Annotated in this window: 191 protein-coding genes, 8 tRNA genes and 11 pseudogenes (1 of these 210 only partly in view); 114 read left to right on the plus strand and 96 right to left on the minus strand. The window is 59.6% G+C overall.

Annotated elements, in window-relative coordinates; genetic code table 11:
- Nucleotides 1-54: the 5' portion of a phage holin family protein gene (locus tag KZH41_RS10190; protein WP_083359418.1), read on the minus strand. Its footprint begins 333 nt before the window's first position; 54 of the gene's 387 nt are visible here — the first part of the coding sequence; it begins with the start codon at nt 52-54; its stop codon lies beyond the left edge, outside the window.
- A 4-nt stretch (nt 55-58) separates the two neighbouring features.
- Nucleotides 59-373: a DUF883 family protein gene (locus tag KZH41_RS10195; RefSeq protein ID WP_094951875.1), complete on the minus strand. Its 315-nt coding sequence runs from the start codon at nt 371-373 to the stop codon at nt 59-61.
- Nucleotides 374-731: 358 nt separating this feature from the next.
- Between KZH41_RS10195 and KZH41_RS10200 the strand changes: the two genes are divergently transcribed.
- Nucleotides 732-1940, plus strand: coding sequence for an ammonium transporter (locus KZH41_RS10200; protein ID WP_242155150.1), 1209 nt, complete (start codon nt 732-734; stop codon nt 1938-1940).
- On the opposite strand, the gene KZH41_RS10205 is transcribed toward KZH41_RS10200, so the two are convergent.
- Nucleotides 1927-3645 (minus strand): cation:proton antiporter, encoded by a 1719-nt coding sequence (locus tag KZH41_RS10205; RefSeq protein WP_242155152.1) that lies wholly within the window; start codon nt 3643-3645, stop codon nt 1927-1929. The genes KZH41_RS10200 and KZH41_RS10205 overlap by 14 nt on opposite strands.
- Nucleotides 3646-3921: 276 nt before the next feature.
- Here KZH41_RS10205 and KZH41_RS10210 point away from each other — a divergent pair, with 276 nt between their 5' ends.
- The 3 genes from KZH41_RS10210 to KZH41_RS10220 all read left to right on the plus strand — a co-directional run bounded on the left by KZH41_RS10210 (nt 3922) and on the right by KZH41_RS10220 (nt 5531).
- Nucleotides 3922-4158 (plus strand): glutaredoxin family protein, encoded by a 237-nt coding sequence (locus KZH41_RS10210; protein ID WP_094951879.1) that lies wholly within the window; start codon nt 3922-3924, stop codon nt 4156-4158.
- A gap of 74 nt (nt 4159-4232) precedes the next feature.
- The gene (locus tag KZH41_RS10215; RefSeq protein WP_083359413.1) at nt 4233-4568 is read left to right on the plus strand and encodes a transcriptional regulator; all 336 of its coding nucleotides are present in this window, start codon (nt 4233-4235) and stop codon (nt 4566-4568) included.
- Between the two features lie 72 nt (nt 4569-4640).
- The gene (locus tag KZH41_RS10220) at nt 4641-5531 is read left to right on the plus strand and encodes a pseudouridine synthase (RefSeq protein ID WP_094951893.1); all 891 of its coding nucleotides are present in this window, start codon (nt 4641-4643) and stop codon (nt 5529-5531) included.
- Between the two features lie 55 nt (nt 5532-5586).
- Here KZH41_RS10220 and KZH41_RS10225 read toward each other — a convergent pair whose 3' ends face one another.
- Both KZH41_RS10225 and mobA read right to left on the minus strand, forming a co-directional pair.
- On the minus strand, nt 5587-5808 hold the full coding sequence (locus KZH41_RS10225; RefSeq protein ID WP_094951880.1) for a YgdI/YgdR family lipoprotein: 222 nt from the start codon (nt 5806-5808) through the stop codon (nt 5587-5589).
- 79 nt (nt 5809-5887) lie between these two features.
- Nucleotides 5888-6490: a molybdenum cofactor guanylyltransferase MobA gene (gene mobA / locus KZH41_RS10230; protein ID WP_094951881.1), complete on the minus strand. Its 603-nt coding sequence runs from the start codon at nt 6488-6490 to the stop codon at nt 5888-5890.
- A 77-nt stretch (nt 6491-6567) separates the two neighbouring features.
- On the opposite strand from mobA, the gene moaB reads away from it, so the two are divergent.
- Both moaB and glp read left to right on the plus strand, forming a co-directional pair.
- Nucleotides 6568-7107 (plus strand): molybdenum cofactor biosynthesis protein B, encoded by a 540-nt coding sequence (gene moaB, locus KZH41_RS10235; protein ID WP_242155156.1) that lies wholly within the window; start codon nt 6568-6570, stop codon nt 7105-7107.
- A 22-nt stretch (nt 7108-7129) separates the two neighbouring features.
- Nucleotides 7130-8317, plus strand: a complete 1188-nt coding sequence (glp, locus tag KZH41_RS10240; RefSeq protein WP_094951894.1) for a gephyrin-like molybdotransferase Glp — start codon at nt 7130-7132, stop codon at nt 8315-8317.
- A gap of 73 nt (nt 8318-8390) precedes the next feature.
- Here the strand turns inward: glp and KZH41_RS10245 are convergent, their stop codons facing one another.
- Nucleotides 8391-8720, minus strand: a complete 330-nt coding sequence (locus KZH41_RS10245) for an EscU/YscU/HrcU family type III secretion system export apparatus switch protein (RefSeq protein ID WP_025857891.1) — start codon at nt 8718-8720, stop codon at nt 8391-8393.
- Nucleotides 8717-10294 (minus strand): flagellar hook-length control protein FliK, encoded by a 1578-nt coding sequence (locus tag KZH41_RS10250; protein WP_263274768.1) that lies wholly within the window; start codon nt 10292-10294, stop codon nt 8717-8719. Before KZH41_RS10250 ends, KZH41_RS10245 begins: the two co-directional genes overlap by 4 nt.
- A 200-nt stretch (nt 10295-10494) precedes the next feature.
- Here KZH41_RS10250 and ccmA point away from each other — a divergent pair, with 200 nt between their 5' ends.
- The 10 genes from ccmA to KZH41_RS10300 all read left to right on the plus strand — a co-directional run bounded on the left by ccmA (nt 10495) and on the right by KZH41_RS10300 (nt 17863).
- Nucleotides 10495-11130 carry a cytochrome c biogenesis heme-transporting ATPase CcmA gene (ccmA, locus tag KZH41_RS10255; protein WP_094951884.1) on the plus strand — a complete coding sequence of 212 codons (636 nt, stop codon included), beginning with the start codon at nt 10495-10497 and terminating at the stop codon, nt 11128-11130.
- On the plus strand, nt 11127-11795 hold the full coding sequence (ccmB, locus tag KZH41_RS10260) for a heme exporter protein CcmB (RefSeq protein WP_003189951.1): 669 nt from the start codon (nt 11127-11129) through the stop codon (nt 11793-11795). Before ccmA ends, ccmB begins: the two co-directional genes overlap by 4 nt.
- Nucleotides 11796-11887: 92 nt before the next feature.
- The gene (locus tag KZH41_RS10265; RefSeq protein ID WP_094951885.1) at nt 11888-12643 is read left to right on the plus strand and encodes a heme ABC transporter permease; all 756 of its coding nucleotides are present in this window, start codon (nt 11888-11890) and stop codon (nt 12641-12643) included.
- Entirely contained in the window at nt 12640-12816 is a 177-nt protein-coding gene (gene ccmD, locus KZH41_RS10270) for a heme exporter protein CcmD (protein WP_094951886.1), read from the plus strand. Before KZH41_RS10265 ends, ccmD begins: the two co-directional genes overlap by 4 nt.
- The gene (gene ccmE, locus KZH41_RS10275; RefSeq protein ID WP_094951887.1) at nt 12813-13280 is read left to right on the plus strand and encodes a cytochrome c maturation protein CcmE; all 468 of its coding nucleotides are present in this window, start codon (nt 12813-12815) and stop codon (nt 13278-13280) included. The genes ccmD and ccmE overlap by 4 nt, the downstream gene beginning before the upstream one ends.
- A gap of 3 nt (nt 13281-13283) precedes the next feature.
- A complete protein-coding gene (locus KZH41_RS10280; RefSeq protein ID WP_094951888.1) occupies nt 13284-15272 on the plus strand; it encodes a heme lyase CcmF/NrfE family subunit in 1989 nt (662 codons plus the stop codon).
- Nucleotides 15269-15805: a DsbE family thiol:disulfide interchange protein gene (locus KZH41_RS10285; protein WP_094951889.1), complete on the plus strand. Its 537-nt coding sequence runs from the start codon at nt 15269-15271 to the stop codon at nt 15803-15805. The genes KZH41_RS10280 and KZH41_RS10285 overlap by 4 nt, the downstream gene beginning before the upstream one ends.
- A complete protein-coding gene (locus KZH41_RS10290) occupies nt 15802-16275 on the plus strand; it encodes a cytochrome c-type biogenesis protein (RefSeq protein WP_065901641.1) in 474 nt (157 codons plus the stop codon). Before KZH41_RS10285 ends, KZH41_RS10290 begins: the two co-directional genes overlap by 4 nt.
- Entirely contained in the window at nt 16268-17452 is a 1185-nt protein-coding gene (gene ccmI, locus KZH41_RS10295; RefSeq protein WP_263274769.1) for a c-type cytochrome biogenesis protein CcmI, read from the plus strand. The genes KZH41_RS10290 and ccmI overlap by 8 nt, the downstream gene beginning before the upstream one ends.
- A gap of 15 nt (nt 17453-17467) precedes the next feature.
- Nucleotides 17468-17863, plus strand: a complete 396-nt coding sequence (locus KZH41_RS10300; protein ID WP_094951891.1) for a hypothetical protein — start codon at nt 17468-17470, stop codon at nt 17861-17863.
- 334 nt (nt 17864-18197) lie between these two features.
- On the opposite strand, the gene KZH41_RS10305 is transcribed toward KZH41_RS10300, so the two are convergent.
- Both KZH41_RS10305 and KZH41_RS10310 read right to left on the minus strand, forming a co-directional pair.
- The gene (locus KZH41_RS10305; RefSeq protein WP_263274770.1) at nt 18198-18473 is read right to left on the minus strand and encodes a DUF6124 family protein; all 276 of its coding nucleotides are present in this window, start codon (nt 18471-18473) and stop codon (nt 18198-18200) included.
- Nucleotides 18474-18916: 443 nt separating this feature from the next.
- Nucleotides 18917-19315, minus strand: a pseudogene (locus KZH41_RS10310) (NUDIX domain-containing protein); the annotation flags it as partial.
- Nucleotides 19316-19452: 137 nt separating this feature from the next.
- Here KZH41_RS10310 and KZH41_RS10315 point away from each other — a divergent pair.
- The 4 genes and pseudogenes from KZH41_RS10315 to KZH41_RS10330 all read left to right on the plus strand — a co-directional run.
- Nucleotides 19453-19806 (plus strand): annotated as a pseudogene (locus tag KZH41_RS10315) (alpha-D-ribose 1-methylphosphonate 5-triphosphate diphosphatase); the annotation flags it as partial.
- Nucleotides 19806-20378, plus strand: coding sequence for a phosphonate metabolism protein/1,5-bisphosphokinase (PRPP-forming) PhnN (gene phnN, locus KZH41_RS10320; protein WP_263274771.1), 573 nt, complete (start codon nt 19806-19808; stop codon nt 20376-20378). The pseudogene KZH41_RS10315 and the gene phnN, both read left to right, overlap by 1 nt.
- A pseudogene (locus tag KZH41_RS10325) lies at nt 20369-20494 on the plus strand (phosphonate metabolism protein PhnP); the annotation flags it as partial. The gene phnN and the pseudogene KZH41_RS10325, both read left to right, overlap by 10 nt.
- Before the next feature lie 597 nt (nt 20495-21091).
- Nucleotides 21092-22591 (plus strand): M10 family metallopeptidase C-terminal domain-containing protein, encoded by a 1500-nt coding sequence (locus tag KZH41_RS10330; protein ID WP_263274772.1) that lies wholly within the window; start codon nt 21092-21094, stop codon nt 22589-22591.
- Between the two features lie 17 nt (nt 22592-22608).
- Here KZH41_RS10330 and KZH41_RS10335 read toward each other — a convergent pair.
- Nucleotides 22609-23320 (minus strand): annotated as a pseudogene (locus tag KZH41_RS10335) (ArsR/SmtB family transcription factor).
- A gap of 75 nt (nt 23321-23395) precedes the next feature.
- Between KZH41_RS10335 and KZH41_RS10340 the strand changes: the two are divergent.
- The 3 genes and pseudogenes from KZH41_RS10340 to KZH41_RS10350 form a co-directional block, all read left to right on the plus strand.
- Nucleotides 23396-24505 carry a cytochrome P450 gene (locus KZH41_RS10340; RefSeq protein ID WP_263274773.1) on the plus strand — a complete coding sequence of 370 codons (1110 nt, stop codon included), beginning with the start codon at nt 23396-23398 and terminating at the stop codon, nt 24503-24505.
- A gap of 276 nt (nt 24506-24781) precedes the next feature.
- Entirely contained in the window at nt 24782-26803 is a 2022-nt protein-coding gene (locus KZH41_RS10345) for a M10 family metallopeptidase C-terminal domain-containing protein (protein WP_242155166.1), read from the plus strand.
- A gap of 149 nt (nt 26804-26952) precedes the next feature.
- Nucleotides 26953-27150: pseudogene (locus tag KZH41_RS10350) on the plus strand (type II toxin-antitoxin system HicB family antitoxin); the annotation flags it as partial.
- Nucleotides 27151-27156: 6 nt separating this feature from the next.
- On the opposite strand, the gene KZH41_RS10355 reads toward KZH41_RS10350, so the two are convergent.
- A complete protein-coding gene (locus KZH41_RS10355) occupies nt 27157-28353 on the minus strand; it encodes an MFS transporter (protein WP_094950739.1) in 1197 nt (398 codons plus the stop codon).
- A gap of 178 nt (nt 28354-28531) precedes the next feature.
- On the opposite strand from KZH41_RS10355, the gene KZH41_RS10360 reads away from it, so the two are divergent.
- A complete protein-coding gene (locus KZH41_RS10360; protein ID WP_094950738.1) occupies nt 28532-29146 on the plus strand; it encodes a DUF5666 domain-containing protein in 615 nt (204 codons plus the stop codon).
- Between the two features lie 113 nt (nt 29147-29259).
- Here the strand turns inward: KZH41_RS10360 and KZH41_RS10365 are convergent, their stop codons facing one another.
- From KZH41_RS10365 to gcl, 8 genes are all read right to left on the minus strand, one after another.
- Nucleotides 29260-30264, minus strand: coding sequence for a sulfate ABC transporter substrate-binding protein (locus tag KZH41_RS10365; protein WP_242155170.1), 1005 nt, complete (start codon nt 30262-30264; stop codon nt 29260-29262).
- Nucleotides 30265-30369: 105 nt separating this feature from the next.
- The gene (locus KZH41_RS10370) at nt 30370-31194 is read right to left on the minus strand and encodes an ion transporter (protein ID WP_094950736.1); all 825 of its coding nucleotides are present in this window, start codon (nt 31192-31194) and stop codon (nt 30370-30372) included.
- Between the two features lie 31 nt (nt 31195-31225).
- Complete coding sequence (locus KZH41_RS10375; protein ID WP_094950735.1) at nt 31226-32098, minus strand: urea transporter; 873 nt, start codon at nt 32096-32098, stop codon at nt 31226-31228.
- Between the two features lie 122 nt (nt 32099-32220).
- Complete coding sequence (pyk, locus tag KZH41_RS10380) at nt 32221-33636, minus strand: pyruvate kinase (RefSeq protein ID WP_094950734.1); 1416 nt, start codon at nt 33634-33636, stop codon at nt 32221-32223.
- The gene (locus KZH41_RS10385; protein ID WP_263274774.1) at nt 33626-34906 is read right to left on the minus strand and encodes a glycerate kinase; all 1281 of its coding nucleotides are present in this window, start codon (nt 34904-34906) and stop codon (nt 33626-33628) included. Before KZH41_RS10385 ends, pyk begins: the two co-directional genes overlap by 11 nt.
- A gap of 169 nt (nt 34907-35075) precedes the next feature.
- Nucleotides 35076-35966, minus strand: coding sequence for a 2-hydroxy-3-oxopropionate reductase (locus KZH41_RS10390; protein WP_263274775.1), 891 nt, complete (start codon nt 35964-35966; stop codon nt 35076-35078).
- A gap of 174 nt (nt 35967-36140) precedes the next feature.
- A complete protein-coding gene (gene hyi, locus KZH41_RS10395) occupies nt 36141-36923 on the minus strand; it encodes a hydroxypyruvate isomerase (protein WP_242155176.1) in 783 nt (260 codons plus the stop codon).
- A 10-nt stretch (nt 36924-36933) separates the two neighbouring features.
- The gene (gcl, locus tag KZH41_RS10400) at nt 36934-38709 is read right to left on the minus strand and encodes a glyoxylate carboligase (protein WP_263274776.1); all 1776 of its coding nucleotides are present in this window, start codon (nt 38707-38709) and stop codon (nt 36934-36936) included.
- 256 nt (nt 38710-38965) lie between these two features.
- Here gcl and KZH41_RS10405 point away from each other — a divergent pair, with 256 nt between their 5' ends.
- Nucleotides 38966-39406 carry a GlcG/HbpS family heme-binding protein gene (locus KZH41_RS10405; protein ID WP_094950729.1) on the plus strand — a complete coding sequence of 147 codons (441 nt, stop codon included), beginning with the start codon at nt 38966-38968 and terminating at the stop codon, nt 39404-39406.
- A 117-nt stretch (nt 39407-39523) separates the two neighbouring features.
- Here KZH41_RS10405 and KZH41_RS10410 read toward each other — a convergent pair whose 3' ends face one another.
- Together KZH41_RS10410 and KZH41_RS10415 are read right to left on the minus strand one after the other, a co-directional pair.
- A complete protein-coding gene (locus KZH41_RS10410; RefSeq protein WP_094950728.1) occupies nt 39524-39982 on the minus strand; it encodes an REP-associated tyrosine transposase in 459 nt (152 codons plus the stop codon).
- Between the two features lie 207 nt (nt 39983-40189).
- Nucleotides 40190-40795 carry a TetR/AcrR family transcriptional regulator gene (locus KZH41_RS10415; protein ID WP_263274777.1) on the minus strand — a complete coding sequence of 202 codons (606 nt, stop codon included), beginning with the start codon at nt 40793-40795 and terminating at the stop codon, nt 40190-40192.
- A 328-nt stretch (nt 40796-41123) separates the two neighbouring features.
- Between KZH41_RS10415 and KZH41_RS10420 the strand changes: the two are divergent.
- The 5 genes and pseudogenes from KZH41_RS10420 to KZH41_RS10440 all read left to right on the plus strand — a co-directional run.
- Nucleotides 41124-41333: pseudogene (locus tag KZH41_RS10420) on the plus strand (efflux RND transporter permease subunit); the annotation flags it as partial.
- A gap of 18 nt (nt 41334-41351) precedes the next feature.
- Nucleotides 41352-41745: pseudogene (locus tag KZH41_RS10425) on the plus strand (RND transporter); the annotation flags it as partial.
- A 218-nt stretch (nt 41746-41963) separates the two neighbouring features.
- Nucleotides 41964-42869, plus strand: a complete 906-nt coding sequence (locus tag KZH41_RS10430) for a DUF808 domain-containing protein (RefSeq protein WP_263274778.1) — start codon at nt 41964-41966, stop codon at nt 42867-42869.
- Between the two features lie 65 nt (nt 42870-42934).
- Entirely contained in the window at nt 42935-44914 is a 1980-nt protein-coding gene (locus KZH41_RS10435; protein WP_263274779.1) for an FUSC family protein, read from the plus strand.
- Nucleotides 44915-45296: 382 nt separating this feature from the next.
- On the plus strand, nt 45297-45479 hold the full coding sequence (locus KZH41_RS10440) for a DUF805 domain-containing protein (RefSeq protein WP_263275095.1): 183 nt from the start codon (nt 45297-45299) through the stop codon (nt 45477-45479).
- 64 nt (nt 45480-45543) lie between these two features.
- On the opposite strand, the gene KZH41_RS10445 is transcribed toward KZH41_RS10440, so the two are convergent.
- Nucleotides 45544-46332: a VacJ family lipoprotein gene (locus tag KZH41_RS10445; protein ID WP_094950724.1), complete on the minus strand. Its 789-nt coding sequence runs from the start codon at nt 46330-46332 to the stop codon at nt 45544-45546.
- Nucleotides 46325-47623: a serine/threonine protein kinase gene (locus KZH41_RS10450; RefSeq protein ID WP_094950723.1), complete on the minus strand. Its 1299-nt coding sequence runs from the start codon at nt 47621-47623 to the stop codon at nt 46325-46327. The genes KZH41_RS10445 and KZH41_RS10450 overlap by 8 nt, the downstream gene beginning before the upstream one ends.
- Before the next feature lie 236 nt (nt 47624-47859).
- Between KZH41_RS10450 and KZH41_RS10455 the strand changes: the two genes are divergently transcribed.
- Nucleotides 47860-48228: a hypothetical protein gene (locus tag KZH41_RS10455; RefSeq protein ID WP_094950722.1), complete on the plus strand. Its 369-nt coding sequence runs from the start codon at nt 47860-47862 to the stop codon at nt 48226-48228.
- A gap of 104 nt (nt 48229-48332) precedes the next feature.
- Here the strand turns inward: KZH41_RS10455 and KZH41_RS10460 are convergent, their stop codons facing one another.
- Nucleotides 48333-49886: a glycosyl hydrolase family 17 protein gene (locus KZH41_RS10460; RefSeq protein ID WP_094950721.1), complete on the minus strand. Its 1554-nt coding sequence runs from the start codon at nt 49884-49886 to the stop codon at nt 48333-48335.
- A gap of 332 nt (nt 49887-50218) precedes the next feature.
- Between KZH41_RS10460 and KZH41_RS10465 the strand changes: the two genes are divergently transcribed.
- The 3 genes from KZH41_RS10465 to KZH41_RS10475 all read left to right on the plus strand — a co-directional run bounded on the left by KZH41_RS10465 (nt 50219) and on the right by KZH41_RS10475 (nt 53254).
- Nucleotides 50219-51070, plus strand: coding sequence for a glycine betaine ABC transporter substrate-binding protein (locus KZH41_RS10465; protein ID WP_094950720.1), 852 nt, complete (start codon nt 50219-50221; stop codon nt 51068-51070).
- A gap of 217 nt (nt 51071-51287) precedes the next feature.
- Complete coding sequence (locus tag KZH41_RS10470) at nt 51288-51599, plus strand: DUF485 domain-containing protein (RefSeq protein ID WP_094950719.1); 312 nt, start codon at nt 51288-51290, stop codon at nt 51597-51599.
- On the plus strand, nt 51596-53254 hold the full coding sequence (locus KZH41_RS10475) for a cation acetate symporter (RefSeq protein ID WP_242155185.1): 1659 nt from the start codon (nt 51596-51598) through the stop codon (nt 53252-53254). Before KZH41_RS10470 ends, KZH41_RS10475 begins: the two co-directional genes overlap by 4 nt.
- Before the next feature lie 246 nt (nt 53255-53500).
- On the opposite strand, the gene gltA is transcribed toward KZH41_RS10475, so the two are convergent.
- Nucleotides 53501-54790, minus strand: coding sequence for a citrate synthase (gltA, locus tag KZH41_RS10480; RefSeq protein ID WP_094950717.1), 1290 nt, complete (start codon nt 54788-54790; stop codon nt 53501-53503).
- A gap of 351 nt (nt 54791-55141) precedes the next feature.
- Between gltA and sdhC the strand changes: the two genes are divergently transcribed.
- The 11 genes from sdhC (at nt 55142) to KZH41_RS10535 (ending at nt 69267) form a co-directional block, all read left to right on the plus strand.
- Nucleotides 55142-55528 carry a succinate dehydrogenase, cytochrome b556 subunit gene (gene sdhC, locus KZH41_RS10485; RefSeq protein WP_094950716.1) on the plus strand — a complete coding sequence of 129 codons (387 nt, stop codon included), beginning with the start codon at nt 55142-55144 and terminating at the stop codon, nt 55526-55528.
- Entirely contained in the window at nt 55522-55890 is a 369-nt protein-coding gene (gene sdhD / locus KZH41_RS10490) for a succinate dehydrogenase, hydrophobic membrane anchor protein (RefSeq protein ID WP_003172805.1), read from the plus strand. Before sdhC ends, sdhD begins: the two co-directional genes overlap by 7 nt.
- A gap of 3 nt (nt 55891-55893) precedes the next feature.
- A complete protein-coding gene (gene sdhA / locus KZH41_RS10495; protein ID WP_094950715.1) occupies nt 55894-57666 on the plus strand; it encodes a succinate dehydrogenase flavoprotein subunit in 1773 nt (590 codons plus the stop codon).
- 11 nt (nt 57667-57677) lie between these two features.
- Nucleotides 57678-58382, plus strand: coding sequence for a succinate dehydrogenase iron-sulfur subunit (locus KZH41_RS10500; protein ID WP_003172807.1), 705 nt, complete (start codon nt 57678-57680; stop codon nt 58380-58382).
- A gap of 261 nt (nt 58383-58643) precedes the next feature.
- Entirely contained in the window at nt 58644-61475 is a 2832-nt protein-coding gene (locus KZH41_RS10505) for a 2-oxoglutarate dehydrogenase E1 component (RefSeq protein WP_242155187.1), read from the plus strand.
- Between the two features lie 44 nt (nt 61476-61519).
- Nucleotides 61520-62746, plus strand: coding sequence for a 2-oxoglutarate dehydrogenase complex dihydrolipoyllysine-residue succinyltransferase (gene odhB, locus KZH41_RS10510; RefSeq protein WP_263274780.1), 1227 nt, complete (start codon nt 61520-61522; stop codon nt 62744-62746).
- A 101-nt stretch (nt 62747-62847) separates the two neighbouring features.
- On the plus strand, nt 62848-64284 hold the full coding sequence (gene lpdA / locus KZH41_RS10515; protein WP_094950712.1) for a dihydrolipoyl dehydrogenase: 1437 nt from the start codon (nt 62848-62850) through the stop codon (nt 64282-64284).
- 202 nt (nt 64285-64486) lie between these two features.
- Nucleotides 64487-65653, plus strand: a complete 1167-nt coding sequence (gene sucC, locus KZH41_RS10520) for an ADP-forming succinate--CoA ligase subunit beta (RefSeq protein ID WP_094950711.1) — start codon at nt 64487-64489, stop codon at nt 65651-65653.
- Nucleotides 65653-66534, plus strand: a complete 882-nt coding sequence (sucD, locus tag KZH41_RS10525) for a succinate--CoA ligase subunit alpha (RefSeq protein WP_065872666.1) — start codon at nt 65653-65655, stop codon at nt 66532-66534. Before sucC ends, sucD begins: the two co-directional genes overlap by 1 nt.
- A gap of 428 nt (nt 66535-66962) precedes the next feature.
- Nucleotides 66963-68276: a branched-chain amino acid transport system II carrier protein gene (gene brnQ / locus KZH41_RS10530; RefSeq protein ID WP_094950710.1), complete on the plus strand. Its 1314-nt coding sequence runs from the start codon at nt 66963-66965 to the stop codon at nt 68274-68276.
- A gap of 232 nt (nt 68277-68508) precedes the next feature.
- Nucleotides 68509-69267 (plus strand): DUF599 domain-containing protein, encoded by a 759-nt coding sequence (locus KZH41_RS10535; RefSeq protein WP_094950709.1) that lies wholly within the window; start codon nt 68509-68511, stop codon nt 69265-69267.
- 83 nt (nt 69268-69350) lie between these two features.
- Here KZH41_RS10535 and KZH41_RS10540 read toward each other — a convergent pair whose 3' ends face one another.
- Complete coding sequence (locus tag KZH41_RS10540; RefSeq protein ID WP_094950708.1) at nt 69351-69608, minus strand: hypothetical protein; 258 nt, start codon at nt 69606-69608, stop codon at nt 69351-69353.
- Nucleotides 69609-69766: 158 nt separating this feature from the next.
- On the opposite strand from KZH41_RS10540, the gene KZH41_RS10545 reads away from it, so the two are divergent.
- From KZH41_RS10545 to KZH41_RS10560, 4 genes are all read left to right on the plus strand, one after another.
- Entirely contained in the window at nt 69767-70243 is a 477-nt protein-coding gene (locus KZH41_RS10545; RefSeq protein ID WP_094950707.1) for a PaaI family thioesterase, read from the plus strand.
- Nucleotides 70240-70692, plus strand: a complete 453-nt coding sequence (locus KZH41_RS10550) for a PaaI family thioesterase (RefSeq protein WP_094950706.1) — start codon at nt 70240-70242, stop codon at nt 70690-70692. The genes KZH41_RS10545 and KZH41_RS10550 overlap by 4 nt, the downstream gene beginning before the upstream one ends.
- Nucleotides 70693-70781: 89 nt before the next feature.
- Nucleotides 70782-72686 (plus strand): molecular chaperone HtpG, encoded by a 1905-nt coding sequence (htpG, locus tag KZH41_RS10555; protein ID WP_094950746.1) that lies wholly within the window; start codon nt 70782-70784, stop codon nt 72684-72686.
- 66 nt (nt 72687-72752) lie between these two features.
- On the plus strand, nt 72753-73481 hold the full coding sequence (locus KZH41_RS10560; protein WP_094950705.1) for a dienelactone hydrolase family protein: 729 nt from the start codon (nt 72753-72755) through the stop codon (nt 73479-73481).
- A 122-nt stretch (nt 73482-73603) separates the two neighbouring features.
- Here KZH41_RS10560 and KZH41_RS10565 read toward each other — a convergent pair whose 3' ends face one another.
- A complete protein-coding gene (locus KZH41_RS10565) occupies nt 73604-74470 on the minus strand; it encodes a pirin family protein (protein WP_263274781.1) in 867 nt (288 codons plus the stop codon).
- Nucleotides 74471-74534: 64 nt separating this feature from the next.
- Nucleotides 74535-74951, minus strand: coding sequence for an OsmC family protein (locus tag KZH41_RS10570; RefSeq protein ID WP_094950703.1), 417 nt, complete (start codon nt 74949-74951; stop codon nt 74535-74537).
- Nucleotides 74952-75091: 140 nt separating this feature from the next.
- Between KZH41_RS10570 and KZH41_RS10575 the strand changes: the two genes are divergently transcribed.
- From KZH41_RS10575 to KZH41_RS30435, 3 genes and pseudogenes are all read left to right on the plus strand, one after another.
- Nucleotides 75092-76114: an amidohydrolase family protein gene (locus KZH41_RS10575; protein ID WP_263274782.1), complete on the plus strand. Its 1023-nt coding sequence runs from the start codon at nt 75092-75094 to the stop codon at nt 76112-76114.
- Between the two features lie 98 nt (nt 76115-76212).
- Nucleotides 76213-76986: pseudogene (locus KZH41_RS30430) on the plus strand (MCP four helix bundle domain-containing protein); the annotation flags it as partial.
- The gene (locus KZH41_RS30435; RefSeq protein ID WP_371917677.1) at nt 76978-77841 is read left to right on the plus strand and encodes a methyl-accepting chemotaxis protein; all 864 of its coding nucleotides are present in this window, start codon (nt 76978-76980) and stop codon (nt 77839-77841) included. The pseudogene KZH41_RS30430 and the gene KZH41_RS30435, both read left to right, overlap by 9 nt.
- 178 nt (nt 77842-78019) lie before the next feature.
- On the opposite strand, the gene fabB is transcribed toward KZH41_RS30435, so the two are convergent.
- From fabB to KZH41_RS10605, 5 genes are all read right to left on the minus strand, one after another.
- Nucleotides 78020-79240 carry a beta-ketoacyl-ACP synthase I gene (gene fabB, locus KZH41_RS10585; protein WP_053255243.1) on the minus strand — a complete coding sequence of 407 codons (1221 nt, stop codon included), beginning with the start codon at nt 79238-79240 and terminating at the stop codon, nt 78020-78022.
- An 11-nt stretch (nt 79241-79251) separates the two neighbouring features.
- A complete protein-coding gene (gene fabA / locus KZH41_RS10590; protein WP_003210552.1) occupies nt 79252-79767 on the minus strand; it encodes a 3-hydroxyacyl-[acyl-carrier-protein] dehydratase FabA in 516 nt (171 codons plus the stop codon).
- A 249-nt stretch (nt 79768-80016) separates the two neighbouring features.
- Complete coding sequence (locus KZH41_RS10595; protein ID WP_263274783.1) at nt 80017-81918, minus strand: ATP-binding protein; 1902 nt, start codon at nt 81916-81918, stop codon at nt 80017-80019.
- The gene (locus KZH41_RS10600) at nt 81915-82844 is read right to left on the minus strand and encodes an ABC transporter substrate-binding protein (protein WP_263274784.1); all 930 of its coding nucleotides are present in this window, start codon (nt 82842-82844) and stop codon (nt 81915-81917) included. Before KZH41_RS10600 ends, KZH41_RS10595 begins: the two co-directional genes overlap by 4 nt.
- Nucleotide 82845: 1 nt before the next feature.
- Nucleotides 82846-84966: a TonB-dependent receptor plug domain-containing protein gene (locus KZH41_RS10605; RefSeq protein WP_318654898.1), complete on the minus strand. Its 2121-nt coding sequence runs from the start codon at nt 84964-84966 to the stop codon at nt 82846-82848.
- A 195-nt stretch (nt 84967-85161) separates the two neighbouring features.
- Between KZH41_RS10605 and KZH41_RS10610 the strand changes: the two genes are divergently transcribed.
- The 3 genes from KZH41_RS10610 to sixA are packed head-to-tail and all read left to right on the plus strand — an operon-like array spanning nt 85162 to nt 86991.
- The gene (locus KZH41_RS10610) at nt 85162-86187 is read left to right on the plus strand and encodes an NAD(P)H-dependent glycerol-3-phosphate dehydrogenase (protein ID WP_094950697.1); all 1026 of its coding nucleotides are present in this window, start codon (nt 85162-85164) and stop codon (nt 86185-86187) included.
- A 10-nt stretch (nt 86188-86197) separates the two neighbouring features.
- Nucleotides 86198-86545, plus strand: a complete 348-nt coding sequence (locus tag KZH41_RS10615) for a DUF4389 domain-containing protein (protein ID WP_094950696.1) — start codon at nt 86198-86200, stop codon at nt 86543-86545.
- Entirely contained in the window at nt 86542-86991 is a 450-nt protein-coding gene (gene sixA, locus KZH41_RS10620; RefSeq protein ID WP_242155200.1) for a phosphohistidine phosphatase SixA, read from the plus strand. Before KZH41_RS10615 ends, sixA begins: the two co-directional genes overlap by 4 nt.
- An 821-nt stretch (nt 86992-87812) precedes the next feature.
- Here sixA and KZH41_RS10625 read toward each other — a convergent pair.
- Nucleotides 87813-88754 (minus strand): IS110 family transposase, encoded by a 942-nt coding sequence (locus KZH41_RS10625; RefSeq protein WP_263274766.1) that lies wholly within the window; start codon nt 88752-88754, stop codon nt 87813-87815.
- Between the two features lie 433 nt (nt 88755-89187).
- Here KZH41_RS10625 and KZH41_RS10630 point away from each other — a divergent pair, with 433 nt between their 5' ends.
- The 6 genes from KZH41_RS10630 (at nt 89188) to KZH41_RS10655 (ending at nt 95118) form a co-directional block, all read left to right on the plus strand.
- Nucleotides 89188-90837, plus strand: a complete 1650-nt coding sequence (locus tag KZH41_RS10630; RefSeq protein WP_263274786.1) for an AMP-binding protein — start codon at nt 89188-89190, stop codon at nt 90835-90837.
- Nucleotides 90838-90867: 30 nt separating this feature from the next.
- Nucleotides 90868-91311, plus strand: a complete 444-nt coding sequence (locus tag KZH41_RS10635) for a hotdog fold thioesterase (protein ID WP_094953674.1) — start codon at nt 90868-90870, stop codon at nt 91309-91311.
- 97 nt (nt 91312-91408) lie between these two features.
- A complete protein-coding gene (locus KZH41_RS10640; RefSeq protein WP_094953673.1) occupies nt 91409-92212 on the plus strand; it encodes an alpha/beta fold hydrolase in 804 nt (267 codons plus the stop codon).
- Entirely contained in the window at nt 92209-93063 is an 855-nt protein-coding gene (locus KZH41_RS10645) for an alpha/beta hydrolase (protein ID WP_242155203.1), read from the plus strand. Before KZH41_RS10640 ends, KZH41_RS10645 begins: the two co-directional genes overlap by 4 nt.
- A gap of 102 nt (nt 93064-93165) precedes the next feature.
- Nucleotides 93166-93984: a DUF4892 domain-containing protein gene (locus KZH41_RS10650; protein ID WP_242155205.1), complete on the plus strand. Its 819-nt coding sequence runs from the start codon at nt 93166-93168 to the stop codon at nt 93982-93984.
- A 72-nt stretch (nt 93985-94056) separates the two neighbouring features.
- Nucleotides 94057-95118, plus strand: a complete 1062-nt coding sequence (locus KZH41_RS10655) for an AI-2E family transporter (protein WP_263274787.1) — start codon at nt 94057-94059, stop codon at nt 95116-95118.
- On the opposite strand, the gene KZH41_RS10660 is transcribed toward KZH41_RS10655, so the two are convergent.
- Together KZH41_RS10660 and KZH41_RS10665 are read right to left on the minus strand one after the other, a co-directional pair.
- The gene (locus KZH41_RS10660) at nt 95115-96149 is read right to left on the minus strand and encodes a sensor histidine kinase (RefSeq protein WP_094953669.1); all 1035 of its coding nucleotides are present in this window, start codon (nt 96147-96149) and stop codon (nt 95115-95117) included. The two genes, KZH41_RS10655 and KZH41_RS10660, sit on opposite strands and share 4 nt — an antisense overlap.
- A complete protein-coding gene (locus tag KZH41_RS10665; RefSeq protein ID WP_371917717.1) occupies nt 96149-96964 on the minus strand; it encodes a response regulator in 816 nt (271 codons plus the stop codon). Before KZH41_RS10665 ends, KZH41_RS10660 begins: the two co-directional genes overlap by 1 nt.
- Nucleotides 96965-97172: 208 nt before the next feature.
- Here KZH41_RS10665 and pyrF point away from each other — a divergent pair, with 208 nt between their 5' ends.
- On the plus strand, nt 97173-97871 hold the full coding sequence (pyrF, locus tag KZH41_RS10670; protein WP_094953668.1) for an orotidine-5'-phosphate decarboxylase: 699 nt from the start codon (nt 97173-97175) through the stop codon (nt 97869-97871).
- 580 nt (nt 97872-98451) lie between these two features.
- Here pyrF and KZH41_RS10675 read toward each other — a convergent pair.
- Entirely contained in the window at nt 98452-99459 is a 1008-nt protein-coding gene (locus tag KZH41_RS10675) for an NADP-dependent oxidoreductase (protein WP_263274788.1), read from the minus strand.
- Between the two features lie 228 nt (nt 99460-99687).
- Here KZH41_RS10675 and KZH41_RS10680 point away from each other — a divergent pair, with 228 nt between their 5' ends.
- The 4 genes and pseudogenes from KZH41_RS10680 (at nt 99688) to KZH41_RS30445 (ending at nt 104148) form a co-directional block, all read left to right on the plus strand.
- The gene (locus tag KZH41_RS10680) at nt 99688-100449 is read left to right on the plus strand and encodes an SDR family oxidoreductase (protein WP_263274789.1); all 762 of its coding nucleotides are present in this window, start codon (nt 99688-99690) and stop codon (nt 100447-100449) included.
- A 204-nt stretch (nt 100450-100653) separates the two neighbouring features.
- Nucleotides 100654-102066 carry a PLP-dependent aminotransferase family protein gene (locus KZH41_RS10685; protein ID WP_094952714.1) on the plus strand — a complete coding sequence of 471 codons (1413 nt, stop codon included), beginning with the start codon at nt 100654-100656 and terminating at the stop codon, nt 102064-102066.
- A 996-nt stretch (nt 102067-103062) separates the two neighbouring features.
- Nucleotides 103063-103287 (plus strand): annotated as a pseudogene (locus KZH41_RS30440) (HAMP domain-containing protein); the annotation flags it as partial.
- An 18-nt stretch (nt 103288-103305) separates the two neighbouring features.
- A complete protein-coding gene (locus KZH41_RS30445; RefSeq protein WP_371917707.1) occupies nt 103306-104148 on the plus strand; it encodes a methyl-accepting chemotaxis protein in 843 nt (280 codons plus the stop codon).
- A gap of 39 nt (nt 104149-104187) precedes the next feature.
- Here the strand turns inward: KZH41_RS30445 and KZH41_RS10695 are convergent, their stop codons facing one another.
- Nucleotides 104188-105000 (minus strand): alpha/beta fold hydrolase, encoded by an 813-nt coding sequence (locus KZH41_RS10695; protein ID WP_263274791.1) that lies wholly within the window; start codon nt 104998-105000, stop codon nt 104188-104190.
- Between the two features lie 335 nt (nt 105001-105335).
- Nucleotides 105336-106094 (minus strand): hypothetical protein, encoded by a 759-nt coding sequence (locus tag KZH41_RS10700; protein ID WP_094952717.1) that lies wholly within the window; start codon nt 106092-106094, stop codon nt 105336-105338.
- A 370-nt stretch (nt 106095-106464) separates the two neighbouring features.
- Here KZH41_RS10700 and KZH41_RS10705 point away from each other — a divergent pair.
- The 6 genes from KZH41_RS10705 to gltS all read left to right on the plus strand — a co-directional run bounded on the left by KZH41_RS10705 (nt 106465) and on the right by gltS (nt 115114).
- A tRNA-Glu gene (locus tag KZH41_RS10705) sits at nt 106465-106540 on the plus strand.
- A gap of 3 nt (nt 106541-106543) precedes the next feature.
- A tRNA-Gly gene (locus KZH41_RS10710) sits at nt 106544-106619 on the plus strand.
- A gap of 105 nt (nt 106620-106724) precedes the next feature.
- A tRNA-Glu gene (locus tag KZH41_RS10715) sits at nt 106725-106800 on the plus strand.
- Between the two features lie 3 nt (nt 106801-106803).
- A tRNA-Gly gene (locus KZH41_RS10720) sits at nt 106804-106879 on the plus strand.
- 392 nt (nt 106880-107271) lie between these two features.
- Nucleotides 107272-113598 carry a hypothetical protein gene (locus tag KZH41_RS10725; RefSeq protein WP_263274792.1) on the plus strand — a complete coding sequence of 2109 codons (6327 nt, stop codon included), beginning with the start codon at nt 107272-107274 and terminating at the stop codon, nt 113596-113598.
- Between the two features lie 304 nt (nt 113599-113902).
- Nucleotides 113903-115114 carry a sodium/glutamate symporter gene (gltS, locus tag KZH41_RS10730; RefSeq protein WP_094952720.1) on the plus strand — a complete coding sequence of 404 codons (1212 nt, stop codon included), beginning with the start codon at nt 113903-113905 and terminating at the stop codon, nt 115112-115114.
- An 87-nt stretch (nt 115115-115201) separates the two neighbouring features.
- On the opposite strand, the gene KZH41_RS10735 is transcribed toward gltS, so the two are convergent.
- Both KZH41_RS10735 and KZH41_RS10740 read right to left on the minus strand, forming a co-directional pair.
- Complete coding sequence (locus tag KZH41_RS10735; protein WP_263274793.1) at nt 115202-117382, minus strand: hypothetical protein; 2181 nt, start codon at nt 117380-117382, stop codon at nt 115202-115204.
- A gap of 83 nt (nt 117383-117465) precedes the next feature.
- Nucleotides 117466-118257: a response regulator transcription factor gene (locus tag KZH41_RS10740; protein ID WP_094952722.1), complete on the minus strand. Its 792-nt coding sequence runs from the start codon at nt 118255-118257 to the stop codon at nt 117466-117468.
- Between the two features lie 138 nt (nt 118258-118395).
- Between KZH41_RS10740 and KZH41_RS10745 the strand changes: the two genes are divergently transcribed.
- The gene (locus KZH41_RS10745; RefSeq protein ID WP_094952723.1) at nt 118396-119499 is read left to right on the plus strand and encodes a polyamine ABC transporter substrate-binding protein; all 1104 of its coding nucleotides are present in this window, start codon (nt 118396-118398) and stop codon (nt 119497-119499) included.
- Nucleotides 119500-119574: 75 nt separating this feature from the next.
- Complete coding sequence (locus tag KZH41_RS10750; protein ID WP_094952724.1) at nt 119575-119826, plus strand: hypothetical protein; 252 nt, start codon at nt 119575-119577, stop codon at nt 119824-119826.
- A 61-nt stretch (nt 119827-119887) separates the two neighbouring features.
- On the opposite strand, the gene KZH41_RS10755 is transcribed toward KZH41_RS10750, so the two are convergent.
- On the minus strand, nt 119888-121369 hold the full coding sequence (locus KZH41_RS10755; RefSeq protein WP_263274794.1) for a PLP-dependent aminotransferase family protein: 1482 nt from the start codon (nt 121367-121369) through the stop codon (nt 119888-119890).
- Between the two features lie 78 nt (nt 121370-121447).
- Here KZH41_RS10755 and KZH41_RS10760 point away from each other — a divergent pair, with 78 nt between their 5' ends.
- A complete protein-coding gene (locus tag KZH41_RS10760; RefSeq protein ID WP_263274795.1) occupies nt 121448-123103 on the plus strand; it encodes a M24 family metallopeptidase in 1656 nt (551 codons plus the stop codon).
- Nucleotides 123104-123132: 29 nt separating this feature from the next.
- Here KZH41_RS10760 and KZH41_RS10765 read toward each other — a convergent pair whose 3' ends face one another.
- The 6 genes from KZH41_RS10765 to KZH41_RS10790 all read right to left on the minus strand — a co-directional run bounded on the left by KZH41_RS10765 (nt 123133) and on the right by KZH41_RS10790 (nt 130534).
- Nucleotides 123133-124872: a dipeptidase gene (locus tag KZH41_RS10765; RefSeq protein WP_094952727.1), complete on the minus strand. Its 1740-nt coding sequence runs from the start codon at nt 124870-124872 to the stop codon at nt 123133-123135.
- Between the two features lie 275 nt (nt 124873-125147).
- Entirely contained in the window at nt 125148-126365 is a 1218-nt protein-coding gene (locus KZH41_RS10770) for a phospholipase D-like domain-containing protein (protein WP_263274796.1), read from the minus strand.
- A 55-nt stretch (nt 126366-126420) separates the two neighbouring features.
- The gene (locus tag KZH41_RS10775) at nt 126421-127068 is read right to left on the minus strand and encodes a MotA/TolQ/ExbB proton channel family protein (RefSeq protein ID WP_094953753.1); all 648 of its coding nucleotides are present in this window, start codon (nt 127066-127068) and stop codon (nt 126421-126423) included.
- A 17-nt stretch (nt 127069-127085) separates the two neighbouring features.
- Nucleotides 127086-129365, minus strand: coding sequence for a TonB-dependent receptor (locus KZH41_RS10780; protein WP_094953752.1), 2280 nt, complete (start codon nt 129363-129365; stop codon nt 127086-127088).
- Between the two features lie 24 nt (nt 129366-129389).
- Complete coding sequence (locus KZH41_RS10785; protein WP_242155225.1) at nt 129390-130124, minus strand: energy transducer TonB; 735 nt, start codon at nt 130122-130124, stop codon at nt 129390-129392.
- 2 nt (nt 130125-130126) lie between these two features.
- The gene (locus KZH41_RS10790) at nt 130127-130534 is read right to left on the minus strand and encodes an ExbD/TolR family protein (protein WP_263274797.1); all 408 of its coding nucleotides are present in this window, start codon (nt 130532-130534) and stop codon (nt 130127-130129) included.
- 190 nt (nt 130535-130724) lie between these two features.
- On the opposite strand from KZH41_RS10790, the gene KZH41_RS10795 reads away from it, so the two are divergent.
- Together KZH41_RS10795 and KZH41_RS10800 are read left to right on the plus strand one after the other, a co-directional pair.
- Entirely contained in the window at nt 130725-131279 is a 555-nt protein-coding gene (locus tag KZH41_RS10795) for a GNAT family N-acetyltransferase (RefSeq protein WP_242155226.1), read from the plus strand.
- The gene (locus tag KZH41_RS10800) at nt 131276-132850 is read left to right on the plus strand and encodes an alkaline phosphatase D family protein (protein WP_263274798.1); all 1575 of its coding nucleotides are present in this window, start codon (nt 131276-131278) and stop codon (nt 132848-132850) included. Before KZH41_RS10795 ends, KZH41_RS10800 begins: the two co-directional genes overlap by 4 nt.
- 1349 nt (nt 132851-134199) lie before the next feature.
- On the opposite strand, the gene KZH41_RS10805 is transcribed toward KZH41_RS10800, so the two are convergent.
- Nucleotides 134200-134826 carry an alanyl-tRNA editing protein gene (locus KZH41_RS10805; protein ID WP_263274799.1) on the minus strand — a complete coding sequence of 209 codons (627 nt, stop codon included), beginning with the start codon at nt 134824-134826 and terminating at the stop codon, nt 134200-134202.
- An 89-nt stretch (nt 134827-134915) separates the two neighbouring features.
- Between KZH41_RS10805 and KZH41_RS10810 the strand changes: the two genes are divergently transcribed.
- Complete coding sequence (locus KZH41_RS10810) at nt 134916-135848, plus strand: LysR family transcriptional regulator (RefSeq protein WP_094953716.1); 933 nt, start codon at nt 134916-134918, stop codon at nt 135846-135848.
- A 127-nt stretch (nt 135849-135975) separates the two neighbouring features.
- On the opposite strand, the gene KZH41_RS10815 is transcribed toward KZH41_RS10810, so the two are convergent.
- Together KZH41_RS10815 and KZH41_RS10820 are read right to left on the minus strand one after the other, a co-directional pair.
- On the minus strand, nt 135976-136383 hold the full coding sequence (locus KZH41_RS10815; RefSeq protein WP_083359297.1) for a PA2817 family protein: 408 nt from the start codon (nt 136381-136383) through the stop codon (nt 135976-135978).
- A gap of 89 nt (nt 136384-136472) precedes the next feature.
- Nucleotides 136473-138920 (minus strand): acyl-CoA dehydrogenase, encoded by a 2448-nt coding sequence (locus KZH41_RS10820; protein ID WP_094953717.1) that lies wholly within the window; start codon nt 138918-138920, stop codon nt 136473-136475.
- Between the two features lie 191 nt (nt 138921-139111).
- Between KZH41_RS10820 and KZH41_RS10825 the strand changes: the two genes are divergently transcribed.
- The 5 genes from KZH41_RS10825 (at nt 139112) to KZH41_RS10845 (ending at nt 143647) form a co-directional block, all read left to right on the plus strand.
- Nucleotides 139112-139771 (plus strand): transglutaminase-like domain-containing protein, encoded by a 660-nt coding sequence (locus tag KZH41_RS10825; RefSeq protein WP_263274800.1) that lies wholly within the window; start codon nt 139112-139114, stop codon nt 139769-139771.
- 56 nt (nt 139772-139827) lie between these two features.
- On the plus strand, nt 139828-140445 hold the full coding sequence (locus KZH41_RS10830; RefSeq protein WP_094953719.1) for a glutathione S-transferase family protein: 618 nt from the start codon (nt 139828-139830) through the stop codon (nt 140443-140445).
- Between the two features lie 134 nt (nt 140446-140579).
- Complete coding sequence (locus KZH41_RS10835) at nt 140580-141512, plus strand: ABC transporter ATP-binding protein (RefSeq protein WP_094953720.1); 933 nt, start codon at nt 140580-140582, stop codon at nt 141510-141512.
- Complete coding sequence (locus KZH41_RS10840) at nt 141509-142288, plus strand: ABC transporter permease (RefSeq protein WP_094953721.1); 780 nt, start codon at nt 141509-141511, stop codon at nt 142286-142288. The genes KZH41_RS10835 and KZH41_RS10840 overlap by 4 nt, the downstream gene beginning before the upstream one ends.
- Before the next feature lie 417 nt (nt 142289-142705).
- Complete coding sequence (locus tag KZH41_RS10845; RefSeq protein WP_263274766.1) at nt 142706-143647, plus strand: IS110 family transposase; 942 nt, start codon at nt 142706-142708, stop codon at nt 143645-143647.
- A 376-nt stretch (nt 143648-144023) separates the two neighbouring features.
- Here the strand turns inward: KZH41_RS10845 and KZH41_RS10850 are convergent, their stop codons facing one another.
- The gene (locus tag KZH41_RS10850) at nt 144024-144569 is read right to left on the minus strand and encodes a TetR/AcrR family transcriptional regulator (RefSeq protein ID WP_094953827.1); all 546 of its coding nucleotides are present in this window, start codon (nt 144567-144569) and stop codon (nt 144024-144026) included.
- A 91-nt stretch (nt 144570-144660) separates the two neighbouring features.
- Here KZH41_RS10850 and KZH41_RS10855 point away from each other — a divergent pair, with 91 nt between their 5' ends.
- The 3 genes from KZH41_RS10855 to KZH41_RS10865 all read left to right on the plus strand — a co-directional run bounded on the left by KZH41_RS10855 (nt 144661) and on the right by KZH41_RS10865 (nt 149053).
- On the plus strand, nt 144661-145848 hold the full coding sequence (locus KZH41_RS10855; RefSeq protein ID WP_263274801.1) for an MFS transporter: 1188 nt from the start codon (nt 144661-144663) through the stop codon (nt 145846-145848).
- Nucleotides 145849-145962: 114 nt separating this feature from the next.
- Nucleotides 145963-147111 (plus strand): TDT family transporter, encoded by a 1149-nt coding sequence (locus KZH41_RS10860; protein WP_242155234.1) that lies wholly within the window; start codon nt 145963-145965, stop codon nt 147109-147111.
- 67 nt (nt 147112-147178) lie between these two features.
- Nucleotides 147179-149053 carry an MFS transporter gene (locus KZH41_RS10865; RefSeq protein ID WP_242155235.1) on the plus strand — a complete coding sequence of 625 codons (1875 nt, stop codon included), beginning with the start codon at nt 147179-147181 and terminating at the stop codon, nt 149051-149053.
- Between the two features lie 1163 nt (nt 149054-150216).
- On the opposite strand, the gene sugE is transcribed toward KZH41_RS10865, so the two are convergent.
- The 3 genes from sugE to rdgC all read right to left on the minus strand — a co-directional run bounded on the left by sugE (nt 150217) and on the right by rdgC (nt 152726).
- A complete protein-coding gene (gene sugE / locus KZH41_RS10870; protein ID WP_010166396.1) occupies nt 150217-150531 on the minus strand; it encodes a quaternary ammonium compound efflux SMR transporter SugE in 315 nt (104 codons plus the stop codon).
- Between the two features lie 105 nt (nt 150532-150636).
- The gene (locus KZH41_RS10875; RefSeq protein ID WP_242155238.1) at nt 150637-151602 is read right to left on the minus strand and encodes a bile acid:sodium symporter family protein; all 966 of its coding nucleotides are present in this window, start codon (nt 151600-151602) and stop codon (nt 150637-150639) included.
- 203 nt (nt 151603-151805) lie between these two features.
- Nucleotides 151806-152726: a recombination-associated protein RdgC gene (gene rdgC, locus KZH41_RS10880; RefSeq protein ID WP_010567523.1), complete on the minus strand. Its 921-nt coding sequence runs from the start codon at nt 152724-152726 to the stop codon at nt 151806-151808.
- Between the two features lie 159 nt (nt 152727-152885).
- Between rdgC and KZH41_RS10885 the strand changes: the two genes are divergently transcribed.
- Together KZH41_RS10885 and KZH41_RS10890 are read left to right on the plus strand one after the other, a co-directional pair.
- Nucleotides 152886-152961: transfer RNA gene (locus tag KZH41_RS10885), tRNA-Val, on the plus strand.
- 19 nt (nt 152962-152980) lie between these two features.
- Nucleotides 152981-153057: transfer RNA gene (locus KZH41_RS10890), tRNA-Asp, on the plus strand.
- Nucleotides 153058-153200: 143 nt separating this feature from the next.
- Here KZH41_RS10890 and KZH41_RS10895 read toward each other — a convergent pair.
- From KZH41_RS10895 to KZH41_RS10905, 3 genes are all read right to left on the minus strand, one after another.
- Nucleotides 153201-155633, minus strand: a complete 2433-nt coding sequence (locus KZH41_RS10895) for a TonB-dependent siderophore receptor (protein WP_318654899.1) — start codon at nt 155631-155633, stop codon at nt 153201-153203.
- A gap of 78 nt (nt 155634-155711) precedes the next feature.
- Nucleotides 155712-156695 (minus strand): FecR family protein, encoded by a 984-nt coding sequence (locus tag KZH41_RS10900; protein WP_263274802.1) that lies wholly within the window; start codon nt 156693-156695, stop codon nt 155712-155714.
- A 7-nt stretch (nt 156696-156702) separates the two neighbouring features.
- Nucleotides 156703-157221 (minus strand): sigma-70 family RNA polymerase sigma factor, encoded by a 519-nt coding sequence (locus KZH41_RS10905; RefSeq protein ID WP_094953863.1) that lies wholly within the window; start codon nt 157219-157221, stop codon nt 156703-156705.
- A 200-nt stretch (nt 157222-157421) separates the two neighbouring features.
- Between KZH41_RS10905 and KZH41_RS10910 the strand changes: the two genes are divergently transcribed.
- Nucleotides 157422-157497 (plus strand) — tRNA-Val (locus KZH41_RS10910).
- A gap of 19 nt (nt 157498-157516) precedes the next feature.
- Nucleotides 157517-157593 (plus strand) — tRNA-Asp (locus KZH41_RS10915).
- A 79-nt stretch (nt 157594-157672) separates the two neighbouring features.
- Here the strand turns inward: KZH41_RS10915 and KZH41_RS10920 are convergent.
- Complete coding sequence (locus KZH41_RS10920) at nt 157673-159178, minus strand: MFS transporter (RefSeq protein ID WP_263274803.1); 1506 nt, start codon at nt 159176-159178, stop codon at nt 157673-157675.
- A 126-nt stretch (nt 159179-159304) separates the two neighbouring features.
- Between KZH41_RS10920 and KZH41_RS10925 the strand changes: the two are divergent.
- Nucleotides 159305-160206 (plus strand): annotated as a pseudogene (locus KZH41_RS10925) (LysR family transcriptional regulator).
- On the opposite strand, the gene KZH41_RS10930 reads toward KZH41_RS10925, so the two are convergent.
- The 6 genes from KZH41_RS10930 to kdpF all read right to left on the minus strand — a co-directional run bounded on the left by KZH41_RS10930 (nt 160166) and on the right by kdpF (nt 168291).
- Entirely contained in the window at nt 160166-160858 is a 693-nt protein-coding gene (locus KZH41_RS10930; RefSeq protein WP_242155245.1) for a response regulator, read from the minus strand. The pseudogene KZH41_RS10925 and the gene KZH41_RS10930 overlap by 41 nt on opposite strands.
- On the minus strand, nt 160855-163506 hold the full coding sequence (locus KZH41_RS10935; protein ID WP_263274804.1) for a sensor histidine kinase: 2652 nt from the start codon (nt 163504-163506) through the stop codon (nt 160855-160857). Before KZH41_RS10935 ends, KZH41_RS10930 begins: the two co-directional genes overlap by 4 nt.
- Before the next feature lie 132 nt (nt 163507-163638).
- Nucleotides 163639-165708, minus strand: a complete 2070-nt coding sequence (gene kdpB / locus KZH41_RS10940) for a potassium-transporting ATPase subunit KdpB (protein ID WP_263274805.1) — start codon at nt 165706-165708, stop codon at nt 163639-163641.
- 12 nt (nt 165709-165720) lie between these two features.
- Nucleotides 165721-166368, minus strand: coding sequence for a K(+)-transporting ATPase subunit C (kdpC, locus tag KZH41_RS10945; protein ID WP_094953569.1), 648 nt, complete (start codon nt 166366-166368; stop codon nt 165721-165723).
- A gap of 10 nt (nt 166369-166378) precedes the next feature.
- A complete protein-coding gene (gene kdpA, locus KZH41_RS10950) occupies nt 166379-168085 on the minus strand; it encodes a potassium-transporting ATPase subunit KdpA (RefSeq protein WP_263274806.1) in 1707 nt (568 codons plus the stop codon).
- A 107-nt stretch (nt 168086-168192) separates the two neighbouring features.
- Nucleotides 168193-168291, minus strand: a complete 99-nt coding sequence (kdpF, locus tag KZH41_RS10955) for a K(+)-transporting ATPase subunit F (RefSeq protein ID WP_053255293.1) — start codon at nt 168289-168291, stop codon at nt 168193-168195.
- A 732-nt stretch (nt 168292-169023) separates the two neighbouring features.
- Between kdpF and KZH41_RS10960 the strand changes: the two genes are divergently transcribed.
- The 4 genes from KZH41_RS10960 (at nt 169024) to KZH41_RS10975 (ending at nt 175017) form a co-directional block, all read left to right on the plus strand.
- Nucleotides 169024-170607, plus strand: coding sequence for a BCCT family transporter (locus tag KZH41_RS10960; RefSeq protein ID WP_263274807.1), 1584 nt, complete (start codon nt 169024-169026; stop codon nt 170605-170607).
- Between the two features lie 85 nt (nt 170608-170692).
- The gene (locus tag KZH41_RS10965; RefSeq protein ID WP_263274808.1) at nt 170693-172702 is read left to right on the plus strand and encodes a CocE/NonD family hydrolase; all 2010 of its coding nucleotides are present in this window, start codon (nt 170693-170695) and stop codon (nt 172700-172702) included.
- Nucleotides 172703-172785: 83 nt separating this feature from the next.
- A complete protein-coding gene (locus tag KZH41_RS10970) occupies nt 172786-173721 on the plus strand; it encodes a LysR substrate-binding domain-containing protein (RefSeq protein WP_263274809.1) in 936 nt (311 codons plus the stop codon).
- Nucleotides 173722-173736: 15 nt separating this feature from the next.
- Nucleotides 173737-175017 (plus strand): MFS transporter, encoded by a 1281-nt coding sequence (locus KZH41_RS10975; protein WP_263274810.1) that lies wholly within the window; start codon nt 173737-173739, stop codon nt 175015-175017.
- 244 nt (nt 175018-175261) lie between these two features.
- On the opposite strand, the gene KZH41_RS10980 is transcribed toward KZH41_RS10975, so the two are convergent.
- Nucleotides 175262-176425, minus strand: coding sequence for a catalase family protein (locus KZH41_RS10980; protein ID WP_263274811.1), 1164 nt, complete (start codon nt 176423-176425; stop codon nt 175262-175264).
- A complete protein-coding gene (locus KZH41_RS10985; protein ID WP_242155251.1) occupies nt 176422-178230 on the minus strand; it encodes a di-heme-cytochrome C peroxidase in 1809 nt (602 codons plus the stop codon). The genes KZH41_RS10980 and KZH41_RS10985 overlap by 4 nt, the downstream gene beginning before the upstream one ends.
- Nucleotides 178231-178477: 247 nt before the next feature.
- On the opposite strand from KZH41_RS10985, the gene KZH41_RS10990 reads away from it, so the two are divergent.
- From KZH41_RS10990 to KZH41_RS11005, 4 genes are all read left to right on the plus strand, one after another.
- Entirely contained in the window at nt 178478-179218 is a 741-nt protein-coding gene (locus KZH41_RS10990; RefSeq protein WP_094952114.1) for an FKBP-type peptidyl-prolyl cis-trans isomerase, read from the plus strand.
- 435 nt (nt 179219-179653) lie between these two features.
- A complete protein-coding gene (locus KZH41_RS10995) occupies nt 179654-180109 on the plus strand; it encodes a YkvA family protein (RefSeq protein WP_094952113.1) in 456 nt (151 codons plus the stop codon).
- 96 nt (nt 180110-180205) lie between these two features.
- The gene (locus tag KZH41_RS11000; protein WP_263274812.1) at nt 180206-180544 is read left to right on the plus strand and encodes a helix-turn-helix domain-containing protein; all 339 of its coding nucleotides are present in this window, start codon (nt 180206-180208) and stop codon (nt 180542-180544) included.
- The gene (locus KZH41_RS11005; protein ID WP_005786715.1) at nt 180541-180912 is read left to right on the plus strand and encodes a hypothetical protein; all 372 of its coding nucleotides are present in this window, start codon (nt 180541-180543) and stop codon (nt 180910-180912) included. Before KZH41_RS11000 ends, KZH41_RS11005 begins: the two co-directional genes overlap by 4 nt.
- On the opposite strand, the pseudogene KZH41_RS11010 reads toward KZH41_RS11005, so the two are convergent.
- The 6 genes and pseudogenes from KZH41_RS11010 to KZH41_RS11035 all read right to left on the minus strand — a co-directional run.
- Nucleotides 180909-181352 (minus strand): annotated as a pseudogene (locus KZH41_RS11010) (diguanylate cyclase domain-containing protein); the annotation flags it as partial. The gene KZH41_RS11005 and the pseudogene KZH41_RS11010 overlap by 4 nt on opposite strands.
- Before the next feature lie 41 nt (nt 181353-181393).
- The gene (locus KZH41_RS11015; protein WP_412548779.1) at nt 181394-183202 is read right to left on the minus strand and encodes a hypothetical protein; all 1809 of its coding nucleotides are present in this window, start codon (nt 183200-183202) and stop codon (nt 181394-181396) included.
- 143 nt (nt 183203-183345) lie between these two features.
- Complete coding sequence (locus KZH41_RS11020; protein WP_263274814.1) at nt 183346-183870, minus strand: hypothetical protein; 525 nt, start codon at nt 183868-183870, stop codon at nt 183346-183348.
- Entirely contained in the window at nt 183867-185111 is a 1245-nt protein-coding gene (locus KZH41_RS11025) for a hypothetical protein (protein ID WP_263274815.1), read from the minus strand. Before KZH41_RS11025 ends, KZH41_RS11020 begins: the two co-directional genes overlap by 4 nt.
- A gap of 100 nt (nt 185112-185211) precedes the next feature.
- Nucleotides 185212-186711, minus strand: coding sequence for a GGDEF domain-containing protein (locus KZH41_RS11030; RefSeq protein ID WP_263274816.1), 1500 nt, complete (start codon nt 186709-186711; stop codon nt 185212-185214).
- Between the two features lie 118 nt (nt 186712-186829).
- Entirely contained in the window at nt 186830-188911 is a 2082-nt protein-coding gene (locus KZH41_RS11035; RefSeq protein WP_176462974.1) for a carboxy terminal-processing peptidase, read from the minus strand.
- 138 nt (nt 188912-189049) lie between these two features.
- On the opposite strand from KZH41_RS11035, the gene KZH41_RS11040 reads away from it, so the two are divergent.
- A complete protein-coding gene (locus KZH41_RS11040) occupies nt 189050-190012 on the plus strand; it encodes a zinc-binding dehydrogenase (protein ID WP_242155252.1) in 963 nt (320 codons plus the stop codon).
- Between the two features lie 143 nt (nt 190013-190155).
- On the opposite strand, the gene KZH41_RS11045 is transcribed toward KZH41_RS11040, so the two are convergent.
- The 6 genes from KZH41_RS11045 to KZH41_RS11070 all read right to left on the minus strand — a co-directional run bounded on the left by KZH41_RS11045 (nt 190156) and on the right by KZH41_RS11070 (nt 195536).
- Nucleotides 190156-190809: an HAD family hydrolase gene (locus KZH41_RS11045; protein WP_263274817.1), complete on the minus strand. Its 654-nt coding sequence runs from the start codon at nt 190807-190809 to the stop codon at nt 190156-190158.
- A 29-nt stretch (nt 190810-190838) separates the two neighbouring features.
- Nucleotides 190839-191828 carry an ABC transporter ATP-binding protein gene (locus KZH41_RS11050; protein WP_242155253.1) on the minus strand — a complete coding sequence of 330 codons (990 nt, stop codon included), beginning with the start codon at nt 191826-191828 and terminating at the stop codon, nt 190839-190841.
- Nucleotides 191825-192625 carry an ABC transporter permease gene (locus KZH41_RS11055; protein ID WP_094952108.1) on the minus strand — a complete coding sequence of 267 codons (801 nt, stop codon included), beginning with the start codon at nt 192623-192625 and terminating at the stop codon, nt 191825-191827. The genes KZH41_RS11050 and KZH41_RS11055 overlap by 4 nt, the downstream gene beginning before the upstream one ends.
- The gene (locus KZH41_RS11060) at nt 192612-193448 is read right to left on the minus strand and encodes an ABC transporter permease (RefSeq protein WP_176462973.1); all 837 of its coding nucleotides are present in this window, start codon (nt 193446-193448) and stop codon (nt 192612-192614) included. Before KZH41_RS11060 ends, KZH41_RS11055 begins: the two co-directional genes overlap by 14 nt.
- 5 nt (nt 193449-193453) lie before the next feature.
- A complete protein-coding gene (locus tag KZH41_RS11065) occupies nt 193454-194260 on the minus strand; it encodes an alkaline phosphatase family protein (protein ID WP_263274818.1) in 807 nt (268 codons plus the stop codon).
- Between the two features lie 208 nt (nt 194261-194468).
- Complete coding sequence (locus tag KZH41_RS11070) at nt 194469-195536, minus strand: ABC transporter substrate-binding protein (protein WP_094952105.1); 1068 nt, start codon at nt 195534-195536, stop codon at nt 194469-194471.
- A 539-nt stretch (nt 195537-196075) separates the two neighbouring features.
- Here KZH41_RS11070 and KZH41_RS11075 point away from each other — a divergent pair.
- Nucleotides 196076-196789, plus strand: a complete 714-nt coding sequence (locus KZH41_RS11075) for a UTRA domain-containing protein (RefSeq protein WP_010211607.1) — start codon at nt 196076-196078, stop codon at nt 196787-196789.
- A gap of 167 nt (nt 196790-196956) precedes the next feature.
- Here the strand turns inward: KZH41_RS11075 and KZH41_RS11080 are convergent, their stop codons facing one another.
- Genes KZH41_RS11080 through KZH41_RS11115 form a run of 8 tightly spaced genes read right to left on the minus strand, consistent with a single transcriptional unit; the run spans nt 196957 to nt 203128 of the window.
- Complete coding sequence (locus tag KZH41_RS11080) at nt 196957-197928, minus strand: metal ABC transporter substrate-binding protein (RefSeq protein WP_094952103.1); 972 nt, start codon at nt 197926-197928, stop codon at nt 196957-196959.
- Nucleotides 197928-198827 (minus strand): metal ABC transporter permease, encoded by a 900-nt coding sequence (locus tag KZH41_RS11085; RefSeq protein ID WP_094952102.1) that lies wholly within the window; start codon nt 198825-198827, stop codon nt 197928-197930. Before KZH41_RS11085 ends, KZH41_RS11080 begins: the two co-directional genes overlap by 1 nt.
- Nucleotides 198824-199570, minus strand: a complete 747-nt coding sequence (locus tag KZH41_RS11090; RefSeq protein WP_094952101.1) for a metal ABC transporter ATP-binding protein — start codon at nt 199568-199570, stop codon at nt 198824-198826. The genes KZH41_RS11085 and KZH41_RS11090 overlap by 4 nt, the downstream gene beginning before the upstream one ends.
- Nucleotides 199567-200487 carry a metal ABC transporter substrate-binding protein gene (locus KZH41_RS11095; RefSeq protein WP_094952100.1) on the minus strand — a complete coding sequence of 307 codons (921 nt, stop codon included), beginning with the start codon at nt 200485-200487 and terminating at the stop codon, nt 199567-199569. The genes KZH41_RS11090 and KZH41_RS11095 overlap by 4 nt, the downstream gene beginning before the upstream one ends.
- Before the next feature lie 19 nt (nt 200488-200506).
- Nucleotides 200507-201067 carry a DUF6162 family protein gene (locus tag KZH41_RS11100; protein ID WP_263274819.1) on the minus strand — a complete coding sequence of 187 codons (561 nt, stop codon included), beginning with the start codon at nt 201065-201067 and terminating at the stop codon, nt 200507-200509.
- Nucleotides 201064-201393, minus strand: coding sequence for a hypothetical protein (locus tag KZH41_RS11105; RefSeq protein WP_242155254.1), 330 nt, complete (start codon nt 201391-201393; stop codon nt 201064-201066). Before KZH41_RS11105 ends, KZH41_RS11100 begins: the two co-directional genes overlap by 4 nt.
- Nucleotides 201390-201929 (minus strand): thiamine pyrophosphate-binding protein, encoded by a 540-nt coding sequence (locus KZH41_RS11110; protein WP_242155255.1) that lies wholly within the window; start codon nt 201927-201929, stop codon nt 201390-201392. Before KZH41_RS11110 ends, KZH41_RS11105 begins: the two co-directional genes overlap by 4 nt.
- Nucleotides 201926-203128 (minus strand): PepSY-associated TM helix domain-containing protein, encoded by a 1203-nt coding sequence (locus KZH41_RS11115; protein WP_094952095.1) that lies wholly within the window; start codon nt 203126-203128, stop codon nt 201926-201928. Before KZH41_RS11115 ends, KZH41_RS11110 begins: the two co-directional genes overlap by 4 nt.
- A gap of 287 nt (nt 203129-203415) precedes the next feature.
- Here KZH41_RS11115 and leuC point away from each other — a divergent pair, with 287 nt between their 5' ends.
- The 9 genes from leuC (at nt 203416) to KZH41_RS11160 (ending at nt 217068) form a co-directional block, all read left to right on the plus strand.
- Nucleotides 203416-204834: a 3-isopropylmalate dehydratase large subunit gene (gene leuC / locus KZH41_RS11120; RefSeq protein ID WP_094952094.1), complete on the plus strand. Its 1419-nt coding sequence runs from the start codon at nt 203416-203418 to the stop codon at nt 204832-204834.
- A complete protein-coding gene (gene leuD / locus KZH41_RS11125; RefSeq protein ID WP_263274820.1) occupies nt 204831-205445 on the plus strand; it encodes a 3-isopropylmalate dehydratase small subunit in 615 nt (204 codons plus the stop codon). Before leuC ends, leuD begins: the two co-directional genes overlap by 4 nt.
- A 430-nt stretch (nt 205446-205875) precedes the next feature.
- Entirely contained in the window at nt 205876-207030 is a 1155-nt protein-coding gene (locus KZH41_RS11130; RefSeq protein ID WP_242155258.1) for a KamA family radical SAM protein, read from the plus strand.
- A gap of 30 nt (nt 207031-207060) precedes the next feature.
- Nucleotides 207061-208422, plus strand: coding sequence for an ATP-grasp domain-containing protein (locus KZH41_RS11135; RefSeq protein WP_094953814.1), 1362 nt, complete (start codon nt 207061-207063; stop codon nt 208420-208422).
- 4 nt (nt 208423-208426) lie between these two features.
- The gene (locus KZH41_RS11140) at nt 208427-209152 is read left to right on the plus strand and encodes a 2OG-Fe dioxygenase family protein (RefSeq protein WP_242155261.1); all 726 of its coding nucleotides are present in this window, start codon (nt 208427-208429) and stop codon (nt 209150-209152) included.
- Nucleotides 209149-210393: an MFS transporter gene (locus KZH41_RS11145; protein WP_242155262.1), complete on the plus strand. Its 1245-nt coding sequence runs from the start codon at nt 209149-209151 to the stop codon at nt 210391-210393. The genes KZH41_RS11140 and KZH41_RS11145 overlap by 4 nt, the downstream gene beginning before the upstream one ends.
- Before the next feature lie 193 nt (nt 210394-210586).
- Complete coding sequence (locus KZH41_RS11150) at nt 210587-215104, plus strand: RHS repeat-associated core domain-containing protein (protein ID WP_263274821.1); 4518 nt, start codon at nt 210587-210589, stop codon at nt 215102-215104.
- Between the two features lie 276 nt (nt 215105-215380).
- Entirely contained in the window at nt 215381-215734 is a 354-nt protein-coding gene (locus KZH41_RS11155; protein WP_263274822.1) for a hypothetical protein, read from the plus strand.
- Nucleotides 215735-216657: 923 nt separating this feature from the next.
- Nucleotides 216658-217068, plus strand: a complete 411-nt coding sequence (locus KZH41_RS11160) for a DUF6896 domain-containing protein (RefSeq protein WP_242155266.1) — start codon at nt 216658-216660, stop codon at nt 217066-217068.
- 213 nt (nt 217069-217281) lie between these two features.
- Here the strand turns inward: KZH41_RS11160 and KZH41_RS11165 are convergent, their stop codons facing one another.
- From KZH41_RS11165 to soxR, 3 genes are all read right to left on the minus strand, one after another.
- The gene (locus tag KZH41_RS11165) at nt 217282-218196 is read right to left on the minus strand and encodes a LysR substrate-binding domain-containing protein (protein WP_263275097.1); all 915 of its coding nucleotides are present in this window, start codon (nt 218194-218196) and stop codon (nt 217282-217284) included.
- 314 nt (nt 218197-218510) lie between these two features.
- Nucleotides 218511-219386 carry an alpha/beta fold hydrolase gene (locus KZH41_RS11170; RefSeq protein WP_263274823.1) on the minus strand — a complete coding sequence of 292 codons (876 nt, stop codon included), beginning with the start codon at nt 219384-219386 and terminating at the stop codon, nt 218511-218513.
- Nucleotides 219387-220168: 782 nt separating this feature from the next.
- Nucleotides 220169-220609, minus strand: coding sequence for a redox-sensitive transcriptional activator SoxR (gene soxR / locus KZH41_RS11175; protein ID WP_094953504.1), 441 nt, complete (start codon nt 220607-220609; stop codon nt 220169-220171).
- Nucleotides 220610-220709: 100 nt separating this feature from the next.
- On the opposite strand from soxR, the gene KZH41_RS11180 reads away from it, so the two are divergent.
- Entirely contained in the window at nt 220710-221075 is a 366-nt protein-coding gene (locus KZH41_RS11180) for an antibiotic biosynthesis monooxygenase (protein WP_242155268.1), read from the plus strand.
- On the opposite strand, the gene KZH41_RS11185 is transcribed toward KZH41_RS11180, so the two are convergent.
- The 4 genes from KZH41_RS11185 to msuE all read right to left on the minus strand — a co-directional run bounded on the left by KZH41_RS11185 (nt 221064) and on the right by msuE (nt 225261).
- Nucleotides 221064-222167: a sigma-54 interaction domain-containing protein gene (locus KZH41_RS11185; RefSeq protein ID WP_263274824.1), complete on the minus strand. Its 1104-nt coding sequence runs from the start codon at nt 222165-222167 to the stop codon at nt 221064-221066. The two genes, KZH41_RS11180 and KZH41_RS11185, sit on opposite strands and share 12 nt — an antisense overlap.
- 11 nt (nt 222168-222178) lie before the next feature.
- Nucleotides 222179-223366, minus strand: coding sequence for an acyl-CoA dehydrogenase family protein (locus tag KZH41_RS11190; RefSeq protein WP_242155270.1), 1188 nt, complete (start codon nt 223364-223366; stop codon nt 222179-222181).
- A 179-nt stretch (nt 223367-223545) separates the two neighbouring features.
- The gene (gene ssuD / locus KZH41_RS11195) at nt 223546-224688 is read right to left on the minus strand and encodes an FMNH2-dependent alkanesulfonate monooxygenase (RefSeq protein WP_094953508.1); all 1143 of its coding nucleotides are present in this window, start codon (nt 224686-224688) and stop codon (nt 223546-223548) included.
- A 9-nt stretch (nt 224689-224697) separates the two neighbouring features.
- A complete protein-coding gene (msuE, locus tag KZH41_RS11200; RefSeq protein WP_242155272.1) occupies nt 224698-225261 on the minus strand; it encodes an FMN reductase in 564 nt (187 codons plus the stop codon).
- Nucleotides 225262-225661: 400 nt separating this feature from the next.
- Here msuE and KZH41_RS11205 point away from each other — a divergent pair, with 400 nt between their 5' ends.
- The 3 genes from KZH41_RS11205 (at nt 225662) to KZH41_RS11215 (ending at nt 229183) form a co-directional block, all read left to right on the plus strand.
- A complete protein-coding gene (locus KZH41_RS11205; protein ID WP_263274825.1) occupies nt 225662-225931 on the plus strand; it encodes a hypothetical protein in 270 nt (89 codons plus the stop codon).
- 233 nt (nt 225932-226164) lie between these two features.
- Nucleotides 226165-227325: a cysteine desulfurase family protein gene (locus KZH41_RS11210; protein ID WP_263274826.1), complete on the plus strand. Its 1161-nt coding sequence runs from the start codon at nt 226165-226167 to the stop codon at nt 227323-227325.
- 49 nt (nt 227326-227374) lie between these two features.
- Nucleotides 227375-229183, plus strand: a complete 1809-nt coding sequence (locus KZH41_RS11215) for an aminopeptidase P family protein (RefSeq protein WP_094953511.1) — start codon at nt 227375-227377, stop codon at nt 229181-229183.
- 91 nt (nt 229184-229274) lie between these two features.
- Here the strand turns inward: KZH41_RS11215 and KZH41_RS11220 are convergent, their stop codons facing one another.
- Complete coding sequence (locus KZH41_RS11220) at nt 229275-229865, minus strand: 2-hydroxychromene-2-carboxylate isomerase (RefSeq protein ID WP_094953512.1); 591 nt, start codon at nt 229863-229865, stop codon at nt 229275-229277.
- 36 nt (nt 229866-229901) lie between these two features.
- The gene (locus tag KZH41_RS11225; protein WP_094953513.1) at nt 229902-230633 is read right to left on the minus strand and encodes an SDR family oxidoreductase; all 732 of its coding nucleotides are present in this window, start codon (nt 230631-230633) and stop codon (nt 229902-229904) included.
- Nucleotides 230634-230686 lie beyond the last annotated feature (53 nt).

The raw sequence follows: 230686 nt of genomic DNA on the forward strand, positions 1-230686 counted from the left end.
GCGTCGGGAAGTGGAGCTTGAGCTCGTGGACGAGCCGGATTCGCCGATAGACATGGTATTAGCGCCTTGTAGCCAGCAGACCGATCAAAAAGCCCACGCCGGCGGCAATGCCCACCGACTGCCAAGGGTTGGCTTGCACGTAATCTTCGGTGGCGGTGACGGCCGCCTGGCCGCGTTCGCGCAGGGAGTCTTCGGTCAGTTGCAGGGTTTCGCGGGCCTTGAGCAGGCTTTCGTGAATCTTGGTGCGCAGCTCATCAGCCTGGTCACCGGCCAGCACGGCGGTGTCGTCCAGCAACCTTTCAGTGTCACTGACCAGGGTTTGAAAATCCGCCATCAGTATTTCTTGCGCAGTCTTTGCAGTTCTTCTGGCCATGGGTATCTCCGTGATTGGCTGATCTGTACATATTTTAGTTACGTCAGTTTTCGAGTCACCAGTATCGGTGAAGGTTCACTGCAATTGTCTGGTACAGCTTTTGCTTTGCCTTGGTGCGCAGGCCCCGGGGCCTGCGCTGAATCCGGGCGGTTGAGGCGAATGCCTACAAAAACCTTACCCTAAATAACTGAAACTCGCGGAAAAACCCTGTCGGCAACGGCCTGTTGTGTTGATCGCTGCGCTAAAGCGGTTCACGCCCTCTGAAGAGGGGCGGGGCCGGTGGTGCCAATTTAGTGCGCGAAACCCTGGCTTGAACCGCTTTGGTGCTTTTTGCCTTATTGCAGGCCTGCCAACCTCCATGGAAAATTTGCAAAGTGCAGTGGACACCCTCGTCCACAGCTCCAACACCCTGTTCATCCTGATCGGCGCGGTCATGGTCCTGGCCATGCACGCCGGCTTCGCGTTCCTGGAAGTCGGCACCGTGCGCCAGAAAAACCAGGTGAATGCCTTGTCGAAGATCCTCAGCGACTTTGCCATCTCCACCCTGGCCTATTTCTTTATAGGCTATTGGATCTCCTACGGCGTGAGCTTCATGCAACCGGCCGCGGTGCTCAGTGCCGATCATGGCTATGGCCTGGTGAAGTTCTTCTTCCTGCTGACGTTCGCCGCGGCCATTCCGGCGATCATTTCCGGGGGCATTGCCGAACGGGCAAAGTTCGCCCCGCAGCTGTGCGCCACCGCGCTGATCGTGGCGTTTATCTACCCGTTTTTTGAAGGCATAGTCTGGAACGGCAACTTCGGCCTGCAAGCCTGGCTGCTGGCGACCTTTGGTGCCAGTTTCCATGACTTTGCCGGCTCCGTGGTGGTGCACGCCATGGGCGGCTGGCTGGCGCTGGCGGCCGTGTTGCTGCTGGGGCCGCGTAACGGGCGATACCGTGAAGGGCGGCTGGTGGCCTTCGCGCCGTCGAGCATTCCGTTTTTGGCGCTGGGCTCGTGGATCCTGATTGTCGGCTGGTTCGGCTTTAACGTAATGAGTGCGCAAACCCTCAACGGCGTCAGCGGGCTGGTGGCGGTTAACTCGCTGATGGCGATGGTCGGCGGCACGGTCGCCGCCTTGGTGATCGGTCGTAATGACCCGGGCTTTTTGCATAACGGCCCGCTCGCCGGGCTGGTGGCGATTTGCGCCGGCTCCGACCTGATGCACCCGGTGGGCGCGCTGGTCACCGGTGCGGTCGCCGGCGGTTTGTTTGTGTGGTGCTTCATCGCGGCCCAGGATCGCTGGAAGATCGACGACGTGCTAGGTGTGTGGCCGTTGCACGGCCTATGCGGCGTGTGGGGCGGCATCGCATGCGGCATCTTTGGCCAAACCGCCCTCGGCGGCCTGGGTGGCGTAAGCCTGATCAGCCAGTTGATCGGCACCGCCCTTGGCGTGGTGGTGGCGCTGCTCGGCGGCCTGCTGGTGTATGGCGTGATTAAGCGTGTGCACGGGCTGCGCCTGAGCCAGGAGCAGGAGTACTACGGCGCGGACCTGTCGATCCACAAGATTGGCTCGGTCAGTCAGGATTAATCGGTGCTTCTCTCTCCGGGTAGAAACCGTGCAGCAGGCGATAGCGGCTATGCCGCACCTCATTCACCCGCGCTTGCACCTGTTGGTCCGGCAGGCCCAGCAGGATCAAGGCGTGAGAGGCGAGCATCAAGCTCGACTCCAACAGCTCAGGCACCACTTCACTGGCGCCTGCCGCTTTCAGCTCAGCCAGTTGGCTGTCATCGCGAGTGCGCACGAGGATGGGGACCTGTGGGTTGATCCTTCTCGCCTCTTTCAGCACCGTCAGGGCGACATCGCTGTTATCCACGGCGATGACCACCAACCGCGCACGTTCCAGGCCGACCGCGCAGAGCAGGGCACCACGGCGGCAGTCGCCGTAATGCACGCTGCTGTCTTCGGTGGCGGCTTCATTCACACGCTCGGGGTCGTCATCCAGGGCGATAAACGCCTGTTGCTCCTGGCGTAGAAATCGACCGATGGACTGCCCGACCCGACCGTACCCGCAAATCACGGCGTGGCCGCGTAACTCGGCATTGAGTGCGGTGATTTCTTCCAGCTGCACCTGCTGATTGGGCTTGCGGTGCAGGCGCAGGGCAAGCGTGGGGGCCGCGCGCAGTAACAGCGGGGTCAGCAACATCGAGCAGAAAGTGGCGGCAAGCAGCAACCCATTGAATTCGTCCGGGATCAGCTGGCTCTGTTGCATCTGTGCCATCAACGCAAAACAGAACTCGCCCCCTTGCGCCAGGGCCAGGCCGCTGCGCCACGCGGTTTCACTGTCGCTGCCGCGCAGCTTGACCAGGGCCGCCACGACGCAGCCCTTGATTAGCATCAGTGCGAGGGTCAGGCCGAGGATCAACAGGCTGTGGCTGATGAATAACTGCAGGTCGATAAGCATGCCGATGCTGACGAAAAACAGCCCCAGCAGAATGTCGCGAAACGGCCGGATATCCGCTTCGATCTGATGCCGGTAGTGGCTTTCCCCCAACAGCATGCCGGCCAGAAAAGCGCCGAGCGCAGGGGAGAGGCCCAGCAAATGCGTGAGCCAGGCGGTAAGCAACACGATCACCAGCGCCAACAGCACAAACAACTCTGCCGAGTGCGAAGCGGCGACTTCATGGAACAGACGTGGCAGTAACCAGCGGCTGGCCAATAGCAGGCCGACGAACAACAACACGGTTTTGCCCAGGGTCAGCGGCAGCGCCCAATACCAGGCTTGCTCGCTGCTACCGGCAAACACCGGCACCAACGTCAGCAGCAACACCGCCACCACGTCCTGGAACAGCAACACGCCAATCGCGTTCTGGCCATGGCTGCTGAAGATTTCCCCAAGGCTGGTCAACTCCTTGCTGACGATAGCCGTGGAGGACAGCGCCAAGCCCGCGCCGAGCAACAGCGCGACGCCAGGTGCCAGGCCGAAGCCCATCAGCACGCCGCCCAACAACACCCCGCAACCGAGTACCTGCAAACTGCCCAGGCCAAACACCACGCTGCGCAGCGCGAGCATCTTGGTCAGGGAAAACTCCAACCCGAGGGAAAACAGCAGGAACACCACCCCCAGTTCGGCGAGGTCGGGCAGGTCTTCGCTGTCATTCACCCAGTCCAGTGCGGTGGGCCCCACAGCCAGGCCCACGCACAGGTAGCCCAGCACGGGCGGCAGTTGCAGCCGGCGAAACAGCGCAATCACCACCAGGGATGAGGCCAGAATGATCAGCAGGTTGGCGAACACGAGCAGCTTCCTTGCAGGTTGAATGGACAAAAAGGCGCGAGAATCGCTGAATCAGTTATAGGCCATGCTGATCTGTGTCAGGGGTTGTGTGGGTTAACTGGGCTTGCCCCGCGTTGGGGCGCGAAGCGGCCTGAAAACCTGTGAGCAAGTTTTAACCGGGAAGCCGCATCAGCCGCACTGGGGCCGCTTCGCAGCCCAACGCGGGGCAAGCCCGCTCGCCACAGGTATTCGCTGGGCATAGAATAAAGTCCCACTTTCTGATCAGGCCCATTCGCCATGCTTCCTGAATGCCAGTTATTCGGCACCCTGGGTTGCCATCTTTGTGAGATCGCCGAAGTCGAAATCATGCCACTCGTCGAACATGGGTTGCTGGTAGAACTGGTGGATATCACCGACCCCGATGATCTGACCGAAGCCTACGGCCTGCGGATTCCGGTGCTTCGCCGGGTGGATACCGGGGCAGAACTGGACTGGCCATTCGACACTGGACAGATTGTTGCCTTCCTTTCTTAAGTTTTCTCCGATGGTGGGTTTCCAAATATTACGTTACTGTATGCTTGTACAGTGATGGAATAGAGGGAACGCCCGTGGTGAATGTTGAACAACTGAAAAGCAGCGTCAATCGCATGTCCGCCGACGTCGTGCGCGACGCGGTGAACGAGCTGCGCCTCGATGGTCTGGTCACGGAAGGCAAGACGCCGTTTAATAAAGTGCATTTCAATACCTGCTTTGCCGAGATCGAGGCGTTGTTCCAGCGCGCCGGTTACCACAAGCAGTTGGATGTGGTGGGTTATCAGGGCTTGCTGTACGCGCTTTACGATCCTGGCCGCTGGGAAGCGGTGGACGTGCTGCGCTGGCTCAAGGAATTCACCGACGCCGCCAGCGCCTCGCCGGTCCTGCGCGCGCAATTGGCCAAGGCCTGAGATCCGCCCTAGGCTCCATCGTGCTCCATGCGGGATAATGCCTGCCTGATTTTCCAGGCCTCGAGCATTTTCATGTCCACATCCGGTTTTTCCGCTTCGCAACACCAAGCCAGCACGCTGTATTTGCCGCCTGGCCCCTGGGCGACGGTGCTGGACTGCCTGTGCGAGCACTTCCCGGCGATCAGCCGTGAACACTGGCTGGACCGCATCGCCCGTGGTCGGGTACTCGACATCAACGGTACGCCGATCAGCCTGGGCCTGGCCTACAAGGAAGGCCTGTGCATCTACTACTTCCGCGAAGTGCCGAATGAAAAGGTGATCCCGGTTCAGGAAACCATCCTGTACGCCGACGAGCACCTGGTGGTCGCCGACAAACCGCACTTTCTGCCGGTGACGCCAGCCGGTGAGTACGTCGAGCAGACCCTGCTGCGCCGTTTGATCCGTCGCCTGGATAACCCGTCTTTGGTGCCCTTGCACCGTATCGACCGGCACACCGCAGGGCTGGTGCTGTTCAGCGCCAACCCGCAAAGCCGTTCGGCGTATCAACAGCTGTTCCCTACGCGTCGCATCGACAAATTCTACGAAGCCATCGCCCCAGCCTTGCCGAACCTGACCTTCCCCAGGGTGCACAAAAGCCGTCTGGTGGATGGCGAGCCGTTCTTCCGCATGCAGGAAGGGCCCGGCGCCAGCAACACTGAAACTGCCGTGGAAGTACGTGAGAAAAACGGCGACCTATGGCGCTACGGCCTATTCCCCGTGACCGGCAAGAAGCACCAACTGCGGGTGCACATGACCGCGCTTGGGGCGAGTATCTGCAATGACCCGTTCTACCCTGACGTGATCAAGGACGCCGAGGACGACTACGCCAACCCGCTCAAACTGCTGGCCCAAGGCGTACGCTTTATCGACCCGGTGACCGGCGAACAGCGTGATTTTCGCAGCCAGATCACCCTCGACTGGTAACCCCCAGAAACGACAAGGCCCGCACATGGCGGGCCTTGTTGGCAAACGCTAAGACTTACAGGTCTTTAACGGTGCGAACCTGATCTTTGTTGATGCGGGTCTGCTTACCGTCAAGTTGTTTGAACTCATAGAAGCCCGAAGCCTTGTCGTATGTAGGGGTGTCGACGGCCTGGATTTCGCGACCGTCATTCAGGGTGATCACTGTAGGCGAGGCGCAACCGGCAAGCGTGGCGAGGCCCAGTGCAAGCATGAGAGCGGCGATGGTCCGTTGAGTCATGTGTGTGTCTCCGAGAGAATTCTTTTAAATTGCTGACCTTGTGACGCGCGCGGCGCCGACAAAGTTCCTTGTTCGAGGTTCATTCTGACACGCCGATGCCTGGGTGTAACAGCTTCGGTGTATTCAAGTTGGCCAGGCGCGGGTCTTCAGCCGGGCACTCCAGGCCCACGCCACCCAGGTGCAAAAAAAGCTTGCGGGGGCTACGTTCGCCGGCGTCCCAGGCCCGTTTTACCTCGGTTTGCAGGTATGTCGGGATGATGCAGATCAAGGGTTCCCAGAACTCACCATGGCGCACCATCACCGGTAGCTGCGGGTTGCGGCGTGCAATCTCACGCAGGTCGGTGAGCAGTCCCACGTCGATGTTTGGCACATCACACGGCAGTATCAGCAAATGCGCATGACGCGCGGCGGCTAATCCGGTGCGGATGCCTGCCAGCGGGCCGGGGAAGTCCGGGCTGTCGTCACTCACCAACTGGTCGGCATAGGGCGCATAGTGGTCATGGTTGCGGTTGCACGAGATGATCAAGTCATCCGTGAGCGGCCGTGTCAGGCGCTGCAAGTGCGCGATCAGGGGCTGGCCATGCCAGGGCAGCAGGCCTTTGTCCTGGCCGCCCATGCGTTGGCCGCGGCCACCGGCCAGCAGCAAAATCGAACAGGGCAGGGGCGAAGCATCGAGAGACATGGCGGTTCCGCTGGGGCAGGTAAATAGGGCCTGTGTGATATAACATCGGGCTGTTCCTTCGACAACCGGACCGAGCCATGAACGCCAAGGCTGATGCGCCCTTCGTACCCCTGAATATTGCTGTACTGACCGTCAGCGACACCCGCACCCTGGACACCGACACCTCGGGCCAGGTCTTCGTCGACCGGCTGACCGCCGCCGGCCACAGCCTGGCCGAGCGCGTGCTGCTCAAGGACGATCTCTACAAGATTCGCGCCCAAGTCGCCCACTGGATCGCCGAAGACGTGGTGCAAGTGGTGCTGATCACCGGCGGCACCGGCTTCACCGGCCGCGACAGCACGCCCGAAGCGGTAAGTTGCCTGCTGGACAAACAGGTCGACGGTTTTGGCGAGTTGTTCCGCCAGATCTCCGTGGCCGATATCGGCACCTCCACTGTGCAATCGCGCGCGCTGGCCGGCCTGGCTAATGGCACGCTGGTGTGCTGCCTGCCGGGCTCCACCAACGCGGTGCGCACCGGCTGGGACGGCATCCTTGCCGAGCAACTGGATAACCGCCACCGCCCGTGCAACTTCGTCCCTCACCTGAAGCAGGCCGAACCCTGCCAATCCCGTGGGTAAGCCCGGCAAGACCGGCGCGCTGATGCCGGTGGAAGACGCGTTGCGTCAACTGCTGGACATGGCCGAAGCCGCGCCGATCCGTGAGCCGCACGTACTGCCCTTGGCCGACTGCGACGGCCGCGTGCTGGCGCAGGATTTAGTCTCCACCCTCGACCTGCCGCCTTGGCCCAACAGCGCCATGGACGGTTACGCCCTGCGCCTTGCGGACTGGGTCGGCGAGCCCTTGCCCGTCAGCCAGCGCATCTTCGCAGGCCAGGCGCCGCAGCCCTTGGCCGCCGGCACCTGCGCGCGCATCTTTACCGGGGCGCCAGTGCCCGAAGGCGCCGATTGCGTGGAGATGCAGGAAAACGCCGTGGTCCACGCCGACGAGCGCGTGAGCTTCACCGAGCCGCTACAGGTGGACCAGAACATCCGCCCGCAAGGCCAGGAAACTACTGTAGGCGAGTTGGTGTTGACCGCGGGCACGCGCTTGGGCCCGATCGAACTGGGCCTGGCTGCGTCCCTGGGCCACGACCGCCTGAACGTGGTGCGCCGGGTGCGCGTGGCCGTGCTTTCTACCGGTGACGAGTTGATCGAGCCCGGCCTGCCGCTGGGCCCGGGCCAGATCTACAACAGCAACCGTCGCGTGCTGTGCAGTTGGTTGGCGCGAATGGGCTGTGAAGTGATTGATGCCGGGATTCTGCCGGATGACCTGGAAAAAACCCGCAAACGCCTGGCGGACCTGGGCAATGTCGACCTGATTCTGTCGACTGGCGGTGTGTCAGTGGGCGAGGCGGACTTCCTCGGTATCGCCCTGCGCGAAGAGGGCGAACTGGCCCTGTGGAAGCTGGCGATCAAACCCGGTAAACCATTGACCTTCGGCCACTTTCGCGGTGTGCCGGTGATCGGCCTGCCTGGCAACCCAGCCTCGACCCTGGTGACCTTTGCGCTGCTGGCGCGGCCTTATCTGCTGCGCCGCCAAGGTGTGCAAGACGTCGAACCGCTGCGGTTCGAAGTACCGGCAGGGTTCGTATGGCCCAAACCCGGCAACCGTCGCGAATACCTGCGCGGGCGGATCGAGCAGGGCAAGGCGATCATCTACCGCAACCAGAGCTCCGGCGTACTGCGCAGCGCGGCGTGGGCCGAAGGGTTTGTGGAGGTGCTGGAAGGGACGACGTTGGCTATCGGCGACCGCGTCTATTTCATTCCCCTGAGCGAAGTCCTGAACTGACAATAGAGATCTAAATGTGGGAGGGCTTGTAGTGGCGAGCCCGCTCGCCACAAGGGGTATGGGGTCCGAGTCTTTAGTAATCATCCCCACGCTCGGTCACATCCCGCTCCACTGGCCCCGCATCCGGGTCATACCCCACCGGGAACTTGCCCTTCAGCGTCCACGCAAACGCAATGATCTCCGCCACCGTGCGGTACAACTCCTCCGGGATACTGTCTCCCAGTTCCATGCGCGCCAGCAGCTTGACCAGCTCGGCATTCTCATAGATAGGCACTTCATTTTCTCGCGCCAGCTTCAGGATGGCTTCGGCCAGGGCATCGTCACCCTTGGCCGTCAGGGTCGGCGCTTGCTGGCCGTCGTACTTGAGGGCAATCGCCTGGCGCGGCGGGGTAGGGTTTTTCATGCGGTTTCATCCACCCAGCGCTGTTCCAGGCCGGTTCTTGGCCCGCGTGGCGGGGTGCCGAGGTGGCAATCCAGATCGCCAACATTGATGCCCGAGGTCACCAGGCGCTCACGCAAACTGGTTAAGTGGCTCTCGATCAAGCTGGCCGTAAACGGCCGAGAGGCCCATAGCTGGCTGGACAATTTGCCCTGCGTCAGTTGCGCTTGAACCTGCAATGGCCCCAGCGGCTCCATGTCGAAGGCCAGCTCGACGCGCCAGAGCATCTGTTTGGGGTCTTTTTTGTCTTTGCGCTCGGGCTGGTCTTTGTCCGGCGCCGGTTCTTCGCGCTGGAACTTGACCTGCAACGGTACGATGTCCTGCAGGGTGCGCATGGGAATTTCCAACTGCCAGGTGGTTTGCAGGCGGCCGTCGGCGGTGGTGCCGGTCTGTTCCAGGCTCGACAGTTGGTGGCTCTGCAGGCGCGAAATCGCCCCGGCGGCCAGGCGCAGCAGGTTTTCCAGGTCACCTTCGCCTTCCAGTTTCGCCATCAGCCGTTCGGGCAATGGGAAGCCGGCGGGTATTTGTTTGGCGCTGACCTGGCCGAGCGTGTTCAGCGGGCTGCGCACGAAGTTGGGCAACACCTGGGCCAGCGTATTGGCGGCCAGGATCGCACTCAGATTGATGCTGGCGGGCAGGGCCGGCAGCAGGTCGGCGACCAGGCGCAACAGTGCGCCCTTCATGTCCAATGGCGGAATTTGCGGGTTTTGCCCGGCGAGTAATTTGGCTTCTAAAAAGGCACCGCTGTTCTGGATCACTTGCGCCAGCACCTTGGGATTGCTGACTTGGGCCAGGTCGGGCAAGGCCGCGAGTAAGCGGTCGGCAGCCGCGCGCAGGTCGGCCGAGGTGCTGTCGCCACGTGGCAGGTTTTGCAGCGCGGTGAACACTGCATCCAGCGAGCCCTGGCGGCTTTGCTGGGTCGAGAGCTGTTGCGCGACGGCCAATTGATCCTTGAGCCCGCTCAACGGCACGAAGTTCAAGGTCTGCGCGTTTTGCACTACGGCGCTGAGCAAGCTGCCGACCCGCAGCGGTTGCGGGCTTTCGAGCGTTAGCGTGGTGCCGGCCAGGGCGTTATTGAGCACGGTGACCAGCGAGCGGTAGATGGCCGGTTGTGTGGTGCCTTGCGGCAGCATCTGCGTGGTCAGCACCTTGGCTTGCAACAGCGTGCCCTCCGGCATTTGCGTGGTGTCGATGCGGGTCAGGGCCGCCACATTGGCGCTCAAAGCTTGCTGCAAGGTGATGGTCAGGTTGCCGGTTGGTGTCTGGCTAACCGCCACGTTACTGCCCAACGGCAAAGGCTGGGCACTGCTGGCCTGCACCAAGGTTTGGCGGCCGCCTTCGAGGGTCAACTTGAGCAACAGCTGAAAGGCTTCGCCGCCTTGTTTAAGCGCAATCACCTCGGCGTTGACGGTTTTCCCAGGGTTGATCAGGCCGGTCTGCGGCTCCAGCAGCTTGAGCAACTCACCGGTCGGCGGCAGCGGGGCAGGGCTGGTCACCGGGGCAGGAGGCAGCGTAGGAAGGTTGATCTCACCGGTCATCGTGCGCGTCGTCTCTGGGGAAATTGCCCTCTTTAGAGTAGGGCATCACATGTATAATGCCGCCCGTCTGCAAAGAGAGCGGTAAAAACCTCACAACTATTTGATCCAGCTCTCTAAAATCGGTCGCCAAAGCCGTTATTGTGCATCTCTCTATAACGGCCGCTGCACCGCCGACTTGAACCGTAAAGGCCCGCGATCTCTTGACCAGCCCTCTTCTTGAAGCCGTAGCGCTTGCCTGTGAACGCGACCTGCGACTGCTGTTCGAGCACCTCGAACTGCGTCTGACGGGCGGCGACATGGTGCAAATCAGCGGCCCGAACGGCAGCGGCAAGACCAGTTTGCTGCGCCTGCTGGCCGGTTTGATGCAGCCGACGGCCGGTGAGGTGCGACTGAACGGCAAGCCACTCAACGAACAACGCACGGAGTTGGCCCGCAACCTTGTCTGGATCGGCCACGCTGCCGGCATCAAGGACGTGCTCACGCCGGAAGAAAACCTCAGCTGGCTCAGCGCCCTGCATCACCCGGCTTCCCGCGACGCCATCTGGCAAGCGCTGGCGGCTGTCGGCCTCAAGGGTTTTGAAGACGTGCCCTGCCACACCCTGTCCGCCGGCCAGCAACGCCGCGTGGCCCTGGCGCGTTTGTACCTGCCGGGCCCGCCATTGTGGATTCTCGACGAACCCTTCACCGCCCTCGACAAACAAGGGGTCGCCCAGCTTGAAGAGCACCTGGCCCGGCACTGCGAGCAGGGCGGCTTGGTGGTGCTCACGACTCACCACACCCTGACACGCATGCCCGCCGGTTACCGTGACCTGGACTTGGGCCGGTGGTCGGTATGAGTGTGTTCGCCCTGTTGGTCGCCCGTGAAGCGCGGCTGTTGTGCCGTCGCCCGGCTGAATTGGCCAACCCACTGGTATTTTTCGCCATCGTCATCGCGCTGTTCCCGTTGGCGGTCGGACCCGAGACTAAACTGTTGCAAACCTTGTCCCCAGGGTTAGTGTGGGTAGCAGCGCTTTTATCCGTCCTGCTCTCGCTGGACGGGCTGTTCCGCAGTGATTTTGAAGACGGTTCTCTTGAGCAGTGGGTCCTTTCGTCGCACCCTCTGCCACTTCTGGTACTGGCTAAGGTACTGGCACACTGGGCTTTTTCCGGCTTGGCGCTAGTCTTGCTCTCACCGCTGCTGGCGATGATGCTGGGCTTGCCCGTCGAATGCCTGCCGGTATTGCTGCTTTCCTTGTTGCTCGGCACGCCGGTGCTCAGCCTGTTGGGGGCGGTGGGCGCAGCGTTGACCGTCGGTTTGAAGCGGGGCGGTCTGTTGTTGGCCCTGCTGATTCTGCCTTTGTACATCCCGGTGTTGATCCTGGGCAGCGGTGCCTTGCAGGCCGCGCTCATGGGCATGCCGGCGACCGGTTACCTCTTGTGGCTTGGCAGCCTGACCGCCCTGGCGGTAACCCTGACACCCTTTGCTATAGCGGCTGGCCTGAAGATCAGCGTCGGCGAATAATGAGGTCTGGTTAAGCGACATAATCAGCTCTTCAACATAAGAAAGGCCCTGAGCTTCTTGCCTGACGAGAAGCCACCGTGATGGAAACAGCAATGAACTGGACCTGGTTTCACAAGCTCGGCTCGCCCAAATGGTTTTACGGCATCAGCGCCAAGCTGCTGCCGTGGTTGAGCATCGCAGCCCTGTTGCTGATCGGCACCGGCCTGGTCTGGGGCCTGGCCTTCGCGCCGCCGGACTACCAGCAAGGCAATAGCTTTCGCATCATCTATATCCACGTGCCCGCCGCGATGCTGGCGCAGTCCTGCTACGTGATGCTGGCGGTGTGCGGCATCGTCGGCCTGGTGTGGAAGATGAAGCTGGCCGACGTGGCCCTGCAATGCGCCGCGCCCATCGGCGCGTGGATGACCGCCGTGGCGCTGGTCACCGGCGCGATTTGGGGCAAACCGACCTGGGGCTCTTGGTGGGTGTGGGATGCGCGCCTCACGTCCATGCTGATCCTGCTGTTTCTGTACTTCGGCCTGATCGCCCTGGGCAATGCCATCAGCAACCGCGACAGCGCCGCCAAAGCCTGCGCGGTACTGGCCATCGTCGGCGTGATCAACATCCCGATCATCAAATACTCGGTGGAGTGGTGGAACACCCTGCACCAGGGCGCCACCTTCACCCTCACCGAAAAGCCGGCCATGCCCGTGGAAATGTGGGCGCCGCTGCTGCTGATGGTGCTGGGGTTCTACTGCTTCTTCGGCGCCGTGCTGCTGATGCGCATGCGCTTGGAAGTGCTCAAGCGTGAAGCCCGCACCAGTTGGGTCAAGGCCGAAGTGCAAAACAGCCTGGGAGCGCGTGGATGAGCTTCAACTCTTTCAGTGATTTTCTCGCCATGGGCCACCACGGCCTGTATGTCTGGACGGCCTACGGCATCTGCATTGCCGTACTGGCCCTCAACGTCGCCGCGCCGATCCTGGCCCGCAAGCGTTACCTGCAACAAGAGGCGCGTCGTTTGCGCCGGGAGACCGATAAGTGAATCCGCTGCGTAGAAAGCGTCTGTTGATCATCCTTGCCATCATGGCCGGCGTCGGCATAGCCGTGACCCTGGCCTTGAGCGCCTTGCAGCAGAACATCAACCTGTTTTACACCCCGACCCAGATCGCCAATGGCGAAGCGCCTGTCGACACACGTATCCGCGCCGGCGGCATGGTAGAGAAGGGCTCTTTGAAGCGTTCCGGCGATTCCCTCGACGTGACTTTCGTGGTCACCGACTTCAACAAGGCCGTGACCATCACCTATCGCGGCATCCTCCCGGACCTGTTCCGCGAAGGCCAGGGCATCGTCGCCTTGGGCAAGCTCAACGCCGATGGCGTGGTGGTGGCCGATGAAGTACTGGCCAAGCACGATGAGAAATACATGCCGCCCGAGGTCACCAAAGCTTTGAAAGACAGCGGCCAATCCGCCCCGAGCGCAACTTCACAGCCTGCGAAGGAGGGCTAAGCCATGACGTCCGCACTGTTTATTCCGGAGTTGGGCCAGTTGGCGATGATCCTCGCCCTGTGCTTTGCCGTCGTCCAGGCCATCGTGCCGTTGCTCGGCGCCTGGCGCGGCGACCGCCTGTGGATGAGCCTGGCGCAGCCAGCCGCCTGGGGCCAGTTTGCCTTTCTGCTGTTCGCGTTTGGTTGCCTGACCTACGCCTTCATGACCGACGACTTTTCCGTCGCCTATGTCGCCAACAACTCCAACAGCGCGCTGCCTTGGTACTACAAGTTCAGCGCCGTGTGGGGCGCCCACGAAGGTTCGTTGCTGCTGTGGGCCTTGATCCTCGGCGGTTGGACCTTCGCGGTGTCGGTGTTCTCGCGCCAACTGCCGCAAGTCATGCTGGCGCGGGTGCTGGCGGTGATGGGCATGATCAGCATCGGCTTCCTGTTGTTCCTGATCATGACCTCCAACCCGTTCAGCCGCATGCTGCCGCAGATCCCGGTGGACGGGCATGACCTCAACCCGCTGCTGCAAGACATCGGCCTGATCGTGCACCCGCCGATGCTCTACATGGGTTACGTCGGTTTCTCGGTAGCCTTCGCCTTCGCCATCGCCGCCTTGCTCGGCGGGCGCCTCGATGCGGCCTGGGCGCGCTGGTCGCGGCCGTGGACCATTGTGGCCTGGGCGTTCCTCGGTATCGGCATCACCTTGGGCTCGTGGTGGGCCTATTACGAACTCGGCTGGGGCGGCTGGTGGTTCTGGGACCCCGTGGAAAACGCCTCGTTCATGCCATGGCTGGTAGGCACCGCGCTGATTCACTCGCTGGCGGTTACCGAAAAACGCGGCGTGTTCAAAAGCTGGACGGTGCTGCTGGCGATTGCCGCATTTTCCCTCAGCCTGCTCGGCACGTTCCTGGTGCGGTCGGGTGTGTTGACCTCGGTGCACGCGTTTGCTTCCGACCCTGCGCGCGGCGTATTCATCCTGATCTTCCTGCTGTTTGTAGTCGGCGGCTCACTCACCTTGTTCGCCCTGCGTGCGCCGGTGGTCAAGAGCCAGGTCGGCTTTAACCTGTGGTCGCGGGAAACCTTGCTGCTGGGCAACAACCTGGTGCTGGTGGTGGCCGCGTCGATGATCCTGCTTGGCACCTTGTACCCGCTGGCGCTGGATGCGTTGAGCGGTGCCAAGCTGTCCGTGGGCCCACCGTACTTCAACGCGTTGTTTATCCCGTTGATGGGCCTGTTGATGGTGGTGATGGCGGTCGGCATGCTGGTGCGCTGGAAAGACACCCCGGTGAAATGGCTGGTGGGCATGTTGATGCCGGTGCTACTCGGCAGTGTGGCCTTGGCGGTGATCGCAGGCTTTGCCTACGGTGACTTCAATTGGGCAGTGCTTGCCACCTTCCTGCTCGCCGCTTGGGTATTGCTGGCCGGCGTGCGCGATATCGCCGACAAGACCCGCCACAAAGGCCTGATCAAAGGCCTGCCAACCCTGACCCGCAGCTACTGGGGCATGCAGATCGCCCACATCGGCATCGCCGTGTGCGCCTTGGGCGTGGTGCTCTCCAGCCAGAACAGCGCCGAACGCGACCTGCGCCTCGCGCCGGGCGAGTCCATGGACCTGGCCGGTTACCACTTCATTTTTGAAGGCGCCAAGCACTTCGAAGGGCCGAACTTCACGTCGGACAAAGGCACTGTGCGTGTCGTGCGCAAGGGTAAGGAAGTGGCCGTGCTGCACCCGGAAAAACGCTTGTACACCGTACAAAACTCAATGATGACCGAGGCCGGCATCGACGCCGGTTTCACCCGCGACCTCTATGTGGCGCTGGGTGAACCGCTGGGCGACGGCGCCTGGGCCGTGCGCGTGCATGTGAAACCGTTCGTGCGCTGGATCTGGTTCGGCGGTTTGCTCACCGGGTTTGGGGGCTTGCTGGCCGCGCTGGACCGGCGTTATCGGGTCAAGGTCAAGAGCCGGGTGCGTGAAGCCCTCGGTCTGCAAGGAGCGGCGGCATGAAGCGTTGGTTGATGGTGTTACCGCTGGCGGCCTTTCTGGTGATGGCGGTGTTCCTGTATCGCGGCTTGTACCTGGACCCGGCCGAGCTGCCTTCGGCGATGATCGGCAAGCCGTTCCCGGCGTTCAGCCTGAAGACGGTGCAGGGCGACAAGACCCTGACCCAGGCCGACCTGCTGGGCAAACCGGCGCTGGTCAACGTGTGGGCGACCTGGTGCATCTCGTGCCGGGTCGAGCACCCGGTGCTGAACAAGCTTGCCGAGAAGGGTGTGGTGATCTACGGCATCAACTACAAGGACGACAATGCGGCGGCCTTGAAGTGGCTGGCGGAGTTTCATAACCCGTACCTGCTGGATATTCGCGATGAAGACGGCAACCTCGGTTTGAACCTTGGCGTGTACGGCGCCCCGGAAACCTTCTTTATCGATGCCAAAGGCGTGATCCGTGACAAGTACGTCGGCGTGATCGACGAAGTGGTGTGGCGCGAGCAACTCGCCGCCAAGTACCAGGCGCTGGTCGATGAGGCCAAGCCATGAAGCGCCTGTTAGCCGCTGCTGTTCTCGCACTCGGATTGGCCGGCGTGGCCCACGCCGCCATCGACACCTACGAATTCGCCAAGGACGGTGACCGTGAGCGTTTTCGCGAACTGACCAAGGAACTGCGCTGCCCCAAGTGCCAGAACCAGGACATCGCCGACTCCAACGCGCCCATCGCCGCCGACCTGCGCAAAGAGATCTTTCGCATGCTGGGGGAGGGCAAGGACAACCAGCAGATCATCGACTTCATGGTCGACCGCTACGGCGATTTTGTGCGCTACAAACCGGCCCTCACCGGCAAGACCGCGCTGCTCTGGTTCGGCCCCGCCGGGCTGTTGCTGGCCGGCGTGGTGGTCATGGCTGTGATCGTACGCCGTCGCCGCGCCGCACCTACTGATGGTTCCGACGCGCTCTCTCCTGAAGAGCGCAAACGCCTCGACCAATTGCTGGACACCAAGACTGATGATTGATTTTTGGCTCGCCGCAGGGTTGCTGCTCCTGATTGCCCTGAGTTTCCTGTTGATCCCTGTATTGCGCGGCCGCCGTGCCCAGCGAGAAGAGGATCGCACCGCGCTGAACGTGGCGCTCTACCAAGAACGCGTGGCCGAGTTGCAAGTGCAGCAGGACGAAGGCGTGCTCAATGCCGTGCAACTCGACACCGGCCGCGCCGAGGCTGCCCGCGAATTGCTGGCCGACACCGAAGGTGTGGAAAAGCCCCGCGAATCGCGCCTGGGCAAACCGCTGCCGTTTTTGGCGGCTTTTCTAGTGCCGGTCCTGGGCATTGCGCTGTACCTGCATTACGGGGCGAGCGACAAGGTCGCACTGACCCGTGAATTCGCCCAGCCGCCGGTGTCCATGCAAGACATGACCCAGCGCCTGGAACGTGCCGCCGCTGCTCAGCCGGATTCGCCGGAAGGCTTGTACTTCCTCGGTCGCGCCTACATGGCTCAGGACCGTTCGGCCGATGCAGCGAAAGTCTTCGAACGCACCGTGGCCCTGGCCGGTCGCCAGCCGGAATTGCTCGGCCAGTGGGCGCAGGCGCAGTACTTTGCCGACAACAAGCAGTGGTCGCCCAAGGTGCAGGCGCTGACCGATGAAGCCTTGAAGCTCGATCCGAAGGAAGTCACCAGCCTTGGCCTGCTGGGTATCGCCGCCTTTGAAGGCCAGCGTTATCAGGAAGCCATCGACTACTGGAACCGCCTGCTGGCGCAGTTGCCACCGCAAGACAATTCCCGTGTCGCGCTGCAAGGCGGGATTGATCGCGCGGCCGAGAAGCTCAAGGACACCGGCGGCACCGTGGCGCAAAAAACCGTGATGAAAGTGCGTGTCGACTTGTCCGCCGAGGTCAAGGCCAAAGCCCTGCCAACCGACAGCGTGTTTATCTTCGCCCGTGCGGTCAGCGGCCCGCCAGCGCCGTTGGCGGCCAAGCGCGTCACCGTCGCCGAACTGCCGGTCACCGTCGAGCTGGGCGATGCGGACGCGATGATGCCGCAGTTGAAACTGTCGAACTTCGCCGAAGTCCAACTGGTTGCGCGCATATCCCGGGCAGGTGTTCCAACCGCTGGCGAGTGGATCGGCCGCAGCCAACCCTTGGCCAGCAGCACCACTGCCACGCAGCAGCTGACCATCGACCGTCCGGATAAGTAATTCGAGGAAACGCCTATGACCGCTCTTGCACGCATCACCTTGCTCAGCCTGGTACTCGGCTTGAGCGCTTGTGCGGTCCATCGGCCACCTGGGGCGCCCACCGGCCCGACCATCCCACCGTCGGGCCCCTCGACCCAGCCGAGCACCCAACCTTCCGGCCCGGTAACCCCGCCGCCGAAACCGGTGCCGAGCAAATCGCCAACCTTCGCCCCGCCACCGGGCGCCGCCAGCCACTGGGACGGCAAGATGCAGGTGTATGTGCTGGAAGAACAGCCCGACACCTTCTACCGCCAGCGCACCTACTACCGCTGGAGCAACGGCTGGAGCCGCTCCATCAGCCCGAATGGGCCATGGGAAGAGACGGATGTGCACGGCGTGCCGCCGGGGTTGAGCAAGCAGTACGCGCAATGACAAAAGGCGACCTTCGGGTCGCCTTTTTCATATCCTTGAAATACACCCCTTCAAACACTGAAGATCAAATGTGGGAGCGGGCTTGCTCGCGAAAGCGGAGTGTCAGCCTAAGATGCGGTGACTGACCTGCCGCCTTCGCGAGCAAGCCCGCTCCCACAGGGGATCTCTTCACGGTCCGGTTTTTTCGCAAGCGTTGACATGCATTCGCGCCAACAACAAAGCCCAAGTGTGGGAGCCGGGCTTGCCCGCGATGGCGGCCTATCAGCCAGACATTTATTGCCTGACCCACCGCCATCGCAGGCAAGCCAGCTCCCACAGGAGATCGCCTCAGCCATCAGGCCACGGGACACTCCCGATTCAGCGCTTGATCCACCAGCAACTGCGCAATCTCAAGCATCTGCACCACCGCCAGCACTTGCTTGCGGCCTGAGCCATCCAAGTGCTCGGCGCAGTCGTAGGCGCACACAGTCGCGGACTCCAGCATCTCGCTGGCATTGCTCAAGGCAACTTCGGTACTGAGGCCGGGGCGGACGTTGAAGATGAGGTCGGGTGGGGTTTGTGGGGTGTCATCCGAGGGGGATGGCGGAGGGTTAGGCGTGACTTTTTTCATGGTGAAGCTCCTATGAATGAGCACCTCCATCTCGCTACCACACGATGTAAGGAGGCGACTGTACACGGGGTGGTAGACCGGTCATAGAAACCCGGTAGGCCGAAGCCTCCCGTGCACAGCCGCCACAAAGCAGCCCGCACAAAAAAACGCCCTTAAGCGTTTTGGGATCTATGAAGGAACCGGGCTACCACACCCGTTCGCTGATTTTGCAGCGACCCGCGAAGGTTAGCGGCGAGGTTGACCGGACGCAACCCGAAATCTGTGTAGGGCAGGTCCTAATGACAACACGGCATCAAAAAGGGTGAGCCGTACGCAGATTGGTCGACCGGGGAATGGGAAACCCGGCAGGGCTTGGCCCTCCTGCGTACGGCTCGGTTCACATAATGCAGAGCGGTTAAATGACTGGCCGTAGGGAAAGTCTTGTTCAGCTTTTCGTCAGCACCAAGCCTCTCGATCAGCGTGGTTAGCGCGGCCTTGAAAATCGGATGCCATTCATGGGTGAGTTCGCTGCTCAAGGGATGCCAGAAGAATCGAAACTCATGGCCTCCATCATCTTCTGCAAAATCGAACGCGGTATCTGGAAGGTCTATCGAGACCTAGCATTGGTGAAAAGCCCAGGTTTGGCGGGTGAGCTCGCAATGCCAGGTTCCCAAGTCGCCTATAACTTTGCCGGTTATTCCAGCTTCTTCCTGCAATTCTCGAATAGCGGCGGTGTTTGTTGTTTCGCCAGGCTCTACGCTGCCTTTGACCAGATGGAAACCGGCCTGGGGGTGTTCGAATGCCAGTATTTCCAAAGACTGTCTGGTTCGAAGGACTACGGGGCACGCTTTGACGATGATCATTGGGTTTTGTCGTCCACGTTTTTGCGCCCATCAGAAAATCACAGGGCCACTGAATACCTTAAGGCAAGCTCGCTCGCCACAGGGTTGAGTCAGGCAGCCTCCCAACCTTTCACAAAACCTTCATCAGCCCGCTCCCCGCCAGCCATGACGACGCGACGTTGGCCCATGTTGAAGAGTCGGCGCGCTACGGCATGACCACCGCCGAATTCCCCACTACGCTTGAAGCGGCGAAGGGCTGCCAGGCGCTGAACATGAAAGTCTTGATGGGCGCGCCGAACGTGGTGCGCGGTGGGGCGCACTCGGGTAATGTGGCCGCCGTCGGCCTGGCCCGCGCGGTCAAGATGATCAGCCTGGCGCCCGCACACGCGGCGGGCCTGACGGACCCTGGTGAAATTGCTATTGGCCTGCGCGCCGACCTCGTCCAAGCCAGGCGCCGCGAAGGGCTGCCCGTAGTGCAACACGTATGGCGACAAGCGAAGAGGGTGTTTTGATGGCAGGCAGGTTGATCTATCTCATCGGGCCATCGGGTTCGGGCAAGGACAGCCTGCTGGATGCCGCGCGCCCGCGTCTGGCCGAACGCGGTTGCCGCATTGTGCGCCGCGTGATCACCCGCTCGGCGGAGGCTGTGGGCGAGGCGGCCCAGGGCGTGAGCGCGCAGCAGTTTGCCGCGATGGACGCTGAGGGTGCGTTTGCCCTCAGCTGGCACGCCAATGGGTTGTCCTATGGCATTCCCGCGCAAATTGATGACTGGCTGGCGGCGGGGGACGACGTGTTGGTCAACGGCTCCCGTGCGCACCTGGCGCAGACCCGCGAGCGCTATCCCACGGTGCTGGTGTTGCTGCTGACGGTTGATCAAACCGTGTTGCGTCAGCGTTTGATCGCGCGCGGGCGTGAGTCCCTGGCGGAAATAGAGGAGCGCCTGGCGCGCAATGCGCGGTTCACCGCTGACCTGATCGCCGGCAACGGTTCGGGGTTGTTTGTGCTGGATAATTCCGGCCCGCTTGAACACACCGTCGAGCGTTTGCTGTGTTGCCTGGACCCTGGGCACTCGGCATGCGCCTGACCCTGCTCGGCACCGGCGACGCGCGGCAAGTGCCGGTGTAGGGCTGTGAGTGCATCGCTTGCGCCATGGCGTGCAGCGATGAGCGCCTGCGCCGTCGGCCGTGCAGCGCAAGCCTGTGGAGGTACTGGTGCCAAACTGCTCCATGCCGCCGCAGCCGCAAGCACCGCGTAATCACAATGACCCATGTGGGGCATACGCTGGATAAGTGGTTGCTGGAACACCGTCGGGAACTGCACAAATCTGTGAGTGTAGGTTGGAATGGGCGGGTGATCTGAGTGCAATCCTACTTGGGCGGTTAATTAAAAGGCAGAAGATTGACCACAGCCTGTAGGCGTTGCTTTTATTCAGTGCCGGATAGGGATAGCGGGTCTGAGGTATTTTTTCCTGCGGTGTTTGAATAAGTTTCTTAATGTGCGCAACTCAATATTTGACGATATTGAGTTGGTTTTTCTGAGTGCGTTATATCACGTCTTTATTATGGTGTTTGGCGTGATGGCTGCGAAGCGACGCATAAACGTTATGCGCATTTCTTGCAGGTGTGTTTACTGGTTTGCATTGTGAAAAGAATGGCGCTGGCGAGGGCCTTTTCAATGTGGGACTTTTATCGAGCTGGCAACGGAATAGTCAGGTTCGGTAAACACTGTAGGGATGGATAATTCTCAATACTCAGAGTATTCATTGCCATGATTCCTTCCGTAAGACCCCAGTCCAGTATGCATGCCACTCTCTCGTCCGGAGGGCAGGCGCGTGAGTTTTATAATGGTTTTTCTTCCTTGAGCAGTAATAAGACGTCGTTTACCACCGACCAGGCGGCAAAACACATCACGCGCGCAAACTTTAAGTTTCATGATCGAAATGGCGACAATAAGATTGTGGTGGGTTTTAATTTTTCGGGCGCCTTTAGTGCTGCTCAAAAAGAGCGAGCCAGGCAGGCATTGCAGTCTTATGCAGATGTCGCCAATATTTCCTTTGTCGAAAACGCTAGCCATAGTGATGGTTTCATCACGATCAGGGGCGTGCCGGGTTCAATGTCGGGTGTCGCAACGTTACCCAATCAATACCAATCTCGAGTAACGGCTAATATCGGCACAGGCGGTGCTCAAGATAATCCGCAAATGGGCAGCCAATTTTTGTCCTTGTTGGTGCATGAGTTGGGGCACACCCTAGGGCTGGAACACCCCGGACGTTACGACGGCGGTGGCACTTACGAGCGCAATGCCGATTATGCACAGGACACCAAGGCCCGCAGCGTCATGAGCTATTGGTCGGAACGTAAACAACCGGGGCATGCCTTTAACGAAGTGGAACCCTGCGCCGCTATGATTGACGATATTGCAGCCATCCAACGCTTGTACGGGGCCAATACGCGGACCCGTAATACCGACACCGTTTATGGGTTCAACTCCAACACCGGTCGCGAGGTCTACAGCCTCAAGAGCGCCCGCGACAGGCCGGTGTTCAGTGTTTGGGATGGCGGTGGCAATGACACTCTGGATTTTTCGGGCTTTACCGGCAAACAAAACATCAGCCTCAAGGCCGAGACATTTTCGGACGTTGGGGGATTGCGCGGGAATGTGTCGATTGCCAAGGGCGTCACCGTGGAAAATGCCATTGGCGGTTCCGGCAGCGATACGTTAACGGGGAACGAGCAGAGCAACCGTTTAAAAGGCGGCGGCGGCGCAGACACGCTACACGGCGGTGGCGGGGCCGACACGTTCGTCTATGACCGCGTCAGTGATTCAACGCCGCAGAACCCGGACATCATCAAGGACTTCACCAGCGGTATCGACAAGATCGATGTCGCCGGCGTACTTCGTGAGGCGGGCCTCAAGTCGTTGAACTTCGCTGATCGGTTCAGCGGCCGTGCAGGCGACGCAGTGATCACCCATGACTCGACTACCGGGCGTTCGACGCTGGCCGTGGACACCAAGGGCAGCGGTACGGCTGATATGTTGATTACCAGTCATGGTCAAATTAAACCGTCGGATGTGACCTGGAGCGCTCAGGTGCCGACGGTCACGCCGACGGTGGACGTGATTCCCGGCCCGGTTCCTGAACCAACGCCTGCACCAACCCCAACCCCAGAGCCCGCTCCAGAGCCTATTCCAGCCCCCACGCCCACTCCGAAGCCCCGGCTTAGCGGGCAGTTCGCCGAAAAGCTGTTTACGTTGTTAAGGACATTCATGGACAAGGCTTTTTCGATATTCAAGTAAGTGCAGAGCCCATTCGATCAAGCCTTGGTCAGCGCGGGGCAGGCCGGCGCTTCGAGACCAAACCGGCTCGCCAGCGCCTTGCGGCCCTTGGGCGTCAAACCGAGCGCCCGACTATCCAGGTCCTGGGTGACCCAATGGTGGCCAATAGCATTTTGTAGAAACGCTGCTCCCAACGCGCCGGCCAAATGCGGACGGCGCACGCTCCAGTCCAGGCACGCGCACGCAAAATGCCGTCGTTGCGTGCGCAGTGTTGCTACATCAATCCCCAGCTCTATCAGCGCTGTTTCACCGGGCGCGGTGAGCTGGTAAGTCCCCTCGCCAATCAGCCAGCCGGACGCGATGAAATGGTCATGCAGCTGCACCGCCAGCGTGCCGGCCATGTGGTCGTAGCAGGTGCGTGCGAACTGCAGGCGGGTGGGCGTGGTCGGGACGAAGGCCTTGCGGGTATTGCGGCTGATCACCATCAAACCCTCGATGGCCTGGGCCACATGGGGGCCGGCCAGGCGGTAGTAGCGATGGCGTCCCTGGGTGTGCAGCTTGAGCAGGCCATCGTCCTTGAGCCTAGCCAGGTGGGCGCTGGCGGTGGAGGCGCTCACCCCGGCAATCGCGGCCAGCTCGGTGCTGGTGCGCATGGCCATCCATCAGCGAGCAGAGCATTTTCGTGCGCGCAGGCTCGGCGATCGCCCCCGCCACTTGTGAAAGCGCCGTGTCATCGTCATGGGCGTTCATATTTCGTTCCTGAGCGAATCATTGCCGTGAGAGAGGGCAGATAGTAACGCTTCTTTTGCGAACAGGACGTACCGAATGACACCGCTGCAAGCCGCTACCCATGCTGACCCTTATGCGTATTACGCAGCCCTGAGACGCAACGATGAGCTGTTGTTCGATGCTGACCTTGGACTGTGGATCGCCAGTAGCGCCAAGGCCGTCGAAGCCGTGCTGACGCATCCCGACTGTCGGGTACGCCCGTCACACGAGCCCGTGCCTGCGGCTATCGCAAACGGTGCGGCGGGGCAGGTCTTCGCCAGGTTGATGCGTATGAACGAGGGGGTGGCCCACCAATGCCCGAGGGCCGCGGTCGAGCCTGCGCTGGCCAGGTTGGATGCGCTGCACATTGCAGGAGTGGTGAGGCAACTCAGCGCTTGCATGCATCGCCTGGATGATTGGATGTTTACCTTGCCCGTCTCGGTAGTCGCGTATCTGCTGGGTGTGCCCGGCGAACGGTTAAGCACGGTCGCCGGTTTGACACGGGATTTTGTCGCCTGCCTCTCGCCGCTGAGCCGCGAAGCTCAATTGCGTGATGCCGATGCCGCCGCTGCAGATTTGGTGCAGATGTTCAGTGGTGTACTTGAGCAGACAGGGTTGCTTAAGCCGCTTCTCGAAGGCGATTGGGGTAACCCGGACGCACTGACTCCCAACTTGATTGGGTTACTGTCCCAAACGTGCGAAGCGAGTGCCGGCCTGATTGGCAATACGCTGGTGACACTTGTTCGGCGGCCCGACCTGCTTGAGCACATCCAGCGAGTGCCGGCCTTGGTGACAGCGCTGGTGGAAGAGGTGGCCCGCTATGATTCGCCGGTACAGAACACCCGGCGATTTGTGGCCGGCCGCTGCTCGATTGGCAAGCGTAGCTTAGGCAAGGGCGACACCGTTCTGGTGTTGCTGGCTGCTGCGAATCGGGACCCCGAAGCGAACCCCGATCCGGACAGTTTTCTGCTTCAGCGACCCCATCGGCGGTTGTTCAGTTTTGGCGTTGGCAGGCATCAATGCCCAGGCCAAAAGCTCGCGTTGGCCATCGCGTCACAAGCGCTGCGGGAATTGCTGCGTCAGCCGAGTGTATGGGCCAATGCTTGCCAGTACGGTTACTGGCCGTCGCTGAATGGGCGCATCCCGCGGTTTCAAAGTGGGGTGTAAACCCATAACCCGTTCATAAAAACTGTGGCTTAACGGTTGTGCGGGAACGCAGTGTTTAAGTGGCTGTGTAATTGTAGAATTTTATGTGCGTTGTTGCCTTGGTTAATCAATAACTGTGGTCGTATGATGGGGTTCAGGTGTTTTAATGTTTGAACATGAAATACTATCGGGTTGGCGTTAGATAGTTATCTGTGGGAGTTTGTGGTCGCCGTTAACTGGGGTTGCTGCCATTGCGACCCTTGTTGGCTGATTATAAAGTTTTCCAAAGGGTGTTTTATGAGAGTCGCTAATTCGCTTGTTAATCAATCTGTACGCAGCAATGAACTTCCTACGTTAAATGCTCCTGCTGTCTCACGCGTTACGTCTGTTTCCGGTGGCGTCACTCAAAAAGCCTCTTACAGTACAGACGATGCGGCCAAGCAGATCCTGCGAGGCGGCTATCGGCATTACGATCGCAATGGCGACGGCAAAATTGAGCTTTCTTTTACGTTGGGTGAGCAGTTTTCAACGCAACAAAAAGTGTCTATTCGCCAAGCACTGCAGGCCTGGCAGGATGTGGCCAATATTGTATTCAAAGAAGGCTCAACCGACAGCGACGGTTCAATAACGATCAACGCCGACCCTAATACCAGTGGCGGGAGGGCGCAGTTACCTAATGGGTATTACGGTGACGTGGCGGCCACTATCGGAACGCAGGGGGCTGCCGAATCCCCCAATAATGGCGATTATTTTTTATTAGCCGCCATTCATGAAGTGGGGCATGCGCTGGGCCTTGGTCATCCAGGCGATTATGGTAAAACCGTGCTCAGCTATGCTGATGCCGTCTACAAGCAAGACACCAGAGCCCACAACGTCATGAGTTATTGGGACGCGAACAATCAACCGGAGCATGACTTCAAGCACCTGCAACCCTCAGTGCCACTGAAAGATGATATAGCGGCCATACAGAAACTCTACGGTGCCAACCCCGACACTCGTAATACCGACACCGTTTACGGTTTCAACTCCACGACTGGCCGTGACCACTTGAGTCTTAAGTCGGCGAACGACACGGCTATATTTTCTGTCTGGGATGGCGGTGGCAATGACACGCTGGATTTTTCCGGTTTTTCCCAGGATCAGATCATCAATCTGCACGCTGAGTCGTATTCCAGTGTTGGCGGCTTGAAGGGCAATGTTTCCATTGCCAAGGGCGTTGTCCTGGAAAACGCTATCGGCGGTTCAGGCGACGACGATATCTATGGCAACGACGTTGGCAACAGGCTCCGTGGTGGGGGCGGTGCAGACAGGTTGATAGGCGGCGGTGGCGCGGATGTTTTTGTTTACGACAGGGCGAGTGACTCTACGCTCAGCAGGCCAGACGAAATTCTGGATTTCACCAGCGGGACGGACAAAATTGATCTTTGCGGTCTATTGAAAAACGCCCCGACCAAGCACTTCAATGTGGTTAAGCAGTTTACCGGGCGCCCCGGCGAGATCGTCCTGAGCCACGATCCGCGCAGCGGGAACGCCAGCTTGAGCCTTGACCTGACGGGCCAGGGCAAGGCGGATTTCTTTATCAAGAGTGTCGGGCGCATTCAGGCCAGTGACATTGTCACGGGCGGGGAGCCCGCGCCTGGGGCTACCACGCTTAAACCAACCCCCAAGCCTGGCCTCAACCCCGACGATACTGTCTATGGGTTCAACGCCAACACCGGCGATAGCTCCACCAGCCTCCACGCCGGCAGCGGTGCACCGAGCTTTCTGGTAGAGGATACCGGCGGCAATGACACCCTGGACTTTTCCGGCTTCAAGCAAGACCAGCGCATCGACTTGCGCCATAACGCCTCCTCCAGCGTGGGCGGCTTGCGCAACAACGTCGCAATAGCCAAAGGCGTCATGGTGGAGAATGCGGTCGGCGGCTCAGGCAGAGACCGAATCGTAGGCAACGCCGTGAGCAACGTCATCACTGGCGGTGGCGGCGGTGATGAACTCTGGGGCGTGGGCGGTAAAAACACGTTCAAATATGACAAGGTCACTGACTCAAGCGGTTACGATCCTGATCGCATCATGGATTTCGCCAGTGGCGAAGACACGATTGACCTGACGGCACTGGCCGCAGAGTTGGGAACCCCTTTGCGCCTCGTCGACGCCTACACGGGGCGTATTGGCGATACCGTCGTCAAACACGACCGACACAGCGGCCGTTCCATTGTGGGAATAGACCTGTTGGGGCGGCGTCAGTCGGACTTCCTGATTAAAAGCGCGCGTTTGATCAGGCCGCAGGATGTGCTCGGTCTGACTTCTCGTCAGCGCTGAAAAGCGACACGGCAAAGCGCTGACAGCGCTTAGGCGTTGATCAGCGCCTGCACATACTCGACCCACGACGACGTCGCCCTGGAATAAATTCAGCGGGTTTCCAATATTCCGTAATACAGCCGTCAATCCGACCTGGGCATTATCACGCCCACGAAGATTACGCGGGGATGGGCTGGGGCATGTTGGAGTTGGACATCTCGCCTTATCTGGGCAAGACCGAGAAGGTCAATGTGACCTTGCCCGGTTATGTCATTCAGCGCATCGACCGTGACGTGCGTGAACACAAGGTCAAAAGCCGCTCGTCATTTCTGGCAGGTGCGGCTTTGGAGAAGTTGGTGCGCTCCTAAGCGCAATCAGGCGGTCGCGACCGACACCTGGCGCGACGCACTCAGGAACCGCAACAACGCCAGCAGCGGGAACGCACTGCCCACTAGCATCACGCCCAGCCAGCCGCCGTGTTCATACACGCTGCTGGCAATCGCCGAACCGAAGGCGCCGCCGATGAAGATGCTGGTCATGTACAGCGCGTTCAGGCGGCTGCGGCTGTTAGCGTCGAGGGCGTAGACGGCGCGTTGGCCCAGGACCATGTTCATCTGCACGCAGAAGTCCAGGACCACGCCGGTCACCGCCAGGCCAATCACGCTGTACAGCGGGTGTACGAAGGCCGGCAGGAAGCTCAAGGCGCCAAACAACATGGCCAGCAGCGAGGCGCGATGCGTGTGGCCGGCATCGGCCAGGCGGCCGGCGATGGGCGCGGCGATGGCGCCGATGGCACCCACCAGGGCGAAGATCGCGATCTGGGTTTGGCTCAGGCCATGGTTACGTACCAACTCCAGCGGGGCGGCGGTCCAGAACAGGCTGAAGGTGGCAAACATGCAGCCTTGGTAGAACGCGCGTTGGCGCAGCACCGGTTGCTCGCGCAGCAGGGTGCCGAGGGAGCGCAGCAACTGGCCGTAGCTGGCGCTGTGGTCGGGCTGGCGCTTGGGGATGGTCATCAACAGCACCACGCTGATAAACGCCATCAACGCGGCGGCGGCCATGAACATCGTGCGCCAGCCGAAGTGATCGGCCACCACACTGGACACCGGCCGTGCCAGCAAAATACCCAGCAACAGTCCGCCCATGATGCTGCCGACCACACGGCCACGGGATTCGGCAGGCGCTAGGTGCGCGGCCAGCGGGATCAGAATTTGCACCGAGACGGAACTGAATCCGATCAGCAACGACACAAGAAGGAACAAATTCGGCTGCTCGGTGAACGCAGCACCCAGTAGGCTGGCGATGGCCAGCACCGTTGTGGCGATCATCAGCTTGCGGTTTTCCAACAGATCGCCCAGCGGCACCAGGAAGAACAGGCCCAGGGCATAGCCGATTTGCGTGAGGGACACGATCAGGCTGGCCATCGCGGGAGTCAGGCCGATGTCCGGCGCGATCAACTCGATGATCGGTTGGGCGTAGTAGATGTTGGCAACAATGGCGCCGCAACAGAACGCAAACAGCATCACCATCCCGCGGGTCATGGTGCTCGTAGCGTGTGGGGTAGCGTTCATGGTGTTCTCGTAAAAGCGAAGGAAGATGGCGTGCGAGAATAAAGACAAGACCTGGCAGCGAGTAGGCCGTTGACGGTGATAACACTCATGCCCGGAATTAATGACTGAAACGTTAACTTTCGGGTCGAAGGGCAATGATACATTCAGTCACAACTGCCGAAACAGGAAATCCACTTTCATGAAAATCACGCTGAACAAGATGATCCTGGCTTCAACCCTCGCCGCGGCCATGGCCATTGGGCTGGCGAACGCCGCCGATGCCCCGCGCGTTGGTGTACGTGGCGCCATCACGGCGATGGACGGCGATGCGATGCACGTCAAGGTCAACAGCGGTGAGGACGTCATCGTGCACCTGACCAAAGACACCCAAGTGCGTGCCGTGACCCTGGCCAAGATCGATGAAATCAAGCCCGGCAGCTACATTGGCTCCGCCGCCATGCCCAACGCCGATGGCACCCTCACGGCCCTGGAAGTCCACGTGTTTCCACCGGCCATGGCCGGCACGGGCGACGGGCACCGCGCGTTTGACTTGAAAGAAGGCAGCAGCATGACCAACGGCACCGTCGGCGACTTGGTGGTCAGCAACGGGCGCACCTTGACCGTGAAATACAAAGGCGGCGAACAGAAGATTGTGGTGCCGGATGATGTGCCGATCGTCAACCTGGAGCCAGGGGATCGCAGCTTGCTCAAACCGGGGGTGAAGGTGGTGATGTTTGCGGCGCAGGGCGCGGATGGGACCATCACCGCACAGGCCATCTCAGCCGGCAAAGACGGCGTGACACCGCCGATGTAACTGACCCAATGATGAGCAAAATGTGGGGGCTGGCTTGCCTGCGATAGCATCACCTAGGTATGCCTGACACACCAAGGTGCCTGCATCGCAGGCAAGCCAGCTCCCACACTCAGTTATTGGCCGCTGTAGATCTGGTCAAAAACCCCACCATCATTGAAGTGGGTTTTCTGCACGGTGCGCCAGTCGCCAAAGGTCTTCTCGACCGACAGGAAGTCGACTTTCGGGAAGCGGTCGGTGTACTTGGCCAGCACCTTTGGGTCACGTGGGCGCAGGTAGTTGTTGGCGGCGATTTCCTGGCCTTGCGGCGACCACAGGTATTTCAGGTAGTCTTCGGCGGCGACGCGGGTGCCTTTCTTCTCGACCACTTTGTCGACCACCGATACCGGCGGCTCAGCTTCGGCGGAGACGCTTGGGTAGATCACTTCGAACTGATCACGGCCGAATTCACGCGCGATCATTTCCGCTTCGTTTTCAAAGGTCACCAGCACGTCGCCAATCTGGTTGGTCATGAACGTGGTGGTGGCTGCACGGCCGCCGGTATCCAGCACAGGCGCCTGCTTGAACAGCTTGCCGACAAAGGCCTTGGCCTTGTCTTCATCGCCGCCGTTCTTCAGCACATAACCCCAGGCCGACAGGTAGGTGTAGCGGCCGTTACCCGAAGTTTTCGGGTTCGGCACGATCACCTGCACACCCTCTTTGAGCAGGTCTGGCCAGTCTTTCAGGGCTTTGGGGTTGCCTTTGCGCACGATAAACACGGTGGCGGAGGTGAACGGCGCGCTGTTGTTCGGCAGCCGGGTCACCCAGTTGTCCGGCACCAGTTTGCCGTTGTCGACCAGGGCGTTGATGTCGGTGGCCATGTTCATGGTGATCACGTCAGCCGGCAGGCCGTCGATCACCGAGCGCGCTTGTTTGCTGGAACCGCCGAAGGACATCTGCAAGGTCAGCTTGTCGTCCGGATGCTCGGCTTCCCAGTGCTTCTGGAAGGCAGCGTTGTAATCCTTGTAGAAGTCGCGCATCACGTCATAGGAGACGTTGAGCAGTGTGACGGGGGCAGCCTGGACGGCGCCCGCCAGGGCAAGGCCGGCGGCCAGAAGAGAGGCGCTAACGAGTTTTTTCACTGCTCATTCCTTGTTGTTCGAGAAGCTTGTCGATTGAGTGGGGGCAATTTGCCACCGACTATAGCCGCGCCCGCATAGACGTTTAAAGATTAAAACGAACTTTGCTTATTCCACTTTACGAAACAGATTGCTGCCACAGCGCGAGCAAAACGCCGCGTTGGGTTCATGGCTGTCTTTTTTGCACACCGGGCAGTCGTGTTGCAACTGCTCCCCGCGCATGGCGCTGGCCAATTCGGCGGTAAAAATCCCGGTGGGCACGGCGATGATCGAGTAACCGGTGATCATCACCAGCGACGAGATCACCTGGCCTAATGGCGTCTTCGGCACGATGTCGCCAAAGCCCACGGTGGTCAGGGTCACAATCGCCCAATAGATGCCCTTGGGAATGCTGGTAAACCCATGTTCCGGGCCTTCGATCACGTACATCAAGGTGCCGAACACCGTGACCAGGGTGCACACGCTCACCAGGAACACCACGATCTTTTGTTTGCTGCCGCGCAGCGCCGCCATCAGGTAGTTGGCCTGCTTGAGGTACGGGCTGAGCTTGAGCACGCGGAAGATCCGCAGCATCCGAATGATGCGGATGATCAGCAGGTACTGCGCGTCGCTGTAATACAGCGCGAGAATGCCGGGCACGATGGCGAGCAAATCCACCAGCCCATAAAAACTGAAGGCGTAGCGCAACGGCTTGGGCGAGCAATACAGGCGCAAGCCGTACTCGATGGCGAAGATCACCGTGAAGCCCCACTCGATATAGGCCAGCAGATTCGCGTAGTTCTGGTGAACCTGGTCGATGCTGTCGAGCATCACGATCACAATGCTGGCGAGGATGATCAGCAACAAAATGCCGTCAAAGCGGCGCCCGGCCGCTGTATCGCTTTGGAAAACCATGACGTAGAGGCGCTGACGCCAGTCGTTGTTACTGTCCATAAAACCCGCCTAAATCGAATATCGGGCAAGCCTAGGGGGATTCGAACGGGCTGTCCACGCGGGCTTTGAACAATCGCTGGCTGGCGCGTACCAGCCAGCAGGCGAGGATAAACGGCGCGGTCAGCGCCGGCAGTTGCAGGGCGCTGAACCCCGGCGTGAGCGTGATTGCCAGGCCGATGCCGAGCAGCGGCAACCAAGGCTGGCGGCGCGTCTGGCTCAACGCCAGCGCGGCCAATGCTGGGTTATAGCTGTGCAGGCCGAGAAGGGCGCTGCTGGTTTCGCCCATCAGCAGGGCGATCAGCACGCCACTGGCGGCACCGATCAGCGCCCACAGCGCGGCACGACGGTCGGCCATCAACAGCCCAAACGCAATCAGGGCGCCGGCCAGTGGCTGGTCCAGCAGCATGATTTGTGCGAGCCCGGTGAAGGGCGCAGTGAGCACGCCGAGGGTGTCGGGTTCGCTCAAGGTGAAGGTGCCTGCAGGCACTGTGCCCAGCAGCAACCAGGCGAGGCCGACAAAAGGCGCGGTATAGGCGGGCAAGTCATCCGCTTGCGTGGCATGTTTTAACCATTGGCGCGTGAGCATCGCACTCAAGCCGCCGCACGCCAGGATCAGCGGCGGCAATAAGGCCGACCACGCGAAGTGCTGGCTGATCAACAAGCCCAGCAGCACGCCGTTGTAGCTATAAAGGCCGGCCTGGCGCTCAGCCTTGGGGTAACCCCGGCGCTGGGCCGTGAGTAAACCCGCCACACCACCCAGCAGCGCCCCGCCGAACAAGGCCGGGGCGCCGATCAGGATGGCCAGCAGGCACAGCAGGCCACACAGTGGCTGGCGTTGCAGGAAGATCTGGCTGAAGCCGTTGAGCAAGGCTTCGGCCCAGTCGGGGCAGGGTGGGTTGTGCATTGTGGTTTAGTCAGTGAGACCGAGTTGCCCCCAATCGCAGGCAAGCCAGCTCCCACTTTTGAATGTATTGGCACATCAAAATGTGGGGGCCGGGCTTGCACGCGATGAGGCCCCAACAGGCGCTAAATCAATGTCTCGATGCGCAGCGAATTGGTCGACCCCGGCTTGCCAAACGGCACCCCGGCGGTAATCACCAACGTATCCCCGCGCTGCGCCATCCCTTGGGCCTGGGCAATCTCCAGCGCCGTAGAACACACCTCATCCACTTGGCGCAGCCGATCATTCACAACCGAATGCACGCCCCACGCCACGCTCAAGCGCCGCGCCGTGGACAGGTTCGGCGTGAGGTTGAGGATCGGCGCCACCGGCCGTTCCCGCGCGGCGCGCAGGCTGGAGCTGCCGGACTCGCTGTAGTTCACCAGCACCGCCACCGGCAGGATGCTGCTGATGCGCCGGATCGCGCAGCTGATTGCATCCGACACCGTGGCATCGGCCTTGGGCCGGCTGACGTCCAGCTGTGTCTGGTAATCCGGGCCGTTTTCCACTTGGCGGATGATCTTGCTCATCATCTGCACGGCTTCCAGTGGGTATTCGCCCGAGGCGGTTTCCGCCGACAGCATCACCGCGTCCGCGCCTTCGGCCACCGCATTGGCGACATCGGTGACTTCGGCACGGGTCGGCGCCGGCGAGAAGCGCATGGACTCAAGCATCTGCGTGGCCACCACCACTGGCTTGCCCAACTGGCGGCAGGTGCTGACGATGTCTTTCTGGATCTGCGGCACGCTTTCGGCGGGCACTTCAACGCCCAGGTCGCCTCTTGCCACCATGATTGCGTCACTCAGCTCGGCGATTTCCTGCAAGCGTTGCACGGCCGATGGCTTCTCTATCTTGGCCATCAGGAACGCCTTGTCGCCGATCAACTCGCGGGCCTCGCGGATATCTTCCGGGCGCTGCACAAACGACAGCGCCACCCAGTCCACGCCCAGTTCCAAGCCGAAGCTCAGGTCGCGGCGGTCCTTGGCGGTCAGCGGGCTGAGTTCCAGCAAGGCTTGCGGGACATTCACGCCCTTGCGGTCAGACAGTTCGCCGCCATTCAGTACGGTGGTGTCGATGGCGTTGGCATGTTTGGTGATCACCCGCAGGCGCAACTTGCCGTCGTCCAGCAACAGGTCCATGCCCGGCTCCAGCGCCGCGATGATTTCCGGGTGGGGCAGGTTGACCCGGCATTGGTCGCCCAGCGTCGGGTCCAAGTCCAGGCGCAGGGCCTGGCCGCGCACCAGTTGTACTTTGCCCTCGGCAAATCGCCCGACCCGAAGCTTCGGCCCTTGCAGGTCCATGAGGATGCCCAGCGGATAATTCAGCTGGCGCTCGACCTGGCGAATCCACTGGTAGCGCTGGGCGTGATCGGCGTGATCACCATGGCTGAAATTCAGGCGGAAAATATTCACCCCGGCTTCCACCAACTCGCGAATATCGTCAATGCTGTCGGTCGCCGGGCCGAGGGTGGCGAGGATTTTGACCTTCTTGTCAGGCGTCATGTTGGGCAGTCTCAAGAATCAGGATGGCGCGGAAATCGTTGACGTTGGTGCGGGTCGGCTCGGTGACGATCAAACCGTCGAGGGCAGCGAAATAACCGTAGCCATTGTTGTTATCAAGCTCATCGCTGGCCGACAGGCCCAAGGCTTCGGCGCGGGCGTAGCTGGTTGGGGTCATGATCGCGCCGGCGTTGTCTTCCGAACCGTCGATGCCGTCGGTGTCACCGGCCAGGGCGTAGACGCCGGGCAGGCCCTTGAGGCTGTCGGTGAGGCTCAGCAGGAATTCGGCATTGCGCCCGCCACGGCCATCGCTGCGCACGGTGACGGTGGTTTCACCGCCGGAGAGGATCACGCACGGCGCCGCCAATGGCTGGCCGTGTTGCACGATCTGGCGGGCGATACCGGCATGAACCTTGGCCACGTCCCGTGCTTCGCCTTCGAGGTCGCCGAGGATCAACGGGCTGAACCCGGCTTGGCGCACTTTCACCGCCACCGCTTCGAGGGATTGTTGTGGGCGGGCGATTAATTGGAAATGGCTGCGCGCGAGCAGCGGGTCGCCGGGTTTGACGGTTTCCGACGCCGGGTTCTGCAACCAGCTGCGCACCGAGGCGGGCGCATCGATGCCGTAGCGCTTGAGAATCGCCAGGGCTTGTTGCGAGGTGCTTGGGTCACCGACGGTGGGGCCGGACGCGATGACGGTGGCCTGGTCGCCCGGCACATCGGAGATCGCGTAGGTGTACACCGTCGCCGGCCAGGCTGCCTTGGCCAGTCGCCCGCCCTTGATCGCCGAGAGGTGCTTGCGCACGCAATTCATCTCGCCGATGGTCGCGCCGGATTTGAGCAGGGCTTTGTTGATGGCCTGTTTGTCGGCCAGGGTGATGCCTTCGGCGGGCAGCGCCAGCAAGGCAGAGCCGCCACCGGAGAGCAGGAAAATCACCCGGTCGTCTTCGGTCAGGTTGCTGATCAGTGCCAGCACGCGCTTGGCCACCGCCAAGCCCGCCGCATCGGGGACCGGGTGCGCAGCTTCGACCACTTCGATTTTTTTGCACGGAGCGCCGTGGCCGTAGCGGGTGACCACCAGGCCCGAGACGTCGCCCTGCCAGCAGTTCTCGACAACGAGGGCCATGGCCGCCGCGGCTTTGCCGGCGCCGATCACGATCACTCGGCCGCTGCGGTCGGCGGGCAGGTAAGGTTCAAGGACTTGCCGGGGGTGGGCGGCGTCGATGGCTGTGGCAAACAGCTCGCGAAGCAGGTGTTGCGGATCGACCGACATAAGCGGGCTCCCGGGGGATTTTTGTTTTTAGGTTTGAAACGTGGAACTGGGACAAAAATGTGGGCGCTGGCTTGCCTGCGATAGCGGTCTGTCAGACAACTGATCTGTCACTGAAAAACCGCTATCGCAGGCAAGCCAGCTCCCACACAGGTCTGCATTTCAAATTGAATTATTTATCGCGAATCGAAAAATTCGCCATATGCTCCAACCCCTTGATCAGCGCCGAGTGGTCCCAGTTGCCACCGCCAATCGCTGTGCAGGTGCTGAACACCTGCTGGGTGCCGGCGGTGTTCGGCAGGTTGATCCCCAGTTCCTTGGCCCCGGCCAGCGCCAGGTTCAAATCCTTCTGGTGCAGGTTGATACGGAAGCCCGGATCAAAGGTGCCCTTGATCATGCGTTCGCCATGCACTTCGAGGATCTTCGACGAAGCAAAACCACCCATCAGCGCTTCACGCACCTTGGCCGGGTCGGCGCCGTTTTTCGAGGCGAACAGCAGCGCTTCGGCCACCGCCTGAATATTCAACGCGACGATAATCTGGTTGGCCACCTTGGCGGTCTGGCCATCGCCATTGCCGCCGACCAGGGTGATGTTCTTGCCCATGCTCCGGAACAGCGCCAGGGCGCGTTCGAAGGTGTGCGGCTCGCCCCCGACCATGATGCTCAAGGTGCCGGCCTTGGCGCCGACTTCACCACCGGACACCGGGGCGTCGAGGTACTGCGCGCCGGTCTTATTGATCTTGGCGGCAAAGGCTTTGGTGGCGGTGGGCGAGATTGAACTCATGTCGATCACCACCTTGTTCGGCGACAAACCGGCCGCAACGCCATCGGCGCGGAACAGCACGTCATCGACCTGCGGGGTGTCCGGCACCATCACGATGATGAACTCGGCTTCCTGGGCCACTTGCTGGGGGTTGGCCAGGGCCACGGCGCCGGCGTCGATCAGCTCGGCCGGGGCTTTGCCGTGGTGCTCGGACAGGAACAGTTGGTGGCCGGCCTTTTGCAGGTTGGCGGCCATGGGTTGGCCCATGATGCCGGTGCCGATAAATCCGATTTTAGCCATGATCAAAATCCTCTTTTTATTAGATGGGCAGGCCTGTCTCGGGTCTGCCAAACACCGAAGATCTGCTGTGGGAGCTGGCTTGCCTGCGATAGCGCTCTATCCGTTACAGATTGATCGCCTGATACACCGCCATCGCAGGCAAGCCAGCTCCCACATTGTTCTGTGGTGTGTCTGTTAGATCGCGTTGTGGGTTTTGAGCCAGCCCAAACCCGCTTCAGTGGTGGTCAACGGCTTGTACTCACAACCAACCCAACCCGCGTAACCAATGCGGTCCAAATGCTCGAACAGGAAGCGGTAGTTGATCTCCCCGGTTCCGGGCTCGTTACGCCCCGGGTTGTCGGCCAGTTGGATGTGGTTGATCTCACCCAGGTGCGCAGCCAGGGTCCGGGCCAGGTCGCCTTCCATGATTTGCATGTGATAGATGTCGTATTGCAGGAACAGGTTGGCGCTGCCCACTTGCTCGCGAATCGCCAGGGCCTGGGCGGTGTTGTTGAGGTAAAAGCCGGGGATGTCACGGGTGTTGATCATCTCCATCACCAGCTTGATGCCCGCCGCTTGCAGCTTGTCGGCGGCGTACTTGAGGTTGGCGACAAAGGTTTTTTCCACGGTTTCGTCGTCAACGCCTTGCGGCCGGATGCCCGCCAGGCAATTGATCTGGGTATTGCCCAGCACCTGGGCGTAGGCGATGGCCAGCTTGACCCCAGCACGGAATTCCTCGACTCGGTCCGGGTGGCACGCCAGGCCGCGTTCGCCCTTGGCCCAGTCGCCGGCCGGCAGGTTGAACAGCACTTGGGTCAGGCCGTTGGCGTCCAGTTGCGCCTTGATTTGGGCGGAGCTGAATTCGTACGGGAACAGGTACTCGACACCCTGGAAGCCGGCATCGGCAGCCGCTTTGAAACGGGCGAGAAAGTCCTGTTCGGTAAACAGCATCGACAGGTTGGCGGCAAAACGCGGCATAAGGTTCTCCTTAATCGAGCAGGGAAATGGCAGTCGGCGCATCGTTGCCGACCAGGGCCAAATCTTCGAATTCGTTGACGGCGTTGATCTCGGTGCCCATGGAAATATTGGTCACGCGCTCCAGAATAATCTCAACAATCACTGGCACCTTGAACTCTTCGATCATTTCCTTGGCCTTGCGCAACGCCGGCGCAATCTGGCCCGGTTCGAATACGCGCAGGGCCTTGCAACCCAGGCCTTCGGCGACGGCGACGTGGTCGACGCCATAACCGTTGAGTTCCGGGGCGTTGAGGTTGTCGAAAGACAGCTGCACGCAGTAGTCCATTTCAAACCCGCGCTGGGCCTGGCGGATCAAACCCAGGTAGGAGTTGTTCACCACCACGTGGATGTACGGCAGCTTGAATTGCGCGCCCACGGCCAATTCTTCGATCATGAACTGGAAGTCATAGTCGCCCGAAAGCGCCACGACTTTGCGGCTTGGGTCAGCCTTGACCACCCCGAGCGCCGCCGGAATGGTCCATCCCAACGGGCCGGCTTGGCCGCAGTTGATCCAGTGGCGTGGCTTGTAGACGTGCAGGAACTGCGCGCCGGCAATCTGCGACAGGCCGATGGTGCTGACGTAGCAGGTGTCTTTGCCGAACACCTGGTTCATCTCTTCGTACACGCGTTGCGGCTTGACCGGCACGTTGTCGAAGTGGGTCTTGCGGTGCAAGGTGGCCTTGCGTTGCTGGCAGTCATGCAGCCAGGCGCTGCGGTCCTTGAGCTTGCCTGCGGCTTTCCACTCGCGGGCCACTTCAATGAACATCGTCAGCGCAGACCCTGCGTCGGAAACGATGCCCAGGTCCGGGGTGAACACGCGGCCAATCTGCGTCGGCTCAATGTCGACGTGAATGAATTTGCGCCCCTCGGTGTACACCTCCACCGAACCGGTGTGGCGGTTGGCCCAACGGTTGCCGATGCCCAGCACCACGTCCGATTTGAGCATCGTCGCGTTGCCATAACGGTGCGAGGTTTGCAGGCCGACCATGCCCACCATCTGCGGGTGATCGTCCGGGATCGTGCCCCAGCCCATCAGGGTCGGGATCACCGGGATGCCGGTCAATTCGGCGAACTCCACCAGCAGCTCGCTGGCGTCGGCGTTGATCACGCCGCCGCCGCTCACCAGCAAGGGGCGTTCGGCTTGGTCCAGCAGCGCCAGGGCTTTCTCGACCTGGATGCGCGTGGCCAATGGCTTGGCCAGCGGCAGCGGTTGGTAGGCGTCGATGTCGAATTCGATCTCGGCCATCTGCACGTCGAACGGCAGGTCGATCAGCACCGGGCCAGGGCGGCCGGAGCGCATTTCATAGAAAGCTTTCTGGAAGGCATACGGCACTTGGCCAGGCTCCAGCACAGTGGTCGCCCACTTGGTCACCGGCTTGACGATGCTGGTGATGTCGACGGCTTGGAAGTCCTCTTTGTGCATCCGTGCACGCGGGGCTTGGCCGGTGATGCACAGAATCGGGATCGAGTCGGCCGAGGCGCTGTACAGGCCGGTGACCATGTCAGTGCCCGCCGGGCCCGAGGTGCCAATGCACACGCCGATATTGCCGGCCTTGGTGCGGGTGTAGCCCTCGGCCATGTGCGAGGCGCCTTCAACGTGGCGAGCAAGGACGTGATCGATGCCACCGACCTTCTGCAAGGCCGAATACAGCGGGTTGATGGCGGCGCCTGGGATACCGAAGGCGGTGTCCACACCTTCACGGCGCATCACCAGGACGGCGGCTTCGATTGCTCTCATTTTGCTCATGGTTTTGGTGCCTCTTGCGTTTTGTAATTGTATACAAGTGGTGTCTGGTCAAAGTGTATTCACGGCGAGCGGCGCAGGTCAATGCATTTTATAAATGCGCCTTTACGTTCGTCGGAAGCGCTTTTTTCGACGTATGGAGCGTTTGTGCGAAAATATTGTATACAAAAACAAATGTCATTGTGTTCTATTTGTTCGATTGGGCATCTGATCAAACAGACCTCCACCGCTTTCTCAATAACAAAAGAAGGACGGCACCATGAGCGCTTTAACCTTGAAACTCGCCACCCAACTGGCCAGCCAGGCCCTTCACGCAGGCCGAACCATTTCAGCCGCACCGCTGACCATTGCAGTGCTCGACAGCGGCGGGCACTTGGTCACCCTGCAACGCGAAGACGGCGCCAGCCTGCTACGCCCGCAAATCGCCATCGGCAAGGCCTGGGGCGCGATTGCCCTGGGCAAGGGCTCACGTTTGCTGGCACTGGACGCCCAGCAGCGCCCGGCGTTTATCGCGGCGTTGAACAGCCTGGGGCAGGGCAGCGTGGTGCCGGCGCCGGGCGGGGTATTGATTCGGGATCAGGCGGGTGCGGTGCTGGGGGCGATTGGGATCAGTGGGGATACGTCGGATATTGATGAACAGTGTGCGATTACGGCGATTGAGGGGGTGGGGTTGTTGGCGGATGCAGGGGTGTCTGCCTAGCCTTCGGTGACAGGTAGATTGCTATCGCGGGCAAGCCCGCTCCCACATTGGTCGGTGTGCACACCACTAACCCTGTGGGAGCGGGCTTGCCCGCGATGGCGGCGACTCGGTCTACAGTCAAAGCCAGATCGCATCCCATAAGGGGTAGTCGCCAAACTTCTTCACCAGGCCTGCTCTCAATGGGTTGGCCACAATGTAGCGAGCTATGCCCTCCAGGCTTTCCTCACGGCGCACGGCATGATCGTGAAAGCCAGGTTGCCAAAGACGGCCTTGGCGACCGGCAACACCATTAATGATTCGAGTACTTTTGGATTTTACTTGGCGCATCAGGTCGCAAAGGGAGCCTTTCTCCAGAGAGATAAGCCAGTGGAAATGGTCAGGCATGACCACCCATGCCAAGGATGTCGCCAGGCCTTGGTTCTGGGCGATTCGAAATTGTTGTACCACCAGTCGGCCTAGCTTGAAGTCCTGGAAAATGGGCTCGCGATCAAGGGTGTTGCTGGTCAGCAAGTAGATACGGTTGGATTCGTTGTAACGACCGATGCGCAGTCGTTTTGATGCGGGGAGATCAGGCATTCCATGGCCTCTCTTCAGATGGTGTTCTGAGAGGCTAGGTGTGGAAAGCTGGGGTTGATCAGCAGGCTTTTGGCAGGATGTGTCTGGGAGGGCGCTATCGCGGGTAAGCCCGCTCCCACATTGGTTTTGCGGTGTTCATACATAGTGTGTCTGGCATAGATTCCAATGTGGGAGCTGGCTTGCCTGCGATGGCCACACCACGGTCTATCAGTCCGGCTCACACCCCTTCAACACCAACCGAATAATCGTCTGCGCCGCTGCTTCATAATCCGCCTCATCCAGCTTGGCTTTCCCGGTTACCGCCGATATCTGCCAATCAAAATCGGCATACGTCTGCGTCGCCGCCCAGATGCTGAACATCAGGTGATTGGGGTCAATGGCCGCGATCAGGCCACGGTCCACCCAGCTCTGGATGCAGTCGATGTTGTGCTTGGCCTGGGCGTTCAGCTGCTCGACCTGCTGGCTGCTCAGGTGCGGCGCGCCGTGCATGATTTCGCTGGCGAATACTTTGGAGGCAAACGGCAGGTCGCGGGAGATGCAGATTTTCGAGCGGATGTAATTGCTCAGCACCACCGCCGGCTCACCGTCGGGATTGAACGGCGTGGACGCCGCCAGGATCGGCTCGATAATACTCTCGAGCACCTCGCGATAGAGGTTGTCCTTGGACTTGAAGTAGTAGTAAACGTTGGGCTTGGGCAGCCCGGCCTTGGCGGCGATGTCGCTGGTTTTGGTCGCGGCGAAGCCCTTGTCGGCAAACTCCTCGCTCGCCGCCCGCAGGATCATTTCTTTATTGCGCTCGCGGATGGTGCTCATAGACCAGCAGTTTCCTTGCCAAGACAGGCGGTTGCGCATGGTAGCACCGGCTTGACGCAGCGCTCAAGAATGCAGGCGCAGCCTTGCACGCCGGGCGTTGCAGCTGACTTTGTCTGTGTGGATGCTGAACGTATTCATGGTAGTACCGGCATCGGCTGGGCGCGCTGCTAGAGTTCGGATCAGCGACGCGGCCAATACGGTCGCCGTTCAGTCCAGTATTGGGCGTTCGAGTGAGAAACCGTGGAGAAAAGCAGGCCACGTACGTTCGCCTGAGTCATAGGCGCGTTGTTGCTGGTCGCGCTGTCGATTGGCCTGGGCATGCACTTCTTTGGCGGCGCCCACAAAGGCAGGCCAGTGCCAGCCCGGTGCTAACGTGATCAAAGTGCTCGACCGCGTGCAGCAACGGCTGCCCACGTTACGCGCCAGCCTGCCGGGCACCTTGAACGTGGCGGTGCTCACCGACCGCACCCAGACCATCCGCGTCTCGTTTACCGATGTGCAGTACGAGCTGGGGCTGGCGATATTGCTGGTGGTGATCGTGATCTCGCTGTCCATCGCGCTGGGTGGGTTGTTTTCGTTGCCGAACCGCATTAGGACGTTGGGCCCGGCGTTGGAGACGACTGTTGATGGCAGTGCGCGGGAGGCGGCGGCCAAGCAGGCTGAGGCGAGTTATGACCAGATCGCGGCGAATTATCGGGGCGCGGTGCTGAGTGCGTTGCAGAATGTTGAGGACAATTTGTCGGCGATCAATCATCTGCAAACCCAGGCGGATGCTTTCCAGCAGGTGTACCAGCGCAATCAGCAGCTGTTTGGGAGTCAGGAGGCGCAGTTGCGTGCTCAGCAGTGGGTGTTGCTGCAAGCTGAGCAAAACTTGCGCGACACCCAAGGCAGTTAGCCAAGGCCGTGTCGCGCTGATTCAGAGCCTGGGCGGCGGCAGGCAGGCACCCTGATTAGCTGAGACATCGTAATCCAACTGTGGGAGCTGGCTTGCCTGCGATGGCGGCCTGTCGGTTGGCCGGGTTACCCACGGATTCAAACCTGCGTGCGGCCAGCGGGGTTAACGGGGCGAATCAGATCAACAGCAATCCTCCGTGCAGTAGAGAGACCTATATTCCCTCCCGGTCGCCGCGTTATATTCGCGGCACTTTAACCGCAGGATGAACGCGTCATGGCAGGAAGCAGTTTGCTGGTACTGATCGACGACATCGCCGCCGTCCTCGACGATGTGGCGTTGATGACCAAGATGGCTGCCAAAAAGACCGCCGGGGTGCTCGGTGATGATTTGGCGCTTAACGCCCAGCAGGTCTCCGGGGTTCGTGCCGAGCGGGAAATTCCGGTGGTGTGGGCGGTGGCCAAGGGCTCGTTTCTCAACAAGTTGATCCTGGTGCCCGCGGCGCTGTTGATCAGTGCGTTTGCACCGTGGGCGGTCACGCCGTTGTTGATGTTGGGCGGCGCTTATCTGTGTTTCGAGGGCTTTGAAAAGCTCGCGCATACGTTTTTGCACAAGCGCACCGAGGAGCAGGCGCATCTGGTCGAGGCGGTGGCGGACCCGGCGACTGATCTGGTGGCGTTTGAGAAGGACAAGATCAAGGGCGCGATCCGTACCGACTTCATTCTCTCGGCGGAAATCATCGCCATCACCCTGGGCACTGTGGCCGATGCGCCGCTGATGCAGCAAGTGGTCGTGTTGTCGGGCATTGCCATTGTGATGACCATCGGCGTTTACGGCCTGGTTGCCGGTATCGTCAAGCTCGATGACCTGGGCCTGTGGCTGACGCAAAAGCCCGGCCAGGCGGCGCGTAGCGTCGGTGGGGCGATTCTTCGCGCCGCGCCTTACATGATGAAAAGCCTGTCGGTGATCGGCACGGCGGCGATGTTCATGGTAGGCGGCGGGATTCTCACCCATGGCGTGCCGGTGGTGCACCACTGGATCGAGACGGTAAGCCAGAGTGTCGGCGCGATGGCGTGGTTGATGCCGACGCTGCTCAATGCGGTGGCCGGGATTATCGCCGGGGCAGTGGTGCTGGCGGTGGTTTCGCTGGTGGGCAAGCTGTGGAGTGCGGTGAAACGCTAGATTGGCATTCGCTGCGAATATAGATACGATGCTAATCATTAGCTTGCTATCTAAGTGTTCGCTGAATGAAGCTTCCCGCGTTTCAACTGCCTGACTTCTGGCAAGCCACCCTGGCGCCCTCGCGTACCGATCTGCTGTTTGCCTTGCGCAACATGATCGCTGGCGGGGTCGCGTTGTATCTGGCCTTTTGCTTTGACTTGCAGCAGCCGCAATGGGCGCTGACCACGGTGTTTATCGTCGGCCAGTCCACCAGCGGCATGGTCCTGGCCAAGGGCGCTTATCGGTTGCTGGGCACGTTTGTGGGCGCCGTGGCTTCCATCGCGATGATTGGCATATTCGGTCAGGCGCCATTGCTGTTCCTGCTGTGCATGGCGTTGTGGTTGGCGTTTTGCACCACGGGGGCGTCGTTGCTGCGCAATCATGCCTCTTATGGCTTTGTGCTGGCCGGCTACACCACGGCCATTATTGCCTTGCCCGCGACCGCCGCGCCGCTGGGCGTGTTCGATGAGGCAGTGGCGCGCTGCCAGGAGATCAGCCTGGGGATCCTCTGCGCCACGATCGCCAGCACGATCTTATGGCCGCGCCGGGTTGAGCAGACCCTCGCGGTTCAAGGTCGTGGCGCCTGGCAGGCGGGAATGCGCGCAGCGGCCTCGGAGCTGCTGGGGGCGGATCAGCGCAAGGGCTTGCTGGAGGCACTGGGCCGCTTGGTCGCGGTGGACGCCCAGCGCGACCATGCCTGGTTTGAAGGCCCCAAGGGGCGGCGCCGCTCCCAGGCGTTGCGGGTGCTCAGTCGGGATCTGCTTGGCCTGCTGCGCGCAGCGCGAGGCGTGGCCCGTCAACGGATGATGCTGCCGGACACGACGCTCATTGCGCCTTGGGTGGATGAGGTGGCCGCGACGTTGCAGCAAGAGCGGCATGAGGCGCTGCCTGAATTGTCCCGTCGCCTCATGCTGGCGCTGGATGACCCAGATTTGAGCCCAGAGGCGCACTTTTGCCTGATGCAATTGGCCCAGGTTCTGCGGTGGGTGAAGCTGGGCGAGCTGACCCTGGCGGCCGTTGAGGCGGGCAGGGTGCCGCCCGGCGCGCCGGGGGCCATGTCCTGGCATCGGGATATCGAGCAGGGCGTGCTGGGTGGGTTACGCAGTGCATTGGCGTTTTTGGCCGTCGCGGCGTTCTGGGTGTTTACCGCCTGGCCGTCGGGGTTGGGTGCGGTGTCGATCAGCGGTGTGGTACTGAGCCTGTTTGCCGCGCGGGAAAACCCTTCGGCCGCCAGCCTGAATTTTCTCAAGGGCATCGCGCTGTCGATCCCGGTGGCCGGCGTTGTACGTTTTGCTTTGCTGCCTGGGTTTGATGGTTTTCCGTTGCTCTGCCTGGCGTTGGGTGTGCCGCTGTTTTTCGCTTCGCTGTGCATGAGCCGGGTGAAGCTTGCGGCCACCGCTTCGGCGTTCTGCATCTTCTTCGTCAATAACATCGGGCCGAGCAACCTGATGACCTACGACATCGCCGCCTTTCTGAACAAGGCCATCGCGACCCTGGTGGGCGTCGGGATTGCGGTGGTGGTGTTTCGGCTGATCCAGTTCAACCCCGGCGAGCACCACTATCGGCGGATGTTCAAGGCTTCGTTGTTTGACCTGGCGCAGCTGACATCGCGCCCTTTGGAGCAGGCCGAGAGCTGGTTTGGCGGGCGTATGGCCGATCGCTTGATTCGCCTGTCGCGCTACAGCGAAGCCTTGCCCGCCGACCGCCGCCACCATTGGGACAACGGCTTGTTGGGGCTGGACCTGGGCGATGAATTGCTGGAACTGCGCGCAAGCCTATCGAACAGCCAAGGCTTGCTGGCGATTGAACGCGATGGGTATTTACGGCAGTTGGCGGCGGCGCTCAAGCGAGGTGGGCCGAGCAAGCCAAATGCGTCGTTGCTGGATGCGCCCAGCGCTGCGTTACTGGAAGCGCTCGAACAGCCATTGGCGCTGGCCGAGCAGGATCGCGAGATGGCCCGGGCGGCGGTGCTGCAGTTGCGGTTTACCTGGCAGAAGTGGTGTTAGCGGGGCAGCTATTCGACCACTGGGTTCTAGGCGTGGAACGGCATAGCGAGCAACGAATAGCTGATTCATTCTCTGGTACAGATTTAAAGCTGTTTAAGCTGAATCCTACAGTTCGGATTTACAGGCATTTATAGGACGCGTCGAGCTGCTTCATGTGAAGCGGCACGATAAAAGTGGATCGTTAAGAGGTTAAGGATGAACTGGTGTTTTCAAGCGATAAAAAACTATGCCAAGTTCAGTGGGCGAGCCTGTAGACGCGAGTACTGGGCGTTTGCATTGATGGACATAATGATCGTTTGGGGGGGCTATTTTAGTGGCGTATCTGGCAAATGTTTCTTCGAGTCCGTGGTTTATCGTCCCATTTGGTTTGTACGTGTTATTGATGATTCCCCCCGCAGTGTCGGTGACATTCCGCAGGCTTCATGATGTAAACATTACGGGGGCGTATGCACTGTGGTTTTTGATACCGGTTGTTGGTTTTATAATGGTGTCCATCCAGTTGTTCACTCAAGGCGATAAGGGGGAGAACGATTACGGTGAGCCTCCTGGTAAAAATATTAGCTGAGTAAGTGAGTAAAATCAGCGCAATAAAAAAGGCCATTCAATCGAATGGCCTTTTTTGTGGACGTTTACTCGGCGATCTGCAACTTGCGCGACTCTGTATAAATGTAGCGCACCTTTTCATACTCAAACGGCGAGTTCATCTGACCGTAGCGGAAGCTGGTCTGGTAGCGCTTGTCGACGGCGCGCAAGGCCCAGATTTCCGGGTGGTTTTCGCTGACTTTGGACACGTTGAGGAAGTTGATCTGGGTTTCGGCGCCGTAGTCGACGATCAGGCCGGCGGTGTCGCGCAGGTTCGAGGGGCCGAAGATCGGCAGCATAACGTAGGCGCCGCCGGGTACGCCGTAGAAGCCCAGGGTCTGGCCGAAGTCTTCGCTCTGGCGCGGCAGGCCCATGGCGGTGGCCGGGTCCCACAGGCCGGCGATGCCGATGGTGGTGTTGAGCAGCAGGCGCCCGGTGGTTTCCAGGGAGCGATGGCCCTTGAGTTGCAGCAGGCTGTTCATCAGGTTGGGCACGTCGCCCAGGTTGTTGAAGAAGTTGCTGACGCCGGTGCGCAGGAAGCTCGGTGTGACGTAGCGGTAGCCGTCAACCACTGGCAGGAACACCCATTGGTCGAAGCGGTAGTTGAAGTGGTACACGCGGCGGTTCCACGATTCCAGCGGGTCGTACACGTTGAGCGCGGTCAGCGATGAGCGCTCGAACTCGCGCTGGTCCAGGCCCGGGTTGAACTTGAGCTTGGTCAGCGGCTCCTTGAAGCCGTCAGAGTCGACCTTGACCGGTTCGTGCGCCTTGCTGTTGTCGGCATTGGCGACGCCCGCGCACATCAGGGCGGCGAGCAGCAGAAGATATTTAGCCACGGAAGAACTCCAGCATGGCGTCGGCGTTGACGCGGTAATTGAGGTTGCCGCAGTGGCCGCCCAGCGGGTAGACGGTCAAGCGATCGCCGAAGGTTTTACGCAGGAAGCCGAGGTCGCCCGGGCCGAGGATCACGTCGTCGGCGTTGTGCATGACCGCGATTTTCGGGCTGCTGTGCAGGTAGTCCTTGAGCGCATACAGGCTCACTTGGTCAACCAGTTGCAGCAGGCTGCCGCCGTCGGAGCGCGCGCGCCACATCGGGATCACTTGTTCGGTGAGGTAGCAGTCGAAGTCGCATTGCAGCGCACGCTTGAGGAACGGCGTGAGGCTGGTGCCTTCGGTGATCGGGTATTTAGGCGGGATGATCAGGCCGCGACGGTTGATCAGGTCCGAGGTGAAGGCAATGTCGGCCGCCGAGAAGCGGAATGAGGTGCCGATCAGCATCGCCATCTGTTCGTTGGTCAGGTGCTGCTTGGAGTTCTGGAAGTCGTAGAGCAGGGCGTCATTGAGGTCGATGTAGCCCTTTTGCTGGAAGTAACGGGTCAGTTTGCTCAACACCAGCTCATAGAAGGTGGTGGTGTTGTTGATGCCCTTGACCTCGGTCTGTACCAGCTTGTCGAGGTTGGTGATCGAGGTGTAGAGGTTGACTGGCGGGTTGAGCAGCAGCACTTTCTTGAAGTTGAAGCTGCGACGGGTTTCGTCGAGCTTGCTGACAAACGCCGCATCCAGGGCACCCAGGCTGTAGCCGGTGAGGTAAAAGTCGGTCACCGGCAGCGAGGCGTTTTGCGCGCGCACGGCCTGCATGACGCGGTACATGTCTTCGGCGTCTTCCTGGGTGATACCCGGCGTGGCGAAGCGCGAGGCGGCGCTGATGAAGTCGAAGCTGGTCGGCGACGATAGCTGCACCACGTGGTAGCCGGCCTGGTAATAGAGCTTTTTCAGGTATTCGTTGATGCTGCTGTCAAACCGCGCACCGGTGCCTGCGATCAGGAAGATCAGCGGCGCGGCGCGGTCTTGCTTGGCGATGCGGTAGGTGAGTTTCTTCACCGCCCAGAAGTTGTCCGGCAGGCTGAACTCGCGCTCGGGGCGCATGTTCAGCGTGTAGTCGGACTGGTTGATCTCGTCGTCGCTCGGCAGTTTAGGCCGCAGGTCAGGCGGCGTGGTGGCGATGGTCGCTTCGAACGGGTTGGTCAAAGGGTAGCCATAGCTGGCCTGGTCGATATCGACGGCCAGTGCTGACGCACTCAAAAATAGGCTGCCCAGAAAGGCAGCGCAGCGCAAGGAACGGAGCATGACTTAATCCCTAAGAGGAAAGGTGCTGAATGAAGTTCGCAGGCTATGACCACCGCGTTGCCACCGAAGTGCCAGCGTTCGGCACGAAAAGTCGGAAAAAAACGTCGGAATCGGGGTAATAGTAGCCAGAAGATACACTTTGCCACGCGTTGATGGACACTAATTGTGTGTATGCGCCTTGCTAACGGCCGCAGGCGCATTAAGCTGAGCGCCGTTTTTGCCTATCGGAGTGCTCCATGTCCCGCCGTCTGCCGTTGATTTTGCTGCTTATTGCCTTGCCGTTATGGCTGGCCGCCAGTTATGGCGCACGTTACGGTTTTATGGAGGATGGCCAGTGGGTTGGCATCTGCGCCGATGAGGCCAGCCGTTGGGAATGCCAGCTGCGTTCGAACTTGGGGCTGATGATCCACTTCAAGGTGCTGGGCTGGGCGGCGCTGGTTGCGTCGGTGCTGGCGTTCTTTGTGCCGGGCCGTTTGGGATGGGGGTTAGCGGTACTGGGGCTGGTGTTCGGGTTTCCCGCGCTGGCGTTGTACAACACTACGTTTGCGGTGTTTGCGGTGGTGATTGCGGGGCTGCGGTTGGTCAGGAAGCCTCGGGCTGCCTGATAGGGCCTCATCGCGGGCAAGCCCGCTCCCACATTTTGACGGTGTGAACACAATCAAGTGTGGGAGTTGGCTTGCCGAGTCGTCGCAACGCTGCGATAGCGGTCTTAAGCCTTGCGCACCCGCAAGCAACGCCACAACGCTACAACCATCAGCACGCTGACCACCGCCCAACCCCACGCCTGCTGGTTCAGCAACCCTTCGCGATACAGTTGCGGCGCGATGCCGGCACCGATGATAAAGGCCAGCAGCGCAATCTCCCGACGCGGCCCAGTCACCGGGCGAATCAGGTAAACCAAGGCCGGCAGCACCAGTGCCGCACTTGGGAAGCTGCGATAACGCGGGTCAAACACCAGCGCCAACATCATCACCGCACCGGCGAACCCGGCGATTGCCAGCAGCCAGCCCGCGCGTCGCTCCAGCCAGTTGAAGGCCTGCTCGCGCCAACCTTCGCGGGCGCTCAGTATCAGCGCGGCATGGGCCAACACCAGCAGGTTCAACACCACCAGCAAGCCTGCCCACACCCATTCATCGTTGAAGCGCGCGGTCACGCGGGTCAGTTCGGCCCAGGTGCCGATGGAGCAGGCTGCCACGGCGCCGAGCAATGGCAGCATGAGTGCGGCGCGAGTACTGCGAACGCGCCCGCCGAGTGCCAGGGTGCCCAGCAGGATAATCCCGCCCACGCCCAGCCATAGCGGCCAGTACGGCACATTGGTCACCGGCCCGGCGAGGATGCCCTTGTCCTGGCGATCGGCATCAAACAGCCCCCAATAACCGCCGACGGCGCCTTCACTGGCGCGTTTCCACGGTTGGTCAAAGGCTTCGATCAGGTTGTAGCGCCAGCCATTGGCCTCGGCCATCGCCACAAAGCCGCGCATGAACTTGGCCTCGTTGACCCGGCTAGGCACCGCGGTTTCACGCTGGCGGCCTTCACTGGGCCAGCCGGTCTCGCCGATCAGCACGTCTTTGGGCGCGAACTTGTGGCCGAAGGTCTGGCGTACATCACCTACGTGTTTGAGCGCCTGGTCGATCCCCGATGGGTCATCTTCCCAGTACGGCAGCAGGTGAATGGTCAGGAAGTCTACCGCCGGGGCGATTTGCGGGTGTTGCAGCCAGAACTCCCACACGTCGGCATAGGTGACTGGCTGCTTTATCTGGCTTTTGACTTTATGGATCAGCGTCACCAACTGCTTGGCGGTGACTTCCTTGCGCAGCAGGGCTTCGTTGCCGACGATGACCGAGGTGATCACATCGGGGTTGGCGTTGGCCGCCGCGATCAACTCGTCGACTTCTGTTTCGGTGGCCACCGGGTCACTGCTGACCCAGGCGCCGGCCATCACCTTCAGCCCGTGCTTGCGCGCCATGCCCGGCAGGGCTTCCAAGCCGGTCATGGAGTAGGTGCGGATGCACTCGAAGCGGGTGGCCAGCAGCGCCAGGTCGGCGTCCATGCGCTCGGGGCGCAGCGTGAACGGCTGATCGAACGGCGATTGGTCTTTGTCGAACGGCGTGTAGGAGGCACATTGCATTTTGTGGCTGGCGCTGGCCACGTCCGGCAACACCACTGGCCGGCCGAGGCCGTACCAATAGCCGACAAGGGCGAGCACGCCGAGGATTAAGGCGAAGAAATAGGGCAGGGCAGGGAAGCGGGCAGTCGCGGGCATGGTCGGCTTATCTGGAGGAGCAAAGGCGCGCATCTTACCCGGAATTAGCCCGTCCCAGTGGGGCTGCATAATTTAGACATGCAAAGTTCGGGCGGGATTTTGTTGCGATGTCCTACAAATCGTCCTGCTGGCGATGTGATGTCGTTTCCTGCTTACCTGAGGTCGCAGTCAGAGCAGGTCCAAGGCCCCGTCAGGTTGATGATCGAAGCGTCAGCACTCCACTGATGTCGCCGCCGTCGGATCGATGCGCGTGAAGGGGGCGCGGTGCACCACATAACAACAGGTTGACGTCGCTCGGCATCCGCCGGGCGCAGCACTTTCGGGGAAGTACTATGAAGATGCGACGACTCTTGGGCGCAGCTGCCACTCTGGTAGTTGCGATGGGCTCCACACTGGCCAGCGCCGACAGCAAAACCCTGAGCATCGGCTATGTAGACGGCTGGTCCGACAGCGTTGCCACCACTCACGTGGCGGCAGAAGTGATCAAGGAAAAGCTCGGCTATGACGTGAAACTGCAAGCCGTCGCCACCGGGATCATGTGGCAGGGCGTGGCCACCGGCAAGCTCGACGCGATGCTCTCTGCCTGGCTGCCCGTGACCCACGGTGAGTACTGGGCCAAGAACAAGGACAAGGTGGTCGACTACGGCCCCAACTTCAAGGATGCAAAAATTGGCCTGATCGTGCCGGAGTACGTCAAGGCCAAGTCCATCGAAGACCTCAAGACCGACACCACCTTTAAGAACAAGATCGTCGGCATTGACGCAGGCTCAGGCGTGATGCTCAAGACCGACGAAGCCATCAAGGCCTATGGCCTGGACTACAAGCTGCAAGCCAGCTCGGGCGCCGCGATGATCGCCGAGCTGACCCGTGCCGAAGACAAGCAGGATTCCATTGCGGTGACCGGTTGGGTGCCGCATTGGATGTTCGCCAAGTGGAAACTGCGTTTCCTGGACGATCCAAAAGGGATTTATGGTGCTGCTGAAACCGTCAACAGCATCGGCAGCAAGGGCCTGGAGAAGAAAGCGCCGGAAGTTGCCGCTTTCCTGAAGAAATTCCAGTGGGCCTCCAAGGATGAAATCGGCGAAGTCATGCTCGCGATTCAAGAGGGCGCCAAGCCTGAAGCAGCGGCCAAGGACTGGGTTGCCAAGCACCCTGAGCGTGTGGCTGAGTGGATCGGTAAATAACACCCGAAGCGTCTAAATAGCACCTTGCAAGCCCGCCTGGCGTTCTCGCCCGGCGGGTTTTGTCGTTTCTGGGGTAAAGGCTGTCACTTTAATCAGTTCAAAGTTGGCGCGAACCCTAATGTCGTTCTAATACTAAGGTCGTCTGGAACCTGTTCTGCAGCCGCATACAGTGGATACGTTCCATTAATAAAAAAGCTGTGCTGCGAGGATAAAAACAATGAACGACAGCATTTACCTCTCGATTCAAAACAGCCCGCGTTTCAAGGAGCTGGTGAGAAAAAGGGAAAGGTTCGCCTGGATTCTCTCGGCGATCATGCTAGGGCTGTACTCCGGATTCATTCTGTTGATCGCCTACGGGCCACACATACTGGGGGCCAAACTCAGCCCCGGCTCATCCATCACCTGGGGCATCCCCATCGGGGTCGGGCTGATTATCTCGGCCTTTGTCCTCACCGCTATCTATGTGCGACGCGCCAACGGCGAATTCGACGACCTGAACAATGCGATTCTCAAGGAGGCTGCGCAATGATCCGTCGTCTATTGGCTGTATCCGGCGTTTCGCTGTTTGCTCCAGCTGTTTGGGCGGCGGATGCATTGACCGGTGAAGTGCACAAACAACCGCTGAATATTGCAGCGATCCTGATGTTCGTGGCGTTTGTCGGCGCGACGTTGTGCATCACCTACTGGGCGTCCAAACGCAACAAGTCGGCGGCCGACTACTATGCAGCCGGCGGCAAGATCACCGGTTTCCAGAACGGCCTGGCGATTGCGGGCGACTATATGTCGGCGGCGTCCTTTCTGGGCATTTCCGCGCTGGTGTTCACCTCCGGTTACGATGGCCTGATCTACTCGATCGGCTTCCTGGTGGGCTGGCCGATCATTCTGTTCCTGATCGCCGAGCGCCTGCGTAACCTGGGCAAGTACACCTTTGCTGACGTAGCGTCCTATCGCTTGGGGCAAACCCAGATCCGCAGCCTGTCGGCCTGTGGCTCGCTGGTGGTGGTGGCGTTCTACTTGATCGCGCAGATGGTCGGCGCGGGCAAGCTGATCCAGCTGCTGTTCGGCCTCGATTACCATGTGGCGGTGATCCTGGTGGGCATCCTGATGTGCATGTATGTGTTGTTCGGCGGCATGCTGGCAACCACCTGGGTGCAGATCATCAAGGCGGTGCTGTTGCTGTCCGGTGCCTCGTTCATGGCGCTGATGGTGATGAAGCACGTCAACTTCGACTTCAACATGCTGTTCTCTGAGGCGATCAAGGTTCACCCTAAAGGTGAAGCGATCATGAGCCCGGGCGGCCTGGTGAAAGATCCGATCTCGGCATTCTCCTTAGGCCTGGCGCTGATGTTCGGTACCGCGGGCCTGCCACACATCCTGATGCGCTTCTTCACCGTCAGCGACGCCAAGGAAGCGCGTAAGAGCGTGCTGTATGCCACTGGCTTCATCGGCTACTTCTACATCCTGACCTTTATCATCGGCTTTGGCGCGATCCTGCTGGTCAGCACCAACCCGGCGTTCAAGGATGCTGCAGGCGCCTTGCTTGGCGGCAACAACATGGCGGCTGTGCACCTGGCCAATGCGGTGGGTGGTAGTATCTTCCTGGGCTTCATCTCGGCCGTGGCGTTTGCCACCATCCTCGCGGTGGTTGCCGGTTTGACCCTGGCCGGTGCTTCGGCGGTGTCCCACGACCTGTATGCCAGCGTGATCAAGAAAGGCAAGGCCAACGAGAAGGATGAGATTCGCGTGTCGAAGATCACCACCATCGCCCTGGCGGTGCTGGCAATCGGCCTGGGTATCCTGTTCGAAAGCCAGAACATTGCGTTCATGGTCGGCCTGGCGTTCTCCATTGCCGCCAGCTGTAACTTCCCGGTGCTGCTGCTTTCGATGTACTGGAAAAACCTCACCACCCGTGGCGCCATGATTGGCGGCTGGCTGGGCTTGATCAGTGCCGTCGGCCTGATGATCCTCGGCCCGACCATCTGGGTGTCTATCCTGCACCACGAAAAAGCCATCTTCCCGTACGAATACCCAGCGCTGTTCTCGATGATCATTGCGTTCGTCGGTATCTGGTTCTTCTCCATCACCGACAAGTCGGCGGCGGCAGAGAAAGAACGTGCGCTGTATTTCCCGCAGTTTGTGCGTTCGCAGACTGGCCTGGGGGCGAGTGGGGCGGTTAACCACTAAGGGTTGTCGCTGGATAAAGAAATGCCCCGGTCGAAAGGCCGGGGCATTTTTTTTGCCTGTGGTTATGGGGTTGCTGGGCCATTGCTATCGCAGGCACACCAGCTCCCACATTCGGCCGAGTACACCCCTTGGAATGCAGTCAAAAGTGGGAGCTGGCTTGCCTGCGAGGGCGACCGCACAGGCGACACAAACAAAAACGGCCTCCACTAGGGAGGCCGTTTTCAGTGCAACTAAGCGGTTGATGGCTTACTTGCGATCTTCCAACTTGGTGATGTCACGCGACTCGTAGCCGGTGTACAGCTGGCGCGGGCGGCCAATCTTGTACGGGCTGGAGAGCATTTCTTTCCAGTGGGAGATCCAGCCCACGGTCCGCGCCAGGGCGAAGATCACGGTGAACATGCTGGTTGGAATGCCGATCGCCTTGAGGATGATCCCCGAGTAGAAGTCGACGTTCGGGTACAGCGAGCGTTCGATGAAGTACGGGTCGGTCAGGGCGATCTCTTCCAGGCGCATGGCCAGTTCGAGTTGCGGATCGTTGTTGATGCCCAGTTCTTTCAGTACTTCGTCGCAGGTCTGCTTCATGACGGTAGCGCGTGGGTCGCGGTTTTTGTAAACCCGGTGACCGAAGCCCATCAGCTTAAACGGATCGTTCTTGTCCTTGGCCTTGGCGATGAACGTGTCGATGTTCGAGACATCGCCGATTTCATCGAGCATGGTCAATACGGCTTCGTTCGCACCGCCGTGGGCAGGGCCCCACAGTGCGGCGATACCGGCGGCGATACAGGCGAACGGGTTGGCACCCGAAGAGCCTGCCAGACGTACGGTAGAGGTGGAGGCGTTTTGCTCGTGGTCGGCGTGGAGGATGAAGATCCGGTCCATTGCCTTGGCCAGCACCGGGCTGATCGGTTTGATCTCGCACGGGGTGTTGAACATCATGTGCAGGAAGTTTTCCGCGTACGTCAGGTCGTTGCGCGGGTACATCATGGGTTGGCCCATGGAGTACTTGTAAACCATTGCGGCCAGGGTCGGCATCTTGGCAACCAGGCGGATCGCGGAAATTTCGCGATGCTGCGGGTTATTGATGTCCAGGGAGTCGTGATAGAAGGCCGACAGGGCGCCGACCACGCCGCACATGACGGCCATCGGGTGGGCGTCGCGACGGAAGCCGTTGAAGAAGGTCTTCAACTGCTCGTGAACCATGGTGTGGTTCTTTACAGTGCTGACGAACTGGGCTTTTTGCGCAGGCGTTGGCAATTCGCCATTTAGCAGCAGGTAGCAGGTTTCCAGGTAGTCCGACTTCTCAGCCAGTTGCTCGATCGGGTAGCCCCGGTGCAGCAGAATGCCATTGTCGCCGTCGATATAGGTGATCTTCGACTCGCAAGAGGCGGTCGACATGAAGCCTGGGTCGAAAGTGAAACGGCCCGTGGCCGTCAGGCCCCGTACGTCGATAACATCGGGACCAACGGTGCCGGTTAAAATGGGCAGCTCGACGGGGGCTGCGCCCTCGATGATCAACTGCGCTTTTTTGTCAGCCATGTGGCCTCCTATTTATGCTTCAAATCATCAGACAGACCCCCCACGCAGGGCCCGCACCACTATAGTGAGATAAATTCAGATGTCAATTTGCCTAAAGTCTTGCTCCAGAAGGCTTTAACCGTACTTTTTCGTCGAAATTGACTGCCATTTACGCCTTTTATACCGCCAGCGCAATCAGCTATTAGGGTGAGGTGTGCGCGTTGTCATTAGTAGCCTAACTGTCTATACTCGGCCACCGACCGCCAAGGGCTTTTGGGCTTGCTTTCATTGGGGGTCGCACTCCCTGGGTGGTGCTTACCTGACCAGTGCACTCCCCGACAACTTTGCCCTGATTGTTAGGGGCTCTTAAGTGTGAAAAAAGCCGTGAATAGCCAACGACCTGTAAACCTAGACCTAAGGACCATCAAACTCCCCATCACCGGCGTTACGTCGTTCCTGCACCGTGTTTCCGGCATCATCCTGTTCCTGGGCTTGGGCATCATGCTTTATGCATTGAGCAAATCCCTGGGTTCCGAGGAAGGTTACGCCGAGGTGAAGGCATGCTTGACCAGCCCGCTGGCCAAGTTCGTAGCATGGGGCCTCCTGTCCGCTCTGCTTTATCATCTGGTAGCCGGCGTGCGCCACTTGATCATGGATATGGGCATCGGTGAGACGCTGGAAGGCGGCCGCCTGGGCTCGAAAATCATCATCGCCATTTCCGTGGTGCTGATCGTTCTGGCAGGAGTTTGGATATGGTAACCAGCGTTACGAACCTTTCGCGTTCGGGCCTCTATGACTGGATGGCGCAGCGTGTGTCTGCGGTCGTTCTCGCGGCTTATTTCATTTTCCTGATCGGATACCTCGTCGCAAACCCGGGCATTGGCTATGAACAATGGCACGGCCTGTTTTCCCACAATGCGATGCGAATCTTCAGTCTGCTGGCACTTGTAGCTCTGGGCGCACACGCCTGGGTCGGCATGTGGACCATCGCGACCGACTACCTGACGCCGATGGCGCTGGGCAAGTCCGCGACTGCAGTCCGTTTCCTCTTCCAGGCAGTATGCGGCGTCGCGATGTTCGCTTACTTCGTCTGGGGTGTGCAGATTCTTTGGGGTATCTGAGTCATGGCTAACATTCCAACTATTTCCTTCGACGCCATCATTATTGGTGGCGGCGGTGCTGGCATGCGCGCTGCGCTGCAGCTGGCCCAGGGCGGTCACAAGACTGCCGTGATCACCAAGGTGTTCCCAACGCGTTCCCACACCGTATCGGCCCAGGGTGGCATCACCTGCGCCATCGCGTCCGCCGACCCGAACGATGACTGGCGCTGGCACATGTACGATACCGTCAAAGGTTCCGACTACATCGGTGACCAGGACGCTATCGAATACATGTGTCAAGAAGGCCCGGCCGCTGTGTTCGAGCTGGACCACATGGGTCTGCCGTTCTCGCGTACCGAGCAAGGTCGTATCTACCAGCGTCCATTCGGCGGCCAGTCGAAGGATTACGGTAAGGGCGGCCAGGCTGCGCGTACTTGCGCTGCGTCCGACCGTACCGGTCACGCGCTGCTGCACACGCTTTATCAGGGCAACCTGAAAGCCGGCACCACGTTCCTGAACGAGTACTACGCGGTTGACCTGGTCAAGAACGCACAAGGCGAGTTCGTCGGTGTGATCGCGATCTGCATCGAAACCGGTGAAACCACCTACATCCGCGCCAAGGCTACTGTTCTGGCGACCGGCGGTGCAGGTCGTATCTACGCATCGACCACCAATGCCCTGATCAACACCGGTGACGGCGTCGGCATGGCCCTGCGTGCAGGCGTTCCGGTACAAGACATCGAAATGTGGCAGTTCCACCCGACCGGTATCGCCGGTGCCGGTGTACTGGTTACAGAAGGTTGCCGTGGTGAAGGTGGTTACCTGATCAACAAGCACGGCGAGCGTTTCATGGAGCGTTATGCTCCGAACGCGAAAGACCTTGCCGGTCGTGACGTTGTGGCCCGTTCGATGGTTAAAGAAATCATCGCCGGCAACGGCTGTGGCCCGAACGGCGACCACGTACTGCTGAAGCTCGATCACCTGGGCGAAGAAGTCCTGCACAGCCGCCTGCCAGGTATCTGTGAGCTGTCCAAGACCTTTGCACACGTTGACCCGGTGGTTGCTCCGGTTCCGGTTGTTCCAACTTGCCACTATATGATGGGCGGCGTGCCGACCAACATTCATGGCCAGGCGATCACCCAGAACGCCGAAGGCGTGGACGAGATCATTCATGGTCTGTTCGCGGTAGGCGAAGTGGCCTGCGTATCGGTTCACGGCGCCAACCGCCTGGGCGGTAACTCGCTGCTCGACCTGGTGGTATTCGGCCGCGCGGCCGGCCTGCACCTCGAGAAGGCACTGACCGACGGCATCGAATACGATGACGCTACCGACGCCAATATCGAAGCTGCCCTGGCGCGTCTGAACGCTCTGAACGAGCGCACTGATGGCGAAGACGTAGCAACCCTGCGTCGCGAGCTGCAAAACTGCATGCAGAACTACTTCGGTGTATTCCGTACCGGCGAATACATGCAGAAGGGTATTGCCCAGTTGGCTGACCTGCGTACGCGCATCGCCAACGTCAAGATCAACGATAAGAGCCAGGCGTTCAACACCGCTCGTATCGAAGCCCTTGAGCTGCAAAACCTGTTGGAAGTGGCTGAAGCGACTGCGATCGCCGCCGAGGTTCGTAAAGAATCCCGTGGTGCTCACGCTCGTGAAGACTTTGAAGATCGCGACGACGAAAACTGGTTGTGCCACACCCTGTACTTCCCGGGTGACAAGCGCGTAACCAAGCGTGCCGTGAACTTCTCGCCGAAGACAGTTCCGACCTTTGAACCGAAGATTCGGACTTACTAAGGGTGGCTGCCATGTTGAAAGTCAGTGTTTACCGCTACAACCCTGATCAGGACGCTGCGCCGTTCATGCAGGAATTTCAGGTCGATACCGGTGGTAAAGACCTGATGGTGCTGGATGTATTGGCACTGATCAAAGAGCAGGACGAAGGTTTCTCTTATCGTCGCTCTTGCCGTGAAGGTGTGTGCGGTTCCGACGGCATGAACATCAACGGCAAAAACGGCCTGGCGTGCATCACGCCGCTGTCCGCCGTGGTTAAAGGCAACAAGCTGATCGTTCGTCCTCTGCCAGGTTTGCCGGTTATCCGTGACCTGGTCGTCGATATGAGCATCTTCTACAAGCAATACGAGAAAGTTAAGCCGTTCCTGCAGAACGACACGCCGGCTCCGGCCATCGAGCGTCTGCAGTCCCCTGAAGAGCGTGAAAAGCTCGACGGTCTGTACGAGTGCATCCTGTGCGCTTGCTGCTCGACTTCGTGCCCGTCCTTCTGGTGGAACCCGGACAAGTTCCTGGGTCCAGCTGCCCTGCTGCAAGCGTACCGCTTCCTGGCAGACAGCCGTGACACCAAGACGTCCGAGCGCCTGGCTTCACTGGATGACCCGTTCAGCGTATTCCGCTGCCGTGGGATCATGAACTGCGTCAACGTATGTCCCAAAGGCCTGAACCCGACTAAGGCCATTGGTCACATCCGTAACATGCTGCTGCAAAGCGGCGTGTAAGCGACGTTGTAGCAAAGCAGGACCGTTGTGCCCGTAAATGCTACGGCGCAGGCTTCAACCGGCGCCGTAGTTTTAACTTGAGCAGCGACTTACAAAGCCGCGGCTCTTATTTTGAAGAAATGAGACAAGCAGGGGCATTCGGGTTGGTACCCGAACTATCAGCGTGATCCTAAGTGGCTTGTTTTGGTCGCTGCACTTGGCCTTTTGCAAGCAAACTCGGTGTTTTCGCCGGTGGTGTCCCCAAATCGAGGGTGACCAAGCATGCAAGAAAGCGTGATGCAGCGCATGTGGAACAGCGGCTATCTTTCAGGTGGTAACGCTGCCTATGTGGAAGAGCTTTATGAGCTCTACCTGCACGACCCTAACGCTGTGCCAGAAGAATGGCGCACCAAATTTCAGACGTTGTCTTCAGACGGCAACGCTGCCACCGATGTATCGCACGCAACAATTCGCGATCAGTTTGTGCTGCTGGCAAAGAACCAGCGCCGCGCTCAGCCGGTTTCCGCCGGGAGCGTGAGCAGTGAGCACGAGAAGAAGCAAGTTGAAGTATTGCGACTGATCCAGGCCTACCGTATGCGTGGCCACCAGGCGGCCCAGCTTGACCCGCTGGGGCTCTGGCAGCGTCCTGCACCTGCAGACCTGTCGATCAATCATTACGGCTTGACCAATGCCGATCTTGATACGACCTTCCGTGCCGGCGACCTGTTCATCGGCAAGGAGGAAGCGAGCCTACGCGAAATTCACGAAGCGTTGCAGCAGACATATTGCCGCACCATCGGCGCTGAATTCACGCACATCACCGATTCCGAGCAGCGCCACTGGTTCCAGCATCGTCTGGAAGGTGTGCGTGGCCGTCCGGTATTGTCCGACGATGTGCGCAGCCACCTGCTGGAGCGCGTGACCGCAGCCGAAGGCCTCGAGAAATACCTGGGTACCAAATACCCGGGCACCAAGCGTTTCGGCCTGGAAGGCGGCGAAAGCCTGATTCCAATGCTCGACGAGTTGATCCAGCGTTCCGGTTCCTACGGCACCAAGGAAATCGTGATCGGCATGGCTCACCGTGGTCGCCTGAACGTGTTGGTCAACACCTTCGGCAAGAACCCGCGCGAGCTGTTCGACGAGTTCGAAGGCAAGAAGAAAGTCGAGCTGGGTTCCGGTGACGTTAAATACCACCAGGGCTTCTCGTCCAACGTGATGACCACCGGCGGTGAAGTTCACCTGGCCATGGCCTTTAACCCATCCCACCTGGAAATCGTTTCTCCAGTGGTCGAGGGTTCGGTGCGTGCTCGCCAGGATCGCCGTAACGATTCCACCGGTGAAAAAGTCCTGCCGATTTCCATCCACGGTGACGCGGCATTCGCCGGTCAGGGTGTGGTCCTGGAAACGTTCCAGATGTCGCAGACTCGCGGCTTCAAGACCGGCGGTACGGTTCACATCGTCATCAACAACCAGGTGGGTTTCACCATCAGCAACCCGCTGGACGCACGCTCTACCGAGTACGCGACCGACGTTGCCAAGATGATCCAGGCGCCGATCCTCCATGTGAATGGTGATGATCCGGAAGCCGTGTTGTTCGTGACCCAGCTCGCCATCGACTACCGCATGCAGTTCAAGCGTGACGTGGTCATCGACCTGGTTTGCTACCGCCGTCGCGGTCACAACGAAGCGGATGAGCCGAGCGGCACCCAGCCGTTGATGTACCAGCAGATCACCAAGCAGCGCACCACTCGTGAGCTGTACGCCGAAAGCCTGACCAAGGCCGGTGTGGTTGACGATGCGCGTGTTCAGGCGAAAGTCGATGAGTACCGCAACGCGCTGGACAACGGTCTGCATGTTGTAAAAAGCCTGGTTAAAGAGCCGAACAAAGAGCTGTTCGTGGACTGGCGCCCGTACCTGGGCCACGCCTGGACGGCGCGTCACGACACCTCGTTCGACCTCAAAACCCTGCAGGAACTGTCCGCCAAGCTGCTGGAAATTCCAGAAGGCTTCGTGGTGCAGCGCCAGGTTTCGAAGATCTACGAAGACCGTCAGAAGATGCAAGCCGGCGGCCTGCCGATCAACTGGGGTTACGCCGAAACCATGGCGTACGCGACCCTGGCGTTCGAAGGTCACCCGATCCGCATGACCGGCCAGGACATCGGCCGTGGTACGTTCTCGCACCGTCACGCGGTATTGCACAACCAGAAAGACGCGGGCACCTACATCCCGTTGCAGAACCTGTATGAAGGCCAGCCACGTTTCGACCTGTACGATTCGTTCCTGTCCGAAGAAGCCGTACTGGCGTTCGAATACGGTTACTCGACCACCACGCCTCAGGCGCTGGTGATCTGGGAAGCCCAGTTCGGCGACTTCGCCAACGGTGCCCAGGTGGTTATCGACCAGTTCATCACCAGCGGCGAGCACAAGTGGGGCCGTTTGTGCGGTCTGACCATGCTGCTGCCACACGGTTATGAAGGTCAGGGTCCGGAGCACTCCTCGGCCCGTCTGGAGCGTTACCTGCAGTTGTGCGCTGAGCACAACATCCAGGTGTGCGTGCCGACTACCCCGGCCCAGATCTACCACCTGTTGCGTCGTCAGGTGATCCGCCCGCTGCGCAAACCGCTGGTAGTGCTGACTCCGAAATCGTTGTTGCGTCACAAATTGGCCATCTCGACCCTGGAAGATCTGGCCGACGGTTCGTTCCAGACCGTTATTTCAGAAATCGACACCCTGGACGCGGCCAAGGTCACTCGCCTGATCCTGTGCAGCGGCAAGGTTTACTACGATTTGCTGGAAAAACGCCGTGCCGAAGGCCGCGAAGACATCGCCATCGTGCGGATCGAGCAGCTTTACCCGTTCCCGGAAGACGACCTGATGGAGGCCATCGCGCCTTACACCAACCTCACCAACGCGGTGTGGTGCCAGGAAGAACCGATGAACCAGGGCGCGTGGTACAGCAGCCAGCATCATTTGCGTCGCAGCGTCGGTAACCACAAGACAGGCCTTGGCCTTGAGTACGCCGGTCGTGATGCTTCTGCTGCACCTGCGTGTGGTTATGCGTCGATGCACGCCGAGCAGCAGGAAAAACTGCTGCAAGATGCTTTCACTGTTTAACGCCTTCGCGCTGACTGAAACCGAATTTTAAGGACCCACAGATAATGGCTATCGAAATCAAAGCCCCGTCATTCCCGGAATCGGTTGCCGATGGCACCGTTGCCACCTGGCACAAGAAACCAGGCGAGGCCGTCAAGCGTGACGACCTGATCGTCGACATCGAAACCGACAAAGTCGTGCTCGAAGTGTTGGCTGAAGCTGACGGCGTGCTGGGCGCAATCGTTGCCGAAGAAGGCGCTACCGTTCTGTCGAACCAGGTTCTGGGCTCGATCGAAGAGGGCAGCGCTGCCGCTGCTCCTGCTGCCGCCGCTGCTGCACCGGCCGCGGCTTCTGCTCCAGCTGCCGCTCCGGCTGCTGGTGGCGAAGACCCAATCGCCGCACCGGCTGCTCGTCAACTGGCTGAAGAAAACGGCATCAACCTGGCGTCCATCAAGGGCACCGGCAAAGACGGCCGTGTGACCAAGGAAGACGTGGTTGCCGCGGTTGAAGCCAAGAAAAACGCTCCAGCTACCGCACCTGCCAAGGCTGCTGCCCCGGCTGCCGCTGCGCCTGTGTTCGCCGCTGGCGACCGCACCGAGAAGCGCGTACCGATGACTCGGGTACGTGCCACCGTGGCCAAGCGCCTGGTTGAAGCACAGTCGAACATGGCGATGCTGACCACCTTCAACGAAGTCGACATGACCGAAGTCATGGCCCTGCGTTCGAAGTACAAAGACCTGTTCGAGAAGTCCCACAACGGCGTGCGCCTGGGCTTCATGTCGTTCTTCGTGAAAGCGGCCACCGAAGCGCTGAAGCGCTTCCCGGCAGTCAACGCTTCCATCGACGGCAGCGACATCGTTTACCACGGCTATGCAGACGTCGGCGTTGCCGTGTCCAGCGACCGTGGCCTGGTGGTTCCGGTTCTGCGTAACGCCGAGCTGATGAGCCTGGCTGAAATCGAAGGCGGCATCGCTGGCTTCGGTAAAAAAGCCCGTGACGGCAAGCTGACCATCGACGAGATGACCGGCGGTACCTTCACCATCACCAACGGTGGTACCTTCGGTTCGATGATGTCGACCCCGATCGTCAACCCGCCGCAAGCTGCGATCCTGGGCATGCACAACATCATCCAGCGTCCAATGGCCATCAACGGCCAAGTCGTGATCCGCCCAATGATGTACTTGGCACTGTCTTACGATCACCGCCTGATCGATGGTAAAGAAGCCGTGACTTTCCTGGTGACCATCAAGAACCTGCTGGAAGACCCGGCTCGTCTGCTGCTGGATATCTGATAGAAGCAGCTGCAGGCCTCAAGTGACAGGCTGCCGGATAAGGCAGCTGGGCTTGGGGCTTGCGGCTTGAAAGCTTGCTGCTAAATAGAGGAACTATTTTCATGTCGCAGAAATTTGACGTTGTAGTGATTGGTGCTGGTCCTGGCGGCTACGTTGCCGCGATCAAGGCCGCACAACTGGGCCTCTCGACTGCTTGCATCGAAAAATACACCGACAAGGAAGGCAAACTGGCGCTGGGCGGTACTTGCCTGAACGTCGGTTGCATTCCTTCCAAGGCGCTGCTGGACAGCTCCTGGAAATTCCACGAAGCCCAAAGCGGTTTCGCGATCCACGGCATCAACCATGCTGGCGTGACCATGGACGTGCCAGCAATGGTCGGCCGTAAAGCCAACATCGTTAAAGGCCTGACTTCCGGCGTTGCCACCTTGTTCAAGGCCAACGGCGTTACTTCTCTGCAAGGTCACGGCAAGCTGCTGGCCGGCAAGAAAATTGAAATCACCAAGCCTGACGGTTCGGTAGAAGTCATCGAAGCCGAGAACGTGATCCTGGCGCCAGGCTCGCGCCCAATCGACATTCCGCCTGCTCCAGTTGACCAGAACGTGATCGTTGATTCGACCGGCGCCCTGGAATTCCAATCCGTTCCTAAGCGTCTGGGCGTGATCGGCGCTGGCGTAATCGGTCTGGAACTGGGTTCGGTATGGGCCCGCCTGGGTTCCGAAGTGACCGTTTTGGAAGCCCTGGACACGTTCCTGCTGGCTGCCGACACCGCGGTGTCCAAAGAAGCGTTGAAAACCCTGACCAAACAAGGTCTGGACATCAAGCTGGGCGCCCGTGTTACCGGTTCCAAGGTCAACGGCGAAGAAGTCGTGGTGACCTACACCAATAAAGAAGGCGAGCAGACCATCACCTTCGACAAGCTGATCGTAGCCGTGGGTCGCCGTCCAGTGACCACCGACCTGCTGGCTTCCGACAGCGGCGTGAACATCGACGAGCGTGGTTTCATCCACGTTGACGATCACTGCGCTACCACCGTTCCAGGCGTGTACGCCATCGGCGACGTGGTTCGCGGCATGATGCTGGCGCACAAAGCTTCCGAAGAAGGCATCATGGTTGTCGAGCGCATCAAGGGTCACAAAACCCAGATGAACTACGACCTGATCCCGTCTGTTATCTACACACACCCGGAAATTGCATGGGTCGGTAAGAACGAACAGCAGTTGAAAGCTGAAGGCGTTGAAGTTAACGTCGGCACCTTCCCGTTTGCTGCTTCTGGCCGTGCCATGGCAGCCAACGACACCGGTGGTTTCGTCAAAGTCATCGCTGATGCCAAGACTGACCGCGTATTGGGCGTCCACGTGATTGGTCCAAGCGCAGCAGAATTGGTTCAGCAAGGCGCGATCGGCATGGAATTCGGCACCAGTGCCGAAGACCTGGGCATGATGGTCTTCTCCCATCCGACCCTGTCCGAAGCGTTGCATGAAGCAGCGTTGGCAGTGAATGGCGGCGCCATCCACATCGCCAACAAGAAGAAGCGCTAAGCGAGATAATAAGAAACCACGGCGGTTGCCCGTCGTGAGCCTTGCGCGCAAGACTCACCGCGGAATGTCCGCTGGACGCAGTCTTGCGCAGCTTTACGGGCGTTAAGCCCTGGAAGTTGTGCAAGCAGCAGTCACAGGTGGCGCGGCACTCATAATGAGCGCAGCGCCGAATGCGCAGTACCTAACGAAGACGGTAAAAAGCATGAATCTTCACGAGTATCAGGGTAAGCAGCTGTTCGCTGAATACGGCCTGCCAGTATCCAAGGGTTACGCAGTAGACACCCCGGAAGCAGCAGCAGAAGCTTGCGACAAAATCGGTGGTACCGAGTGGGTTGTCAAAGCCCAGGTCCACGCTGGTGGTCGCGGTAAAGCGGGCGGCGTTAAGCTGGTTCGCAGCAAAGAAGACGCCAAGGCCTTCGCACAGCAGTGGCTGGGCAAGCGTCTGGTGACTTACCAGACTGATGCCAATGGCCAACCAGTCACCAAGATCCTGGTTGAATCGTGCACTGATATCGCTAAAGAGCTGTACCTGGGCGCTGTCGTTGACCGTTCGAGCCGTCGCATCGTGTTCATGGCTTCCACCGAAGGTGGCGTGGACATCGAGAAGATCGCTCACGAAACCCCAGAAAAAATTCTGAAAGCCACCATCGATCCACTGGTTGGCGCTCAGCCATTCCAGGGTCGTGAGCTGGCTTTCCAGCTGGGCCTGGAAGGCAAGCAAGTTACCCAGTTCGCCAAGATCTTCGTAGGTCTGGCCAAACTGTTCAAGGATCACGATCTGGCCCTGCTGGAAGTGAACCCGCTGGTGATCAAGGCTGACGGCGATCTGCATTGCCTCGATGCCAAGATCAACATCGACGCCAACGCCATGTACCGTCAGCCTAAGCTGAAGACTTTCCACGATCCGTCGCAAGACGATCCGCGCGAAGCGCACGCTGCCAAGTTCGAGCTGAACTACGTAGCCCTGGAAGGTAACATCGGTTGCATGGTCAACGGTGCTGGCCTGGCCATGGGTACCATGGACATCGTCAACCTGCATGGCGGCAAACCAGCCAACTTCCTCGACGTGGGCGGTGGTGCTACCAAAGAACGCGTAACCGAAGCCTTCAAAATCATCCTGTCCGACTCCAACGTCGCTGCAGTATTGGTTAACATCTTCGGCGGCATCGTTCGTTGCGACATGATTGCCGAAGGCATCATCGGTGCAGTGAAAGAAGTCGGCGTTAAAATCCCGGTTGTTGTTCGCCTTGAAGGTAACAACGCTGAACTGGGCGCTAAAGTACTGGCAGAAAGCGGTTTGAACATCATCGCGGCTACCAGCCTGACCGACGCTGCTCAACAAGTTGTCAAAGCTGCGGAGGGCAAATAATGAGCGTCCTGATCAATAAAGACACCAAAGTTATCTGCCAGGGTATTACCGGTTCGCAAGGTAGTTTCCACACCCAGCAAGCCATCGAATACGGCACCAAGATGGTGGGTGGCGTTACTCCGGGCAAAGGCGGCACCGAGCACCTGGGCCTGCCAGTGTTCAACACCGTGAAAGAAGCAGTAGAAACCACTGGCGCCACTGCCAGCGTGATCTACGTTCCAGCTCCTTTCTGCAAGGACTCCATCCTGGAAGCAGCATTCGGCGGCATCAAGCTGATCGTTTGCATCACCGAAGGCATTCCTACCCTGGACATGCTGGACGCTAAAGTTAAGTGCGACGAGCTGGGTGTTACCCTGATCGGCCCTAACTGCCCAGGCGTGATCACCCCAGGCGAATGCAAGATCGGCATCATGCCAGGTCACATTCACTTGCCAGGTAAAGTCGGTATCGTTTCGCGTTCCGGCACCCTGACTTACGAAGCTGTTAAGCAAACTACTGACGCCGGTTTCGGTCAGTCGACTTGCGTCGGCATCGGCGGTGACCCGATCCCAGGCTCCAACTTCATCGACATCCTGAAGCTGTTCCAGGAAGACCCGAAGACCGAAGCGATCGTAATGATCGGTGAGATCGGCGGTTCGGCTGAAGAAGAAGCGGCTGCCTACATCAAGGCCCACGTGACCAAGCCAGTTGTTTCCTACATCGCTGGTGTGACTGCCCCTGCGGGCAAGCGCATGGGCCATGCTGGCGCAATCATCTCTGGCGGCAAAGGCACTGCAGACGAGAAGTTCGCTGCCCTTGAAGACGCAGGCGTTAAAACCGTGCGTTCGCTGGCAGACATCGGCAAGGCTTTGTCCGAGCTGACCGGTTGGGCTGTCAAGTAAGCCTCGCGCTTAGCTGACGCTTTACCAAGCAAAGGCCACCTTCGGGTGGCCTTTGTGCATTCTGGGTATTCTCATCAGATTGGATGCCCCGTCCACCTGTGGGAGTTGGCTTACCTGCGATAGCATCGACGCGGTTTGCCTGATGGGCCGAGTCGCCCGCATCGCAGGCAAGCCAGCTCCCACATGGGTCTGTATTGCCAAATTTAAGTATGAAAATGCGACATTTGGATGTCGCTTATCGGACAGTTCGCCCCGCAACAGTGCGTTTGTCGCCCAAATTCGTTAGGCTAGCCGCCTCTTTATGCGCCCGCATCTCAAAAGGAAGCCGCGCGCTAGACCGGTCGGTCCCCATAAGGACCGGCAGCAGTTCCCTCATCCATAGGGAATCCCTCTCTAAATTCCGATTCAGTAGTGTGGTATTTCCTCAAATGAAAGTGTTGAAAAGCCAGGATGTCCTGGCGTTAGGCTTTATGACTTTTGCCCTGTTCGTGGGCGCCGGCAACATCATCTTTCCGCCTATCGTTGGTTTGCAGTCCGGGCCTCATGTCTGGATGGCGGCGCTGGGCTTCCTGATCACCGCGGTCGGTCTGCCGGTGGTCACTGTGATCGCCCTGGCCAAGGTCGGCGGCGGTATGGACGCGCTGAGCAGCCCGATCGGCAAGATCGCCGGCGGCCTGCTCGCGGCGGCGGCGTACTTGGCGGTAGGGCCGCTATTCGCCACCCCGCGTACCGCGACCGTTTCGTTTGAAGTGGGCCTGGCGCCGCTGACCGGCGAAAGCCCGCTGGCGCTGTTCCTCTACAGCTCGGTGTATTTTCTGGTGGTGTTCTTTGTTTCTCTGTACCCGGGCCGCCTGCTGGACACTGTCGGTCGCTTCCTGGCACCGCTGAAAATCATCGCCCTGGCGATCCTCGGCATCGCCGCGTTTGCCCTGCCGGCCGGTGACATCGGCGTTGCCACGCCGGAATACGTCGCCGCACCGTTTTCCCAAGGCTTTATCAATGGCTACCTGACCATGGATACCCTGGGCGCGCTGGTGTTCGGTATCGTCATCGTCAATGCGATCCGTTCCCGTGGTGTTGAATCGCCACAGCTGATCACCCGTTACGCGATCATTGCTGGGCTGATTGCCGGCGTGGGCCTGGCGCTGGTGTACATCAGCCTCTTCCGCCTGGGTTCTGGCAGCCATGCCGTGGCCGCCGGTGCCGGTAACGGCGCCGCCGTGCTGCACGCTTACGTGCAACACACCTTCGGCTCCCTGGGCAGCGGCTTCCTCGCCGTGCTGATCTCCCTGGCGTGCCTGGTAACCGCCGTGGGCCTGACCTGCGCCTGTGCCGAGTACTTCAGCAAAATCCTGCCGCTGTCCTACAAGACGCTGGTCGTAATCCTGGCGCTGTTCTCGTTGTTCGTATCCAACCTGGGCCTGACCAAGCTGATTGCCTTCTCGATCCCGGTGCTCACGGCGATCTACCCGCCGTGCATCGTGTTGGTGGCGCTGAGCTTCTGCAAAGACTTCTGGCTGGAGCAGGGCCGTATCGTTGGTCCGGTGATGCTGGTGTCGTTCATCTTTGGCTGCATCGATGCACTCAAGGGCGCGGGCCTGGCGGATTGGATGCCGACCCAACTGGCGCACCTGCCGCTGAGCGAGCAAGGCCTGGCGTGGCTGGTACCGTCGGTGATGACGTTGGCCGTTGCCGTGTTGGTTGACCGTATGCTCGGCAAGCGTAGCGAAGCCATCGCTTAACGTAGCTTCTGGGCTGTACCGAAATGCCCCGTATCAATCGATACGGGGCATTTTTTATGCGTGTATGACTACAACCCTCTAAAGTTGGAGTTCGGTCAATGTGGGGTCAGGCTTGCCTGCGACAGCGGCGGACCAGCCGGCGCGGTAGTGACTGCACAGACGCCGTCGCAGGCAAGCCAGCCTCCACATGTTGAACCACGTTCGTCCCCATCCACTGTGTCTAAGGACCCGCATGTCGTTCGTCGAAACCAACCAGATACACCTGCTTGCCGCGCTGTGGTTCGTCCTGTGCTGGGGCGGTTACACCCGTTACGCCACCTGGAAAGCCCGTGACACCGCGTGCCTGGCCAGCGTGCTGCACCTGTATCGTGAAGACTGGATGCGCCGCATGCTGCTGCGCGATAACCGTATTGCCGACGCCAGTGTGGTCGGCAACCTGGAGCGCAACGCCTCGTTTTTCGCCTCCAGCACGCTGATCATCCTCGCCGGTATTCTCACCGTACTGGGCGCTTCCGAGCGGGCGGTGTCGTTGCTGGCGGACATACCCATGGTGCAGCAAGCCTCCCAGGGCATGTCGGAAATCAAACTGCTGTGCCTGGCGCTGGTGTTCGTCTACGCCTTCTTCACGTTCAGCTGGTGCATGCGCCAATACAACTTTGCGGCGGTGCTGGTGGGGTCGGCGCCGATGATCGGTGAGCGCCATGTGTCGGAGCAGGAGCGCAAGGCATTTGCCCTGCGGGCGGCGCGGGTGATTTCCATGGCGGCCAACCAATTCAACTTTGGGCTGCGTGCTTATTACTTCGGCATGACCATGCTGGCTTGGTTTGTCAGCCCGTGGTTGTTCATGTTGATGAGCAGCGGCGTCGTGGTGGTGCTGTATCGCCGAGAGTTTCATTCCGACGTATTGCAAGTGATGGTATATACCCCGACCGACATGCCGGTATCGGAAGTGGCTAAAGAAACGGTGTCTTCACTCGGGCCGCAAGGTTAGTCCAACTTTTTGCCACGGATAAAACAGCAGACAAAGAAAAGCCCGCTATATAAGCGGGCTTTTTTGCAGCAGTAGCCAGGCGATTATTGCTTGGCAGGTTCTGCTGGTGTGGCAGGTGCTGCTTCTTTCGCGGCGGCAGCGTTCGATTCAGCCTGAGCTTTGGCAGCATCGGCGTTTTCTTTCGCAGCGTCGTTCACTTTATCCTGAGCTTTGGCCATGTCTTTCTGAGCTTGCTCAGAATGCGAAGCTGCATCTTGGGCTTTGTCTTCGGATTTTTTATCGCAGGCAGCGAGGCCGAGGGCAGCGGCGAGCATCATGGAAATAGCTAAAGTCTTGCGCATTGGGTGTTTCTCCTTATTGAAGATATCTACTGGCCTTTCGAGCTTGGGCAGTCAGCATTAGTTCCTTTTGTTTCAAAGATATATAAAACACGGCCCTCAAGGAACTTTCACCCGTCATCCCATACTCCACCCGTCAACACTAATAAGAGTCTGTACACATGACCGAAAATCCCTTGCAGGAGCGCGCCACGCGCTTTGTTTCGGCTCTGCGCCATTGTCAGGTGCTGGGCATTACCGTTCATGCCGCAGGCTTGGAGGGCATCACGCTGCTGCTGCCTTACGCGCCCTCTATCGTCGGCGACCCGCAAACCGGCGTGATTCACGGTGGCGCGCTGACCTCTTTGATGGACACCGCCTGCGGCATGGCCACGTTGTGCGTATTGCCCGAGTTCGAGGTATGCCCGACTCTGGACCTGCGTATCGACTACATGCATCCCGCCGAACCGCACAAACCGGTGTATGGCTTTGCGCAGTGCTACCGGGTCACCACCGACGTGATTTTCACCCGTGGTTTCGCCTATCAGGATGACCCGCAACAGCCCATTGCCCATGTGGTAGGCACGTTCATGCGCATGGGCAAGCGCCTTAAGGGCGCACAAGGATTGGGCAGCACGATCAAGGGAGAGCAGGCATGACACATCGATTCAAAACCCGTCTCGAACAGGCCCATGAGCGCGGTGACTACGAGGCTCTGCTCAACCTTGTGCCCTACGCCAAGCTGATCGGCATCGAATGCACGCGTTTGGGCGATGAATTGCTGTTCCGCCTGCCGGCCAACAAGGACAACATTGGTAACCCGATATTGCCGGCGCTGCACGGAGGGGTGATTGCCGGCTTCATGGAGCTGTCGGCGGCGTTACATTTGCTGGTATTTACCGGTGCGCCGGGCCTGCCGAAAATCATCGACTTTTCCCTGGATTACCTGCGCGCCGGGCAGTTCCGCGACACTTACGCCAAATGCCAGGTGTGGCGCCAAGGCCGCCGGGTTGCCAATGTGGCGATCACCGCCTGGCAAAGCACCCCGGCCGAACCGATTGCCACCGCCCGTGCACATTTCAAAATTGAGGAATCGGCGCGCCCTTGAAATCCTGGTCTTAGCCCCCAACTTTGATGACAACCCGCCGCCAACCCTCAAGGGCGCGGCCACTGCCATCCAATTGGAGTTTGATGACCATGAGTGTGGAAACTCAAAAGGAAACCCTGGGCTTCCAGACCGAGGTGAAGCAACTGCTGCACCTCATGATCCATTCGCTGTATTCCAACAAGGAAATCTTCCTTCGCGAATTGATCTCGAACGCCTCTGACGCTGTCGATAAATTACGTTTCGAAGCCCTCTCCAAGCCTGAGTTGCTGGAAGGTGGCGCCGAGCTGAAAATCCGTGTGAGCTTCGATAAAGACGCCAAAACCGTCACCCTCGAAGATAACGGCATCGGCATGAGCCGTGAAGACGCGATCACCCACCTGGGTACCATCGCCAAATCCGGCACCGCCGATTTCATGAAGAACCTGTCGGGCGACCAGAAGAAAGATTCGCACCTGATCGGTCAATTCGGTGTGGGCTTCTACTCGGCCTTCATCGTCGCCGACAAGGTAGAAGTATTCAGCCGTCGCGCCGGCCTCGACGCCAGCGAAGGCGTGCACTGGTCGTCCAAAGGTGAAGGCGAGTTCGAAATCGCCACCATCGATAAGGCTGACCGTGGCACCCGCATCGTGCTGCACCTCAAATCCGCTGAAGATGAATTCGCCGATGGCTGGCGTCTGCGCAACATCATCAAGAAGTACTCCGACCACATTGCACTGCCGATCGAGCTGCCGAAAGAACAAGCAGCCCCTGAAGGCGAAGAGCAGCCTGCCCTGGAATGGGAAGTGGTCAACCGCGCCAGCGCCCTGTGGACGCGCCCTCGCACCGAGGTGAAGGATGAGGAATACCAGGAGTTCTACAAGCACATCGCTCACGATTACGAAAACCCGCTGAGCTGGAGCCACAACAAGGTCGAAGGCAAGCTGGAATACAGCTCGCTGCTCTACGTACCGGCGCGTGCTCCGTTCGACCTGTACCAGCGTGAAGCGCCTAAAGGCCTGAAGCTGTACGTGCAGCGTGTGTTCGTGATGGATCAGGCGGAGTCCTTCCTGCCGCTGTACCTGCGCTTCATCAAAGGCGTGGTCGACTCCAACGACCTGTCGCTGAACGTGTCGCGGGAAATCCTGCAGAAAGACCCGATCATCGACTCCATGAAGTCGGCGCTGACCAAGCGCGTGCTCGACATGCTGGAAAAACTGGCGAAGAACGAGCCTGAGCAATACAAGGGTTTCTGGAAAAACTTCGGTCAGGTCATGAAAGAAGGCCCGGCGGAAGACTTTGCCAACAAGGAAAAAATCGCCGGCTTGCTGCGGTTTGCCTCGACTCAAGGCAGCGATGCGGAGCAAATCGTCTCCCTGGCCGAGTACCTGGCCCGCGCTAAGGAAGGTCAGGACAAGATCTACTACCTGACCGGCGAGAAATACGAAGCCGTCAAAGACAGCCCGCACCTGGAAGTCTTCCGCAAGAAAGGCATCGAAGTGCTGCTGCTGACGGACCGTATCGATGAGTGGCTGATGAGCTACCTCAGCGAGTTCGACGGCAAGACCTTCGTCGACGTAGCCCGTGGTGACCTGGACCTGGGTAACCTGGACTCCGAAGAAGAGAAGAAAGAAGCCGAAGAAGTCGCCAAGGCCAAAGAAGGTCTGGTTGAGCGGATCAAGACAGCCTTGGGCGATGCGGTCAGCGAAGTGCGGGTTTCGCACCGTCTGACCGACTCCCCTGCGATTCTGGCCATCGGCGAGCAGGACCTGGGCATGCAGATGCGTCAGATCCTCGAAGCCAGCGGTCAGAAGGTTCCGGATTCCAAGCCGATCTTCGAATTCAACCCGGCTCACCCGCTGATCGAGAAACTTGACGGCGAGCAAAGCGAAGAGCGTTTTGGCGACCTGTCGCACATCCTCTTCGATCAGGCGGCCCTGGCCGCTGGGGACAGCCTGAAAGACCCGGCCGCTTACGTGCGCCGACTGAACAAGCTGTTGGTTGAACTGTCGGTTTAACACCGTTGTAGAAAAACCCGCTTCGGCGGGTTTTTTTTGTTTAACGCATCCCAACTGGAGTAAATGATGAGCCAAGTCACAGTACGTTCCGTGGTCTATCAGATTGATGGCCAGTCTTATGAAAGTCGCCTGGCCTTCGATGCCAGCCACAAAGGCCCGCTGCCGGGCCTGCTGATGGCGCCGAACTGGATGGGTGTGAGTGCGGGTGCCGAAGACATCGCCAAAAGCGTTGCCGCCAAGGGCTACGTGGTGCTGATCGCCGACCTGTACGGGCAAACCGTACGCCCCTCAAATGGCGATGAAGCGGGCGCGGCGATGATGCCGTTGAAGAATGACAACCCGGTACTGATCAAGCGTATGCAGGCAGCGTTTGAGCAACTGCAAAGCCAAACCGAAGCGGCCGTTGACGCCTCCAAGCTGGCGACCTTCGGCTTCTGCTTTGGCGGTTTCTGCTCGCTGGAGCTTGCGCGTACCGGCGCGCCCTTGAAGGCTGCCGTATCGTTCCACGGCACTATCGACACGCAGAACCCGGTTGGCGCGAAGAACGTCAAGGGCTCGGTGTTGGTGCTGCACGGCGCGTCCGACCCATTGGTGCCCAAAGAACAGCTACCGGCGTTTGAAGATGAAATGAACGCAGCCGGTGTGGATTGGCAGTTGCTGAGCTACGGCGGTGCGGTGCATTCCTTCACCGATCCGCACGCCAATGTGCCGGGCAAGATGATGTACGACGCGAAGACCGCTGCGCGGGCGTTCCAGTCGATGCATAACTTGCTGGATGAAGTGTTCAAGGGCTGACCATGTGATCGTTCCCACGCTCCGCGTGGGAATGCCTGGCTAGACGCTCTGCGTCTGCTCTTTGTGACGCGGAGCGTCACGGGCTGCGTTCCCACGCAGAGCGTGGGAACGATCATCCAAAGCTATTTCACAGGCAACTCAATCCTTTCAGTTTCGCCCGGCACCGTCGGCCAATCCCCAGCCGCCCAACGCTGCCGCGCTTGTTCGATCATGGCCGCGTCGCTCGCCACGAAGTTCCAATTGATCCGCCGTGGCCCATCCAGCGGCGCGCCGCCAAACACCACCAGATGGCAATTGCTTTCAGCAAACAGCGTCATTTCCTGCCCCGCAGGCAATACCGCCAGGCTATGCACCTCCAACGCCTCGCCATCCAACTGCGCTTCACCCTCCAGCACATACACCGCGCGTTCCTCGTGCTCATCCGGGATCAGCAGGGTCGTGGCCGTCTGCATCCGCACTTCGGCATACAGTGTTGGCGACAGCACTGGCACCGGCGATTTGAGGCAGAAACCAGAGCCTGCGATCAGGCGGATCTGCACGCCCAAATTGTCGCTGACCGGCAAACTCGCCGCCGAGTGATGGCTGTAATGCCCTGGCCCGGTCTCGTGATCCTTAGGCGAGGCCAGCCATACTTGCAGGCCATGCAGGCTGAAACCTGCGGCCTTGAGCGCCTCGGGCGTTCGTTCGACGTGGGCGATGGCACTGCCGGCGGTCATCCAGCTGACGTCACCGGCGTGCACCACCTGGTCCGAGCCGAGGCTGTCCTTGTGTTGCAGTGCGCCCTCAAACAGATAGGTCAGCGTGGACAGCCCGATATGCGGATGCTGGCGGATGTTCATGCCGGTGCCGGCTTTATAGCGGGTGAGCAACATATGGTCGAAAAACACAAAAGGCCCGACGCTGCGGCATTCGCGCGAGGGCAGCGGGCGCAGGATCGGCTGGCCTTCAACCTCTTCGGCGCGTGGGCGAATCACGGTGAGGGTGGTCATGGTGCGTCCCTGTCTGAGCGGGTTAGATGGCAGTGAGCATAACCCGCTCGACAGGGCGTTGGCGCTATTGGCTGAAGGCGCCTTCCGACAATTTCGTCTCGATAGTGACCTCAGCCGTGGTCATCAGCTTGTGCACCGGGCAGCGATCTGCCACGCGGTGCAGCTCGTCGCGCTGCTCGTCAGTGAGCACGCCTTTGAGGGTCAGCTTGACGCTGAGCTTGTACTTGCCTTTTTGCTCCTCGGTACTGTCGTGGGTGACTTCCACGGTCACGCCGGTCAGCGGGATGCTTTTTTTCTGGGCGTAGAGCTTGACGGTCAAGGCTTTGCACGATGCCAGGGCGGCATCGAAATAGTCGTGCGGGGAGGGCGCCGAGTCGTCGCCGCCCAGGCTCTTGGGCAGGTCAGTGAACAGTTCGTGGTTGTTGATATTCACGCTGTGGCGAAAGTTATCGTGGTTCAGGGTGTTGACGGTAACAGGCATGGTGAACCTCACAGGTTGGCGGGATGAAGGTCATGCAGTTATAGAGCATGCTGGCACTTAGGTGTTCCGCGTTTTTTTGGCTGATGAACCCCGGCACATGCCGCAAGGTCTACCCGTATTAGCCTATATCGAGGTTTACCGTGCCCTGGAATCGTCTGAGTCTGGCCCTGTTACTCGCCGCCAGTAGCCTTGCTGCGCAAGCCCGCGACTATGCCTACAGCGACGCGCACCTGCATTACGTGGATTTCTTTCAGGAAACGGCGGGCATGGATAAGTTGCTCAAGGCCATGGCCGACGCTCGCATCGAACACGTGATGATTTCTGGCATTCCCGTGGCCAAAAAATGGCACGAAGATGAACCCAAGCGCCCGCGTTACTACGCCGGTGACGATGCCGACGCCTATTGGTACAGCGCCACCGATGTGATCGTCGCGGCTGCGCTGAACAAGCTCACACCTGAGCAGCGTCAGCATTTCCATCCGTTTCTGTCCGGTTTCAACCCTAACGACAAGAACTCTGCCGCGCATATCCAGCGCATGCTCGATCTCAATCCTGGGTTGTGGCAGGGCATCGGCGAAGTGTTCACGCGCCATGACGACCTCACGGCCTTGACCGCCGGCGATACCCCACGTGCCAACAACGAAGCCATGAAGCGCATCTATCACCTTGCCGCCGAAAACGACCTGCCGGTGCTGCTGCATTCCAATATCACCTCCAAACGCGAGCGCAACCCGCTGTACCTGCCGGAGGTGGAAGAATCGCTGCGCAACCACCCGCACACCCGCTTTATCTGGGCCCACGCCGGTACCAGCAAGGAGATCCACCGCCATCAGGTGCAGATGGACTTTCTACTGCCGACCTTGAGCCGCCTGTTGGAGGCGTATCCCAACCTGTACATCGACCTGTCCTGGAGCATGCTCACGCCGTACTTGCTCGATGACGCGGGTAAGCCAAGGCCTGAGTGGTTAAAGCTGGTAGAGCGTTTCCCGGAGCGCTTTATGGTGGGTTCGGACGTTGTAGGGCGCTTCAACAAGCTCGGTAAGGAAATGCATCGCTTTGATCCGTTTCTCGATGCACTGCCCGAAGCGATAGCCCGCAAGGTGGCACGCGATAACTTCCTGGCGACTCTGCCGAAATCCACTCGCGATGAGCAGGCACATTGATATCGCCTTTTCGTCTTACGCAAATGTGAGCAGGGGCCGATACCTTTCAGGATGCCCCGCTGCAGGTGGATGCAGCGCATTTGGAAGGAATCCCGGCAATGAGTAGTATCCGCAGTCTGAATATCGCCCCCCGTGCCGGCTTGGGCTTTGGCGTGCTGGCGTTGATGGTGTTCGCCTTGGGCGGCTTCGCCCTGTTGCAAATGGCTAATATGCGCCATCAGTCGGATCAGGTAGAAAATAACTGGCTGCCCAGCGTGATGGCGGTGGGGGAGATGAACCAGGACCTGCTGCGGATTCGCGCGCTGACCCTGCGTTTGCTGGTCAACCGTGACTCGCAGGCGCTCGCGCAGAACGAGCAGAAACTCACCGACCTCAAGAATGGCCTGCATCACGCGAAGACGCTCTATGAAGGGCTGATCGTGCTGCCCGAAGAGCGCACGCTGTTTGATCGCTTCAAGGCCGAAGAGCAGCAATACCTGCAGCGTCAGGACCTGGTCATGGGGCTCTCCAAGGCTAATCAGCTGGAGGATGCAATCAAGATCGTCAACGGCGAGATGAATCAACTCGCCGATGCGATGTCCAGGACGCTGCATGACCTGGTCGCCTTGAACAAGGCCAGTGCCAATCAGGCCGCCAGCCTGGCGCAAAGTGTGTTTACTCAGTCGCGTACGTGGGTGATCGTCATGATCGTACTGACTGCGTTGATCACCGTCGGGTTGGCGGTGTGGCTGACCCGCAGCATCGTACTGCCGCTGGCGCAGTCGCTGAAAGTTGCCCAGGGCGTGGCCGGTGGCGACCTGACCGGTGAGATCAGTGTGACCGGCAACGATGAGCCGGCGCGTTTGCAACAGGCGCTCAAAGGCATGCAGGAGAACCTGCGTGACACCATCCGGCGCATTGCCGAATCCTCGAACCAATTGGCCTCGGCGTCCGAAGAACTCAGTTGCGTGACTGAGGACGCTACCCGTGGCCTGCACCAGCAGAATCAGGAAATCGAGCAGGCGGCCACGGCGGTTAACCAGATGACGGCGGCGGTGGAAGAGGTGGCGAGTAATGCGGTGGCAACGTCACAGGCGTCCCGCGAATCTGACCGCATTGCCCAGCGTGGGCGTGAGCAAGTGCACCAGACGGTGGCGTCGATTGAGGCGTTGGCCACGGATGTGACGGCCAATGCGACCCAGGTCGAGGCGCTGGCGCAGAAGGTGTATGGCATCAGCAAAGTGCTGGATGTGATTCGCTCGATAGCCGAGCAGACTAACCTGCTGGCGCTGAATGCGGCGATTGAAGCGGCACGCGCTGGGGATGCCGGACGTGGGTTTGCGGTGGTGGCGGATGAAGTGCGGGCCTTGGCCCATCGCACGCAGCAGTCGACCCAGGAAATCGAGCAGATGATCAGCGGGATTCAGCAGGGCACCGATCAAGCCGTCAGTTCGATGCAGCAGAGCAATACGCGGGCGCGTTCCACGCTGGATATCGCCAAGTCGGCGGGCACGGCGCTGGAGGAGATTGCCTCGGCGTTTGCGCTGATCAACGAGCGCAACCTGGTGATTGCCAGTGCGTCGGAACAGCAGGCGGCGGTGGCGCGGGAGGTGGATCGCAATTTGATGAATATTCGCGATTTGGCGCACCAGTCCTCGACCGGGGCGAACCAGACCAGTGCGGCGAGCCAGGAATTGTCGCGGTTGGCGGTGGACCTGAATACCATGGTGGCGCGGTTTTCGGTGTAGGGCGTGCAAGCGAGTTGACGCCATCGCAGGCAAGCCAGCTCCCACAGTTTGATTTGTGAACACCGTCAAATGTGGGAGCTGGCTTGCCTGCGATGAGGGCGACTCGGTGTCAAATCCGCCCCCCCATAAAAAAGCCCCGAACCAGTCGGGGCTTTTTCATGTGATCAACTTGCGGGGCTTACTTGCCCTGCCAGCGTTTCAGCACCAAGGTAGCGTTAGTGCCACCGAAGCCGAAGCTGTTGCTCATCACGGTGTCGATTTTGACGTTTTCAACGGTCTTGGTCAGGATCGGCATATCGGCAACGACCGGGTCGATCTCTTCGATATTGGCCGAACCGGCCATGAAGTTGCCTTCCATCATCAGCAGGCAGTAGATCGCTTCGTGAACGCCGGCGGCGCCCAGGGAGTGACCGGACAGGCTCTTGGTGGAGCTGATGGCCGGGGCTTTGTCGCCGAATACCGCACGCACACCTTCCATTTCCTTGGCGTCGCCGACCGGAGTCGAGGTGCCGTGGGTGTTCAGGTAGTCGATTGGGGTATCCACGGTGGACATCGCCATCTGCATGCAACGGATGGCGCCTTCGCCGCTTGGCGCAACCATGTCGTAGCCGTCGGAAGTCGCGCCGTAACCGACGATTTCCGCGTAGATCTTCGCACCACGGGCCAGAGCGTGTTCCAGCTCCTCGACCACCACCATGCCGCCACCACCGGCGATGACGAAACCGTCACGCTTGGCGTCGTAGGCGCGGGAGGCCTTCTCCGGGGTTTCGTTGTACTGGGTGGACAGCGCGCCCATGGCGTCGAACAGGAACGATTGGCTCCAATGCTCTTCTTCACCGCCGCCGGCAAACACGATGTCCTGCTTACCCAACTGGATCTGCTCAACGGCAGTACCGATGCAGTGAGCACTGGTGGCGCACGCCGAGGAGATCGAGTAGTTCACGCCCTTGATCTGGAACGGCGTGGCCAGGCAGGCCGAAACGGTGCTGCCCATGGTCCGTGTGACACGGTACGGGCCAACGCGCTTCACGCCTTTTTCGCGCAGGATGTCCAGCGCTTCCATCTGGTTGAGGGTCGATGCGCCGCCGGAGCCGGCGATCAGGCCGGTGCGTACGTTCGAAACCTGGTCTTCGCTCAGGCCGGAGTCGGCGATGGCGTCTTTCATGGCCAAGTAAGCGTAGGCGGCAGCGTGGCCGACGAAGCGATAGATCTTGCGATCGATCAGTTCTTCGAGGGGCAGGTCGATGGAGCCGGAAACCTGGCTACGCAGACCCATTTCGGCATATTCCGGGTTGAAGCGGATGCCAGGGCGACTTGCACGCAGGTTAGCGGTGACGGTCTCTTTGTCATTGCCCAGGCAAGAAACAATGCCCAGACCAGTGATAACGACGCGGCGCATGCGGATAACCCTTAAAAGTTGTCAGTGGAAGTGAATACGCCGACCCGAAGGCCTTCGGCAGTATAGATCTCGCGACCGTCGACAGTCACCGAACCGTCGGCGATAGCGAGGTTCAGCTTGCCCTTGAGGACGCGCTTGATTTGAATGTTGTAAGTGACTTTCTTGGCGGTTGGCAAGACCTGGCCAAAGAACTTCACTTCGCCTGAACCCAGGGCGCGACCGCGGCCTGGCAGACCTTGCCAGCCCAGGTAGAAGCCAACCAGTTGCCACATGGCGTCAAGGCCCAGGCAGCCCGGCATGACAGGGTCGCCTTCGAAATGGCAGGCGAAGAACCACAGGTCAGGGGTGATATCCAGCTCGGCGACCAATTCACCTTTGCCGTACTTGCCACCTTCTTCGCTGATATGGGTGATGCGATCCACCATCAGCATGTTAGGGGCGGGCAGTTGCGCGTTACCTGGGCCGAACAGCTCACCGCGACTGCAGCGCAGCAGGTCTTCCCGAGTAAAGGCGTTTTGTTTGGTCATGCGAGCTCCTCAATAATCCCATGCGGCAGGGTAGGGCAAATCTTCCCGAACCGAATGAAGCGTTCATGCCTCATGTCGGCAGCCTACACATAGACTATTGCGTTGTAGTGAAAGTCACAGCGATAAGGTACTGAATGTACACTTGTTCACTGAAATTTTAAACCGGGCCTGTTTATGGGCCCGTTCGGGTGCCTAAGACTGCCGCACTTTCGTCTTTCACGCCAGTCGCAGTTGGTTGATGGCCCAGCGCTATTGCACCCAGCGTTGCAGGATTTGCTGCAAATCCGTGCGTTTGAACGGCTTGGCCAGGTAATCGTTCATTCCGGCTGCCATGCAGGCTTCGCGATCGCCCTGCAACGCATTGGCGGTCAAGGCAATAATAGGCAGATCGGCGCAGCCGGGCAGTTGGCGAATTTGCCTTGTGGCCTCGTAGCCGTCGATTAACGGCAGGCGGCAATCCATCAGGATCGCGGTAAAAATCAGGCTCTCGGCACTGCGGATGGCCTCGGCGCCGTCGGTAGCCAGGCTCACTTCAAAGCCCAGGCTGCGTAGCATGGCTTCGACCACGGTGCGGTTGACCGGGTTGTCTTCTACCAGCAGCACGTGGCGGCCATCGCCGGCGCTGCTTTTGCCTTCGGCGTGCGGGGCAATCGTCGGCAGGCTTTGCTGATCGATGGCCAGTGGAATTTCCAGGGTAAACACCGAGCCTCGGCCTTCCTCACTTTGGGCGCGCAGCGTGCCGCCCATGCGTTCGGCCAGGGTGCGTGCGATCGGCAAGCCCAGCCCGGTGCCGCCGTAACGTCTTGAAATGGAACTGTCGGCCTGCTGGAACGCGTCGAACATCAGTTCCAAGCGCTCGGCGGAAATCCCGATGCCGCTGTCGCGCACGGTGCAGGTGAACCACACTAACTCGTGGTCGAGGGTTTGCCAGTGAGGCTCGACAGTCACCGTGCCGTGTTCGGTGAACTTCAGCGCGTTGCCGATCAGGTTCACCAGGATCTGCCGGATACGCGTGGGGTCGCCCTGTACGCGCAGGGCGTCCATGCCCTGCGGAATCGGCAGCTCCAGCGCCAGCCCGCGTTGCTGGGCGTTGTGCTGGAAGGCCAGGGCGCAACTGCTGATCAGGTCCGCGAGGTTGAACGGGATATGTTCCAGCTCCAGTGCGGCGCGTTCGATGCGTGAGAAATCGAGGATGTCGTTGATCACCTTGAGCAAATGCTCGGTGGACTCGCTGGCCAGCGCCGCGTACTCGGTCTGCTCCTCGGTCATCTCGGTGGTTTCCAGCAGTTGCAACATGCCCAGCACGCCGTTCATGGGTGTGCGCAACTCGTGGCTCATCATCGCCAGGAAGTCCGACTTGGCATTGTTCGCCCGTTCGGCTTCCTCGCGCGTCTGGATCAACTGGGCCATGGCCTGGTGCTGCTCACGGCTGGCCTGGTTGAGGCCCTCGGCGAGGTTATTGATATGCCGCGACAGGTCACCCAGTTCCGAGTCGTCGACAATCGGCAGTGGCGTTTTGTAATCACCTTGCTGGATGGCCTTCACCGCATGGCCCATGGCGCTGATCGGCTGCGACAGGCTGGCGGCCAGGCGCCGTGCGAGCAGGAAGGTAAATAGCAGGGCGAACAAGGCGAGGATGCCGGCCTTGAACAGGATCTCCTGTTGGCGCTGACTGAACGCGTCATTGGACATGCCGACAATCACCCGGTCCAGGTAATCCGCGTGCGGCGCCTTGGGTTCGTTGAGGTTGTCCTGGAAAAAGTCGTTACCCAGTTGGATATGCTGCAAGCGAATGGGGGCTTGGTAGACTTTCATCGACAGTGAGCGGTCGTGATTTTCCGACGGCTGTTCGACGTACACCAGGACTTGCTCGGTGCTGTCCTGAATCTCCAGAAAGCGCACATGGGGCGTGGCCAATGTTGCGCGCAGCAGGCTCTCGAGCACGTCGTTGTTGCCGGAAATCACGCCGTACTCGGTGGCGGGGGCCAATTGGTTGGCGATCAGTTGGCCGGTGTGGTCCAGTTCCTGGCGCAGGTCCTGGATTCGCACGAAGGTGAAAAAGCTGATCAACAGCAAGGTCAGCAACAGCGCCGGGCCCAGGGTGATGAGCTGGGTGCGGGTGTTGATGTCCCAACGACGACGCAAGGTCATGGACGTTTTTCTCCTTCGGCCAATCGGGCGGCGACGGCGACTTCGTCAACCTGTTCGATCCCCAGTGAGCGTGCGACTTGCGGGTTGCCCACGACTTTGAAGTGTTCCGGGTACAACGTGCGCGGCCAACTGGCCGGCGGATGGTCTAACAGTCGGCCGAGTACATTGAGCCAGTCGGCCTGGTCGCTGTAAGTGCTGGCCAGGCTGCCGGCCTTGACGAACCCGGCGTTGGGCCCCACCAGCGGCAGTTGTTGGGCGTAACTGCTGAGCAACAGGTTCTTCACGGTTTTCGGGTTGTAGAGCCGCGGGTCATCGAGGCCGAGCAGCACGTCACTGCTCTTGAGCAGGTTTTGCAGCGGGCGGCTGTCATTAATGTTGTCCCAGCGCTGCGGCACAATCTCCAGCCCCATAGGCGCTGCGTACTGGCGCAACTCCTGCAGCAGGAACTCACTGTCGACGCCGTAGAGCACGCCGATGCGTTGGGCTTGGGGCAGGATATCGGCGATCAGTTTCAGTTGACGCTCAAGAGGGGGATCGCTCCACAACAGGCTGATTTTTGCTGGGTGAGTGTTGCCCAGGCGCTGCCGGGCTTGCAGGCGGCTGATGCGCAGCACCAAGGTCGGCGGGCCCTGGGCATCCTGCAGGCGCCAATCGAGACCCGGCAGGTCGAGCAGGATCAGACGGGTGTTGGCAGGCAACTCACTGGGGGGCGGCAGGTCTTTGAGCGGGGTGAAGGTCACATGGTCTTCGGGGCGCTGCTGGGCAAGGGCCTGGGTAAAGGCGTGCATACCGGCACCGTCTTCGGCGGCGGTCAGCAGAATGTCGGCGCTCCAGGCCGGCGCAGTCAGCAGCAGGCACGCCAACAGCACGCCGCGCCGCCACAGCCGTGCAACATAAAGGAGGGTCATCCGTGACTGATCGCCCATGTCAGAACTCTAACTCCGCGCTGAAGTAGAGGACGTGGCGACTGTCGTAGTTGTTGTCGGCCCAAGTGGTCGGCTGGTTATCCAGGCGTTGTTGCAACATACCGGCCAGCTCCACGTTGGCTTTGCCCAGGGCAATGCGCTTGGCCACCCGCAGGTCGACCCGTTCGAAGCGATAGTGGTTGAGTGCGTCGTCGCCATAGTAGAACAGCGCGCTCGACCAGCCGTGGCCCCATTCGCGCAACCAGCCGGCCGAGCCGCTGTTGCGTGCAGTTTGCGCTTTGTCCTTGGGGTTACTGGCGGTGGCGTCGACGTAAGCATAGGTCAGCCGCAGGCGGTCGGCGTTGCTCATACGCCAGTCGAACTGTGATTCGGCGCCGGTAAACCGCGAGCTGTTGGCATTGCTGGCAATGTATTGGTTGTTGCGCAGCGGCGAGCTGATCATGTCGGTGATTTCGTCGTAGAACAGTTTCACGTCGACATTCAGCCCAAGGTCGGCAAAGAAGCCGTTGTAGCCCAGCTCGCGCGAGCGCATCAACTCTTTATCGAGGTTCCCGGGCCCGCGTGTTACCACAAAATATTGCCCGGAGTTTTGTCCGTAGGTCGGCGAGCTGAGATTGGTGACGCGATAGCTCCAGTTGACGTTGTTCTCGAACATGTCCGGCGAGCGAATCGCCTCGGAATACACCGCGCGCAGGCCGTGGCGCGGGTTGATCAGGTAATTGACCGCCACCCGCGGCGTCAGCGAGTTGCCGCTCAAGTGGGTGTCTTCGTACATCGCGCCGCCTTGCAGCAGCCAGTGTTCGCTGGCGCGCCATTCCAGGTGGCCGAACAGGCGCCAGGTGGTGTCGTCGAGGGTGCCGTTGAAGTAGGTGTCGGAGTCGGCGCGGTCGTAACGGTAATTCATGCCGCTGACCAGGCGCAGGCTGTCGGACAGGCTCAGGGTGTCTTGGATCTCGAGGTCGTAGCGGCTTTCGCGGGTGCTTTGGTCGATGTTGCCGCAGACAGGGTTTTTGCCGTCGCCACCCCATTGCTGCAGCACTTGCTCGGCCAGCGCCCGCTCGGCGCTACTGCCTGGCGGCGGATTGCCGGGCGTGTAGGTGTTCATATGCCGGGCCAACTGCTCGGCATAGTTGGGGTTGAGCTGCCACAGCTGGGTCAGTTCCGGGCTGAACGACACCTTGGCGTCACAGGCTTTCCAGATCTGTTGGCGGTCCCATTGCTGGGCTGAGCCCTGGATATACAGGCTGTGTTCGGGGTTGAACTCGACGTTCCAGCGCACGGAGCCGGCATAGTCCTTGGCCGTCACGTCGGAATTGGTGCCACCTTCGGTAATCCCATCGAATACCGGGGTGTAGGTATAAGGGCGCTGATTGCTGCCTTCTTTGGCGTCGAGTTGCACATCGATGCTCTGCTGCGCGTTCAGGGTCTGGCTCACGGCCAAGCTGAAACGGCTGAGGCGGCGGCCGTCCCGACGGTCGGCACCGACCTTATCGCTGTCAAAACCATCGTCCTGTTGCCCGGACATCGACAGGCGCAAGTCACCGGTTTCCCAGCCCATGCCCTGGCTGGCGTAGAAATCGTTGATGCCGCGTTCGCCACGCACCACTTTGACCCGCGAGCCGTGGCTGTTGGACGGTGAGCGTGTGAGGATATTGACCACCGCCATCAACGCATTGGCGCCATAGCTGACGGTGTTGGGGCCGCGAAACACCTCGATACGTTCGATGTCTTCCATGGCCACTGGGATATCACTCCAGTCCACTGTGGCCAGGCCTGCGCGGTACACCGAGCGCCCGTCGATCAACACCTGCATGCGCCGCGCATCGCTGGCACTGGTGCCGTGGTAGTTCACCGCTGCCTGGTTGCCGGTGGTATAGCCGACCATCATTCCCGGCACCAGCCGCAGCAACTCGGCGATGTCTCGCGCGCCGCTGGCCTTGATCAACTCGCTGTCGATCACGGTCATGCTGCCGGGCACGGCGGCCGCCGATTGCTTGAGGCGTGTGGCCGTCAGTACCTGGGGCAGCGGCTGGCTGTCGAGGAACAGGTCATCGGCCAATGCAGACGCGCTGCAAAGCAGCATCAACAACACAGATGAGCGAGGAGGAGGGCCCAGATACACGGTACAGCCTTGATAATTGCGGATAGCCGCCCATGTTAACTGAGGTGGGGCCATTTGCCAGTCGTCGCCCTTGCAATTACTTCACACAAACCTGGCATTTTCCGACAAGCGTGTGAATTGTCATGGGGGCTGGCCGCAAGCGGGTCGCCCCGTATAATGCCGGCATCGCCACTGGTATGGATTAACGGATTGCATATGACTGAACAGCGCCCTATTGCGGTCCTGGGAGGCGGAAGTTTTGGTACCGCCGTGGCAAACCTGCTGGCCGAAAACGGCCACGCGGTGCGCCAATGGATGCGCGATCCCGAGCAGGCCGAGGCCATCCGCGTTCACCGTGAAAACCCCCGTTACCTTAAAGGCATCAAGATCCATGCGGCTGTGGAACCGGTCACAGACTTGCTGGCTACGCTCAATGAGTGTGACCTGTGCTTCGTCGCGCTGCCTTCCAGCGCCTTGCGTTCGGTGCTGGCACCCCATGCCGAACGCCTGGCGGGCAAGCTGCTGGTCAGCCTGACCAAAGGCATCGAGGCGCACACCTTTAAGCTGATGAGCGAAATCCTCGAAGAGATCGCCCCCCAGGCGCGCATTGGCGTGCTGTCCGGGCCGAACCTGGCGCGAGAAGTCGCCGAGCACGCGCTGACGGCTACCGTGGTCGCCAGTGAAGATGAAGAATTGTGTGAGCGCGTCCAGGCGGTGCTGCATGGCCGCACCTTCCGCGTCTACGCCAGCAGCGATCGCTTTGGCGTCGAACTGGGCGGGGCGTTGAAAAACGTCTACGCGATCATCGCCGGCATGGCCGTGGCCTTGGGCATGGGTGAAAACACCAAGAGCATGCTGATCACCCGCGCCTTGGCGGAGATGACCCGCTTTGCGGTGAACCAGGGTGCTAACCCGATGACTTTTCTGGGGCTGGCGGGCGTTGGCGACTTGATCGTGACCTGCTCGTCGCCCAAAAGCCGCAACTATCAGGTGGGTTTCGCCCTGGGCCAGGGCCTGAGCCTGGAAGACGCGGTGACGCGCCTGGGCGAAGTTGCCGAGGGCGTCAACACCCTTAAAGTGTTGAAGGCCAAGGCCCAGGAAGTCGGTGTGTACATGCCGCTGGTCGCCGGGCTGCATGCGATTCTGTTTGAAGGGCGCACCTTGAATCAGGTCATCGAGTTGCTGATGCGCGCCGAACCGAAAACCGATGTCGACTTTATTTCCACCAGTGGTTTCAACTGAGGAACGCGCCATGAACGATCCGAAAGCGGCCCCTAAATACGAGTCCATTCTCCTGCGTGTCCTGTGGATGCTGGTGTTTGCCCTGGTGTGGCAAGTCGCGCAGTTCCTGCTTGGCGCGCTGGTGGTGGTGCAGTTGGTGTATCGCCTGATCTACGGCGCGCCGAACCTGGGCCTGATGAACTTTGGTGACAGTCTCAGCCAGTTTCTTGCGCAGATCGGCCGTTTCGGTAGCTTCCACACCGAGCAAAAACCTTGGCCGTTCGCCGATTGGCCGACGCCGCGCGCACCCGAAGGTGAGGCTGCCCACAGCGTGCCGCCGGCGCCGCACCCGGTGCGTGATGAAGAGCCGAAACTGTGAAGCTGTGGGTTTTGCGTCACGGTGAAGCCGAAGGGCATGCGCGCACCGACGCCGAGCGCAACCTCACTGAGCATGGCCGCGGCGAAGTGTTGCGCAGTGCCGCGCAGCTGATCGGGTTGCCGATCAGTGCCATCTTCGCCAGCCCGTATGTGCGTGCGCAGCAAACTGCGCACCTGGTGCGTGATGTGTTGGGTTTTGAGCCGGACATTCGTACCGTGGCGTGGCTGACGCCGGACAGCAACCCGGTGCAGGTGCTGGAAAAACTCGACACTGATGACAATGTGCTGCTGGTCAGCCACCAGCCCTTGGTTGGCAGCCTGATCAGCTTTTTGCAGCATGGCCATCTGCGGCAGCCGCAACCGATGTATACCGCCAGCCTGGCGGAGCTTGAAGGGGATTTTCCGCTGGCGGGGTTGATGAGCTTGGTGAGTGTGAAGAACCCGTAGGGTTGGAGGTATCTATGCAGCTCTTTGTGTTGCGTTTGGTCTTAGGTAGATTGAGTACATATCCGTTGCTGCGGTAACGGCTTCGTAGGGTTCCGCCCTTACGGCGGGTCACTTTTGGAAAAGAGCCCCAAAAGTAACCAAAAGGGCTCTTGCCCCACCACTCGGTGCCTCGCCTAGGCTCGGCATGCCCTCACTCCGGCTTGAATCCGTGGGCCGCCGCCATGGGCCATCCTTGGCCCATCGCGGCTAACCCGGCGTCCTGCCGGGTTACCCACGGATTCAAGCCTGCGTTCGGCCAGCGTGGTTTAACGGGGCGCCTCAGATCAAGATCAAGATCAAGATCAAAAGCAAGAGCACGGCGGCCTAGTAGCCGACCTGAGTGGTAGAAGCAAAAGCAGGGCAGAAGCAGAAGCAGAAGCAGAAGCAAAGCACCACCCTTTCTAGCTGATGTACTGAGATCCCAATGTGGGAGCGGGCTTGCCTGCGATGGCATCAACTCGGTGTACTTGATGGACCGAGGTGTCTGCATCGCAGGCAAGCCAGCTCCCACATTAGATTGAGTTCAGCCATCAAGATCAGGTCGGCTGTCAGGCCGCCTCGGTTTTGCTTTTGATCTAACCACTCAGGTCGGCTACTAGGCCGCCGTGCTCTTGCTTTTGATCTTGATCTTGATCTTAGGCGCCCCGTTAAACCACGATGGCCGAACGCAGGCTTTGGAGCGGGGGTAAACCGGCAGGACGCCGGTTTAGCCGCGATGGGCCAAGGATGGCCCATGGCGGCGGCCCACGGTCCAAAGCCGGAGTGAGCAACCGTGTCGAAATTCAAGCCATTTCAGCGAAATGCTTTTGATCGCGCACCATCGCATTCAAGATCGTCAGCAGCTTTCTCATGCATGCAACCAGCGCTACTTTCTTCGTCTTTCCTGCAGCAAGCAGATGGTTGTAGAACCTCTCGATCACCGGGTTATGGCTCTTCGAGGACAAGACGGCCATGTAAAGCACACTTCGAACCTCAGCTCGACCACCCCATATCCGTCTACGCCCTTTGTAGAGGCCGCTATCGCAGTTAAAAGGCGCCACACCAACCAAGGCAGCCACTTGTTTGCGATTAACCTTGCCCAGCTCCGGAACCATCGCCAGCAGCGAAAGTGCGAGCACGTTGCCAACACCAGCGACCTCGCGTAGCAAATCATAATTGGCCTTCCAGACCGGGGAAGCCTTGATGGCTTCGTGCAAGTCATCGTCTGTGCTTTTAAGCCGCTTTTGAAGCCAGGTGATATGTGCCTTGATGTCTCTTCGAAGTGCCTTGAATACCGCCTGCTTCAGCCGAGACTCCTCCGCCACGATCATGTCGATGAGTTGGCGGCGTCGAGTGAGTAGATCTGCCAGCTCACGAGTGTGTTCATCTGGCATCTCTCGAATCTCGGGTTTGACCGCCTGGGCAAACTCCGCAATCACCTGGGCATCCAGAGCATCGGTTTTAGCCAACCGACCGGTAGCTTTGGCGAAATCACGCACCTGGCGGGGGTTGACGACAACGACTGGCAGTCCCGCAGCGCAAAGCTCCGCAGCCGCAAGCCGCTCATACCCCCCAGTTGCTTCCAACACCACCAAAACCGGCTCCTGAGCCTTGAGATGTTTAGCTAAACGCTGGATACCTTCTTGAGTATTGAAAAACTGTTCGACTTGGCCAGTGGTGCTGACAAATGAGTCGAGCTTGTTTTTGGAAACATCAATTCCGACAAACGCAGAGTCATGGTCCATGGTGTTTTCCTCACGTCCAACCTTGCAGAATCGGGCTTCGCGCCCTGGCAACCGTTCGGACTAGTTTAGGAAGGAATCTGCTTCGACCCACGCTCACTCACGATCTCGAAATCCGAGGGCATAACGGTCTGAAGCAGATGAAAATCATCTTACAAGGGCACACCGAGCCTAGGCGAGGTGCCGAGTGGTGGGGCAAGAGCCCTTTTGGTTACTTTTGGGGCTCTTTTCCAAAAGTGACCCGCTGTAAGAGCGGAACCAATAGCAGTCGTTACCCAAATAACGGATATGCCCCCAGCGACCCCAAAACAACCCCATCACTCAACCTGTAAAAAGATACCTACCCCATAGGATAGATCGCCGCTTCGTGTGTGCTATATAGTCAACCAAGCAAGTGCTTGGTTGGCTATCATCGGATCACAAAGGAGCGCGTCCCATGCCTGTCGCTTTTCGTTTGCCGTTGCAGGTCTTCTTCGAACGTGAAGCGCGACACCCGCGCAAGCCCTTTCTGGTGCAGCCCACCGGCGGCGGCGAAGTGCAGACCCTCACCTGGGGCGAGGTCGGCCACCAGGCCCGCTGCGCCGCGCAGTGGCTGCGTGCCCGTGAGCTGCCGGCAGGCTCACACATTGCGCTGATCTCGAAAAACTGCGCGCATTGGATCATCGCAGACCTGGCGATCTGGATGGCCGGGCATGTGTCGGTGCCGCTCTACCCCAACCTCACCGCCGACTCCGTCGCCCATGTGCTGACCCATTCCGAGGCGGCGCTGGCGCTGATCGGCAAGCTGGATGACTGGCCGGACATGGCGCCGGGTATCCCGAACGGGTTGCCGACCATCAGCCTGCCGCTGTGCCCGGCCGGTGACTTCGATTACCGCTGGGCCGATCTGCAAGCCTGCTCGCCGATCCAGGACAGCCCCGAACCTGCCGCCTCCAGCCTGGCCACCATCGTCTATACCTCCGGCACCACCGGCTTGCCCAAAGGCGTGATGCAAACCTTCGGCGCCTTGGGCTTTGCTGCCACCCGTGGCACTGAGTTGTTTGGCCTGGGGGAGGGCGACCGCCTGCTGTCTTACCTGCCGCTGTGCCATGTGGCGGAGCGGATGTTTGTGGAGCTGGCGTCGATCTACACTGGGCAAACCGTGTTTTTTGCCGAGAGCCTCGACACCTTTCTAACCGATTTGCAGAGGGCGAGACCGACGGCGCTGTTCGGCGTGCCGCGAATCTGGACCAAGTTCCAGATGGGCGTCTACAGCAAGATCCCGCAAAAGCGCCTCGACACCCTGTTGGGCCTGCCGTTTATCGGCAAACGCGTCGGCCATAAAGTCCTCGCGGGTTTGGGGCTGGATGCGCTGCGCATTGCGCTGTCCGGTGCGGCGCCTGTGCCCGAGGCCTTGCTGCGCTGGTATCAGCGCCTGGGGCTGGACGTGCTGGAGGTGTACGGCATGACCGAAAGCTGCGGCTATTCCCACGTCTGTCGCCCCGGCCAGCAGACGCTCGGCTGGATCGGCCTGCCGTGCCCTGGGGTTGAAGTGCGCATCGACGCATCGGGTGAAGTGCAAGTGCGCAGCGGCGCGACCATGCTCGGTTACTTCAAAGACCCGCAGAAAACCGCCGAAACCCTCACCGACGATGGTTTCCTGCGCACCGGCGACAAGGGCGAGCAGGATGCCGACGGCCGCCTGCGCCTGACCGGACGGCTCAAGGAAATCTTCAAGACCAGCAAGGGCAAATACGTGGCCCCGGCGCCGATTGAAAATCGCCTGGCCGAACATGCACGCATCGAGCAAGTATGCGTGGTCGGCGATGGCCTGAGTGCGCCGATCGGCTTGTGCGTTTTATCCGCCGGGCCTCAAGACCGACACGCGTTGCGCAGCAGCCTCGAACGCTGGCTGGAACAGGTCAACCAGGCGCTGGATAAGCATGAGCGCTTGCGCCAACTGGTGGTGGTAAAAGACAGTTGGGCGGTGGAAAACGGCTTTCTGACGCCGACCCTGAAGATCAAACGCACGGTGATCGAGTCGACCTACGGTGCCCAATTCCAGCGTTGGAGCGCGCGCAGCGAATCCATTCTGTGGCAGGATTAGGGCCGTAATAAAACTAACAAGGACAATCGCATGAGCCTGTGGCGCACCCAACCGAATATCGAGCAACTCAACGCGATCCAGAAAAACACCATTGGTGAGCTGCTGGATATCCGTTTCGAAAGCTTCGACGACCAATCCCTGACCGCCAGCATGGTGGTCGACCATCGCACCCATCAACCCTACGGCCTGCTGCACGGCGGCGCGTCGGTGGTGCTGGCCGAGAGCGTCGGCTCCATGGCCGCTTACCTGTGTATTGATGCCAGCAAGTTCTATTGCGTGGGCCTGGAGGTCAACGCCAACCACCTGCGCGGTGTGCGCAGCGGGCGGGTCACGGCGGTGGCGCGGGCGATCCATATCGGCCGCACGACCCAGGTGTGGGACATTCGCTTGACCAGCGACGATGGCAAAGCCAGCTGCGTATCGCGCCTGACCATGGCCGTGGTGCCTTTGGGCGAGAACCCGCCGGCGCGATAGGCGTGGCGTGAGTGTCATCATTCCTGGCGGTTACAGTCATTGCTGTAACCGCCGGGCATGGTGACAATCAACTTCTGTTTTTGTAGATGAGTCCGGTATGTCGCAGCATGTGTTTTTCGCTCACGCCAATGGCTTCCCTTCGGCCACCTACGGCAAGTTGTTTGCCGCCCTGGCCCCCGAATATGCAGTGGCTCACCTGCCGCAGCACGGTCACGACCCCAGGTTTCCGGTGGACGACAACTGGCAGAACCTGGTGGACGAGCTGATCCACCATCTGGAACTGCAGCCGGAACCGGTGTGGGGCGTGGGCCATTCCCTGGGTGGCGTATTGCATTTGCACGCGGCCATGCGCTGCCCGCAGTTGTACCGGGGTGTGGTGATGCTCGATTCGCCGGTGCTGACCCGCGCCGATCGCTGGGTTATCCGTGCCGCCAAGCGCTTCGGTTTTATCGACCGCCTGACCCCGGCCGGGCGCACCTTGGGCCGCCGTGAAGAGTTCACCGACCTGGATGCCGCGCGCAGTTACTTCGCCGGCAAGACGCTGTTTCGCGGCTTCGACCCGGAATGCTTTGATGCTTACCTGCAACATGGCCTGCAGCAGGTGGGTGATCGCCTGCGCCTGCGCTTTGATCCGGCCACCGAAATCAGCATCTACCGGGGCGTGCCCCACACTAGCCCGGGCCAGGTTCGCCAGTTGAAGGTGCCGCTGGCTGTCGTCCGTGGCCGTCAAAGTCGGGTGGTGATGCGTCACCATGCCAGCGGCGTCGACCGCCTGCCCATGGGCGAGATGCTCACCATGCCTGGCGGCCATATGTTCCCGCTTGAGCGCCCTCAGGACACCGCGACGTTGATCAAGAACCTGTTCTCGCGCTGGGAAGCGCGCGAGCGCCGTTGCGCATGAGCACACCGGTCGAAGAGGTTCGCCTGAGCCTGCCGCATATCGAGTTGGCGGCGCATCTGTTTGGCCCCGAAGACGGTCTGCCGGTGATCGCCCTGCATGGCTGGCTGGACAACGCCAACAGCTTTGCGCGGTTGGCGCCGAAACTGCGCGGTTTGCGCATCGTTGCGCTGGACATGGCCGGCCATGGGCATTCGGCGCATCGCCCCGTAGGCGCCGGTTATTCCCTCTGGGATTACGTCTTTGATGTGCTGCAAGTCGCCGAACAACTGGGTTGGAAACGTTTTGCATTACTTGGCCATTCCCTCGGCGCCATCGTTTCCATGGTACTGGCCGGTGCCTTACCGGAACGGGTCACGCACCTGGGGTTGATCGACGGTGTGATCCCGCCGACCGCCCCAGGCGAGAACGCCGCCGAGCGGCTGGGCATGGCGTTGCAGGCGCAGTTGAGCCTGCAGGACAAGCGCAAACCGGTCTACCACACGCTGGATCGGGCGGTTGAAGCGCGCATGAAAGGCGTGGTGGCGGTCAGCCGCGAAGCCGCTGAACTGCTGGCCCAGCGCGGCTTGATGCCGGTGCCGGGTGGCTACACTTGGCGTACGGACAGTCGCCTGACCTTGGCATCGCCGATGCGCCTGACCGATGAACAGGCGATGGCTTTCGTGCGGCGTGTGGGTTGCCCTACACAATTGGTGGTCGCGGCTGACGGCATGCTGGTGAAACATTCCGAATTGCTTTCCCAGCTACCTTTTACGGTGGACACACTGCCGGGCGGCCATCATTTACACCTTAATGATGAGCCCGGCGCGATCCTTGTTGCAGACTGTTTCAATCGGTTCTTCCACGCGCCTTGACTTGGCGTGGGCAACTGCCGAGGCTGGGCGGATTGAAAGGGAGTCAACCATGTACGATATGAACACTGCTGCGACCTCTAATGGCCATGGCTCAACCCTGCGATGAGCCTGCGTAAAGGATGTATCCGTGCCCTCGGGCTGTGCTGTTTCAGCCCCTTGGTGTTCGCCGCCGACGTGCCGGGAAGCCAGGATTTACCGGCCGTGTCCCGCCAGGTCGATGCGCAAATCGTCGATTACCGCCCTGCCGAAGAAAAGGAACGCATCTACCCGATGGGCGCGATCCGCAAAATCAGCGGCCAACTGCGCTACGAAGGCCAGGCCACGGCGCGCGGCCAAGCCACCGCCATTACCTATGAACTGCCCGCCGAGCACACCTCTAGCGCCGCGTTTACCGCGACCCGCGAAGCGTTGCAGGCCAAAGGCGCGCAGTTATTGTTCTGGTGCCAGGCCCGTGATTGCGGTGAAAGCAGCCTGTGGGCCAATGAAGTGTTCGGCAACGCCAAGCTGGTCGGCGCCGATGGTCAGCAGGAATACCTGCTGTTACGCCTCGCGGCCCCCCAGGATAACTCTCTGGTAGCGCTGTACGGCATCACGCGCGGCAACCGTCGCGCCTATCTGCATGTTGAACAACTCGACGCCAGTGCGCCGCTGGGAGACGTGCTGCCCACCTCGGCCACCCTGCTGCGTGAGTTGAAAAGCACGGGTGAACTGGACTTCCCGGCACTCGGCGCCGAACCTGACGCCACCTGGCTGACCCTTATTTCCCGTGGCCTGAACCTCGACGCTACCTTGCGCATCAGTTTGACCGGGGCGAGCGCCGAAGCCTGGCGCCAGGGCCTGATCGACAGCGGTGTGCGCGCCGCGCGCCTGGAAACCGGCACCGGTGACGCTAAGGGTTTGCACCTGCATCTGATACGCTGACCGTTACAGGGCGAACGGACCCGCGCCGTTCGCCTAAGCTCTCTTCCTACAGCCTTCTTCTCGAGATACCCGATGCTCAATAACGATCGCCTACTGGTGCAAATCCTGCTGCTGGTGCTGTTTGGTGCCAGCTTCTGGGTCATGGCGCCGTTCTGGTCGGCGCTGTTCTGGGGGGCGGTGCTGGCGTTTCCCAGTTGGCCGCTGATGCGTTTACTGACCCGCTGGTTGGGTGGCCGGGAATCCTTGGCGGCGGGCATTCTGACCTTGGGCTGGATGTTGCTGGTGGCGGTGCCGCTGGTGTGGCTGGGCTTCAACTTGGCCGACCATGTGCGCGACGCCGTGGGCCTGATCAAGGATATCCAGGTCGACGGCCTGCCTGCCGCGCCCACCTGGTTGGGGTCGATCCCGTTTGTTGGTGAGCGCCTGGTGGCTACTTGGGACAGCATCGACCAACAGGGCGCGGCGCTGATGGTCAGCATCAAGCCGTACCTGGGGCAGGTCGGTAATTGGCTGCTGGCGCGCAGTGCGCAGATCGGCGGCGGTATTCTCGAACTGACCCTGAGCCTGGTGTTCGTGTTTTTCTTCTACCGGGACGGGCCGCGCCTGGCGACCTTTGTGCATCGCTTGCTGGAACGCCTGATCGGCGACCGTGCTGGCTACTACATCGAATTGGTGGCCGGCACCGTGCAACGCGTGGTTAACGGCGTGATCGGTACGGCTGCGGCCCAGGCGCTGCTGGCGCTGATCGGTTTCCTGATCGCCGGAGTGCCGGGCGCGCTGGTGCTGGGCATCGTCACCTTCCTGCTCAGCCTGATCCCCATGGGCCCGCCGCTGGTGTGGATCCCGGCCACGGCCTGGCTGGCATGGAAGGGCGACTACAGCCACGCGGTATTCCTCGGCGTGTGGGGCACGTTCATCATTAGCGGCGTGGACAACGTGCTCAAGCCGTACCTGATCAGCCGCGGCGGCAACTTGCCGCTGGTGATTGTACTGTTGGGCGTGTTTGGCGGGTTGATCGCCTTTGGGTTTATCGGCCTGTTTATCGGCCCGACCTTACTCGCGGTGGCCTACAGCCTGCTGACGGATTGGAGTGCAACCCAGGCTCAGGCCCGTCGCGAAGACAAACCCCTCTAAGCCCTCGGCAACCACATCACGGCGGTCAAGCCGCCGCCTGGGGTTTCCTCCAGGTTCAGGCGGCCGCCGAGGCGTTCCACCGCTTCCTTGGAAATCGTCATGCCCAGGCCGACGCCGCCCGAGTTGCGGTTGCGTGAACCTTCCAGGCGAAAGAATGGCTCGAACACCGCCTCACGTTTGTCCGTGGCAATCCCCGGGCCGTGGTCGATCACTCGGATGACCAGGGCCTCGCGGCTGTCCGCCAGTTCTATTCGCGCGGTACCGGCGTAGCGCAAGGCGTTGTCGATCAGGTTGTTGAGGCATGAGCGCAACGCCATCGGCTGCACCTGCAAGGGCGCGCAATTGCCGGCGAACTGCACATCGCAGCCTTGGTCCTGGGCGTTTTCGCTGAGGGATTCGACCAGCGCCTGCACGTCGAGCCAGTGCCGGGTTTCGCTGGTGCGTTGTTCGTGCAGGTAGCTCAGGGTGGAATCGAGCATGCCGATCATGTCATCCAAGTCCTGGCGCATCTGGCCTTGCAGCTTGGTGTCTTCGATCTGCTCCAGGCGCAGCTTGAGGCGTGACAGCGGCGTGCGCAGGTCATGGGAGACCGCGCCGAGCATGCGTGCGCGTTGGCTGACTTGCTCGCGAATGCGTTTTTGCATCAGGTTGAACGTCGACGCCGCCTGCCGCGCCTCGCGAGGCCCGGACTCGCTGAGCGGCGGGCTGTCGAGGTCGAGGCTCAAGCGTTCGGCCGCCGCGCTCAGGCGCTGGATCGGCCGGCTCAGCAGTTTGGCACCGTACCAGGCCGCGATAATCAGCGAGATAAACTGAAAGGTCAGCGGCACCACGGGGCCGCCGAACCAGGGGCGATGATGCTTGGGCAGCGGCTTCATCGTGCCGTCCGGCTGCTCGACGAAGGTTTCCTGGGGCGGCGGCGGTGGCGGGCCGTAGTGGTGAAACCAGAAGAATGCCAGCACGTGGGCCAGCACAATGGCCACCAGCAATACGCCGAACAGCCTGCCAAACAGCGTATTGAAGGTGGCACGCATCAGCCGATATCCCGCGCGTCGAACAGATAGCCTTCGCCCCGCACAGTTTTGATCAGTTGCGGAGCTTTGGGGTCATCCCCCAGCTTTTGGCGCAGGCGCGACACCAGCAAGTCGATGCTGCGATCAAACGCCTCGATGGAGCGGCCACGTGCAGCGTCCAGCAGCTGTTCGCGGCTCAGCACGCGGCGTGGTCGTTCGATAAACACCCACAATAAACGAAACTCGGCGTTGGACAGCGGCACTACCAGGCCGTCGTCGGCCACCAGTTGGCGCAGTACGCTGTTGAGGCGCCAATTGTCGAAGCGAATATTGGCGCGTTGCTCGGTGCGGTCATCGCGCACCCGGCGCAGGATGGTCTGGATGCGGGCCACCAGCTCGCGCGGTTCGAAGGGTTTGGACATGTAGTCATCGGCGCCCAGTTCCAGGCCGATGATGCGGTCGGTGGGTTCGCAGCGCGCGGTGAGCATCAGGATCGGGATGTCCGATTCGCCGCGCAGCCAGCGGCACAGCGACAGGCCGTCTTCGCCCGGCAACATCAGGTCGAGCACCACCACATCAAAGGTTTCGGCTTGCATGGCTTGGCGCATGGCGGTGCCGTCGGTGACGCCGATGGCGAGAATATTGAAGCGGGCCAGGTAATCGATCAGCAATTCACGAATCGGTACATCGTCATCGACGATCAGCGCACGGGTGCTCCAGCGCTTGTCTTCGGCGATCACCGCGCCGTTTTGCTCTTCATTTACAGAGACGGTAGGGGTATGCATAGTGCGATCATCTGCCTGGTTGTTGCTGTCAGCATAGGCGCCCAGCTCCATGGCTGGAAGTGCTGGGCGGGCGGTCATGTGCGCGAGGCTAGCGGCGGGTCGTGTTGGGGGCATGTCGTGAATGTATCAGCCTTGACACATTTGGTTAAAATGGTCGCCGTAGCGCGGTTGGTCAGTATTTACCGATCATCGGATCCCGCAACGGCGCCGCTTGCGCTACAATCCGCGCCGATTTCGACTTGCCTGAGAGCCTATTCCAATGTCCGTCTGCCAGACTCCTATCATCGTCGCCCTGGATTACCCCACTCGTGACGCCGCACTGAAGCTAGCTGACCAGTTGGATCCCACGCTTTGCCGGGTCAAGGTTGGCAAGGAACTGTTCACCAGCTGCGCCGCCGAAATCGTCGGCACCCTGCGTGACAAAGGTTTCGAAGTATTCCTCGACCTGAAATTCCACGACATCCCCAATACCACTGCGATGGCGGTTAAAGCCGCTGCGGAAATGGGCGTGTGGATGGTCAATGTGCACTGCTCCGGCGGCCTGCGCATGATGAGCGCCTGCCGTGAGGTGCTGGAACAGCGTAGCGGGCCGAAGCCGCTGCTGATTGGTGTGACCGTGCTGACCAGCATGGAGCGTGAAGACTTGGCCGGCATCGGCTTGGATATCGAGCCTCAGGAGCAGGTATTGCGCTTGGCGGCCTTGGCGCAGAAGGCTGGCCTTGATGGTCTGGTGTGTTCGGCGCTGGAAGCCCAGGCCCTGAAGGCCGTGCACCCGTCGTTGCAGCTGGTGACCCCGGGGATTCGCCCGGCGGGCAGTGCGCAGGACGATCAGCGTCGCATTCTGACGCCGCGTCAGGCGTTGGACGCGGGTTCGGATTACTTGGTTATCGGTCGCCCGATCAGCCAGGCGGCGGATCCGGCGAAGGCGTTGGCGGCAGTGGTTGCTGAGATCGCCTGATTAGTGTGATTGAAAGTGGGCACGGTCAAGTGTGGGAGCTGGCTTGCCTGTGATGGCAACTGAAACGCCCAGTTCGCAGCATGGGTATTTGCGCAACACTTTGTGGTGCGCTGAGCCTGTGATGGGGTTAGGTAGATTGAGTACATATCCGTTGCTGCGGTAACGGCGGCTATTGGTTCCGCCCTTACGGCGGGTCACTTTTGGAAAAGAGCCCCAAAAGTAACCAAAAGGGCTCTTGCCCCACCACTCGGTGCCTCGCCTAGGCTCGGCATGCCCTCACTCCGGCTTGAATCCGTGGGCCGCCGCCATGGGCCATCCTTGGCCCATCGCGGCTAACCCGGCGTCCTGCCGGGTTACCCACGGATTCAAGCCTGCGTTCGGCCATCGTGGTTTAACGGGGCGCCTCAGATCAAGATCAACAGCAAGAGCACGGCGGCCTAGTAGCCGACCTGAGTGGTTGAAGCAAAAGCAGGGCAAAAGCACAGCAGCACACTCTCTGTCTGATGTACCGAGATCCAACTGTGGGAGCGAGCAAGCCAGCTCCCACATTGACCGTACCCACATTAGGTCTTGTGGTGTGTCAGCTGACCTTCAACACCAACTTCCCAAAGTTCTCGCCGTTGAACAGCTTCATCAACGTTTCCGGGAACGTCTCCAGACCCTCGACGATATCTTCCTTGCTCTTGAGCTTGCCCTGCGCCATCCAGCCGGCCATTTCCTGCCCGGCTGCGGCAAAGTTCGCCGCGTGGTCCATCACCACAAACCCCTCCATCCGCGCGCGATTGACCAGCAATGACAAGTAATTGGCCGGGCCTTTCACCGCTTCTTTATTGTTGTACTGGCTGATCGCACCGCAGATCACTACCCGCGCCTTCAACGCGAGACGGCTGAGCACGGCGTCGAGAATGTCGCCGCCGACGTTATCGAAATACACGTCCACGCCTTTGGGGCATTCGCGCTTGAGGGCGGCAGGCACGTCTTCGCTTTTGTAGTCGATGGCCGCGTCAAAGCCCAATTCATCCACCAGGAACTTGCACTTGTCGGCGCCGCCGGCAATGCCCACCACGCGGCAACCTTTGATCTTGGCAATTTGCCCGGCAATGCTGCCCACCGCGCCGGCGGCGCCAGAGATCACTACGGTTTCGCCAGCCTTGGGCGCGCCGGTGTCGAGCAGGGCGAAGTAAGCCGTCATGCCGGTCATGCCGAGGGCAGACAGGTAGCGCGGCAGCGGTGCGAGTGTCGGGTCGACCTTATAGAAGCCACGTGGCTCGCCGAGGAAATAATCCTGCACCCCCAGCGCACCGTTTACATAGTCGCCGACCGCAAATTTCGGGGTGTTGGAGGCAATCACCTTGCCCACGCCCAGCGCACGCATCACTTCACCAATGCCGACGGGCGGAATATAGGATTTGCCCTCGTTCATCCAACCGCGCATCGCCGGGTCCAGGGACAGGTATTCATTATGTACCAGCACTTGCCCTTCTCCAGGCGTGCCCACCGGCACTTCCTGGTAGGTGAAGGTCTCCCGCGTGGCCGCGCCGACCGGGCGTTTGGCAAGCAGGAACTGGCGGTTGGTCTGGGCAGTCATGGCAAGGACTCGTTGGAAATGGACCTTAAGTGATAGACCTGCAATGGCCTGAGGGCAAGGTTATGCGAGGGGCGCGAATGCCCGCCGATAGGCCTGGCTGATAGTGGCGCGGGGCGCCTTATCACTGCCATTCATGCAGCGCTCACTGGCCTTCTGATAGTGCTGACGCACCGGTGCTGGCGTTGGCTAGACTCGCGCCACGGCTATTTCTTGCATAGGACATCCCCCATGAGCATGACGTTTTCCGGCCAGGTCGCCCTGGTAACCGGCGGCGCCGCCGGTATTGGCCGCGCCACCGCGCTGGCGTTCGCCGCAGAAGGCTTGAAAGTAGTGGTTGCCGACCTGGACGTGGCAGGCGGCGAGGGCACGGTTGCGCAGATCTTGCAGGCCGGGGGCGAGGCGCTGTTTGTACGCTGCAATGTCACGCAGGAAGCGGACGTGCAGCAGTTGATGGCACAGACGGTTGCCGCCTATGGTCGCCTGGACTATGCCTTCAACAACGCTGGGATCGAGATCGAAAAGGGCAAGCTGGCCGACGGCAGCCTGGATGAGTTCGACGCCATCATGGGGGTTAACGTCAAAGGTGTGTGGCTGTGCATGAAGTATCAGTTGCCGCTGCTGCTGGCCCAGGGCGGCGGGGCGATCGTCAACACCGCCTCGGTGGCGGGGTTGGGGGCGGCGCCGAAGATGAGCATTTATGCTGCGTCCAAACACGCCGTGATCGGCCTGACCAAATCGGCGGCCATTGAGTACGCGAAGAAGAAAATCCGTGTGAATGCGGTGTGCCCGGCGGTGATCGACACGGATATGTTCCGCCGTGCCTATGAAGCCGACCCGCGCAAGGCCGAGTTTGCCGCGGCCATGCACCCGGTCGGGCGCATTGGCAAGGTCGAGGAAATCGCCAGCGCCGTGCTGTACCTGTGCAGCGACGGTGCCGCGTTCACCACAGGCCAGGCGCTGGCAGTGGACGGGGGCGCAACCGCGATCTAAGACACCACGCCACTCCTTATTCGAAAAGGGTAGGGAGCGCTGTGGGGCGTTTCCATGGCTGGCACAAGGCCTCGTCAGAATGTGTATCAGCAGGTAAATAACTCAATAAAATCAATACTTTAATAAAAGTTTGCGACCGGCGGGGCCAGGCTTCTGTGCTTAACTGTTTGGGGTTGAATAACAGACAGTTGAAGTGAGTGGCTCATGGATTTAGGCATCGATCGACAAGCCCTTGTACCGGTGGTGCAGCAAATCGTCAGCGCGGTGGCGCAATGGATTCGCACGAGCGGGGCGAGCCCTGGCACACGTTTGCCATCCATCCGGCAATTGGCCCTCGACAACCTGCTCAGCCAATCCAATGTGATCGAGGCGTTCGAGCGAATGGTGGCTCAGGGTCTGTTGGTGTCAAAACAGGGCTCGGGATATGTGGTGGCGCAGCCGCCGCTGTGCGTTGAAAGCCACTGGTATGAAGGTGCGGAGCTCGGCTGGGGCGCCTATGTGGATGGCCCGTTGGGCGAGTTGAAGTTGGGTTGCGGCTGGTTGCCGGACACCTGGCGTGAAAGCGATGACATTTGTTACGCCATACGCGAAATCAGCCGAACCGACACCGCCGGCCTGTTCAACTACAGCACACCGCTGGGGCTGCCGGCGTTACGTGAGCAACTGCTCAAACGGCTGACCCAGAGGAAGGTGGTCACCCGTCTTGATTGCATCCTCACCACCCACGGCGCCAGCCACGCTCAGGACCTATTGATACGCACGCTACTCAAGTCTGGCGACACGGTGGTGGTCGAGACCCCGGGCTATGCCAACCTCTATCGTCAGTTGGAGCGCCACGGGGTCACGCTGCTGGAGGTCCCGCGTACCGTGGGTGGCCCGGACATCCGGGTGCTGGAAACGCTGCTGCAAAGCCACCGGCCCAAGTGCCTGTTCATCAATTGCCTGTATCACAACCCCACCGGCACCAGCTTGTGTCGCGGAGTGGCCGAGCGCCTGTTGGAGTTGGCGCACAGCGAAGACTTCCTGATTGTTGAAGAGGACGTCTACGGCGATTTGCAGCACGCCAGTTGCACACGACTGTCCGCGCTGCCACATGAGGGGCGGGTGATCTATATTTCGAGTTTTTCCAAAACCCTCAGCAGTGCCTTGCGGGTGGGGTATCTCAGCGCCAGTGCGGCGATTATCACGCAACTGGCTACGCTCAAGACGCTGACAGGCATCGGCACCTCGCGGTTTGCCGAAGCGGTGGTCACCACGCTGTTGACCAACGGCACCTACCGCAAGTGGGTGCAGCGCCTGCGTAAGCGCTTGAACACGCAGATGGCAGCGACCTTGCAGGTGCTGGAAGACGAGGAGTGGGAGGTGTTTGCCGTGCCCGCCGGGGGCATGTTTGTGTGGGCTCGGCCTGGCGTGGGCGACCGCTCCCGGTTGCAGGCGTGCGCGCGGCGGCTGTGCATTTTGTTGTCGCCCGGCGCGCTGTTCAGCCCCAAGGGCGAACACAGTGACTGGCTGCGTATCAATGTGGCCTATGCTGCTGATCAGCGGGCGTTGGCGTTGTTCCGTGCCATGGGTCCTGCCAGATCGACCTCGACCATTCTGAAAACGACGAACATGTAGCTTTTTGCCATTATTGTGGCGTCAGCGTCTTGTGCAGGTAGCCCGTCGTTGCGAATCTCGCAACATGGAAACCTGGCTTGATGGCATCCGCCATTGCAAGAGGATTCAACTGCAATGATTTCGGCCGTGCAACGACGTTTCGCCAACCTCGGTATGGCGAAAAAACTGGGCTTGGGCTTCACCTTGGTGCTGCTGCTGACGGCGTTGGTGGCGGCCATTGGCGTGTGGTCCCTGCAAACCGTTGGCCAGCGTTTTGAGGGCCTCAAGGCGATGTCTTCGCTTAACAGTGGCCTGCTGAAAGTGCGTCTGATTGAGCAGGACTATGCGCTGCACGCCGACCCCAAGGCCGTCGAGGCCCTGCACGAGAGCGTCGACGCTTTGGCCGCCCTGGCCGCCAGCCTCAAAACCCAATCTGCCACCAATGTGCCGGTCATGAGCGAAGTCGAGCAGGCGCTGGCCGCGTACCGCAAGGCGTTCGATGAATTTGTCGAGCTGACCCAGACCAAGGACCTGGCCCTGGAAATGGCCAGTTGGTCGGTGTCCAGCGTGGCCAATAACCTTGACGTGCTGCAGGCGGGCCTGGCCGACGATGGCGCCTATGGCCTCAAGGAAAGCCAGGGCAAGGACGGCGCCGAGTTTATCGAGCAGGCGGGGCAGGTCGGCCAGGTGTCGCGGTTGATGTTGCAAGCGATGAACGAAGCGCAGGTACGCCTGGACCAGAGTCGCAAGGCTGATGCAGACAACGCCGAGCAGGGCAAGATTGAGCAGGCCGACCAGGCCTTGGCTCAGGTCGAGCAGCTGAAAACCTCGGTCAAGGATGCGGGTTACCAGACCGTGCTCAACGAAGTGTCCGGGCATATCGCCGCGTTCAGCGAAAAACTCGGCGAGTACACCGGGCTGCTGGCCCAGGAAAAAGTCGTCTACAAGCAATTGCACGACCGCGCCGACCAAGTGGTCAGCCGGGTCAACCAGGCGTATGACGCTGAAGACCAGTCGATGCAGGCGCAATTGAAGAAAAGCGCGCTGCTGATCATCGGCTCGTCAGCCTTGGCGCTGTTGGTGGGTTTGATCGCGGCGTGGGTGATCACACGCCTGATCGTGGCGCCGCTGCGCAGTGTGATCGCCGTGGCCCAGCAGATTGCTGCCGGTGACCTGAGCGGGCGCATGGAAGTCAGCCGCCGTGATGAGATCGGCCAGTTGATGCAGGCGATGCAACAGATGGGCAGCGGCCTGAGCCAGATGGTCAGCGGGTTGCAGGCGGGCATCGAACAACTGGCGAGTTCGGCGCATTCACTCTCCAGCGTCACCGAGCAGACCAACGTCGAAGTCAGCAGCCAGAAGGAAGAGACCGAGCAGGTCGCCACGGCGATGAACCAGATGACCGCCACGGTGCATGACGTGGCGCGCAACGCCGAAGAGGCCGCGCAAGCCGCGCAGACCGCCGATGACAAGGTCGACAGCGGCCAGCAGGTGGTGCGTCAGAGCCTGCAGCGGATTGAATTGCTCGCGACCTCCAGCAGCAGTGCCAGCGCCAGTATCGAAAGCCTCAGCGCGGAAATCCAGAACATCGGCACCGTGCTGAGCGTGATCAAGAGCGTGGCCGAACAGACCAACTTGCTGGCCCTCAACGCAGCGATCGAAGCCGCCCGCGCCGGCGAGCAAGGTCGAGGGTTTGCGGTGGTGGCCGATGAGGTGCGGGCGCTGGCCAAGCGCACGCAGCAATCGACCGAGGAGATCGAGCGGCTCGTGAGTACGTTGCGCAGCGCGGCACAGTCGTCGGTGCAGCAGATCCAGCAGAGCGGCGAACTGGTGAAGCTGGCGGTCAGTGATGCGCTGGAAACCGAGAGCGCGTTGGGCAGCATCGCGGCCGCGGTGTCATTGATCCAGCAGATGAACCAGCAGATTGCCGCGGCAGCCGAGGAGCAAAGCTCGGTGGCCGAAGAAATCAACCGCAGCGTCACCTGTATTCGGGCGAGCGCCGATCAATCGGCGTTGAGCATGCAGGGCAATGCCGCCTCGAGTATCCAGCTGGCGCAATTGGGCGCGGAGCTCAAGGGCATGGTCGGGCACTTCCGCCTTTGATCGCAGCGTGCCCGCCGCGACCAAAGGGCAGGGGAGCGATCAGGCGTGGTTGGCGAGGAAGGTCAACAGCGCTTCATTGACGAAGTCTGGGTTTTCCCGCGAGGCGATATGCCCCGCGTCCGGAATCAGCGTCAGGCTGCAGCCAATCAGTTCGGCCATTTCCTGGGATTCGGCGGGGGGCCGAGGCTTGTCCTGCTCGCCGCACATCACCCAGGTGGTGTCGGCGTCCAGGCGGGGCAGTTGGTCCAGAATGCTCGCGCGGCTGAAGATCAAGCGGCCCAAGGGCACGATGCTGTGCAACAGGCGTTCCTTGGGGAAGTTTTGCAGCGCCTGGCGATAACCTTGGTACAGCGCTGATTCGCGGTCGATGCCCGGGCGGAAGAAGATCGGTGCGATCACATCCAGCAACGGCGCAGGGATCGCGCCGGCGTCTTCGATCATCTTGAACAGCGAGAAGTAGTACTGGCGTGTGGCCTCGGGTTCGGCACCAAGGTAGGTGTCCATCATTACCAGGCTGTTGATGCGCTCCGGTACCAGTAGCGCCAGCCGCGCGCCCCACATGCCGCCAACAGACAGGCCGACCAGGTTGATTTGCGCGATGTCGAGCTGATCCAGCAGCGCCAGGGTTTGGCGCGCGAGGTCATCCAGGGACTGAGTTTGCGCCGGCAGCGGGCCGGACTCACCGTGGCCCCACAGCTCGGGAACGATTACGCGGTACTGTTGCGACAGGGCTTCAATTTGCGGGGCCCACATGTCGCGGTCCCACAGGTAACTTGAACCCAGCAGGACGACCGGGCCGGTGCCCTGGTCGACATAGTGCAGCGGTTGTCCATCAATCACGGCAACAGGCATAGCAGGCCTCTAACTTCACGGAGTGAGGGCCACTTTTTTACGCTAGTCGGGGGCGGGGGGATAGGTGCAAAGTGATGGCATGTTGTGGCAAGGCGTTTGTCTGTAGCGAATGAATAAGTGATGGCGAGCAGGCGTTCTGTGGCGAGCGGGCTTGCCCCGCGTTGGGGCGCGAAGCGGCCCCCGTAAGGTACCTGCGTTTTTCCAGGTAAACCGCAGTGACAGGTTTCAGGGCTGCTGCGCAGCCCAACGCGGGGCCAGCCCGCTCGCCACGACACGCCCGTTTACTTCAGCGAGCCGGACTCTACAACAAGCCCGGTCTGCCACAGCCCATCTGATCAGTCGTAGATGGCTTTCTTTTTCCATTCGGCGTCGGCGTCGACGGCTTTCAGGCCTTCGGTCAATTCATTGACTTCGTCGTCAGCCGGCTGGTTGTTGGTCAGCACCGTGGAGTTGGCGCGGACCAGTTGGCTTTCCAGCAGTTGCAATTGCGCACTGTAGAGCACCGGCTCCGGCTGTTTGCGCAAGTACTGTACGCCGCGCTCGAATGCCAGGCGCGCCTGGCCAGGCTGGCCTTGTTGCAGAGCGTGCTGACCGAGGTTGTTGAAGAACTCGATGTGCAGCAGCACCAGAATATGGCGAATTTCCTTGATCCAGTGCTTGGCTTCGTTGGTCGGCAGAAAACCGTCCTGGGCGGCACGCGTGACTTGGCCGTGCAGGGCTTCAAGCAGAAAACGCACGTCCTTGGCCTTGGCTTCGGTCTGGATCGGCGCGGGTGGGTTGGCTACCGGAATCGATTCGCCTTGGCCGATCAGTGCGTTCAATTCAGCGATACGCGCCTTGAGCGCCGCGCTGGACTTGTTGAGGTTCAACAGGCGCTGGTTGACGTTGAGTTCCAGGCGGGTCAACAACAGTTTGAGCTTCGGGGTCATCAACTGGCCGGGGAATGTCTCGGTGATTTCACCGCAACGACGCAGCCGATCGTTAAGCTCGATCACGGTACGCTGCTTTTCCAGTTTGTTGTTTTCCACCACGTGGTTCATGTAGCCAATGGCGATCAGTATTACGATCCCGGCTATTACCAGCAGGGTGATCATGAGTGGTGTCACCGGTGTGACCTCTTTATAGGGTTTGCTGTGGAGTGTAGTGACTGTGCCATCCGGCGGATAGGGCTGTTCGACCAGTTGCCCAGGTAGTTTCTTCTATATAGGTAAGCATTTAGCGCATGGATGCACATTGCCACCATTTGCCGGGGCGAACTATAGCGCCTTGTCGGACGCCAGAATATAGGCGTCAAAGCCTGGACAGGCACACTGCCCGCAAAGGCCTGGAAAGCACGGCGAAGTCATTGATTTAAATAAATTTATCCTTGGGGGTTGACGACCTTTCAATCCATCCATAGAATGCGCGCCACTTACAGCGTAAAGCACACAGCGAAACGCGGTAGGGAGTGAATGTTGTACGTGTGTCCCCTTCGTCTAGTGGCCTAGGACACCGCCCTTTCACGGCGGTAACAGGGGTTCGAGTCCCCTAGGGGACGCCATATGCGGGAATAGCTCAGTTGGTAGAGCACGACCTTGCCAAGGTCGGGGTCGCGAGTTCGAGTCTCGTTTCCCGCTCCAATTTTTAAGCAGTGTTGCCCTCGGGTGGCATTGAGTGAAACCAGGGTCAAGTCTTCGGATGAGGCCTCTGGGCACTGAAATACACACCATGTGTTTCAGTAGCGTGTCCCCTTCGTCTAGTGGCCTAGGACACCGCCCTTTCACGGCGGTAACAGGGGTTCGAGTCCCCTAGGGGACGCCATTTGCGGGAATAGCTCAGTTGGTAGAGCACGACCTTGCCAAGGTCGGGGTCGCGAGTTCGAGTCTCGTTTCCCGCTCCATATTTAACGAAAACGCCGATCAGCAATGATCGGCGTTTTTGTTTGTGCTGCTTTTTTATCCGCGAAGCGCATCAGGCGTGCAAGGTTGGTTGTGAAGCGTGCAGGGCTGGCGTGACTGCGACATACGGGGTTGTATGGCTATGCCACATGACAGGCTGGTAGGCGGGCACCGTCATATCGCACGTATGAGTGTTATTTTTCCTATCGCATGAAGTAGGGAATTGTTGAGGGTTATGTAGGAGCTGTGTCCACACCCTTAGGCGTGACCCCGTGGGCACGGGGTAAAGCATTGAAGCGACAGGTGCAGGACATCTTTAGTCGAGAAACCCAGCTCGTTTGTCGCCTGTGTGGAGTGGTAATTATCTCCTGTGCGAATTATCAGCAGGGAGGCTGTGAATCAAGCATTCAGAGTTGTTCCTCCTTCCTATTCCACGGTAGTCAAGCCAATGATTTCTACTCAATACCCTAGGACGTTTATTCAGAATGCCCTTGATAACGTGCCGAAAACGCCCGCTCTGGCAAAGCCTGAAGAAGCCGCAAAACCATCGCAGGCTGGCAAGTCTCAACAAGAGGCGGGCAGTGCCGCCCGAGGGGCGAGCCGGCGGACGGTAGCGGGGCCAGAATCACAGGCAATGCCGCAACTTGAACAACAAGCATCGGCGCCCGAGGGCAAGCCGGCGCGCGCCCCACTGTCATTGCGCGAGCATGCAATAACGCGCCTGAAGCGCTCTTTTGCAGATTCGGATCAAACCCTGACCTTGCCCGGTACCGTGAGCGATATCGATACCGTCAAGCCCCCGGCGTTGACCCAGGCGCAAATCGCAGGTGACAGCGAGCTTGCGCAAATCTTCAGCCCAATGTTGACGCGGGTCGTAGGCCTTTCGCAGAAGACTCCTGAGATTGTGGGGGAGCTGCCAAAAGACGCGACGTTCACTTCTTGGTGGGGGCACTTTTACGACACGTTCCAAAGCCCTGACTATAAGGAATGGGCCAAGAACATTGGGCTGGATACCTCTACGGTGGTCTACTCGCCCAAAGACGGCAGCCTCAGTGGGCAGGTCAATGGCCAGCAAAAGAGTTTCCAGCCCGGTAATGACTCCGGCTGGACACAAGTGGCGACTCCCATCTGGGCCGCCAGTGAAATCGTTGCCCCGCATACCACCGCCATCAGCACTGACAGCACGTTCAAGCGCGATGCAGCCCCCTTCGAAGCGATTGCTGATTTTTATGGCGAGCCGCTCGATGTCACACCGCAAGTGGCGCGAACACGGGCTGATCAGATTTTTCAAAGCAAAGCATTTGCACCCCTCGACCCCAATGATCCATCCAGGCAACCCGCTGATCGCACCCCGCACAGCCTCAAGCTCCATCACCATGCACTCACCCGGTATCGCGCTGAATATGCTGCGCGAAAAACGGGTGACGGTATGTTGGCCATCCACTATGCGGATGGGCTGCGCAGCACGCCTGCCGGTACGCAGATAGCGTTGCCGCAGACGTCTGAGCTCAAGGCCTGGTGGCAGCACTTTTACACGGCCTTCCAAGACCCGGCCTATGTCGATTGGGCACAACAAAAAGGCTTTGATCGAAGCTCGGCCGTTTTTTCCGCGGTGGACGGCAGCCTCAGTGGGCTGGTTAATGGCAAGCTGACAAGCTTCACCCAACACGATGATTCAGGCTGGGCCAAAGTCTGCGCATTTATCTGGGACGCCGCGAAGGTTGTAGCCCCCGGTGTTGATGCCATACGCACCGGTTCTACGTTCAATAGCAACGCTGCTCCCCCTGAAATCATTGCCGCCTTTTATGGTGAGCGGCACAACCTGTCCCCGCAAGACGCTCTGAACCGCGCGGCTGAGTTAAGTAGCACTGGAACATTTACGCCGCTTGCGGCGAGTAGCACCCCAGGACGGCTGGCTGCTCGCTCCAAGGTGGCGTTAGAGGCTCAGCAGGGCGCACTCACTGCCCATCAGCAGCATTATGCTAAACAGCAGGCAACGGCAGCAGGCGACATCGAGCTCGCGGGCTACTACCGCACTGATTTGCTGTCTGCGCGGGCCGGACACTACCGTGCCAGCGTCTATACGTCGGGCATTCCCCAAGCATCCAGTTTCGGCCAAGCCTGGCATCATTTCTACAACACGCTCCAAAGCCAGGACTATCTCGATTGGGCGAAAAAGACTGGTATTGACCCTTCCACGGTGACCGTCTTCCCTCAAGATGGCGGCCTCTCCGCGAGGAAAAATGGCGAATTAATACGATTTACCCAAACTGATAATTCCGGCTGGGCTCAGGTGTCCGGGCCTATATGGAAAGCTGCGATAACCGTCGCGCCTCAAATCCAGGCTCTGAGCGCCAAGCCTCCCTTCAGTGCCGATACGGCGCCCTTTGAAGTCATTGCCGACTTCTATGGTGAGCAACACGACATTACCCCAAGCCAAGCTAACGCCCGGGCTGCACAATTCGGCACCCCCCCGACGTTCGTCCCGCTTGATCCCAATGACCCATTGCGGCCGCCTGCCCTGAGGAGCCTGGCGGGGATTGAACAGCAGCGCCAGGAGCTCCTTGAGTCTCGTCAACACTATGGCGTGCAGGCCGCCGCCGACAGCGAGTTAGCCGTTCGTTATGGAGCAATGCTGAAGTATGCACGAGCAGGTGAAACGCCTCTTGAAGCCCAGATAGCGGACATTTCCCCCAACTCAGAGTTTGGTCGCTGGTGGCAGCAACTATATGCCGCGTTCCAGGCCCCGGAATATGTGGACTGGGCTAAGAGAAACGGTATCGAAATGGCTACGGCGAGTTTCTCTCCCAAAGACGGAACACTCTCGGCCAACGTCAATGGGAAACTCACGACGTTCACTCAAGCGCAAAACCCCGAATGGGCCTACATCTCGCAGCCTATATGGGCTGCCGCAAAGGTTGCCGCACCCAAGGCGTCCGCGATCCACACGGATAAGGCGTTTAAGCCCAACAGTGTGCCGTTTGCGCGCGTGGGCGAGTTCTATGGAGAAAACCCTGAGCTCACTGGGGCGGCGGCCATGGCTCGCGCCACAGCACTCGCCGCCAGCAAAAGCTTTACAGACGACGATCTCGACAACCCTTTGCGGCGGCCGATGGACCGCACCCAGGCCGCTTTGCAAGCCCAGCAGTTGGCGCTGCTGGACCGTTATGACGACGACAGGGCACGCAAAGCGGGTGACAGCGAGCTGGCCGTTTCGTATGCCAACGGGCTCTTGACGGGGCTGACAGGGGTTGCCAGGAGGGACATCTCTGTGCCGGTGCCTGCCGGATCTACCTTCGGACAATGGTGGCGCCACTTCAATGACGCGCTCCAAAGCCCGGATTTTCTCGCCTGGGTAAAAGAGAACCGTTTGGACCCGACCCAGCTGACCTTTGACCCTGAAAAGGCGCAGCTAGTGGCCAAGGTTGACGGCAAAGAGGTGACGTTCTCCCAGCATGACCGTTCAGGCTGGGCGCAGGTCTCGGGGCCGATACTTCATGTGGGTAAGCTGTTGTTAGGGCGACACCGAAAACTCATAGACCTGACCCAACTCGATAAAAAAAATGCGCCTCTTTTGGTCGTTGAGCAGTTCTATGGCGAACGTTCGCTTTTGCGCGCCCCAGCAATCCAGCAGCGTGCTTTAGAACTGCAAGCACGCAAAGCGTTTGAGGCGCCGGTGCAATTTGTTGCGCGTTCATCGCAAGCGCTGGGCACCCAACGACAAACGCTCGCCGATGCCGCCGATAAACACCACCTTCTTGTAGCGTTGCGTGCCGTGTATGAGGAGGCGAAGAAAGACCCGAAGATCGACATTTCAGCCCGTTTAAAAGACACGGATATGGAGGTTGAACCCGACTCCTCGTTCAGCAACTACAACGACATGGGCCTGGAGGATCAAACCAGCCTGCATGGTTTCCTTTCCAGCAGTGGCGTGTCTGTGCCGACAAATCTGGCGCAATTGGCGAACATGATCGCCGTACTCGACAACCCATTGCCGGCCCCTCCTGCAAACGGCAACTTCTGGGGCCTGATGTCGCGCTCGCAACCGCTAAGTAACCTGCAGAAAACGGGTATCCAAGACATCAGCCGCTTAGAGACCCAGGCTCTGGGGGCCAAGGAAGGTGGGCTGTTCAATGCGTTTGCCCAGAAGAACAGCGGCCTTATTACCCCCATAGACCCGCAGTTGCGACCAGGCCAGTCCAATCCGGAGGCAATGCTTGCACGTTTAGTCGCAAGCCCAGAGGCCCAGGCATTAGGCCAAAAACTGGAAGCCTCGCTTAACGATGTTTCCCCTGCGAGTAGCGTCAATGAGCGGGTGCTGGCTGCTTTGGTGCTTGACCTTGACCCCGGCGCCGGCACAAAGCGCAATCACGTGGCGGGATTTGATCTGGCAAGCAGTGCCAACTGGGGGCATACACCCGCCACCATTTTCCAGCGCCTGGTGGACCACTTGGTAACCCACAAAAAAATCCAGCGCGAGATAGCACCGGCTGCAGCGAATTTACTGCTGGCAGGCGCCGCGCCAGAGTTCCTCCTAAAAGGACTTCCTGGCGACTTGCGATACGGCTCCCATACCTGGGCCAGCCTGAGCGCCGCTGTTTCCCGCATAGAGCAGGATAGCCCGGGGGCAAGCCGCAGAATGACCTTCGAGCAGGTCATGATTTACGGCAATACCGCGTCGGTTACACCGGAGTCGGCGCTCGCCGAGGGCAAGGCGCAAGAGAATGCTGCTGTCGACTGGGCTGTCACTAAAGGGGTTATTGAAAAAAATGACACCGGGCTTTACTCCGCCGCACAGGCCACAACTGCAGTAGACGCTTTTAATAAGGTGATAGAAGAGTCGAGTAAACACGCCGATGCTTTCACTAAACCTATTCCGTCGCAGCAGGAGACGGCCTTACGGATTCTGAAACAAACGTATGGCCGTCAATATGATTACACCACACCCGTTGCGCGTATCACGACCCAAGAGGCGGACGATAGCCAACTTCACTCTGCGGTGGACCTCTACATAGAAGATAAGCTGGGCTCGGTACAAAAAACCGGCCAAGGTGTGGGGGTTGAAATTGGTCACGGTCAGTATATTTCTAATGCAACAGCGTTGCCTAAAGCAAAGGTGGAGTTTGATAAAGAATTCGATAAGTATCGAAACAATGCGCTGGCTGCACTGAAGTATTCCATCGAGCAAACCATTTCAACGCTTCCGCTGGAAGAACAAAAAAGGCTGCAAACCAACAAGATTGATATCTATGCGCTGCATCAAGTAGACCCGCAGAGTCCACCCGCTTTCGTAGAGGGCAAGCAATCCGATTCGCCTGCACGACTGGGCGTGATTATAAAAGTCCATGGCAAAACTGTGCGAGATAACGCTACGCTCTATGAATATTTCCCTTTGCGAGGCGTGTTTCGAAAGCGCGATGACATCGATAATAACTTTCCTTATATCAACACGCCCCGCCGGCAAGATGAGACCTTTGGGGCAGGGGCCTTTCGTGATCTCACCGACGGTATTCCGTTAAATATTGATTACAGCGCCTACAGCGTTGGCAGTCAGCCGCAAGACGGAAAGACATCGAATAATATTCGTATTGAGCCGATTGTATCCGGAAAACCCGTCAGCGTTAGTCAAACCAAGCAAGCAATGGCTAACTATATCTCTCGTTCAATAGGCGATTTTGTATTCGATAAAAAATTCTGGCGCGCAGAGAGCAGTGTTGAAACCGAGCGAAAGGCTATCGTTGCCCGATTGGAATGGATGAGAAAGGCCTATATACCCGGCATGAATACGTTTGAGGAGTTCAAACAGAACGGCAACACCGGCGCGGCCCAGTTCTCATTGGTGACGGATATTTTTGGTTTTGCCTTTCCTGTGGGCAGAGGGGGCGTTCAGGCCGCGAAACTGACCGGCCGTTTGGGAAGTAAACTGTTCAATGGCTCTAAAACCGTGGCCAAGAGCGCAGTAAATGGTTTGAAGCCTGCCACGGGCTTCAGCAATCTAATGATGCGCGCCCCAAGAGGAATATCGTCAGGTGTCAACTCAGTCCGGACGACGGTTATCAATCCTCGTGCCGCCGCCACCGCCAATACGGCTTCTACCCAAGTACCTCCAAGGGTCAACACTGTTTCAAACTTTACGCCGGTGATCGATGGGTCATTACTGACATTTGAAAATACGACGAAGAGTGGTTTGACTCGGCTGAATATTGTCTTGCACGGAGAAAATATCCCGCTCTACAAACGCGTCCTGGGTATCTATGATACGCCGGTGTCCGGGGTGATCAACGGTCAGCCAGCTAAGCCAATGGATCTATTAAGGGAGTTGCACAAAGCCGGCATTAACCCTGCGGATAAAACAAAATATGATAAGGTCAGGCTCCTGATGTGTAACTCCGGGAATGGGGGGAGAGGTGGGATCTCTTTTGCTGAAAATTTTAATCACCTCATTGGGGATAGGCCCCTAAAAGCATTCAAAGGAACCGTAGGCGCCTCCACACGTTACGCCCCTGAAGGGTTTGTGCAAGCTGTGAAGGACTTGGAGATCGAGGCTATAAAGCGAGGCTTTAACCCTGCGCTTGCGCGCACGGCCGCTATTGCAAGCTATAATCGAGGAATAGTACTGTTGAGGGTTCAAAAAACAAATCCATTCAGCCTGAATCCACGCAGTCCTGATTACAATCGGACTAAGTATTTAACGTTTGTCTACAAGCCGGTGCATTATTAATGTGGTAATGGCATTGATTTTCGGTTTTAGGCTGCTTCCAAGTAACACAGTGGCACGCCTTGGAGGTCCTGTGTTACTGACCTTCTAATCAACTATAATCGCTCTGTTTAACGATAACGCCGATCCGTGATGATCGGCGTTTTTGTTCAGGCTGCTTTTTTATCCAGCGCAACCACCCACGGTGTAAGCGCTGTGGCTAAATGCGTAGGAATAGTCTGTAATAATTGTTGGGTAGCTGTTTACCTGTCCCGCTGTCTCTACTCTGGCCTGCCCATTCTCCTCGTTCACTTCAGAGAACTCCCAGATGCTGCAACTCGATGTCTATTCAACCCTGGTCGCCGCCTCCCTGGTGCTGCTGCTGGGGCGCTGGCTGGTGGCTCACATCGGCTTTTTACGCGCCTACAGCATTCCGGAGCCGGTCGCCGGTGGTTTATTAGTTGCCGCGTTGCTGGTGGCGCTGCGTGCACTGGCGGGTATCGAAGTTCGCTTCGACCCTTCATTGCAAGCCCCGTTAATGTTGGCGTTTTTCGCCACCATTGGCCTGAATGCGGACTTTGCCAGCCTTAAGAAAGGTGGCCGGGTACTGGGCGTTTTCCTGCTGGTCGTGACAGCGCTTTTAGTGGTGCAAAACGCCATGGGCATCGCCTTGGCCAAAGCGTTGGGGCTCGACCCGTTGATGGGCTTGCTCGCCGGTTCGATCACGTTGTCGGGCGGGCACGGCACTGGCGCGGCGTGGGGCGCGGTGTTTAGTGAGAAGTATGGCGTGGCCTCCGCGTCTGAGCTGGCCATCGCGTCAGCGACTTTTGGCCTGGTGTTGGGTGGTTTGATTGGCGGCCCGGTTGCGCGCCTGCTCATCAAGCGTGTGCAGGTACCTGGCGCTGAACAATCGCAACCGCGCCTGCCCAAAGGCTTTGAACAGCCCAATCAGGAGCGCATGATCACCGCGTTCTCGTTTATCGAGACACTGGCCCTGCTGGCGATCAGCCTGCAAGTCGGCACCTTCCTGAGTGGTTTTATCCAAGGCACCGCCTTCGAGTTGCCGACCTTTGTGTGCGTGTTGTTCGTCGGTGTGGTGTTGCGCAACGGCTTGTCGGCACTGGGCTGGCACCAAGTGTTCGAGCGTGAAGTCTCGCTGCTGGGCAATGTCAGCCTGTCGTTGTTCCTGGCAATGGCCTTGATGTCGCTCAAGCTCTGGGATTTGGCGGCCCTCGCGTTGCCGATTGTGATCTTGTTGGCGGCGCAGGCGTTGTTGATGGCCCTGTTCGCAATCTTCGTGACATTCCGGGTCATGGGCAGCAACTACGATGCGGCGGTATTGGCGGCGGGGCACTGCGGTTTTGGGCTGGGCGCCACGCCCACTGCGATTGCCAACATGCAGGCGGTGACGCAACGCTTCGGCCCCTCGCCAATTGCCTTTCTGGTGGTGCCGATGGTGGGGGCGTTCTTCATCGATATCACCAATGCGGTAGTGATCAAGTTGTACTTGGCGCTGCCTTTTTTGGGCGCGGCGGGCTAAGCCTGCCTCTACAGCCGTACCGTGCTCTTCTGTGCGCCGCCGGTCGCTGTGGCGCAACCGGCCGGGCCCGCGCTGACAGCAACGACATCAACGTGACTCATCATGTGGCCGCCAAGTGGCACTGTCCTGGCGAATAAGCACAGCGTCCTGGCTCATATACAGCTCAATGTCCTGTTCTATTTCCACGTGGCGAAGCGTGAAGTCGTGCGCGGGTGTGGTGATCGCGCCGTGTTTGTACAGCCTGTAGTAATGCACCTCGCCCTCCAGTCGCAAGCCAGCCTCTTGCTGAGCAACCTGGAAAGCTTCGTCTGGTAATTGCACTTGGTAAAACGACAGCAGCGGCCAGCGTTTTCTCTGCTCTTTGTCTGATCCGGCGCCGACGGCCTGATAAGCACGTCGCATCCCAAGCACTCTCTGGTGGTACTGCTCGGTGCTGGTCTGCCCGGTGATGGCCAGCGACAACTGGCCATCCAATGCAGCTTGTGTGTAGTCGCTGTACTCATAGGCTCGATACTGCACCCGCGTGCGACCCTCCCATTCAATCAAGCTGGGGCCAGCGCGGCCATCCCAGGCGGGGCTGCCGCGCAGGCCGATTTCGTCATCTGTCAGCGGAATGACCGTGGCAGACACACTGCGCGGTTCAAACGTGCGAGTGGAGTCAGGCGCCACGCCCGGCCAGTACGAGCCCAACGCCGCACAGATGCGTGCATCTTCAGTAAATGGGCTGGCTAGCTGATAACCGCACAACATGTTGGTAAACGGGGCGTCCACCAGGCCTCGGCCCACTTCCCAGCCCGGCCCGAAGACGCCGCTGGCGAAGTCCGGCAGCCAGGACTGGCGTTGTGCACGTTGTACCGGCAGGGTCGGGCCTGGCGCGGTGGAGGACTGCAGGTGCGAAACGATCGCGGTGACGCCACGGTCTTCTGGGGAGAAGTAACCACCGGCCAGGGATTGGTTGATGAAAAAACGCACGTCGGACAGCGGGTTGACCCGTGTATGCCAGACCTCCGGGCAGGGCGGTGTAGGGCAAGGGAATACCTCGGGCGCGCTGGACCATTGTTTGAGCTCCCGTTGCCCGCACAGCGGAAAAAAATCCGGTGCGCCGATGATGGAATAGGCGGCGATGCTCGCCAGTTCCAGCGCGGGGCAGTGCGCACGTACCCAGCCATCGGCCATTGCATCCTGATAATGCAGGGCGCGGTAGCCGCCGGCTTTGACAATGGAGTCGACATCCTGCCGTTCGTTGAGGTCCTCGATCGAACCGTCGTCACGCAGGTGATGGCGCCCATGCACCAAGCTACCGGTGTTCGGGGGCATCATGAAGGACAACGGGCGGTCTTGGTAATACGCCAGTTCCACCAGCGCCTCCTTGGCGTCGGGCACCAGCAGGCCCGGCGCGAACTCATCGACATTCGCCCAATGACATAGGCCCTCGGTAATCACGAAAGGCGCGTTGAGAATGTCAGGCTCTTGCCAGCCGGTATTGCGAAAACGCCTGTGGATCTGGCCGATTTTTTCATTGATCTGATGGTTTTGCAGCTGCACGGTCAGGTCTATGCCGGCCAGGCACTCATCGCCATTGAACACTTTGTGCAGGGGCACCCAGAATTCCAGGTCCTCGTCGACGGGTTGCGCATTCATCGGGCCAAACCGCAGCGGCTGGCCGGTTTGCCGGGCAGCGATGAACGCGCCGTAGCGCGCCGGAATGACCCGCATCTGCGTGAGCTGGCCCTCGACAAAGGGCAAAAAGCCGCGTTGCTGCGGGTTATACAGCGCGGGTGCGGTACCGACCCTCGCGATCCCGGTGCGGGAAAAGCACAGGTCTGCCTGGCGCCCATGCACGGTTTCAGCGTGGGGCCGGTATTCATAGGCGAACACTGCAATCGCCAACTGAGCGTCGCCGGCCAGTTGCTGCAAAGCCTCCAGGCTTGGGGGGTTGGCGCCGTAGACATAATTGAGCAAGTGTTCGATTTCAGCCGGGGTGGGGAAGGCGGTGAGCGTTTCACCTGTGGTCCCGGTGATTACATTGGGTGAGGCAAATGCATGGAACAGCAAGCTGTCAGCTGGGCGCCCCGGCTCGATGCCGCGTGTTCCAGCCGCTGAAAAGTCCTCAAAGCCTGGCTGTGTGCGATTAATCTGCAGGGGTTTGGCAAGTTCTTCGCGCAGGGTGGTCGAGGTGATGTCCAGGCCATGGCGCAGCAACAGATCACGCCATCCGGCAGAGGCCAAGCGGGTGCAAGCGCGTTCGACAGCGTTGATCAAAGACATCGCGATTCCTCCGACAGAGATCAGAGGAAAGGGTACGCAAAGGGGTTAAGCGTGGTAACTGACCGAACGGCTAGGTCCTGCGCCTAGTTCAGCGCGTGAATATCCTGTTTGGGCATGAAGAAACGCGCAAACAGTTCGGACTGGGACTTGATGTTCAATTTGTTGTAGATGTTGCGCCGGTGCACCTTGACGGTTTCTGTCGACAGGAACAGTTTGCCGGCGATCTCTTTGTTAGAGAAACCACTGAGCAGTAATTTGAGTACGTCCTTTTCCCGCGTGGTGATCTGTGTGCCCAACTGAATAATCGCTTCGGACCAGAGCGGTGGTTCATTGAGGTTTTTTTCGACGTCGATTTCAAAGCACATGCGTTGATGCATCAGCGCCATGACCCAAGGCTTGATGATATCCAGGGTGGTGATCTGCTCCGGGCTGAAGCGCACGTTGCTGCCAAATGAAATGCACAGCGTTCTGTCCGCGTCGAGTTGCACGTTGTATTGCACCTCGTCCACAGAGACATACTGGGCGAAATACTGGTGGTAATACTCGGTGGTCAGAAAGTGCTCGGGCGCTATATCCGACAAATGAAAAAAGCCACTCTGCGGGTTTTCACGGTTGGCAATGTAAAACGGGTCGAGCAGGTACAGCCCTTTCACATAGCGCTCGGTCAGTGCGTCCACTTCCTGCGCATCGGCCACTTCGGTCACGCAGATGACGTTGACCTGTTGATCGCTGAACACCAACACCACCCAGTTATCGATCTGCACATATTCCTTTAACACGCGAACCAGAGAGCTCCAGAAGGCTGGACGGTTCAGCTCCATGATCAACTTGCCGGCGGATCGATGCCAGGCCAGGTTGTGCAGGTCGAATGACATGTTCTACCCCTTTAGGGTTAGGGATTTGTAGGCCCGAGCTAAGTACTTGTAGGTATTTACTATTCGAGCGTGCCGGGTATATTCACCAGCCAATGGATCATGGTCATGAAGACCTGTCGTTTTGACAAGGATAGTTATATGAGTCAATCACATTTGCGAGCGCTTTTTTTGGCCTCGCTGGTTTGCATCGGTGCCAGCGCACCGGCAGCGGCGGCAGAACCACGGGTAAACCTGTACAACTGGTTCGGCTTGATCGCCCCAGAAACCCCCAAGGAATTCGAGCAGAAAACCGGTACGCGGATGCACGTGGATGCCTTCGACAGTGCCGAGATCATGCAGAGTAAAGTCATGGCCGGGCGCACCGGGTATGACGTTGTCGTCGCCACCTCGAATGTCCTGCCAAGCCTGATCCAGGCGGGCGTGCTTGCGCCGCTGGACCGCAGCCAACTGAGTAATTTTTCCCATATCGACCCCGAGATGCTGGCCCTGCTTTCGGCCAACGACCCGGGTAATCGCTACGCCGTGCCCTACTTGTGGGGCACCACCGGCATTGGTTATGACGTTGATAAAGTCAAAGCAGCCCTGGGTGATAACGCCCCGGTGGACAGCTGGGACTTGATCTTCAAAGAAGAAAACATCAGCAAGCTCAAGTCATGTGGCGTGGCGATGCTCGACTCGCCAAGTGAAATCATTTCGATCGCTTTGCATTACCTCGGCCTGCCAAGTAACAGCCAGAACCCTGAGGACTACCAGAAGGCACAGGCGCTGCTGTTGAAAATCCGCCCTTACGTCCTCTACTTCGATTCCTCCCGAACCGATGCCGACTTCGCCGACGGCAATATTTGTGTGGTCGTGGGTTGGGCGAGCGGGGCGCTGACGGCTCAAGCCATCAATGAGAAAAACAACACCGGGCGCAAGATTGCCTACAGCTTGCCGCGCGAGGGCGGGCTGGTGTGGTCGGAAAACTTTGTACTGCTCAAAGATGCGCCCAACGCCAAGGCCGGCTTGGCGTTTATCAACTACATGCTGGAACCGGGCGTGATTGCCAAGAGCTCAAACCACACGCTTTACCCCAACGCCAACAAGGATGCCACTGCGCTTGTAGAGCAGAAACTGCGCGACAACCCGTGGATTTATCCGTCCAAAGAGACCATTGCCACACTGGTGCCGCTAGAACCGCTGCCGTTGAAGTTGGAGCGCATTCGTACGCGTGTGTGGACCAAAGTGAAGAGTGGTACGTGATCGGATGAGTGAACGGGGATGTCTTGCGACTGACCAAGGGGGCTTTTGCACAAGCCCCAGAGAGGGAGACAAATCATGGGCCAACGTGATGACCAGTGCGACGTGAAATCGGACGACTACAAGGCGTACAAGGAAATCGAGGAACAGATCGGTCACTGTACGCCTGAACAAGCCTGGGCCATGTATTACGTCTCAACCGGGATGGTGCGTGAACTCGTCACGCGGGCGGTGATGGAGCACATCGGCAGGGGCAACAGAGCCTTGCTGCTGGAATTCCCTGAACTTGCCCGAGTGGAAGAGAAGTCTCGTTTAATGCTCCCTCTCTAAACGCTGAACGCTCTAACCAAAAAACGCCGATCAATGCTGATCGGCGTTTTTGTTGCTGTGTTCAACGCGCGTTCATGGCCCGCGCCAAGCGCAGCGTGGCTTCACGGATCTCGTCCCGATCCAGCGAAGCAAAACCCAGGCGCAGTGCATTTTCCGACAGGTTCATGGGCGAAAACTGACGCGCGCTACGTACCACAACGCCATGCGCCAGCGCGGTTTCTACCAAGTGATCGACATCTGTTTCATCCTGGAAACGCACCCACAGCGCCAGGCCGCCTTCCGGCTCGCGCACCTGGATTCTGTCGCCGAATGCCTCATGCAGGCAGCCCTGCAAGACCTCTCGGCGCGCCGCGTATTCTTTTGAAACGCGGCGCAGGTGTTTCTTCAATTCACCCTGATTGATCAGGTCCGCCAGCATCTTTTGCGCGACCGCATCGGTATCCCCCACCACCAGAGCGGCGCTGCGTTGCAGCACCTCAATCACACTGGCGGGGGCCACCACATAACTGCAGCGAAACGTCGACCCCAGCGCTTTGGATAACGACCCGATGTAGATCACATGGCGTTGCGCCTGATCACTGGCCAGCGGCAGATACGGCCGCCCGTTGAAGTGATATTCGTGGTCGTAGTCCTCCTCAATGATGCAAAAGTCATGCACGGCCGCCAAGGCCAGTAGCTGTTGGCGTCGCGCCGCATGCAGGCTCACGGTGGTGGGGAACTGGTGGTGCGGCGTGAGGTAGATCATCCGCACCTTATGCGTTTGGCATAACTGCTCGATGTGGTCCGTGCGGCAGCCTTCATCGTCCATGTCGACGGTGACCAGGTGCGCACCCAACTTGCGGAAGATTTCCCAGGCCGGCGGGTAGCTCAGGCGCTCCACCAACACCACGTCGCCTGGCTTGATCAGCAGGCTGGCGGTCAGGTACAGCGACACCTGAGTGCCCGGTGTCAGGCAGATGTTCTCGGCGTTGACCGTCAGCCCGCGATTGCTGCGCAGCATCTCGGCCAGCGCGCAGCGCAACTCATAGCCGGTACCTTCACTGCCGTAGCGCACGCTATTGGACGCAAAGCTGCTGCGCAGGGCGTTGCGGTAGTAGCGGTGCAAGACCGCCTGCGGCAGCAAGCGGTGATCGCAGGCACCGTTATCGAAAAACAGCGCGTCATGCCGATGTTGGAGTGCAATCACCTGGGCGTTCTGGGTGAAATACGGGACCACGGCTTGCGCGCGGATGGGCGGTGCAAAGGACGGTTGCGCGCGACTGGGCAATGGCGTGGGCGCCAGTTGCGCATTCACGAACGTGCCGCGCCGCGGCTCGCTGATCAGCCAGCCTTTGGTCAAGGCTTCTTCGTAGGCCAGGATCACGGTCTTGCGGTTGACGTCGAGCAGCTTCGCCATTTCCCGCGTCCCGGGCAGCAACGTGCCCGGCGGCAGCCGCCCGTCGAGGATCGCCGCGACGAGGCCTTCGGCAATCTGGCGATAGGACGCTTGACGTGTGTTCGTATCAAGCTTGAGCAACGGGCGCCATTTACGCATCTGGACCATCTGAAGTATCCAAAACTGGAGGTTCTAATGGGCCTAGTCTAGCGCAACAATCAAGCCTCACTCACCCCTGAGGTTTTTATGCACACACGCCATGTCATCGAACTGTCCCCCTCGGGGAAAACCTTTGAAGCCGGTGACGAACTGTTGCTCGACGCGATGCTCGCCAGTGGCTTGTCGGTGCCGTTCTCGTGCCGACGCGGCGCGTGTGGCTCGTGCAAAGTCGTGGTCACCCAAGGGCAGTACCGGGCCAAGCAACTGGCGCCCGGCGCACCTGCGCCTTGTTACCCGCTGGCCGCCAATGAACTGCTGTTATGCCAAAGCCATGCCTGCGCCGACATGCGCCTGGAGATTCCCGGCTGGTCGCTGGACACGCCTGCGCTGGAGGTCGAGGCGACGGTGCTGAGTAAGCGCGCACTGAGCCCCGACATCATTGAGTTGGTGGTGATGCCGGATAGGCCGTTGGCCGTGCGGGCGGGCCAATACCTCAAGTTCCGCTTGGTCGACGGCGACTCACGTTGCTTCTCGATTGCCAACCTGCCGGCCGATGGCGATGGGCGTTTGGTGTTTCAGATTCGCCGGGTCAGCGGCGGGCTGTTCTCCGAGACCTTGCTGGGCGACCTTGAGGCCGGCGATCTGTTGCGACTGGAAGGGCCTTTTGGTGCCTGCACCTGGCAGGACGATGACGCTGCGCCCGTGGTCCTGTTCGCCACGGGCACCGGCTACGCGGGTATCAAGCCGATCCTGCTGACGGCCTTGAAACGTGATGTCGAGGTGACGTTTTACTGGGGCGGCGCGCAGGCCACAGATTTTTACGAGCGCGCATTTCTGGACAAATTGGTCATCGACCACGCGCATTTTCACTGGCACCCGGTATTGGCAACAGAAGGCCGGGTGCAGGACGTTGCGCTGAGCCATGGGCACAACTGGGAAGCGGCGCAGGTGTATGCCTGCGGTAGCGGCGGCATGATCAGCCAGACGCGTGCGCAGTGCCTGGCAGCGGGCTTGCCGAGCCATCGTTTTGTTGCCGAAGCCTTCGTGCCCAGTGGCCGGTCGAGCGCCGATACGCTGCTCGGTTCGCGGGATGGCACCTGGGAAAAAGTCGGCCCCCGCTATTCGCTGGACGGCATGCTCGCCGCGCGTGAAAAAACCGTGCGAGCGCTGGCCGCAATCGCCAGCCAGTTGACGGTCGGCATGACCACCGGCGCCGCCCTGGAAATGGCCAGCCAGCAATTGCAGGCCATGGGCGCCTCGCATACCTGGCACCCGACCTACATTCGCTTTGGCGACGACACGGTGCGCCCGTCCCGGGAAGGGATTGACCCGTTGCGCAGACTGCGCCCGAGCGACATTGTGGTGGTGGACCTGGGGCCGGTGTGGGACGGCTACGAGGGTGACTACGGCGACACCTTCATCTTCGGCGAGGCGCCGTTGCACCACGATTGCAGGAAGGTGCTGCATGAAGTCTTCGATGAGACCCGCGAAGCTTGGCTGCGGGGCATGACCGGTTGTGAACTCTATGACTTCGCCGAAGACCGTGCCGTGGCAAAAGGCTGGCGGCTGTCACGCAATCTGGCAGGTCACCGCATCGCGGATTTCCCCCATGCGTTGTTCGGGGACAAGGAGCTGGCTGACTTGGAGATTACCCCCAGCGAAATGGTGTGGGTACTGGAGATCCAGCTCTGTCATCCCACGTTGCCCATCGGCGGTTTTTTTGAAGATATCCTGATGCGATGAGCCCGCCATTGCGGCGGGCTCAAAGGGCGTCAGAGCTTCGGTAACTGGCCGACGCGGCCCATCATTTCAGTGACGATCTGCAGGTCCAGCAGGAACTGGTCGACCGTTTTGAACTCACCGTCGGTGTGCCCGGTGTACTTCACTTCCGGGCGCGCCAGGCCGAACTGCACGCCATTGGGCAGTTCATGCACGGAGGTGGCGCCGGCCGACGTACCGAACGTGTGTTCCATGCCCAGGTTTTCGCTGGCCACGGCCAGCAAGGCTTTCACCCACTCGCCTTCAGGGTTGCGGTACATCGGCTCGGCTACCGAGTAGGTGAAGCTCACCTTAACCTTCGTTTGTTTATCCCAGGCGCTCAATTTGTCAGCAATTTCTGCCTTGAGTTTTTCCGGCGATTTGCCCTTCGGCACACGCAGGTTCACGGCCAGTTTGAAGGCTTTGTCATCCTGGCCGACAAAGGTCAGCGACGTGGTCAAAGGTCCCATGAACGCATCAGAGAAGCCCACGCCCAGCTTGCCACCGAGGTAATCCAGGCCCCAGTTGTCGGCGGCATAACGCGCGGCGTCGGTGATGTGGTTGTGCTTGAGGGCGATCTTGCCGTCGACGCCGTGGATCAGCTCGAGCATACGTGCGACCGGGTTGACACCGGTTTGCGGCTCGGACGAGTGAGCAGACACGCCAGTGACCGTCAGCTTGACCTCTTTGCCGACCACCTTGGCCGTCACTTCGAAGTCGCCGCCATTGCGCTTGACGTAGTCAGCACCGGCTTGCTGCAGGCTGGCGGCCAATTCGGCCGGTTTGTCGCTGACCAGAGTGGCCACCGACACCGAAGGAATCTGGTTGGTGGCCATGCCGCCGGTCATCGAAATGATTTGTGCGCCTTTGCCTTCACCCTTGCGCACTGGGAAGGTGGCCATCACGGTGCCGTAGCCTTTTTCGGCGATCACCACCGGGTAGCCGCCGTCCAGCGCCAGGTTGTATTGCGGCACTGGGTTGTGTTCGAAGTAGTACGGAATCGCGTCGCCCGACGTTTCCTCGGTGGTGTCCACCAGCAGCTTGAAGTTGCGCGCCAGTGGCAGCTTCTCTTCCTTGATCACCTTCATGGCGTACAGGGCCACGACGATGCCGTTTTTGTCATCCTCGGTGCCACGGCCGTACATGCGGTCGCCGATCAGCGTGACCTTGAACGGGTCGAGTTTGGTGCCGTCTTTGAGCACCCAGTTCTCCGGCGTCACGGGCACCACGTCGGCGTGGGCGTGGATACCGACCACTTCATCGCCGCTGCCTTCCAGGGAAATTTCGTACACGCGGTTGTCGACGTTACGGAAGTTCAGGTTGAAGGCCTTGGCCAGGCCCTGAATCTTATCGGCGATCTTGAGGAACTCCGGGTTCTTGTACTGCGGCAGGCCGTCGATGTTAAACGTCGGGATCTCTACCAGCTCGCGCAGGGTTTCGAGGGCGGCCTTGCCATACTTCACCCGCGTGTAAATACCCAGCAGACGATTGATCTCGTTCTGCTGGTCGGCGGTCAGGGTTTTGTTGGCAAGGAAGGCCTCGATGGCCGGGCCGACGTCGGCGGTTTTGCCCAGGTCGCCCTTGGCCAGGGTGGCGAGGAAACCACGGAAATCGGTGGCCGGGGTTTCGCTGAAACCCTTGATAATCGTCGCGCTTTGTTCGGCGCTGATGTTGGCGAATGCAGGCGCAGCGACGGCGCAGAGGGCGGCGGCGAACAGGGTGGCGGCAACCCGTTTTTTGAGTGGGAAGTGCATTGTTGAAGGCATTCCTTTGCAGGTAGTGAGTGGGGCGTTTCTGATCAAACTGTCAGAAACATTTCCACACACTACCATCACGAAGGAGCGGTAGGGGAGACCCTGGCGAAGGAAATATCCTACTCAAACGCCCGGACTGAAGAGATTCAACTGTGGGAGCGGGCTTGCCCGCGATGACGTAGTGTCAGTCACCTTCTACTTTGACTGACACTCCGCTATCGCGGGCAAGCCCGCTCCCACAGGGGTTTTGTGGTGCCTCAATAACCGAGTTCAGATCAAGGCTTACCCGGATGCGGATCCGGATACTGCGCCATGACCTCCAGCGCCTTGGCATACGGCCCATCCCACAACTGCTCATGCAATTGGCCTATGCGCTTGGCCATTGCCTCGCTGCGCATCACCACCTCCAGGTTGCGCGAGTTATCCAGGTACCCGCCCAGCCAGTTGCTGGTGCCGACCCACGCCACTTGCCCGTCGATCTCCATGGTCTTGCTGTGGATCACCCGCGCGTAAGGGATAAACCCTTGCTTGGCCTCGGGCAATGTGACGATCTTCACCTGCACGTTGGGCAACACCGCCAGGCTCTTGAGGTAGGGCAGCTCCAGTTTGTCGGTGTTCCAGTTGGAGACCATCAGCTTGACCGACACCCCGCGCGCGGCGGCGGCGCGCACGGCGTTGTCGATCACCGCGTAGTACGGCCGGGTTCTGTCTGGGCCGTAGGACAGCGGTGCGTAGTCGAGCAGTTGTACACGCACTTCTTTTTTTGCCTCGCTCAGCAGACGCGGCAGTTCCAACTGCGAGTCGCCCACGCCCGGTGGGTTGTAGCGTTGCGGGCTGGCCACTAGATAGTTGCCGGTGCGTGCAGGTTCCTGGCTTGGGGCAGGCAACGGCACGGGTTGTTTATCCGCGAGCGCGGCCTGGGCTTGCCAGTCCTGATTGAAGATCGCCTGCACTTGGCTGACCACCGTTGCATCACTGATACGCAGCCCGGTCTCGTGGATATGTTCCAGCGAGCGCCAGTCGAAATTCTGACTGCCGATAAACGCCTGCTTGCCGTCCACCACCATGTACTTGGCGTGGATGATCCCGCCGCTCAGTTGCCCATACGACAGTACGCGAAAGGTCAGGTTGGGAATCGCGCGCAGGCGTTCCAGGGTGGAGGCCTCCGACAATTTGATGCCTTTTTCTTCCAGCAAAAAGCGAATTTTCACACCGCGTTTGCCGGCGGCTTCCAGGTGTTCAATCACCGTGTCCATCACCGAGCCGGGATGGTCGGCCGCGTAGAACTGGCCGATATCAATGCTGTTTTTCGCGCCGTCAAACAGTTCGATCCATACCGGCCCCGGCTGGCGCAAATCGGCAGTGCCCAGCACGGTGTCCACCGGCACGGTGTGCACCAGTTCAAAGCCTGGAATAGAAAAGTCCGCCTGGGCCAGCGGACTGAGGAGCAAGCCGGTGAGGCCTGCGATACGCAACTTCATCGAAAGGGCCATAGGCGTCTCATCGGGCAAAAAGAACGGCGGGCACATCATGTGCCCGCCCCGGATGTCACGCGGTGCGGCTGTGCAACGGTGTTGGCACCAAGTGCGGTACTTCACCCTGCACGCGGGCACCGGTGGCGGCGCGAATCAGCAGGATCTTCAGTTGATCGTTGATGCGCTCCAGGCTGTCCTGGAAGAAGTTGTGGAACACCACGCAAAACAACGCGATAGCGATACCCAAACCCGTGGCGAACAAGGCCGTACCGATGCCACCGGAGATCTGGCCAGGGTCGGATACGCCCGCCGACGCCAGCGCCTTGAAGGTGTCGATGATGCCGAGGATGGTGCCCAACAGACCGAGCAATGGCGCGGCAGTGGTGATGGTTTCGATGATCCACAGGCTGCGCGAGAGTGGCGCACGCGTCTTCAGATACTGGGTTTCGATTTCATCGTCCAGGTCTTTGCGCGAACCCTGGGACGCCTTCTGTGCCAGCACCGGCAGCACCATGTTCAGTGGCAGGCTGTCGCGGTGGGTCAGGCTTTGCGGCAGGTCGCGCTCGCTGTGCACGTTGGCGCCCAGTACCTCGGTCAAGGCGCGGGCTTGGCGGCGCACGTAGGCGAAGTAAATGCCGCGTTCGATGCTGATAAAAATCGCAATCGCCATGGCGGCGTACATCACATAAAAGGTGATGTCGTGAAGCAGGTTCATGTCCATGATCTAAAGCCTCGCAGTTAGAAATTCGCTTCCAGGGAAACGGTTACGGTGCGGTCCAGGCCAACGATGTAAGCCGGGTCGCCGTCCTTGAAGCCGCTGTAGGTGCCGGCGTTGGTCTTGGTGGTGTACACGCCGTCCAGGTATTTCTTGTCGAACAGGTTGTCGACGTTCAGGCGCAGGGTCGCGTCCTTGACCACCTTCTTGTCCACCGGCAGGTAGATACCGGCGCCGAGGTTGAACACGGTGCGGCCGGAAATCGCTTCATCGTTGGTCAGGTCGCCAAACAGCTTGCTGGTGTATTTGCCACCGAAGGTGCCGTAGAAGCGGCCGTCGTCGTAGCCGATGTTGGCCGCCAGCATGTTCTTCGGCACGTTGGCGAACTGCTTGCCGCTGGTGGGCAGGACGATGGCTTTGCCCGCGTTGTAGACGGTCAAGTCATCCTGCTGCTCGGCCTTGGTGTAGGTGTAGGAGGTGTAGTAGTTGAAGTGGTTGGGCAGCAGGCCGCTCCACTCCAGTTCCAGGCCGCTGTTGTTGACGGAGCCGGCGTTGATGTCGGCGAAGTCACCGTTGATGTCTTTGGACGAGACTTGGCGATCCTTGAACTGCATGTAGAACAAGGTGGCCGCCACGGTCATGTCTTCGTCGGTGAAGCGCCAGCCCAGTTCGTGGTTCCAGCTGGTTTCCGGCTTGGCGTTGATCGAGTCCAGGCCCTTGTCGTACAGCACGTAGTTCTGCGGTATGCGCATGTTGCGTGACAGGCTGTAGAACAACTGGTCACGCTCGTCGAGCTGGTACTTGAGGCCGACGTTGGGCAGCAGCTTGTTGTAGCTCTGGTTACGCTTTTCCGGCTGCTCGGTGAGGCTGCCGTGGTTGGTGCCGTCGCGTTTGACGTTCATGTAGGCCAGGCCTGCCACCAAGGTCCAGTCTGGGTTGATGTACCAAGTGTCCTGGGCCCAGACTTTTTGCGCCGGGGTGACGGTGAAACGGTCGCGACCCTGCACGGTGTTGCCGTTGGCATCGACCACGGCGTTGCCGTCGGGCCAGGTGTCGGTGGGTTTGCCGCTGCTCTTCAGGGCAATGAACGGCTGGGTCTGGCTTTGGCGCGCGCGTTCGTACCAGTAGCCGAATTGCAGGCTGTGATCGCCCAGGTCCCAGTTCAGCTTGGTGGTAATGCCCGGGCGCCAGGTCTGCGTGCGCGAAGGGCGATAGTAGACGCCGGTGGTGGAGGAACCGTCAGCGTTGTACTGGGCGGCGGTGGGCAAGTTGCCCAGGTCGAAGATGCCGCCTTGGTTCGAGCCACGGTTCAGCGCATAGCTGGAAGAACCCACGCCGCTGCCGTTACCCCAGTAGTAATACGGGATCACCGAGAGGGCCAGGTTATCGGCCAGTTTGAATTGGGTGTTGAGCACGCCGGTAAAGGTCTGGAACGGGTTCTGCGCCAGCGCGTAGTAGCTGTTGAGCTTGCCGTTACTGCCCACCGTCGGGTTGGCGGGGTAGGGGTCGTACTTGCGGCCGTACTGCTGGAACTGGCCCTTGGTTAGCTGGCTGTAGCTGTTGTTGTCCTGCTCGTGGTACTTGAGGATCAGGTTGGCAGTGTTGCCGTTGCCGGCATCGAAGAAGCTGTTCCACTCCACCTTGTCCGCGCGCACGGCGCCTGAACCGCGCCACATCTGGCCTTCGGTGTGGGACACCGACAGCCAGTTGCTCAGGCCATTGACCTCGCCGGTGTTGAGCCGCGCGAAGGTCTTGCGGGTGGCGTTGCTGCCGACGATCTGCTTGACGAAGGCACCGGTTTCTTTGGTTGGGCGAATGGTCACGATACCGATGTTGCCGCCGCTGGAACCGATGTGCGGGCCGTCGGCCTCGGATGAGCCTTGGGTGACGAAGATCTGGTCGATGTTTTCCGGGTCGCCCAGCAGGTTGGAGTACAGCGCGTAGTTGCCGGAGTCGTTGATCGGCATGCCGTCCACCGACATCCCCACCTGGTCGGAGTTGAGCCCGCGCATGGTGAAGCGAAAGCCCGACAGGCCGGTGTTGTCCTCGCTGGAGATGTTCAGGCCCGGGGTGTACTTGAGCTTGTCGATTGCGTTACCGGTGGCGGTCTGTTTATCCAGCGCTTCCTTGGTGATCGTGGAGCGGCCCTTGATGCTTTCTTCCTGCACCATGTAGCCGCCACCCGCGGTGGCCTTGCCCTGAACCCCAATCGTGCCGACGTCACTGTCGCTTGTATCTGCCATGGCCATCCCATGGCCCATGCTTGCGGCAACAAGTGCCAGATGAATACGTGTGAACCTCATCACTGTCGTCCTGGTGTCGGGTGCTTATTGCACGCTGTAGTTGAAGGTGGCGGTGAAGCGCTGCTCATTGCGCCCCCCGAAGGCTTGCTCGGGGAACGGCTTGACTTGCTTGATGCGCCGCAAGCTGTTGGCGGCGGCCCGGTTGAGCAACATGCTCGAGGCCTGGGTTTGCACGCCTGCGTCCAGAACGCGACCCTGGCGATCGACCAGCAACCACACCACCACTTCGCCGCTGGGGCGTTCGAGGGAAGCCTGGCGACCGGTGGGGTACTGCTTGTAGGTGTCCAGCTCGTTGCGCAAACCCTTGAGGTAACCGCCTTCCAGGGCCTGGCCGTCGACCTTGGGCGGCGCCGGTGGGGCGGGCGGCGCGGGTGTCGGGGCGGCGGCGGCTTGTACCGGTTTGGCGGCCACCGGTGGCGCTGGTGTAGGCGTGGGTGTCGGCTTGGCGGCCACGACGGGTTTGGGCTTGGGCACCGGCTTGGGCTTGGGTTCAGGTTTTGGCAGTGGCTTTGGCGGCGGTGGCGGCGGGGCCGGTTCGGCCTCTTCGTCCTCGATCACCGGTGGCGGCGGCTCTTGCTCCACCACCGGTGTCGGAACCACTTCGGGCTCTGGCTCGACCAGCGCCAACTCGACCGCCGACTCGTCGTACACCGGCTCGACCTTCAACGTCTGTGACTGGATGCCCATTGCAATCAGCACCAGGGCGATCAGGGCCGGGACACTGCCCAGCAGCTGACGCGCACGAAACAAGACGTACATGTTCAGGACTTACGCGTGGCGATGGACACGGAGGTAAAGCCACCCAGGCGCAGGGTGTCCATGACCTCCACCAGACGTGAAACCTCCACGCCCTTGTCACTGTTGACGATGATCGTTGACTTGGTGTCCGGCTTTTCAGCCGCCTTCAGCGCCGGTACCAGGGCATCGACCGTGAGGTCCTTGCCGCCGAGTTGCAACTGACCTTCCAGGCCCAAGGTCAGGATGAATTTGTTCTGCGGTTTGAGCTGCTGCGAACTGCTGGCGCTGGGCAATTGCGTCTTCATGCCAAGGGCCGGAATCACGTTCAGGCTCACCAGTACGAAAAACACCAGGAGGAACATCATCACGTCGATCATCGGGATCAGCTCGATGTGCGCCTTGCGTTTTTTGGGTTCGTCCCAGGTTCTCATTCCGTTACCCCGTTATTGAATTAGGGGCGACACGCTAACAACCAAAAATGACCGAATGGTTAACTTTAATTTACGTTTTAAAGGCTCTAGGACGTGTCTTACAGATGATTTGCCTTGCAGTTTTGTGACGTAATGAAATTGACACGAAGCGCGCACATTCTGGAGGAATTTATCTTCAGAGCCGTTTCGTATGCCGACTGCATTGCCTCAATTGTTGACCCCGCGACTACGCTTGCGGGCACTGGAAATGGACCAGGCCGAGACGCTTTTTCGCCTTGTCAGCGACCCCGCAATCGCTGATAACACGGCGAATATTCCGTCGCCCTACACCTTGGAAGTGGCTCAGACGTTTATTGGCCAGATGCAGGAAAAATACCGGGCGGGTGGTCTGTTGGGCCAGGGCATGCACCTGCGTGAAACCGGCGAATTGATCGGCATGGTCAGCCTGCGCATCAACGCCCGTCACCACTATGGTCACCTTGCCTACTGGGTCGCGGCGCACTGCCGCAACCAGGGTTATGCGGCAGAAGCGGCGAGCACGATGATGGATTTCGGCTTCACCGAGTTGGGGTTACAGCGCGTCGGCAGCCAGTGCTTTGGTCGCAACAAGGAATCGGCGCGGGTCATGCAGAAAATCGGCCTGCGTTATGAAGGCTGCATGCGCGAGGCGTTTCTCAAGAACGGCGTGTATGAGGACTTGCTGGTATTCGCCACCGTGCGCGACGACTGGGAGCGCGCACTGTGAGTGACGCGGTGGACCAGGGCCGGCGTCGAGTACTGACGGGGCTGGCAGTCGCCACCGCGTTTGCAATCCTCAGCCCGTTTGCGCGCAGCGCCGGGGTGGATTACCCGTTCACCCTCGGCGTGGCCAGCGGCGACCCACTGCCGGATGGCTTTGTGATCTGGACGCGCCTGGCGCCGTTATTCAATGCAGCGGATGGCCGTGGTGGGCTGAGTCGCGCAGTGCCGGTGCGTTGGCGCGTGGCCAGCGATGCGGCGATGACGCGTATCGTCAAGCACGGCGAGGTGCTGGCGACTGAGCGCTTTGCCCATTCGGTGCATATCGAGGTCGCGGGGTTGGAGGCGGGCAGGCCGTATTGGTATCAGTTCGATAGCCTCGGCGCGCAGAGCCCGGTGGGCCAGGCACGTACCGCGCCGCCGCTGCACGCCATGGCGGCGGCAACTGTGGGGTTTGTCTCCTGCTCGCACTGGGAGCGCGGGTATTTCAGCGCCTATCGCCACTTGGCGGCCGAGCAACCCGACCTAGTGTTTTTTCTCGGCGACTATATCTACGACAGCTCCTACGCCGCGGACTCGGGCAAGATCATTCGGCCCCACGGCAGCGGCAATGCCGTGAGCCTCACTGACTACCGTAACCGCTACGCCTTGTATAAAACCGACCCGGACCTGCAAGCCTTGCACGCCGCAGCGCCCAGCGTGGCGACCTGGGATGACCACGAGGTGCAGAACGACTACGCCAACCGCTGGTCCCAGGACTCGAAGATTCCGGTGGCGCAATTTCTGCAGCAACGAGCAGCGGCGTACCAGGCGTTTTACGAACATATGCCACTGCGCGCCAGCAGTGTGCCGAAGGGGCCGGACATGCGCATTTACCGGCGCCTGGATTACGGCCGGCTGGCGCGTTTTCATGTGCTGGATGGGCGCCAGTACCGCTCGGAGCAGCCGTGTATCCAAGCCAACGGCAGTCACCAGGGGCACATCGCTTCCAACACCTGCGCAGGCTTGCGCGACCTTGGCCGCACCCTGCTCGGCTGGCAACAGGAGGCGTGGTTGGACCAGGGCTTTGCGCAATCGAAGGCGCAGTGGAATGTGATCGCTCAGGATTTGCTGGTGGCCCCGCTGATCCAGCGTGACTTGACCAGCCACAAGGTGGGTCATTGGACCGATGGCTGGGATGGCTACATGGCCAATCGCTCACGGATGCTGGCGTCCATCCAGCGCCATAAGCTCAACAATCCGGTGTTCTGGGGCGGCGACATCCATTCGTTCTGGACCACCGACCTGCACGCCGATGGCAACAACCCGGACTCGCCCATCGTTGCCACCGAGTTTGTCGGCAGCTCGGTGACCTCCGATGGTCCGCCTTTTGGGGCGTTCAGTCAGATCCTGCCGCTCAACCCGCATGTGAAGTTCTTCGACAGTCGCCAGCGCGGGTATGTCTCGGTGGCGTTGGAGGCGCAACAGATGCTGACGAACTTCCGCGTGATTACTGACCCACGCGATCCGAACGCCACGGTGTCGACGCTCAAGTCATTTGTGGTGGAGCCGGGGCGGGCGGGGGCGATTGCGGTTTGATGGGCTCTTTGGTTGAGCACAAGCTCAATGTGGTGAGCGGCTTGTTGTGGCGAGCGGGCTTGCCCCGCGTTGCGCTGCGAAGCAGCCCCAAAACCTGGCGATTAAGTCTTACTGAAAAAATGCGGTGGCTGTATTAGGGCCGCTTCGCGCCCCAACGCGGGGCAAGCCCTAATGCCGTTCAGTTAAGCGCAGATCCCCTGTGGGAGCGGCGGTGCGACGATTCGACTTGCCCGCGAAAGCGGTGGGTCAGTCAACATCAATGTTTGCTGGGCCGACGTCATCGCGGTATAGGTATCTACACATCTTTTTTTGGGTTGAATTCTTTGGTTGTCGCGGGGGGGGTACATATCCGTTGCTGCGGTAACGGCTGATATTGGTTCCGCCCTTACGGCGGGTCACTTTGAAAGAGCCCAAAAGTAACCAAAAGGCTCTTGCCCCCACCACTCGGCACCTCGCCTGAAGCTCGGTGTGCCCTCACGCAGGCTTTGAGCGTGGGCCGCCGCCATGGGCCATCCTTGGCCCATCGCGGCTAAACCGGCGTCCTGCCGGTTTACCCACGCCCAAAGCCTGCGTTCGGCCAGCGTGGTTAACGGGCGCCTAAGATCAAAAGCAAGAGCACGGCGGCCTAGTAGCCGACCTGAGTGGTTGAAGCAAATCAAAAGCAAGCCGAGGCGGCCTGACAGCCGACCTGATCTTGGAAGATGAAACTCAATCAAATGTGGGAGCTGGCTTGCCTGCGATGGCATCAACTGGTTATGCCTGATACACCGAGGTGCCTGCATCGCAGGCAAGCCAGCTCCCACAGAAAAGCAGATCTGCTTCTGCTGTGCTTTTGCCCTGCTTTTGCTTCAACCACTCAGGTCGGCTACTAGGCCGCCGTGCTCTTGCTTTTGATCTTGATCTTGATCTGAGGCGCCCCGTTAACCACGATGGCCGAACGCAGGCTTGAATCCGTGGGTAACCCGGCAGGACGCCGGGTTAGCCGCGATGGGCCAAGGATGGCCCATGGCGGCGGCCCACGGATTCAAGCCTTCGTTCTGGCATGCCGAGCCTAGGCGAGGCACCGAGTGGTGGGGCAAGAGCCCTTTGGTTACTTTGGGGCTCTTTTTCCAAAGTGACCCGCCGTAAGGGCGGAACCAATAGCCGCCGTTACCGCAGCAACGGATATGTACTCATATCTACCTAAAACCCGGTCAAAAACTTAGCGCAACACAAAAAGTTGCGTAGATACCATGGTCATCGCGGGCAAGCCCGCTCCCACATTTAATCTTCGCTGCTTTAGGCATTGCGTTCGCCTAACTGAACGGCATTAGGGCAAGCCCGCTCGCCACAAAAACGCGTGTGTCGTTTCAGGTGATTTCGTAGCGCACCGACAACGTGCCCTTTTTCTCCGACAAGCCCAGTATCGTCACCTCGCCCAATTCGCTCAAAGCCTGCACATGCGTGCCGCCGCAGGCGTAGGCGGGTAATTCACCGAAGCCTACTTCGCGGGTGCGATCTTCCAAGACCATGTGACGCGGGTAGTCCGCGGCGATCCACTGGTTGATTTGAGTTTGAATCGCCTCGGCGTCCATGGCTTGTGCGGCTTCGCCACGAATAAAGGTGATTTTGCACTCGCCCGGCCAGTGATGGGCCTTGATCGGCATCCAGCCCAGGCTCTCCCCGGCGCTGCCAATCAGATGCCCGGCAGAATGCAGGCGTGTGTGCAGGGCGCGGCGCTGTTCATCGACCCGCGCGATGATCGGCCCAGGCTCCACAGGCTGGTCAACGTAATGCACCACTCGGTCGGCTTCCTGGGTGACGCGCAGCACCTGGCTGTCGCCGAGCCAACCGGTGTCGAAGGGTTGCCCACCGCCCTGCGGGTGGAAGATCGTCGACTGCAAGGTGACGGCAAACAGGCCTTCGTGCGGGGTGCAGGCCAGCACTTCAAGCTCGGCAGTCAGGTGGTCGTGGGTAAAAAACAGGCGCTCAGTCATCGTTTACATCCGCATCAGGGTTCTACGGGCAGTATAAATAGTGCGCGGATGGGTGATAATCCGTTCAATTATCAATGGACCTGTGCGTCATGAGCATCAATCTTCCTTTGCCGCTGCTGGGTGAAATGGCGATTTTCGTCAAAGTGGTGGAAACCGGCAGCTTCTCTGAAGCGGCGCGGCAACTCAGCGTTTCGCCTTCGGCGGTAAGCCGCAGCATCTCACGCCTGGAACAGGCACTGGCTACGCGCCTGTTGCAACGCACCACGCGCAAGTTGCGCCTGAGCGAGGGCGGTGAAGAGGTGTTCAAGCGGTGCCAGGAAATGGTCAACGCGGCGCGCTCGGTGATGGAAATCAGCGGCCAGTTCACCCACGAAGCCGAAGGGTTGGTGCGGGTCAGCGTGCCCAAGGCAGTCGGGCGGTTTGTGGTGCATCCGCATATGCCCGAGTTTTTGCGGCGTTATCCGAAGGTGGATGTGCAGTTGATTCTTGAGGACCGGCATGTGGACCTGATCGACGACAACGTCGACCTGAGTATTCGCATCACCGACAGCCCGCCGCCCGGTCTGGTTGGCCGACAATTGTTGCCCATCGAACACTTGCTGTGCGCCACCCCGCAGTACCTGGCCGAGCACGGCACGCCGGACCATCCGCATGATTTGCTTGAGCACAGTTGTATTTACCTCGGCGAAACGCCGGGCGATTCACGCTGGAAATTCCGCCAGGGCGGCAAGGCGGTGACGGTCGGGGTGCGCGGTCGCTATGCGGCGAACCACACTGGGGTGAGGCTGGACGCGGTGTTGCAGCATGTGGGGATTGGCAGCTTGCCGTATTTCACCGCGCGGCATGCGCTGGAGCAGGGGCGGTTGGTGCAGGTGTTGCCAGCGTGGGATTTTATTGCGTCCTACCATGGCGAGGCGTGGTTGCTGCATTCGCCGACGCGGTATCTGCCGCCGAAGTTACGCGTGTTTATTGATTATCTGGTGGCGTGTATGGCGAAGGAGCCGACGTTGCGTCGACGCTGATTGTAGGCGCTGGCTCATGTGGGAGCTGGCTTGCCTGCGATGCAGGCGACTCGGTCTGGAAGTCAAAACCTTGGCGACTCCATCGCAGGCAAGCCAGCTCCCATAGAAGAGCGTTTGTTCGCTGGGATCAGTGCTTGCTTTGATCCTGCGGCATGGCCAGCAGCTGTTTTTCCTGGTTCCAGTCAAACGGTTCGTCGTTCTGTTCAGCTTCGAAACGACGTTCTTCCAGGGCCTGGTACAGGTCCAGTTCTTCATCCGGCATGAAGTGCAGGCAGTCACCGCCAAAGAACCACAGCAGGTCGCGCGGCACCAAGTGGGCGATTTGCGGGTAGCGCAGGATAACCTGACTCATTATGTCCTGGCCCAGGTACTGGCTTTCGATCGGGTCGATCGGCAGCAGGGCGCGCAATTCGTCGAAACGCTCCAGGAACAGGGTATGGCTTTCCTCGGGCACCTGTTCGGCTTCGCCGACGGCAACCAGGATGCTGCGCAAGTGGTCGAGCAAGACGAGATGATCGGCAACGACGTTGGACACGAGATAAGTCCTCAAAGCAAAAACGGGCGCGAGAGTATATGCCTCTCGCGCCCGTATTTATATCACCTTAGCTTATAGGGCGTGGGTGATCAGCGGACTTTACCCTCAGCCTGGGTCAGCTCTTCCTTGCTGAAATCATCCACGTCGATCACCTTGCGCCGTGCCGCTTCGGCGTCGCGCAGGGTTTGCGCTTCGGCCGGTTGCAGCACTCCGGCGTGCAGTGCGGCATCGATGGCATGCTCACCGGCACTCGGTTTGACTTGGCCGCTTTTCAGCGCGGCGTGCAGCTTTTTCTGCAGCGGTTGGCTGGCACCGAGCAAGTCGTAGGCATGTTGCAGGGCGCCGACCGGGTCTTCTGCCGATTGCGGACGGTAGCAGCCGGCCAGCAGTTCTTCGAGGGTCGGGTCGCCTTTGGCGCGACCGATGACGGCGGCTACTTCGGCATCCAGCGCATCGGACGGCCCGGTATGGCGACGCCCGAACGGGAACACGATCACCCGCAGCAGGCAGCCGAGCACCTTGTTCGGGAAGTTGCTCAGCAGCTCATCCAGCGCGCGTTCCGATTCGCCGAGGCTTTCTTCCATGGCCCAGGCGAACAGCGGTTCCAGATGGTCCGGCGAATCCAGGTCGTGATAGCGCTTGAGCGCTGCCGACGCCAGGTACATGTGGCTCAGCACATCCCCCAGGCGCGCCGACAGGCGTTCGCGACGTTTCAACTCGCCGCCCAGCAGCATCATGCTCAAGTCGGCAAGCAGGGCAAATGCGGCTGCCTGACGGTTAAGCGCACGGAAGTAACCCTGGCTCAGGCGGTTGCCCGGGGCTTTCTCGAAGTGGCCAACACCCAGGTTCAGCACCAAAGTGCTGGCGGCGTTGCTCACGGCGAAACCGATGTGTTGCATCAGCAAGCCGTCGAACTCCTTGAGTGCCTGGTCATGGTCTTCACGGCCGGCGAGGGCCATTTCCTTGAGCACGAACGGGTGGCAGCGAATCGCGCCCTGGCCAAAGATCATCAGGTTGCGCGACAGGATGTTCGCGCCTTCCACGGTGATGAAGATCGGCGCGCCTTGCCAGTTACGGCCCAGGTAGTTGTTCGGGCCCATGATGATGCCCTTGCCACCGTGTACGTCCATGGCGTGGCTGATGCACTCGCGGCCGCGCTCAGTGAGGTGGTACTTGAGGATCGCTGACAGCACCGAGGGTTTTTCCCCCAGGTCCACCGCGTTGGCGGTGAGCATGCGTGCGCTGTCCATCAGCCAGGCATTGCCGCCGATACGCGCCAGGGCTTCCTGGATACCTTCGAAGGCCGACAGCGGCACGTTGAACTGCTCACGCACCTGGGCGTACTGGCCGGTCACCAGGCTGGTGAACTTGGCCGCGCCGGTGCCCACCGCGGGCAGGGAGATCGAGCGGCCCACCGACAGGCAGTTCATCAGCATCATCCAGCCCTTGCCGAGCATCTCCTGGCCACCGATGAGGAATTCCAGGGGGATGAACACGTCTTTGCCCGAGTTGGGGCCGTTCATGAACGCCGCGCCCAGTGGCAGGTGGCGGCGGCCGATTTCCACGCCAGGGGTGTCGGTGGGGATCAGCGCCAGGCTGATGCCCAAGTCTTCTTTATCGCCCAGCAGGTGGTCCGGGTCATGCGCCTTGAACGCGAGCCCCAACAGGGTCGCGACTGGGCCGAGCGTGATGTAGCGTTTTTCCCAGTTGAGGCGCAGGCCGAGGGTTTCCTTGCCTTCCCATTCACCTTTGCAGATCACGCCGGTGTCGGGCATGGCGCCAGCGTCGGAGCCGGCCAGCGGGCCCGTCAGCGCGAAGCACGGAATATCGTCGCCACGCGCCAGGCGCGGCAGGTAGTGGTTGCGTTGTTCATCGGTGCCGTAATGCAGCAGTAATTCAGCCGGGCCGAGGGAGTTGGGCACCATCACCGTGGAGGCCAGGTCGCCGCTGCGGGTCGCGAGCTTCATGGCAACCTGGGAGTGGGCGTAGGCGGAGAAGCCCTTGCCGCCGTACTCCTTGGGAATGATCAGGGCAAAGAAGCCGTGGGTCTTGATGTGTTCCCAGGCAGCGGGCGGCAGGTCCATGGCCTGGCCGATTTCCCAGTCGCTGACCATCGCGCAGAGTTCTTCGGTAGGGCCGTCGATGAAGGCCTGTTCTTCTTCGGTCAGTTGCGCCTTGGGGTAGGCCAGTAACTTGTCCCAATCGGGGCGACCGCTGAACAGCTCGCCATCCCACCATACGGTGCCGGCATCAATCGCGTCGCGCTCGGTCTCGGACATCGGCGGCAGGACTTTCTGGAACCAGCTGAACAGCGGCTTGGTGAAGTATTGGCGGCGCAGGTCGGGCAGCAGCAGGGGCGCGGCCACGAGGGCGATCAACACCCAGAAGATCAGCAGCAGCCAACCCGGTGCGTGGCTCCAGGCGCCCATCGCCAGCAGGTAAACGGCGACCACGCCCAGGGCGGGCAGGGGCGCGGTGCGGCGGTGTGCCAGGTAGGCAATGCCGACCACCAGAACCAGTATCCACAACAACAGCATATTCAATCCTCCGTGAAACCAGGGGCGAAACCACCATGGAGCTTAGTCGGCATCCGAAAAAGCGCGGTGATGAGCGTGTAACGAGTTGTACAGGAAGCACCGATCACCAGGCGCCGACATTTGGCCGAATCGTCGTTATCGCAAGGGCAGACCTGTCGTTAGACTCAAGGCTTCCTCCGGAGATAACGCTCATGGATACGTACCTGCGTCCCAGCCGCTTCATCGATAGTGACCACCCTGCGGTGGTGGAGTTCGCGGAAAAACATCGCGGTCCCAGCGCGGATTTGCGTGACCAGGCAGTCAGTCTTTATTACGCCGTGCGTGAGGCGATTCGCTACAACCCCTACACCTTCAGCCGCGACCCAGGCACCCTGAGCGCCAGCTTCGCCCTGGCTGCCGGTGAGAGCTACTGCGTGCCCAAGGCCACCTTGCTCGCCGCCTGCGCCCGCCACTGCGGCATTCCGGCGCGCATCGGCCTGGCGGATGTGCGCAATCATCTCTCGACGCCACGCCTGATCGCTTTGCTCAAAAGCGATGTGTTCGCCATGCACGGCTATACCGAGTTGTACCTGCGCGGGCGTTGGGTCAAAGCCACGCCTGCGTTCAACAGCCAGCTGTGCGAATTGTTTGATGTACCGCCGCTGGAATTCGATGGCCTCAACGACAGCGTGTTCCATGCGTTCAATCGCCAGGGCCAGCGCTCGATGGAATATGTGCTGGACCACGGGCAGTTTTCCGACGTGCCGGAGGCATTTTTCTTCGCGCATATTCAGCAGTGTTACCCGCACCTGTTTGCCGAGGACATGCCGATCCTGCTGGGGGACCTGCAGAGCGATTTAAGCCGCGCATGAACCGGCGTATGCTGCTGCGTTCATCAAGCCATGTTCATCAACGATAAGGCGCGGTCATGCTGAAAGTCTGGGGTCGTAAAAATTCATCAAACGTCAGGAAAGCACTGTGGTGCGCCGAGGAGCTCGGCCTGGACTATGAAGCAATTGATGCGGGCGGAGCTTTTGGTGTGGTCGACACGCCGCAATACCGAGCGTTGAACCCCAATGGCCGGGTGCCGATGATCGAAGACGGCGACTTTGTGCTCTGGGAATCCAACACCATCGTGCGTTACCTCTGCGCCAAGCAGGCGTCGAACTGGTACCCAAGCGACCTGCAAGCGCGGGCGAATGCCGAGAAGTGGATGGATTGGACCACGTCCACCTTCGCCGAACCGTTCAAGATCGTGTTCTGGGGCGTACTGCGCACCCCGGCGGAAAAACAGAACTGGGACACCATCCACGCCGGGCGTCAGGCGTGTATTGATGTGCTCCACACCGTCGAGCAGGCACTGGCCGTGCAGCCGTATCTGTCGGGCAACGCGATCGGCATGGGCGATATCCCGCTGGGCAGCTTCATTTATGCCTGGTTTGAAATGCCCATCGAACGCCCGTCGATGCCCCATTTAGAGGCCTGGTACCAACGCTTGCAACAGCGCCCGGCCTACCGCAAAGCCGTGATGACCGCGTTGACTTAATACCCACTATTAATACGGGTGACTGTACTTGTGCGGCGCGGGCAAGCAACATGCCTGCCATGCGCCGCCGTTGAACTACCTGGGCTGCGCCCTCATCTACTGTTCCTATTTCCTTCTTTGGTGCGTATTCCGATATGAGTTCCGCTCTGTCCATCCGGCAGCTAACCAAAACCTACGGCAACGGTTTCCAGGCCCTGAGTGGTATCGATCTGGACGTTGCCGAAGGTGACTTCTTCGCCTTGCTCGGCCCCAACGGCGCTGGCAAATCCACCACCATCGGCATTCTCTCGACCCTGGTCAACAAGACCAGCGGCACGGTGAATATTTTTGGTCATGACCTGGACAAGTCCCCGGCGGCGCTCAAGCGTTCCATCGGCGTGGTGCCCCAGGAATTCAACTTCAACCAGTTTGAAAAGACCTTCGACATCATCGTCACCCAGGCCGGCTACTACGGCATCCCGGCAAAAATCGCCAAGGAACGCGCCGAGCAGTACCTGACCCAGTTGGGTCTGTGGGACAAGCGCGACGTGCCTTCGCGTTCGCTCTCGGGTGGCATGAAGCGCCGCCTGATGATCGCTCGCGCACTGGTGCACGAACCGCGCCTGCTGATCCTCGACGAGCCGACCGCCGGTGTCGACATTGAGCTGCGTCGCTCGATGTGGACCTTCCTCACCGAGCTGAATGAGAAGGGCATCACCATCATCCTCACCACTCATTACCTGGAAGAGGCTGAGCAACTGTGCCGCAACATCGGCATCATCGACCATGGCACCATCGTCGAGAACACCAGCATGCGTAACTTGCTGGGCCAGTTGCATGTGGAAACTTTCCTGCTCGACGTGAAAAACAATCTGCCGGTGGCGCCGCAACTGCTTGGCTACCCAAGCCGCCTGGTCGACGCCCACACCCTGGAAGTCCAGGTGGACAAAGCCATGGGCATCACTGCGTTGTTTACCCAACTGGCCGCCCAGAACATCGAAGTGCTGAGCCTGCGTAATAAAACCAATCGCCTTGAGGAGTTGTTCGTGTCCTTGGTGGAGAAAAATCTGGCGAAGGTGGCGGTATGAGTTCTGAACTGCAACCCAACATTGTCGCGCTGCAGACGATTGTCTACCGTGAAGTGAAGCGCTTTACCCGGATCTGGCCGCAGACTTTGCTGCCGCCGGCGATCACCATGGTCCTGTACTTTGTGATTTTCGGTAACTTGATCGGCCGTCAGATCGGCGACATGGGTGGCTTCACCTACATGGAGTACATCGTGCCGGGCCTGATCATGATGTCGGTGATCACCAACTCCTACGGCAACGTGGTCTCCAGTTTCTTCGGCAGTAAGTTCCAGCGTTCCATCGAAGAACTGATGGTGTCGCCGGTGTCGCCGCACACGATTCTGATCGGCTACACCTTGGGCGGCGTGCTGCGTGGCTTGATGGTCGGCGTGATCGTGACTTTGCTGTCACTGTTCTTTACCCACCTGCAAGTGCATCACCTTGGGGTTACTATTCTGGTGGTGGTGCTGACCGCGACGATCTTCTCGCTGCTGGGCTTTATCAACGCTGTGTTTGCGCGCAATTTCGATGATATTTCGATCATTCCGACGTTCGTGCTGACGCCGCTGACTTACCTGGGCGGGGTGTTCTACTCCATCACCTTGTTGCCGCCGTTCTGGCAGACCGTGTCGCTGGCCAACCCGGTGCTGCATATGGTCAATGCCTTCCGCTACGGCATCCTGGGTGTGTCGGATATCAAGATCAGCGTGGCGATTACCTTTATGCTGGTGGCCACCGTGGTGCTGTATATCGGTTGCGCGCGGTTGCTGGTGAGCGGGCGTGGGATGCGTACGTAAGTAGTTAGTCGGTTGCAAAGAAACGGCCTCTTGATGAGGCCGTTTTTTATTGGGTGCGCGGAACTAATGGGGGAGTTTTGCAGCATAGGTATTGGTTGAGTACTGTGGTTGTCTTGGGGGCGCTGGGTACATATCCGTTGCTGCGGTAACGGCTTCGTAGGGTTCCGCTCTTACAGCGGGTCACTTTTGGAAAAGAGCCCCAAAAGTAACCAAAAGGGCTCTTGCCCCACCACTCGGCACCTCGCTTAGGCTCGGTGTGCCCTTGTAAGATGATTTTCATCTGCTTCAGACCGTTATGCCCTCGGATTTCGAGATCGTGAGTGAGCGTGGGTCGAAGCAGATTCCTTCCTAAACTAGTCCGAACGGTTGCCAGGGCGCGAAGCCCGATTCTGCAAGGTTGGACGTGAGGAAAACACCATGGACCATGACTCTGCGTTTGTCGGAATTGATGTTTCCAAAAACAAGCTCGACTCATTTGTCAGCACCACTGGCCAAGTCGAACAGTTTTTCAATACTCAAGAAGGTATCCAGCGTTTAGCTAAACATCTCAAGGCTCAGGAGCCGGTTTTGGTGGTGTTGGAAGCAACTGGGGGGTATGAGCGGCTTGCGGCTGCGGAGCTTTGCGCTGCGGGACTGCCAGTCGTTGTCGTCAACCCCCGCCAGGTGCGTGATTTCGCCAAAGCTACCGGTCGGTTGGCTAAAACCGATGCTCTGGATGCCCAGGTGATTGCGGAGTTTGCCCAGGCGGTCAAACCCGAGATTCGAGAGATGCCAGATGAACACACTCGTGAGCTGGCAGATCTACTCACTCGACGCCGCCAACTCATCGACATGATCGTGGCGGAGGAGTCTCGGCTGAAGCAGGCGGTATTCAAGGCACTTCGAAGAGACATCAAGGCACATATCACCTGGCTTCAAAAGCGGCTTAAAAGCACAGACGATGACTTGCACGAAGCCATCAAGGCTTCCCCGGTCTGGAAGGCCAATTATGATTTGCTACGCGAGGTCGCTGGTGTTGGCAACGTGCTCGCACTTTCGCTGCTGGCGATGGTTCCGGAGCTGGGCAAGGTTAATCGCAAACAAGTGGCTGCCTTGGTTGGTGTGGCGCCTTTTAACTGCGATAGCGGCCTCTACAAAGGGCGTAGACGGATATGGGGTGGTCGAGCTGAGGTTCGAAGTGTGCTTTACATGGCCGTCTTGTCCTCGAAGAGCCATAACCCGGTGATCGAGAGGTTCTACAACCATCTGCTTGCTGCAGGAAAGACGAAGAAAGTAGCGCTGGTTGCATGCATGAGAAAGCTGCTGACGATCTTGAATGCGATGGTGCGCGATCAAAAGCATTTCGCTGAAATGGCTTGAATTTCGACACGGTTGCTCACTCCGGCTTTGGAGCGGGGGCCGCCGCGATGGGCCATCCTTGGCCCATCGCGGCTAAACCGGCGTCCTGCCGGTTTACCCCCGCTCCAAAGCCTGCGTTCGGCCAGCGTGGTTTAACGGAGCGCCTAAGATCAAGATCAAAAGCAAGAGCACGGCGGCCTAGTAGCCGACCTGAGTGGTTGAAGCAAATCAAAAGCAAGCCGAGGCGGCCTGACAGCCGATCTGATCTTGGAAGATGAAACTCAATCAAATGTGGGAGCTGGCTTGCCTGCGATGGCATCGGCTGGTTATGCCTGACACACCGAGGTGCTTGCATCGCAGGCAAGCCAGCTCCCACAGTTTTATCGGTGTTGGGCTCTTAGCCTTTCAGTGCCAGCTCAATCAATTCATGCAGTTCTTCAACCGGCAACGGCGCACTGGCAAACAGGCTGCGATACACCGTGGGCGCCGCGATCAAATTCAGCAACCGATCCAGCGTCGGCAGCACATCGATGCTGCTTTGGTAACGGTCGAGAATAATCTGCAACTGGCCCATTAGAATGTTGCTGCAATAGTCCTTGGGATGACTGCACTGCACGTCGCGCATCATGTTGCGCCCAAGCTCAGAGCTCATTTCATCCAGGTATTGCTCCCCCCACGCGCGCAAGTCACCGCGCAGGGTGCCGGTGTTGGCGGGCTCGGTGTCCGGGCGCAGGCGCTCCAGCGCCACGTCGGCGAGCAGGGCAGCCAAGTCGCCCCACCGGCGGTAGATGGTCGAGGGCGTAACGCCCGCGCGCGCAGCAATCATCGGCACGGTAACGCTGGAACGCTCATGGGCTTCCAGCAGTTCGCGCGCGGCGTTATGCACTGATTCTTGAACCCGGGCACTGCGGCCCCCCGGGCGAAGGCCTTCTTTAATCGCCATGCGTAAAACCTTAACACAAAGAATTTGCTTTAAGCGCTTGCCGGTAGCACACTCCGCAAAAGCAAAATATTAGCTTTAGTGGAGTGTGCACATGCCTAGCGTCATTTCTCAACGTTCCAGCCTGGCGTTCCTGGTCATCACCATGTTGACCTTCCTCGCTGCGTCCAGCGCGCCGACGCCGCTGTATCAGGTTTACCAGGACAACCTGCATTTCTCCGCAGCGATGCTGACGGTGATCTTTGGCGTGTATGCCGTGAGCTTGCTGGCGGCGCTGCTGACCGTCGGTTCGCTGTCGGACCATGTGGGGCGCAAGCCGGTGATTTTCGTCGCACTGATCCTCAATATTGTGTCGATGCTGTTGTTTATCAACGCTGACAGCACCGCCTACCTGATAGCCGCCCGAGCGCTGCAAGGTTTCGCCACCGGCACGGCAACCGCGGTGCTGGCGGCAACGCTGCTGGACACCGACCGCCTGCGCGGCCCGATGCTCAATAGCCTCGCGCCGCTGCTGGGCATGGCCAGTGGCGCCTTGGGCAGCGGCTTGCTGGTGGAGTACGGCCCACGCCCGACCCAATTGATTTACTTCACGCTGCTGGGCTTGATGCTGCTGCAGGCGCTTTATGTGTGGCGCTTGCCGGAAACCGTCAGCCGCATTCCGGGTGCCCTGAAGTCGCTGGCGCCCACCCTGCATGTGCCCGCGCAAGCGCGCCGGGGCTTGTGGCTGGTGATGCCGCTGAATGTGGCGGTGTGGGCACTGGGTGGGTTCTTTTCCTCGTTGGCGCCCTCGCTGGTGCGCGCCGCCACCGGCTCGACCTCGCACCTGATCGGCGGCGGCCTGGTGGCGGTCGTGACCTTGAGCGGTGCGGTGATGATCTACAGCCTGCGTGATCGCCCGGCAGACAAGGTCATGCGCCTCTCGGCGGTGCTGTTGGCGGTGGGCGTGGCGTTGCTGCTAGTGGCAGTGCAGAGCGCCAGCCTGTGGCTGTTCTTTGCTGCCAGTGTGATCGCAGGTTTGGGCTTCGGCGGCGGGTTCATGGGCAGTGTGCGCAGTATCGTGAGCTTGGCATTGCCTCATGAGCGGGCGGGGTTGATGTCGGCGTTTTATGTCCTGAGCTACTTGGCGTTCTGCGTGCCCGCGCTGCTGGCGGGTAACCTAAGCCGAGTGTTTGGCCTGATCGCCACTACCGATGGCTACGGCGCCGTGCTCATCGTGCTGGCCCTGAGTGCCTTGGCCGGTTTGCTGCTGCAGGATTCGGCGCAGGCCAAGGCGGCGGCCTAGTCAGTGTCTCTATATTGGTAAAGTAGATAACAGTTAGAGATATTACCCGTTATATAGATATTCGTTCAGGTTCTATGATGATCTCAACCTCATGCGAGGAAGAGGATTACCAACATGACTTGCTCTAATACCGCTACTTACAAACCCTTCAGTCACCTGACCCGCCCACGGGAAGTGATACGCCAGTTCACCCCCAACTGGTTTGCCGCGACCATGGGCACCGGCGTGCTGGCCCTTGCGCTGGCCCAATTGCCGATCAATCTCCCCGGCCTGCAGGCGATTGCCGAAGGGCTGTGGCTGTTCACCATCGGCCTGTTTGTGCTGTTCAGCGTGTTGTACGCGGCGCGCTGGTTGATGTTTTTCCACGAGGCGCGGCGCATCTTCGGGCACTCCACGGTGTCGATGTTCTTCGGCACCATTCCCATGGGCTTGGCGACGATTATCAATGGCTTGCTGCTGTTCGGGCTGCCGCGCTGGGGCGCCGATGTGGTGCCGTTGGCCGAAGCCTTATGGTGGCTGGACGTGGCAATGGCGTTGGCCTGTGGCGTGCTGATCCCGTTCATGATGTTCACACGCCAAGAACACAGCATCGACCAGATGACCGCCGTGTGGCTGTTGCCGGTAGTCGCCGCTGAAGTCGCCGCCGCCAGCGGTGGCCTGCTGGCGCCGCACCTGGCCGATGCTCACTCGCAACTGGTGATGCTGGTGACCAGCTACGTGCTGTGGGCGTTTTCGCTGCCGGTGGCGTTCAGCATCCTGACCATCCTGATGCTGCGCATGGCCTTGCACAAATTGCCCCACGCCAACATGGCCGCGTCGAGCTGGCTGGCCCTCGGGCCTATCGGCACCGGTGCCCTCGGCATGCTGTTGCTGGGCGGCGACGCGCCGGCGATCTTCGCGGCCAACGGGTTGCCAGGCGTAGGCGAGATGGCCAACGGCCTCGGCCTGGTGGCCGGCATCACCCTGTGGGGCTTCGGCTTGTGGTGGATGCTGATCGCCGTGTTGATCACCCTGCGTTACCTGCGCGCCGGTATCCCGTTCAACCTCGGCTGGTGGGGCTTTACCTTCCCCTTGGGCGTCTACGCCTTGGCCACGCTGAAGCTTGCGAGCGTGCTGCACCTGGGTTTTTTCAGCCTGTTTGGCTGCGTATTGGTGGTGGCCTTGGCGCTGATGTGGCTGCTCGTCGCCACGCGCACCGTGCTGGGCGCCTATAAAGGTGAGCTTTTTGTATCGCCTTGCATTGCAGGACTAGGGAATAAGTAAGCGGGATTAGGTAAAGTCGTGGCCTGAAAATCAACAATAGCCTACAGGCCACGCAGGAACACGGACGATGAGCCACCCCTCACAATTCACCTTGCTGCGCACACGGCGCTTCCTGCCGTTTTTCATTACCCAGTTACTGGGCGCTTTCAACGACAACATCTTCAAGCAATCGCTGATCCTGGCCATTCTCTACAAGCTGACCATCGACGGTGACCGCTCCATCTGGGTCAACCTGTGCGCCTTGCTGTTTATCCTGCCGTTCTTCCTGTTCTCGGCGCTGGCCGGGCAGTTTGGCGAGAAATTCAACAAGGACGCGCTGATCCGCGCGATCAAGATCGGCGAGATCGTGATCATGGCCGTCGGCGCCACGGGCTTTTTGTTCAATCACCTGGAGTTGATGCTGCTGGCGCTGTTTGCCATGGGCACGCACTCGGCGCTGTTCGGCCCGGTGAAGTACTCGATCATGCCCCAGGCATTGCAGGACGATGAGCTGGTGGGCGGCAACGGCCTGGTGGAGATGGGCACGTTTCTGGCGATCCTGGCCGGCACCATTGGCGCCGGGGTCATGATGTCGTCTACCCATTACGCACCGATAGTGGCCGTGGCGATTGTCGGCGTGGCGGTGCTGGGTTACCTGGCCAGCCGCAGCATTCCGCGCGCGGCGGCGTCTACGCCAGGGCTGCGCCTGAACTGGAACATTTTCAGCGAGTCCTGGGCCACCTTGCGCCTGGGCCTGGGGCAGACGCCGGCGGTGTCGCGCTCGATCGTCGGCAACTCGTGGTTCTGGTTTGTCGGCGCGATCTACCTCACGCAGATCCCGGCCTACGCCAAAGAATGGTTGTACGGCGACGAAACCGTGGTGACGCTGATTCTCACGGTGTTCTCCGTGGGTATCGCCCTCGGTTCGATGCTCTGCGAAAAGCTCTCCGGGCGTAAGGTCGAAATCGGCCTGGTGCCGTTTGGTTCATTCGGCCTGACCGTGTTCGGGCTGTTGCTGTGGTGGCACTCCGGCGGCTTCCCGCAGAACGTCCAGGCCAACGACTGGTTGGCCGTACTCAGTTACGGCCAGGCCTGGTGGGTGTTGTTCGATATCCTCGGTTTGGGCGTGTTCGGCGGTTTCTACATCGTGCCGTTGTACGCGCTGATCCAGTCGCGCACCGCCGAGAACGAGCGCGCGCGGGTGATCGCGGCCAACAACATTCTCAATGCGTTGTTCATGGTGGTTTCGGCCATCGTGTCGATCCTGCTGCTGAGCGTGGCCAAGCTGTCGATCCCTGAGTTGTTTCTGGTGGTGTCGCTGCTCAACATCGCAGTCAACACCTACATCTTCAAAATCGTCCCCGAGTTCACCATGCGTTTCATGATCTGGCTGCTCAGCCATTCCATGTACCGCGTGGAACACCGCAACCTTGAGCTGATTCCGGATGAAGGCGCGGCGTTGCTGGTGTGCAACCACGTGTCGTTTGTCGATGCCTTGTTGATTGGCGGCGCGGTGCGTCGGCCGATTCGCTTTGTTATGTACTACAAGATCTACCGCTTGCCAGTGCTTAACTTTATCTTCCGCACCGCCGGGGCGATTCCGATTGCCGGGCGTCACGAGGATATTCAGATCTACGAAAAGGCCTTCACACGCATTGCCCAGTACCTGAAGGAAGGCGAGTTGGTGTGCATCTTCCCGGAAGGCAAGTTGACCGGGGACGGCGAGATGAATGAGTTCCGCGGTGGCGTGACGCGCATTTTGGAGGAGACGCCGGTGCCGGTGATTCCGATGGCGTTGCAGGGCTTGTGGGGGAGTTTTTTCAGTCGCGATCCGAGCAAGGGGTTCTTTCACCGGATCTGGTCGCATGTCACGTTGGTGGCGGGTGAGCCGGTGACGGCCGAGGCGGCGACACCTGCGCAGTTGCAGGAACGCGTAGGCGTGTTGCGCGGGAGTGTCAGGTAGTTTTCTGCTGGCTGTTCGGGCCCCATCGCAGCATCGGTATCTACACATCTTTTTATGGGTTGAGTTCTTTGGTTGTCGCGGGGGCGCGGGGTACATATCCGTTATTTGGGTAACGGCTGCTATGGGTTCCGCTCTTACAGCGGGTCACTTTTGGAAAAGAGCCCCAAAAGTAACCAAAAGGGCTCTTGCCCCACCACTCGGCACCTCGCCTAGGCTCGGTGTGCCCTCACTCCGGCTTTGGACCGTGGGCCGCCGCCATGGGCCATCCTTGGCCCATCGCGGCTAAACCGGCGTCCTGCCGGTTTACCCCCGCTCCAAAGCCTGCGTTCGGCCAGCGTGGTTTAACGGGGCGCCTCAGATCAAGATCAATATCAAAAGCAAGAGCACGGCGGCCTAGTAGCCGACCTGAGTGGTTAGATCAAAAGCAAGCCGAGGCGGCCTGACAGCCGACCTGATCTTGGAAGATGAAACTCAATCAAATGTGGGAGCTGGCTTGCCTGCGATGGCATCGGCTGGTTATGCCTGACACACCGAGGTGCTTGCATCGCAGGCAAGCCAGCTCCCACAGAAAAGCAGAGCACTGCGGTGCTGGCAGCCAAGCCCGCTCCCACAGTTGGATCTCGGTACATCAGACAGAGAGTGTGCTGCTGTGCTTTTGCCCTGCTTTTGCTTCTACCACTCAGGTCGGCTACTAGGCCGCCGTGCTCTTGCTTTTGATCTTGATCTTGATCTTGATCTGAGGCGCCCCGTTAACCACGATGGCCGAACGCAGGCTTGAATCCGTGGGTAACCCGGCAGGACGCCGGGTTAGCCGCGATGGGCCAAGGATGGCCCATGGCGGCGGCCCACGGATTCAAGCCGGAGTGAGGGCATGCCGAGCCTAGGCGAGGCACCGAGTGGTGGGGCAAGAGCCCTTTTGGTTACTTTTGGGGCTCTTTTCCAAAAGTGACCCGCCGTAAGGGCGGAACCCTACGAAGCCGTTACCGCAGCAACGGATATGTACCCATATCTACCTAAAAACCCGTCATCGGCCTAGCACGACACAAGAAGTTGCGTAGATACCTATGCCCATCGCAGGCAAACCAGCTCCCACAGGTGACCGAGGTGTTCAGGCGAACGCGGTCGAGTGTGGGAACTGGCTTGCCTGCGATAGCGGTTGTGGCTTAGGCGCTGATCTTGAGCCCAATAAGCCCGCAAATTATCAACGCCACACTGGCCAACCGGAACAGCGCCATGGATTCGCCAAACAGGATAATCCCGGCGATCACCGTGCCCACTGCGCCCACGCCCGTCCAGATCGCATAGGCCGTGCCCAGCGGCAGTTCTTTCATGGCAAGGCCCAGTAGGCCGAGGCTGATGGCCATGGCGGCAATCGTCAGGGCGGTGGGCAGCGGTTTGCTGAAGCCGTCGGTGTACTTCAAACCGACCGCCCAGCCCACTTCAAACAGCCCGGCAAAAAACAGGATGATCCAGGACATGATGACCTCTCTTCTAAAAGTGGGGTCGTCCCCTGGAAAGCGCTCGACAGCGTCGCGGGGTCGTCCCCGCGAAGTTTGGTAGAGTGCCGAAAATTGATCAGGCGATCAAGTTTGCGGCGTGTTTTCCAATACGCGGCGGTCTTCCTTTTCGCTCATGCGGCGGAAGTAAGTCGAGAGCAGCGCCCCGGAAATATTGTGCCAGACGCTGAACAGCGCACTCGGCACCGCCGCCAATGGCGAAAAGTGCGCACTGGCCAAGGCAGCGCCCAACCCGGAGTTCTGCATGCCCACTTCCAGCGCCAGCGACTTGCGCTGCGCCAACGGCAGCTTGAACAGCCGGCCGGTGAAGTAGCCCAGCAGGTAGCCGAAGCTGTTGTGCAGCATTACCACGGCCATGATCAACAGGCCCGACTCGGCGATCTTCGCCTGGCTGGCGGCAACCACGGCGGCGACGATGATCACGATGCTCACCACCGACACCAAGGGCAGTACCTCCACCGCATGGCGGACACGCTCGCCAAGCACGCGTTGCGCGACCACGCCCAGCACGATCGGCAGCAACACCACTTGCAGGATCGACCAGAACAATTCCATGAACGATACCGGCAGCCAAGCCGAGGCCAGCAGCCAGATAAGTGCCGGCGTCAGCAGCGGGGCGAGGAGGGTGGTGACGGCGGCAATCGCCACCGACAGCGCCAGGTCGCCGCGGGCCAGCCAGGTCATTACGTTGGACGAAGTGCCACTTGGGCAGCAACCGACCAGGATCACGCCGACGGCAATTTCCGGTGGCAGGTTGAACACCCGGCACAGCAACCAGGCCACGCCCGGCATGATCACAAAGTGCGCGACCACGCCCAGGGCCACGCGCCACGGGTGGCGCGCGACTTCGGCGAAGTCTTCAAGTTTGAGGGTCAGCCCCATGCCAAACATCACCAGGCCCAGCAGCGGCACGATGGCGCCTTTGAGGCCGATGAACCAACCGGGTTCGAGGAAGGCGAGCACCGCGAAAATCAACACCCAGTAGGCGAAGGTATTGCCGACGAAGCGGCTCAAGGCGGCGAGTGCGCGCATGGGGGATGTCCTTGTTATTAGTTAAGTTCGGTAACGCCGATGCCTGCTTGGAAACCCAATCAAATGTGGGAGCGGGCGTGCGTAGGAGCTGGGCTTGCCCGCGATGCAGGCACCTCGGGCCTTGAGTTGTACCGAGGTGATGCGATCGCAGGCAAGCCAGCTCCCACACACGCCGGCTCCCACATTTTGATCTTCACATGGCTTTAGATGCCTTGTGGGGTTTCTTCACCACCCAGTGCTTCGATCAGCGCCGGCAAGAACTCGCCGAACGTGAGCATCATCAGGGTAAAGCTGGCGTCCAGTTGGCCCAGGGCCTCGTCGCCGCCGTCCTGTTCTGCCTGGTCTTGCAGCAGGTCTTCGAACTTCAGGCGCTTGACGGTCATTTTGTCGTCGAGCATGAAGGACAACTTGTCCTGCCAGGCCAGGGACAATTGGGTCACGACTTTACCGGTGGTCAGGTGCAGCTGGATTTCTTCGCCGGTCAGGTCTTGGCGCTTGCAACGCACAATGCCGCCGTCTTCATGGGTGTCGCGCAGCTCGCATTCGTCGAGGACGAAGAAGTCATCGGCCGGCTTCTGGGTCGTGACCCAGTCGGTCATGATCGCGGTTGGCGCAGTTTTTACTGTGAGTGGGCGAACCGGCAGGGTGCCGATCACTTCACGCAGGGTCGACAGCAGGTCTTCGGCGCGCTTGGGGCTGGCCGAGTTGACCAGGATCAGACCCTGTTTCGGCGCGATGGCGGCGAAGGTCGACGAGCGACGAATAAAGGCGCGCGGCAGGAAGGCCTGGATGATTTCATCCTTGATCTGGTCGCGTTCCTTTTTATAGACCTTGCGCATTTGCTCGGCTTCGATCTCTTCGACTTTCTCTTTGAGTGCGTCACGCACCACGCTACCCGGCAGGATACGTTCTTCCTTGCGCGCGGCGATCAGCAGGAAGTCACCGCTGACGTGAACCAGGGGAGCGTCTTCACCTTTACCGAAAGGGGCGACGAAACCGTAAGTGGTCAACTCCTGGCTGGCACAAGGGCGCGCCAGTTTGGTGGCCATGGCCGCTTCCAACGCCTCGGCATCAACAGGCAGATCTTGGGTCAGGCGATAGATAAGCAGGTTCTTGAACCACATGGGGTGAGTCTCTCCTTTATACAAAGGGGGGCATTATTCTCTTGATATCGCCTGAGGCCAACCCTGCCTAAGCCATTGGAAGGGCTGAAAAAAAAGATTTAAGAAAGTGCTTGCCAGACCTAAGGTCGCTCCGTAGAATGCGCGCCACACCGAAACGAAGGGTGATTAGCTCAGCTGGGAGAGCATCTGCCTTACAAGCAGAGGGTCGGCGGTTCGATCCCGTCATCACCCACCATTCGCTTCATGTGTTACGCGCAGCGGTAGTTCAGTCGGTTAGAATACCGGCCTGTCACGCCGGGGGTCGCGGGTTCGAGTCCCGTCCGCTGCGCCATATTCGGTAACCTGGAATGCTGAACGCCAGGTCACCACAAGAAGCCCGCTCATTGAGCGGGCTTTTTGCTGTCTGGGGTTTGTAAAAACCCAAAAAACGCCGCCGATCATTTCCGATGATCGGCGGCGTTTTCTATGGGCGGATCAGAAATCCCAGCGCGTGGTGACCATCACATTGCGGGGTTCGCCATAAGCGGCAGAGTTATAGAAACCGATATTGGTGTAGTAGGACTTGTCGAAGATATTGTTGACGTTCAGCGTCGCCGACAGGTTCTTGGTGACCTGGTAGCGTGTCATCAGATCCACCAGCCAATAGGCGTCTTGGGAGAACTCTTCATAGCCTTTATGGGGCGTGTTGTAGATGTCTTGCCAGCCCACGCTCTGCCAGCGTACGCCGCCGCCGACGGTCAACTTGTCTAGGTTGCCCTTGAGTTTATAGGTGGTATAGAGCTTGGCCTGATCTTCAGGCTCGAAAGTGGAAATCTTTACGTCCTTGTCGTCGCGCACGATCTTGTGGGTGTACCCAGCCTGGAGTTGCCAGCCTGGGGCAATCTCGCCGGACACTTCCACTTCATAGCCCTTGGTCACCGCCTTGCTGCTCTTGTAGGCGTAGTTGGACGGTATTGGCGTCTGGTTGTTGTACGCGTCGTCGGAGAGCGCGCGATTGGATTCGTGGATTTCAAAGTATGCCGCGCTGGCGTTCAAGCGGCCGTCGAGGAAATCGGCTTTCAGGCCCAACTCCCAGTTCTGGCCCTCATCCGGCTCAAGCAGCTTGTTGTCGCGGTCGCGGTTGTAGTTCTCCTGCGGCATGAAGATATCGGTGTAGCTGGCGTAGACCGAGTAGGTATCGTTCAGGTCGTAGATGGCGCCCACATATGGCACGAATCGCCCGGATTCGCGGTAGCTCGGGTTGTTGCCGGTGACTTGGTAGTTGACCACGCGGCCGCCCAGCAGCAGCTTGAGGTCGTCGGCGAGGTTCAGGCGCGTGGTCATGTAGGCGCCAGTCTGGCGCACGGTGTCGTCGGTCAATGACTGTGCCTGGCCCCAATCCGGAATCGTGGCGTGGCCGTGCCAGTTATTGAAGTCGACGGTGTTCGGGGCGAGGTTCCAGTAGCCTTTGCCTTTCCATTGCGAGGCGCTGATAGAGCCGCCCAGCACCAGCTCGTGCTCGCGACCGCCAAGGCTGAACGGGCCGCTTACATACAGGTCGGCCGAGTCGCTGACGGTGTCGCCGGTGTACTTGCCGGAAGTGAGGTTTGCCGTGCCGTCCGGTTGGGGCTGGTCGCCCTGGATCGAGCCCATCAGCGCATGATAGCCATTGATCTTGTGGTCCAGTTGCAGCTTGCCGATCCAGCCATCACCCAAATCATGTTCCAGCATGGCGAACACCGTGCGGGTGTATTGCTCCCAACTGCTCCAGTCGGCAGCATTGTTGAACGAGCGCTTCGCACTGTTGCGATCGCCCTTGGAGTTGATCAACGGGAAACTGCCGGACCACGACGAGGCCGTCGGCAGGCTGTCTTGATAGTCGCCGCCTACGGTCAGCAAGGTGTCGGGTGACAGGTCGAACTCCATGATGCCGTAGTACGTCGGGCTCTTGCGCGAATAACGGTCCATGAACGAGCGCTTGTCCTGATAGGCCGCAACCGCGCGGCCACGCACATTGCCGCTGTCGGTCATTGGGCCGCTGACGTCCAGTTCACTGCGGTAGTTGTCCCACGAGCCCGCGCCGAGGGTGGCGTGACCCTGGAAGTCCGCGGTGGGTTTCTTGCGCACCAGGTTGATCGTCGCCCCCAGCGAACCGGCGCCGGTGAGCAGGCCGGTGGCGCCCTTGAGCACTTCGACGCGGTCGTAGATCGCCATGTCGCTCAGGGTATTGCCCGCTGAGTAGGCAACGTTACGCGCCGTCGAAGGAATGCCGTCGTACTGGAAGTTATTGATCGAAAAGCCTCGCGCGTAATAGTTGCTGCGCTCGGTGTCGAAGGCCGACACCGTGATACCCGGCGTATGGCGCATCACGTCATCGACGTTGTTCAGGCCGAAATCATCCATGTGCTGGCGGGTGACCACGCTGACGGACTGCGGGGTTTGCTTGGGGGTCAGTATCAGCCGGGTGGAAGTGGCGATGGTGCCGGGCGTGTAGGAGCCGGTGCCTTCGGTGACGTTGCCCAACTGGGTGGCGGTGACCGCGGTGGGGCCCAGCTCCATGGCGCCGTTGCTGGCAGTCGGGATGACGTGCAGCGCGTACCCTTGGGCGCCTTTGACGGCGCGATAACCACTGCCTTGCAGCAACCGATCAAACCCGTCCTGTGTGGCGTAGTTGCCTTTCAGGCCCGGGCCCTGGAGGCCTTCAAGTGCCTGGGACTGGAACACAATGGCCACGCCGGCCTGCTGGGCAAATCGGTTGAGCGAGGTGCCCAGCGGCCCGGCGGGGATGTCGTAGGTTTGGGCGGCGACGTTGACCGTGTCCGCCTGGGCAAGGTGTGTGCCCATCGCAGTCGCGGTGAAAAGGGCCAAGGAAAGCGGCGCACTTTTCAGTAGGCCGAAGCGTGCGCGTGGATCAGAAGGGGTGTACATGGACAGGGCAATCCTTTATGAGTCGAATTACCTTGCTTGACGGGTAACTGCAAAAAAACCGGAAGCAAATGCGAATAATTATTTATTGGGCGTTGTTTCGGGGCTCACGACCATCAGCCACGGCGTGAAGCTGCGGACCTTGATCGGCAAGTTTTTTGCCAGCAATTGCAGGGCATGATCACTGTCATCCAGCGCAATTACCGCCGAAACCCGCAGGTTTTGCAGGGCTGCGCGATCAAATTGCAGGTGGCCGCTCCGATGGCGGGCGATTTCATCCAGCACCTCGGGCAGCGGCCGGTTTTCCACCACCAACTGATGGCGGCGCCAGGCTTCATTGATGCTGGCCGGGTCAATGCTGTCGCTCAGGCGTACCTCGTTCGAACTCATCAAGGCCCGGGAGCCGGCATCCACTTCCACGGTCTGCTGGCTGTTGGCACTGTGCGCCGCCACGCGTGACTGCAACATGCTCAGTACGGTGACATCACCCTCGCGCTTGACCACAAACCGCGTGCCCAGTGCGCGCAAGGTGCCTTGGGGAGTCTGCACGATAAATGGCCGTGCGCTGTCGTGGGCGACGTCCACCAGGATCTCGCCTTGCAGCAGTTCAATGCGTCGCTGCTGCTGATCGAAATGCAGGTTTGCCGCACTGGTGCCGTTCAAGGTCAGCGTCGAACCGTCCGCCAGTTGCAGGGTTTGCCACTGGCCAGGACCATTACGCACATCGGCCATCCACTGTTGCGGGTAAGGGCTGGTGAGCAGCGCGGCGGCAGGAATCGCCAGGCTGCACGCCAGCACCAGAGCGCGTAGGTTATGCTTGCTGCGTCGTGACGTCTGATGGGTAAACGCCGCGTTCAACGCTGCCCGCGCCGGTGATTTTTTCCCGCGCAGGGCCTGCATCCGTGAAATGACGGCTTCCATCCGTTCGGCCGCAGCCGCGTAGTGCGGGCCTTGTTGTTTCCAGCACTCGAAGGCCATGCGCTGAGCCTCGCTCAAATCACCTTCGTGCAGGCGCAGCATCCACTCGGCTGCTTGTTCCTCTATCTGTGAGTGGGTGTCGGACATGGGCGGGTCAGGTGTTCATGCTGTGGCCACAATGCACCAGCGCCCGGATCAGGTACTTACGCACGGTGCGTTCCGACAGCTTGAGCTGCCGGGCGATTTGCTGTTGGGTCAGCTCTTCGAGGTAATACAGCACAAACGCCTGGCGTGAATATTCGTGCATGCCTTCCAGGATAAACGCAATGTGCTCAAGCGCCTCGAGCGTGGTGTGGATTTGCTCTGGCGATTGGAACCCCTCAAGTACGTCTACCGTCAGTGCCAGTTCTTGCAGGTAAGCCTGTTCAATCTGTTTGCGCCGGGCCTGATCGATAAGCAGGCGCCGGGCAGTGGTACTCAAATACGCCCGCGGCTCGCGAATGCTCGCCACCGATTCGCGAGCATTTAGAATACGTGCAAAGGTGTCTTGCGCCAGATCAGCCGCATTCTGGCGGCAACCCAGCTTGCGCCGCAGCCAAGTGAGTAGCCAGCCGTGATGCTCGCTGTAGAGCAGGGTTATTTCCCGTTGAAATGGCGGTTCACCCACAGACATAAGCGTGGCTCAGGCGTTATTGAGAATGGTTTTTAATTGTGCGGCCAAGCGCTGGGTAAACGCAATAGACTCGCGTTTGAGGGCGAGAAGCCCCATTTTTCGGGGTGTGCGTCGTCCTGAAGAAATTATTTTAAATAAATTGCATTTAAATCAAGACATTGCGGATTTTTGGTGTATGATGCCGCCCACACCGAAACGAAGGGTGATTAGCTCAGCTGGGAGAGCATCTGCCTTACAAGCAGAGGGTCGGCGGTTCGATCCCGTCATCACCCACCATTCGCTTCATGTGTTACGCGCAGCGGTAGTTCAGTCGGTTAGAATACCGGCCTGTCACGCCGGGGGTCGCGGGTTCGAGTCCCGTCCGCTGCGCCATATTCGGTAACCTGGAACGCTGAACGCCAGGTCACCACAAGAAGCCCGCTCATTGAGCGGGCTTTTTTTTGCCTGCGATTCAGCAGGGCGACTCAACGGCGCGCATCGGCGCGACATCGCGTCGGCCCAAGAACACACACACCACCACCGCGGTAAGCAAGGTGAGCCCGGCCAACAATTGCAGCAACGTAGTAAACCCGGCGATGTAAGCCGTGCGCAGCACATCCAGTGGAATGTTCGTACTGGCGTGTCGGGCATCACCCATGACCAACTGCTGGGCAACCACTGAAACATCCTGAGCAGTACTCGCTGGTAGATGCTGCGCGATCAACGCGCTCAACACCGCCATGGTGATCGCCAGCGCTACACCTTCACTGGCGACCCGGGTTGTATTGAAAATCCCTGCCGCCATGCCTGCGCGTTCTTTTGGCACCACGCTGATTGCCAGGCCGTCCATCAAACCCCACGGCAACCCCGTACCCATCCCAATGACCAGCATCGCGGCCACAGCCTGCAGCGGCTGGCCGACCTCGACCCGGCTCAACCCGTACAGACCTGCTGCCGCGATCAGCAGGCCAATGGCACACAACAGGCCGGGCGACAGCCAGCGCGTCAGCGTCGCGGCAATGATCGGCACCACCAGCATCGGTGCCGACAGCGCCAGCATCATCAAGCCTGCGTCAAATGCACTGGCACCTTCCACACCGATAAACCGTAGCGGCAGCAGCACAATCAAGACGATGTAGCAGTAACAGGTGCCAATCGGCAGTAACTGCACGCCAAGAAAGCGCGCAAAGCGAAACAGCCGCAGGTCCAACATCGGTTGGCTTGCGCGGTTTTCAACCAGGATAAACGCCAGTAAAAACACCACCGTCGCCACCAGCAAAGAGAGGGTCGTGAAGGAGCTCCAACCCTGTTCCGGTGACAGGATCACCGCCGTGGTCAAGCTCACCAGCATGGCTGAAAACGTCAACACCCCGGCCACATCCAGGCGCAGTGCGTACGGGTCGCGGCTCTCACGCATTGTGGGCGCGGCAAATAATAGCGAGAGGCCTGCCAGCAAGGCGGTGGCGAGGAAAATCGCGCGCCAGCCCCATTGTTCGATCAGCCACCCCGACAGCAGCGGGCCAAACGCTAGGCCGGCGCCAAAGGTCGTGCCCAGCAGGCTGAAGGCGCGCGTTCTGGCATGGCCGTCAAATTCCTGGGCCAATGCCGCACAGCCGCTGGCTAATGCTGTCGCCGCTGCAACGCCTTGCACCCCGCGCAATATATCCAGCCAGAGTATGCCCGGCGCCACGGCCAACAGCAGGGAAACCAGGCTGAACAGCGCCATTCCCCACAAGAACAAACGCCTGCGCCCATAGCGGTCAGCGAGGGTTCCGGCGGCCATCAACAGGCTGGCGAAACTGAGCATGAATGCGTTGGTGATCCACGCCAGCGGTGTGGGATGGGCTGCGAAGGTTTGACCGATAAAGGGCGTGGCCACCGCGCCTCCGGTAAAACTCATGGGCAGCACCAGGGCCGCCAGGCAGATCGCGGCCAAGATCGCATAGCGGCCATGCGTGGAGTGGTTTGCTGCGTTCATGGGGAATGTCCCGTTGATCTATCGAGATAAAGACTCTAATTAGGATGTAATCATCGATAAATAGGCTTACATTCCGCTCATAGCGGACTAAAAAGATGCAATGACGTGGCGGACAATCTCAACGGTGTGGTCGCCTTCGTCAAAACGGCAGAAGCCCTCAGCTTTACCGGGGCTGCCCGGGCGATGGGTATTTCCGCTTCGGCGGTCGGCAAAAACGTCGCCAAGCTGGAGGCCGAACTGAAGGTGCGGCTGTTGCACCGCAGTACTCGCAAAGTCAGCCTCACCGCCGAGGGCCAGCTGTTCTATGAGCGCAGTCGCAAAATCCTCGATGACCTGCAGGACGCCCGCGCCATGCTCTCCCATGCCATGCAGGCACCGCGTGGCAAGCTGCGGGTCAGCCTGCCCACCATCGGCTATCGCTTCCTCTTTCCCCATATGCTCGCATTCAGGCAAGCCTATCCGGAGATTGAGTTGGAACTGGATTTCAACGACCACCTAGTGGACGTGATCGAGGAGGGTTTCGACGTGGTGATCCGCAGCGGCGGCCTGGCGACTCGACGCTGATGGCGCGTAAGCTCGGGCCGTTCAGGTTTGTACTGTGTGCGTCCCCAACGTACCTGCGGGCTAATGGCCGCCCAGCAACCCTCAGTGATCTTGAACACCACCAATGCCTGCGTTATCGGTTCGCTACCACCGGCAAAATCATGGACTGGAGCTTATCCGCCAACCCGGCGATCACTCAGTTGCGCCTGCCCACCGCACTGACCTTGAACAATATGGAAGCCATGCTCAGGGCGGCGATTGATGGCCATGGCATTGCCTACGTGCCGGACTTTCTGGCCCGTGAGGCGCTGGCTCAAGCACAGTTGGAAACCGTGTTGGACGGGCACGCTGATGATCAGGGCCAGTTCTGGGCGCTGTGGCCGTCCAGTCGGCATCTGTCGCCAAAAATCCGCGTGTTTGTGGACTTTGCCGCCGAGCATCTGTTCACACCCCCATCAACCGGTAGCCCACCTGCAACTCGGTAATAAAATGCTGCGGTTGCGCCGGATCTGCTTCTAGTTTTTGCCGCAAGTGCGCCATGTGCACGCGCAAATAGTGCGCGCGATCCACGTAATCCAGGCCCCACACTTCCAGTAATAATTGACGGTGCGTCAGTACACGGCTCTGGCCGCGAATCATCGCGCAGAGCAAGCGGTACTCGATGGGCGTGAGGTGCACCGGCTGCCCCTGGCGCCATACCTCATGGGTTGCAAGGTCGACTTCAATCTCGCCAAACGCGACTTTGCTGGTGGCCGCCACGGCGCCGGTCTGCCCATGCCGGCGCAGTTGCGCGCGGATGCGGGCGAGCAACTCGGGCACGCCGAACGGCTTGGTCAGGTAGTCATCGGCCCCGGCGTCCAGGGCGGCGACTTTTTCTTCCTCGCGATCACGCGCCGACAGCACCAGAATCGGCACGGCCAGCCAGCCACGCAGTTCGCTGATCAGTTGCTTGCCATCGCCGTCCGGCAGGCCGAGGTCGACGATCACCAGGTCCGGTTGACGGCTGGCGGCATGGATCAGCGCACGTTTGACGCTGTCGGCCTCAAACACCTGAAAGCCTTCGTCTTGCAGGGCGATCCCGACGAAGCGGCGAATATTGGCTTCGTCTTCAACAATCAAAATGCGTGCAGTGCTCATAGGGCTTCCATAAGCGGCGGGGTGCCCGCCGGTAAGATAATGATGAAGTGCATGCCGCCCGCGTGGCCGGGGTTGGCTTCGATGCGCCCGCCATGGGCTTCAACGATGCGTTTGGCCAACGCCAGGCCCAGGCCGATGCCGGCGACGGACGATTCCTGCTGGCCGCGCGTGAAGGGTTCGAACAGATTGGCCGGGGCGCTGCCTGGGCCGTTGTCGCTGACCTCAAGCACGATGGTGTCGGCAACGGCGCGCGCCGCGACGGTAATGCGGGTGCCCGGCGGGGTGTACTTGGCGGCGTTGTCCAGCAGGTTGACCAGCACGCGCTCGATCAACAGCGCGTCGATTTCCACCAGCGGCAATTGCGGGTCCAGTGTGGTGTTTAGGCGGTGGCGCGCCAGTGGCTCACGCAGTTGGCGCAGCGCACTGCCGACGATTTCTTCCAGCGAATGCCATTGGCGGTTCAGGCGCACACCGCGTTCCTGCATGCGCGCCATGTCCAGCAGGTTTTCGATCAGCCGCTGCATGGAGGTGGCCTGTTCATGAATGCCAGTGAGCAATTCGGTTAGCGGACCGGGCGGGGCATGGGGCAGGGCGGTGTCGGCGGCGCCGATCAGTGTGGTCAGCGGTGTGCGCAGGTCGTGGGAAATCGCCGCGAGCAAGGTGTTGCGCATTTTCTCGCCTTCCATCTGTACCAGCGTGCTTTGCGCCACTTCGACGAAGTGCACGCGCTCCAGTGCAATCGCCAGTTGGCTCATGCAGGCTTCCAGCAGCCGGCGTTCCTGCGGGTCGCTCAAGCGTTCACTCTGCGCCAGTTCCAGCACCAGTACGCCGCGTACGCGCATCGGCGCTTTGAGCGGCCAGTAGCAGCCCTTGGCCGCCGATAAGGTGTCGGTGCCGTGGCCGGCGGCTTGGCCATGGTCGTAGGTCCATTGGGCGATGCTGTCGTCGATCGGCAACCCGCTGGCACTCACGCTGTGCACGCCATCGGCGGCATCCGGCAGCGCCAGGCCGACCCGCGCTTCGAACACGCCGCTGAAGGTGCGCAGGGCCACTTCACTGATTTGCTCCACGGTCAGCGCCGCCGACAGGTCGCGGGCCAGCCGCGCCAATGAGGTGGCGCGCCGTTCGCGGGCGGCGGCGGTGCGTGCTTCGTGGCGCAGGCGCGCGGTGAGTTGCCCGGTGATCAGGGCGATGCCGAGCATCAATGCAAAGGTGAAGAAATACTGGGTGTCATTGACGGTGAACGAGTAGCGCGGCTGCACGAAAAAGAAGTCGAAACACAGCACCGCGAGCATCGCCGCCCATACGCCGGGGCCGCGCCCTAAACGCAGGGCCACCAGCACCACCGTGAGCAAAAACAGCATGACCACGTTGGCCAGGTCGAACACCTGCAGCAGCAGGGCGGCGACGGCACTGGCGGCGAAACACGCCAGGCTGGCCCACAGATACGCCAGCGTTGTACCGGCAGCCGGTGCAGTTTTTTCGATGAGCGGCGGCTTGCCCGGCAACAGCCCATGAGCAATCACGATCTGATCGATTTGCGGATGGTGCCGGCTGATCCGGTCGCTGACCGACTGGTGCCAGAACCGCCACGCCTGGCGCGGATGGTGGCCGAGCACCAGGCGATTGGCGTTGTGCTCGCGGGCGCAGGCGGCCAGCGCCTCGGCCACGTCCATGCCCGGCAGCGTCGCGGTGTCGGCGCCGAATTCGGCGGCCAATGCCAAGGTTTTCATCGCGGTCAGGTAGCGCCTGGCGCCGCGGCCTTGGTGCGCGGCCACGTGCACCACGATCCAGTCGGCTTCGAGCTTTTGCGCCAGGCGCGCCGCTTCGCGCACCAGGCGTTCATCGCCGGCATCGCCCGCCACGCCAACCAGCAGCCGTTCGCGGGCCGGCCACAAGGTACTGATCGAGCGTTCGCGGCGGTACACACGCATTTGCGTATCGACGCGGTCGGCCGTGCGGCGCAGCGCCAGCTCACGCAATGCCAACAGGTTGCCCTTGCGGAAAAAATGCCGCGAGGCGCGCTCGGCCTGTGGGCCCAGGTACACCTTGCCGTCCTTGAGGCGTTGCAGCAGATCATCGGGCGGCAGGTCGATCACCACCACTTCGTGGGCGTTATCGAACACATGATCCGGCACCGTTTCGCGTACGCGAATGCCGATGATCCCACTGACCAGATCATTCAGGCTTTCCAGGTGCTGGACGTTGAGGGTGGTCCACACATCAATGCCGGCGCTGAGCAGTTCTTCAACGTCTTGCCAGCGCTTGGGGTGGCGCGAACCGGGCACGTTGCTGTGGGCCAATTCGTCCACCAACACCACGGTGGGGTGCCGGCGCAGGGCAGCATCGAGGTCGAATTCGCTGAGGGCGAACTCGCGGTGCAACAGGGCGGCACGGGGCAGTTGTTCCAGGCCGTCGAGCAACTCGGCGGTCTCGGCGCGGCCATGGGTTTCCACCACGCCTGCGAGGACGTCACGGCCCAGGGCGACTTCGCGTTGCGCCGCCGCGAGCATGGCGCAGGTCTTGCCCACCCCGGCATTGGAGCCGAAGTAGATACGCAATTTGCCGCGCAAGGCGGCCTGTTCTTCCAGCTGTACTCGTGCCAGCAGGGCGTCGGGGTCGGGGCGGTCATCGTTTAATGCGGGCATGTCATTCCTGTTGAATACAACACATTTAACTGTGGGAGCTGGCTTGCCTGCGATGGCGGCGAGTCAGTCAGTACAGGGCTAGCTGACCCACCGCTATCGCAGGCAAGCCAGCTCCCACATTGGGCTTCGGTGCTACACGAGACCTAATCCGGTCAATAGCATGTCGATCAACTTGATCCCGGCGAACGGCACCAACACCCCGCCCAGGCCGTAGATCAGCAAGTTGCGGTTAAGCAACGCCGCCGCACCGATCGCGCGGTAGGTCACCCCGCGCAGCGCCAGCGGAATCAACGCGACAATGATCAGCGCGTTAAAAATCACCGCGCTGAGAATCGCCGAGTTGGGGCTGCTCAGGTGCATCACGTTCAACGCGCCGAGCTGCGGGTAGGTGGCAACAAACGCCGCCGGGATAATTGCGAAGTACTTCGCCACGTCATTCGCCACGCTGAAGGTGGTGAGGGCGCCACGGGTCATCAGCATCTGTTTGCCGACCTCGACCACTTCGATCAGCTTGGTCGGGTTGCTGTCGAGGTCGACCATGTTGCCGGCCTCTTTCGCCGCTTGGGTGCCGCTGTTCATCGCCACCGCCACGTCGGCCTGGGCCAGCGCCGGTGCGTCGTTGGTGCCGTCGCCGGTCATGGCCACCAGCTTGCCCTGAGCCTGGTAGTCGCGGATCAGTTGCAGCTTGTCTTCCGGGCGGGCCTCGGCGAGGAAGTCATCCACCCCGGCTTCCACCGCAATCGCGGCGGCGGTCAGGCGGTTGTCGCCGGTGATCATCACGGTCTTGATGCCCATGCGCCGCAGTTCGGCGAAGCGCTCCTTGATGCCGCCTTTGACCACGTCCTTGAGCTCTACCACGCCCAACGCTTTGGCACCGTCGCACACCACCAGCGGGGTGCTGCCGCGCCGTGACACTTCATCGACCTTGGCCTGCAACGCCGCCGGGAAACTCCCACCCAAGGCTTCGATATGGCTGCGAATCGCATCCGCCGCGCCTTTGCGAATCGCCCGGCCTTCGGGCAGGTCTACGCCGCTCATGCGGGTTTGCGCGGTGAAGTGCACAAAGCTGGCGCCCAGGGCGTTGATGTCCCGCGCGCGGATGTCGAATTTCTGTTTGGCCAGCACCACGATGCTGCGGCCTTCTGGGGTTTCATCCGCCAGCGACGCGAGCTGCGCGGCATCGGCCAGCTCGGCTTCTTTCACGCCCGGTGCTGGCAAAAAGCTGCTGGCCTGGCGATTGCCCAGGGTGATGGTGCCGGTCTTGTCCAGCAGCAACACGTCGACATCGCCCGCCGCCTCGACCGCACGGCCGGAGGTGGCGATGACGTTCGCCGACATCATCCGGCTCATGCCCGCCACGCCGATGGCCGAGAGCAGGCCGCCGATAGTGGTGGGGATCAGGCACACCAGCAATGCCACCAACACCGTGGCGCTGATCACGCTGCCGCTGCCGCTCATGGCCACGGCGAAAATCGAGTAAGGGCTGAGCGTGGCGATCACCAGCAGGAACAGCAGGGTCAGGCCCACCAGTAAAATCGTCAGCGCGACTTCGTTGGGGGTCTTCTGGCGCTTGGCCGATTCAACCATCGAAATCATGCGGTCCAGGAACGATTCGCCGGGGTTGACGCTGATGCGCACCACCAGCCAATCCGACAGCACCCGCGTACCGCCGGTGACCGAGGAAAAGTCGCCACCGGCCTCGCGAATCACCGGCGCCGATTCGCCAGTGATTGCGCTTTCATCCACCGAGGCCACGCCTTCAATCACCACGCCGTCCAGCGGCACCAGGTCGCCGGCTTCGATCAACACCACGTTGTCTTTGCGCAGCAGGCTGGCTTCCAGCGGCAACCAGGCCGCACCGTGGCGCGGCTGCTGCAGCAACTTGGCCAGGGTCTGGCGTTTCATGCCGCGCAGGCTGGCGGCCTGGGCGCGGCTGCGACCTTCGGCCAGGGCTTCGGCGAAGTTGGCGAACAGCACGGTGAACCACAACCACAAGGTGATGCTGAGGATAAAACCGCTGGGCGCTTCACCCTTGCCGCCCAGGGACTGGAACCACAGCAGAGTGGTGAGGATGCTGCCCAGGTACACCACGAACATCACCGGGTTTTTCCATTGGGTCTGGGGCAGCAGTTTCTTCAACGCATCGACGCCGGCGGTGAGCACGATGCGTCGGTCAAACAGGGGTAAACGAGCATTCTTCATGAGGGCAATCTCTTACTCACTGACCGCAATAGAGGGCTGACGTGCATCCAGCGCCAAGTTGAGTTGCAGCACGTTCACCCGTGGCTCGCCAAGCAAGCCGAGGGTGCGCGCGGCGGTGTGGTCGTTGAGCAGTTGCAGCAGCTCGGCTTCGGGGATGTGCCGCAGGCGCGCTACTCGGGCCAGTTGCAGCCGGGCGTTGACCACCGAGATATGTGGGTCGAGGCCCGATGCGGAGGCGGTGACTGCGTCCACTGGCACCTGGGCATCGGCGGCCAGGCCGTTGGCCTGGCGATAGGCCTTGGCCCGCGCCGCCACTTGGTCCAGCAGTTTCTGGCTGGTCGGACCCAAATTGCTGGCGCCGCTGGAACCGGCGTTGTACGGCTGCGAAATGCTTTTGCTCGGGTCTTGCGGATCGGCGCCGAGGGTCATGCTCGGGCGGCCCTGGAAGTACTCAGGCTTCGTGAAGTGTTGGCCGATCAACGCCGAGCCGATCACCAGCCCGTCGCGTTCAATCAGCGAGCCATTGGCCTGATACGGGAGCAACAGTTGCGCGGCCAGGGTGGTGAAGGCGGGGTACGCCAGCCCGGTCAGCAGCATGAAAAACACCGCCGACACCAGCACCGGACGCAGCAGCCCTTTGAATATCGATTGAGTCGTCATCAACATGTCCTTAGTTGTACGTCTGGCCGGACAGCAACTGCAGTTGCTCCACCAGCGGGCCGAGCGCGAGCGCCGGCAAGAAGGTCAGGCCACCGACCACCAGCACCACGAACACCACCAGCAGCATGAACAGCGGGGTCGCGGTGGGGATGGTGCCGGCGCCGGCCGGTACGGTCTTTTTCATCGCCAGGGAACCGGCCACGGCAAGCATCGGCAGCATGGTGAAGAAGCGTCCGATCAACATCGCCAAGCCAATGGTGGTGTTGAAAAACGGCGTGTTGGCGTTCAGCCCGGCAAACGCCGAACCGTTGTTGGCGGTGCCCGAGGTGTAGGCGTAGAGCACCTCGCTGAAGCCGTGGGGGCCGAGGTTGTTGAGGCTGGCCAGGGTGTCCGGCCACAGGGCGGCGAGGGCGGTGAAACCGAGAATGCTGATGGGGTGCGCGAGCACCGAGAGCATCACCAGTTTCATCTCGCGGGCCTCGATTTTCTTGCCGAGGAATTCCGGGCTGCGGCCGATCATCATGCCCACCAGGAACACGGTGAGTAGCGCGTACTGGATCAGGTTGATAAAGCCCACGCCGTCACCGCCGAACACGCAGTTGAGCATCATCTGCGCCAGCGGCACGAAGCCGCCCATGGGCGTCAGCGAGTCATGCATGGTGTTGACCGAGCCGGTAGTGGCAGCGGTGGTGGTGGCGATAAACAGGCTGCTGTCGGCGATGCCAAAGCGCAATTCCTTGCCTTCCATGTTGCCGCCGCTTTGCTCGATCGACAGCGTCTGGTTGGCGCCGGCCTGGGTCAGCAGCGGGTTGCCGGTTTGCTCGGCGCCATACACCAGCGCCAGGAAGCCGATAAACATCACCAGGAAGGTGCCGAAAAACACCCAGCCCTGACGGCGTTGCACCAGCATGCTGCCAAAGGTGTAGGTCAGTGCCGACGGGATCAACAGCATGCTGAGGATGTGCAGGATGTTGGTCAGCGGCGTCGGGTTTTCGAACGGATGCGCGGCGTTCATGCTGAAGAAGCCGCCGCCGTTGGTGCCGATATGCTTGATCGATTCAAAGCTGGCGACTGCGCCGACAATCAACTGTTGCTGCGCGCCCTCAAGCGTCGTTGCCAAGGCTTGAGAGGCGAAGGTCTGCGGCATGCCTTGCCACACATACACCAGCGCCATGCCCACGCACAGCGGCAGCATCACCCGGTAAAGGGTGCGAGTGAAGTCGACCCAGAAGTTGCCGATATCGGCTGAGCTCGAACGGCTCAATCCACGAATAAAACCTGCCGCCGCGACCACGCCGGACGTGGCACCGACAAACATCAGAAAGGTGATGACCGCCATCTGGCTGAAGTTCGACAGGCTGGTTTCGCCCGAGTACGCCTGCCAGTTGGTGTTGGTAATAAAGGACGCGGCGGTGTTGAACGCCAGGTCCGGGGTTTGTGCGGCCAGCCCCAGCGGATTGATGGGCATCACCGCCTGCAAACGCAGGACGATATAGCCGAGCAGCATCATTGCCGCGTTCGACAGCAGCAACGCTGAGCCATAGCGGGCCCAGCCCATGGTCTCTAACGGGTTGATGCCCAGCAGGCGATAGGTACCGCGTTCCGGCAGGGCGTGGTGGATCCCGGTGAATACCCGGGTCAGCCACTTGCCCATCAGCACGGCGAGCGCGGTCATCAACCCCAGGACCAGCGCAAATTCCAGCAAAGTGCTTAACATGTCGTGGCTCCGTTCAAATCTTGCCCATGGCGACAATGGCCATGGCAGTCGCACTAAAGAACACCAGGGAGAGGCCCATAAACATCACGTCGTACATGGCGAGCTCCCTAGAACTTTTCGGCGCGAATGAGGGCGTAGCCCAAGTAAGCGAACAGCCCGACGGCACATAAACCGCTGGCGACATAAATGAAGGTCAGTGTGAGCACGGTGTAACTCCCCTTGTTGAATAAGCCGGCGAGGTTAAGCGCTTGGGTATCAAGCTCGGGCACTGATTACGGGGGGCGGTATTAAGACGGTATATAGATGGGTTTTTGCCGGGCGAACGAAAACAAGGGATAGCCCGGTGCTGGGGTATCCCTTGAAAGTCTGGGGTTCTGCTGATTTCGCTGATCAGCTTATTTGGCTTTCTTTTTCTTTTCGCCACGGGTGGCGAGGTGCTCGAAGCAAAACGCAGCGGTGCCGAAGAGCGCAATCATTGACAGGACGACCATGCCTAACGTTGAACTTTCCACGATGACTTCCTACGGGTGATTAGGGCAGGAAGTGACGGTAGAGGGTGCGGGGTTAGTTGCTCAATAGAGGCGACGTAATCGTTATGGCGAATAGGCTATCTATACGCATTCTTTACGGATGATCAGCGATTTGGCGGTCACGGGCGCGCGCCCATTACGGATTAAGGCACCCGCGCGCTGCGCACTGTTCGGTAACTTGGAGCGCAATGCTCATAGCAGCGAAGATCAACTGAACTGTGCTGGGGCGTCATGACGTGGGGGAATACCCCCATGCTCATTGGTCAATTGCGCCACTTGCCGCTTAAACGGTTATCTATAGCCACGCGAAGACTTCCAGGCGGGCTTCCGGCAGCAGGACGCTGCAGTGCCCGCTCTCTAATAGCCTTTCGAGGCGATAAAAATAGTCTGCAAGGGGAATGGCAATCTATGAAATATCCTTTACGTGCGTGGGTGTTCTGGCCAACGTTTCTGATTCTGCTGGCGGCGGTGATCGCCAGCTATATTGACCTGAATGCATTCCTTGCGGTCAGCAAACAGCTCAACAGTGTGATCCTCAAGAACTTCTCGTGGCTGTTCAGTGCCGGCGCGTTTGCCATGGTGGTGTTGACCGCTGTCGTCTATCTCTCGCCCCTGGGCACGGTGCGCATTGGTGGTAAAGACGCCCAGCCGTTGCTGAGCAAATGGCGTTGGTTCATGGTCGCGCTGTGCACCACGCTGGCGGTGGGTGTGTTGTTCTGGACCACCGCCGAGCCGCTCTATCACCTGTACGGGCCGCCCAGCAGCCTGCCGATCGAAGCGGGCAGCGGCGCCGCAAAAAGCTTCGCCATGTCGACGATGTTCCTGCATTGGACCCTCACGCCCTATGCCATTTACCTGGTGCCTTCGCTGGTGTTTGCGCTGGTGTTCTATAACCGTCGCAGTCATTTCTCCATCGGCGCCATGCTTGAGCCGCTGCTGGGTGAAGCACGGGTCAGGCGCTACGCAGGGCTGATCGACACCCTGGCGATGTTCGCCCTGGTGGCCGGCATGGCCTCGTCCCTGGGCACGGGCGCGCTGACCTTGTCGGGCGGCCTGAGCCAATATATCGGCGGTGAAACCACGCCTTTGCGCCTGGCGATCATCATCGCGATCATTGTGCTCACCTTTGTCGCCTCGGCGGCCAGCGGCTTACAGCGTGGCATCGTGAGGCTGTCGTCGTTGAACACCTGGATCATGCTGGCCCTGGGGCTGTTCGTGCTGCTGTGCGGGCCGACCCTGTACATGTTCAGCCTGGGTGTGGAATCACTGGGCGTTTACCTCGACACCTTTTTCAGCCGCAGCCTGTTCACCGGCACCGCCAGTGGCGACACCTGGCCGCAGAGCTGGACGGTGTTCTACTGGTCGGTGTGGTTTGCCTGGGCACCGGTGAGTGCGATGTTCCTTGGCAAGATCGGCCGTGGCTACACCGTGCGTGAGTTCATCCATATCAACATGCTGTACCCGGCATTGTTCACTGCGGTTTGGATTTGCATCTTCTCCGGCACCAGCCTGTACTTCGACGCCGTGGGCGAGGGCAGCCTCAACCGGGTGCTGAACGAGCAGGGCGTGGAGCACGTGCTGTACCAGATGTTCCAGCAATTGCCGGCCAGCGGCGTGATGATCGCGTTCCTGCTGTTTGTGGCGTTCATCACATTTGTGACGGCAGCGGACTCCAGCACCGATGTGATCGCTAACCTGTGCAGCAAAGGTGTGACCGCCGACTCTGACCTGGACGGCAACCCAATGTTGAAGATTGTGTGGGGCGTGATCATTGGCACGGTGTCGTGGGTGATGGTCGCCTTTGTCGGCATCGACGGGGTAAAAATGCTCTCCAACCTCGGTGGCTTACCCGGAATGATCCTGGTGCTGCTGGCCAGTACCTCGCTGATCTTCTGGCTGAAGGACCCGGCGCTGCTCGATGTGAAAAGCCTGCAGCCGGCCGCCGAGCCCGGCTCACTTGGTGCGAGCCCCGTTGCGGAATTTGCCCGCTAAAGCATGAATCCTGTGTGTCTCCCTGCGCGCTCCCTGCCGAGCGCAGGGGAGCCGTTTGTTCGCAATAAATGTGTTGGAGTTACCGATGAAAATCGTTACCGAATTTGCCTACAAGGTCCGTGAAATCGAGCATTGCCTGATCCCCCTGAAGGACGGCACCCAACTGGCCGCGCGCATCTGGCTGCCCGATATCGCCGGTGGGCAGACCTTCCCGGCAATCCTGGAATACCTGCCGTACCGCAAGCGCGACGGCACTGCGGTGCGCGATGCGCTGACCCATCCGTGGATGGCGGGCCAGGGCTATGTCTGTGTGCGCGTGGACATGCGTGGCAATGGCGAATCCCAGGGGCTGATGGCCGACGAATACCTGCTGCAGGAACAGGACGACGCCCTCGAAGTCATCGACTGGCTGTGCCAGCAACCTTGGTGCGACGGCAACGTCGGCATGATGGGCATCTCGTGGGGCGGCTTTAACGGCCTGCAAGTGGCGGCACGCCAGCCCGAGGCACTGAAGGCGATCATCACGCTGTGCTCCACCGATGACCGGTTTGCCGACGACATCCACTACAAAGGCGGCAACCTGCTGATGGAGAACTTCGGCTGGGCCGCGACCATGCTCAACTTCAGCGCTGCGGTGCCCGACCCGGTGCTGGTCGGCGACGCCTGGAAAACCCTCTGGCAGCAACGCCTGGAGGCCATGCCGCTGCTCGCCGAAACCTGGCTGCATCACCAGACCCGCGATGACTACTGGCGCCACGGTTCGGTGTGCGAGGACTACTCGAAGATCAAGGCGGCGGTCTACGCCGTGGGCGGCTGGGGCGATGCCTACCGCAACACGGTGTCGCGCATGATGGAGCACTTGCCGGGGCCGAAGAAAGCCATGATCGGCCCGTGGATTCACAAGTATCCGCATTTCGCCGTGCCCAATCCGGCCATCGGCTTCCTGCAAGAAGCAAAAAGATGGTGGGATCACTGGCTGAAGGGCATCGAAAATGGGGTGATGGATGACGCTGCCTGCACTTTTTACCTACAGGACATTCTGTCGCCGAAGGGCAGTTATGCTGAGCGGCCGGGCATCTGGGTGCAGACGTCCGGGTGGCCGGACCCGCAGGTGCAGTGGACCGATTTCAGCCTCGATGAGCGCGGCCTCAACCCCGGCAACCAGGCGCTGGTCGCTGCGCGCAGCATTTGTTCGCCGCTGACCACCGGCCTGCATCAGGGCGAATACTGCGCCATCTGGTTTGGCCCCGACGGGCCGACGGACCAGCGCCGCGATGATGCCCACTCGCTGTGCTTCGACTCCCCGCCGCTGACCGAAACCCTGGCGCTGTTGGGGGATGCGCGCCTCACGCTGCGCCTGGCCAGTGACACCGCCTGTGGGCAATTGGTGGCGCGTCTGAATGCGGTGGCGCCGGATGGGCAAGTCACGCAGATCAGTTACGGCGTGCTGAATCTCAATCTTCGCGAAGACTTTTCCCGCGTCACGCCGGTTGTGCCAGGCGAACCGATGGACGTGCACCTGAACCTGGACCATATCGGCATGCGCCTGCCCGCCGGTTATCGTTTGCGCTTGGCCCTGAGTACCGCCAGTTTCCCGTTGCTGTGGCCGAGCCGCGAGCTGACCACCCTGACCCTGCTGCCGAGCCTGCAACGCCTGCAACTGCCGATCTTTACCGGCGATGCAGTGGCATGCCCGTTCGATGCGCCGCAAGCGGCAACCCCGGCTGCGCTGGAAGTCCTGCGCGCCGCCGCGCCGAAACGCACCTTGATCGAAGACGTGGGCAGTGGCGAAGTCTGTGTGAAGATCGAGGACGACCTCGGCGCGGTGCGCTTTACCGATCATGGCTTATCTGTAGATCAGCGCTGCACCGAGCAATACCGCACGTTGCCTTGGGACCCGCTGTCGACCCGTGCCGATATCCACTGGCATTACCGTGTCAGCCGCGATGCCTGGGCCGTGGAGGTGGAAAGCAGCCTGAGCGTGCACGCCGACGCCGAGTGGTTCTACGTGGAAGCGGAACAGACGGCCTGGGAAAATGGCCAGCTGGAACATCGTCGGCAATGGAGCAAGCGCGTGGCCAGGGTCGCGCTGTGAGTAAGCAACTGGCAGGATGCTTGCCAACGTGATCTCCACGGGCCTGGGTAAACCTGGGCCCGTTTCTGCTATTGGGGCTATTCATGTCGCGCCGAAACGTCGATCTTCCGCCGCTCAACTGCTTGCAGACCTTCGAAGCGGCTGCCCGCCATTTGAGTTTTACCCAGGCGGCCCATGAACTGAACTTGACCCAAAGCGCAGTCAGCCGACAGGTCAAGCGCCTGGAAGAAGACCTGGCCCGCCCGCTGTTTTACCGGCTGGCACTGGGGCTGAGCCTGACGCCAGCGGGGCTGCGCTACTTTCGCACCGTGCAGCGCCTGTTGCGCGAACTCGACCGTGAGTCCGCCGAGTTGCGCCGTCGCGGTGCCGACCGCCAGTTGACCCTGGCCAGTACGCCCACCATCAGTACCATCTGGCTTGCTGGCCTGCTGCCGCAATTTCAGCGCGAGCACCCAGATCTGGATATCCGCATTCTGTGCAGCGAAAGCCCCAGCCATTTGGATGTGAATGAATATGACCTGGGCTTGTTCTATCACCTCGATGAGCTGCCGGCGCCCCTCGGCCTGGAGTTATCGCCGGTATTCGACAGCGAGCAGGTGATTACCGTGTGCAGCCCTGGCTATATCGAGCGTCACGGGCCGATTCACGACCTGCAACACTTGCTTCACGCCCACACCTTGCTGATCGTTGAGGACCATCACAACGACTGGCTGACCTGGACCGACTGGTTTGCCGATGTCGGTGCCCAGTACCACACCCCGCGCCATGCGCTGCGCACCAACAGCTATCAACTGTTGATGCAGTCGGCGGTCATGGGGCACGGCGTCGCCCTGGGCTGGAAGAGCCTGCTGGCGGGTGAACTGGCCGCCGGGCGCCTGCAAATGGCCCTGCCGCACACCCTGCACAGCCGTGGCCGCCTGCACTTGATGCAACCTCATCACCGTAACCCGCCGTCGGCGGCGCGCAGTTTTCGCCAATGGTTGCTGGCTCACACCAGCCGCTTGAATGCCTCCCCTTAACCACCGACTGTTCTCATGAGCCTGACATTCCTGACCTTTCCTGCGCTGTACAGCGCCACCATCTTGATGCTCACCGGCAACGGGCTGTTTTTCAGTTTTATCGGCCTGCGCCTGAGCAGCCAGGGCATCAACGAGGTGTGGATCGGCGCGCTGACGGCGGCGTATTACGCCGGCATGGTCTGCGGCGCCAACTTCGGCCACCGCATGATTGCCGGCGTCGGGCATGTGCGCTCGTATGTGGCGTGTGCCGGGGCCGCCACCATCATCGTGTTGCTGCATGTGCTGTTCGAGCAGTTGGAGTTCTGGCTGGTGCTGCGGTTTGTGATGGGCCTGGTGATGATGAACCAATACATGGTCATCGAAAGCTGGCTGAACGAGCAGGCGGAAAACAACCAGCGCGGTGCGGTATTTGCCGGCTACATGGTGGCGGTGTCTTTGGGCCTGATGCTGGGGCAGGGCGTGTTGATCTGGCGGCCCGAGCTGGACTTTAAACCCCTGGTGATCGTCGCGATCTGCTTTGCCGCCTGCCTGTTGCCGGTGACCATGACCCGGCGCCTGCACCCGGCCAAGCTGGTGGCAGCGCCGCTGGAAGTGGGGTTTTTCTGGCAACGGGTGCCCCAGGCGCTGACCACGGTATTTGTGACGGGCCTTATGATCGGCGCGTTTTATGCGCTGGCCCCGGTATTCGCCACGCGCAACGGCCTGAGCACCGCCCAGGCGAGTACCTTTGTCGCGGTGTCGATCTTTGCCGGGCTGTGTGGCCAGTGGCCGATAGGCTGGCTGTCGGACCGCATCGATCGCTCGCGGCTGATTCGCGCCTGCGCATTGGCCTTGGGCCTGGTGGTGATTCCGCTGTGGGGGCTGGTGCAACTGCCGTATACCTTGTTGCTGGTGTTCGGCTTTCTCAGCGGTTTGCTGCTGTTCACCCTTTACCCGCTGGCGGTGGCGCTGGCCAATGACAACGTCGAACAGCCCCGGCGTGTGCCCTTGAGTGCCATGATGCTCGCCACCCACGGCATCGGTGCCAGCCTGGGCCCGATGCTCAGCGGCGCGCTGATGAACAGCTACGGGCATGGCGCGTTTTACATGCTGTTTTCGGCCTGTGCGCTGTTGCTGATCTGGCGTGTGCAACCCAAGAAGGTCACGGGTGAATACCTTGTCGAAGGGGCGCCGCTGCACCACGTGGCCATGCCCGAACATCCGATGGGGGGCATGGCGGTGGTACTCGACCCTCGGGTGGACGAAATTCCCGAGGAACTGGTGATCAACGACCCCGCGCCCGAGAGCAAGCCGTGAAGGCTGCTTGGCTTGATAGCTATTTGGCTTTTTTCTTGCGCGGCTGGCGCGTAGCCAAGTGCTCGAAGCAAAACGCGGCGGTGCCGAATACGGCGATAACGGTCAGTACGAGCATGCCGAGGGTTGAGCTTTCCACGGTGATTTCCTACGTGATGGGGTAGGCAATTACGGTAGAGGTACGGCGAAAGCTGCTCAATAGACCCGACGCAAACCTTACGGCGCCGGGCCCATTGTTACGCACTATTTACGGGGTGTTGCGGCTGTGGCGGTAATCGCTGACCGCTTCGTATACCGCCTTGCGCAAGCGGTTTATACCGCCGATGGGGCGATGCTCGGCGACGCCGAACCAAGGGTTGAAAGACTGGTTGTCGCACGCCAGGTTCTGTTCGGGCGTATCAAAATCCTGCGCGGGTATCCGCACCTTGGCCACGGTCTCATACGGCGCATCGCTCTCCTTCCATTCAATGCTGGTGTCTTCGATCGGCATAAATTTCTGTGGATTCTGCCGCTGAATCTGCAGCACAAAACAAGCCGGTGCACGATCAATCGACAGTTGCTGATTCAAGGCGCTGCGCAGGAAGTTCGGCAGGTCCTGGTTCTGCTCGGGCAATGCGTATTCCGGGCAGCTTTGTGGGTCGGGCGCAACCCGGAACTTGGCGTTAGCCGTGCCGAATTTATAGGGCGATACCGAAAAGTAGGTGGTTTGCGTCGGGCTGGTGGGTGCGGGGGCTAACGTTGCCAGGGCGATAAACAAGTGACGCACCTGCCAGCTACGTGGGTCAGCCTTGGGGAAGAATGCCTGGACCTTCTTGCCGTCCGCCTGAGCGCCGATGTTCTGCGCGTACTCCGCCACGTCACTGACGAAAAAGTTCGGGTGACTGAACATCACGAAGTCCTGTTCCGTGCGCGTTTGTTGGTCGTCCAGCAGCTGTTTGCCCGGTACGCTCAGCAGTTTGAGCGCCATGCCGCGTGCATCGCGGATGCTGTCGAACTGCGGGTAGGCGTTGCCGTTGGACAGGCGCATCAGCGCTTGCCAGGTCTTGCCCGGCTCGGCGAACACGCCCTGACGCAATGCCGGGTCGAGATCCGCCACTACGCTGACTTCAGCCTTCACGCAGCCATGGGCCTTGGCATGGGCATCGCGCAGGTAGCGCGTGCCTTCGCGGTGCTGATCGACGATGCGCACCGCCGTTTGGATGATGCCCTGGGTCATGGCCGCTTCACCGGGTGGGATCTGTTCATCCGGCGACACCGGGCCGCTGTGTTGCCAGGCAAACCAGGTAGTGGCGATCAGCCAGCCCAGCAGGCCCAAGCCCACCAGCCACAGCAGGGCTTTACCCAGAAATGCGCCGAGGCGCAGCCACAGACGTGCGAGCATCGAAGGTTCCTTGTGAGATCGGATAATCATGGCAACTGTTGCTCCAGCGGGCCGCCCAGCACTTTGAGGTATTCCAACAACGCCCAGCGCTCCTGTGGCAGCAGGCCGCGGCCGATCACGCCATTACCGCGCTGGCCGGCACGGAATTCATGGCCGCTGTTGTGGTTACCGGTGATGTGGGTATCGAACAGGAAGGCATTCTTGAACGCGCCGGTCTCAAACCCCAGGTGGCGCGGGTCATAGTTGAACGTGCCTTTATAGAAGGTGGTGCTGCGCTCGTCCTGGGGCGAGAGCAATTGGTAGATCGTCGGCACCGAGCCGTTGTGCAGGAACGGCGGTGTGGCCCACACGCCGGCCAATGGCCGCGCTTTGTAGGCGCGCAACTCGCGTACGCCGATGGGCAGGCCGAAACCGTTCAGGCGCTGGCGCTCGGCCGGGGTTACACCTGCGGCGCGGTAGGCGTGGTCTTCGACGAAGGCGGTGATGTAGGCCAGGCCTTGGGCCACGGACATTTTGTGCAGGTCCAGCGGTGCGGTCGGTGTGGGGTGCAGCTCGACGTTGAGCTTGGCCAGTTCCGCCGGGTCCCATTGCAGGGCGCTGAGGTCATAGCGCAGGTCGGCGATGTTGCTGGCGGCGCCGGGGTCGGTGCCGATGTACTCCACGGGGAGCATTTTCAGTTGTTGCACCGGGCGGCCATTGGCCTGGCTGACGGCGGGGACATGGCAGCCGGCGCAGTTCTCGGAGAACAGCGCGCGGCCTTGGGCGGCGAGGGGCTTGTCGACAGCGCCGAACAGGTCTTCCGGCCAGGTGGGCGGTTTGAGGCGTTGCAAGGTTTCTTCGAGCAGGTTGAGGTCACGCACGCGCACGCTGGAGGGGTAGCGTGCATCGCCCTGAAGCGGTTGGCCGGCGCTGTCGAAGAAATCCAACGTCGCGCCGACACCGAGGGACTCACCGATATTGCGCGCCATGGGCTGCTGGGCCGAGCCGTTCCATTGCACCCAGTTGAAGGTCCAGATATCCCACAGGTAGGGGTAGTCCACCGGCGCGTTGGCGACTCGGTAGTTGTCCGAGGAGAGGGCGTCGCCGAAGCTGGCGTTGGCGATACGGCCAAACGCGTCGGTGCGGCCCGGGCCTTCTTCGGTGGGGTAGAGGCCACGATGGGTGTCGTTCCAGGCGACGGTGAAAAACCTATCCAGCGACTGCTTGAAGTCCTGGCGCAGTTGGTTGTGCTCGGCGTCGTAGCGATCGCCCAGCACGTGGCGGGCAAAGCGTTCGAATTTCCACGGGTTGTAATAAGTGGCGGCCAGGCTGGCCACCAGCGCCTGGCCGAAACTGCCGCCGCGCAACGTGGGCACGCTTGAGGGCAGCACGTGCTGGGCCGAACCGCCATCGATGCGCAGGGCTTGGCCCTTAACGTGCAGCTCGCCGGTGTGGCAGGCGGCGCAGGTGATGTCCAGGTATTCAACCGGGCTGCCGGCGTTCTGGTGCCGGGTGAAACCCACTGGCAGGTTGCCGGGGTTTTGTGCGGTGGGGACTTGCTTGGGGTCCACCAAGAAACCGAAGCGCGCGAGGTACTCGGGCGTGGCAAAACGCTGGTCGGAGAACGGCAGTTCCAGGGCGGTGAACCAGGCGTAATGCAGGCCTTTTACCTGGGTGCCCTGGGGCGTGAAGTAGTAGGTCTGGCGGTCGGCGGCACTCCATTGGTCCTGGTAGTGCACTTGCTCCACGGGCACATAGTCCGGCAGCTTGGGGTTGACGGTGTAATAGAGCACCACGGCCAGGAGCAGGCCGAGCGCTATCAATATCAGGAGTAAAACACGGGAAAAAATGCGCAAGATAACTATCCTTGTCGAGTTGTAGCGTTCTTATGCCACTGCGTCACAGGTGCGGCAAGTGGCCAGCAGTCTGGTTGCAGCGGGTCCCGCGATCCTTCGCGGGCCTTCATAATGAATGAAAATGCTTTTAAACACGTGAACTTATCAGAAGTTTCCTGCTCACATGCCGGTAGCCATTGGTCGTGGCCGCCTGATAAGCTCGCGACTTTATTCGATTGCCCTTTTGGCGCATGAACAAGGAAATAGCATGAAACAGCATCGGTTGGCGGCGGCGGTGGCCCTGGTTAGCCTGGTACTTGCGGGTTGTGATTCGCAGACCAGCGTAGAGCTGAAAACCCCGGCGCAGAAAGCTTCCTACGGTATCGGCCTGAACATGGGCAAAAGCCTTGCTCAAGAAGGTATGGATGACCTGGACTCCAAAGCGGTAGCCCAGGGCATCGAAGATGCCGTCGGTAAGAAAGAACAGAAGCTGAAAGACGACGAACTGGTTGAAGCGTTTGCCGCACTGCAGAAGCGTGCAGAAGAACGTATGACCAAAATGAGTGAAGAGTCGGCATCCGCCGGCAAGAAATTCCTCGAAGAAAACGCCAAGAAAGACGGTGTAGTCACCACAGCTTCGGGTCTGCAGTACAAGATCGTGAAGAAGGCCGATGGCGCACAGCCTAAGCCGACCGACGTGGTGACCGTTCACTACACCGGCAAGCTCACCAACGGTACTACCTTTGACAGCTCCGTGGATCGCGGTAGCCCGATTGACCTGCCGGTCAGCGGCGTGATCCCAGGTTGGGTCGAAGGCCTGCAACTGATGCACGTTGGCGAGAAGGTCGAGTTGTACATCCCGTCCGACCTGGCGTACGGCGCACAGAGCCCGAGCCCAGCGATTCCAGCCAACTCCGTGCTGGTATTCGACCTGGAACTGCTGGCCATCAAGGACCCAGCCAAGGCTGAAGCCCCTGACGCACCTGCGGCTCCAGCTGCCAAGAAGTAATCGGCGCCTGAACAGACAACGCCCCGTTTCGACGGGGCGTTGTCGTATCTGGTGTCGGCATAAATGAGTGTTCATGTGGGAGCTGGCTTGCCTGCGATGCAGGCAACTCGGTGTGTCGCTCACACTGCGGTGATGCTATCGCAGGCAAGCCAGCTGCCACAGAGGAGTATTCAGCTCACTTCACGTTGAACCCGCAGCAAATCCAAACGAACCCCTGCAACCTGAAACAGTCTGATATAAGACTCGAGCACGGGTAGCGGCACATCAACGCCAAGTCAATGAAATCTTGGGTTTTTTTAATGTGCGCAAAAAACGCCCGATCTGACTGAAAGCCTTGTATTCCGTGGCTTTCAGCCGATAAAACAGGCTCTGTTCACAAGGTTATCCACAATTTGTGTGGATAACCTTTTATGTCATCTGGAACTGGAGTGACGAATGAAACCACCCTTCAATTTCACCCGTTTCCTGCCCATGGCCGCCCGCTTGCTCGGCCGTGGGCGGTTGCCGACCCTGCTGTTTGCCGTCGCCGCCAAAGGCTCAAACCAAGGTAACCGGCTGGGTAAGCTCAAGGATGATCTCAAATTGCTTCAGGCTCTGTGTCTGGCCTACTGGCGCGGTGAGTACCGGGCGATCAGCCCCAAGGCGCTGATCTCGGTGGTGGCGGGGCTGATGTACTTTTTGAGCCCGATTGACGCGATCCCGGACTTTATTCCTGTGTTCGGTATGCTCGACGACATTGCCGTGCTGGCATGGGTCATGAAGACCCTGGACGGCGAAATGAGCGCCTTCCGCGCCTGGCGCGACGCCCAGCGTCCGGAAAAGCTCGCCGTGGTTGAGCGCCTGCCAGCGACGCCTGCGCTGTTGGCCGAGGAAAACCCGCAAAAAAACTGACGACGCTTATATCCCTCTGCGACCTTTGTGGCTGTTAGGATTACACTCCTAAGGAAAGTGCTTACTTAGTGAGTGTTGTTATCCTACGGGGCGGTCATGGATATTCAGATAATTTCACGCGATGGCGAACCCGAATACGCGGTGTTGCTATGGGACCAGTACCAGGCGCTACTAAAAGCCGCCGGTCAGCAACAACCAGTGCCAACGCCTACTTCTACCGCCCAGGTCGCTCCCGATCAGGCCTTGCGCCCGCTCGCGGACCTGCGCGGCCTGCGTGAAGCCAAGGGCCTGGCCATCGAAACGCTGGCCCGCACCGTGGGTATCAGCCCCTCGTACCTGGGATTGATTGAAAGTGGTGAACGCCAGCCGGATGCCGCCATACGCCGCAGCCTGGCCTGGGAGTTGGGCGTTGCAGGATGGAGGGATGAATCTTGAGCCTACGTATCAGCCGTCAACACTGGGACGGGTTACTCAACGAACTGGACCAGGCGCGCCGACAGCGCCACCTGCTGACTTACCGCGCGCTGTTGGAGCGCCTGCAATTCCCCACGCCGGCGATGCAGACCCTGGCCGCCGCCCTGGAGCACCTGGCCGCGCTGGACGCCAAGGCCGAGCAGCCATTGCGTAGCTCGCTGGTGATCAGCCAGGGCGCCAGCCGCCTGCCGCGCACCGGGTTTTTTGAATGTGTGGAGCGCTTGGGGCGTTTCAGCGGGCCATCCGATGGCGTGGCCGCCGCATCCTGGCACGCTTCGGAAGTGGTGCGGGTGTTCGAGTACGAGTACCCGGAATCCGCCGAGGCCTAAGCCTGGCCCAGCATGTCCAGGCTGTCGATCACATGAATGCTGTAGCCAGCCACATCCTTGGCATGGTGCTTGGCCTGCGAGGCCAGCTCCGCCAACTGGCTGGCATCCAGTTGTGCACAGGCCTGCGGATATAAATGCACCACGCCGATCGACAGTGACAGCAAGGCATACTCCTGGCGCACACCCTGGCGACTCAACGCCACAAAGCAGCCGGCATCGAGGTGTTCGGCGCGATAGAAACGTCGGCACTGGGTGTGGAAATCATCCAGCAGTTGGTTGAGCCGCTTGCGCCAATCCTGTGGGCCCAGCACCAGCAAAAAGTCATCGCCGCCGATATGCCCGACAAAGTCGCGGCTGGGGTCGACCCGGTCGTTGAGGCACTGCGCCAGGCACAGCAACACCTCATCCCCGCGTCCATAGCCGTAGATGTCGTTGAATGGGGCCGTTTTGTGAAAGAAAAATCGATCTGTTTGACCCCTTACTAATTTTTAATAAGCAGTCGATGCTGTTTGTCCGGTAGGTATATTTTTCTGTACTTTATGAAGTCGTCAGGATACTTTTTTAGACCTGTAGTAAGTATGACTTGGTAAGGCTTTCCATAGTGATTAAGCTCTCCAATTTTTGCCAAGCAACGTTTAAGGTTGTCTAGCTCAATCCCTGATGTTTCTGGTGTGTCAATTATTAAGAATCTTGGGAAAGGAACGTTTTCTTCTGAAAGAGATAGATTCATAAGTGCAAGGTAATACATCAATCTTTTTGATACTGCTGAGCTAGCCTCTCTATATTCACCGGTGCCAACTATTGGCAAGTAATCTTCTATGCTGATACGTGCGGTGTTACAGTCGGGAAGAGAGTCAGTCATGAGTTTATTGTATATTGCACTTAGTTTGCCTACTTTTTCTTGTATGTCTATTTTAGCATTGGCCTCTAGTTGGTCTGTCAATAACTTAGACTTCTCATGGTCGCTTCTTTTCTTCTCGTAATCATTTGTCAGGCGAACGTTTTTACTTTCCGCCTCCATTTGTTGACGTATGGTTTCTATGTCTTGACGGGTATTTAATATCTCGTCATCAATGTCATTTATTGTATCAAGGTCTACTGGAGTGTCGAGGTTATCAATACGCTCTTCTATTTTTCGCATTAACTCAGGGAGTTCTATCTCCAAGCTCATGATTGTTTTTTGGATAGTGCTCAGCTCTTGCTCGCAATCGGTTATTGCTATTTCGATTGTGTGAGTTGTTTTTATTTTGGACTTGTAGATATCTTTGTATTCTTTGGATGTGTAAAAGAAACGCTGATACTGTTCTTCTTTAATTTCCGAGCCGCATACACAGTGGCCTGCTACTCGCTCAACTTTTCCTAAGCAGTATGGACAAGTGTCTGCTGAAAATAAATTAAGCTGGTCGTGAGAATGAATTATTTTAGATATTTGAGATATTTCTCTAAGAGTGCTCTCTTTTATAGCGTTTAATTTCTGTCTTTCTCCGATTGTTGAAATTAATGCTTGGTTTAGCTCGCTTAGTGCGAGTTGCTTTTCGGTTGTCTTATTTTTTAAGTCTACAAGTGCATAATCAACTGTTGTTTTTTTTGTGTCTCTACTGCTTTTGAATTTATTTCTGGAGTCATGTAGTCTTTCTAATTGATTTTCTTTATCCTGTAGGGCCTTTTGTAGGAATGTTATGTTTAGCGGCTCTGAACTTCCTGATAGTTCTTCTATGATTCGCGAGTATTCTTTTAGAAGTCCTGCTGCTATGTTTTTTTCTTTTTCTAGTGATTTTGATTTGGAGAGAGAGTCATAGTATTCTGAGTATGTCTTGCCGACCAAAAGCTCAAAGATAGCTTTCCTCAAAAGCTCGGAATCGTTCATAAAATTGTTTTGAGTATCCAGCTTTTTGTAAACCCCTCTCGGGTCTGGCTGCTGGTCATGATAAATAAGACGCATAAGGTCATTAAAGTTTATTTTAAAGTTTCGATGGCCTTGATATAGCTCTACGACAGATATATTTAGTTTTGATAATATCCAATCCGAAAATATATATTCAGATTCTTGTGTTCGGAATACTTGTAGTATTATTGGTGCAATGTCGCTGTTGTGTATGAGTGCAAGAGATTTTGTCTGGATATCACTTGCTTCTAATGTAGAGGATATGGTGATGTCATTATCTTCTATGTATCGTGTGAGCTTGAAGCTTTCTTCATTTATTTTTATATAAAGCTCGACTCGATTGTCTTTATCGTTTGTTATTTCTTTATGTTGCTCTTTTTTCTCTTTTCGGCTGAATTCATTCACCCTCCCGCCGAGACCATAGTAAATCAGGTTACAGAAGGTGCTTTTCCCTGTGCCATTGTCACCTTCTATGAGAATGAGGTTTTCGTCGAATATGGGGGACTCGAAATGATAGTTCGTGCCTTGGTAAACTACCTTTTGGATTCTTAAATTTCCCATATTTTTACGCCTCTATCTCTATATATTTTGCTGAGAAATGTATCAAGAGTAAGTGCAGTGCTTCTCTGGATTATTGTTTTAAGTTTTTGACAGTTTTGGTACTCTGTGCCGAACACTTTTTTTGATAAAAAGTCTTTTGGTAATTTGTCTTTGTTTAAAGTTATATTCACTAAGGTCTCTATGCTTCCCTGCTGTAGGCTTACATAACCTTTTTTTTCAAGAGTAAACAATATTTTTAAAGTTTCACTTCTTTTTGCTAGTCCATTGGTATAGCTTTGGAATAGAAAGTCTTTGTCGTTTTTGTGCAGTTTTTCTAGAGGTGTTGCTTCGAGTGTTAGTATATTTCTTTTGTTATTTATTAGTTCGACTATAAAGGGTAGTTTTCTATAGTCCTTGAATTCCCTTCCTTTAGTGCATCCAAGGCAGTCAAGAATAATAAAAATTGAGTAAGTTATAAGGTAGAAGTCATCTGAAGAGATGAACATTAAATTCTTTTTGGCGGCCTCGTTCATTTGGACGTCTCCTCGTCGAGGCTTACAAAGCATGAGTCTATTAGGTTAAGAACTATGCTGTTGACGGTTTCTCTATTAGATACGGAGTAGGTATAGTCTTTTTTCAGTTCTTCAACTGAGCTGGCAGCTTTCTCTTGCAAAGCTTTTATTGTAGTGTCGATAGAATGTTGGTCGACACCTTTTTCTAGTTTCCGATGGTCAAAGAAATGGTCGTCGCAAGCTTCAAAAACTCTGTATTTTAACGATAGGAAGCTTTTGTTGCTTGCGTCTTCCTCTGTCTTTGAGTTACAAGCTTTTCTCGCTAGTGTTGCAATTTTGGATTTTGGATAAGTTGGGCAAACATCCAATATTTTTTCTTCAAGATTACGTTTGTCACTTATTTTTAAGGATAGCTCTTGAAGGTCTTTCCAGATGGGGTCAAGCAAGGATTCATTTATTTCAGATTCGGCCATTTTAAAGATAAGCTGAACCTCTGCAGAGTTTATGAATCTTTCTGCATAGTCTTTGAAATGCTGCTTTTCATCGATTTTATCTAGTATCTTTGCAAGGATTAATTGCTCTTTTCCGCTCATGCTGATTTGGTAATAATTGCTTTCTTTTATTAGTTTTTCTGTTATTTCTTGAAGCGTCGATTCATCTTCTTGGCCTGATAGCCAAGTTATTTTTTTTAAGAAGTTTTTAAAGTCATCTAGGGGCATCTCTTCTAGTGCTTTTAAGTGTCCGTTGCCTTCCATTTTTTCATATTGATTTATATATTCGTCAACTAATACGGCTTTGATAAGGTTCGCTGTTTCGTCGGTAATTTCCGACTTGTTTTGGAGCGTTTCAAGAATTGGTTTCTTGGGAAGTTCTATTTTGGTTCCGTCAGAAAGTTTTTCCTTTCTCTCTTTTCCAAAATTTGTTGTTGTGTAAAAATTAAACGTGAATAAAGTTGAGTAACTTTTTTGCCACTTGCCTATGTAAATATCGAAAAAACTTACAAGTGTGTTGAGGACCGCGTTTGAGAAGAGAGTAAAGTTGCTGTCGGGATTAAAGTTTTTATCTTCTTCAATTATTTGTTTAGTAGTGAAGTCCGTGGTTTTTATTATTGTTACATCTTCCTCTACTTCAATAGCAGCATAATAAAAATTCACATGTGAATTTTCGCTAGACGCTTCAAGAAGTAGCCTTGCCGCACGAAGCTTCTGTAGTCGGAAGCCTTTCGTCTTATCGGCTGCATCACGATTTATAATCTGCGTCATAGCGACGTGTAATCCATTACTGAGGTTCAAGCGGTAGGCCGAACCCTAACCGAGGCTGGTGGTGATGTCTATATGCCTGTAAGCACCATCTCGGGGTCATCTACCTCTTTTCAGAAGAGGGCTCACCATCCGGGTATGAGGGGGGAGGAAAATCTATCGTGATCCTGACTTGTGTTGATCTGTCCGGGATGGCCCCTTGCTCACGGGCTTGGGGAGACGAAGGGCTAGGCACGTCAATAAATTTCAAACAGTGAAATCCCTTTAGGTCATTGAACGGCTTGAAACTGTCGATATCCACGTAGCAGATCACCGACTCTCTTTGCTGCTGCAACAGCCGCGTCAGGCACTGCTGGATCGGCACGTTGCCGGGGAGCAGGGTCAGTGGGTTGGCGTAACGTGCCTGCTGGATTTTCAGCTCGGTGATCAGCTTGAGCACATCGATCACCCGGCCCAGCCCCAAGTAATCGCCATTGAGCGTGATGATGAAGTCTTCCTCAATCCGTTGCCGCGCACGGCTGGTCAACAGTCGGCTGACTTGCTGCAGGGATTGGCTCAGCTCCACTGCCAGAAAGTCATCGCTCATCAAACGGCTGATCGGTTTGCGCGCGAACAGGTCAGTGGCGAACGGCTTGAGCAGCGCGTCGGACAACGAGTGCCGATGCACGATGCCGACCGGATGGCCGCGCCCGTCCAGTACCGCCAGTGAGTTGAGGTTAGCCTGGCGGCGGAACGACTCCAACACCAGCGCCGTGGCGGTGTCCTGGTGCACCGCCGGTTGCTCGTTGAGCAGAGCGCTGAGGTCGCTGCCTTCCTCGTTGAGGGCGATGTTGGCGTTGTCTTGCTTGGGCAGCATCAGGCGTGCTTCCTGCGGTGGGTGTTCCTGCGGACGGCAAAGCAGGTAGCCCTGCACCAGGTCAACGCCCATCTCCGTCAATACCGCCAGTTCTTCCGGCAGCTCAATGCCCTCGGCAATCACCTGGGCGCGCGAAGCTCTGGCGATTTGCAGGATGGAGCCGACGAACTCGCGCTTGAGTGCGTCCTGATGGATGCCGTCGATAAAGTGCCGGTCGATCTTCACGTAATCCGGGCGCAGCTCCGACCACAAGCGCAGGCTGGAATACCCGGCGCCCAAGTCATCCAGAGCGATGGCGAAGCCCATGTCGCGGTAATGATGAAGCGCGGTTTGCAGCAGGTTGAAATCGTCGGTGGGGGTCTGCTCGGTGAGTTCGATCACCACCTGGCTGGGCGGAATGCCGAAGTCGCGCAGCAGTTGCAGGGTGCGCCCCGGTTGATGCGCCGTTTCCATCAAGGATTCCGGCGAGATATTCAGGAACAGCTTGCCCGGCAGTTTTTGCTCGCTGAAGCGTCGGCAGGCGCTTTCACGGCAGGCCATTTCCAATTCGCTGAGGCGCCCGGCGTGGCGGGCGACTGTGAACAGGGCTACTGGGGAGTGCAACGGGCTGTTGGACGGGCCACGGCTGAGGGCTTCGTAGCCCAGGATGCGTCGTTCGGACAGGCAAATGATCGGTTGGAACAGGCTGTGCAAACTGCCTTGAGCCAGGATAGAGCCCAATGCATTCAGCTGTTCGGTCATGGTCATGTCGGTCTCGATCGAAAAAAAAGGACCGCAGGCTCAACGCCGGCGGTCCTTCATTTCACGACAGAATGATGTCTATATGATGACACTCTGAGGAGCGATCACATTAAATTGCCATCATTTACTGCTTCGCCACCTGCTTGCTGATTTTCAGGTAGTCCAGCAGGATCCGACCTGTTTCGGCCAGGTAGGCGTCGTCTTCCGGCTTGGTTTTTTCAGGCTCGGCCGGCAGTGCATCTTCATCTTCTTTCTTCAGCTCTTTGAGCGGGTCTTCGCCTTTAGCCTTGCGGCGGGCGTTTTCCAGTACAAGCTGCTGATTTTCGATGCTGGTGTGCTGCGCACGGCGATCCGCTTCGTTGAGGCTGACGGTTTTCTCTTCCATCAGCTTCTTGGCCAGGGCCAGTTTGTCGCGGATAAACACGAACTCGGCATCCTTGGCGGAGCGGGCGTCGTGGTCAGCCTTAAGCTGCGTCAGGAACGGTTTGAACGGGTCCGACGCCGGCTTGATCGCAGGGCGGATGGTGTCCCACGGCATGGCCTCGGGCAGGGCGCTCTCGCCGATTTCCTTGGTATCGATGATCGACGGGAAGTCGACATCCGGCAGCACGCCCTGATGCTGGGTGCTCTGCCCGGATACCCGGTAGAACTTGGCCAACGTCAGTTTCAGCTCGCCATGGTTCAGCGGCTGAATGGTCTGCACGGTGCCTTTGCCGAAGGTCTGGCCACCGACGATCAGCGCACGGTGATAGTCCTGCATGGCGCCGGCGAAAATCTCCGAGGCCGAAGCTGAGAGACGGTTGACCAGCAACGCCATCGGGCCTTTGTAGAAGGCGCCTGGGTTCTCGTCTTCGAGCACGTCGACACGGCCGTCAGCGTTGCGTACCAACACGGTCGGGCCCTTGTCGATAAACAGGCTGGTCAGCTCGGTGGCTTCCTGCAGAGAACCGCCGCCGTTGTTGCGCAGGTCGATGACTACACCGTCGACTTTCTCTTTCTGCAACTCGGTGAGGATTTTCTTCACGTCGCGGGTGGTGGACTTGTAGTCCGGATCGCCAGCGCGGAACGCCTTGAAGTCCAGGTAGAAGGCCGGGATTTCAATCACGCCCAGCTTGTAGTCCTTGCCATCCTGCTTGAGGTTGAGGACTTTCTTCTGCACGGCCTGGTCTTCGAGCTTCACCGCTTCACGGGTGATGGACACGATCTTGCTGGTCTGGTCGTTCGGTGCATTGGTGTGCGGAATCACTTCCAGGCGCACCACGCTGCCTTTCGGCCCACGGATCAGCTTGACCACTTCGTCCAGGCGCCAGCCGACCACGTCGACCATCTCTTTGTCGGCCTGGGCTACGCCGATGATTTTGTCGGCCGGGGCGACCTGCTTAGTCTTGTCGGCAGGGCCTGCCGGCACCAGACGTACGATCTTGACTTGGTCATTGTCGCTTTGCAGGACGGCACCGATGCCTTCCAGCGACAGACTCATGTTGATATCAAAATTTTCCGCGTTATCTGGCGACAGATAATTGGTGTGCGGGTCGTAGGACATCGCGAAGGTGTTGATGTAGGCCTGGAAGATATCTTCGGCACGGGTCTGGTCCAGACGTGCCAGCTGATTCTTGTAGCGCTTGGTCAACAGCTCTTGAATGGCCTTGGGCTCTTTGCCGGCGATCTTCAAGCGCAGCACTTCGTCCTTGACGCGTTTGCGCCACAGGTCGTCAAGGGCGGCGGTGCTGGTCAGCCAAGGCGCGTCCTTACGGTCCACCAGAAGGGTTTCCTTCTGGGTGAAGTCGAGCTTGTCGACGCCTTTGTTCAGCTCACCCAAGGCGAAGTCCAGACGCGCTTTGACGCGGTCCAGGTAGCGCTTGTAGATGGTGAAACCGGGCTGCAGGTCGCCGCTCTTGAGGAAGTCGTCGAACTGGGTCTTCCACTTGTCGAACTCAGCGATATCGCTGGCCAGGAAGTAGCTGCGCGACGGATCCAGCAGCTTGAGGTAGCTGTCATAGATGATCACCGAGCGAGCGTCGTCCAGCGGCGGCTTGCTGTAGTGATGACGCTTGAGCAACTCGACAACGTTAAGGCTGGCAATCACCTCATCGCGATCAGGCTGAAGGTTGTCCCAGCTATTGGCTGCGAACGTATTGGTCGACATCGACGCGAAGCCGAGACCAATGAAAAGAGCGAGGGCGGTGCTGGGGAACAGATGCTTCATGCTGATTCGACGCGGGGGCAATTGATAACGCATATTAGGCCGTCTTTGAGGGAGCCGGTTCCATATGATCCGGTCGCATAATGCAAAAAGCCCGGCGCTACAGCAACGGGCTCAGTCCAGACTCACTATGGAGGCACTGTGAAAGCATTGCAAGGCGTTGAAGGTCATGTGGAGTGGCTGACAGAACCCAGTCCTACCTGCGATGTAGGCCAAGTTCGCATTCGTGTGGCGGCTGCGGGCCTCAACCGCGCCGATTTATTACAGCGCGCGGGGCTCTATCCGCCACCGCCCGGGGCCAGCGCTGTGCTCGGTCTTGAGTGTTCCGGGATCATCAGCGAAGTGGGGCCGGGGTCGTCCTGGCAGGTCGGCGATCGCGTCTGCGCGCTGCTGGCCGGTGGCGGCATGGCCGAAGAAGTGGTGGTGGATGCGCGCCACGTGCTGCCAGTGCCGGAAGGCTTGTCGCTGACCGAAGCAGCGGCGTTGCCTGAGGTGTACAGCACGGCGTGGCTGAATCTGTTCCAGCTGGCGGGTCTAAAACCCGGTGAAAAAGTATTACTGCATGCCGGCGCCAGTGGCGTGGGCTCGGCGGCGATCCAGCTGTGCAAGGCGTTTGGCAGCCCGTGCTGGGTCAGCGTCGGCTCGGCGGAGCGCCTGGCCTACTGCGAAGCACTCGGCGCCCAGGGTGGCGTTGTACGTACTGACGGGATTGAAGGGCTGCGCGATTTCGGGCCGTTTGACGTGATCCTCGACCCGGTGGGTGGCAACTATGCGGCGCTGGACCTCAAGCTGCTGGCCCTGGACGGTCGCTGGGTGTTGATTGGCTTGATGGGCGGGCGCGACGCGCAGCTTGACCTGGCGCAGGTGCTGGGCAAGCGTATCCAGCTGCTCGGCTCAACCCTGCGCAGCCGCAGTGATCAGTTCAAGGCGGACCTGTTCAGTGACTTGAGCCAGCATGTATGGCCGCTGTTTGCCGAGAGGCGCTTGAGCCCGCAACTGGCCAAGACCTTCCCGATCAAGGATGCCGAGGCGGCGTTTGCCGAGTTGGCGACCAACCAGATCTCCGGGAAGTTGGTGTTGGTGATTGACGACAGTTTGGCCTGACTCTGAACTGGAATGCGTTCAATGTGGGAGCTGGCTTGCCTGCGATAGCAGTGTCTCAGTGAAGAATGTTTCATCTGATACACCGTTATCGCGGGCAAGCCCGCTCCCACAGTGGATTGGATTTCAATTCAAATAAGTCGGGGTCACACCCAGTTGTGGATCGGCCAGCCGGCCTTCTCGGCATGCTCGCGCAACACCGGGTCCGGGTTCACCACCTGCGGGTGATCGACCTTCAGCAGCAATGGCAAATCATTGCGCGAATCCGAGTAGAAATACGCACCCTCCAGCGTCTCACCTTCGCGCTCTAACCATTCGAGCAACCGCGTGATCTTGCCTTCACGGTAAGTCAGTACACCCACGGTACGGCCGCTGTACGCGCCATGGCTGACGTCAAGATCAATTCCCAACACTTCGTCGATACCGATGCGTGCCGCAATCGGCGTGACCAAATGCGTGCCCGAGGCGGAAATCACCAGGACCCGGTCGCCATTCGCACGGTGCCGGGCGATGGTCTTGGTGGCGTCGCTGTAGATCAGCGGCTCAATAACGTCCTCGACCCAGGGTTCCACCAGGTGCTCGATTTCTTCCGGCGTGCGGCCGATCATCGGCTCCAGGCTGAAGGCCATGAAGTCTTCCATGCGTAGCTTGCCCTGGCTGTAGGCGTCCATCAATTCGTTGTTCTCGCGCATAAACGACTCAGGGTCGACCCAGCCCAGGCGGCCCATCTGCTCGCTCCACAGGGTGGCGCAGTCGCCGTGGATCAGGGTGTCGTCCAAATCAAAAATTACCAATGCCATCCGTCATGCTCTCTCATTAAATCGTCGCGTCAGGCTACTTCACACAACGCACTGGGGTCGATGGAAAGTGCCAAACGCTGGCCATCCGGGTGCAGGTCGTCGGCCGAACGGTTGAGTACATCCACCACCAACTCCACGCCGCGCGCTTCGATGCGGTAGCGAATCACGTTGCCCAGCAGGCTGTGGCTGCGCACCAGTGCGTCCAGCTCGCCGCTGCGGCTCAGTTCGATGGCCTCCGGGCGAATCGCGATGCGCCCGCTGATCGGGCGTTGCAGCAACTGGCTGGCCTTGTCTGCGTCGAGCAGGTTGTAGTTGCCGATAAAACCGGCGGCGAATACATCCACCGGTGCAGTGTAAAGGGTCTCGGCATCGCCGCTTTGTACGATCTTGCCCTGATTCATCAGGAAGATGCGGTCGGACATGGTCAGTGCTTCTTCCTGGTCATGGGTCACGAAAATCGTGGTCAGCCCCAGTTCGCGCTGGATCTGGCGGATCTGCTCGCGCAGGTGCTTGCGAATCCGTGCATCCAGCGCCGACAGCGGTTCATCCAGCAGCAACAGGCGCGGGCGAGTCACCAGGGAGCGGGCGAGGGCCACGCGCTGGCACTGGCCGCCGGACATCTGGTGCGGATAACGGCCAGCGAGCTCCTTGAGTTCCACCAATTGCAGCACTTCCTGCACGCGCTTGTGGCTGTCGTCGGCGTTGACCTTTTGCATGCGCAGGCCGAAGGCGACGTTCTGTTCCACGGTCATGTTGGGGAACAGCGCATAGCTCTGGAACACCATGCCGATATGCCGTTTCTGTGGGCTCAGGGGCACGATGTCCTGGCCATCCAGCAGAATTTGGCCACTGTCCACCGAGGTGAGGCCGGCGATGCAGCGCAGCAAGGTCGACTTGCCGCAACCGGACGGGCCGAGCAGGGTGACGAATTCGCCCTTGGCGATCTCGCAATTGATATCACTGAACACCGGGGTGCCGGCGTAGCCTTTTTGCAGGTGTTGGACGCTGACGAAGCTCATTGGCTTTTGTCCTTGTTCAAGATATTGGCGGCCCAGGTCAGCACCAGCACAAAGAAGAAGTAGGAAATGACGATGGCACTGGTGAAGTGGCCGCTCGTGTTGCGCATGTTGTTGAGGTACACCTGCAGGGTTTCGTAGCGGGTGCCCACCAGGATATTGGCGAACACGAACTCGCCGAACAGGAACGAGAACGACAGCAGCAGCGCCACCATCAGGCCTTTGCGCAGGTTCGGCAGCACCACCAGGATCGCCGCCTGCCAGGTGCTGGCGCCGAGTAGCTGCGAGGCGTCCATCAGGTCACGCAGGTTGATCGCTTGCAGGTTGTTGGTGATCGCGCGGTACATGAACGGCAGCGCCACGGTGAAGTAGCAGCCGATCAGGATCCACGGTGTGCCCACCATCGCCAGCGGCCCGGAGCCGTAGAGTTGCAGCAAGCCCACCGACGACACCACCGGCGGCACCGCGAAGGGCAGCAGGATGAGGATGTTCATCAGCGCGTCGAGTCGGGGGAAGTGGTAATGCACCACGAACAGCAGCGGCAGAATCAGCACCACCGACAGGACCAACGCGCCCACACATACCAGCAGCGACTGACCGAAAGCGGCCAAAAAGCGCGGGTCGCTCCACAGTTGCACGTACCATTTCAGCGTGAAGCCGGAGGGCAGGATGGTCGCCGACCAACTGCTGGCAATCGAGTAGACAAAGGTGCCCACCAGCGGCAACACCAGGATCGCAAACAACAGGTACACCACTACGCGATGGTAGAGGGCGGCCGAGCCGGCTTCAGCGCGAGACATGGTAGCTCCTCTTGAGCAGCAGTTGATGGACCACGGTGACCACGGTCATCAGCGCCACCAGCACCACGGCCAGGGCACTGGCCATGTTCGGGTCCAGGGAGATGTCGCCGGAGACCATCGCCGCGATGCGGATTGGCAATACGTTGAAGTTGCCGGTGGTCAGCGCGTACACCGTGGCATAGGCGCCAAGGGCGTTGGCCAGCAGGATCACGAAGGTGCCGAGCAGTGCCGGGGTGAGCACCGGCAGGCCGATGTGCCGCCAGAACTGCCAGCTGCTGGCGCCAAGCAGGGAGGCCGATTCGCGCCAGTCTTCGCGCAACGCATCAAAGGCCGGGTAGAGCAGCAGCACGCCCAGTGGAATCTGGAAGTAGGTGTAAAGAATGATCAGGCCAGTCTTGGAGTACAGGTTGAAGTCCTGAATGATTCCGGCCTGCTTGAGCATGATAGTGATGCTGCCGTTGAAGCCCAGCAGGATGATGAAGGCGAAGGCCAGTGGCACACCGGCAAAGTTGCTGGTCATGTTGGCGAAGGCGGTGACGAAATTGCGCAACCGCCCATCGACGCGGCGTAACGAATAGCTACCGAGCACTGAGATGAGGATGCCGAACACGCTGGAGTAGAAGCTGATCTCCAGGCTGTACTGGATGGCCTGCAGGTAGAACTTCGAACTGAAGATCTTGGTGAAGTTGGCCAGGCCCCAGCCGAACTCTTCCGATTGCAGGCTGTTGATCATTACCCACACCAGCGGGGCGATTTCAAACACGATAAAGAACAGCGCAAAGGGCACTAGGCACAGGATCGCCAGCCATTTGCTACGGGTCATGGCGTTCACTTCAACAGCTCCCGGCATACAGGTTTGTCATGGGGCACACCCAGCAGCTCGCAGACGGTGCCGCACAGGTCGGTTTGCTTAGGGCTGGCAGCGGGGTCGAAGTTAAACGCCGAACCCAGCACGAACAGCGGTACTTCGCGTTCTTCCGGCAATAGGCCGTTGTGCGAGCGATCGTTGTTCATGCCGTGGTCGGCGGTCACCAGCACCTGGTAGCCGGCGTCGAGCCAGCCTTGCAGGTAGTCGGCAAGGATGATGTCGGCCGAGCGCGCGCCGTTGCGGTATTGCGCGGTGTCCAGGCCATGCTTGTGGCCAGCGTCGTCAATGTTCATTGGGTGCACCAGCAGGAAATTCGGCGCGTGTTTTCGGCGCAGGCTCTCGGCGTCGGCAAACAGGTGCGAGTCCGGGTAGTGGTCATTCCAGTAGAAATGCCCGTGCTGGATCGCCAGCGCCTTGTCGTCGGTATGACGGTCACGCGCGGCAATAAAGGGTGTGCGGTTATACAACTCGCTGACCCAGTGGTAAGCCGCCGCCGCTGTGGTGAGACCTGCGTCGGTGGCGTAATGGAAAATGCTGCGCTGGTTGGACAGGCGCGAGACATGGTTGTGGACGATGCCGCTGTCGATCGGTGGCACGCCGGTGAGGATGCATTCATACAAGGGCCGGGACAGGGCCGGCAGTTCGCAGTCCAGTTTGTAAAGCGCTGCGCGTCCTGCGCCGATATAGGCCTGCAGATGCCCCATGGCATGGCGGGCAACCTCGTAGTTCAGGCCGTCGAGCACCACAAGGATGACGTTGTGCTTCATAGGGGCTGGGGCTCCGCAACGGATTAGACTTGGTTCGGTGTTCTGGGGGGAACTGAGTGAAAAATGTGGGAGCGGGCCTGTGTGGGAGCTGGCTTGCCTGCGATAGCATCACCTCGGATCACATGAAACACCGAGTCGTCTGCATCGCGGGCAAGCCCGGCTCCCACACAAGCCAGCGCCTACACTGACCGTGTTTACAGCTCAGGCCTTACTGCATATTGATAATGACTTCTTCCTGCCACTTCTGCGGCAGTGCCTTGGAGGTCTTCTCCCAAGCGTCGGCATCTTTGATCGGCGTGACTTTCTTGTACTGCTCGTTCGGCAGCAGCTTGGCCTGTACATCGGCCGGCAGGGTCAGGTGCTCGGCACGGATAGGCCGAGCGTTGCCGCGCGCCAGGTTGGTCTGGCCGGCGTCGCTGAAGATGTACTCGCGGGTCAGCTTGGCGGCGTTCGGGTGCTTGGCGTATTTGTTGATGATGGTGGTGTAGCCGGAAATCACCGAGCCGTCCGAGGGGATCAGCACCACGTAGTCATCCGGGTTGGCCATCTTGGCTTTGTAGCTCAGGCCGTTGAAGTCCCAAACCACACCCACTTCGACTTCGCCTTTTTCCATGGTGGCGATGGTCGGGTTGGCCAGTGACAGGCGGCCTTGCTTGGCGATCTCGGCAAACATCAGCAGCGCAGGCTGGATGTTCTTCTCGTCGCCACCGTTGGCCAAGGCTGCAGCCAGCACGCCGTTGGCGGCTTGGGCGGCGGTGCTCACGTCACCGATGGAGACTTTGTATTTGCCGGTCTTAAGATCAGCCCAGCTTTTCGGGGCTTCGGAGCCGTGCAGCAGTTTTTTGTTGACGATAAAGGCGATGGTGCCGGTGTAGGCCAGTGCCCAGTTGCCGTCTTTATCTTTTGCCCAATCCGGCACTTGTGCCCAAGTGGTCGGTTTGTACGGCTGGGCCACGCCCTGTTTCACCGCGATCGGGCCGAAGGCGGCGCCGACGTCACCGATATCGGCGCTGGCGTTGTCTTTCTCGGCGGCGAACTTGGCGATTTCCTGGGCCGAGCTCATGTCGGTGTCGATGTGCTTGAGGCCGTAGGTCTTGGCCAGGTCTTCCCAGGTGCCTTTCCAGTTGGCCCAGTCATCGGGCATGCCGACGCTGTTGATGGCGCCTTCCGCTTTCGCGGCGGCTTCCAAAGTTTTCAAATCGGTGTCAGCGGCCATGGCGGCGGTGCACATGGCAATGGTCGAGCCTAACAGTGATGCCAGGAAAAGCTTTTTCATCCGAAGCTCCTTTGGGCGTTTTCAACGCGGCGTTTTTATGAACGTTTGCGGGGGGCGATTCATCACTGATTTCTTGGGGCGCGCCGGGCCCTTCGGGTTGTGCCTGAAAGCCGGCCATGCTGTGTTGCAGTCCTTGGCAAGGAAACAACCCTTACCTGCGGACTGCGCCTTGCCTGCCCGGCTTTCAGGCACAACCCGAAGGGCCCGGCGCGCCCCAAGAAATCAGTGATGAACCGCCCCGTTTGGTCTAGGTCAGAGCAATACCTGAGCCAATCTAGGCTCGCTGGATGACAGTTTCATGTCGATGTCGTTTTTAAATCGCTTATGTCGCTCATTCCAGACTCAGCGTAGACCATGCTCAAGTACCCGCAGGCCCTGGACTTGGCCGATGTATTGCAGAGTATGGAGGCGGGCGTGGACAGGGACTGTCATCTGTCGGTCATCTGTTATGCCTAGGCTAGCAAGCAACAGCAGACGCCCGAATACAGCGCGGTTTGTGCACCTGAACGGTGCTGGTCTAGTCCAGATAGGTAACGTTAATGCGTGATGAGGCAATCAAGGCGGTGACATCCATCGGCCTGGCGCTGCAAGAGCAGATCGACCATGGCCTGCTGCCACCTGCCAGTAAGTTGCCCGCCGAGCGCAAGCTCAGCGAGTTGTTTGGTACCACGCGCATTACCGTGCGGGAAGCCTTGTTACAGCTGGAAGCCCAAGGGCAGATTTATCGCGAAGAGCGCCGTGGCTGGTTTGTTTCGCCGCCACGCCTGGCCTATAACCTGATGCAGCGCAGCCACTTTCACGCGATGGTCAGCGACCAGGGGCGGGTGGCGTCTACGGAGGTGATTTCGGCGCGGCTGCAACCGGCGTCGGCGGCGGTGTGTGCCTGGCTGCAGTTGCCGGCATTGTCGAGTGTGATCCAGATCTGCCGGGGCCGGCGGATTGATGGGCGCTTGGTGTTGTATGTGGAGCACTACCTGAACCCGCAGTATTTTCCAGGGATTCTGGCGTGTGATTTGAATCAGTCGATGACCGAGCTGTATGCGCGCAAGTACGACCTGCATTACGGGCGCGTGCGTTTTGAGATTGTGCCGACGTCACTGCCGGTGGAGGCCGCCGCCGCGTTGCGCGTGTCGGTGGGCAGCCCAGGCCTGCGCATTGCCCGGGTCAATTATGACCAGCACCAGCGTTTGATCGACTGCGACCTGGAGTTTTGGCGGCATGATGCGATTCATGTGGGGGTGGATGTGGTGTGACGCTGCGGGGGCGGGCTTGTTGTGGCGAGCAGGCTTGCCCTGCGTTGGGCTGCGCAGCAGCCCCAAAACCTTCGAAGGTGATTTGTCTGAAAGAACGCGGCGGTCTTATTGGGGCTGCTGCGCAGCCCAACGCGGGGCAAGCCCGCTCGCCACAGCAAGCCTGTTTGTCACAAGAACTCTGAGTCAGGCATCAGTGTTTTGAGCACCTGGTCCACATTGCTTTCCAACTCCGCCACCGGGTCGGCACTGTCGACGTTCAACACCAATAACTGCGCACCGGATGCCGTCACCGCCGCTTTCACCGCTTCACTCGGCTGGCGGTGATGCAGCACCACGGCCACGTCGCTGCCCTTCAAGCTGGCGGTTAACGCCTGTAACGCCTCAGGCGTCCAATCGGCATCCGGCCGTGCATCGGTGCTGACCACTTCCAGGTTCAAGCTGCTGATCAGATACGCAAAGTGATCGCTCAGGCTGACCACGCTCAGGTTGTCCGCCTGGGCCAGTCGCGCTTCGCTGTCGGCGTTGAGTTTGAGCAGGCGCTGTTTGAGGGCGGCGAGGTTGGCGTCGATCTTTGGTTTGGCGCTGGGCGCCAGGCGGCTCAGGTCGGCGGCCATCACATCGGCCATGCGCCCCATGTTGTTGCTCGACTGCCACGGCTGGCTGTTCAGTCCATCGGTGCTGCCCGGCTGCACGGCGATACCCGGCAAGCCGCCGTCCACCGGGCGTGCGGCGTCAACTTCGATGATGCGGATATTGCTGCGCCGCGCCACCGGGTACAGCGGGTCATCCGCCCACAGCGATCGCAGGCCGATGGTGGCGTCGGCGTCCTGGGCCAGGCTGTTCAACGCCTGCGCGCCACGGCCGGTGAAGTAGGACACCTGCCGCGAGCCGGGCAGGTTGGGCGGCGCGGCGCGCTCAAGCTTCACGTCGGTGCCTTTGAGCAGCACCTCGGCCAAGCCGTACGTGATGGGCAGCGAGGCCAGAACCTTGACCGGCTTCTTGGCCTTGGTCAGGGCGGCATGGCCGAGGCCTTGGTTGACTTTGAACTCGTTGGGATTAAAACCGTCGACGGCGGCCAGCGCCGAGGTGCTGAGCAAACAGGCGATGGCCAAGGCCAGTGGGCGAAAGACAGGGCGCATTATCCAAGATTCCCTTTGAGGCTGGGCACGGTGCCGCGCGCGATGGCGGCGAAGGCGAAGGCGATACCGGCCACCAGAATGATCGCGGCACCGGACGGGATAGGCAGGTCGAAGATGATCGGCAGCAGGATGCCGCACAGCGTGCTCACCGTGGCGATCACCACCGAAATCCAGAAAAAGCCTTTGAGCGACTGGCTCAGCAGGCGAGCGGCGGCTGCCGGAATCACCAGCAGCGCGCCAACCAGAATCGCGCCGATCACCTTGACCGCCGCCACGGTGATCAACGTCACCAGGATCACAAACAAATAATCCAGGGTCTTCACGGCCACACCGCGCACGGCGGCCAGTTGCGGGTTGAAACTGGCGAGCATGATGCGGTTGTAAAGCGGCAGCGCCAGGGCCATCACCAGTGAGCCAACCACGGCCAGTACCAGCAAATCGTTGCCGTTGACCGTCAATACCGACCCAAACAGCACGTTCTCGAGGATGTGCACGTTGATCTTGCCCGCCAGGATCAGCAGCAGGCTCGCGCCCAACGCCAGGGACACCGAGAGGAACACGCCGATCAAGGTGTCCGGCGCCAGGCCGGTGCGGTTGCGCAGGTAGTTGAGCAGGATGCCGAACAACAGGCAGTAACCGAACAGTGCACCATACGGCCCGGTGTAGGGTTCACCCAACAGAATGCCCACGGCCACGCCGGTCAGTGCGGCATGCCCGACCGCTTCGGAGAAAAACGCGAAGCGCTTGACCACCACCAGCGTGCCCAGGCCGCCCAGTACCGGGCCGATCAGCAAACCGGCGAGCAAGGCATTGACCACAAACCCATAGGCCAGCGCTTCCGGCAGATAGCCGGAAGAGGCCCAGCCCTGGACCATCAAACGAAATGCTTCATAACTCATTGCGCCGGGCTCCGAGGGTGAGTGGAGAACAGGGTCAACAGGCGATCCGGGGTCAGCGCCTCTTTGGGCGTGGCGTCGAACAGCACGCGGCGGTTCAGGCCGGTAACGCGGTCGGCCAGGCGGCCCACGGCGTCCAGGTCGTGTTCGATCCACAGCACGGTGATCCCGGCCAGGCGCCAGTCATTGATCAGCCTTTCGAAAACCTGGATGCCGGCTTCATCGAGGGCCGACATCGGTTCATCCAGCACCAGCAGGTGCGGTGCCGGGATCAGGCCCTGGGCCAGCAACACGCGCTGACGCTCACCGCCGGACAACGCACCCATGCGGCGTTTACGTTTGTCCTGCATGCCCACCCGTTCCAGCGCCTCGCCAATTGCCCCGGCGTAATGCTTGGACAAACCAAGAAACGCCGGGCGCCGCTGACACATGGCCGCCATGAAGTCGTCGACAGTCATCGGCAAGCCCCGGTCGAACTCCAACGCCTGCGGTACATAGCCGACGGTGCCGGGTGTGGTCGGCCACTCCAGGCGCAACTGCCCTTGGTGTGGCGTTTGCCCCAGCAGGGTCTTGATCAGCGAGCTTTTACCGCCGCCATTCGGGCCGACCAATGCGTGGATGCTGCCCGGCTGGACCTGGAAGCTCACGCCATCGAGGATCACGGTGCGGCCCAAGGTCAGCGAGACCTTGTCGAAGTCGAGGGTCGGGCCAATGCTGGCCACCTTCAGGTGCTCTGCCGCCGTCATGCCCCCGACTCCTGAATCGCCCGCACCACAGTGTTGAGGTTGCCGGTCATTTCCACTTCGTACTTTTCAGGCGTGTATTCGCCGTAGGAGATATGCGACAGCGGGTACAGCTTGACCCCGGATTCACGCTGGATGGTCTCGACGTAGGTGGATGGGAAATCCATCTCCGAGAAGATCACCTTCACGTCCAGGGCGCGCAGTTCGTCGATGGTCTTTTTCAGCTGGCTGGGGCTCGGTTCGATGCCGTGGGCCGGCTCGACCACGGCGGTGACTTCCAGGCCGAACTCGCGCAGCAGGTAGTCATAGGCCGCGTGCACAGTGGCTACGCGCAGATCCGGGTTGGGCGCGCTGGTCAGCTTGGCCAGGGCGTCGGCGCGCATCTGGCGCAGGCGCTTGCTGTAGGCGCGGGCGTTCTGGGTGTAGGTCTTGGCGTTGTCCGGGTCAAGTTTGCCCAGCTCTCGGGCGATGTTGTTGACCTGGGCAATCGAGGCGCTGATCGACAGGAAGGTGTGCGGGTTGACCACTTTGCCCGCACCGCGCGCGGCATTGCCGGTGGCGGCCAGCAGCGGCACGTTGGCATTGGCCTCGATCACCGGGATGCCCGGGCGCTCGCTGGTGGCGATCATGCGGTCGGCGAAATCGTCATGGCCGACGCCGTTGAGCACGATCACGTCCAGCGTGCCGATGCGCTTGATGTCATCGGCGCGCGGCTCGTAGGCGTGCGGGTTGAAACCGGCCGGAATCAACGGCACCACCTCGGCCTTGTCGCCGACGACATTGGTGACGTAGCTGTAATAAGGGTGCAGGGTGATGCCGATGCGCAGGCGTTTGGCTGCCTCGGCGTTCGCCAAAGGTGCCAGCATCAAACTGAACAGGCTGACCAGCAACAGGCGCAACAGGGGAGATGAAATAGACATGGGCAATCGGTCTTCTCGGTCAGTGACGGTGCTGGCGCGTAACGCCGGCATCGAATTGCGCGACCACCTGTTGCCAGCCGGCAGCGATCAGCGCCTGGTCAGTGAGGTCGGAAGGGGTGGCGAGGTTGGCTTGGCGGTTGAGCCAGATATCCGGCTCGGCGCCGTGCACGCGCATCAGCAGCGAGCCGCTGGCACTGGGCGTCTGGCTTAGACCTACATAGGCCGACGGCGCCAGCAACTGCCAGCGATGGTCGCCACGGCTGACCGAACTGGCGTCCTGGGCAAACGGCGCAAACCCTTCTTCGGCCAGTTGCTCAGGCGTCGGCAGCGCGCTTTGCTCCTGTTGCAGCAGTTGGATCTCATCCAGGGTCACCCGCAGGTCGGCGTAGATGCCTTGCTCGGCGGCACTGAGGTCGCGGCGCGCATCCAACTGGTGGCTGGGCAGCGCCGCAACTTCCTGGGTTTCACCGTGCAGGGCAATCACCGAGCCTGCCACCGCGAGGATGATCAGGCACAGCAGTAGCACGTAGAGGGTTTCGTGGCCGGCACCGGCCGGGCGGACTACCTGTGTGGTACTCATTGAGGTTGGATATCCGCTTGGTCGATTTCCACGACGTGGCCGGGGCCTGCATCAAACAGCACATAGAACTCGGCCGCAGGCTTCTTGAAGGTCAGGGTTGAGTCCTGGCCGAGTTTGCCGGGCAGCAGGATGGTTTCGTCGTAGCCGATCACGTCCAGGGTCACACCCGGGGCGCCGCTGCCGTCGGAGAAACCGCCGGTGCACTGGATCTGCTCGCCGGGGATCTCTTTGCATTCGCACATCGGGTTGTGGGCCAGGGCCACGGTACTGAAACCGGCGCCGAGCAACAGTGCGGCGCAGGCGCGGGTCAGGCGCTTGAAAGTCATGGTTTAACTCCTTGCTTGTTCAGCCAGGCAATGGTGGCAGGCGAGGCCTGGCTCAGCGGGATGGAACCCTGGTGCATCGTGCCGTCCCAGCCTTCCATGGTGACCCACAGTTCGGCGTCGGCCGGCGTGCGTTCCGGCACCGGCAAGGCGGCGCCCATGCGGTACGGCGTACCAAAGAAGATCACCCCGGCGGCGCGCAGGCTGCGCGGTTTGCCGATGCGCAGGTAGGTGGCCTTGACCTGCCCGGCGCAGGTGTCGCACAGGGCGGCGTTGAAGAATTTCATCGGGCCGGCCGGGTCCGGGCTTGGGCCTTCATTGCGGAACTCGGCGAGCTTCAGGCTCCAGGGCCCGACCTGCACGTCCCCGACCACCCGCTCACCAATGCCGCTGTCGCCGCGAAACAACGCGGCATCGGCAAAGTATTTGGGCATGAACCCCAGCGGCACCAGCAATAGCAGGATGTTGATGTGGAACCGCCATTTCAGCCAAAAGGCGCGCAGCGGCGAAGGGGGCGTAGCGCGAGCGACCTTGCTCATGAGTGGGCCTGCGAGGTTTCAGCGTGCATGGCTGGGATGGAAGCCGGCGCACGTTGCGTCTTGGCTTCGCGCTTGAGGGCGTTGAGGGTGGCCAGGGCGGTGCGCTTGGTCCAGATCAGCAGGCCGCTCAATACCATCATGCTCAGCACCAGGCCGAAGAATGCCCAGATCAGCTTGATCCACAGCCCGCCAAAGTCGCCGGTGTGCAGTGGGCGCATGGATTCGGTGACGAACTCCAGCGTCGAGCGGTCGGACAGCAAGTGCGACACCGCAATCTCGCCGCTGTATGGGTTGAGCTGGGCGGTCTGGAACATCAGCGGGTACCAGCCGCGCCCGCCAATCTGCAGGTGGCTGTAGGCATTGAGCGGCAGGAACACGAACGTGGCGTCCAGCCCGGGAATGCGTTGGGTGGCAATCTTGATGGCGTCGTCCAGCGGGATCATCGGTGCCGGCACGCCGGGCGCAGACGTCGGCACCTTCTCGCGGGCAATCACCGGCACGATCGGTTCGCTGGAGATGGAAATCTGGTTGTCCCCCAGGATCGCCTGGATCAGGAACCAGGTGCCGGTGATGGAAATCACCGCAATAAACCAGATCGACCAGATACCGCTCAGGCGGTGGAAATCGCCCCAGAAGATCCGCGCGCCGTGGCGGATGCGCAGCGTAGGGCGCAGAAAGCCCTTCCAGAAGCGCTTGTAGACCACCAGCCCGGTGACCAGCGACGCCAGCAACGGCAGACCGAGCGCCGAGACCAGGTACCAGCCCCAGCTGAAGCCATTGGTGAACGGCACCAGCCACCAGCCGTGCAGGGCGCGGGTAAATTGCTTGAAGTTGAACGACGGGCTGATGCCCTGGATCGCGCCGGTGAACGGGTTGACGTAGACCTCCACGGAGCGCCCGTCGGGGTAGCTGAGGTCGACACTGAGGGCAAAGTGCGATTCATCCGGACGCACGATGGACTGCACGATTGCCTGGGGTTCGTCGCGCTTGATGGCCGCGATCACCTGGTCAAAGCTCAGCAGTTCGGCGTCATCCGATGGTTTGCTGGCGCGGATGTCCGGGTTGGCCAGCCAGACGATTTCCTGGCTGACCACCGCCAGGGTGCCGGTGACGCAGACAATCAGCACAAAGAACCAGATGGGCAATGCCAGCCAGCTATGCACGAGAAACCAGAGTTTGGAGCGCGACTTCTTCGACATGTGAATGAGGATCTTGATCGGAGGGGCGAAAGAGGCCCGGAAAAGGCCGGTCGTAGCTTTTGCTGACGCGACGGGCTGTATCTAAGTTAAGACGGATGAGAATCAGAAATCCCTAAGCCAGATATGAAAGAAAATGTTTCAGGTTCACATTCGCAGTGCTTTGAGGTGCAGATCGAACACGAAACATGTTCCAAGCCATCACCCTGGCGCCATTGATGAGGCGGGGTGGCTGCGTAGGATGGGTGTATGCCGTTGAGCCAGCCCCAAGAACGTGAGCCCTAAGAAAAATGACTGCCAGAACCCTCTACGACAAACACATCGATTCCCACACGGTGTGCCCCTTGGATGACCAGGGCCATGTGCTGCTTTATATCGACCGTCAGGTGATCAACGAATACACCAGCCCCCAGGCCTTCAGCGGCCTGCGCGAGGCTGGGCGCAAGGTGTGGCGCCCCGGCACGGCATTGGCGGTGGTCGACCATGTAAACCCCACCACGCCCAAGCGCATCGCGGCGATGCCGGATGCGGGCGGGGCGCGGCAGGTGTCGTATCTGGCGCAAAACTGCCGCGACTTCGGCATTGAGCTGCTGGATATCCTCGACAAGCGCCAAGGCATCGAACACGTGATCGCCCCGGAGCAGGGTTTCATCCTGCCGGGCATGGTGATCGCCGCCGGTGACAGCCACACCACCACCTACGGCGCCCTCGGCGCGTTCGGGTTTGGCATCGGCACTTCGGAAATCGAGCACCTGCTGGCTTCGCAGACGCTGGTCTACAAGCGCCTGAAAAGCCTGCGCGTGACGGTCACAGGGGCGCTGGCGCCAGGCCTGACCTCCAAAGACGTGATCATGGCGCTGATCGGCAAGATCGGTGCGTCCGGTGCCACCGGTTACGCCATCGAATTTCGCGGTTCCACCATTGATTCGCTGAGCGTCGAAGCGCGCATGACCATCTGCAACATGGCGGTGGAAGCCGGTGCGCGTGGCGCCTTCATGGCGCCGGACGAAAAAGTCTTCGCCTACCTCAAGGGCAAGCCCCGCGCGCCGCAGGGCGAGCTGTGGGAGCAGGCACTGGTGGGCTGGCGCCAACTGCATTCGGACGCAGGCGCCGTGTTCGACCGCGAAGTGTATCTGGATGCCAACACCCTGGCGCCGATGGTCACCTGGGGCACCAGCCCCGACCAAGCCGCGCCTATCGGCGCTCGGGTGCCCGACCCGCAGGACGTCAGCGACCTGATCCTGCGCCAGGACATGCGTCGGGCCCTCAACTACATGGGCCTGGAAGCCGGCATGCCGCTCAGCGATATCGTCATCAGCCATGCGTTTATCGGCTCCTGCACCAACGCCCGCATCGAAGATCTGCGCGACGCCGCCAGCGTGGTGCGCGGTAAACACGTGGCCGACCACGTGCGGGCGATGATCGTGCCCGGCTCCACCGAGGTGCGCGACCAGGCCGAGGCCGAAGGGCTGGCGGCGATCTTTATCGACGCCGGTTTCGAATGGCGCCAGTCCGGCTGCTCGATGTGCCTGGCGATGAACGACGATGTGCTCGCCGCCGGCGACCGCTGCGCCTCCAGCACCAACCGTAACTTCGAAGGCCGCCAGGGCGCGGGTGCACGCACGCACCTGATGAGCCCGGCGATGGTGGCCGCCGCCGCGATCACGGGCCGCCTCACCGATATTCGCCACTTTGGAGACCGTGTATGAGCCTGCAACCGTTCACTCTGGTCACCGGCAAAGCCGCGCCGATGCTGGCGGCGAATATCGACACCGACGTGATCATGCCCAAGCAGTTTCTCAAGGGCATCGACCGCAGCGGTCTGGACCGTGGGCTGTTCTTCGACCTGCGATTTCTAGCGTCCGGCCAGCCCAACCCAGCGTTCGTGCTGAACCAGCCGGCCTGGCAGGGTGCGAGCTTCATGGTGGTTGGGCCGAACTTCGGCTGTGGCTCCAGCCGCGAACACGCGGTGTGGGGCTTGAAACAAATGGGCATCCGCGCGCTGATCGGCAGCAGCTTTGCCGGGATTTTCTATGACAACTGCCAGCGTAACGGGGTGTTGTTGATTACCTTGGACGAGGCGATATTGCAGAAACTCGGGCAGACCGTCAGCCAGGCTGCCCAGGCGCAGATCAGCGTAGACCTTGAGGCACAGCAGATTCGGCTGGCCGATGGCCAGGTCATCCCGTTCCAGCTCGACACCTTGCGCAAGACCGCGCTGTTGCTCGGCCTGGACGCGATTGGCAGCACCTTGCAGCGCAGTGAGCAAATCAAAGCGTTTGAGCGCAGGCATTTGGCTGCCAACCCTTGGCTAAGTTGAGAATTACGTAGTTATATACGTAGAAAGAACGCCCTCTATTTAATAAGAGGGCGTTTTGTTGTGTTATTTACTTTTCAAATAGTCGGCGTTAAAAGCGGGCTTCCTCACTCATTGCTGGGGCCGTGGCGTGCGAAAGGGTTAATTCCGGGAAACGTAAAGGGTTATTGGGTTGACACGTTGTAGATCATCGGCTTAAGTGAGGGCTGACTTGGAAAGTCAGCACATTATAAGAAAAGGAAGTTGATGCTATGACCGATGAATTAGTGAGTTGTTACACCTCTCTGGTGCCGGTGATCACGCTGATAACCTGATCGGCAGCGCTCGCCTGTAAACGATTGTCTTTATTGCGGATATTAATGCCTTTCCGGTCATGGAACGGCACGCATTGATATGTCCTTAATATAAGTTGAAAAACAGAGAGTACCTACTCATGTCGATTTTTGATCAAGCAACGTACCGCTCGGTACAATGGCAAGACTGGCGCTGGCAGCAAAAGAATGCCTTGCGCGATGAACCTGCACTGCGCAATGCGTGCGGTGGTTGGAGTGAAGAAATAACAGCGCATATCGAGCACAACTTGCAAGACCGCAAGATGCAGATCACGCCTTATTATATTGATTTGATAAAGCGCTCACTCACTGGCGGCCCGATAACCGACCACCCGTTATGGCGCCAAGTGGTGCCGTATTGGAGTGAGCAGGTCGCGGGCGATTACGACGGCACGTCCGAGAACTGGGAACTCGGGCATGAAATGAAAACGCCGATTTGCCAGCACAAGTACGACAATCGCGTGATTCTGCGCATGACCAACACCTGCAATGCCTATTGCCAGTTTTGCTTCGAGGCACTGCGCACCTTGCAGGTTGGTACCGAAAAAGCCAACGCCAGCACCGACTCCTTCAAGGATTCGGTGGAATACATCCGTAATAACCCGGCGATTGAAGAAGTGATCCTCAGCGGCGGTGACCCGTTGATGCTGGCCGACCGCAAGCTGGAAGAAAACTTGGCGGCGTTGCGTTCAATCAGTGACGACCTGTTGATTCGTATTCATTCACGGGCGTTGAGTTTCAACCCGTTTCGCGTCACCGACGAATTGGTGGCGATGCTCGAGAAGTACAACGTCAACGCGTTTGGTGTGCATGTTTGCCACCCGCTTGAACTGACGGCTGATTTTGCAGCAGCGGTAAAACGTATCCAGAACGTGGTGCCCATTGTATTTTCTAATATGCCACTGTTGCGCGGCGTGAATGACGATGAAGCGACCTTGCATAAACTGTTTATTGATCTTTATCGCCTGGGTGTAAAGCCGTATTACTTGTATCACTTTATGCCGTTCTCACCGGGTGCGTCGGAGTATAAAGCCTCGATCAGCCAAGCCATCGCTATTATGGATCGCCTCAAACGGCGCGTGTCCAACATTGCCATGCCCGAATATGTACTGCCGCATGCACAGGGTAAGTTCACCGTGCCGTTGCTGGATTTTGAAAAGCCTGAAGACTTGCCGCATTTTGAAGTGCGTGACGGGCTGCGTCATTACCGTTTCCGTAACTGGGAAGGGCACTGGTGCAGTTGGCAGGATGCCTGAATTAACTTACGGCAAGAGGCTGTGTCAGTTATGAAGCAAGATGCGATTCTTTTTATTGATGTCGATGACAGTGTTTCGGTGCGTTACAGCTACCGCGAGCCCCACTTTGCTGTCGCGCGTGCACAAGGCCTGGTCTGTTTGACCGCTGGGGTCGCGGGGCGTCATCACCTGCAGCGGCTGCGGGACGACAGTGATGAAGTGTTCCTGCTCGAGTCGTTAACTGAACAGTCGATTCTGGACTTGGTGGGCCGGCTGGATGGGCGCTACCAGATTCGCGCGATTTTCTGCCATGCCGGGCATCCGTCTGCACAGGGCGAAGTCGGCTGCATCGTTGCACACACCTGTAAGCGCCTGGGCCTGGTGTACAGCTGCCCGGAGGCGATTGCCGCGTGCAATAACAAGTACCTGATGCGCCGCATGTTGAAAAAACAGGGGCTGCGTTCGGTGCCGTTCGCGCTGTGCAATAACGAGCAGGAACTCCAGGCGGGCGCCGACCGGGTAGGTTATCCGCTGATCGCCAAACCGCCCTTTGGTGGTGCCTCGGCGTTTATCACGAAGTGTTCCAACTGGGCGCAGCTGCGCAGCCATTACGCACATTTCCTGAGCGACCACGGCGCAGCCTCTTATGCTGACTTTTATGGCTACGCGCACAGCTTGCCCGAAGCAGACGGACAGCGGCGCGAATACATTCCAGGGCGCAGTATCCTTCTGGAAGGCTATATCCCCGGCGTTGAAGGCAGCGTGGAATGCGTGGTGATCGGCGAGCGCGTTCATGCGCTGCTGATCAACGAAAAACTGCTGCTGACCGAGCGCAGCGGCACTGTCCTGGAGAACCTGCTGATTTCTCCGCCGACCTCTTTCACGGCGCAGCAGTGCGAGCAGATCCGTGAGTACGCCGTTGCATGCTTGCGCGCAGTCGGGCTGACCAACGCGGTGGTGCATTTCGAATTCCGCATGACCGATGCCGGGCCTGTGGTCATTGAGATCAACCCGCGCGTGGGCGGGCTGTATGTCAACGCGGCGTTGCGTGACCTTGCCGCGATCAACCCGCATCAGCTGTATATGCAGCTGCTGCTGGGCGAGCCGGGCCTCAATGCGCAACTTGAGGCTGGCGCGCACAAGGTCGCCAACGGCGACCAACATTACGCGATGCTGGCGGTTTACCCGGAGCGCAGTGGCTACTTCAAGGGCATCGAGGGCCTGCAGTTCTTGGAGCATCACGCGTCGGTGCTCGAGTACGCGCAACAGGACGCCGGTCACTACATCGACGCCGATATTGAAGAGCACTACCTGCTCAAGTGCTGGGCCAAGGTCGACGATGCCGCCGATGCTCATGCCTTGCATGACGCGATCAGGCAAAACCTGCACGTGATCATCGAGAATAAGGTTTAGCGATATGGACATCCCACAGATTTCCGCGCATTTGCGCGACCATCACTACTGCCACCGCCGCGACTTTCGCGAGTTGATCGCGGTTGAGCCCGGCGAAGAGCAAAGCTTTCGCGCCTACTGGGCAAACCTGGTACGAGACGAGGCGTTCAAGGAATACACCCACCGCGAACGCCGCATTCTGCGCTATCGTTTATTGCCATCGCGGCAATTGCAGATCGACCGGGATGCCGCGTTCAAGTCGCCGGTCACCTACGCCATCAAGTATCGACAGGGAGTGAACCACTTGAGCTATTGCGAGGACGGCTTTATCGAGCACCCGCTGATGCAGAAACTGCTGGCCACCGATCTTGCGGTGATTGCCCCGCATCTTGGCGAGCAGACCTATACGATCGATATCCACCAGTTCCGCGTCCGCGCAGATGCGCAATCGAGCAGCCCGACGACCTCGGGGATTCACCAGGATGGTCTGGATTGGGTGTTCATGCACTTCATTGGCCAGAGCAATACGGTGCCGGTGGTTTCGGAGGTATTTACCACGCAAGCCGAGCAAAGCCGGGTGTTGAACCTGGCGATGGAGCAGTTTCTGGAAACCATCGTGATCAACGACCGAGGGCTCTACCACCGCGCTGGCGATGTACGGCCCCAGGCCGATTCCGCGCCGGCCTGGCGCGACTTGCTGCTGGTGAGCCTGCGCGGCGTGCCGACTGACGAAGAGGCGCTGCCTGCATGAGCCAAGATCCGCAGCTGACCCTGTCGACCCGCAACGCGCGCTTGATCATCTTTGCCCGTGGCGTTTCGGACTTTGGCGCGTTCCTCAATATGGTGGCGCTGTCCACCTACGTTTACTGGCTCAGCCAAAGCGTGGTGTTTGTCAGTATTTTCCTGGCGTGCCGCGTCACCGGCGGGATTGTCGCCAGCTTGTTCGGCATTACGTTTTTTCGGCGCTTTCCAGGGCGTAGCACCCTGGCGGGGCTGGACCTGGCCAGAGCATTGCTGCTGTTGCCGCTGCTGGTGCTGATACCGGCGCATCAGCTCAGCGTGCTGCCCTTTATCGCGTTTGGTATCGGCCTATGCAATTCGCTGTTTGCGATTGGCCTGAACAGCCAGTTGCCGACGTGGGTCGCGCTTGAACAGCGGGTGAGCACCAATGCGTGGATCACGTCGGCGGCGGCCACCGGTGCGGTGTTCGGCAGCCTGCTGTCCGGGTTGCTGATTGCCACGGGAGGATTCGAGGCGGTGTTTGCCGTCAACATCGGCACCTACGTCCTGGCTGCGTGCCTGATCATGCCGTTGCGCGCCTTGTATTCGGTCACCGTCGCCGTGCACCGCGGGCTCTCGGCGGAGTGGCGTGAGCTGACCCAAGGGCTGCGGGGCGCGCCGGTGCTGGCGGCGATGTTGTTGATCAGCATGCTCGACACCCTCGGTAGCGCTGCGCATAACGTCGGCTGGCCGGTGCTGTCGCAGTACATTTCGCCGGACACAGCCAAGACCGTCATGGGGTATCTGCTGGCGGTGTGGGCGTGCGGCAAGTTCGTCGGTGCGCGAATCGCCAGTGCGTTGCTCAAGGGCCGTGGCACCCAAGCCATGGAACGCCTGTTCATGCTGGGCGTGGCGCTGATGTCCAGCGGCTTCATCCTGACCTTCCAGCAAACCGAACTGTGGTTGGCACTGCTGTTGGTGGTGTGGGCGGGGCTGGGCGACGGCGTGTCCGAAGTGGCGTTGATCTCCCGTGCGCAAAGCGAGCCAGACAGCCTGCGCCTGCCGCTGTTCAGCTTATTGACCCTGATCCAGATGGCTGGCTTCGGCGTGGGCATGTTGGTGGTGGGGCCGTTCTACCTGACGTGGACGCCGGCGCAGGTGATTGTGCTGTTTCATGGCCTGCCGCTGACCGCTTTGTTGGTCATGGGTATATGGCTGGGGTACAGCGTTTATCGTCGCAGTGCAGTTTTGCGTTGCGACGGGAGAGGATAGGGACTACTGAAACATCCCACGTAACTACCGGATAAGCTCTACAGATACCGCCTGAAAACCTCTGCAAAGTCCTTCGCCTGATCACACAGTGCGAGGGATTGCAGATGGTTTTTTCCGTTAAAGCCCTAGTTTTTGGGGCTGTCTTTTGATCGCCGCCACCAGCCAAGCTATTGGCCTTCTGGTGCTGGCCGCCATGGATTCAAAGACGCGCGACGTCGAATCCGTTCTCAGCGATTTCAGACGCTGCCTCAATACCTACGACGCCTGGGCGGAGAGCTTTTTCAGCTTTTCGGCATTGGATGTCGAGCAGGTATTCAAAGTCGGGAATGAGGTGGCGCTCGTCGCGCCGATCGATCGCTCTATCCTGCCCAGCACCACCGTTGCAGCGTGCAAGCAAGACGGCACCTTGACCTTGGTGCATATGTTCCAGAGTGCTCGATTCGTGCCCATTGGCAACACGCCCGTGGTGTTACAACGTGTCGACCCCAACGGTGGCCCGCTGGGCGAACCCATCCATAAAACCATCGGGCCCAGCGGCATTCTGGAAATCACCGAGTGTGATCGTAACCAGAAGTACCGAGTCAGTTTTTACCCCAACGTTTCCAAAGAACACTTCAAGGCGCTGCATGCCTCCTATCAGTCGGTCATTGCACCGCTGGAAGATTGGCTGCGCAGTGAGTGGAACGGCACCTTTGCGCCGCTGTGGAAGAACTACGCCGAGGCAAATTTCCTCAAACGCTATCTCTCGCTGCACCAGGCGTATGCCAAAGGCTTTGGCGATGCACTGTACTCGCTTTGGGACACGCTCAAACAGCTGGTTGAGTGGCTGGCTCACCCACTGGCGAACGCCGAAAAGCTGCTGCATTACCTGTCACAGGCCGAGCTCGAAAAACTGCTGAAGGTCAGCGCCGAAACCCTCGCCAAAGGCCTGCTGGTGCTGAGCGATGAGCCGCTGCTGTTCATCTACTTGGCGGCCATGGTCAGTTGGATGCGGATGATGCCGCCGCCGTATATGAATGAGTTGCTGGGGTCGATCAGCGTCGAAGTACTGATCAACGTGCTGCTGGGCCTTGCGACTGCCGGCATGGGTATTGTGATACGTCTGAGCACCAAGGTGCTGGGCGGCATCAAGTCTCGCCGAGCGCGCGAGTGGCTGGAACACATGGCCAGCCAGTTCAGCAAATCTCGCCTGGATGCCCATGTTGAGGCGGCTAAGCCGATATTGCTCGCAGGGCCGGCGACGTCGATCAACACGGTGGCAGGTGCGCCGTTGAAGGCTGGGGAGAACCTGGTTACGAACGCGGTGCCAGCGGTTCGCAGCAAGACGCAGAAGACGGCGTTGGTGCGCCAGGAACATGTCGATGATGTGCCTGTCGCTGCGAAGAATCCGCAGGGAGATGCGGCGGCGCCTGCGGATAAAACGGCCACTAATGGCTGCCCAGTGTCGATGGTGACCGGCGAGGAATTGCTGACCCTTACCGATGGCGCGTTGGACGGGATTTTGCCGTTTGAGTGGACCCGTTTGTACCGCACCAGTGCGGTGGAAGTGGATTGTGGGTTGGGGTTTGGCTGGAGTCACTCGCTGGCGCAGCGGTTGGTGGTGGACGGTGATTCGGTGGTTTGGACGGATCATGAGAACCGCAGTACTGAGTTTCCGTTGCCTACCGCCTCACGGCCGGCGATCACCAACAGCTTGGCGGAAGCGGCGATTTACTTGGGGTCGCTGCCTGATGAATTGGTGCTGGCTCAGGCGTCACGGTTTTATCACTTTCGCGACGGTGTGCTGACCGCGATCAGCGATCCGTATGACAACCGGCTGCGGGTTTCTCGTGATCGTTTGGGGCGGGTTGAGCGGCTGGATAACGGTGCAGGTCGGTCGCTATTTCTACGCTACGAACTCGGTCGCATTGTTGCCGTTGACTATCAGGTTCATCGTGCCAAAGGGCGTGAACCGTATGTTTGGGTGACAGAGCAGAACGTCGTTTCCTACAGCTATGACGAGGCTGGACGACTGGTTTCAGCGACCAATGCTGTAGGCGAACGTGAGGTTTATCGGTACGACGATCAGCACGTCATTCTTGAGCGGCAGCTGGCCGGTGGGGCGAGTTTCTTTTGGGAGTGGGAACGGGCTGGTAAGGCGGCGCGGTGTGTTCGGCATTGGGCCAGCTTTTCACAGATGGACACGCGGTATGCGTGGGAGGACGGCGGCAAGGTTACGGTTCACAACGCGGATGGTAGCCAGGAAGTTTATGTCCATGACCAGCGGGCGCGGCTGGTGCAGCGCATTGATCCGGATGGCGCTGAACATTTCAAATCCTACGATACCAAAGGCCGGCTGACGGTCGAGCAGGACCCGCTCGGGGCGGTGACGGCGTATCAGTACGACGAAGCCGGACGTTTGGTGGCGCTGTTTCCGGGGGAGGATGAGCCGACTTCCTACGAGCATGACAACGGGTTCGTACGGGTCGTACGGCGTGGTGAAGCGGTTTGGAAATATGAGCGTAATGACCAGGGCGACGTTACGCGTAAGACTGATCCTGACGGCCACGTTACGGACTACACGTACAACAAACACGGGCAACTGATTGGGGTTTGGTATCCGGATAACGGGTGCCATCGGCTGGTCTGGAATGAGCGTGGGCAGCTCGTTGAGGAGCAACTACCCAATGGAGGTATCAAGCGGTATCGCTATGACGATCTTGGACGACAGGTTGCGCGTGAGGATGAGCATGGCGCGCTGACCCAGTATCAATGGGATGCCGCCGCGCGCTTGCAGAAACTGACCCAGCCCGATGGTGCCACGCGGGAATACAGCTACAACCCCTACGGAAAAATTACCGCCGAACGCGATGAACTCGGCCACGTCACCCGCTACGAATATGCCGACGGCCTGCACCTGATAAGCCGCCGTATCAATGCCGACGGCACCCAGGTCAAATACCGCTACGACAACGCCCGGTTGCTGCTGACAGAGATCGAAAATGAAGTTGGCGAAACCTACCAGCTTGATTACCACCTCAACGGGCTGATCCAGCAAGAAATCTGCTTTGACGGCCAGCGCACGGCCTACGTCTACGACCTCAACGGCAACCTGCTGGAAAAGACCGAACACGGCGACGACGGCAGTCAGCTTCTTACCCGTTACGAGCGAGACCCTTCCGGCCGGCTCGTACGAAAAACCCTGCCCGACGGGGGTGTTGTTGACTATGCCTACGACCGCCAGGGCAACCTCCTCAGCGTCGACGACGGCCACTGGGCGCTAGCCTACGAATACGACGCCCAAAGCCGCCTCACCGCCGAACACCAAGGCTGGGGCACCTTGCGCTACGGCTACGACGCCTGCGGCCAGCTGAAAAACCTGCGCCTGCCGGACAACAATCGTCTCACCTTCAACCACGACAAAGGCGGCCACCTCGCCACCGTCGAGCTGAATGGCAAAACCCTCACGTCTCACCTGTTCAAAACCGGCCGAGAACGCCAGCGCCAACAAGGCCAGCTCCTCAGCCATTACCACTACGACGAGCAAAACCGCCTGCACGCCCACGCGGTGACTCAAGAAAACCATGACCTCTACCGCCGCCACTACGACTACGACAAAACCGGCAACCTGACCCGCCTGCTAGATACGCGCAAAGGTGAACACCACTACCACTACGACCCGCTCGCCCGCCTGACTCGGGCCGACCACTCGCAAGATGTGCAGGAACGCTTTGGCCATGACCCAGCCGGCAACCTGCTAATGCAAGACCGCCCCGGCCCGGACATCGTGGCGGGGAATCGGTTGATGATCCAGGGCGATCATCATTACGACTATGACGCCTTCGGCAACCTCATCCGCCAAAGGCGCGGTAAGGGCCATCAACTCGTTACCGAGTACCGCTACGACTGCCAACACCGGCTGATATCGATCACAAAACCCAATGGGCAGACGGCCAGCTATCGTTATGACCCGTTTGGCCGACGGATCAGCAAAACCGTCGATGGAATAACCACAGAGTTTTTCTGGCAAGGCGACAAGCTGATTGCGGAACATCACGCAGATCGCCATCGCAGTTACATCTACGAACCGGACAGTTTCCGTCCGCTTGCACTGCTGGAAGGCTTCGGCCCGAAAGACACCCAGCCCTTCCACTACCAACTCGACCACCTCGGCACGCCACAGGAACTCACGGCCCCCGACGGCGAAATCGTCTGGTCAGCGCATTACCGCGCCTATGGCCAAATCAGCCGACTCGACATAGAGAAAATCGACAACCCGCTACGTTTCCAAGGCCAATACTTCGACCAAGAAAGCGGACTGCACTACAACCGCCATCGCTACTACAATCCAGATATTGGTCGTTACCTGACATCCGACCCGGTGAAGCTGACCGGGGGAATCAACGCATACCAGTACGTGCCCAACCCTACGGGATGGGTAGATCCGCTAGGCCTGAACACATGTCCCGGCGCGGATGGATGCAAGCCAGACAGTTCTGTTCAAAATCCGAAAGCAGGGGTTGAACACGGGGAACCCGCTTTACCGCAGCTGACACGCGTAGAGCGACAGGCGAGAATTGATGAGATTGCAGAAAAAAGCGCGCACCGGCGTTTAGAAGAAATTGAAACAGCACATCCAAACGCGCACTTTCTGGAAAAGCATGGGGCACAAACTACGCTGGATTCTCAACATGAAAGGGTGCAAACGGCAAAAATCCTAGCACAGGGGTAATCGAAAGATACTTAGATGGCAAAAAGAAAGGGGAACCCAAAATACCGAGTGCAGCAACTCGATTCCTCAGCCATAGGGACCAGCTAAATGCGATCTATCGCGCACAACTTATTTTCCGCCGCACCAATCTAGAAACCTCCCGAGAGCCCATGGAAATGGGAAGAATAATTGGAGAAGGCTACAAAAAACAAAACCTTCAATATGGGAAGCAAACGAAAGCCAGAGTAATTCTAGATAAAGATGGAAATCCAATTACCGCGTTCACGGAGTTCTAATATGAAGCGACCACCAAAGCTGTCAATACTCAGAAGTTTACTTTTCACTTATTGCATTGAGAATTACGACGACCCAGACAGAGAATGTTTCATCGTCTCAAAAGACATAAACGATGAAAAAGAACTGTCTGAGCTTTTTGATGGGCTAACTAAGCCAGAGTACTTATCTTATAAGCCAGAGGAGCGTCAATGGTATGTCGACACGCTAAGCCGTTTTCTAGATGCAGATGAAAATTTCGAATCTGTATTTTATCTTTTTGACACTTATTTTAATGATGAAATCTTTGATAAAAGACAATTTATGAAAGTGCTGCTGGAGTGCCTTAAGCGTTACAACTTAGAAATAACCGAATAAATCGTAAACTGTGGGCACAACGAGTGTGCTCGTGCTTGGCTGCGAAGCAGCCCCAATAAGGGCCTCGCGTTTGAACAGCCAAAACCGCTTCGATAGTTCTGGGGCTGCTGCGAGACGATAGAGGTGGCACTCATATAAATGTCTGGTCTGCCAAGCAGAAAATGCCGAATTATCTCTTAAGTGCAAACTAAAAAATGGTACATAAACTGACCAAAAGGCGCGAAAAAAATGAACTATTTTGATGGGTGACTGATTAAAGGCTTTAAAAAACTCAATATAAAATTCACCGTTCTTTCTGAGGCTGAGCATGATGCGATAGTCGATTGCATCAATGAGACAATGCCTTTCTCAGGGAGCCAAATTGCCTGGAGCACGTTAAAAAAACAGCATCAACTTTGGACGTCAAACCTCAGACGTGGCCCTATCGTTACTGACCGAAGAGATCAACAAAGTAACCAACGATAAGCTGTACTTCGTCGGCGACGCATGCTCGAAGGGTTATTCAGTCGATCATGAAGACCTGCGTCAGGCGGTCAAAATCATCTCCGAATTTCCTCAGCACACCTACATCGTGCCGGAACCGATGACATGGATCGCATGCCTTTAATTTGAGGGCGATATTGACTTCGCAAATATTTGTGAATAAAAACTAATGAGTCAGCGTTCGTTTCGGAAACTGGAATAATACTTCCTCGTGAGTATCTCGCCAATATCTACCGATTAGCCAGCGAGTCTTAGAAAGACGACCTCCAAAAAGCCAGTCTTGAAGGCCCATCGAACTGCAGCCGCAAGGCAAACACATACGGTCGTCACCATAAAATTGATTGAGAATATAGAAAGCCACAAAGCGTGTTTAATAGCATCAAGGACGTGGTGGAAGCGTCAAATACAGTTGGACTGGATAGGTTGGATAGGCCAAGACGATGAAAGCTCATACGCTTGAAAATTTGATCGCTGAGTATTTAGAGCAAGTAAAAAAGGCGACTGACTTGCTTGAGTACTCATGTGGTACTAAAAATATTCTCAGACTGTGGCGAATCCAAAAAAAACCGCGGTGCGGTATGGTTATTGGTGATGTCACCTACGAGCTGCACGGAATTGGCTGCTGTGTTTACCTATCCGGAATATGTATCGACTTTGATTATGGCCCTGACGGAAGGGTCGACGGCTTCGACGCATGGCGTCTGTACATATACGCATGTGAGTTGCCGAAAAGACACAAAAAATACACCAGCAAAGAGGCTTTGGATCATGAATTCAACGAGTACTTGAAACTGGAAAAAGCCAAAAAAATCCCCGGTTCCATGTCCAATTTGTATTTCATACAGCCTTGATAGAGAGATGATGATGGGCCATCCACCGATGTCCACGCTGAGGCGAAACAGTGTTAAAAACTCCACCTCATGGCACACCTTACATCCCTAATATCTCCCACGCATTGGGGGCTTTATCTATATACGACCTTCAGGATGCCGTTGGCGAAGAAGTGTGGAAGTACGACCCTGAAGATAAAAAAGACACAGAAACAATCAATGCCCACCGCCGTATCAAATCGACAACCCCTTGAAGTGCTCCTGCAAAAACTCCACACAGGCTCTTAATTTTCCAGAGTAGGCCAAGCGTGTCGGGTACACCGCCCACACGTTGGCGCTCTGAGTGTAGGCGTGCAGCACTTGCACCAGCTTGCCCTGTTCCAGCAACGGCTTCACGTCCCACATCGAACGCAGCAATACCCCACGCCCGTCCAGGGCCCACTGCAATACGATTTCGCCATTGTTGGAGGACAGCGGCCCACGCACGCGCACGCTGTCGGGGGCGCCGTCACGCGCCAGGTTCCAGATGCCGAACGCGTTGTCGCGTTCTTTGAGCACCAGGCAGTCGTGTTGCTCCAGATCACTCAGGTGTTGCGGCGTGCCACGGCGTTTGAGATAGGCCGGCGCGGCGCACAGCACCCGGCGGTTGCTCACCAGGTGTCGGCCGATGTGCTGGCCGGGGATGTCATCGCCCACGCGAATCTCCAGGTCGAAGCCTTCGCTGACGATGTCCACCACGCGGTCGAACAGGTCCAGGCGAATTTCCAGGTCCGGGTACTGTTCGGCCAGTAACGACAGGGCCGGCGCCACATGGTTGCGGCCAAAACCGAAGCTGCTGCACAGATGCAGATGGCCACGCGGGCTGTCATGGGCGTCGCTGAGTTCGTCGGACAGTTGCTGGAAGTCTTCGAGGATGCGCACGGCCCAGCGCTGCACCCGTTCACCGTCTTCGGTCAGGGCGATGCGCCGGCTGGTGCGGAGCAGCAGGCGGGTGGCCAGGGTGGTTTCGAGGATCTGGATACGCTTGCTCACATACGCAGGCGACAGCCCCAGCTCATCGGCGGCGGCAGCGAAGCCGGCCTTGCGGATCACGGTGAGAAACACCCGCAGGTCTTCGGGTAGGGGCACGGTATCTTTCTTATGAGTCATCACGAACAGGCGTGGCGGCATGAGCCGCCACAATAGCATCGGTGTTTACTCGGCAGCGATCTTGGCCTGTGCCGCAGCGCGCGCATGCCGGCCGCGCTTGAGGGCGACAGGCGCCATTTTCTCGCGATCGAGTTCACCACACCCAACGCGATAGCGATGAGCACCTGCACGTACGGGGCTCCCAGCAGTTTTCTGATTGTCATTGTTATTATCTCGGTGCGTTGTTTTGGGCAAAACGAACCCGTCGCAGGCCATTGGCAGCCTGCGAGGCGGGTGTTTCAGGTCACGGGTTTACATGATTCAGGGCAATGGCTTCAGCGAAGAAAGGTCAGGACTTCGCCGAGCAACAATTCAGGGACTTCTTCGGCAAGATAGTGGCCGGCCGGCAGGGCTTTGCCACGCACGTCGGTGGCGACTTTCTGCCACTCCTTAAGCGGCTCGAAACAGCGCCCGACGGTGCCTTCGGCGCCCCACATCACCAGCAACGGCAGGTTCAAGGGGTTGCCGGCGTCGATGTCCGCCTGGTCGTGCTCAAGGTCGATGCCGGCGGCGGCGCGATAGTCTTCGCAGATGCCGCGCGCAGTGTCCGGCAGTTGCAGGCAGCGCAGGTATTCGGCGAAGGCCTCATCGGTGAACGGCTTGAGCCCGGCACTGCGGCTGCCCATCACGCTGCGTAGGTACAGCTCGGGGTTGCTCTCGATCAAGGCTTCCGGCAACGGCGCCGGGCGGATCAGGAAGAACCAGTGCCAGTAGGCGCGGGCGAACGCTTCATCGGTCTGGGCGTACATCGATAGGGTCGGCGCGATATCCAGCAACACCATGCGTTGCACCGCCTTTGGATGGTCCAGCGCCAGGCGATGAGCAACGCGGGCGCCACGGTCGTGGGCCAGCACCGAGAACGTATCGAAGCCCAAGGCCTGCATCAGTTCGACGCCGTCGCGGGCCATTTCGCGTTTCGAGTAGTTTGTGTGCTGGTCATTGGCCGGCGGCTTGCTGCTGTCGCCATAACCGCGCAGGTCGGCCGCGACCACGGTGAAATGCTCGGCCAGCTGTTCGGCGACTTTGTGCCAGATGACGTGGGTTTGCGGGTGCCCGTGCAGCAGGAGCAGACCGGGACCTGTACCGCCTTGGCGGTAGCTGATGTCCACGCCATTGACGTGGCACTGGTCTTTTTGGAATCCGGCGAACATGGAATGGCTCCTTGTGATGATTGGCTGCATCCTGGAATCACCCGGCGTCGGGGGCAAGGGGGAAAGCGTGGAGGGGTTGTTCATGAAGTGTGTAGGAGCCTGCAGGCCGGGCTCTATCATTTCAAACAATGAGGACTCATGTGGGAGCTGGCTTGCCTGCGATGCAGGCGACCCGGTCCTGCAGCAATACCGAGTTGAAGCTATCGCAGCATAGGTATCTACACATCTTTTTATGGGGTGAATTCTTTGGTTGTCGCGGGGGGGCGCTGGGTACATATCCGTTATTTGGGTAACGGCTGCTATGGGTTCCGCTCTTACAGCGGGTCACTTTTGTAAAGACACAAAAGTAACCAAAAAGTCTTCGCCCCACCACTCGGTGCCTCGCTTAGGCTCGGCATGCCCTCACTCCGGCTTTGGAGCGTGGGCCGCCGCCATGGGCCATCCTTGGCCCATCGCGGCTAAACCGGCGTCCTGCCGGTTTACCCACGCTCCAAAGCCTGCGTTCGGCCAGCGTGGTTTAACGGGGCGCCTAAGATCAAGATCAAGATCAAAAGCAAGAGCACGGCGGCCTAGTAGCCGACCTGAGTGGTTAGATCAAAAGCAAAGCAAAGGCGGCCTGGCAGCCGACCTGATCTCTGAAACTGAACTCAATTTAATGTGGGAGCTGGCTTGCCTGCGATGGCATCAACTCGGTGTACCTGATGGACCGAGGTGTCTGCATCGCAGCGGTGCGGCGATCCGACAAGGCAGCTCCCACATTGATTGGGTTTTCACTTCAGTTTTTAGGTGGGCTCCAACAGCTGCGCCCCCGGGCCGCGCTCGCTGAGCTGATCCCCCTCATTACGCAACGGGCACGCTTCCAACGACAAACACCCACACCCGATACAGCCACTGAGCTTGTCGCGCAGCAGCATCAATTTGTTGATGCGATGATCCAGGTCCTCTCGCCACAGGGCCGACAACCGTTCCCAGTCTTCAGCGGTGGGCGTGCGTTCATTCGGTAACGTTTGCAAGGCCTCGCCAATCGTCGCCAGCGGTATGCCCAAACGCTGGGCGATCTTGATCACCACCACCCGCCGCAACACATCCCGTGGGTAACGCCGCTGGTTGCCGGCATTGCGATTGCTCTTGATCAGCCCCTTGGCTTCATAGAAATGCAGGGCCGTGACGGCCACGCCACTGCGGGCGGCCAATTGGCCGACGGTGAGTGCTTTGTTGAGCATGAAAAACTCCGAAACAACGCTTGACCTTGACTTAACTAGAGGTTTTACCCTGCGTGGCATCGAATCGCAAGATTCTGCCTACAGAAAGAGGGGAGTGTTCATGCAGGTATCAGAGAAAAATCGCGGCTTCACTCAATTGATCGAGTTTCAGATCGAGCCCCAGCAGCAGCGGGCGCTGGTGGCGGCGTTGTCGACCCAAAGCGAGCGCCTGGCCCAGGGCCATGGCGGCTTTATCAATGCGAGTGTGCAGGTCAGCGATGACGGGCGGCGGGTGCTCAATTACCTGCAATGGCGCTCGCGCGAGGAGGGCGAGGCGGCCTTTAAATGCTTTGAGCACGGTGAGGAAGATTTCTGGACGCTGATCCGCGCCCATCAGGCCACGGCGGTGACCTTCGGTTCGTTTCAAGTGCTGCGCAGCTTTGAGCGCAGCCATGACAATGCGTTGCACTGCCGCCTAAATGGATAGGTGCAACATGCGCTCGCCTTGCACGTTTTCACCGGGGCGGCGCTTGTTCACCGCCAACTCGCCAATTTTGATCAAGCGGGTGCGCGTGACGTTGCGGCTCAGGCCCAGCAGGTTGGCGGTGTGCACTTGGTTGTAGTGGCTGAAGCGGTAGGCGGCGCGCAGTAATGCGTCCTCGACCTTTTCATGCAGCGCGCCGGCCTGTTCCTCGAAGAGCTTTTGAAAGGCGCGCGCCAGCAATGCTTCGGCGCTGTTGTCGGTGCCGTTCTGGCTGTCGTCCTGGCGCTCGATGCGCATGTTCGACAGGCGCAGATCATCGCGTTCGATCACGCCGTTACGGCAGATCAACAGGGTGTGGTGGATCACGTTTTCCAGCTCGCGAATATTGCCCGGCCAGCTGTAGCTCTTGAGCTTGTGCTCGGCCTCGCGGCTGATGGTGATCGGGCCGTAACCCAAGCGCTGGCTGTAGGCTTCGATGAAGTGGCGAGTCAGCGGCAGGATGTCGCCGGGGCGTTCGCGCAACGGGCTGAGTTCCAAGCTGACCACGTCGAGGCGGTAGTAGAGGTCTTCGCGGAAATGCCCGGCGTTGATGGCTTTTTCCAGCTGTACGTTGGTGGCGGCCAGTACGCGTACATCAATTGGAATACTCTTACGCGAACCCAGGCGCACCACTTCGCGCTCTTGCAATACGCGCAGCAGTTTGACCTGGATCGCCATCGGCAAATCGCCAATCTCATCGAGGAACAAGGTGCCGCCGTCGGCCTCTTCGAACCAGCCGGCCTTGGCGCTGAGGGCGCCGGTAAACGCGCCTTTTTCATGGCCGAACAGTTCAGCTTCCACCAGGGATTCAGAGAACGCGCCGCAGTTGACCGCCACAAACGGCCGGTTGCGCCGTGCACTGAGGTTATGGATGTGGCGCGCCACCAGCTCTTTACCGGTGCCGGTTTCGCCGATGATCAGCACGCTGGCTTCGCTGGGCGCCACTTGCTGGATGTGGTCGAGCAGCGCCTGGGATTTGGGGTCTTCGAAGACCTGGGCCGTAGCGCGGATCGAGGTCGCGAGGGCGGGCGAGGGCGGTAGGGTTAACAGCTGCATGGGCACCTCTCTTAGGAGTAGAACGTTGGAATCGGCAGGGACTGGTTCAAGGCCCAGTCCCCCAGTTCGTGGAGTTTGTAGTCCACCGGATCATGCAAGGTTTGCGTGCGCAGGTTGCGCCAGTGGCGATCCAGGCGCAGCGAGGCGTGGGTGGACCGCGCGCCGGTGACTTCAAACAGGCGGCTGCACAAATCCAGGCCTTGGCGGGTGGCGGCGACCTTAGCGGTGGCAATCGCAATCGCCAATTGGCCGCGCTCGTGTTCGTTCAGGTTGGGGCCTTTGGCCCAGGCCTGGTCGAGCAGCTCGGCGGCGCGTTCCACCAGCAGGCGCACGCCTTCCAGCGCGACCCAGAACTCGCCGTAGTGGTGCAGCACGTAAGGGTCCTGGCGCACGTCGACGGCCGAGGATTTATGCCACGAACGGGTTTCGGTCAGGGTGTAATTGCGTGCTTCTTCAAAGGCGCCTTCGGCAATCCCGAGAAACATATGCGTGAACGTCAGTTGCGCGATCAGTGGGCGCAGGCAGGCGAAGGGCGTACTCAGCGGGCCTGGGTCGAGGAGCAATTCCGATTCCTCGACGCGCACCCGTTCAAAGCTGGCGCTGCCGCTGTCGGTCTGGCGTTGGCCGATGTTGTTCCAGTCGTTGTGCAAGGTGATGCCGCTGCGCCCGCTGGGAATGGCCGCGATCAGCAGTTTGCCGCCGGCGTTCTCATCCACCGCCGAGGCAATGAGCATTTCCGAGTCGCTGGCGCCGGAACAGAAGCTTTTTTTGCCGGAGAACTCACGCCAGCCGCCGAAATCCTTGACCACCGTACGGGTGTCCAGCGGGTTGAGGGCGTTGCCCCAGAACCAGTTTTTACGCGCGGTCTGTTCGAACCAGGGTTGCCATTGGTCCGGGCGCGCAAACAAGCGCACGGTGGCGAGCATCAAGTGGTGGAAGCCGAAGACATGGGCGATGGAGCTGTCGACCTTGGCGAATTCGCGCACGATGCCCAGGGTTTCGCTCCAGCGCGCGCCGAGGCCGCCGTATTGGGTGGGAATGCTCAGGGCCAGCAGGCCGCTGTGGCGCAGGGCGTCACGTTCGGCTTTGGGTGTACCGCCACGTTCGTCGCGCTCGACGGCAGTGAGGGCGAACTCGGCGGCCAGCAGTTTGGCGGTTTGCAGCGGCGAGGGCAGGACGCTGTGGGGTTTGGCTGTCACACGGTGTTCCTCAATATCTATTTGGCAATGAAGCCCAAATGTGGGAGCTGGCTTGTCGAGTCGTCGCACCGCAGCGATGGCGTCACCTCGGTTTCACTGAAACACCGCGTCGCCTGCATCGCGGGCAAGCCCGGCTCCCACAGAAAAGCAGTTCCCACATAAAGCAGGCTTCACTGCACTCAGGCCTTCGTTTTTGGCAGCACATCATTGGCAATCATTTCGCCAAACGGGCCGGTGAGGTTGGTGATGCCGCGCCCGGCGAGGCTCGCGTAGGGTTCCGGCAGCAGCGGGAACACCAGTTCGGCAAAGCGATAGGCTTCTTCCAGGTGCGGGTAGCCGGAGAAGATGAAGCTCTCGATACCCAGGTCGGCGTATTCCTTGATGCGCTCGGCCACTTGCTGTGGGTTGCCTACCAATGCGGTGCCGGCGCCGCCGCGTACCAGGCCGACGCCGGCCCACAGGTTGGGGGCGATTTCCAGGTTGTCGCGGCGCCCGTCATGCAAGGCCGCCATGCGGCGCTGGCCTTCGGAGTCAAAGCGCGAGAAGGATTTTTGCGCGGCGGCGATGGTGTCGTCGCTGATGTGTTCGATCAGTTTGTCGGCGGCTTTCCAGGCGTCTTCTTCGGTTTCGCGCACGATCACGTGCAGGCGAATGCCGAACTTCACGGTGCGGCCGTGGCGTGCGGCGCGTTCACGTACATCCGCGAGCTTTTCCGCGACGGCGGCGGGCGGCTCGCCCCAGGTCAGGTACACGTCGACCTGCTCTGCGGCCAGGTCGTGGGCGGCGTCGGAAGAACCGCCGAAGTACAGTGGCGGATACGGCTTCTGCACCGGTGGGTAAAGGGCCTTGGCGTTCTGCACGCGCAGGTGTTTGCCTTCAAAATCTACCGATTCGCCCTGCAACACGCGGCGCCAGATCTGCAGGAATTCGTCGGAGACTTCGTAGCGTTCGCTGTGGTCGAGGAAACTGCCGTCGCCACGGTTTTCGTCGGGGTCGCCGCCGGTCACCACGTTGATCAGCAAGCGGCCGTTGGATAATCGGTCCAGTGTCGCAGCCATGCGCGCGGAGACGGTGGGCGAGATGATGCCCGGGCGAATGGCGACCAGGTAACGCAAACGTTCGGTCAGCGGCACCAACGCCGAGGCGATCACCCAGGAGTCTTCGCACGAACGCCCGGTAGGAATCAGCACGCCGTAGTAACCGAGGTTGTCCGCCGCTTGCGCGACTTGCTTCAGATAATTGAGGGTGACCGGGCGCGCGCCTTGGGTGGTGCCCAGGTAATGCCCGTCGCCATGCGTCGGCAGAAACCAAAAAACATCCATGACAAATCCTTAAGCGATTTTCAGCAGAGAGGGGGAGTGCGCGGCAAACAAAGGCGCTGCGCGTTCTGCGGCAAGGCGTATACGGCCCTTCAGGGGCTCACTGGTTATTTGGTAGTCGGTGAAGTCGGCTTCGGTGGCGTACACGCCGATTGGCAAGGTCAGTGCCTGAAAGAAGCTGAACAGCGGCCGCAATTGGTGATCGAGGACCAACGCGTGGCGTTCGCTGCCGCCGGTTGCGGCGAGCAGTACTGGCGTGTTGATCAGCGAATTAAGACCGACCAGATCGAACAGGTGCTTGAGCAGGCCCGGGTAGGAGCCGCGATACACCGGTGCGGCGACGATCAGCAGGTCGGCCTGTTCGATGGCCAACAGTTGCGATTCGACCTGCGCCGGCAGCTCATCACGCGACAGGGCACCGCCCAAGGGCCGGGCAATGTCGCCCAGTTCGATCAATGTGGTCTCGATCGGCAGCAGGGTGGCCAGTTCGGCCAGTACGGCTTGGGTCAGCACCAGGGTACGCGACGGGCGCCAGGTTCCGCCGGACAGGGCAACGACATTCAGGGGACGGGTCATGAACAGTTCCTTTTTCAACAGGGCTACGTAGCGGGTGCAGTGCAAGGTGTTGAGCAAGAGCTGTACCAACGGCTAAAAGCCTTGATTGGCGTGGGCTGCAGGTTCCCTGCTGAAAAGTGAAGCTGTTGGCTGCTTGGTGTTTTGTTGAATGACTGTTGCCTGGGCAACAGTTGCGTGGCGAACAGTGTTGATTCGGCGTGAGGCCATTTATAGAGGGTTACGGTTATTCCGTAAATGAACGTATTTCCATATTTATAGATCTTAAATGAATATCAAGGGTTCGCTATCGCAGGTGTCTGAACGGTTGATAGCGACTATCACGGGCGATGATTTTTAACTGTGAAAGGGCGGGAGTAGCCTGTGTTCATTGACTCGAAACCTCCTTCGCAGGGCCCTCACCATGAACCACTTTCTGGCTGTTTCCTTAATAGTTGTCAGCGCCGTCCTCGCCGGTTGTGCGACCCATCCGTCACCTGAATCGCGCCCCTACACCGCAGAAGAAACCAAGCAGCTTGCCTTGGAGGCGCTGAGCCGTCGCGGGCTGTCATTTGATGAATACCAACAGCAGCGTGCCGCACTGACGGCCCAGCCACACAAGCCCTTCGGCTTTGATCACCATGGCGAAATGAACGCCGAACGCAGTGTGGCCCTGCAGGGTCGTCCCAGTTGAGCCCGCGCTCAGCGGCAAAAAGCCCGAGGATTCCCTTAAGGAACCTCGGGCTTTTTGTTTGCCATGGGGCTACTTCAGCCTGTTAAGCTGAATTTCAGGAGCGTTCCTACGCACATTTAAATAAAGTGGTCCTTCTTTAATGGCATTCGATCGGTTAAACCTGACGACCTCTGTTCCGGTTGATGCCCCTGAGACGTTGCTCTCGGGAATACGCTCTGCGAGTCTTAAACGTCATGAATAAACGTCCGTTGTATTTCGACTACGCTGCCACCACGCCGGTGGATGAGCGGGTCATCCAAGTGATGGTCGAGTGTCTGGGCTTCAATGCCAATTTTGGTAACCCTGCATCCAGTTCCCATGCGTTCGGCCAAGCGGCCCGGCAAACGGTTGAACAGGCGCGGCGCCAGGTCGCCGAGTTGGTTGGGGCCAGCCCTGAGCAGATCGTCTGGACTTCCGGTGCGACTGAATCCAACAACCTTGCGATCAAGGGCGTGGCCCAGGCGCGTGGAGTGGCGGGCGGGCACATCATTACCAGCCAGATCGAGCATAAAGCCACGCTGGATACCGCACGGCAGTTGCAGGAAGCCGGGGTGGCCGTGACCTACCTGGTGCCGGACGCCGATGGGTTGATCAGCGCCGAGGCTGTGAGTGAAGCCTTGCGTGAGGACACCTTTCTGGTGTCGTTGATGCTGGTGAATAACGAACTGGGCACCTTGAACGACATTCCTGGCATCGGCGCGCGGGTGCGTGAACACGGCGCGTTGTTGCATGTGGACGCGGCGCAAGGTGCCGGCAAAGTGGCTATCAACCTGGCTGAATGGCCGGTGGACTTGATGTCGTGTTCCGCGCACAAGCTGTATGGCCCCAAGGGTATCGGCGCGCTGTATGTCGGCCCGCGGGCACAGCAGAAAGTCTTGGCGCAGATTCATGGCGGCGGCCACGAGGGCGGCTTGCGCTCCGGCACACTGGCGACGCACCAGATTGCAGGCATGGGCACTGCGTTCGCTCTGGCAGCGGCGTCTTTCGCTGAAGAAAAGGCCGCGATCGTCGCCTTGCGTCAGCGTCTGCTCGATCAGTTGGAATCGGTGGCGGGTGTGCGCCTCAATGGCAGCGCCACGCAGCGTATCCCGCATACTCTCAGCCTGACGTTCAGTGAAGGTGAATTCAATTCGGCCGCGCTGAGTGCAGGCATCGCTTTCTCGGCGACCTCGGCGTGCAACTCGGCGAGCAATGCGCCGTCCCACGTGCTTCTGGCCCTGGGCCATGACGCGCGCAGCGCGGGGCGTACCATTCGCTTGAGCCTGGGCCGATTTACCACCGAACAGGACATCGACCAAGCGGTGCAATTAATCAAGGCTGCCCTCGCCAGTGCACCGGCGTTCTGGGCGGTCTGATTTAACATTCGCAACCCATAACAATTATTAGTGGTTAGCAGGAGACACAATGAGTACGCAGCCTTTGACCCATGGAACGGTTCCCCAGCGCCTGGCGCATACCCGTGAACTGATGCGCCGCGAGGGCATCCACGCCCTGCTGGTGCCCTCGGCCGACCCGCACTTGTCCGAGTACTTGCCGGGTTACTGGCAGGGGCGACAATGGTTGTCGGGGTTCCATGGTTCAGTGGGCACATTGATTGTCACCGCAGATTTCGCCGGTGTGTGGGCCGATAGCCGTTATTGGGAACAGGCGACCAAGGAACTCAAGGGCAGTGGTATCGAGTTGGTGAAGTTGCAGCCCGGCCAACCCGGCCCGCTGGAATGGCTGGCCGAGCAAACCCCGGAAGGCGCCGTGGTGGCGGTGGACGGCGCGGTCATGGCCGTGGCCTCGGCGCGTACTTTGGGCGGCAAGCTGGCAGAGCGCGGCGCGCGTTTGCGTACCGATATCGATGTGCTCAATGAAGTCTGGCAAGACCGCCCGGCATTGCCGAACCAGCCGATCTATCAACACTTGCCGCCGCAGGCCACCGTCAGCCGTGGCGAGAAACTCGCCACGCTGCGCGCCAGTTTGAAAGAGAAGGGCGCCGACTGGCACTTCATCGCCACCCTGGATGACATCGCCTGGTTGTTCAACCTGCGTGGCGGCGATGTGTCGTTCAACCCGGTGTTTGTCTCGTTTGCCTTGATCAACCAGCAGCAGGCCACTTTGTTTGTGGCGCCGAGTAAGGTCGATGCCGAGTTGCGTACGGTGCTGGAGCAAGACGGTGTAACCCTGCGCGACTACAGCGAAGTGGCGGATGCGCTGCGTGCCGTGCCGAAGGGCGCGAGCCTGCAAGTCGACCCGGCGCGGGTGACGGCCGGTTTGCTGGAAAACCTCGATGCCGGCGTCAAGCTGGTCGAAGGGTTGAACCCGACCACCCTGGCCAAATCGCGCAAGAGCCTGGCGGACGCCGAGCATATCCGCCAAGCCATGGAGCAGGATGGCGCGGCGTTGTGCGAATTCTTCGCTTGGCTGGACAGTGCGCTGGGCCGTGAGCGCATCACCGAGCTGACCATTGATGAACACCTGACGGCCGCGCGTACCCGTCGTCCGGGTTATGTGTCGCTGAGTTTCAATACAATTGCTGCATTCAACGCCAACGGCGCGATGCCGCACTACCACGCCACCGAAGAAGAGCACGCGCTGATCGAAGGCGATGGCTTGCTGCTGATCGACTCGGGCGGCCAGTACCTGGGCGGCACCACGGACATCACGCGGATGGTGCCGATCGGCGCGCCGAGCGAAGAGCAGAAGCGCGACTGCACGCGTGTGCTTAAGGGCGTGATTGCTCTGTCGCGCGCGCACTTCCCCAAGGGCATTCTGTCGCCGCTGCTGGACGCCATTGCGCGTGCGCCGATCTGGGCTGAAGGCGTGGACTACGGCCATGGTACCGGTCACGGTGTAGGTTATTTCTTGAATGTGCACGAAGGCCCACAGGTGATCGCTTATCAGGCCGCCATTACGCCGCAAACGGCTATGCAGCCAGGCATGATTACGTCGATTGAGCCGGGTACTTATCGCCCAGGCCGTTGGGGGGTGCGCATCGAGAACCTGGTGTTGAACCGTGAAGCGGGCAAGACCGAGTTTGGTGAGTTCCTTAAGTTTGAAACCCTGACCTTGTGCCCAATCGATACCCGTTGCCTGGAACCGTCGCTGCTGACGGCGGACGAGCGCGAGTGGTTCAACGCCTACCACGCTGAGGTCCGAGAGCGTTTGAGCCCGTTGCTCAGCGGTGCCGCGCTGGAATGGTTGCAGGTGCGTACTGCGGCTATTTGATCGGCTGCAGTTCGGGGGGGCTGGGCCAGGGCGTCGACGATAGACTCGACGAGCGCCTTGGCCCGGGTATCTGGATTGCGTTGGCCGACCTCTAGCTGAGGGCTTCGCGCACAAAATCCAGACGGTCCTGACCGAAGAACAGCTGGTTGCCTACAAACATACTGGGCGCACCGAACACGCCGCGTTGAATGGCTTGTTCGGTGGTGTCCTTGAGTGCAGCTTTTACGCTTTCGTCATTCGCCAGGCCCAGCACCTCTTCGGGGTTAAAGCCCGCTTCGGTCAGCACCGAGGCCACGACAGCAGGATCGCCCAAGTGACGACTTTCGACCCATAGGGCGCGGAACAGGCAGTCGATGATGTCTTGGAAACGCTCGGGTTGGCGCATTTGGATGCCAGTCACCGCACGCATCAGTACCAGGGTGTTGATGGGGAAGTGCGGGTTGAACTTGAGCGTCACGTTGTAGCGTTGGGCGTATCGCGCCAGGTCATTAAACATGTAACGACCTTTGGCAGGGATGGTGATCGGTGAGGCATTGCCGGTGGCTTTGAATACGCCGCCCAACAGCATTGGTTGATAAACCAGCTGTGTGCCGGTTTCGGCACACAGGGCGGGGAGTTGGGTGTACGCCAGGTAAGTGGCGGGGCTGCCGAGGTCAAAGAAGAATTCCAGGGTTTTACTCATGGTCGAGGCTCGCTGCTTATTGTTATGGAGGCGTGCTTACCAGGGCTCATTCCAGGGGCGCAGGTCCAGCTCGAAGGTCCAGGCGTCGCGGGGCTGGGTGTGCAGGTACCAGTAGTTGTCGGCGATGTGTTCGGGATTGAGGATGCCGTCCTGATCTTTCTGGGCGTATTTTTGTGGGAAATTGTCGCGAATGAAGTCCGTGTCGATGGCACCGTCGATCACCACATGGGCGACGTGGATATTCATGGGCCCGAGTTCTCGCGCCATGCTTTGCGCGAGCGCTCGGATGCCGTGCTTGGCGCCGGCGAAGGCAGCAAAACCTGCACTACCGCGCAAGCCTGCTGTCGCACCCGTGAACAAGAGGGTGCCACGGTTGCGCGTGACCATCCGTTTGGCCACTTCGCGCGCGTTCAGGAAGCCGGAGAAGCAGGCCATCTCCCATATCTTGAAGTACTTGCGCGCTGTTTCTTCGAGGATGCTGCACGGCACATTGGCGCCGATGTTGAAGACGAATGCTTCGATGGGGCCTAGTTCGGTTTCGATCTGCTCGATCAACGCGATGACGTCGTCTTCTTTGCGCGCATCGCAGGCAAAGCCATGAGCTTGGCCACCCGCTGCCTGGATGCTGTCCACCAAGGGCTGCAGCTTGTCGGCGCTGCGGCGGGTGACGCAGGCTATGTAACCCTCGCGGGCGAAGCGCTTGGCGATGGCGCCGCCGGTGGCGTCACCGGCACCCACTACCAGTACGATTTTCGGGTTGTCTGTCATGGTAACTCCGTTGCTCAGTCGTCGAGCAGGAGTGTAGACGCAGCGTCGAAAAT

Source organism: Pseudomonas sp. YeP6b, from assembly GCF_025642995.1.
Lineage (GTDB): Bacteria > Pseudomonadota > Gammaproteobacteria > Pseudomonadales > Pseudomonadaceae > Aquipseudomonas.

What these genes read in the sequence shown, in the direction of transcription:
- KZH41_RS10195 (WP_094951875.1), bottom strand. Translation starts at nt 373, where the DNA reads ATGGCCAGAAGAACTGCAAAGACTGCGCAAGAAATACTGATGGCGGAT.
- KZH41_RS10200 (WP_242155150.1), top strand. Translation starts at nt 732, where the DNA reads ATGGAAAATTTGCAAAGTGCAGTGGACACCCTCGTCCACAGCTCCAAC.
- KZH41_RS10210 (WP_094951879.1), top strand. Translation starts at nt 3,922, where the DNA reads ATGCTTCCTGAATGCCAGTTATTCGGCACCCTGGGTTGCCATCTTTGT.
- KZH41_RS10220 (WP_094951893.1), top strand. Translation starts at nt 4,641, where the DNA reads ATGTCCACATCCGGTTTTTCCGCTTCGCAACACCAAGCCAGCACGCTG.
- KZH41_RS10225 (WP_094951880.1), bottom strand. Translation starts at nt 5,808, where the DNA reads ATGACTCAACGGACCATCGCCGCTCTCATGCTTGCACTGGGCCTCGCC.
- mobA (WP_094951881.1), bottom strand. Translation starts at nt 6,490, where the DNA reads ATGTCTCTCGATGCTTCGCCCCTGCCCTGTTCGATTTTGCTGCTGGCC.
- moaB (WP_242155156.1), top strand. Translation starts at nt 6,568, where the DNA reads ATGAACGCCAAGGCTGATGCGCCCTTCGTACCCCTGAATATTGCTGTA.
- glp (WP_094951894.1), top strand. Translation starts at nt 7,130, where the DNA reads ATGCCGGTGGAAGACGCGTTGCGTCAACTGCTGGACATGGCCGAAGCC.
- KZH41_RS10245 (WP_025857891.1), bottom strand. Translation starts at nt 8,720, where the DNA reads ATGAAAAACCCTACCCCGCCGCGCCAGGCGATTGCCCTCAAGTACGAC.
- KZH41_RS10250 (WP_263274768.1), bottom strand. Translation starts at nt 10,294, where the DNA reads ATGACCGGTGAGATCAACCTTCCTACGCTGCCTCCTGCCCCGGTGACC.
- ccmB (WP_003189951.1), top strand. Translation starts at nt 11,127, where the DNA reads ATGAGTGTGTTCGCCCTGTTGGTCGCCCGTGAAGCGCGGCTGTTGTGC.
- KZH41_RS10265 (WP_094951885.1), top strand. Translation starts at nt 11,888, where the DNA reads ATGAACTGGACCTGGTTTCACAAGCTCGGCTCGCCCAAATGGTTTTAC.
- ccmD (WP_094951886.1), top strand. Translation starts at nt 12,640, where the DNA reads ATGAGCTTCAACTCTTTCAGTGATTTTCTCGCCATGGGCCACCACGGC.
- KZH41_RS10280 (WP_094951888.1), top strand. Translation starts at nt 13,284, where the DNA reads ATGACGTCCGCACTGTTTATTCCGGAGTTGGGCCAGTTGGCGATGATC.
- KZH41_RS10285 (WP_094951889.1), top strand. Translation starts at nt 15,269, where the DNA reads ATGAAGCGTTGGTTGATGGTGTTACCGCTGGCGGCCTTTCTGGTGATG.
- KZH41_RS10290 (WP_065901641.1), top strand. Translation starts at nt 15,802, where the DNA reads ATGAAGCGCCTGTTAGCCGCTGCTGTTCTCGCACTCGGATTGGCCGGC.
- ccmI (WP_263274769.1), top strand. Translation starts at nt 16,268, where the DNA reads ATGATTGATTTTTGGCTCGCCGCAGGGTTGCTGCTCCTGATTGCCCTG.
- KZH41_RS10300 (WP_094951891.1), top strand. Translation starts at nt 17,468, where the DNA reads ATGACCGCTCTTGCACGCATCACCTTGCTCAGCCTGGTACTCGGCTTG.
- KZH41_RS10305 (WP_263274770.1), bottom strand. Translation starts at nt 18,473, where the DNA reads ATGAAAAAAGTCACGCCTAACCCTCCGCCATCCCCCTCGGATGACACC.
- phnN (WP_263274771.1), top strand. Translation starts at nt 19,806, where the DNA reads ATGGCAGGCAGGTTGATCTATCTCATCGGGCCATCGGGTTCGGGCAAG.
- KZH41_RS10330 (WP_263274772.1), top strand. Translation starts at nt 21,092, where the DNA reads ATGCATGCCACTCTCTCGTCCGGAGGGCAGGCGCGTGAGTTTTATAAT.
- KZH41_RS10340 (WP_263274773.1), top strand. Translation starts at nt 23,396, where the DNA reads ATGACACCGCTGCAAGCCGCTACCCATGCTGACCCTTATGCGTATTAC.
- KZH41_RS10345 (WP_242155166.1), top strand. Translation starts at nt 24,782, where the DNA reads ATGAGAGTCGCTAATTCGCTTGTTAATCAATCTGTACGCAGCAATGAA.
- KZH41_RS10355 (WP_094950739.1), bottom strand. Translation starts at nt 28,353, where the DNA reads ATGAACGCTACCCCACACGCTACGAGCACCATGACCCGCGGGATGGTG.
- KZH41_RS10360 (WP_094950738.1), top strand. Translation starts at nt 28,532, where the DNA reads ATGAAAATCACGCTGAACAAGATGATCCTGGCTTCAACCCTCGCCGCG.
- KZH41_RS10370 (WP_094950736.1), bottom strand. Translation starts at nt 31,194, where the DNA reads ATGGACAGTAACAACGACTGGCGTCAGCGCCTCTACGTCATGGTTTTC.
- KZH41_RS10375 (WP_094950735.1), bottom strand. Translation starts at nt 32,098, where the DNA reads ATGCACAACCCACCCTGCCCCGACTGGGCCGAAGCCTTGCTCAACGGC.
- pyk (WP_094950734.1), bottom strand. Translation starts at nt 33,636, where the DNA reads ATGACGCCTGACAAGAAGGTCAAAATCCTCGCCACCCTCGGCCCGGCG.
- KZH41_RS10385 (WP_263274774.1), bottom strand. Translation starts at nt 34,906, where the DNA reads ATGTCGGTCGATCCGCAACACCTGCTTCGCGAGCTGTTTGCCACAGCC.
- KZH41_RS10390 (WP_263274775.1), bottom strand. Translation starts at nt 35,966, where the DNA reads ATGGCTAAAATCGGATTTATCGGCACCGGCATCATGGGCCAACCCATG.
- hyi (WP_242155176.1), bottom strand. Translation starts at nt 36,923, where the DNA reads ATGCCGCGTTTTGCCGCCAACCTGTCGATGCTGTTTACCGAACAGGAC.
- gcl (WP_263274776.1), bottom strand. Translation starts at nt 38,709, where the DNA reads ATGAGCAAAATGAGAGCAATCGAAGCCGCCGTCCTGGTGATGCGCCGT.
- KZH41_RS10405 (WP_094950729.1), top strand. Translation starts at nt 38,966, where the DNA reads ATGAGCGCTTTAACCTTGAAACTCGCCACCCAACTGGCCAGCCAGGCC.
- KZH41_RS10410 (WP_094950728.1), bottom strand. Translation starts at nt 39,982, where the DNA reads ATGCCTGATCTCCCCGCATCAAAACGACTGCGCATCGGTCGTTACAAC.
- KZH41_RS10415 (WP_263274777.1), bottom strand. Translation starts at nt 40,795, where the DNA reads ATGAGCACCATCCGCGAGCGCAATAAAGAAATGATCCTGCGGGCGGCG.
- KZH41_RS10430 (WP_263274778.1), top strand. Translation starts at nt 41,964, where the DNA reads ATGGCAGGAAGCAGTTTGCTGGTACTGATCGACGACATCGCCGCCGTC.
- KZH41_RS10435 (WP_263274779.1), top strand. Translation starts at nt 42,935, where the DNA reads ATGAAGCTTCCCGCGTTTCAACTGCCTGACTTCTGGCAAGCCACCCTG.
- KZH41_RS10440 (WP_263275095.1), top strand. Translation starts at nt 45,297, where the DNA reads ATGATTCCCCCCGCAGTGTCGGTGACATTCCGCAGGCTTCATGATGTA.
- KZH41_RS10450 (WP_094950723.1), bottom strand. Translation starts at nt 47,623, where the DNA reads ATGCTCCGTTCCTTGCGCTGCGCTGCCTTTCTGGGCAGCCTATTTTTG.
- KZH41_RS10455 (WP_094950722.1), top strand. Translation starts at nt 47,860, where the DNA reads ATGTCCCGCCGTCTGCCGTTGATTTTGCTGCTTATTGCCTTGCCGTTA.
- KZH41_RS10460 (WP_094950721.1), bottom strand. Translation starts at nt 49,886, where the DNA reads ATGCCCGCGACTGCCCGCTTCCCTGCCCTGCCCTATTTCTTCGCCTTA.
- KZH41_RS10465 (WP_094950720.1), top strand. Translation starts at nt 50,219, where the DNA reads ATGAAGATGCGACGACTCTTGGGCGCAGCTGCCACTCTGGTAGTTGCG.
- KZH41_RS10470 (WP_094950719.1), top strand. Translation starts at nt 51,288, where the DNA reads ATGAACGACAGCATTTACCTCTCGATTCAAAACAGCCCGCGTTTCAAG.
- KZH41_RS10475 (WP_242155185.1), top strand. Translation starts at nt 51,596, where the DNA reads ATGATCCGTCGTCTATTGGCTGTATCCGGCGTTTCGCTGTTTGCTCCA.
- gltA (WP_094950717.1), bottom strand. Translation starts at nt 54,790, where the DNA reads ATGGCTGACAAAAAAGCGCAGTTGATCATCGAGGGCGCAGCCCCCGTC.
- sdhD (WP_003172805.1), top strand. Translation starts at nt 55,522, where the DNA reads ATGGTAACCAGCGTTACGAACCTTTCGCGTTCGGGCCTCTATGACTGG.
- sdhA (WP_094950715.1), top strand. Translation starts at nt 55,894, where the DNA reads ATGGCTAACATTCCAACTATTTCCTTCGACGCCATCATTATTGGTGGC.
- KZH41_RS10500 (WP_003172807.1), top strand. Translation starts at nt 57,678, where the DNA reads ATGTTGAAAGTCAGTGTTTACCGCTACAACCCTGATCAGGACGCTGCG.
- KZH41_RS10505 (WP_242155187.1), top strand. Translation starts at nt 58,644, where the DNA reads ATGCAAGAAAGCGTGATGCAGCGCATGTGGAACAGCGGCTATCTTTCA.
- odhB (WP_263274780.1), top strand. Translation starts at nt 61,520, where the DNA reads ATGGCTATCGAAATCAAAGCCCCGTCATTCCCGGAATCGGTTGCCGAT.
- lpdA (WP_094950712.1), top strand. Translation starts at nt 62,848, where the DNA reads ATGTCGCAGAAATTTGACGTTGTAGTGATTGGTGCTGGTCCTGGCGGC.
- sucC (WP_094950711.1), top strand. Translation starts at nt 64,487, where the DNA reads ATGAATCTTCACGAGTATCAGGGTAAGCAGCTGTTCGCTGAATACGGC.
- sucD (WP_065872666.1), top strand. Translation starts at nt 65,653, where the DNA reads ATGAGCGTCCTGATCAATAAAGACACCAAAGTTATCTGCCAGGGTATT.
- brnQ (WP_094950710.1), top strand. Translation starts at nt 66,963, where the DNA reads ATGAAAGTGTTGAAAAGCCAGGATGTCCTGGCGTTAGGCTTTATGACT.
- KZH41_RS10535 (WP_094950709.1), top strand. Translation starts at nt 68,509, where the DNA reads ATGTCGTTCGTCGAAACCAACCAGATACACCTGCTTGCCGCGCTGTGG.
- KZH41_RS10540 (WP_094950708.1), bottom strand. Translation starts at nt 69,608, where the DNA reads ATGCGCAAGACTTTAGCTATTTCCATGATGCTCGCCGCTGCCCTCGGC.
- KZH41_RS10545 (WP_094950707.1), top strand. Translation starts at nt 69,767, where the DNA reads ATGACCGAAAATCCCTTGCAGGAGCGCGCCACGCGCTTTGTTTCGGCT.
- KZH41_RS10550 (WP_094950706.1), top strand. Translation starts at nt 70,240, where the DNA reads ATGACACATCGATTCAAAACCCGTCTCGAACAGGCCCATGAGCGCGGT.
- htpG (WP_094950746.1), top strand. Translation starts at nt 70,782, where the DNA reads ATGAGTGTGGAAACTCAAAAGGAAACCCTGGGCTTCCAGACCGAGGTG.
- KZH41_RS10560 (WP_094950705.1), top strand. Translation starts at nt 72,753, where the DNA reads ATGAGCCAAGTCACAGTACGTTCCGTGGTCTATCAGATTGATGGCCAG.
- KZH41_RS10565 (WP_263274781.1), bottom strand. Translation starts at nt 74,470, where the DNA reads ATGACCACCCTCACCGTGATTCGCCCACGCGCCGAAGAGGTTGAAGGC.
- KZH41_RS10570 (WP_094950703.1), bottom strand. Translation starts at nt 74,951, where the DNA reads ATGCCTGTTACCGTCAACACCCTGAACCACGATAACTTTCGCCACAGC.
- KZH41_RS30435 (WP_371917677.1), top strand. Translation starts at nt 76,978, where the DNA reads ATGCAGGAGAACCTGCGTGACACCATCCGGCGCATTGCCGAATCCTCG.
- fabB (WP_053255243.1), bottom strand. Translation starts at nt 79,240, where the DNA reads ATGCGCCGCGTCGTTATCACTGGTCTGGGCATTGTTTCTTGCCTGGGC.
- fabA (WP_003210552.1), bottom strand. Translation starts at nt 79,767, where the DNA reads ATGACCAAACAAAACGCCTTTACTCGGGAAGACCTGCTGCGCTGCAGT.
- KZH41_RS10595 (WP_263274783.1), bottom strand. Translation starts at nt 81,918, where the DNA reads ATGACCTTGCGTCGTCGTTGGGACATCAACACCCGCACCCAGCTCATC.
- KZH41_RS10600 (WP_263274784.1), bottom strand. Translation starts at nt 82,844, where the DNA reads ATGGGCGATCAGTCACGGATGACCCTCCTTTATGTTGCACGGCTGTGG.
- KZH41_RS10610 (WP_094950697.1), top strand. Translation starts at nt 85,162, where the DNA reads ATGACTGAACAGCGCCCTATTGCGGTCCTGGGAGGCGGAAGTTTTGGT.
- KZH41_RS10615 (WP_094950696.1), top strand. Translation starts at nt 86,198, where the DNA reads ATGAACGATCCGAAAGCGGCCCCTAAATACGAGTCCATTCTCCTGCGT.
- KZH41_RS10625 (WP_263274766.1), bottom strand. Translation starts at nt 88,754, where the DNA reads ATGGACCATGACTCTGCGTTTGTCGGAATTGATGTTTCCAAAAACAAG.
- KZH41_RS10630 (WP_263274786.1), top strand. Translation starts at nt 89,188, where the DNA reads ATGCCTGTCGCTTTTCGTTTGCCGTTGCAGGTCTTCTTCGAACGTGAA.
- KZH41_RS10635 (WP_094953674.1), top strand. Translation starts at nt 90,868, where the DNA reads ATGAGCCTGTGGCGCACCCAACCGAATATCGAGCAACTCAACGCGATC.
- KZH41_RS10640 (WP_094953673.1), top strand. Translation starts at nt 91,409, where the DNA reads ATGTCGCAGCATGTGTTTTTCGCTCACGCCAATGGCTTCCCTTCGGCC.
- KZH41_RS10645 (WP_242155203.1), top strand. Translation starts at nt 92,209, where the DNA reads ATGAGCACACCGGTCGAAGAGGTTCGCCTGAGCCTGCCGCATATCGAG.
- KZH41_RS10650 (WP_242155205.1), top strand. Translation starts at nt 93,166, where the DNA reads ATGAGCCTGCGTAAAGGATGTATCCGTGCCCTCGGGCTGTGCTGTTTC.
- KZH41_RS10655 (WP_263274787.1), top strand. Translation starts at nt 94,057, where the DNA reads ATGCTCAATAACGATCGCCTACTGGTGCAAATCCTGCTGCTGGTGCTG.
- KZH41_RS10660 (WP_094953669.1), bottom strand. Translation starts at nt 96,149, where the DNA reads ATGCGTGCCACCTTCAATACGCTGTTTGGCAGGCTGTTCGGCGTATTG.
- KZH41_RS10665 (WP_371917717.1), bottom strand. Translation starts at nt 96,964, where the DNA reads ATGGAGCTGGGCGCCTATGCTGACAGCAACAACCAGGCAGATGATCGC.
- pyrF (WP_094953668.1), top strand. Translation starts at nt 97,173, where the DNA reads ATGTCCGTCTGCCAGACTCCTATCATCGTCGCCCTGGATTACCCCACT.
- KZH41_RS10675 (WP_263274788.1), bottom strand. Translation starts at nt 99,459, where the DNA reads ATGACTGCCCAGACCAACCGCCAGTTCCTGCTTGCCAAACGCCCGGTC.
- KZH41_RS10680 (WP_263274789.1), top strand. Translation starts at nt 99,688, where the DNA reads ATGAGCATGACGTTTTCCGGCCAGGTCGCCCTGGTAACCGGCGGCGCC.
- KZH41_RS10685 (WP_094952714.1), top strand. Translation starts at nt 100,654, where the DNA reads ATGGATTTAGGCATCGATCGACAAGCCCTTGTACCGGTGGTGCAGCAA.
- KZH41_RS30445 (WP_371917707.1), top strand. Translation starts at nt 103,306, where the DNA reads ATGGTCAGCGGGTTGCAGGCGGGCATCGAACAACTGGCGAGTTCGGCG.
- KZH41_RS10695 (WP_263274791.1), bottom strand. Translation starts at nt 105,000, where the DNA reads ATGCCTGTTGCCGTGATTGATGGACAACCGCTGCACTATGTCGACCAG.
- KZH41_RS10700 (WP_094952717.1), bottom strand. Translation starts at nt 106,094, where the DNA reads ATGATCACCCTGCTGGTAATAGCCGGGATCGTAATACTGATCGCCATT.
- gltS (WP_094952720.1), top strand. Translation starts at nt 113,903, where the DNA reads ATGCTGCAACTCGATGTCTATTCAACCCTGGTCGCCGCCTCCCTGGTG.
- KZH41_RS10735 (WP_263274793.1), bottom strand. Translation starts at nt 117,382, where the DNA reads ATGTCTTTGATCAACGCTGTCGAACGCGCTTGCACCCGCTTGGCCTCT.
- KZH41_RS10740 (WP_094952722.1), bottom strand. Translation starts at nt 118,257, where the DNA reads ATGTCATTCGACCTGCACAACCTGGCCTGGCATCGATCCGCCGGCAAG.
- KZH41_RS10745 (WP_094952723.1), top strand. Translation starts at nt 118,396, where the DNA reads ATGAGTCAATCACATTTGCGAGCGCTTTTTTTGGCCTCGCTGGTTTGC.
- KZH41_RS10750 (WP_094952724.1), top strand. Translation starts at nt 119,575, where the DNA reads ATGGGCCAACGTGATGACCAGTGCGACGTGAAATCGGACGACTACAAG.
- KZH41_RS10755 (WP_263274794.1), bottom strand. Translation starts at nt 121,369, where the DNA reads ATGGTCCAGATGCGTAAATGGCGCCCGTTGCTCAAGCTTGATACGAAC.
- KZH41_RS10760 (WP_263274795.1), top strand. Translation starts at nt 121,448, where the DNA reads ATGCACACACGCCATGTCATCGAACTGTCCCCCTCGGGGAAAACCTTT.
- KZH41_RS10765 (WP_094952727.1), bottom strand. Translation starts at nt 124,872, where the DNA reads ATGCACTTCCCACTCAAAAAACGGGTTGCCGCCACCCTGTTCGCCGCC.
- KZH41_RS10770 (WP_263274796.1), bottom strand. Translation starts at nt 126,365, where the DNA reads ATGGCCCTTTCGATGAAGTTGCGTATCGCAGGCCTCACCGGCTTGCTC.
- KZH41_RS10775 (WP_094953753.1), bottom strand. Translation starts at nt 127,068, where the DNA reads ATGGACATGAACCTGCTTCACGACATCACCTTTTATGTGATGTACGCC.
- KZH41_RS10780 (WP_094953752.1), bottom strand. Translation starts at nt 129,365, where the DNA reads ATGAGGTTCACACGTATTCATCTGGCACTTGTTGCCGCAAGCATGGGC.
- KZH41_RS10785 (WP_242155225.1), bottom strand. Translation starts at nt 130,124, where the DNA reads ATGTACGTCTTGTTTCGTGCGCGTCAGCTGCTGGGCAGTGTCCCGGCC.
- KZH41_RS10790 (WP_263274797.1), bottom strand. Translation starts at nt 130,534, where the DNA reads ATGAGAACCTGGGACGAACCCAAAAAACGCAAGGCGCACATCGAGCTG.
- KZH41_RS10795 (WP_242155226.1), top strand. Translation starts at nt 130,725, where the DNA reads ATGCCGACTGCATTGCCTCAATTGTTGACCCCGCGACTACGCTTGCGG.
- KZH41_RS10805 (WP_263274799.1), bottom strand. Translation starts at nt 134,826, where the DNA reads ATGACTGAGCGCCTGTTTTTTACCCACGACCACCTGACTGCCGAGCTT.
- KZH41_RS10810 (WP_094953716.1), top strand. Translation starts at nt 134,916, where the DNA reads ATGAGCATCAATCTTCCTTTGCCGCTGCTGGGTGAAATGGCGATTTTC.
- KZH41_RS10820 (WP_094953717.1), bottom strand. Translation starts at nt 138,920, where the DNA reads ATGCTGTTGTTGTGGATACTGGTTCTGGTGGTCGGCATTGCCTACCTG.
- KZH41_RS10825 (WP_263274800.1), top strand. Translation starts at nt 139,112, where the DNA reads ATGGATACGTACCTGCGTCCCAGCCGCTTCATCGATAGTGACCACCCT.
- KZH41_RS10830 (WP_094953719.1), top strand. Translation starts at nt 139,828, where the DNA reads ATGCTGAAAGTCTGGGGTCGTAAAAATTCATCAAACGTCAGGAAAGCA.
- KZH41_RS10835 (WP_094953720.1), top strand. Translation starts at nt 140,580, where the DNA reads ATGAGTTCCGCTCTGTCCATCCGGCAGCTAACCAAAACCTACGGCAAC.
- KZH41_RS10840 (WP_094953721.1), top strand. Translation starts at nt 141,509, where the DNA reads ATGAGTTCTGAACTGCAACCCAACATTGTCGCGCTGCAGACGATTGTC.
- KZH41_RS10845 (WP_263274766.1), top strand. Translation starts at nt 142,706, where the DNA reads ATGGACCATGACTCTGCGTTTGTCGGAATTGATGTTTCCAAAAACAAG.
- KZH41_RS10850 (WP_094953827.1), bottom strand. Translation starts at nt 144,569, where the DNA reads ATGGCGATTAAAGAAGGCCTTCGCCCGGGGGGCCGCAGTGCCCGGGTT.
- KZH41_RS10855 (WP_263274801.1), top strand. Translation starts at nt 144,661, where the DNA reads ATGCCTAGCGTCATTTCTCAACGTTCCAGCCTGGCGTTCCTGGTCATC.
- KZH41_RS10860 (WP_242155234.1), top strand. Translation starts at nt 145,963, where the DNA reads ATGACTTGCTCTAATACCGCTACTTACAAACCCTTCAGTCACCTGACC.
- KZH41_RS10865 (WP_242155235.1), top strand. Translation starts at nt 147,179, where the DNA reads ATGAGCCACCCCTCACAATTCACCTTGCTGCGCACACGGCGCTTCCTG.
- sugE (WP_010166396.1), bottom strand. Translation starts at nt 150,531, where the DNA reads ATGTCCTGGATCATCCTGTTTTTTGCCGGGCTGTTTGAAGTGGGCTGG.
- KZH41_RS10875 (WP_242155238.1), bottom strand. Translation starts at nt 151,602, where the DNA reads ATGCGCGCACTCGCCGCCTTGAGCCGCTTCGTCGGCAATACCTTCGCC.
- rdgC (WP_010567523.1), bottom strand. Translation starts at nt 152,726, where the DNA reads ATGTGGTTCAAGAACCTGCTTATCTATCGCCTGACCCAAGATCTGCCT.
- KZH41_RS10895 (WP_318654899.1), bottom strand. Translation starts at nt 155,633, where the DNA reads ATGTACACCCCTTCTGATCCACGCGCACGCTTCGGCCTACTGAAAAGT.
- KZH41_RS10900 (WP_263274802.1), bottom strand. Translation starts at nt 156,695, where the DNA reads ATGTCCGACACCCACTCACAGATAGAGGAACAAGCAGCCGAGTGGATG.
- KZH41_RS10905 (WP_094953863.1), bottom strand. Translation starts at nt 157,221, where the DNA reads ATGTCTGTGGGTGAACCGCCATTTCAACGGGAAATAACCCTGCTCTAC.
- KZH41_RS10920 (WP_263274803.1), bottom strand. Translation starts at nt 159,178, where the DNA reads ATGAACGCAGCAAACCACTCCACGCATGGCCGCTATGCGATCTTGGCC.
- KZH41_RS10930 (WP_242155245.1), bottom strand. Translation starts at nt 160,858, where the DNA reads ATGAGCACTGCACGCATTTTGATTGTTGAAGACGAAGCCAATATTCGC.
- KZH41_RS10935 (WP_263274804.1), bottom strand. Translation starts at nt 163,506, where the DNA reads ATGCCCGCATTAAACGATGACCGCCCCGACCCCGACGCCCTGCTGGCA.
- kdpB (WP_263274805.1), bottom strand. Translation starts at nt 165,708, where the DNA reads ATGAAGAATGCTCGTTTACCCCTGTTTGACCGACGCATCGTGCTCACC.
- kdpC (WP_094953569.1), bottom strand. Translation starts at nt 166,368, where the DNA reads ATGACGACTCAATCGATATTCAAAGGGCTGCTGCGTCCGGTGCTGGTG.
- kdpA (WP_263274806.1), bottom strand. Translation starts at nt 168,085, where the DNA reads ATGTTAAGCACTTTGCTGGAATTTGCGCTGGTCCTGGGGTTGATGACC.
- KZH41_RS10960 (WP_263274807.1), top strand. Translation starts at nt 169,024, where the DNA reads ATGAAATATCCTTTACGTGCGTGGGTGTTCTGGCCAACGTTTCTGATT.
- KZH41_RS10965 (WP_263274808.1), top strand. Translation starts at nt 170,693, where the DNA reads ATGAAAATCGTTACCGAATTTGCCTACAAGGTCCGTGAAATCGAGCAT.
- KZH41_RS10970 (WP_263274809.1), top strand. Translation starts at nt 172,786, where the DNA reads ATGTCGCGCCGAAACGTCGATCTTCCGCCGCTCAACTGCTTGCAGACC.
- KZH41_RS10975 (WP_263274810.1), top strand. Translation starts at nt 173,737, where the DNA reads ATGAGCCTGACATTCCTGACCTTTCCTGCGCTGTACAGCGCCACCATC.
- KZH41_RS10980 (WP_263274811.1), bottom strand. Translation starts at nt 176,425, where the DNA reads ATGATTATCCGATCTCACAAGGAACCTTCGATGCTCGCACGTCTGTGG.
- KZH41_RS10990 (WP_094952114.1), top strand. Translation starts at nt 178,478, where the DNA reads ATGAAACAGCATCGGTTGGCGGCGGCGGTGGCCCTGGTTAGCCTGGTA.
- KZH41_RS10995 (WP_094952113.1), top strand. Translation starts at nt 179,654, where the DNA reads ATGAAACCACCCTTCAATTTCACCCGTTTCCTGCCCATGGCCGCCCGC.
- KZH41_RS11000 (WP_263274812.1), top strand. Translation starts at nt 180,206, where the DNA reads ATGGATATTCAGATAATTTCACGCGATGGCGAACCCGAATACGCGGTG.
- KZH41_RS11020 (WP_263274814.1), bottom strand. Translation starts at nt 183,870, where the DNA reads ATGAACGAGGCCGCCAAAAAGAATTTAATGTTCATCTCTTCAGATGAC.
- KZH41_RS11025 (WP_263274815.1), bottom strand. Translation starts at nt 185,111, where the DNA reads ATGACGCAGATTATAAATCGTGATGCAGCCGATAAGACGAAAGGCTTC.
- KZH41_RS11030 (WP_263274816.1), bottom strand. Translation starts at nt 186,711, where the DNA reads ATGACCATGACCGAACAGCTGAATGCATTGGGCTCTATCCTGGCTCAA.
- KZH41_RS11035 (WP_176462974.1), bottom strand. Translation starts at nt 188,911, where the DNA reads ATGAAGCATCTGTTCCCCAGCACCGCCCTCGCTCTTTTCATTGGTCTC.
- KZH41_RS11045 (WP_263274817.1), bottom strand. Translation starts at nt 190,809, where the DNA reads ATGGCATTGGTAATTTTTGATTTGGACGACACCCTGATCCACGGCGAC.
- KZH41_RS11050 (WP_242155253.1), bottom strand. Translation starts at nt 191,828, where the DNA reads ATGAGCTTCGTCAGCGTCCAACACCTGCAAAAAGGCTACGCCGGCACC.
- KZH41_RS11055 (WP_094952108.1), bottom strand. Translation starts at nt 192,625, where the DNA reads ATGTCTCGCGCTGAAGCCGGCTCGGCCGCCCTCTACCATCGCGTAGTG.
- KZH41_RS11060 (WP_176462973.1), bottom strand. Translation starts at nt 193,448, where the DNA reads ATGACCCGTAGCAAATGGCTGGCGATCCTGTGCCTAGTGCCCTTTGCG.
- KZH41_RS11065 (WP_263274818.1), bottom strand. Translation starts at nt 194,260, where the DNA reads ATGAAGCACAACGTCATCCTTGTGGTGCTCGACGGCCTGAACTACGAG.
- KZH41_RS11070 (WP_094952105.1), bottom strand. Translation starts at nt 195,536, where the DNA reads ATGAAAAAGCTTTTCCTGGCATCACTGTTAGGCTCGACCATTGCCATG.
- KZH41_RS11075 (WP_010211607.1), top strand. Translation starts at nt 196,076, where the DNA reads ATGCGTGATGAGGCAATCAAGGCGGTGACATCCATCGGCCTGGCGCTG.
- KZH41_RS11080 (WP_094952103.1), bottom strand. Translation starts at nt 197,928, where the DNA reads ATGCGCCCTGTCTTTCGCCCACTGGCCTTGGCCATCGCCTGTTTGCTC.
- KZH41_RS11085 (WP_094952102.1), bottom strand. Translation starts at nt 198,827, where the DNA reads ATGAGTTATGAAGCATTTCGTTTGATGGTCCAGGGCTGGGCCTCTTCC.
- KZH41_RS11090 (WP_094952101.1), bottom strand. Translation starts at nt 199,570, where the DNA reads ATGACGGCGGCAGAGCACCTGAAGGTGGCCAGCATTGGCCCGACCCTC.
- KZH41_RS11095 (WP_094952100.1), bottom strand. Translation starts at nt 200,487, where the DNA reads ATGTCTATTTCATCTCCCCTGTTGCGCCTGTTGCTGGTCAGCCTGTTC.
- KZH41_RS11100 (WP_263274819.1), bottom strand. Translation starts at nt 201,067, where the DNA reads ATGAGTACCACACAGGTAGTCCGCCCGGCCGGTGCCGGCCACGAAACC.
- KZH41_RS11105 (WP_242155254.1), bottom strand. Translation starts at nt 201,393, where the DNA reads ATGACTTTCAAGCGCCTGACCCGCGCCTGCGCCGCACTGTTGCTCGGC.
- KZH41_RS11110 (WP_242155255.1), bottom strand. Translation starts at nt 201,929, where the DNA reads ATGAGCAAGGTCGCTCGCGCTACGCCCCCTTCGCCGCTGCGCGCCTTT.
- KZH41_RS11115 (WP_094952095.1), bottom strand. Translation starts at nt 203,128, where the DNA reads ATGTCGAAGAAGTCGCGCTCCAAACTCTGGTTTCTCGTGCATAGCTGG.
- leuC (WP_094952094.1), top strand. Translation starts at nt 203,416, where the DNA reads ATGACTGCCAGAACCCTCTACGACAAACACATCGATTCCCACACGGTG.
- leuD (WP_263274820.1), top strand. Translation starts at nt 204,831, where the DNA reads ATGAGCCTGCAACCGTTCACTCTGGTCACCGGCAAAGCCGCGCCGATG.
- KZH41_RS11130 (WP_242155258.1), top strand. Translation starts at nt 205,876, where the DNA reads ATGTCGATTTTTGATCAAGCAACGTACCGCTCGGTACAATGGCAAGAC.
- KZH41_RS11135 (WP_094953814.1), top strand. Translation starts at nt 207,061, where the DNA reads ATGAAGCAAGATGCGATTCTTTTTATTGATGTCGATGACAGTGTTTCG.
- KZH41_RS11140 (WP_242155261.1), top strand. Translation starts at nt 208,427, where the DNA reads ATGGACATCCCACAGATTTCCGCGCATTTGCGCGACCATCACTACTGC.
- KZH41_RS11145 (WP_242155262.1), top strand. Translation starts at nt 209,149, where the DNA reads ATGAGCCAAGATCCGCAGCTGACCCTGTCGACCCGCAACGCGCGCTTG.
- KZH41_RS11150 (WP_263274821.1), top strand. Translation starts at nt 210,587, where the DNA reads ATGGATTCAAAGACGCGCGACGTCGAATCCGTTCTCAGCGATTTCAGA.
- KZH41_RS11155 (WP_263274822.1), top strand. Translation starts at nt 215,381, where the DNA reads ATGAAGCGACCACCAAAGCTGTCAATACTCAGAAGTTTACTTTTCACT.
- KZH41_RS11160 (WP_242155266.1), top strand. Translation starts at nt 216,658, where the DNA reads ATGAAAGCTCATACGCTTGAAAATTTGATCGCTGAGTATTTAGAGCAA.
- KZH41_RS11165 (WP_263275097.1), bottom strand. Translation starts at nt 218,196, where the DNA reads ATGACTCATAAGAAAGATACCGTGCCCCTACCCGAAGACCTGCGGGTG.
- KZH41_RS11170 (WP_263274823.1), bottom strand. Translation starts at nt 219,386, where the DNA reads ATGTTCGCCGGATTCCAAAAAGACCAGTGCCACGTCAATGGCGTGGAC.
- soxR (WP_094953504.1), bottom strand. Translation starts at nt 220,609, where the DNA reads ATGCTCAACAAAGCACTCACCGTCGGCCAATTGGCCGCCCGCAGTGGC.
- KZH41_RS11180 (WP_242155268.1), top strand. Translation starts at nt 220,710, where the DNA reads ATGCAGGTATCAGAGAAAAATCGCGGCTTCACTCAATTGATCGAGTTT.
- KZH41_RS11185 (WP_263274824.1), bottom strand. Translation starts at nt 222,167, where the DNA reads ATGCAGCTGTTAACCCTACCGCCCTCGCCCGCCCTCGCGACCTCGATC.
- ssuD (WP_094953508.1), bottom strand. Translation starts at nt 224,688, where the DNA reads ATGGATGTTTTTTGGTTTCTGCCGACGCATGGCGACGGGCATTACCTG.
- msuE (WP_242155272.1), bottom strand. Translation starts at nt 225,261, where the DNA reads ATGACCCGTCCCCTGAATGTCGTTGCCCTGTCCGGCGGAACCTGGCGC.
- KZH41_RS11205 (WP_263274825.1), top strand. Translation starts at nt 225,662, where the DNA reads ATGAACCACTTTCTGGCTGTTTCCTTAATAGTTGTCAGCGCCGTCCTC.
- KZH41_RS11210 (WP_263274826.1), top strand. Translation starts at nt 226,165, where the DNA reads ATGAATAAACGTCCGTTGTATTTCGACTACGCTGCCACCACGCCGGTG.
- KZH41_RS11215 (WP_094953511.1), top strand. Translation starts at nt 227,375, where the DNA reads ATGAGTACGCAGCCTTTGACCCATGGAACGGTTCCCCAGCGCCTGGCG.
- KZH41_RS11220 (WP_094953512.1), bottom strand. Translation starts at nt 229,865, where the DNA reads ATGAGTAAAACCCTGGAATTCTTCTTTGACCTCGGCAGCCCCGCCACT.
- KZH41_RS11225 (WP_094953513.1), bottom strand. Translation starts at nt 230,633, where the DNA reads ATGACAGACAACCCGAAAATCGTACTGGTAGTGGGTGCCGGTGACGCC.